The following is a 201,971-nucleotide window of genomic DNA, read 5'->3' as shown; positions in this document are numbered from 1 at the left end:
AGTGGCAACTGCCGCCGTTCCTAGTGGCAAACGGCGGGGTGAACTCCGGTTTCATGATCGCTCAGGTAACTGCGGCGGCCCTCGCCAGCGAGAACAAGGCACTGGCCCATCCGCACTCGGTGGACAGCCTGCCGACCTCCGCCAACCAGGAAGACCACGTCTCCATGGCCCCGGCCGCCGGCAAGCGCCTGTGGGAAATGGCCGAGAACACTCGCGGCATTCTCGCGGTGGAATGGCTGGCGGCAGTGCAGGGCCTGGACCTGCGCAACGGCCTGAAGACCTCGACCAAACTGGAAAAGGCCCGGGGCATTTTGCGTCGCGAAGTGCCGTTCTACGAGAAGGACCGCTTCTTTGCGCCGGACATCGATGCGGCGACTGAATTGCTGGCGTCGCGCACGCTGAATGATCTGGTGCCGGCGAACCTGCTGCCGAGTCTGTAAGTGCCTCATCGCCAACAGGCTGTCTTCCACACTGAGTGGAGGCCGGCCTGTTGGCGTTTCGATTTTTGCGTCGAATAAAAATAAATAAGGACGAAAAATGCAGCAGTCAGCAAAAGGTTTGAAACGCGGGCTCTCGGCCCGACACATTCGCTTCATGGCCCTGGGATCGGCAATCGGCACCGGACTGTTCTACGGTTCTGCCTCGGCCATCCAGATGGCCGGTCCTGCGGTTCTGCTCGCTTACCTCATCGGTGGCGCGGCGGTGTTCATGGTCATGCGCGCCCTGGGCGAGATGGCGGTGCACAACCCGGTTGCCGGTTCGTTCGGGCAGTACGCGAGCACCTATCTCGGCCCCATGGCGGGCTTCATTCTCGGTTGGACCTACGCGTTCGAAATGGTCATCGTCGGCATGGCCGATGTGACGGCGTTCGGCATCTACATGGGCTTCTGGTTTCCGGAAGTCTCGCGCTGGATCTGGGTGCTGGGCATCGTTTCGGTGGTCGGCGGGCTGAACCTGTGCAACGTCAAAGTCTTCGGTGAAATGGAGTTCTGGCTGTCGTTGCTCAAGGTCGCGGCCATCGTCGCAATGATCCTCGGCGGCTTCGGCATCATGCTGTTCGGCATCAGCACCGCCCCCGGGCAGGCCACCGATATCAGCAACCTGTGGACCCAGGGCGGCTTCATGCCCAACGGCGTGGGTGGTCTGATCGCCTCGTTTGCGGTGGTGATGTTTGCCTTCGGCGGCATCGAAATCATCGGCGTGACTGCCGGTGAAGCCAAGGACCCGCACCGCGTGCTGCCCAAGGCGATCAACGCCGTGCCGATGCGCATCCTACTGTTCTACGTGCTGACGATGCTGGTGTTGATGTCGATCTTCCCGTGGCAGCAGATCGGCAGCCAGGGCAGCCCGTTCGTGCAGATCTTCGACCACTTGGGCATCAGCTCGGCGGCCACCATTCTGAACATCGTGGTGATCTCGGCGGCGGTGTCCGCGATCAACAGCGATATCTTCGGTGCAGGCCGGATGATGTACGGCCTCGCCCAGCAAGGGCATGCACCGAAAGGCTTTGCGTGCCTGTCGCGCAATGGCGTGCCGTGGTTGACGGTGATCGTGATGAGCTGCGCGCTGCTGCTGGGCGTGTTGCTGAACTACCTGATCCCGGAAAACGTGTTCCTGCTGATCGCCTCCATCGCGACCTTCGCCACGGTGTGGGTCTGGCTGATGATTCTGTTCACCCAGGTGGCCATGCGTCGTTCCATGACGCCGGAGCAGGTGGCGCAACTGAAATTCCCGGTACCGTTCTGGCCGTACGCTCCGATGGCGGCGATTGCCTTCATGTTGTTCGTGTTCGGCGTGCTGGGTTACTTCCCGGACACCCAGGCGGCATTGATCGTCGGCGTGGTCTGGATCGGATTGCTGGTGGTGGCGTATCTGACGTGGGTCAAGCCGGCAGCCGGACAGGCTGCGCAGGTGACCGGCGATCAGCCGGTTTCTCAGTCCTGATCTGATCGAAGGGGCGTCCGGGATCTTCCGGCGTCCCTTTCATGCATCACTTCTTCGGTGATTTGCTGCCGTTGGGGATGTGCAGGTAAGACATCACGCTTTCAGTCAGCTCTGTCGCCAGCTTGACCGCTTCCTTGTTGCGCGCCATCACGCCCGCCACCAGTCCTTCGATCAACGCCAGCATGGCCACGTTGGAGCTGGTCAGCACCGGGTGATCGCAAGGTGCAAACAACACATGCTCGGCAATGCCGGTGAGCGGCGAGGCCGGTGAGTCGGTGATGGCCAGTACCGACGCGCCGCGTTCGTTGGCGAATCGGGCCAGTTGCAGGGTGTCGAGGGAGTAGCGCGGCAGGGAAATCGCCAGCAATACATCCTGATCGGTGATCGCGGCCAGTCGGTACGCAGCGTTTTCGTTGCCGCCCTCCATGCTGATGGCGGTGGCGTCGGCGCAGAACGGCATCAGGGTCGAGGCAGCGAGGCCGGCGAAATAGACGCTGTTGCCGAACCCGAGAATGTAGATCTTGCGCGCGGTGGTCAGCCGGGTGACGAACGCTTCGAAGGCTTCGGCATGGTTGTTGGTCGCCGCCGTGGCCAGATTGCTGCTGGCGCTTTCGATTTGCTCATGCAGGCCGAACGCTCCGCCCGGACGATGGGCCAGTTCATTGCGCAGCTTGTCGACCGGCGACACCATCTGCTGCAACGTCGCTACCAGTTCAGCCCTCATGCCCATGTAGCCACCGAGGTCCATCGCTTTCGCCAGTCGGTTGACGGCGGCCGGCGAGGTCGATGTTTCGTGGGCCATTTCCTCGATTGTCAGCGTCGCGGCTTTCAGCGGATGACGCAGGATGAAGTCAGCCACCTTGCGCAGCGACGGCGGCAGATCGGCAACGATTTCCGCCAGCTTGCGCATGACCGGTGCGGCGTAGACCGTGGTGTCTTTCGATGAGCTGGGCATATCCGGATCAACAGTTCCTGAAAGTGAGAGAAGGGCTGCGCCTGACAAGGTTGGCTGGAGTGTATCCGAAGCCAACCGTTGCAGGGCAACGCCGCGCGCGGGGGCTTACTTCAGGCTCCCGGCGAGGAACTGCTGCAGGCGTTCGGACTGTGGATTGACCAGCACTTCACGTGGATCTCCGCGCTCCTCGACCCGCCCTTTGTGCAGGAACACCAGTTGGTTGGACACCTCGCGGGCGAAGCCCATTTCGTGGGTCACGACCACCATGGTGCGACCTTCCTGGGCGAGGTCCTGCATGACCTTGAGCACTTCGCCCACCAGCTCGGGATCGAGCGCAGAAGTCGGCTCGTCGAACAACATCACTTCCGGTTCCATGGCCAGTGCCCGGGCAATCGCCACCCGCTGCTGTTCGCCACCCGACATGTGGGCGGGCCAGGCATCCTTGCGATGCGCCACGCCGACTTTGTTCAGATAGTGCTCGGCCTTTTCCCGGGCCTCTTGCTTGCCCACGCCCAGCACATGCACCGGGGCTTCCATGACGTTTTCCAGGGCGCTCATGTGCGACCACAGGTTGAAGTGTTGAAACACCATCGACAGCCGTGACCGCATGCGTTGCAACTGCCGGGGCTCGGCAGCCTTGAGCCCGCCCAGTTTGTTGGCCACCAGTTTCAGCGGTTCGCCATTGAGCACGATGTTGCCGGCGTTGGGTTGCTCCAGCAGGTTGATGCAACGCAGGAAGGTGCTTTTGCCCGACCCGCTGGAGCCGATGATGCTGATCACATCGCCGGCCTGGGCCTGCAGGGACACGCCCTTGAGCACCTGGTGGGCGCCGTAGCTTTTGTGCAGGTCCTGAATTTCAAGTTTGTACATGATTTGAACTCTCTGGCATCAGTCGCTGAGCAAGCGGCCCTGGCGAATAGGGGTGAAACCGGCGACCTTGGCCAGCCACAGACCGGGCTGGGCAAAGCGCAGGCGTTCGCGGGCATAGAGCACGCCTTCGGTGCAGGCGCGGACGATGCTGTGGCGGTCGTTGAGCGGGTCATGGACTTCGAACAGCAGATCGCCGACCTTGACCCGCGCGCCCAGCGGTTGCAGGAAACTGACCACGCCCGGATGCGGCGCACAGGCGTACTGCGCGCCGGCGAACGGCATCGCTTCGCAACGGCTCGACGGCGCTGGCGGCCATTCACCGCTGATCAATCCCTGCTCGGCCAGATAGCCGAGAATCGCCTGTGCACTGTGGGTGCATTGTTCGCGTTCGGTGTCGGCCATGCCGCGCAATTCGATGGTGGTGGCCGCGCACGCCAGCGGAATACTGGCTTCCGGGAACAGCTCGGTCAGACGCAGCCACGGCACCGCGCAAGCTTCGTCGAAGGCGCTGCCGCCGGCATCTTCGGCCAGCAACGTGACCTCGGCACCCAGGCGTGCTGCCAGTGAATGCAGGCGCCCCCAGTGTTGCGGCATGGTGTAGAGCAGCATCACCGACTCGAAATCGCAGTGCAGATCGAGCACCACATCGGCGTCGCAGGCATGTTGCAGCAACAGGCGACGCAGGCCATCGAGTTCCGAGGTCGGTGGCGGCATGTCGGCGAGGGTGTCGATCAAGGCGCGGCGGATCAGCGCGACGTTGGCGTCGGCGTCATCGCCCAAACGGCCTTTGAGCAACGGTGCCACGGCTTCGGCCAGCTCCGGGAAGTCGCGATTGAAGTTCTTGCCGCTGGCGAACTCGAAGCGACCTTGATGGGTGGCCTGGAACATCTGGGCGATGCCGATCGGGTTGGCCATCGGCACCAGTTCGATCACGCCGTTCAGGCGACCCTGCGCTTCCAGCTCCAACAGGCGGCGCTTGAGCTCTACGGCCACGCGCATGCCCGGCAGCTCGTCGGCATGCAGGGACGCCTGGATGTACGCCTTGCGAGAGCCGGCGCCAAACCGGAACACCGACAGTGTCCGTTCGGTGCCCGAAGCACTCCACGGCAACAGGTATTGAATCTTTTCCATGTCAGCTCCTTAGTGCTTGCGCGGTGCCAGGTAGGCCAGCCAGCGGCGTTCGGCCAGCTTGAACAGGCGTACCAGAATGAAAGTCAGGGCGAGGTAGACGAGGCCGGCGGTGATGAAGGCTTCGAACGGCATATAGAACCGCGAGCTCACCGTGCGCGCCGCGCCGGTGATATCCACCAGCGTGACGATGGAGGCCAGGCTGGTGGTTTGCAGCATCATCAACACTTCGTTGCTGTACTGCGGCAGTGCCCGGCGCAAGGCCGAGGGCAGCAGGATGCGGCGGTACAGGGTCAGGCGGGACATGCCCATCGCCCGGGCGGCTTCGATTTCGCCGTGGGAGGTGGACTTCAGACTGCCCGCCAGCAACTCCGCGCTGTAGGCACTGGTATTGATGGCGAACGCCAGGCAGGCACAGAACGTGGCGCTGGAGAGGTAAGGCCAGAGCATGCTTTGGCGTACCGATTCGAACTGCGCCAGGCCGTAATAGATCAGGAACAGTTGCACCAGCATCGGCGTGCCGCGAATCACGTAGGTGTAGAGCCACGCCGGGAAGCTGAGCAACGGCGAGCGCGACACCCGCATCAGCGCCAGCGGAACCGCCAGGACCAGCCCCAGGCTCAGGGAAATCAGTAGGACCTTGAGGGTCAACAAGGCGCCGTCGAGATACAGCGGCAGGTTTTCCCAGATCAGGTTGTAGTCGAGAATCATCGGCAGGTTCTCCTCACAACTCGGCGGCTTTGATGCCGACCGAATAGTGTTTTTCCAGAGCGCGCAGCACCAGCAGTGACAGGCTGGTGAGCATCAGGTACAGCGCCGCCACCGCGATGAAAAAAGTGAACGGCTCGTGGGTCGCGTCGGCGGCGTTCTTGGCCTTGAACATCATGTCCTGCAGGCCGATGACCGAAATCAGCGCGGTGGATTTGGTCAGCACCAGCCAATTGTTGGTGAACCCCGGGATGGCGAAACGGATCATCTGCGGCACCAGAATCCGCCAGAACACTTGCGTGCCGCGCATGCCGTAGGCCGCGCCGGCCTCTGCCTGACCTTTGGGGATGGCCATGAACGCGCCGCGAAAGGTTTCCGAGAGATAGGCGCCAAAAATGAAGCCCATGGTGCAGACGCCGGCGATGAACGGGTTGATGTCGATGTAGCGGGTGTAGCCGCACGCCAGGGCGATGCGGTTCACCAGATCCTGGCCGCCATAGAAAATCAGCAGGATCAGCACCAGATCGGGAATGCCGCGAATCAGGGTGGTATAGCCTTCCCCGAGCATGGCCAGCCATTTCAGCGGCGACAGGCGAAACGCCGCGCCGATCAGGCCCAGGGCAATGGCCAGGGACATGGAGGTCAGGGCCAGGTTGATGGTCAGCCAGGCACCATCGAGAATGCTCGATCCGTAGCCGTGGAGCATGATGAAGTTCCTCAAGCGTGCGCCCGAAGGCGCGCAAGACATAGCCGAAGGGCGCCCGCAGCGGGCCGGCGCCGGGCGGAGGCGACGGTTATTCGCCGTAGATATCGAACGCGAAATACTTGCCCATCACTTGCTGGTATTTGCCGTTGGCGCGGATGGCGTCGATGGCCGCGTTCAGGCGCGCTGCGTTGGCGGTGTCACCCTTGCGTAGCGCGATCCCGGCGCCGCGACCGAAGTATTTCGGGTCGTTGATGTCCGGCCCGGTCAGGGCGAAACCTTGTCCGGCGGGTGTCTTGATGAAGCTTTCATCGGTGTTGACAATGTCGGCGAGGGTGGCGTCCAGGCGACCCGAGGCGAGGTCGAGGAAGGCTTCGTTCTGCGAGCCGTAACGCACCACGACGACCCCGGCCTTTTCCAGTTGCTCGGTGGCAAACCGGTCATAGGTCGAAGAGCGTTGTACGCCGAGTTTCTTGCCCTTGAGGTCTACCAGCGGGTCGTTGATCACGCTGCCGGCCTTCATCGCGAACTTGCCCGGCGTGTGGTAGTACTTTTTGCTGAAGTCGACCGACTTCATCCGGTCTTCGGTGATCGACATCGACGACAGCACGGCGTCGATCTTGCGCACCTTGAGCGACGGAATCATGCCGTCGAACTCCTGAATCACCCACTCGCACTTGACCTTCATCTCTTCGCACAAGGCGTTGCCGATGTCGTAGTCGAAGCCGCTGACAGTGCCTTCCGGCGTTTTGTAGGAAAAGGGAGGGTAGGCGGCTTCGATACCGATACGCAGGCTGTCCTCATCGGCATGGGCCATGAAGCTGAATGCGCACAGCGCCAGAGCACCTAGAAGTTCTGTCTTGTTCATTTTGTCGACTCCTGGGAGGGCGTTAGGGAAACAGGTGCCCGCCATCCAAGTGGCGCGCTGGATCGTTCCTGTGATCGGCGAGGCTATAAATGACACGAAATAAATCATTCATCAAGATAACTGAAAATAAAAATATCAATTCTGGATCAGCGGTCGTTCGCCTCGCCCGTTGAGGATCGGGTACTGCCTATAATGCGAGGCGGTTTTTCATCCACTTCGGGGACACCATGGATCGCTTCCAGGAAATGCAGGTCTTCGCGGCCGTTGCTCAGGAACAGGGCTTTTCCGCTGCCGCGCGGCGCTTGGGTCTGTCGGCGGCCAGCGTCACCCGGGCGGTGGCGGCGCTGGAGCAGCGGATCGGTACGCAATTGCTGATTCGTACCACCCGCAGCGTGCATCTGAGCGAGGCGGGTCAGCGTTACCTGGAAGACTGTCGGAGGATTCTTGCCGAGGTGCAGGAAGCGGAAGACTCCGCCGCCGGCAGCCACACCCAGCCCCGTGGGCAATTGACGGTGACGGCACCAGTGTTGTTCGGCGAGCTGTTTGTCACACCGGTGATGGCGGGTTATCTGACGCAATACCCGGACGTTTCCATCAACGCCTTGCTGCTGGATCGCGTGGTGAGCATGGTCGAGGAAGGCGTGGATGTGGCGATCCGCATCGGTGAGTTGCCGGACAGCAACCAGCATGCGATCCGGGTCGGGGAGGTGCGCCGGGTGATCTGCGGTTCGCCGGGGTATTTTGCCGTTCACGGTCGACCGACCCATCCACAGGCACTGGCCGGCGCGCCCGTGGTGGCGACCTCGTCCATCGGTCAACTGCGCAACTGGCCGTTTCTGGAGGGCGGTGAGCCCTTGGTCGTCCGCCCCGAGCCGCGACTGGTGGTCACCGGCAATCAGGCAGCAATCACTGCCGCTTGTCTGGGGCTCGGGTTGACCCGGGTGCTGTCTTATCAGGTCGCGAGCAAGATCGCCTCGGGTGAGCTGGAAATCGTCCTCGCCGAGTACGAGTTGCCGCCATTGCCGATTCACGTGGTGTATCAGGGCGGGCGCAAGGCGCCGACCCGGGTGCGCAGTTTTGTCGACTACGCCGTGAACGCCTTGCGCGAACATCCGGCCCTGAAAAACGCGGCGTTATTTCACCCAGAGAAATAATGGATTGCGTTTGCTGGTGATTCTGTTGTTTTCGCGATAGGCGGAAGATGGCTGCCACGGTTGTCGCCCATTTCGGGCGACGCAAACGTCCAGCGGAGTCGACCATGCAAGCGATCAAACTCTACAACTTCCCGCGTTCCGGCCATGCCCACCGGGTCGAGCTGATGCTGTCCCTGTTGCAACTGCCGACCGAACTGATCTTCGTCGACCTGGCCAAGGGCGAGCACAAACAACCTGATTACCTGGCGATCAACAGCTTCGGGCAAGTGCCGGCCATTGATGACAACGGCGTGGTGCTGGCCGATTCCAACGCGATTCTGGTGTATCTGGCGCAGAAGTACGGCAACGGTCGCTGGCTGCCGAGCGACCCGGTCGGTGCAGCACGCGTCCAGCGCTGGTTGTCTGCAGCTGCCGGCCCGATTGCCTTTGGTCCGGCGGCAGCGCGGCTGGTCACGGTGTTCGGGGCAAAACTCAATGCCGATGAAGCGATCACCCGTGCGCACAACCTGCTGAAGGTGATGGATCTGGAACTGGGCAAGACTCCGTTCCTGGTCGGCAGCGAGCCGACCATCGCCGACGTTTCGGCCTACAGCTACATCGCCCATGCGCCGGAAGGCAATGTGTCGCTGGACGACTACGCCAATGTGCGCGCCTGGCTGGGGCGGATCGAAGCATTGCCAGGTTTCGTCGCGATGCCACGCACCGTTGCCGGTCTGCAAGCCACGGCTTGAGGTTCATCGTCCAGACTACGCCGCTGGCGTGGGGGAGAGGTCGTCATGGAGCGTTCACCCTGGCACGCCGGCGAGCGGCAGCTGCAAGCGCAGGTCGGTGTTGCCGAGCGCATGGAGGAATTCGGCCGCAAGGTGATTCGCACCTGGATGCCGGATCAGCATCGTCAGTTCTATCAGCAATTGCCCTTCATGCTGTTCGGCGCGGTGGATGCCGATGGGCGCCCGTGGGCCAGCGTGCTGGAGGGCGAGCCGGGTTTCGCGCACTCTCCCGAGCCGACGCAATTGCACTTCGACAGCCTGCCCGCCGCCGATGACCCCGCGCAGTTGCAGGACGGCGCAGCGATCGGTTTGCTCGGTATCGAGTTGCACACCCGTCGGCGCAACCGCCTCAATGGCCACATCGGCAATCTTGGCGCGAGCGGTTTCGATTTGACGGTCGATCAATCCTTCGGCAATTGCCCGCAGTACATCCAGTTGCGCCAGTTCCAGCGGGTGCCGCTGACGGATCCGCAGACCCGGCGCGCCGAACATTTCGATGGGCTCGATGACGCAGCGGTCGCGCTGATCGAAACGGCCGACACCTTCTTCGTCGCCAGTTATGTCGATGTCGGCGGCGAGCGTTCGGTGGATGTTTCCCACCGTGGCGGACAGGTCGGTTTCGTGCGGGTGGAAAGCAATCGCCTGACCATCCCGGACTTTGCCGGCAACCTGCATTTCAACACCCTCGGCAACCTGTTGCTCAATCCCCGGGCCGGCTTGCTGTTCATCGACTTTTCCACAGGCGATGTGCTGCAGCTCAGCGGCCGCACCGAGGTCATTCTTGAAGGGCCGCAGATCGCAGCCTTCCAGGGCGCCGAGCGGTTGTGGACGTTCGAGGTGGAAAAAGCGGTGCGGCGTCCGGGGGCATTGGCCCTGCGTTGGCGCTTCGACGGCATGTCGCCAACCAGTCTGCTGACCGGCACCTGGGCCCAGGCCGATGCGCGTTTGCAGGCCCAGGCTCTGGGTGATAGCTGGCGGCCGTTGCGGGTGGCGCGGATTGAAGCGCAGAGCCGGCACATCCGTTCGTTCTACCTCGAACCGGTGGACGGTGCCGGTTTGCCGGTGTTTCAGGCCGGGCAGCATCTGCCGCTGCGTTTCACCCTTGATGGCGAAGTGTTTATTCGCACTTACAGTCTGTCGGGGGCGCCGTCGGACGACTTCTTCCGGATCAGCGTGAAGCGTGAAGGGCGGGTATCGACCCACCTGCACGATCAGGTGCGTGTCGGCGATGTGCTGGAGGCGCGTTCGCCCCAAGGGCATTTCACCGTGGCGCCGCTGGAGCGTCGGCCCTTGGTCCTGCTCGCGGCCGGGGTCGGGATCACGCCGTTGCTGTCGATGCTGCGGGAGGTGGTGTATCAGGGCTTGCGCACCCGGCGGATTCGTCCGACCTGGCTGATCCAGAGTTCCCGCAGCCTTGCCGACCAACCGTTTCGCGCGGAGCTGGACCGTTTGCAGGAGGACGCCGGCGAGGCGGTGCGGGTATTGCGCTTGCTCAGTCAGCCGGAGCCAGACCTGGTGGAAGGCGAGGATTACGACCTGCACGGGCGCATCGATGGCGCCTTGTTAAGGAACCTTATCGACGAATTTGATCAGATCGACTTTGTACTCTGCGGCCCCGGCGGTTTTACCCAGGGCCTCTACGACAGCCTGCGTGAACTGGACGTGCGCGACGACCAGATCCACGCCGAAACCTTCGGCCCCTCGACCCTCCGGCGCCAGGCCGATCCGGACGCCATCGTGATCGAGCAATTGCCGGCCGCCACTACTTCGGTGCCGGTGGTCTTCGAGCGTTCGGCCAAGGAAGCGCGGTGGCAGCCCGAGGGCGGCAGTCTGCTGGAGCTGGCTGAGCGCCGTGGTTTGCGCCCGGAGTTCAGCTGTCGCGGAGGTTCATGCGGCACCTGCAAGACGCGGTTGATCAGCGGCGCGGTGAATTATCCACAGCCCCCGGCCGAAGTGCCGGAGGAAGGACAAGTGCTGATCTGCTGTGCGGTGCCGGCGCAAAGTAGCCAGCCGCTGGTGCTGGATCTGTAGAGGATCAGGCGTAGGACAGCGCCTTTTCCTCCAGCAGTTCGTGATACAGCTCGGTCCACTTGCGGCCCATTTCCTCGGCTGTGAATAACTGCCGGTAACGGGCTTCAGCCTTGACGCCCATCTCGGCGGCGCGGGTCGGGTTCTCCCACAGGGTGCGCATTGCTTCGCGAAACGCCTGTGGATGACTTGGCGGCACCACCAGTCCGGTTTCGTTGTGGATATTGATGTAGCTGGTGCCGGTGCCGATCTCGCTGGAGATCATCGGCTTGCCGTACATCGCACCTTCCAGCAGCGAAATGCCGAACGCTTCCGAACGCAGGTGCGACGGGAAGACGATGGCGTAGCTCAGTTGCAGCAGGGCGACCTTGTCTTCATCGCTCACCCGTCCGAGGAAATGGATGTTGCGCAGACCCAGCGCCGCTGCCTGGGCATGCAGTTCCTGCTCCAGCGGGCCGGCACCGACGATCACCACCGGATAGTCCACGTCTTTCAGGGCATCGAGCAGGATGTGCAGGCCCTTGTAGTAGCGCATGACGCCGACGAACAGGAAAAACTTATCCCCGAGCTGCTGGCGCCAGCGGTTCATGCGCTCGACGTCGGGCTGTGGATAACCGGCCTTGTTCAAGCCGTAGGGGATGACACGAGTCTTGTCCTGAAACTGCTGCAACACATCGCTGGTGTGCAGGTAGTTCGGCGAGGCCGCGACAATTCGGTCGGCGCTGGCGAGGAAACGGTTCATCAGTGGGCGATAGAGCTTGAGCAGGTTCTTCTGGCGAATGATGTCCGAGTGGTAGGTCACCACACTCGGTTTGTTCATGCCGCTGGCGAAATGCACCAGGTCCATGAACGGCCACGGGAAGTGGTAGTTGATCACGTCGGCTTCGGCCGCCAGTTCGCGAAACTGTTTGAACACGCTCCAGGAAAACCCGGTGGAGGCGAACTGGATGTCGAGCCTGGCGCGATGCACTTCGTGTTGGCCCAGTTGCAGCACCGCAGGCTCGGGATTGGCGCTGAGGGTCAGCACCTGGCCTTCGATGCCGTGCTGGGTGCCGCTTTCGCAGAGCTGGAAGATCACTTGCTCGATGCCACCGACCGAGTCAGGCAGGTACGTCTTGAAAAAATGAAGAACTCGCATTCAACCTCCCAAAGCCTGGCGGTAGGCGCCGGCCGTGGCCTGCGCGCAACGCTTCCAGGAAAAAAGCCGTGCCTGCTGCAATCCGGCTTCCCGGCATGCCTGCCAATGCGCTTGATCGTCGATCAGGCGGCTCAGCACATCTCGCAGGCCGTCTGCATCGTCGGCTTCAATATAGTTGCCGGCGGGCCCCGCGACTTCCGGCATGGCCGAAGAACGGGTGAGCACCACTGGCGTGCCACTGGCCATCGCTTCCAGCACCGGCAGGCCAAAACCTTCGTATAACGAAGGAAAAACCAGCGCCCGGGCACCGGCCAGCAATTGCGCGACTTGCTCATCCGGCAAGTAGCCAAGCAGGCACACATGACCGCTGGCCAGGGCCTGACGCAATTCGTCACTGAACTGCTCACGCTGCCAGCCGGCCATGCCGACGATCAACAGCGGGAAGCGCTGGCGCACGGCTTCGGGCAATAAAGCGTGGGCGCGCAGGGCCAGGCTCAGGTTCTTGCGCGGCTCCAGCGTGCCGACGCACAGGAAATATTCCCGTGCCTCCACGGCGTGGGTCTTGAGCACCGCGTCGATGGCTTGCGGCTCGCGCGGATGAAAGCGCTCGGCGACACCCAGAGGCGCCACCACGAAACGCTCGGCGGGCAGGCCGAAATAGCGTTGTGCTTCGTCAGCGATGGCTTGCGAGTCGGTCAGAATCACCCGCGCCTGCTGGATGCCGTCGGCCAGCCGACGCTCGATTTCCCTGAGCCGCGCCTGCGGCTGGGTGTCCGGGAAATGCAGGTGCGTCAGGTCGTGCAGGGTGATCACGGTCGGGCCGTCGAAGGCCAGCGGCCACAGGCTCGGTTCGTGGTACAGGTCGATGTCGGGCGTGCGGCCCTGATCGAAGCGTTTCTGCTCCAGCCAGCGGCGGGCCTGATAGGCACCGGGGATCTTGCGTAGCATCGGAGTCAGGCGCGAGTAACCGGGCATCGCCGCTTCCGGCAGCTGTGAACTCCAGCCCCAGCCGTGGAACAGCGCAACGTCGATATCGGTTTGCGCATGCAAGGCGTTCACCAGTTCGGCGACGTAGTGGCCGATCCCGGTGCGCGGTGCCTGGAGAATCCGCGCGTTAAGGGCTATGCGCATGGGACCTCGCTTGCGCCGCAGGCGCTTGCAGCACGTGGCGTGCGGTGCGTTCGGCCAGTTGCTGACTGGCTTCGCGCCAGCCGATCCATTGCCAGTCGGCCACATTGCGGGCAGCGGGGAATTGGCCGCTGCGCTCGAAGGCCGTGACCAGCTCGGCGAGCTGTTGCGGATCCTGCAAATCAAAATAGGCCATGAACTCGCCACCGATCTCGCGGAACACTGCGATATCGCTGCCCATCGCCGGCAACCCGCGCTGCATGGCTTCCACCAACGGCAGGCCGAAGCCTTCGACGAACGACGGGAACACCAATGCGCTGGAATAGGCATACGCGTGTTCCAGGCTGGTGTCGCTCAGGTCGTTGAACATGAACAGGCGCTGGTTCAGTTCGGCATGGTTGCGCACCCGGGCGAGCAGGGCGTCGCACTTCCAGCCGATGTGTCCGGCGATGCACAGGCGTGCGTTCGAACCGGCCGCCCAGGCGCGTTCGAAGGCATCCAGCAAGTAGTCGTGGTTCTTGCGTGGCTCGATGGTGCTGACCATCAGGAACACCGGCTCCGGTGTGGCGAACAGGCGTTCCAGGCGCGGCTCGACAGCGGCCTCGACGCTCTGCAGATCGAGTTCGGACCCGAGGTGGAAGTAGTCAAACCAGCGTTTCTCGACCTGTGCCGAATCGAGGCGGCGCTGCACTTCCTCGCGAACCTGATCGCGCACCGTGGCGGAAATCGCCAGATAGCCGTCGGCAGTGCGGGTGATCCAGTCGAACCATTCACTGAAAACCTGCACCAGCCGCGTGTCGTAAAACTGCGGGTGGGTCAGGGGAATCAGGTCGTAGATCACTGCGACGATGCCTACGCCTTCGCGTTTGAGCCGTTCGGCATGCAGGAAAAAATCCGAGTGCCAGGACGAATCCAGCAGCACCAGTTGATCGCCCGGCCGATGTTGCAAAGGCTCGCAGCGCTGGGGCAACTGATAGCGGTTGACCTGCTCGACCAGCCGCAGCGGGATGCCGAACAGGCCGAACGACGTCAGGCGATAGGTGACATATAGCGCGCGTCGCGTCAGCTTGCTCCGGCACTGGCTGTCGAGCCGCTGATGCAGTTGCCAGAAGCGATGGGCCAGTCGCTCCAGGCGCTCGCCAAACGTGACGACGGCATTGAGCAGCGGCGAATCCAGTGGTGCCAGACGCTTCACGCGATACAGCCTGCCCTTGAGCAGGATCACTGGTACGCACTCGACCCCTTGAGCACTTGGCGGCAATTGCTTGATGACGTTGCGCACCACTCGTTGAATCCCCGAATTGATTTTCGGGTGCCGGAACACGTGGGTGCATTCGACCAGCAACCGGGTCATGGCGTGCGCTCTGTCAGAGCAGCACCGGCATCGCAGGTTATCGAGGCCTTGGCGTTGAGCCACGAGCCGCCGACAAAATCCTCCTGCCGGCCGTTGATCACATGAAACACCAAGCCATAGTCGCGCCACTCGAAGTTTCGATCCAGATGGGAGTCCAGGCGCGAAAGGCTCAGCGATACCGAGTAGTTGCCCTTGCCCAGTCCCATCACAAAGGCAAAGCGATAGGTGAAGCGTTCTCCGGCGTGCAGATCCGTCAGCGCCTTGTCGAGGCGATGGGTATTGATGCCATACATCATCATGCCCAGGCGATCCTTGATCAGGAAGCCGAGCACCAGTCGTTCAATGTCGCTGCGTACTTCGACCTGCACTTCCAGCACCACCGGCTGACCGACCTCGACAGCATCGATGGAACGTTCCTGTTCATCCAGCAGGCGCACCCCGAGAATGACGGCTTCACCGGTGCCGGACACGGTCCGCACTTCGCCGCCGGTGAGTTTTTCCTGACGCACGACCTGGCCTTCGCGTTCGGCCATCACGGCGTTGTAATAATCGAGTACCACTTCTGGCCTGTCGTACATGGCCATGTGGCCGTCCTTGAGCAGGATGGCCGAGTCGCAGATCGACTGGATCGCAAAGCGGTCGTGGGACACGATCAGTAATGTGGTGCCCGCCTTGCGGAAGCTGCGAATGCGGTCGAAGCTCTTGTGCTGGAAGTAGGAGTCACCCACCGACAGGGCTTCGTCGACGATCAGGATATCCGGTCGCCGGGCGGTGGCGACGCTGAAGGCCAGGCGCATCTGCATGCCGCTGGAGTAGGTGCGGACGGGATGGTCGATGGCCTCGCCGATTTCTGCGAAATGTTCGATGTCGGGCATCAACGCTTCGATTTCGTCGACCTGCATGCCCAGCAGTTGCCCGGCCATGATCGCGTTCTGGCGACCGGTAAAATCCGGGTGAAACCCCATGCCCAACTCCAGCAATGCGGCGACGCGACCTTCAGTCTCGATCTTGCCGCAGGTGGGTTGGGTGGTGCCGGTGATCATCTTCAGCAACGTGCTTTTACCCGCACCGTTGGCGCCGACGATGCCCACCGCCTCACCGGGGGCGATCTCGAAAGCGACATCCTGCAGCACCCAATGCGAGTGGTGGCGCTGGGGGGAAAACGGGATCAGCCATTCCGCCAGGCGACTCCAGCGAGTCGGATATTGTTTATAGGCCTTGCCCAGGCCGGTCACGCGAATATGCCCCATCAGAGTTCATCCACCATTTCACCGACACGCCTGCGAAAAAGGCGCAGGCCGATCAGGCACATCACCAGAGCGGCAATGAACGCCGGCAGCAGGGAGCTCCAGACGGGCCACTGCCCATACAGGAACAGGTTCTGATAGCTGCCGATCAGATTGGTCAACGGGTTGAGTTGCAGCAGGCGCTGAACCCACTCCGGGAGGATGCTCATCGGGTACACGATCGGCGTCAGCCAGAACCAGAACTGCAGACAGATGGCGAAGAGCTGGCCGACATCGCGAAAGAACACGTTCAATACGCCGAGGACCATGCCCAGCCCTGCGCAGAACATCATCTGCAGCGCAATCAGAGGGATCAGCGCCAGCAGTGCCATGCCCGGCCAGCGCCCGGTGATCAGCAGAAACCCGAGGAACAGGCCGATGATGATGGCAAAGTTGATCGCCGCGTTGCAGAGCACAATCACCGGCAGGCAGATTCTGGGGAAGCTGATTTTCTTCAGCAGGTTGGCGTTGTCCAGAAACATGTTCTGGCTGCGCAGGGTGATTTCGGAAAACAGTCCCCATGCCAGCAGACCGGCGCAGAGGTAAATGCTGTAGGCCATGCTGTCATCCACGCCCGGCAGGCGAGCGCGCATGATGTGGGAAAAGATCACGGTGTAAACGATGATCATCGACAGCGGATTGAACACTGGCCACAGAGCGCCGAGCAGCGAGTTGCGGTAGCGCGATTGAAACTCTCGCTGCACGCTGCCGAGAATGAAACCCCGGTAGTCATGCAGCGAGCGGTACAGGGAAAGCAGCATTCACACCGTCCTGCCGTATTGGTCTTCGAAGCGGACGATGTCGTCCTCTCCCAGGTATTCGCCACTTTGCACTTCGATGATCACCAGATCGATCACGCCGGGGTTTTCCAGACGATGCTTGTGGCCGGCGGCGATGAACGTCGATTCGTTCTTGGCCACCAGGGTCGTGCCGCTGCCGTTGTTGGTGACCTTGGCCATGCCTTCGACCACCACCCAGTGTTCGTTGCGGTGATGGTGCATCTGCAAGGACAGCTTGCCGCCGGGCTTGACCACGATGCGTTTGATCTTGAAGCGCGGGCCTTCCTCGAGCACGGTGTAGGTGCCCCACGGACGGCTGACTGTGCGATGCAGGCGATAGGCTTCGTGGGACTTGTCCTTGAGCTGCTTGGCCACCCGCCGTACATCCTGCGCACGGTCGGCGTGGGCCACGAGCACGGCGTCGGCGGTATCGATGACGATCAGGTCTTCCACACCCACGGCGGCCACCAGCCGGCCTTCGCTCTGGACGAAGTTGTTGCGGCTGTCGATGAAGATTGCCTCACCGCTGGCGCGGTTATTGTCAGCATCCGCAGGCACCAGCGCCGCTACCGCGCCCCATGAACCGATGTCGCTCCAATCGAAACCGGCGGGCACGACCACGACCTTTTCCGAGTGCTCCATCAGCGCATAGTCGATGGAAATGTCGGTGATCTCGGCGAACAACTGTGGCGACAGCTCCTGTTGCAGGTAACCAATGGTTTCCAGCGGTTCGCTGGCGGCCATGCAGGCGCGGGTTTGTTCAAGCAGCTCGGGGGCGTGCAACTCCAGCTCGGCGATCAGGGTCGCGGTGGTGAAGCAGAACATCCCCGAATTCCACAGGAAGTTGCCGCTTTCCAGGTAGTGAGTGGCGGTTTGCAGGTCGGGTTTTTCCACGAAGCGCTGCACCTTGGCCGCGCCTCGGGCATCCAGCGGTGCGCCGGTCTCGATGTAGCCGAAGCCGGTTTCCGGGGCGGTCGGCACTACACCGAAGGTCACCAGATAACCGTCCTTCGCCAGGTTGACCGCGTGTTCGACCGCGCTCTTGAGCGCGTCTTCGTTGACAATCAAATGGTCGGCGGGCATCACCACCATGATCGCCGCATCACCGTGCAAGGCTTGCAGCGACAGCGCTGCCGCCGCGATGGCCGGGGCCGTGTTGCGCCCGGTGGGCTCGAGCAGGAAGTGCCCACGATGGCGTGAAAGACGCGCGGCCTGATAGTGATCCTTGCTCTGGAAGTAGTACTCGCGGTTGGTCACCGTGACGATGTCGCCCCAGCCGTCCAGCAGTGCGGCGGCGCGCCGATAAGTCTTGCCCAGCAGCGACTGGCCGTCGGGCAGGGTCATGAAAGGCTTCGGATGACCCTCGCGGGACACCGGCCACAAACGGGTGCCGGCACCGCCGGACAGAATCACGGGGATCAGCATGGCCTACTCCTTGGCGACGCGCTTCATGTCCGCATCCATCATCATGCGGATCAGGGTGTCCAGGTCGGTCTTCGGTTTCCAGCCGAGCACACGCTGGGCCTTGGCCGGGTTGCCGAGCAGCACTTCGACTTCGGCCGGGCGGAAGAATGCCGGGTCGATCTTCACGTAGTCGCGGTAGTTGAGACCCACGTGATCGAAGGCGATGCGGCACATTTCGCGCACAGTGGTGGTGACACCGGTGGCGACCACGAAATCGTCAGGCTTGTCCTGCTGCAACATCAGCCACATGGCCTCGACGTAATCGCCGGCAAAGCCCCAGTCGCGCTTGGCGTCGATGTTGCCCAGGGCCAGCTCCTGCTGTTTGCCCTGTTTGATGCGGGCCGCCGCATCGGTGACCTTGCGGGTCACGAATTCGATGCCGCGCAGTGGCGATTCATGGTTGAACAGAATGCCGCTGCTGGCGTGCAGGTTGAAACTTTCGCGGTAGTTGACGGTGATCCAGTGGCCATAGAGTTTGGCCACGCCGTAAGGGCTGCGCGGGTAGAACGGGGTGTTCTCGTCCTGTTGCTCGGCCTGGATCAGGCCGAACATTTCACTGGTCGATGCCTGATAGAAGCGCGTGTGCGGGCTGAACTGGCGGATGGCTTCGAGCAGGTGAGTCACGCCCAGGCCATCGACGATGCCGGTGGTCACCGGTTGATCCCAGGACGCGGCGACGAAGCTTTGTGCGGCGAGGTTATACACCTCGTCCGGCGCCGACTTGATGACCGCGCGCTGCACCGAGCAGGCATCGGCCATGTCGCCGTCCAGGTACACGATGTCGCCTTCAACGCCCATTTCCCGCAGGCGCCAGCGCGAGTCGCTGCTGCGTCGCGCCACCAGGCCGTGAACCTTGTAGCCCTTGTCGAGCAACAGTCTGGCCAGATAGGCGCCATCCTGACCGGTGATCCCTGTGATCAATGCACTTTTTGTCATTCTTGTCGTACTCGCTTCTCCCAGTCGGACAGGATCGCCCGCAGGGATTGTTGTGTAGTGATTTGCGGCGTCCATCCTGTGGTCCGGGCGAGCCGTTGATGGCTGCCGCAGACGCGACGCTGATCCGCGCGGCGCATGCGTGCGGGATCCTGAACCAGTTGCAGCTCGACCTCGACCAGGTCGCCCATCTGCTCGATGAGGCTGCGAATGCTTTGCTCATGGCCTGAGCAAATGTTGTAGACCTGTCCCGGCGTACCTTTTTCCAGCAGCGCGAAATAGGCCGAAACCACGTCATCGACGTCGAGGAAGTCCCGGGTGACATCAATGTCGCCGACTTCCAGCTGCGGCGCTTGCAGCCCTTGCTTGATGCGGTTGATCTGCCGTGCGGCGCTGGCGATCACGAAGCTGTCTTTCTGCCCCGTACCGATGTGGTTGAACGGGCGCGCCACCAGCACCGGCCAGCCTTCACTCAGACCCCATTGCAGGCTGAGGTATTCGGCGGACAGTTTGCTCACGGCGTAGGGGTTGCGCGGGCAGGGCGGTTGTTGTTCGGTGATTGGTAGTGCGGACTCTTCGACTTGACCGTACACATCGCCGGAGCTGACGTACAGGAACGGGCCCTTGAAACCTCTGGCCTTGAGTGCCTGCAACAGATTCAGGGTGCCGAGCAGGTTGATGTCGAAGGTGCGGGCCGGATCGCGGAACGCTTCGGGCACGAAGGTCTGACCGGCCAGGTGAATCACGGCGTCAGGCAATTGCGGCCAGAGGTCGATGAGGCTTTGCGGGTCCGTCAGGTCGAAGGGCGAAGCGGCAGGCAGCAGTTCCCATGCCGAGTCATTGCGCCCCAAACGCGACTGGATATGTTGTCCCACGAATCCACTGAGACCCGTGATGAACAGACTTCTTTTCAAACAGCGACCCCTTGGTCTTTAACTCTCACCTTTTCCCACAGGCTTGGAAGGGGAATGTCTGTCAGACCGTGTGTAAGTTCCGGTCGGAAGACGGGTGAAGTCGTTGTTGTATTTGTTTGGCTGCCAATCTGTGCCAATTGCGCAGCAATTTCAACCGACCAAACCGTGACCGGTCAGTTCTCGTCAGCGTAGCCCGGTTTTTCTCGCCGGGCGGTTCACGAATCCTGAACGGATGTGTTTAGAATGCCCCTCGTCGTGGTTTGCCGAGCGTCGCCAGAGTGGTTGCGCAGCACGGTGAAACTGACCACAAAAACAAGAACGACGACGTGCTTCGGGACACAGGACGATTGTCGGCCATGCCGACCCGATCCGATGCCAGGCCGTCATAGCGTGAGGCTGCCGGGATGGCGGTCGCACCGTGGGATGCCATGAATTTCATTCTCTACTCGGACGTCAACGACCGCTCCATCAGCCAGAGTCTCGGGCGTCCCGAATACAGCTATTACTTCGTGCTCAAGGCTTATCGCCCGGTGCTCGAAAGCCTCGGGCGGGTGCATGTAGTGTCCACTCGCGCCGAGGTCGATCCACTGTATCGACAACTGCTCGCCTCCGGTGAAAGCAGTGTGTTCCTGTCCTTCACCCCGCCGCAAAATACCCCGACCGATCTCGAGTGCCCGACGATCTGCGTGATTGCCTGGGAGTTCGACTCCATCCCCGATGAGTCGTGGGACGGCGACCAACGTCAGGACTGGACGCAGATGCTTGCTCGACAGGGACGGGTCATTACGCTGTCGAGCCACACTGCCCGGGCGATCCGCCGGGCCATGGGCGAAGATTTTCCGGTGCTGGTATTGCCGACGCCGCTATGGGAAAACTTCGCGGCCATTCGTGAGCAGCATGTCAGCGCGCCGATCAATCCCGGAACGACCCTGGCGATCAAGGGCTGCATTTTCGATAGCCGCACGCTGGGACTGTCCGCCGATGACCTGCTGCCCAAACCACTGACCGCCGAGCAACTGGCCGAAATCGAGGCGCGACGTCCACCACCCTTGACCTTCAAGCGCCGCCTGGTGATTGCCCGTCATTATCTGCGCCTGTGGGTGTTGAACCCGAGCGATCAACCCGAGCCCATGGCCCGCGTGAAGTACCTGCACCACGGCTACTGGGAAGGCTTTCGCGATCTGTTCTCGGACAAGGCCCATGCCTGGCTCGAACGACGCCTGCCGAACATTGCCGGCCCCCACGAAGTGGCGGTGGACGAGCCGCCGCCACTGGACCTGCCGGAGACCTCGGGGGTGGTCGAAACCACCGTCGATGGCGTGATTTACGTCACCGTGTTCAACCCCAAGGATGGCCGCAAGAACTGGCATCACTTGATCACCGCGTTCTGCTGGGCCTTTCGCGAAACGTCTGACGCAACGCTGGTGCTGAAGATCACCCAGAACGATCTGGCGTCCTACTACAGCGAACTGATGACCTTGCTGGCGCAACTGACGCCGTTCGCCTGCCGGGTGCTGGTGATGCATGGCTATCTGGACGATCCGCAATATGCGCGGCTCTACCAGGCCGCCAGTTATTACGTCAACGCGTCACGCTGCGAAGGGCTGTGCCTGCCGCTGATGGAGTTCATGTCCAGCGGCAAACCGGTGATCGCTCCGGATCACACGGCGATGGAGGACTACATCGACGGCTCGGTGGCCTTCGTCGTCCAGTCCAGCGAAGAGCTGACGATCTGGCCCCAGGACACCCGCATCATCTACCGCACCCTGCGTCACCGGCCGGACTGGGGCTCGCTCAAGAGTGCTTACGAGAACAGTTACCGGATGGCCAAGGCACAGCCGCAGGACTATCGCCGAATGTCGGTCGCCGCTGTCGAGCGCATGCACGACTACTGCGCTTTCGCCCCGGTGCAGCAGCGCCTGGCGGATTTCTTCGGCCTGGTGCCAGCGGCTGCCGATGACGCCCCCGTGACGGACAACGCCCCATGCTGATCATCATTCATTCGGAAACCAACCAGCACACCATTGCGCAGAACCTCGGCCGTTCCGAGTACAGCTATTACTTCGTGCTCAAGGAATACCGCCCTGTGCTCGAGCGTCTCGGGCGGGTGGTGGAAGTGACGGACCCGGCCCGTGAAGTCGACGCGCTGTACCTGGAATGTCTGGCCCGAGGCGAGCCGTGCGTATTCCTGTCGTTCTCGCCGCCCCATCGCACGCCGATTCATCTGGTCTGTCCGACATTGCCGGTATTCGCCTGGGAATTCAGCACCATCCCCAACGAGCCTTTCGACGGCGAGCCACGCAATGACTGGCGCACGGTGTTGCGCGCTTGCGGCGCGGCAATCACTCACTCCAGCTACACGGTCAACGCGGTGCGCGAGGCCATGGACGCCGACTACCCGATTGTCGCGGTGCCGGCGCCGGTGTGGGACCGCTTTGCCGCCCGGGGTGCCCAGCTGCAAGGCCAGCCCTCGACGGGGCCGGTGCGCCTGAAGATCAAAGGGCTGGTGGCCGACAGTCGCCAGCTCGACCTCGACGCCTTCGGTCCGAAGCATCTGCGCCGTGGCAAGGGCATCGACTTCGAGGCGCCGGTTCGCGAGCAGGAGTTGTTGCTGGACGGCGTGGTGTACACCTCGGTGTTCAACCCTGGCGACGGGCGCAAGAACTGGGAAGACATGCTCAGTGCATTCTGCGTGACGTTCCGTGAGGTCGAAGACGCTACGCTGGTGTTCAAACTCACCCACCACGATGCCGAAGAAGCCCTCAGCGACATCCTTCACCATCTGTACAAAAACCAGTCCTACCGCTGCCGCATCGTGCTGATTTACGGCTACCTCGCGGACGCGGACTACGAGCGCCTGGTGCAGGCCACCCGTTATGTGGTGAACACGTCCTACGGCGAAGGCCAGTGCCTGCCGCTGATGGAGTTCATGTCTTGCGGCAAACCAGCGGTGGCGCCACGCACCACAGCGATGATCGATTACCTGAGCGAAGACAATGCCTTTCTGGTCGAGTCCACCGATGAACTCACCGCGTGGCCTCACGATCCGCGCAAGGCGTTCCGCACGCTTCGCTACATGACCAACTGGGCGTCGGTCTGCGTCGCCTATCGCAACAGTTACGAGGTGGCGAAACACCAGCCACAGCGTTACGCGCAGATGTCGGCTCAAGCCGTCCTGAGCCTGCAAGGGTTTTGCAGCCAGGCTGTGGCCGAGCAGCGCTTGCAGGACTTTCTGGCACAACTGTTCGAACATCGTGCAATGACAGCCGTTGAGATCTCCGGCTCATGATCCGCGTGCTGACTCGAAGCTTGCGACCTCGTCAGGTGATCTTCGCCCGTCAACCGCTGCAAACCCTTTCGCCCACCGCCGACCCTTTTTCTGGAGCCAACCCATGCTGAGACTTTTGAAGAAACTCACGGCATCGACGCCTGCACAGCCTGCCGTGCCGGTGGTCGAGGACGTCGACACGTTCCAGCTCGGCTTGCGCGATGCCATGCTCAGCGGCTGGTTCAACCATGACACCGGCGAGCTGTACACAGGCTTCCCGGTGGGGCCCGAGGACACACTGGTCGACGTCGGTTGCGGTGACGGCGGCAACATGCAGTTCTGCGGGATGCGCGGCGCGCGGATCATCGTCGCCGACATCGACGCGGCGAAGATCGAAGCCGCTCGTCAGCGGCTCAGCGAAACCTCGGCGCGCAGCGTCGAATACCACGTCACCGACGGCAATCCGCTGCCGATCGCCGATGGCACCGCGACCCGTGTGGTGTCTACCGAGGTGCTTGAGCATGTCGATAATCCGGCACAGTTTCTCGCCGAACTGGTGCGGATTGGCCAGCCGGGCGCCCTGTATCTGCTGAGTGTCCCGCACCCCAGTTCCGAAGATGTGCAAAAAGGCATCGCAATACCGGAGTACTTCGAAAAGCCCAACCACATTCGCATCATCAGCGAAGAGCAGTTCAAGGCCATGGTCAGCGAGGCGGGCCTGGAGATCGTCAGCCACAGCCAGTACGGTTTCTACCGGTCACTGTGGATGCTGCTGTTCTGGGAAGCCAACGTGGATCTGGGGAGTCCCGATCATCCGTTGCTCAATCAATGGACCAAGACCTGGGAGGCCGTGCTCAACTCGCCACGTGGCACGCAGATCAAGCACGCGCTGGACAGCGTCATGGCGAAAAGTCAGGTCATCATCGCCCGTAAACCGTAGCGCGTTTTTTCCGGGAGCGGCCGCGCTCCCGTCGGTTTTGTGTAACCTTGCAGCCTTGTGTTGCCAGGGATTTGCACGTCATGCGGTTTTTTTTCGGGCTGTCAGCATTGCTTGTTGCAGCCCAGTTGCTGTCTGCCTGCGAGCGTCAGGAAGCAGCACCTCTCGATCAACAACTCTACGTCTGGCAACGCCAGTGGACGCCGGGCCATGAGGCGGCGCTCAAGGGCAGCCGCGCGGATTTCTCGACCTTGCGGGTACTGGCGTTGCAGGCTTTCCCGCAGGCAGGCTGGAGCCGTGTGCGGATCAAGCCGCCGTTGCTGAAGAGCGATGGCCGGCCGCTGATCGCGGTGATTCGCCTCGATGGTCAGCTTAAAGCGCTGGACCAGGAGCAGGTTACGGCGCAGATCCTTCAGGTGATCGATGACTGGCAAACCCGGGGACTCACGCTGGTCGGGGTCGAGATCGACCACGATGCCGGCAATGCGCGGCTGCCGGCGTACGCTGACTTCCTGACTCATCTGCGTACGGCTTTGCCGTCATCACTTCCCTTGAGCATCACTGCGCTGCCGGCATGGCTCGACAGCCCGCAACTGCCGGCGTTGCTGGCGACGGTCGACAGCAGCGTGCTGCAGGTACATGCGGTCAGCGATCCGCGACGCGGTCTGTTCGACCCTGAGCAGGCGCGCAACTGGGCGAAGCGCTGGGCGCGGGTCAGCGATAAACCGTTCTATCTGGCCCTGCCTGCCTACGGTGTGGCGCTATTGCCGGACAGTGATGGCGCGCCAGTGGTGGAAAGCGAGGTGACGCTGGAGCGAAGCGGGGAGCGCCGTGAATTGCTGGCCGATCCACAGCAACTGAGCCGACTTGCCAAAGAACTGCGTGAGGATAGACCGGCGCACCTGGCCGGGCTGATCTGGTTCCGCCTGCCGCTGACCAATGACCGCCGTGCCTGGAGCCTGACCACATTGGGTGCAGTGGCCAGAGGCGATGCGCTGTACAGCAAACTCGACGTGAGCTTCAAGGCGCAGGACGGCCTCTACGACATCTCGCTCGGCAACGCCGGCAACCTTGATAGCCCCTGGCCTGCGCGTTTGCGGGTAAAAGCCAGTCGCTGCGAAGGCGCCGATGCGCTGGCCGGTTATTCGTTGCAACAGTCAGCGGATCTGCTTACCTTCACCCGCTTGCGCGACGGCCGATTGCCGGCGGGCGGGCAGCGTGCGATCGGTTGGGCACGTTGCGCAAATATTGATCAAGGAGGTTCGCATGTTGACCCGTAACTGGCCCCGTCACCTGCTTTGCCTGAGCCTCAGCCTGCCGCTGGGATCGGCGCTGGCCTGCGGCCCGGATTTCCCGATGCGTCTGCTCGACGATCGCGGGCAATCGCTGGCGGAACTGCCGGAGGGCAATTTCAGGTTCGAGATCAGTCGCCTCGGCAAAGCCATTCCCGGGCTGAAGAACGTCACGGCGGTCACCTACAACCCGGACGACGTCTATGGCGAACCGAAGGAGCCCGCTGAACTGCGCGAGAAGGCCGAGCAGCTGGGCCTGAGCGTGGAGCAGCAGGCGCTGGTCAAACAACTGCGCAGCCTCACCAATGCGCGTCAGGTCGAGGAGCAGGGCGCGAGCCTGCCGGCGGAGCTGCGTCTGTATGTGGCGGGCGCCGTGGCGTTCGGCGCTGGCGATCATCAACTGGCCGTCGAATATTTCCGTCAGTTGCTGGCGCTGCCGGCCGATCAACGTGCGTTGCGCAGTACCTGGGCCGCTTATTCGCTGGGACGGGCGTTCTTCGCCATGAGCAGCGAAGCGGGTGATGCGCTCGAGGCGTTGGAAAACGCCATCGAAGCCTTCCGCCAGACGCGGCAACTGAGCATCGACGGTTTCAGCGATCCGCTGGAGCTTGGCGTGGCCAGCCTCGGCGAAGAAGCACGAGCGCTGCGCACGGCGGGCAGTTGGGACAAAGCCATCGAACTCTACGCCACGCAAAACCTGCATGGCTCGAACGTCGGCTACACCTCGTTGAAGTTGTTGATGAACGATCTGGCCGAAGAACCCGAGGATCGACTGGAAAAGTTGCTGCGTGGCAAAGCCGTACAGCAATTGGTCACCGCATCGCTGATCAGCCGGATCGGCTGGTCGTTCGGCGATGAGCCGCCGAACGAGAAAAAACTGATCAAGGCCCTGCAAGAGAGCACCCGCGGCAGCCTCGATAATGCGGATCGTCTGGCGGCCATGAATTATCAACAGGGCGATTACGCCAGCGCCAAGGCGTTCCTCGAACACGCCGGCGACAGCGGCCTGGCGTGGTGGCTGCGGGCGAAACTGGCGGTGCGCGATGGCGATAAAAACGCCGCTGCAGCGGCTTATGCCAAAGCCGCGCAAGCCTTCCCGCAGGACGAGTCCTGGGGCGAACGGCGTACCGCCGACTGGAATCTTGAATCCCTTCAGCCTAAATGTCGGGTCGAAGGTGAAAGCGCGATTCTGGCGCTGCAACGTGGCGAGTATCTGCAGGCGTTCGATCAGTTGTATCGCAGCCAGAGCATTTACTGGTTCGACGCTGCGACCGTGGCCGAGCGGGTCCTGACACTTGATGAGCTCAAGCAGTATGTCGATGCCAAGGTCCCGGCGCCGCCCGCGCTGAGCCAGAAGGATCGCGACAATTACGTGCCGCTGCCGGTGGCCGCGAGCCTGCGCAATCTGCTGGGGCGACGCTTGTTGCGTGAGGGTCACTACGAAGAGGCGGTCGGTTATTTCGACAACCCCGATCTGCAGCACAAGGCCCGGCTCTACGGCCAGCAACGGATGAAAGCCGATTCGGCGTGGTGGCCGACCAAGCGCGCCAGTGCGCTGTTCAATGCCGCATGGACGGCCCGCGAGTGGGGCATGGACATCCTGGGCTACGAAATGGCCCCGGATTACGCGACCTTTGGCGGCAACTACAGCCTGGAAACCACTGAGCTGAAAGTCGGGCCGTTGGTGAGCGAAGCCGAAGTGCAACGGCAGAAGGACAGTGAAGCGCAGCCGGATGAGCGCTATCACTACCGCTTTGTCGCCACGGCGCTGGCCAGTCGTGCGGCGGATAACCTGCCGCATACCAGCCAGGCGTTCGCCGCCGTGCTGTGTTCGGCCGCCGGCTGGAACAGCAGCCTGGAAGAGCAGAGCGCGTTGTACAAGCGCTATGTCGATGAAGGGCCTTACGTTCCATGGGCTGTGGACTTTGGCCACCAGTGCCCATATCCGGACTTCGAAAACGCCGACAAGCGCTATGTCACCCAAGTGACCGATTCGGTGCGTTCGACACTGCGGCCCTACAAGTGGCCGGTGATCGGTGTGATTGTCGCGTTCACGGCCGTTGCGTTGTTGCTGATCAGCCGCCGCCAGCGCAAGGCCCGCAAAGCCTAAGCCTGCTGCACGAACGTCAGGCGCACGGCAAAGCCGATCAACAGGCTGCCGAACAACCACTGCTGCACCCGTTGGGCCGTCGGGCTGTGTTTCAGCCAGAGGCCCAACGCCGTGCCGAGCAAGGCATAGGCGCTGTCGAACAGCAGTCCTGCGGCCACCAGCATCGCGCCGAGCGCCGCAAACTGCGTCAGCACCGGTGCACCATCCGCCACGATGAACTGCGGCAGAAGCACCGAGCAGAACAGCAAGGCTTTCGGGTTGAGCAGGTTGGTCAGCAGGCCACGGCGAATCGCTGCGCGCCACTGCCCCTGGCTGTCCGTTACGGTGCCGGCGTTCAGATCGGGCAGCAGCGTAGTACGCAGGCATTGAATGCCGATCCACAGCAAGTATGCCGCCCCGGCCATGCGCACCGCATCGAACGTCCATGGTGCAGCCTTGAACAGCGCCGCCAGCCCCAACGCCGCGAGTGCTACATGACAACCTCGGGCAACCGCCAGCCCCACCGCCGTGGCCAGCGCTGCACCGCGACCCTGGCGGGCGCCGGTCTGCAACAGCAGGATCATGTCCGGGCCGGGCAGCAGATAGACCACTGCCAAAGCCAGGAAAAACAGCCAGAGACTCGCCATGTCGCACCCCTTTCGTTGTCGATTCGGTGCAACCAGTCTATGACCGAGGGGCAGGGCAGGTGCTTGCGTAGTTCGCTTCTATAACCGCATGGATTGGCATAACCTGCTTTCTTTTTGCGCTTACACCATCAGGATCTGCCAACCATGAAACTGGACGCCTTCGATCGCAAGATTCTCGCCGCGCTGCAACGGGACGGGCGCCTGAGCAACGTGCAACTGGCGGACGAAATCGGTTTGTCCGCGTCGCCGTGCCTGCGCAGGGTGCGGATGCTGGAGGAGGCCGGGGTGATTCGCGGTTATCAGGCGAACCTGGATCGCGATGAAGTAGGGCTGGGGCTGACGGTGTTCGTCGGGGTCAAGGTCGAGCGCCACAACGATGAACAGGCCGAGGCGTTTCATCGGGCGGTGACGGCATTGCCGGAGGTGATCTCGGCGTTTCTGGTGTCCGGGGAGTCGGACTTTCTGCTGCAAGTGGTGGTGCCGGATCTGCGCGCCTACGACCGTTTTTTAACCGGTTGTCTGCTGAAACTGCCGGGGGTGAGCGACATTCGCAGCAACTTTGCGATTCACACGGTGAAGACCCCGGGAGCGCTGCCCCTGGGGCATTTGCCGTCCTGATACTTCCCGCGTTGCGCGGGAAGTATCCGCGAAGTGCTTACATCTGCGTCGCCATGCCCTCGACATTCATGGCCGCCTGACGCAGCGCCTCGGAGCGGGTCGGGTGAGGGTGGCAGGTCAGGGCAATGTCTTCGGCCGACGCGCTGAATTCCATGGCCACGCAATACTCGCCGATCATTTCACTGACGCTCGGGCCGACCAGGTGCACGCCGAGAACTTCGTCGGTGTGCGCGTCGGCGATGACTTTGGCAAAGCCTTCGGTTTCGTGATTGATCTTCGCCCGGCTGTTGGCAGTGAACGGGAACTTGCCGACCTTGTACGCCCGGCCTTCGGACTTGAGCTGCTCTTCGGTCTTGCCGACGCTGGCCAGTTCCGGTCGGGTGTAGATCACGTTCGGAATCAGGTCGTAGTTGACCTCGCCCGCCTTGCCGACGATTTGCTCGATGCAGGCCATGGCTTCGTCTTCGGCCTTGTGCGCCAGCATCGGTCCGGACGTGACATCGCCGATCACCCAGACGCCCGGGGCTTCGGTGCGATGGTGTTTGTTGGCGAGCAAGCCGCGCTTGTCGGTGCTGAGGCCGACGTTTTCCAGCCCCAGGCCTTGGGTGTAGGGGCGACGACCGATGGCGACCAGCACGTAATCGGCTTCAAGCAGTTCGGCGGTGCCGCCGGCTGCCGGTTCGATGCTCAGTTGTACGCCGCTGGCCGAGGACGTGGCGCTGGTGACTTTCGAACTCAGTTTGAAGCTGATGCCCTGTTTGCTCAGCGAGCGCTGCAGGGTCTTGCCGGCTTCGCCGTCCACGCCCGGGCAGATGCGGTCGAGGTATTCCACCACCGTCACCTGCGCGCCGAGCCGGCGCCAGACCGAGCCGAGTTCGAGGCCGATCACGCCGGCACCGATCACCACCAGATGCTTGGGCACTTCGCTCAGGGACAGCGCGCCGGTGGAGTCGAGAATGCGCTGGTTGTCGATCGCCACGCCGGGCAGGGGAGTGGGCTCGGAACCGGTGGCGATGATGATGTCGGTGGCGCTCAGTTCGATCCGGCTGCCCTGATCGCCGGTCACGCTGACTTTTCCGGGGCCGTCGATGTGGCCCCAGCCCTTGATCCAGTCAACCTTGTTCTTGCGGAACAGGAACTCGATGCCTTTGGTCAGGCCGGCGACGCTTTCGTCTTTCTGCTTCATCATCTGCGCGAGGTTGAGCGTCGGTTTGACCTCGATGCCGAGGTTGGCGAATTCCGCGCCCATCGCCGCGTCGTACAGTTCGGACGCGTGCAACAACGCCTTGGACGGCATGCAACCGACGTTGAGGCAGGTGCCGCCCAGCGTGGCGCGGCCTTCCACGCAAGCGGCCTTGAGGCCCAACTGGCCGGCGCGGATCGCTGCGTTATAACCGCCGGGCCCACCGCCCAGAATCACTACGTCATAGTTGCTCATGCGCTTACTCCTGGCTGAAGAATGCGGATCGCTAAAAATTACGTGCGTAATATGTGCGTTTCCGGACATTTCGGTCAAGGCTTCAGGAACGCGACAGGTTGAGCGACTTTGAATGGCGCAAATGAGTACAAATATTTCACTGCTTTCGTTATATCGTAACGAGTTAAGCAGTGAGCCAAGGGTTTTGGGGGGTTATGCAAGTCGATCTGGACGTTGATGGCACGCAAGTGACCGGTTTGCCGCGCTTTCAGCAGGCGGCGGCCCAGGGTCGCCGATTGCGCCGGTTGGCCATCGGACTCGGCGGGTTGGCCGTGGCCGGAGTGGTGCTGGCGTTTTTTGTTGGCCTGTTCGCCTCGCAATCGTTGTGGCCGGCGCTGTTGGTCAATCTGAGTGCGGCGTTGCTGGTGCTGGTCGCCGGGTTGCAATCGGCGTGGTGGGTGACCGATTGGCGAGCGCGGGTGATCAACCCGGTGGTGCCGGTTACCGTCGAGGAAGAAACGCCCGGGCCGGACGGCTGGTACGAGCGACTGCTGGATCGACTGAGCCGCCGCAGCCTGCATGTACTGGGGCAGATCGGTGCAGCGACATTATGGCTGGGCGGTCTGGCGCTGTTGGCGTTACTCGGCATCGAGCAGGTGTGGAATCTCACACTGCAACCGACAGCCGTGGGTTTGTCCGCTTCCGTCAGCGCTGCGATTGCACTGCTGCTGGCTTTCGGTCTGCTGGTGCTGGAGCGGCAACTGGCTCAGGAAAACCCGGCGCAATGGCCTGAGGCCGGTGTGCTGGCGCAGTTGAGTCGCGTGACGATCATCAGCCTGGTGCTGGGCGCATTGTGCTTGTTGTTCGCCAGCGAGAGTTCGGTCTGGCCTGTGCGACTGGCGGTGCTGATCGGCATCCTGCCGGGGCTGGTCGCGGCGGAGTTGCTGCTGCGTGCAGTGCTGTCATTGTTCAGTCCACGTCGCGAACAGCTCGAACCGGTGCTGCTGGCCCGCAGTTTCGTCGCCGATCTGCTGCGTTGGCCACCACAACCGCTGCTCGCGTTGCAGCACGAATTGCACAACCGCTTCGGTATCGACCTGCGGCAGATCTGGGCTTTCAGCTACATGCGCCGCGCGTTCCTGCCGGTGTTGGTGCTGGTGGCGGCAGTCGGCTGGTTGCTCACCGGCATTCATGAAATCCCACTGCAAAGCCGTGGCATCTACGAGCGCTTCGGCAAGCCTGTGCAGGTGTTCGGCCCCGGTTTGCATGCCGGCCTGCCATGGCCATTGGGCCGGGTGTTGAGCGTGGAGAACGGCGTAGTACACGAACTGGCGACCAGCGTCGGCGAAAACCCGGCGCCGGTTCAGCCGGATCCTGCTGAAGGTCCGGCCCCGATCACCGCCAATCGCTTGTGGGATGCCAGCCACGTCAATGACAAATCCCAGGTCATCGCCAGCAGCCGTGGCGAGCAACAGAGCTTCCAGATCGTCAACATGGACGTGCGTTTCGTCTATCGCATCGGCCTCAGCGATCAGGCGGCATTGGCTGCGACTTACAACAGCGCGGATGTGCCGACGCTGATCCGCAGCACTGCGAGCCGGATTCTTGTCCACGATTTTGCATCGCGCACCCTCGACGGTTTGCTGGGGCAGGACAGGGTAGGGCTGGCTGACGAGATCGGCCGCGCCGTGCAAAGCGATCTGCAGAAACTCGACAGCGGTGTAGAGATTCTCGCCACTGTGGTCGAGGCGATTCATCCACCCGCCGGTGCCGCCAATGCTTATCACAGCGTGCAAGCGGCGCAGATCGGTGCTCAGGCGTTGATCTCTCGCGAGCGTGGGGCGGCGGCCGAAGCGAGCAATCAGGCGCAGTTGCAGGCCAGCCTCGCGCGCGATCAGGCCAGTGCCAATGCCCACGAAACCAGCTCGACCGCCCGCGCGGCGGATCTGAAATTCAGCGCCGAGCAAAAAGCCTACGCCAGCGCCGGCCAGGCCTTTGTGCTGGAGCAATACCTCAGCCAGCTCAGTCAGGGACTGGGCAAAGCCAAACTGTTGGTGCTCGACCATCGTCTGGGCGGCAGCAACAACGCGCCGACCATTGACCTGCGTACGTTCACGCTGCCGGCTGACCCGTCGCCGGCGCGCACCACCGCTCAACCAGGAGCCACCCATTGAGCCAGTCGCATACTCACGATCACCATGACCACAGCGGTCATGACCATGCTCATGGCGGCCACCACCATCACGGGCATCACCACCATCATCACGGCGCGCCGGAAGAGGCGGGGCCTTTCCCGTGGCGACGCATGGGCTGGGCGGTGTTGCTGGTGGCGTTTGCCATCGCAGCGGCCAGTCTGGTGCAGGTGCGTTCCGGTGAAGCCACGGTCATCACCCGCTTCGGCAATCCGTCCCGGGTGTTGCTGGATCCGGGTCTGAGCTGGCGCTGGCCGGCGCCGTTCGAAGCGGCGATCCCGGTGGATCTGCGCCTGCGCACCACCTCGAGCGGTTTGCAGGACGTCGGCACCCGCGATGGCTTGCGCATCATCGTGCAAGCGTATGTCGCGTGGCAGGTGCAGGGTGATGCGGACAACGTCGAGCGTTTCATGCGTGCGGTGCAGAACCAGCCGGACGAAGCAGCGCGGCAGATTCGTACCTTCGTCGGCTCGGCACTGGAGACCACCGCCAGCAGTTTCGATCTGGCCAATCTGGTGAACACCGATGCCAGTCAGGTGCACATCGCCGATTTCGAAGCGCAGTTGCGTCAGCAGATCGATCAGCAATTGCTCGCCACTTACGGCGTGCGCGTGGTGCAAGTGGGCATCGAGCGATTGACCTTGCCGTCGGTGACGCTCACCGCAACGGTTGACCGGATGCGCGCAGAGCGTGAAACCATCGCCACCGAACGCACGGCAATCGGCAAGCGCGAAGCGGCGCAAATTCGTTCTGGCGCCGAGCGTGATGCGCGAATTGTGCAGGCTGACGCGACGGTGAAAGCGGCTGAAATCGAAGCGCAATCGCGAGTCGAAGCCGCGCAGATTTATGGCCGCGCTTATGCCGGATCGCCACAGCTGTATAACCTGCTGCGCTCACTGGACACCCTCGGCACCATCGTCACTCCGGACACCAAATTGATCCTGCGCACCGACGCCGCGCCGTTCCGTGTGCTGGTGGATGGCCCGCCGACTATGGACAGCAAGACCGGAACGCAGCCATGAGTGAAGTTCCACGTGGAACAAACTCGTTGAACAGTCCGTGGATTCAGGCGGGACGTCTGGCATTTTTTGCCCTGTACGCGGTGACGGTGCTGGCGGCGTTGGCCTGGGCGTTTTCCAATGTGCGGCAGATCGATCCGCAGAATCGCGCAGTGGTCATGCATTTCGGCGCACTGGATCGCATCCAGAATGCCGGGTTGTTATTGGCCTGGCCGCAGCCGTTCGAACAGATTGTTTTGCTGCCGGCAGCGGATCGGGTCATTGAACGTCGAGTGGAAAACCTGCTGCGCAGTCCCGCTGCAATACAGGCAGATCGCGTCGCGACATTCGCCACGCCGATAAGTGATGCATTGGCCGGCTCCGGCTATTTGCTCACCGGTGATGCCGGTGTGGTGCAGCTGGATGTGCGGGTGTTTTACAAGGTCACCGATCCCTATGACTTCGTACTGCAAGGCGATCATGTGCTGCCGGCACTGGATCGACTGGTGACCCGCAGCGCGGTGGCCCTGACCGCGGCGCGAGATCTGGACACCATTCTGGTGGCGCGCCCGGAACTGATCGGCGCAGATAATAAAGCTGCCGAACGACGTGAACGGCTGCGTGGTGATCTGGTGCAAGGCATCAATCGTCGCTTGGCTGAATTGAAGGCCAGCGGGCAGGGCATCGGTATCGAGGTTGCGCGGGTCGATGTGCAATCAAGTCTGCCCGAGCCTGCGGTCGGTGCATTCAATGCCGTGCTGACGGCCAGTCAACAGGCTGACAAGGCCGTGGCCAATGCCCGCACCGACGCTGAAAAAATCACCCAGACCGCCAACGAATTGGCCGACCGTACGTTGCAGGTGGCCCACGCCCAGGCCGGTGAGCGTCTGGCGAAAGCCTCCGCGGATACCGCCACTGTTCTGAGTCTGGCTCAGGCCCGACAGCAGGGCACCGACCCGCAAATGCTGCTACGCCTGTACCGCGAACGGATACCGAAAATTCTCGGCCAGGCCGGTTCGGTCACCACGGTCGATCCGAAAGACGATTCCCGCCTGATCATTCAGGGAGCCAGTAAATGACTGCCACTACCGCTGCACCGAGCCTGTTGTCCTCGGCCGAGCAACGCCGCGCTGCACGTCAGTTGACCCTGGCGATGCTCGCCCTCGGCCTGCTCGGGCTCGGGTTGATCTGGCGCTGGTTGATGCCGGAACAAACCGGCGTCAGTCAGTTGCTGCTCGGTTTTGCTTCCTTATTGGTCGCGGTGCCGGTGATGCGTTCGGCGTGGTTCAGCTTGCGTTATCCGAGCCTGCACGGCATCACCGACCAGTTGATCGCACTGGCGATGCTTGGCGCCTGGGCGACTGGCGATCTGCTGACCGCCGCGCTGTTGCCGATCATCATGATCTTCGGCCATGTGCTGGAGGAGCGCAGCGTGATCGGCTCGCAGGAAGCGATTCACGCGCTGGGCCAGCTCACTCGCAGCCATGCGCGAAAAATCCAGGCGGACGGCACAGTCATCGAAGTCGATAACGGCACGCTCAAGGCCGGCGACACCGTAGAAGTCCGGGCCGGCGATCGGGTGCCGGCGGACGGTCTAGTGTTGTCCGGCCAGGCCAGCCTCGATACGGCGTCGATCACCGGTGAGTCGGTGCCGGTGGAAGCGGGTGTCGGAATGACCGTGTTCGGCGGGGCGATCAACCTCGATGGCCTGCTGCGCATTGAAGTGACCCGCACCGGCGATGAATCGACCCTGGGCAAGGTCATCGCCCTGATGCAGAACGCCGAGCGCTCCAAGCCGCCGATCACCCGGCTGCTGGAACGTTATGCCGGCAGCTACATGGTGCTGGTGTTGCTGCTCGCGGCGGTAACCTGGTTTGTGACCAACGATGCACAGGCAATGTTGGCGGTGCTGGTTGCAGCCTGTCCTTGTGCGCTGGTGTTGTCGGCACCGGCCACGGCGATTGCCGGTGTGGCGGTCGCGGCGCGGCACGGGATTTTGATCCGCAGTTCGGCGTTCCTCGAAGAACTGGCCGACCTTACTTCGCTGGTGGTCGACAAGACCGGGACCCTGACTTACGGCACATTGCGTTTGCAGTCGATCAACAGCGCGCAGGCGGATCACGATTCGGTGATGGCACTGGCCGCCAGTCTTGGTGCTGCCAGCAGTCACCCGGTCAGTCGTGCACTGGCCGGACTGGTCCACGCGGATAACGTGCTGATGCTGACCGACATTCACGAACGCCAAGGTCTGGGCGTGGTCGCCAGAACCGAGCAGGGCGAAGCAGCGCTGGGTCGTCCGGAGCTGTTTGCGCAGTTGGGCATCCCGACCACATCGATTCCCGAGCACGACGGCCCGATTGCCGGCCTGGCGTTGAACGGTGAATTCCTCGCCTGGCTGTTGCTGGCCGACAGCGTCAAACCGGAAGCGAAATTCGCCTTGAGCGAACTGCGCGAGTTGGGCCTCGGTCGGCAACTGCTGTTGACCGGCGACCGTCAGAGTGTGGCGCAGACTCTGGCCCGTGATGTCGGCCTGCATGAAGTCGAAGCCCAGGCGTTGCCTGAAGACAAACTCAATCGCGTGTTGAAGGAAATCGACAACGGTTTCCGGCCGATGGTGGTCGGCGACGGCATCAATGATTCGCTGGCACTCAAGGCCGGTGTGGTGGGTGTTGCGATGGGTGCGGGCGGTGCGGACATTGCGCTGGCGTCCGCCGACATCGTGCTGATCGGCAGCGATCTGCGACGGCTCGGCACCTGTGTGCGTCTGAGTCGCCAATGCCGACGCACGCTCCAGGTAAACGTGATCATCGGTCTGGGCTGGACGCTGGCCATCGTGGTGTTCGCCGCATTTGGCTGGCTGGGCGCGGCCGGGGCGATGATCGCTGCGCTCCTGCACAACCTGAGCACTTTACTGGTGCTGGGCAATGCCGGCCGCTTGTTGCGATTCCAGGAGCCGTTGCTGAAGCTGAACGAGCAGAACTGATCATTTTTCGAACTGTGCGCCGGTCTTGAAGTCTTCTGAGAAGGCGCACTGAAGCATGGAGATCGGTGCCATTACGGCCGTTTTGGCTGATAGGTGGCGACTATCGAATCGATAGCCTGCTAATTTTCAAGGATGGTCTACCCTCAGATCAGACGTCTGAAACCAGGGGGATATTCCATGCTCGCGCAACTTCCACCGGCCTTACAGAATCTGCAGCTTCCGCTTCGCCTGCGACTCTGGGACGGCCATGAATTCAATCTGGGCCCGACGCCCAGCGTCACCATCGTGGTCAAGGACCCGTTGATGGTGTCCCAGTTGACCCATCCAAGTCTCGACGCGCTGGGGGCGGCGTTCGTCGAGGGCAAACTCGAACTCGAGGGCTCGATCAGCGAGGTCATCCGGGTTTGCGACGAATTGAGCACGGCGCTGCTCGATGAAGATGAAGACAGTCAGCCGGTGCGAACCGTGCACGACAAGGAAACCGACGCCAAAGCCATTTCCTACCACTACGACCTGTCCAACGCTTTCTACCAGCTCTGGCTGGACAGTGACATGGCGTATTCCTGCGCCTATTTCGAAACCGGCAGCGAAACCCTGGAGCAGGCCCAGCAGGCCAAGTTCCGGCACCTGTGTCGCAAGCTGCGTTTGCAACCGGGCGATTACCTGCTGGACGTCGGCTGCGGCTGGGGCGGTCTGGCGCGTTACGCCGCCCGTGAGTTCGGTGCCAAGGTGTTCGGTATCACCCTGAGCAAGGAACAACTGGCGCTGGCCCGTGAGCGGGTCAAGGCTGAAGGCCTGGAAGACCAGGTCGAACTGCAACTGCTCGACTACCGTGATTTGCCGCAGGACGGTCGGTTCGACAAAGTGGTGAGCGTCGGCATGTTCGAGCACGTGGGCCACGCCAATCTGGCCGAGTACTGCAAGACCCTGTTCGGCGCGGTGAAAGAGGGCGGTCTGGTGATGAACCACGGCATCACCGCCAAGCACACCGATGGCCGTCCGGTGGGACGCGGTGCCGGCGACTTCATCGAAAAATACGTGTTCCCCAACGGCGAGCTGCCGCACCTGGCGATGATTTCGGCCGAGATCAGCGAGGCCGGTCTGGAGATCGTCGATGTCGAGAGCCTGCGTCTGCACTATGCGCGCACCCTGGACCACTGGAGCGAACGACTGGAAGACAACCTCGAAGCCGCCGGCAAACTGGTGCCGGATCAGGCCCTGCGTATCTGGCGTCTGTACCTGGCCGGTTGCGCCTACGCGTTTGCCCGGGGCTGGATCAATCTGCACCAGATCCTCGCGGTGAAGGCCCACGCCGATGGCAGCCATGAACTGCCGTGGACCCGCGATGACATCTACAACCCTTGAGCTAGAGAATCGGTGAAATCAGCCGGGCGATCCGCATGCCGAGTTGTTGCAGGCGGTGGATCTCCCGGCCTTCTTCCTTGGCAATTTCGTAGGCCTGGGCGAAGTCGTCGTTGAGCATCTGTTCCACATGGCCGGCAAATTCGCTGTCGACTGTCAGCAACATCACCTCGAAATTCAGCCGGAACGAACGGTTGTCCAGATTGGCGCTGCCGATGGCGCTGATTTCGCTGTCGACCAACACCACTTTCTGATGCAGGAAACCCGGTTCGTAGCGGAACACCCGCACCCCGGCGCGCACCGCTTCGAACGCGTAAAGGCTCGACGCGGCGTAAACGATGCGGTGATCGGGACGGGAGGGCAGCAGCAACCGCACATCGACACCTCGCAGAACGGCGAGGCGCAAAGCCGCGAAAACGGCTTCGTCAGGAATGAAGTAGGGGCTGGTAATCCATACGCGTTCGGTGGCGGCATGGATGGCTTCGACGAAGAATAGCGAGCAGGTTTCGTAGGCATCCGCCGGACCGCTGGCCAGCAGTTGGCAGAGCACGCCGTCTTCCGGGTAAACCTCCGGCAGGATCAGCGGAGGCAGCGTACGGGCAGCCCAGAACCAGTCTTCGGCAAATGACTCCTGCATGCAGGCGACCACTGGCCCGCGTACCTGTACGTGGGTGTCACGCCATGGCGCAAGAGGTGGTTTTTCGCCCATGTATTCGTCGCCGACGTTGTGCCCGCCAACAAAGCCGATCAACCCGTCGACCACGACGATCTTGCGGTGATTGCGGAAATTCACCTGGAAGCGATTGAGCCAGCCGCTGCGGGTGGCGAACGCCTTGACCTCAACACCGCCGTCACGCAATTCCTGCACGTAGCTGTGGGGCAGGGCGTGGCTGCCGATGCGGTCGTACAGCAGATGTATCGCGACACCTTCGGCGGCTTTCTTCAGCAGCAGTTCGCGCAGGCGTTGGCCGAGGCGATCGTCGTGAATGATGAAAAACTGGATCAGCACGGCTTCCCGTGCCTGGTCGATTGCGTGGAAAATCGCTTCGAAGGTGGCGGTGCCGTTGATCAGCAATCGCACTTCATTGTTGGCCAGGCACGGCATGCGTCCCAGCTTCGGCATCGCCCGCAATGAGTCGTAGGCGTTCGAGGCACGAGCGGTCAGGGCTTCCTCTACCCAGGGCCGCCAGTTCAGTTCGGAAACGGCCTGGCGCATCTGTTCATTGGCCTGACGTCGGGCCTTGATGTAACCGTCGAAGGTGCTGCGACCGAACACCAGATAGGGGATGAGGGTGAGATAGGGAATGAAGATCAGCGACAGCGCCCAGGCGATCGCGCCTTGCGCCGTGCGGACGGTCAGCACCGCATGGATGGCGGCAATGGTGCCCAGGCTATGTATCAGCGCGATCAGATAACCGAAGATGTGCGGTCCAAAATAATCCATGGGGCAACCTTGCTCCTGAAGATTCAATGCTTAACAGACCATGTTCCTCTGCGGTTGTCGCTATTTTCTTTTTAGCCATGAAAGCAGGCCATGAACCGAAACAAGCGGCCGACGTCTAACGGCCATTACTGATCAGGAGTTTTTCAATGAACGTTCGTCTGCTGGGTTTGGCGCTGGGTCTGGGGTTGGCCTTGCCGTTGGTGGCTCAGGCACAAATGCTGCAGCCGGGGTTGTGGGAAATGACGTCGAGCAACGTGAAGGTCGATGATCAGGCCATGGACGTGCAATCGATCCTCGGCCAGATTCAGGGCCAGATCACCCCGCAACAAAGGGCAGAGCTGGAGAAGCAGGGGATCAACATTGGCGGCAAGGGCATTCGTGCCTGCCTGACACCGCAGCAAGTGGCGACCAACGATATTCCGCTGGCGGACCCTCAGTCGGGCTGCAAACAGCAGATCACCGAGCGCAACGGCAACCAATGGAAATTCCGTTTCAGTTGCCCGCGAGCCTCGGGCACCGGTGTGGCGACGTTCGTCAGCGATCGTGAGTTCACCACCATCGCCAACGGCACGTTCAATGCCATCGGGATCAACCAGAAGGGCAGTCTGGAAACCCGCGCCGTGTGGTTGGGCCAGGACTGCGGCACCGTCAAACCAAGAGCCTGAATATCGAACCGCCCCCACAATATTGTGGGGGCGGTTTTTTCTAGCGCATGAATCGCAACGGCAATCCCTGACACCCGTCATGCAGGCGGTTGTCGTGCCACGCAACCTGTCCCGACACCAGCGTCGTACTCACCCGATGGCGAAAGCTGCGACGGGCAAACGGCGTCCATCCGCACTGCGACAGGATCGGTTGTCTTGATACCGCGACACCCTCGGGCTCTGGTTGAATCAATATCAGATCCGCCCAATAACCTTCCCTCAAATAACCGCGATCCGGAATGGCAAACAGGTCTGCCACCCGGTGGCTGGTCTTCGCCACCAGCGTGGTGATCGGCAGCACGCCATCCGCTACCAGTTCCAACAACGCCGGCAACGCATGTTGCACCAGTGGCAGGCCGGACGGTGCGTGCGCATACGACAGCTGTTTCTCCGCCCAGGTATGCGGAGCGTGGTCGCTGCCGATTAGATCCAGTCGATTGCTCAACAAGGCCAGACGCAGGGCATCGCGATCAGCCTGGCTTTTGATCGCCGGGTTGCATTTGATCTGGTTGCCGAAGTCCGGGTAGTCGCGATCATCGAACAGCAGATGATGCAGGCAAACCTCCGCCGTGATGCGTTTGTGCGCCAGAGGTTTATCCTCGAACAGCTCCAGCTCCCGGGCGGTGGTCAGGTGCAGCACGTGCAGGCGAGTGCCATGGCGTTTGGCGAGCTCCACCGCCAGCGAAGAGGAGCGATAACAGGCGTCGGCATTGCGGATCAGTGCATGGGCATCGGGCGGAAGATGTTCGCCGAACTGCTCGCGCAACCTGGCGGCGTTGGCCTCGATGCTCGGTGTGTGTTCGCAATGGGCCAGCAGGATCGTCGGTACCTCGGCGAACAATCGCTCCAGCGTCCGGGGATCATCGACCAACATATTGCCGGTCGACGCGCCCATGAACACTTTGACCCCGGCCACTTCACTGGGATTGAGCGCCGCGACGGTGTCCAGGTTGTCGTGACTGACGCCGAAGTGAAAGCCGTAGTTGGCCACCGAGTTGATCGCCGCTCGACGCTTTTTGTCGGCCAGCGCTTCGAGGGTTAGGGTGGCCGGGTTGGTGTTGGGCATGTCCATGAAACTGGTGATGCCACCGGCCACGGCTGCGCGGGATTCGGTGTAGATGCTGCCTTTGGTTGGCGAGCCCGGCTCACGGAAATGTACCTGGTCGTCGATCATTCCCGGCAACAGCCATTGGCCGTTGGCGTCGATTTCCAGTGTGGCGTTTTCTCCGAAGATGCTGCGGCCGATCTTGACGATGCGACCGTGGCTGACCAGCAGATCGGCGTAGAACTCATGCCCGTCATCAACCAGGCGCGCATTGCGAATCAGCACACTGTTCATGGTTCAGAACTCGTTCTGCAGGGCTTTGTAGCCGCGCACCAGATCGACGTTGGTGCGCGCCACGTCTTCGGAAAACTCCGAAGCGCTGACGCTCACCGGCGGGAATTGCGAAAGGTCGGTGTTCGGGCCGATGCGGGTGGTGGAGGGCACGTAGAACGCATCCGGCAGATCCCGGCCGTCGACCACCGAGTTGTGCCGCACCACGCAACCGTTGCCGACCGCGCAGTTGAACAGCACGCTGTTGAAGCCGATGAACACCCGGTCGCCGACCTTGCATGGCCCATGCACGATCGAGCGGTGGGCGATGGAGCTGAACTCACCGATGGTCACCGCCGCACCGGATTTGGAGTGAATCACCACGCCATCCTGAATGTTCGAATTGGCGCCAATGGTGATCGGCTCCATCTCGCCCGAGGCGTCCACTTCATCGGCGCGAATGACCGCATAGGGGCCGACGAACACGTTTTCGCCGATCACCACTTTGCCGCAGATGATCGAGGTTTTGTCGACGTAGGCAGACTCGGCAATTTGCGGCAGATCGCCGGAAGGATTTTTGCGGATCATGGTTGGCTCAGGGCGTCGTAAAGGGTGTTGAGGTTGTATTCGAACAGGCCGGTGAACGTGCTGGCCGGACCCGAAGCAGCGAGGGCGTCGGAGTACAGCGTGCCGCCAATGTGCGCGCCGCTTTCGTCGGCGATCTGTTTGAGCAGGCGTGCGTCCTTGATGTTTTCCATGAACACCGCTTTGACCTTGGCCTGACGGATCTGGGTGATCAGTGCAGCAACTTCAGCGGCGGAAGGTTCGCGCTCGGTGGACAGACCTTGCGGTGCCATGAAGTCGATTCCGTAGGCTTGGCCGAGATAACCGAAGGCATCGTGGCTGGTGACGATCTTGCGATTGCCCGGTGGCAGGGAACCGAGCTTGGCCTTGGCTTCAGCGAGGAGGGCGTAGATCTGTTTCAGGTAGGCCTTGCTGTTGCGTTCGTAGTCGGCTTTGTTCGCCGGGTCGGCGGCGATCAGAGCCTTGGTGATGTTGGCGACATACAACTCGGTGTTGGCCAGGTTGTGCCAGGCGTGAGGGTCGGGAACGGTCTCGCCGTCTTCATCCAGAGAGCGGGGGATCACGCCGTGGCTGGCGCTGATGACGGTGGCTTTGGTATCGGTGCTGTTCACCAGGCGGTCCAGCCAGGGTTCAAAACCCAGCCCGTTTTTGACGATCAGTTTTGCTTTCAGAAGTGCCTTGGCATCGTCCGGCGTTGGTTCGTAGGTGTGGGCATCGGCGTCCGGGCCGACCATGTTGGTGATCTGGATATGCTCGCCGCCGACCTGATGCGCCATGTCGGCAAGGATGCTGAAACTGGTGACCACCGGCAGTTTCTCCGCCGCCGACAATGACATCGACAGCATCAGGCTGAACAACACAAGTAGAGCGCGCATCGGGAAACACCTCATTGGGATGTGAGCAAGGGCGGGCGGCGCAGCAGGCCATGAACCGGCCCGAGCACGACGGACAACAGGTAACCGATGCCTGCGACCAGCACGATGGCCGGGCCGCTGGGCAGCGAGTAATAGAACGACAGCAACAGACCGAGCCACACCGACAGGCAACCGATCACGGCGGCGATGGCGATCAGGACCGGCAGGCGCCGGCTCCAGAATCGAGAAGCGGCAGCGGGCAACATCATCAGACCGACCACCATCAGCGCGCCGATGGCCTGGAATCCGATCACCAGATTCAGCACCACCAGCGTCAGGAACACGCCGTGGGCGATCGGGCCGAGTCGGCTGACGGTGCGCAGGAAGAGTGGATCGAGGGTATCGAGCAGGAGCGGGCGGTAGATCAGTGCCATGGCCATCAGGCTTAGCAGCGACACGCCCAACATTCCGTTGAGGGTCGGTCCGTCGACTGCCAGTGCCGAACCGAACAGCAAGTGCAACAGGTCGAGACGTTTGCCGGCGATACCCAGAATCAACACACCACTGGCCAGAGAGATCGGGTAGATCGCGGCGAGGCTGGCGTCCTCGCGCAGGCCGGTTCGGCGGGTGATCCACGCCGCGAGTCCGGCCATGCTCAGGCCGGCGCCGAGGCCGCCGAGGGTCAGTGCCGGAAGACTCAGGCCGGCAAACCAGAAGCCGAGTGCCGCTCCGGGGAGGATGCCGTGGGCGACGGCGTCGCCGATCAGGCTCATACGGCGCAGGATCAGGAATACACCCAACGGCGCAGTGCTGCACGCCAGTAGCAAACCGCCGAGCAGTGCCCGACGCATGAACACGAACTCCAGGAACGGTTGCCAGAAATGCGCAGCGCTGAGCATCAAGCCACCTGCACGGTTGGTGATTGCTGGATCAGTTCGTCACTGGGGCCGAACACGCAGCCGCTGTTTTTGATCAGCAGCGTTTGTGGAATGTGTTGGCGGACGGCGGCGAGGTCGTGGCAAATCATCACCAGCGTCCGTCCTTGCGCATGCCAGGTGTGCAGGTGTTGCCAGAGCAATGCCTGGCCCAATTCATCGAGGGCGGCATGGGGTTCGTCGAGCAGCAGCAAGGGCGTGTCGGCCAGACTCAATCGAGCGAGCAGGGCGCGTTGCAGTTCACCGCCGGAGAGGGCCATCAATGGGCGCTGTTCCAGTCCGCTCAAGTGCCAGTCCTCAAGCGCCTGAGTCAGCCGTTGTGTGCGCAGTTGGGTTGATAGTCGGCGCCCCCAGAATCCGGCGGCTACCAGTTCCTGAAGGCTGATCGGGAATTGGCGGTCCAGGTGCTGTTGCTGGGGAAGGAATGACAAACCGCTTTGGCGCGGAACACCCAATGCGACGGTGCCGGCCAAAGGCCTCTGTAGTCCGGCGATGACTTTGAGCAGGCTGCTTTTACCGCTGCCGTTCACGCCGATGATGGCGGTCAGGCTACCGCGTTCCAGTTGAAGACTCAGCGGTGGCGTGAGCGGCTGGCCGGGAGCGCCCCAGCTCAAAGACTGCAGGCGGATCATGCGGTCTCCCGTCGCCAGTGACTTTCAGCGACTGCATCGTGGGCGTGGAGGCTTTCGGCATGGATCACCCGGAGGTGGAACTCGCGGATGCCAGGTGAACGACGCAGCGCCAAGTTCAAGCGCCGAGCGGCGTCTTCGCAGAACATCAGGTTCTGGCCATTGGCGAGGGCGAAGGCTTGTTCGTCCGCGCGTTTCACGGCGGTTTGTACGGCGGTGCCGAGGGCCGCTTCTGCGTCATTGATGGTCGAGGTCAGCGGTAAACCATCGACGAATTCATCCAGGTGCAGATGCAGTTGTGCAGTGCTTCGCTGGCTGTGGGGCGTTGCGACGATCCCTTGAGTCGAGCCCAGCCAGGCCAGAACCTCGGCATGTTGCAACGGCTTGTTGGCGAAATCGTCGACGAATTGCTGCTGGATCAATTGCCTCGCCAGCGCGGCTGAGCACGGGCAAGTCGAGGAATAGGCCACCTCGATTTTGAGTTCCACGTGGAACACTGTGTTTTTCAGAGTGGCTGCAATGGTCACCGGGTAGGTTTTCCATCCTGCCAATGGGCTGACCAATGCGGGTCTTCTGAGCAGCAAATCGGTATGGATATTCAGATAGGCCGAGTTAGCCAGGCCTTCGTGGCTGTCGAGAAAACGCTGCAAAACCTTCTGCAAAAGTGCGGGAGTGAGGTTTCGCTGTTCGAGCATTTCCAGCGCAAGGTACAACCGTGACATATGAATCCCACGGGCTTCGCCGTCATCCAGGCTGACGCCCGCATCGGCTTTTGCTGCCAGGCGTTGGCCCTCGATAAAAACAGGTAGAGCGATACCACGCATTCCCACCCAATCAAGCGGCAAGGCTTGGCGGGCGGCTTGCGCGGCGATATCCGGCAGCGTCAGCGCATTCATGTTCAGTACCATCGTGTTGATTGAATTAGATGTTACATTATAACAATTCAAATCACGATGCCTTTTTCATGAACGGGCTTTCATATGCACAGACGCCATTTGCTTAACCTGATGTTGGCCAGCGCCGCCCTGGCTTTTCCATTCAGTGTCAGCGCCACACAAATCCGCAATGCACGCCTCTGGCGGTCGGATGACAAGCTTCGGCTGGTCTTCGATTTGAGCGGGCCGGTGAGCTACAAGACGTTCACGTTGAGTGCGCCGGATCGTCTGATTATTGATCTGAGCGGCGCCAGCTTGAGTGGCGATTTCAGTCAGTTGGCGCTCAGCGAAACGGTTATTCGCAGCATCCGCTCCGGGCATTTTGGGAAGGGCGATACCCGAATCGTCCTCGATTTGAATCGCCCGGTTCAGCTCAATACCTTCCTGTTGGCGCCTCAGGATGGACAAGGACATCGCCTGGTTCTGGATCTCTTGAGCGATTCAAAAGTGGCAACGCCAAGCGTTCCACGTGAAACACCGGGGAAAACCAATCATCCAAAACGAGACATTATTGTCGTGGTTGACCCTGGTCATGGCGGCAAAGATCCGGGCGCAGTGGGTGCAAAAGGCGAGCGAGAAAAGGATGTCGTGCTCTCGATTTCACAGTTGCTTGCGCGTCGTTTGAAGCGGGAAAAGGGCTTCGACGTGAAGCTTGTGCGCAACGATGATTTCTTCGTGCCGCTTCGCAAGCGGGTCGATATTGCTCGCCAGCACAAGGCCGACATGTTCATTTCGGTACACGCAGATGCTGCGCCGCGTCTGACTGCTTCGGGCGCTTCGGTGTACTGTCTGTCTGAAGGTGGCGCGACGTCGGCCACTGCACGCTTCATGGCGCAGCGGGAAAACGGTGCGGATCTGCTCGGTGCAACCAGCTTGCTGAATCTGAAGGACAAGGACCCGATGCTTGCCGGGGTGATCCTCGATATGTCGATGAACGCCACCATCGCCGCCAGTTTGCAGCTGGGCAGCACGGTCCTGGGAAGTCTGGCGGGCATCACCACGTTGCATCAAAAGCGTGTGGAACAAGCAGGATTTGCGGTGCTGAAGTCACCCGATGTGCCGTCGATTCTGGTGGAAACCGGGTTCATTTCCAACGCGCGGGACAGTCAGCGATTGGTCACTGCACGCCATCAGCAGGCGGTTGCTGACGGATTGTTTGAAGGATTGCAGCGCTATTTCCAGAGAAATCCACCGGCTGACAGCTACATCGCCTGGCAGCAGGGGCAGCAACAAGCGCGTGTCTAGCAGCCCGTGAGTCGGCTGCAAGTGAACTTCCCGGTGCTTCCGCCGGAGCTGGAGAAGCGGTTGATCGTCGTCCAGCCCACCCGGCGGTTGTAACCGACCCAGGCCTCGCCGTCGGAGGCGATTCCCGTGAAGAACGTCAGCTGTCCGTAAATGCTGTTGGTTTGCGCCCAATAACGTTGGCCGACCTTCTCGAAACCCCGCAGATAAATCGTTTTACCGGCAGTGTTGACGCTGTAGGCGTTGCCATTGGCATCGACACACGCCAGCAGGTTAGCGCTGCGCGTGCAGTTGGCGAGCCCCGGCACTTGTGCCCATGCATCGAAGGTCAGCAAGGCGAGACCAAAGAATGAGCATTTCAGCGCAGTTTTCATGAGGTCACTCGACGGTGAAGTGTTTCCAGCTTCCAGCCCTTTGTCATTTCCGGCAAGAAGAAAGTGGATCTTTAATATTGTTATACTATAACATAAATTCGATCGGGCTTTCCGTGGCTCCTGTTTTCAAGCGTCTGCTTCTCTGACTGTCTCGTAGAAGCACAAGAACGCCTGCCGCCGAGAGCGTTTCTTGCGTTTAGCTACCGTTTGATGAGGTTTACCCCATGTCTTCCCCGCTTCCCGTGACCGTTTTATCCGGCTTTCTCGGCGCCGGAAAAAGTACACTTTTGAATTACGTACTACGTAACAGAGACGATTTGCGTGTGGCGGTGATCGTCAATGATATGAGCGAAATCAATATTGATGGCAGCGAAGTCCAGCGTGATGTCGACCTAAACCGCGCAGAAGAAAAACTCGTGGAAATGAGCAACGGCTGTATCTGCTGTACGTTACGCGAAGACCTTCTGGAAGAAGTCGCCAAACTGGCCCGGGAAGGCCGATTCGATTATCTGCTCATCGAATCCCCCGGGATTTCCGAGCCACTGCCGATTGCCGAGACCTTCACCTTCTGCGACGAGCACGGCCAAAGCCTCGCCGACATCGCTCGCCTCGACACCATGGTCACTGTAGTCGACGGCCTGAATTTCCTGCCTGATTTCCAGGCTGCCGAAAGCCTGGCCTCCCGTGGCGAAATCCTCGGTGAAGAAGATGAGCGCTCGATCACCGATCTGTTGATCGAACAGATCGAGTTCGCCGACGTTCTGTTGATCAGCAAGATCGATCTGATCAGCAGCAGCGAGCGGGAAGAGCTGATGGCGATCCTCAAGCGGCTGAACGCTAACGCCGAGATCATCCCGATGGTGATGGGCGTAGTGCCGCTGGAGAAGATCCTCAACACCCACCGCTTCGACTTCGACAGGGCTGCAACGGCCCCGGGCTGGCTTCAGGAGTTGCGTGGCGAACATGTGCCGGAAACCGAGGAATACGGCATCGCGTCCACGGCTTACCGCGCGCGCCGACCGTTTCACCCTCAGCGCTTTTTCGACTTCATTGACCGACCTTGGCTGAACGGCAAGCTGCTGCGCTCCAAAGGTTTCTTCTGGCTCGCGAGCAAACCCACAGATGCCGGTAGCTGGTCCCAGGCGGGCGGTTTGATGCGCCATGGTTTCGCTGGGCGCTGGTGGCGTTTTGTGCCGAAAAATCAGTGGCCACAGGATCAGGAAAGCACCGCCGCAATCATGGAAAACTGGACCGCGAGCGTAGGAGACTGTCGCCAGGAGCTGGTGTTTATCGGCCAGAACATCGATTTCGCACAGCTCAAGTCAGCCCTCGACGACTGTCTGCTCACCGATGCCGAGATGGCGCTTGGTGTCGAAGGCTGGCGATTGCTGGCCGATCCGTTCGGCCCCTGGCATGACGAGGCCGCGTGATGCTTGCCCTCAAACCGCTGCAAAACGTGACGCGTCTTCAAGTCCTCGGCCCGACCCCGCAAGCGCTGGCGAGTATTCTGGAGGATGAAATCAACCTTGCTGTCTGGCAGCGGCAGCTCCCGTTGCATATCGCCGATTTTGCGAAGTTGTTGGTGTCACTCAACGAGCCTTATGCCGAAGCGCTGAGCCTCGAATTGCACGACGAAGACGCAGAACCAGACCTGACGGGACTGGCCAGCGGATTCCGTGACCTGGAAGGCTACGAAGGTTTTATCGCCGACCTGAAATGGCTGGTCAGCGCCTTCGCCTGCCTGCTAGGCGCGCGACGGATTGGCTTGCGTTTGCGGGTGCTGGACAAGGCGATGTGTCCGCGTTTTCACGTCGATCATGTGCCCGTACGACTGATCACCACTTACGCCGGCATTGGCAGCGAGTGGTTGAAGGAAGGAGAAATGGATCGTCGGCAACTCGGGAAACCACTGGCCGAGCCGCAGGAAAAATCGCGGATTCAGCAACTGGTCAGCGGTGAAGTGGCGCTGCTCAAAGGAGAGAAGTGGCACGGCAACGAAGGTTTCGGGCTGATCCATCGCTCTCCACAACCGGCGCCGGGCGAACGGCGTCTGATGCTGACCCTGGACTGGCTCGGCTGACGCCTCAAGGCTTGAGCCAGTTGCCCTGGCTCTGGCTCTCGCAGTACGGCTTCAAATAGGCCGCATCGGTGGCCACGCCGTAATAGTGGATATCCTGGCGATAAGGCATATTGGCGACTTGCGCGTTGCTGCACACGCCAAACGCTCCGGCAGGGCACTGATCGACGTACTGCACGTCGACTTTTTGCCCTGCCAGCGTGGGCTGGCAGAAGCCGTCATTGAACAGTTTCTCCGGGATGTTGCGGTTCTGCTGGCAGACCTTCACGTCGAGGCGTTCTGCCTGGCTGTGCACCACACAAGCCTGGGCCAGCGCTTCGCCCGACACCAGCGCCAACAGCAACGACCATCCCATCCACCGCATTCCCGACCTCCAGAAAACCTTGATCATGTTGCAGAACATTCCTACCCACGTCATCGCAGGCCCATTGGGTGCCGGCAAGACCAGCCTGATCCGCCAGCTCATGGCGCAGCGACCGGCCGGTGAGCGCTGGGCAGTGCTGATCAACGAATTCGGCCAGATCGGCCTCGACGCTGCACTGTTGACCCGGAACGCCGATGGTATCGCACTGGGCGAAGTGGCCGGGGGCTGTTTGTGTTGCGTGAACGGTGCGCCATTTCAGATCGGGTTGGGACGTTTATTGCGCAAGGCCCGGCCGGATCGCCTGTTCATCGAGCCTTCCGGACTGGGGCATCCGGCGCAGTTACTGCAACAACTGAGCGAAGCACCATGGCAGGGTGTTCTCGCGGTTCAACCCTGCGTGCTGGTGCTGGACGCCCAGGCACTGTCGGCGGGCAAGACACTACCGCCGGCTCAACGGGAGGCGCTCCCGAATGCCGGTTTGCTCGTATTGAACAAGGCGGAAAACCTCGATGAATCCCGGCGAGAGCAAATTGCCCGCCAGTTGCCGTCCGCTAGGCTGATCTGGACGCAACAGGCATCGTTGCCCCTGAGCGAATTGCCGGGTGTGGCGACACAAGCACAGGCGGGTGTGGATAAGTTGATCGTGCCCAAAGGGCTGGCGCAGATGCCGGCCATCTGGAGCGATCCGGCTTCGCCGATTTGCCTGAGTCAGGCGCAGGAGGGCGGCTGGAGCATCGGCTGGCGCTGGCACCCAAGCCAGACGTTTGACGTGACTCGCATGACTCAGTGGCTGGAATCTCTGAACTGGCGCCGGGCAAAGCTGGTTATCCACAGCCAGGCTGGCTGGGAATCAGCCAATGCCCTGGATAACGCCAAACTGGACTGGCAACCCAGCGAATGGCGCAAGGATTCGCGGATCGAGCTGATTTTCGACCAGCCGCAGGCGATCGATGAGTTGCAGGCAGGATTGGCCGGTTGTCGGATTCAAGCGACCTGACTCAAGGCTTCCACTTGGTGTGTTCCTGGCGCCACTGGCTTAGTTCGATGACCTGAGCGCTCGGCTTGGCCACTTCCACTACCGGCGGGGTATCGTCGAACGGTGCCGGGTAGGGCGCCAGTTCAATCTGCGCGCTGTGGGGGCCAAACTGGGTGATGGTGCCGTTGTGGCGGGTTTCGCCGGTCACGGTGAATTCGAAGTTGTAGACCCGGGCCAGACGCCGACGGCCGCTGGCATCCTTGATGAGGCCGATCTTCTTCAACGCCACGTTACCGTCGAGCAGTTCGACGCCGACATTCACGCAATGCTGCTTGACCCGTTCCAGCGCCCGCTCGCGCAGGCCATGGTTGTGCCACAGCCACGCGCCGGCAACGGCGAACAGCATCAGCACGAAAATGTTTTCCAGGGTCAGCATCAACAAGAAACTCCAAAAGTTGGCATCAGCTTAACTGCGTCGCCGGTCTGTCGTACAGACTGTGTTTCGTCGCATACTGCGCGGCTTGAATTTCAATCGTTTTACGGAAAAACCCGAATGAAACGTACGCCTCATCTGCTCGCCATCCAGTCCCATGTGGTGTTCGGCCACGCCGGCAACAGCGCTGCGGTTTTTCCGATGCAGCGGGTCGGGGTCAACGTCTGGCCGCTCAACACCGTGCAGTTCTCCAACCACACACAGTACGGCCAATGGGCCGGAGAAGTGCTGGCGCCGCAACGGATCCCGGAACTGGTCGAAGGCATCGCCGCCATCGGTGAGTTGGGCAATTGCGACGCGGTGCTGTCCGGCTATCTCGGCAGTGCGGCCCAGGGCCGGGCGATTCTCAGTGGCATCGAGCGGATCAAGGCGGTCAATCCGAAAGCCCTGTACCTGTGCGATCCGGTGATGGGCCATCCGGAGAAGGGTTGCAGCGTGCCGGCCGAAGTCAGCGACTTCCTGCTCGACGAAGCGGCGGCGGTGGCGGACTTCATGTGCCCGAACCAGCTGGAGCTGGACAGCTTCTCCGGGCGCAAGCCGCAGTCGTTGTTCGATTGCCTGGCGATGGCTCGGGCGCTGCTGGCACGTGGGCCGAAAGCCGTGTTGGTCAAGCATCTGGATTACCCGGGGAAACCGGCGGATGGCTTCGAGATGCTGCTGGTGACTGCCGAAGGCAGTTGGCATCTGCGGCGTCCGTTGCTGGCGTTTCCGCGTCAGCCGGTCGGTGTAGGCGACCTGACGTCCGGCCTGTTCCTGGCGCGGGTGCTGCTCGGCGACAGTCTGGTGGCGGCGTTTGAATTCACCGCAGCGGCAGTGCATGAGGTGCTGCTGGAAACCCAGGCCTGTGCCAGTTACGAGCTGCAACTGGTGCGGGCGCAGGACCGGATTGCCCATCCGCGGGTGAAGTTCGAGGCCACGCCGATCAGCCTCTGATACGCGTCGGTTTCAATCACGAGCAGGCTCGCTCACAGAGAAAACATCAACTGTGGGAGCGAGCCTGCTCGCGATAGCGGTCGTCAGATCGCTACAAATCTCAGGCGTCGCCCTTGATTTCCTGATAGCGCTTTTCCAGCTCCTGGCGAATCTGTCGGCGCTGCTGGGCCTGCATGTAGCGGCGTTTGTCTTCGCTGTTCTGCGGTTGCAGCGGCGGTACGGCGGCCGGTTTACGCTGATCGTCCACCGCGACCATGGTGAAGAAGCAGCTGTTGGTGTGGCGCACCGAGCGCTCGCGGATGTTCTCGGTCACCACTTTGATGCCGACTTCCATCGAGGTGTTGCCGGTGTAGTTGACCGACGCCAGGAAGGTCACCAGTTCGCCGACATGGATCGGCTCGCGGAAAATCACCTGATCCACCGACAGCGTCACCACGTAGCGGCCGGCGTAGCGGCTCGCGCAGGCGTAGGCCACTTCGTCAAGGTATTTGAGCAGGGTGCCGCCGTGGACATTGCCAGAGAAGTTGGCCATGTCGGGGGTCATCAGTACCGTCATCGACAGCTGGGCGTTTCCGGGTTCCATAACGTTCTCACGGGTCAAGGCAGGGTTGCTGGAAGAAGCACCTCTGCGGGTGCCTGGTCGCTTTTCAAAACCACCGTTATCGGGACGCCGGGCAACTGGCCGCCGTCACGCCCTGATCGATCTGTTTCCATATATTGCACCGCCTTTCAGCCGGAAGTCGCGGTGTTACCCTGCAAAAGCCCACCCCAAGGGCGATTCCTACACCTAAAGCGGATTTTTACTCAGCTCGCCCAGACGTTTTCAGACGCCTGCCGCGAGCATCGTCATTCAAGGAGCCCACGCCATGCATGCCATCAGCTTTATTCAGGATCTGGCAGTGATCATGTTGGTCGCAGGTGTGGTGACCGTGCTGTTCCACCGTTTCAAGCAGCCAGTGGTGCTCGGCTATATCGTCGCCGGTTTCATCATCGGCCCGCACACCCCGCCGTTCGGCCTGATCCACGATGAAGAAACCATCAAGACCCTCGCCGAGCTGGGGGTGATTTTCCTGATGTTCTGCCTGGGCCTGGAGTTCAGCCTGCGCAAGCTGTTCAAGGTGGGTGCAACGGCGTTTATCGCGGCGTTCCTGGAAATCATCCTGATGATCTGGATCGGCTACGAAATCGGCCGCTGGTTCGACTGGAACACCATGGATTCGCTGTTCCTCGGCGCGATCCTGGCGATTTCCTCGACCACCATCATTGTCAAGGCGCTCAACGATCTGAAGATGAAGAACGAGCGCTTCGCCCAGTTGATCTTCGGCGTATTGATCGTCGAGGACATTCTCGGCATCGGTATCATTGCGCTGCTTTCAAGCATCGCCGTCAGCGGCACGGTCAGTTCCGGCGAGGTGTTTTCCACGGTCGGCAAGCTGTCGCTGTTCATGATCGTCGCGCTGGTCATCGGCATTCTGCTGGTACCGCGATTGCTGGCCTATGTGGCGAAGTTCGAAAGCAACGAGATGCTGCTGATCACCGTGCTCGGGCTGTGCTTCGGCTTCTGCCTGCTGGTGGTCAAGCTTGAGTACAGCATGGTGCTCGGCGCCTTCCTGATCGGCGCGATCATGGCCGAGTCGCGGCAATTGCTGAAGATCGAGCGCCTGATCGAGCCGGTTCGCGACCTGTTCAGTGCGATCTTCTTCGTTGCCATCGGCCTGATGCTCGATCCGATGATCCTTCTGCAATACGCGTGGCCGATTGCGGTGATCACCGTCGCCGTGGTGCTGGGCAAGATGTTGTCCTGCGGCCTCGGTGCCTTTATCGCCGGCAATGACGGACGCACCTCACTGCGGGTCGGGATGGGTCTTTCGCAGATTGGCGAGTTCTCCTTCATCATCGCCGCGCTGGGCATGACGCTGCAGGTGACCAGTAACTTCCTCTATCCGGTGGCCGTGGCGGTCTCGGTCATCACCACGCTACTGACTCCTTACCTGATCCGCGCGGCAGATCCGCTGTCGATCAAGCTGTCGGCTGCCATGCCACAGCGTCTCGGGCGGGTGTTCGGGATGTATGGCGAATGGCTGCGCAGCATTCAGCCGCAGGGCGAGGGCGCGATGCTGGCGTCGATGATCCGGCGGATTCTGCTGCAGGTCGGGGTCAATCTGGCGCTGGTGATTGCGATCTTCTTTGCCGGCGCTTTCTTTGCCGGGCGTCTCTCGACCTGGCTGCAGGACTGGATCAGCGATCCGAGCTGGCAGAAGGCGTTGATCTGGGGTGGGGCGTTGCTGTTGTCGCTGCCGTTCCTGATTGCGGCCTATCGCAAGCTCAAGGCGCTGTCGATGCTGCTGGCGGAGATGGGCGTGAAGCCGGAGATGGCGGGGCGTCACACACAGCGAGTGCGCCGGGTGATCGCCGAAGTGATCCCGATCCTCTCGCTGCTGGTGATTTTCCTGCTGCTGGCAGCCTTGTCGGCCAGTATTCTGCCGACCAACAAGTTGCTGGTGCTGGTCGCCGTGGTCGCGGCCGCCGTGGCGGCGCTGCTCTGGCGCTGGTTCATCCGGGTGCACACGCGGATGCAGGTGGCCCTGCTGGAAACCCTCGACAATCACAAGGAATCGTCGGGGCTTTGACCCGGCGGGGCGTCTGGCGGATCAGCTTTCCAGCCAGACGTCCCGTGCCCAGTGCCAGACCGACTCCCAGGACTCCTCGGTGATCAACTCTTCTTCGCCGGACCACAGAACCACGGTGCCGTCTTCTTCGACGCAGTAGTAGTTGTCGCCGTCCTGGCAGATCGGGATCAGGTCGCGCGGCACGCCGGCGTCCCAGGCATTGGCGGCTACATCCGGCAGGTAGGTGTGGGACTGCGGGTCGGTGACGGTCACCGGCTCCAGGCTGCCGTAAACCACGTCGCTGACGGTCAGCAGAAATTCTTTGAAGACGAACGGGATGTTGATGAAGAGTTCTTCTTCGACTTCCACCAACTGGTCTTCGTCGGGCAACTCCAGGGGAACCGGCACGGGTTCGTTGGCTTCGCGCAGTTGTTCGATGATTTCTTCCACGTCCGGGATCCTCTTGCTTGAATGGCGCGGTTTATATGGGCCGGTTTATACAGTAGCTCGCTATAGATGCAACCGCGAAATAGAAAACCCCGGCCGAGGCCGGGGTTTTTATTGCAGCGGGTAAAACGTCGGAGGTGATCAGCCGTTCTGGCGGATACCGGCGACCAGCCAAGGCTGGTTGTCGCCCTGTGGACGTTCCATGTTCCAGCTTTCGCTGAACACTTCGCCCTGCTGGTCGAAACGCGAGGTCTTCGACACACCGTTGAAGGTCAGGGTGGCGATGGTCTTGTCCGCACGGTCATCCACGCCGTCCAGTTGTACCTGGAGGTTTTCGATGAAGGTGGACTGGAACGCATCGCCCAGTTCCGCGCGCTCGCGCTTTAGGAACTCGAACATTTGCGGGGTCACGAACTCCGCGATCTTGTCCATTTCGTTGGCGTCCCAGTGCTGCTGCAGCGCCTGGAAGTGGCTGCGGGCGGCTTCGAGGAAGCGCTGTTCGTTGAACCAGGCCGGTGCATTGATCACCGGACGGGCGGCAACCGGAGCGGCCGAACCACCGAAGATCGAACCCATGGCGGCAGGCTTCTGCTCGAACACTTCACGCTGCATCGGCGCGCCGGCCGGCGCGAACTGCTCCTGCTGCTTGCGGCGACGAGCGGCGATGAATCGGAAGATCACGAACGCGATCACGGCCATGATCAGGATGTCGAAGATCTGCATGCCCTGGAAGCCGCCACCCATGAGCATGGACGCCAGCAGGCCGCCGGCAGCGATGCCGGCCAGAGGGCCGAGCCATTTCGAAGCGCCGCCAGCCTTGGCAGCAGCGCCCGCGGCACCGGCAGCACCGGCGGTCGCAGCCGCGCCGCCCATGCCTGGGGAAGAAGGAGCCATCTGGCTGGTCTGGTGCGTCGGCGCAGCGCCGGCGCTTTTGCCACCACCAAAGCGCTTGGCGTTGGCGTCGAGGCTCATCGTCAGGCCGATGCACAACGCCATGGCGATGCTAAGAAAACGTTTCATAAAGGGAATTCCCGTTTGTGGAGACACGCGCGCCATGTTGCACAGCTGAAGTGTCACTGGCTAGCGAGAGAGTGTTTCGGGCTTTTGCCTGACAGGTTACGTTCAGCTCGGTCGAGGCAATAAGGCTATGTACTTTTGTCTGTAGGAAAAGGAGGTAGGTTCAGTGGGAAATGGATCAGCGTCGAAACGCCAACATCACCACGCCCGCGGTGATCAGACCGATGCCGCCCCACTGGCGCAGGTCAAGTTTCTCGCCCAGCAGAATCACGCCGAGCACCGCCACCAGCACCACGCTGAGCTTGTCCACCGGAGCGACCAGCGAGGCCGGCCCGACTTTCAGAGCGCGGAAGTAGCACAGCCACGAAGCTCCGGTACCCAGGCCCGACAACAGCAGGAACAGATAGCTTTTGGCAGAGATCGATCCCAGGGACTGATATTGGCCCGTGGCGTACAAAATCAAGGCCAGACTGATGAGTACCACGATGGTGCGCAACAAAGTGGCGAAGTCGGAGTTGACGTTTTCGATGCCGACCTTGGCGAAGATTGCCGTCAATGCGGCGAAGGTGGCCGAGAGCAGGGCCCAGAATGTCCAGGAGGAAAAGAAGCCAGAGCCCATGGATGTTGTCCTGTCGGTAAGGGTTGCATGAATCCATGTGGGAGCGAGCCTGCTCGCGATGGCTGCACCGTGGTTTATCAGATAAACGCGGCGTTCCAATTCGCGAGCAGGCTCGCTCCCACAGAACAGCAGAGCCGGCGTTTAGATGGCTTCCAGCTTCGCGTAACCCAGCATCAGCCACTTGCTGCCTTCGCTGAAGTTCACCTGCACCCGTGCCTGAGCCCCGGCGCCCTCGAAGTTGAGGATCACGCCGTCGCCAAAGATCGAGTGCCGCACAGCCTGGCCGAGACTCAGGCCGGTATCCGGGATCTCGCTGCCGCTGAACAGGTTGCTGCCGCTCATCGACTGGTTGCCGCCGAACGGTCGGCTGACGCTGTTCGACAGCCGCACTTCCTGAATCAGGCCTTTCGGCACTTCCCGTACGAATCGCGACACCTTGTTGTAGGTTTCGCTGCCGTACAGGCGTCGGGTTTCAGCGTAGGTCATCACCAGGTTCTGCATGGCCCGGGTGATGCCGACGTAAGCCAGACGACGCTCTTCTTCAAGACGCCCCGGTTCTTCCAGGCTCATCTTGTGCGGGAACAAGCCTTCTTCCATACCTACCAGGAACACGTAAGGGAATTCCAGGCCCTTGGCGCTGTGCAGAGTCATCAGCTGAATGCTGTCTTCGTGCTCGTCGGCCTGAGTGTCGCCGGCCTCCAGCGACGCGTGGCCGAGGAACGCCGCCAGCGGCGTCAGGTCTTCGTCTTCTTCGGTGTTCTCGAAGTTGCGCGCGGCGCTGACCAGTTCCTCAAGGTTTTCCACCCGGGCCTGGCCTTTCTCGCCTTTTTCCGCTTCGTGGTAGGCGATCAGGCCGGATTGCTCGATGACGGTCTGGGTCATCAGGTGCAACGGCATTTCGGCACACTTGGCGGCGAGGTTCTCGATCAGCTCGATGAATGCACCGAGGGCGCCGGCCGCACGACCGGTCAGGCCCTTGTTGGCCACCAGCTGGCGCATGGCTTCCCACATCGACACATCGCTGTGGCGCGCATGTTCACGGATGGCTTCGACGGTCTTCTCGCCGATGCCGCGAGCCGGGACGTTGATGACCCGTTCCAGCGCCGCATCGTTGCCGCGACCTTCCAGCAAACGCAGGTAGGCCATGGCGTTCTTGATTTCCGCGCGCTCGAAGAAGCGCTGGCCGCCATAGATGCGGTACGGAATGCGCTCGCGCAGCAAGGCTTCTTCCAGAACGCGGGATTGGGCGTTGGAGCGGTAGAGAATCGCGATATCGCTGCGAGCCAGGCCGGTTTTCAGCGCACTTTCGATGGTTTCGACAACGTAGCGTGCTTCATCGTGTTCGTTGAACGCGGCGTACAGGTTGATCGCTTCGCCGTCGCCACCGTCGGTCCACAGCTCCTTGCCCAGACGCCCGGTGTTGTTGGCGATCAGTGCGTTGGCCGCTTTCAGGATGCCGGCGGTGGAGCGGTAGTTCTGCTCCAGACGGATGGTCTCGGAATCCGGGAAGTCGGAAGAGTACTGATGAATGTTCTCGATTTTCGCGCCGCGCCAGCCGTAGATCGACTGGTCGTCGTCGCCGACCACCATCAGGCTGTCGCCACCCTTGCCCAGCAGACGCAACCAGGCGTATTGCACGGCGTTGGTGTCCTGGAACTCGTCCACCAGTATGTGGCGGAAACGCTTCTGGTAGTGGGCCAGCAGGCCCGGATGGTCGCGCCACAGATCGAGGGCACGCAGCAGCAGTTCGGAGAAGTCGATGACGCCGGCGCGCTGGCAGGCAGCCTCGTAGGCCTCATAGATGCCGCGCATGGTGGCCAGGTACAGATCGCCGCTGGCCTGAATGTGCTGCGGACGCAGACCTTCGTCTTTCTGCCCGTTGATGAACCATTGGGCCTGACGGGCCGGCCAGCGCTGTTCGTCCAGCCCCAGCTCGCGGATCACCCGTTTGACCAGACGCTGCTGGTCATCGCTGTCGAGGATCTGGAAGGTCTGGCTCAAGCCTGCTTCCTGCCAGTGCGCCCGCAACAGACGGTGCGCCAAGCCGTGGAAGGTGCCAACCCACATGCCGGCCGGGTTGATCCCCAGCAATTGCTCGATGCGGTGACGCATCTCGGCAGCGGCCTTGTTGGTGAAGGTCACCGACAGGATCGAGTGGGGCGAGGCGTTTTCGACCTGGATCAACCAGGCGATACGGTGCACCAGCACTCGGGTCTTGCCTGAGCCGGCACCGGCCAGGACCAATTGACGACCAACGGGAGCCGCTACGGCCTGGCGTTGGGCATCGTTGAGGGAGTTCAGCAGAAGGGAGAGATCATCGCGCATCGGGGCATTCTAGGGTGCGCCGCAGGCCCGGGCAAACCGAGCTTTGCATTAGCCGATGAAAGTGCTGCCGATGACGACCGGTCGGTCACCGGCTACAGGCGTTGGCCCGCCTGGCGTCGGGGCTTTTGCGGGTGACGGGAGGTCGAAAAGTTTCGGCGAAATTATGATCTGGAGCAGTTTGGCAAGTGGTTGGGCTTGTGTATGCTCCGTCCACGTTTCCGGGCGCATGCTCACACTTATAAGAACAAGAACGTTGCCTATGACCCTCAGCTTCGACCTGTCGGGCCCCTCTGTGGAACCCCGGGTGATCCGCAAGCATTACGCCACCCAGATGGCGGTCGAGCGCACGCGCCTTCTATATCAGGGTTCGCTGTTGCCCACCCTGTTCATGTTGATCAATGGTCTGGTCTGCGCCGGTTTGCTCTGGAGTCCGCAGCGTTATTTTGTGGTCAGCGTCTGGCTGGTGTGGCTGCTGTCGCTGGTGGCGTTGCGGGTGATTCAGGTTGCAGCGTTCGATTCGGCGATCCCCGACCGCCAGGCCCAGCCGATCTGGGGCCGGATGTTCCTGCTCGGTTCGACCATGACCGGCCTGACCCTGGCTGGCGCCGGCATCGCCCTGGTCCCGGCCGACAATTTCATGCAACAAGCCTGGGTGTTCGGCCTGATCGGCGCCGCAACTCTGTCGGCCAGCGTGGCCTACGCCGTGAGTATTCCGGCCTTTCTTTCCTTTACCTTGCCATGCCTGCTGCCGGCCATCGGCTATCTGTTCTGGGGTGGTGACGAGCTGGCGCGGGGCTGGGGGTGGCTCGGACTGATTCTGCTCGGTTCCCTGAGCGTGGTGGCGTGGCAGGTCAACCGGCTGATCGACCGTGGTTTGCTGCGGCGCTTCCAGAACCAGCACTTGATCGAACACTTGCAACAAGCCCAATCTCGCAGCGAACTGCTCAACCAGGCGTTGGCGAAGGAAATCGAACAGCGCCGCTGTGCCGAAGCGAAGTTACGCGAAGCCCAGGTCGAACTGGAGGACCGGGTGGCCCAGCGCAGTCGCGAACTGGACGCCGCCAACCAGGCCCTGAGCAAAAGCGAAGCGCGCCTGGCCCTGGCGTTGAAGGCCAGTGAACTGGGGCTATGGGACTGGAACCTGCAGACCGACGAAGTTCACCACACGCAGATTCAGGAACTGTTCGGCCTTGATCCGGAATACGTCACCGGGTTACTGAGGCATCTGCGGCCCCGGCTGCACCCGGAAGATGTCCCACCGCTTAAACGGGCGTTGATCGAGCATCTGAAGGGGCGCACCGAGGATTATCAAATCGAGTACCGCGTGCGCCATGGCGACGGTCACTGGGTCTGGATCGAGGACCGTGGTCGTGCGGTGGAACGCGATGACAGCGGGCGGGTGATCCGCATGGTCGGCACCCGGCGCGACATCAGTGTCAGCAAAAGCCTGGAGGCCCAGCAGCAACTGGCGGCCACGGTGTTCGAGGCCGCCAGCGAAGGCATCGTGATCCTCGACCCGAATTATTCGCTGATCGCCATCAACCAGGCCTTCAGCCGGGTTACCGGTTACGACATCGACGACATGCTCGGGCGCAATGTCGTCGAATTGCCGTGCAGCCGTGACGCCCGGCGGCATTACGTCGCCATCCGCCACGCGCTGGAGCAGCACGGCAGCTGGCAGGGCGAACTGGTGGAGACCCGCAAGAACGGCGAGCTCTATCCACAGTGGCTGCAATTGAATGCGGTACGCGACAGTCGGGGAAATGTCAGTCATATCGTCGGCTTCTTCGCTGATCTGTCGGCAAGACGCGAATCCGAAGAGCGTATGCGTTATTTGACGCACTACGACGAACTTACCGGTCTGGCCAACCGTTCGTTGTTCCGCGAACGTCTGCACGAAGCGCATCAGCGTGTACGGCAGGGCGGGCGGCGGAGTCTGGCGCTGCTGCACATCAATCTGGATCGCTTCAAGTTGCTCAATGACAGCCTCGGCCACGAGATCGCGGATCAGTTGCTGCAAAAGATGTCGCGGCGTCTGGTCAGTGCCTTGCCGGAAGCCGACACCATTGCCCGGTTGTCCGGCGACGAATTCGCGGTGCTGTTCGATGCCTACGGCAACCTGTCGAGTCTGGCGCGGGTTGCCACGCGGCTGTCGGCCAAGCTGCGCCTGCCGCTGACGGTGGAAGGGCATGAGCTGGTGGTCAGCGCCTCGATGGGCATCAGCATGTTGCCGGACAACGCCCGGGAGGTTGCCGCGCTGGTCAGTCAGTCGAACATGGCGATGCAGCATGCCAAACACCTGGGCGGCAACAACTTCCAGTTCTACACCGACAGCCTGCAGGCCAGCACGCTGGAGCGTCTGCAGCTGGAAAACCAGCTGCGCAAAGCCATCGAGGACAAGCAGCTCAACGTCTTCTATCAACCGAAGCTGTGCCTGGCGACCGGTCGTCTCAACGCCGCCGAAGCGCTGGTGCGCTGGGATCATCCGACCATGGGCCGGGTGCCGCCGGGGGACTTCATCGGTCTGGCAGAGGAGACGGGACTGATCGGGCCGATCGGCGAATTCGTCCTGCGTCAGGCCTGTTGGCAGGCCTGCGAATGGCAGCGGCAGGGGCTGGAACCGATCCGGGTTTCAGTGAACCTGTCGGTGCATCAGTTGCGTCAGGGCAAACTGGTCAGTCTGGTGCGCCAGGTGCTGGAGGAAACCGGGCTGGCGCCGCACTACCTCGAACTGGAACTGACCGAAAGCCAGTTGCTCGACAGCGTCGAACACATCATCGCCACTTTCCAGCAACTGCGGGACTTGGGCGTGAAACTGGCGATCGACGATTTCGGCACCGGTTATTCGTCGCTGAGCTATCTGAAGCGGATTCCGGTGGATTACGTGAAGATCGATCAGGCGTTCATTCGCGGGTTGGGGGAGGGCAGCGAAGATGCGGCGATCACCCGGGCGATCATTGCGATGGCTCATGGATTGTCGCTGAAAGTAGTGGCGGAAGGCGTCGAGCGGCCGGAGCAGCTTGAGTTCCTGAAGGCCGAGGGTTGCGACGAAGTGCAGGGGTATCTGATCAGCCGCCCGGTGGAGGCGGCCGGTCTGGCTGGCTTGTTGGGCCGGCAGGAAAATCCCCGGTAAAGGGCTACATGCAGTGCATGTCGCCTGATCCGGGGCGATCCAGTTACGCATTGAGCAGGCAAAAAGCCGATTCATGTAGTATAACTACAAGCTTGCTACATCCTTGGCATCTGGCCAAAGCACATCTTTCCATAACAAGAGTCCAGCCCCTTGAATCTGCTGCAACACATCGCCCAGTCACGTCACCTGTTACGCAAGTCGGAGCTCAAGGTCGCCGACCACGTGCTGCTTGACCCTGCGGCAGTGATGCACAGTTCCATGGCCGACCTGGCGCACAGCGTCGGCATCAGCGAGCCGACCATTGTGCGCTTCTGCCGTGCCATCGGCTGTTCCGGTTTTCAGGATCTGAAACTCAAGCTCGCGCAGAGCCTCGCGGCCGGCGCCAGTTTCGGTCAGTTCGCGATCCATGAAGACGACTCGGTCGCCGACTACAGCCTGAAGATTTTCGACACCACGTTGCACACGCTGATGGAGGTTCGCGAGAAACTCGATCCGCTGGAGCTGCAGCGTGCGGTGACGTTGATGTCCCAGGCCCAGCGCGTCGAGTTCTACGGTTTTGGTGCGTCGGGCGCGGTGGCGGCGGATGCGCAGCACAAGTTCTTCCGTCTGCTGCTGACGGCGGCAGCCTATTCCGACCCGCACATGCAGGCGATGTCGGCGGTGACGCTGAAGCCGACCGACGTGGCGATCTGCATTTCCCAGTCCGGTCGCTCCAAGGACCTGCTGATCACCGCCAACCTCGTTCGCGAAAGCGGTGCGTCGCTGATCACCTTGTGCCCGAGCCAGACGCCTTTGGCCGAGCTGTCGACCGTCAACCTGGCGATCGACGTGCACGAAGACACCGAAATCTACACGCCGCTGACCTCGCGCATCGCCCACCTGGTGGTGATCGACGTGCTGGCCATGGGCGTGGCCATGGCGCGCGGGCCGAGCCTGGTCAACCACCTCAAGAGCGTCAAGCGCAGCCTGCGCAGCTTGCGGCTGTCTCCAAAATCGGTGAAAGCGCTGGATGACTGAGTAGTCATGGGGTGAAGGCAATCTTCATCTGCCTGTAACCCCGGCGAAGCCAAACCGTCATCCCTCGCGCCTATCGTGAAACTCCCGTAATCGCCTTGGGAGACTCGAAATGGCTCAGCCTTACGAAGAACGCAACAGCGCCGCGAAAACCCGTCGTCAGCAGGAAGACCAGCGCCGCATGGAATTCCGCCGCGCCATCGAAGATCGCTTCGAACTTCGTCAGCTTCAGACCGAAATCAGCGATTTTCCCGAGGACATCGAACTCAACTACTGGCAGGCAGCTCCCGCAGCTTCCCGTCGAAGCGCTCAACCAGCGCGCTGATCTGCACCCGTTCGCTGCGGATAAACGCAAGGAAAGCGTGCGCCACCGGTGACAGGCGTTTGGCCTTGGCTTGCACCAGGCACCAGCTGCGAAACAGCGGCAACTCTTCGACCGGCAGCTCCACCAGGCCGCCGGTCGCCAGCTCCAGGTTCAGGGCGTGTCGCGTCAACAGTGCCACGCCCAGACCCGCCAAAACGCACTCTCGCTGAGCTTCAGCCGACGCCACTTCCTGAGTCTGGGTGAAGTGCACGCGCTTCTCTTTGAAATACTCTTCACAGGCCAGTCGCGTTCCCGAGCCGGGCTCGCGAATCAGCAGGGTGTAAGGCTCAAGGTCCTGCAGACGCAGCGGTCCCATGTGAGCCAGCGGATGGTCCGGTCGGGCGGTTGCCACGATCGGGTTGTTGAGGAAGGGGAGGAACTCCAGGCCCATGTCTTGCGGCACCATCGACATGATCACCAGGTCGTCGCGGTTGTCGGAAAGGCGGCGAATCACCTGGCCGCGGTTGACTACCGTCAATTGCAGGTTCACCTCCGGATGCTGGCGCTTGAAGGCTGCAAACAAGTGCGGCACGAAGTATTTGGCGCTGGATTCCACCGCCAGTTTCAACTGGCCCTGTAGCGAGCCCTGCATGTCCGACAGCTGCATGTCGAGGTTTTCCAGACGGCCAAAGATGTCGCGGCTGGCGCGCTGGAGTGCTTCGGCGGCCTCGGTCATGTAGAGTTTTTTGCCGACGTAATCGAACAGCGGCTGCCCGATCAGCTCTTCAAGCTGACGAATCTGTAGGCTGACGGCCGGTTGCGTGAGAGACATTTCCTCGGCTGCGCGGCTGTAGGAACGTAAATCACACACTTCGTTGAAGATCTGCAATTGACGCAATGTCATACGCATCAAGGACTTACGCATTTTCTACCGACTCTGGCCGCTGGCTGGTGTAATGACTATAAGTCTTTACTTATGCCTGACCCAATTTTTATTCATTTTTGTTAATCCCTTGTGAGCGCTAGTGTGAAGCCGCGACCAGATTGAAACATTTGGTCACGCGTCGACCTGGGTCTAGCAGGTCGTGGGTACCACCGGCTCAAGGGAACCTCCAAGTGATAACAAAGATCCTGATCGCCAACCGTGGTGAGATTGCCGTACGAATCGTGCGTGCCTGCGCCGAGATGGGCATTCGCTCGGTTGCGATTTTTTCCGACGCCGACCGCCATGCCTTGCATGTGAAGCGTGCGGACGAGGCCCACAGCATTGGTGCCGAGCCGCTGGCCGGTTACCTCAACCCGCGCAAGCTGGTGAACCTGGCGGTGGAAACCGGTTGCGATGCACTGCACCCCGGCTACGGTTTCCTTTCGGAAAACGCCGAACTGGCAGAGATCTGCGCCGAACGCGGGATCAAATTCATCGGTCCGTCGGCGGAAGTCATCCGCCGCATGGGCGACAAGACCGAGGCGCGCCGCAGCATGATCAAGGCCGGTGTGCCGGTCACGCCGGGCACCGAAGGCAACGTCTCGGGTATTGAAGAAGCGTTGAGCGAGGGTGACCGCATCGGTTACCCGGTGATGCTCAAGGCCACCTCCGGTGGTGGCGGTCGCGGTATCCGTCGCTGCAACAGCCGCGAAGAACTCGAACAGAATTTCCCTCGGGTCATTTCCGAAGCCACCAAGGCTTTCGGTTCGGCGGAAGTGTTCCTGGAAAAATGCATCGTCAATCCGAAGCACATCGAAGCGCAGATCCTCGGCGACAGCTTCGGCAATGTGGTGCACTTGTTCGAGCGTGACTGCTCGATCCAGCGCCGCAACCAGAAGCTGATCGAAATCGCCCCGAGCCCGCAGCTGACCCCGGAGCAGCGCGCCTACATCGGCGACCTGTCGGTGCGCGCGGCCAAGGCCGTGGGTTACGAGAATGCCGGCACCGTGGAGTTCCTGCTCGCCGAGGGCGAGGTGTACTTCATGGAGATGAACACCCGGGTGCAGGTGGAACACACCATCACCGAAGAAATCACCGGGATCGACATCGTCCGCGAACAAATCCGCATCGCCTCCGGCCTGCCGTTGTCGGTGAAGCAGGAAGACATCCAGCATCGCGGTTTTGCCCTGCAGTTCCGGATCAATGCCGAAGACCCGAAAAACAACTTCCTGCCGAGCTTCGGCAAGATCACCCGTTACTACGCCCCCGGCGGCCCGGGCGTACGGACCGACACGGCGATCTACACCGGCTACACCATTCCGCCGTTCTACGACTCGATGTGCCTGAAGCTGGTGGTCTGGGCGCTGACCTGGGAAGAGGCGATGGACCGTGGTCTGCGCGCCCTCGACGACATGCGTCTGCAAGGTGTGAAGACCACCGCCGCGTATTACCAGGAAATCCTGCGCAACCCGGAATTCCGTAGCGGCCAGTTCAATACCAGCTTCGTTGAAAGCCACCCTGAACTGACCAACTACTCGATCAAGCGCAAACCCGAAGAGCTGGCCCTGGCCATCGCCGCCGCCATTGCCGCCCACGCAGGCCTGTGAGGAATAGAACAATGACTAAAAAGATTTTCGTAACCGACACCATCCTGCGCGACGCCCACCAATCGCTGCTCGCCACCCGCATGCGCACCGAAGACATGCTGCCGATCTGCGACAAACTGGACAAGGTCGGCTACTGGTCGCTGGAAGTCTGGGGCGGCGCGACGTTCGACGCCTGCGTACGCTTCCTGAAAGAAGACCCGTGGGAGCGCCTGCGCCAACTGCGCGCTGCGCTGCCCAACACTCGTCTGCAAATGCTCCTGCGCGGGCAGAACCTGCTGGGCTACCGCCATTACAGCGATGACGTGGTCAAGGCGTTCGTCGCCAAGGCAGCGGTCAACGGCATCGACGTGTTCCGCATCTTTGACGCGATGAACGACGTACGTAACCTGCGCGTGGCCATCGAAGCGGTGAAAGCTGCCGGCAAGCACGCTCAGGGCACCATCGCCTACACCACCAGCCCGGTGCACACCATTGACGCGTTCGTGGCCCAGGCCAAACAAATGGAAGCCATGGGTTGCGACTCGGTGGCGATAAAGGACATGGCCGGCCTGCTGACTCCGTACGCTACCGGTGAGCTGGTCAAGGCCCTCAAGGCCGAGCAATCGCTGCCGGTGTTCATCCACTCCCACGACACCGCCGGTCTGGCCGCGATGTGCCAGTTGAAGGCCATCGAAAACGGTGCCGACCACATCGACACCGCCATCTCCAGCTTCGCCTGGGGCACCAGCCACCCGGGCACCGAGTCGATGGTCGCCGCCCTCAAAGGCAGCGAGTTCGACACCGGTCTGAACCTGGAGCTGTTACAGGAAATCGGTCTGTACTTCTACGCCGTGCGCAAGAAGTACCACCAGTTCGAAAGCGAATTCACCGCTGTCGACACCCGAGTTCAAGTGAACCAGGTACCGGGCGGGATGATTTCCAACCTGGCCAACCAGTTGAAAGAGCAGGGCGCGCTCAACCGCATGAATGAAGTGCTGGCGGAGATCCCTCGCGTACGTGAAGACCTCGGCTTCCCGCCGCTGGTGACTCCGACTTCGCAGATCGTCGGCACCCAGGCGTTCTTCAACGTGCTGGCCGGTGAGCGTTACAAGACCATCACCAACGAGGTGAAACTCTACCTGCAAGGCGGCTACGGCAAGGCGCCGGGCACCGTGAACGAGAAGCTGCGTCGCCAGGCCATCGGTAGCGAAGAAGTCATCGATGTCCGCCCGGCAGACCTGCTCAAGCCGGAAATGACCAAGCTGCGTGCCGAGATCGGCGCTTTGGCCAAGTCCGAAGAAGACGTGCTGACCTTCGCCATGTTCCCGGACATCGGTCGCAAGTTCCTCGAAGAGCGTGCTGCCGGCACCCTCACCCCGGAAGTGCTGCTGCCGATTCCGGAAGCGGGCAAGGTGGCTTCGGCCGGCGGCGAAGGCGTACCGACCGAGTTCGTCATCGACGTCCACGGCGAAACCTACCGCGTGGATATCACCGGTGTCGGCGTCAAGGCGGAAGGCAAGCGCCACTTCTACCTGTCCATCGACGGCATGCCGGAAGAAGTGGTGTTCGAGCCACTTAACGAATTCGTCGGCGGCGGCAGTAGCAAGCGCAAGCAGGCTTCGGCACCGGGCCATGTCAGCACCACCATGCCGGGCAACATCGTCGATGTGCTGGTCAAGGAGGGCGACACCGTCAAGGCCGGCCAGGCTGTGCTGATCACCGAAGCGATGAAGATGGAAACCGAAGTCCAGGCCGCGATTGCCGGCAAGGTTACCGCCATCCACGTTGCCAAGGGCGACCGGGTGAACCCGGGCGAAATCCTGATCGAGATCGAAGGCTGAGATAACGGCCTCGATACAACGCTTTAAACCTCGGGGGGGCATGTGCTCCCCTTTTTTTTGCTCGCAGTTTTCAGTTGAACGCCGCCCCGCAGGAGCGGCGTTCAGGGCATCAGAACGCCATTTGCCACTGGCCCGATACGCCGTGGTGGCGGCTGTCGGTGCCGATCTCACCGGTCAGGCCGAGACCCAATACATGGTTGCTCGATATCGCCAGATCCAGCCCGGTGTCGAGCTTCAAGCTGTTGCGATCCAGGTTCGCCCCGTAGACCGTGTAGTCACGACCGCCGCTGACCAGGCGCTGACGGGTGTCAGTCTGGGTGTCACCGTAAACGTGTTTCCAGCTGGCACTCAGTCGCGGCGTAAGACGCATGCCATTATCCAGGGTACTGACTTTCGCCAGGCGCAGACCGAAGGTGCTATTCATGTTGCCTTGGGATTGGTCTTGAACCTTGAGTGCTGCCGTCCCCCCTTTTTCGGTATAGGCATCGCGCTGGTAGCGCTCATAGCCAAGACTGGCGAAGGGTTCGAATCTGACATTTTCCCGGCCAAGGTTGTACCCCGATTCGGCAAAAACCTGCTGGGTGTTGGCGTTGTAGTTGCCCTCGAGACGATTGCTGAACCGATTGAACGCAACGTCACGTTTTGTTTTGCCATCGTGGTTGTTCCAGCTAGCGCCGAGCTTGAGTGACAGCGGCCCGTTCTGACGCAAGGCGTAAGCACCCAGATGCCAGCTGTCGAGTGTGCCGTCCAGCTCACGACTGTCAATTCGAGTGTTGGAGGTGCCGCTCATCAAACCCAGGCTCCATTGTTCGTCGACGCGCCAGTCGGCGCCCAGCAACAGCCCTTTAGTGGAGTGCCGCGTGGGTTCCACATCGCTATCCAGTTTGCCGCCATGGCCGAGAGCCTGCAGCCAGACCCGGCCGCTGTCGGCGCTTCCGGCGGCATTGCGTGGCGAGTTTGTGCGGTTGTCGCGAATACCATCGAGTTGATGCATGGCCGACAGCAGGCTGGCGCTGACGGGCGAGACGCTGTTCAGTGTTGCGCCGGCCAGATTGGCATTGCCGCCACCGGCCAACTGCTCGATCGCGTTAGTTGCATCGGACTTGCTGCTGCCAAGCAGCGCATTGACCGCGCTGTTGGTAGAGATTGCTTTCGGCGTATCCACACTTTTAGCCAGTGCTTGCCCGTTGGCAGAGGCCGCGAGATGCTCGATCGGCACGTCATTGCGGCTATAGGTCAAACCGACCTTGGTGTCGTGATAGGACAGGGTAGGCGTCATGAAAGCCAGGTTATTGTTGACCTGCGAGAACACGCCCTTGACACTCCCGGCGTTCAATATTTCGTATTCGGATGTTTGTGCATAGTCACCGGGAAGGCCAGAAACATTCAGCGTCGCGTTATTCAGGCTGGCCGTGCCTTTTACCAGAATGGGTGAGGCGCCCTTGTCGGCGGAGACAACAAACTGGACGGCTGCGTCCGGTGATAACTCCAGGTTCCCTCGTACGACGGGCGACTTGCCTGCCATCGCAAGCAACGTACCGTCTACATACAAGTTCCCCACATCGCCTTTACCGCCATATACCGCACCTTGATGGACATAGGCGTCTTCCTTGATCGAACCGTTGTTCAACAAAGAAGCGCCAGGCTTGACCTCGGCACTGCCATTGAAGTCATGGCTGAGCCTCCAGTTGCCTCGGGCGATACGTACCCCTTCGAAGTTGCGTGTTTCCCCTATTTCGCCGCCATTGACGGCGTTCAGCAACAGGGCGTTTTTCCCTTCACCACCGTCCAGAAGACCATCCCAGCGGGCGCCGTTGTTCATCACGACCAGATCATCAGCCTCGCCCATTTGCAGGGAAATACCACCGACGTTTTCAAGTGCCGTTGAAAACAGGGTGTGTTGGGTTGTCCAGTCATTCTTGAAGCTGTCGAACGGGTTCTCGTCAGCTTCAGCGATTGTCGTCTCCTGTATGGGCGTTTCAGGAAATTCGAGGGCTTCATAGAAGGCATCGTCGAATTCGACTCTGGAAATATCCGAGGTTGATGCGGGGATCACTGGTGCCATGCCCTCACTGGATGAAGGCGATGGCCGGGGTGTCAGTTCAAGATGGCCGATAGGTTCGATGTCGGCAAAAAGCGCTCTATCGAGCGGCTCGGTTTTGTCGGTGTTCTTTTTCGCTTTTCTGGTTTTTACCTCTGGGTCGAGCGTGGCGGCCGAAGGCTCGGCCAGCGTTGATTCCGAGCAACCAATCGCCAGCGCGACGGCCAGCACAAGTTGTTGGAGATTGAATTTGTGTTGTAAGGACATCCGGTTCGACCTCTTTTGACAGGAGGTCGAACTCTATGATTGAGGCTATTGGGGGCGATGCCAGCTGCTTCCTGTCGAAGTGTGGGGAGCGTCGGTTTATTGCGTGGAAAATTTCCACGGATGGGGAACCCATCAGTCTTTCTCTGTTGCTGCGGCGCCTTTTCCCACAATTTTAAAGGAAGTTTCAGCTGCTCAGCCTTCAAAAGCTCATCTGCCACTGCCCGATCAGCCCGTGATTGCGACTGTTGTTGCCGATCTCGCCGCTGTATCCCACCCCCAGCGTATGCCGCGCCGAAACACCCAGATCCAGCCCGGCTTCCAGGACGAGACTGTCACGATCCAGCGAGCTGCCATCGACACTGAACGCTGTACCGCCGACGACGAATGCCTGACGGGTCGAGCTGCTGACATCGCCATACGTGTGTTTCCACCCTGCCGCTACGCGCGGGGTCAGGCTCATGCCGTTTTCCAGCGCGTTCAGGTGCGCCAGGCGCAGACCGACGGTGCTGCTGAAGTTGTCCTGGGTCTGGCTGTCGACCTGCAACGCCGCCGCGCCGCCCTTTTCCTGATAGCGGTCGCGGTGATAACGCTGGTAGCCGAGGCTGGCGTAAGGTTCGGCGCTGAGGCGGCCGCTGCCCATGGCGTAGCCGAGTTCGGCGAAGGCCTGCTGGCTGTTGGCGTCGTAATCGCCTTTGGGCCGATCGCTGAAACCGTTGAACGCGACCGTGCGTTTGCTCTCGCCTTGATGACCGCTGTAAGCCGCGCCCAGGCGCAGGGCGATCGGGCCGTTCTGGTGTTGGGCGTAGACCCCGGCATGCCAGCTCTCGACATTGCCATCGACGCCGGTGGCGTCCAGATCGGTCTTCGAATAACCGCCAAGCACACCCAGTCGCCATTGTGGATTCAGCGCCCAATCGGCACCGAGCACGCTGCCCTTGGTGCGCTGTTCCAGACTGCTGTTGCCGTGTTCGCCATCGAGCTTGCCGTAGCCGCCGATGGCTTGCAGCCAGAGTCGTCCGCGAGCGTTCGGGTCATTCAGGTTTCGCGCTTCGGACGGTACGCCGTTGGCGGCGAGGATCGGTGTGTCACGCTGATCGAGGCCGACCATCAAACCCGGGCTGCCGCCCATCTGCTGCATCGCCGAGAGCATGCTGCTACTCACCTGGCTGCTTGCGCCGAGGGTGGCTCTGGTCAGGTTGGCGTTGCTGGCGCCGGCCAGTTGTTCGATGGCCGCGCCCGCGCTGGATTGAGTGGTGTTGAGCAGGGCGTTGTACAGCGCGTTGTTCTTGCCCATCGAGGCCAGGCTGTTGGCGGCGTTGCTGCCGTTGCCGGTGGCTGCGTATTCATTGAACGCCACGTCATTGCGGGTGTAGGTCAGGTCGACCTGAGTCGGCGTGTAAGCGAGTGTCGGGGTGAGAAAGGCGTAGTCGCTGGTGACTGTGCCGAACGTGCCGTTGATCCGCGTAGCCTGCAACACCGTGTATTGGCTCTGCCACGGATACGTGCCGCTGCCGGGATTGACCGCCAGCGTTGCGCCATTGAGGTTGGCCGTGCCGCCGACCTGCAGGGGAGCGCTGCTGCCATCGGCGTTGACGCCGTAGGCGAGGGTGGATGCGCTGCCCATGTTCAAGTCGTGCACGATGGTTGCTGTGCCGAGTCGGGTGTCAGTGCGCAATGTGCCATTCACGTTGAGGTTGCCCACTGAACCACCGCCGGCATACACGCCGCCGGCATCGACGGTCAGGTTGCCGGCGATACCGCCCTGGTTGATCAGAGTCGCGCCGTTGCGCACGGCACCGCCGTCGCTGAAATCGCCGCTGCCGGTCAGGGTCCAGGCGCCTTGCCTGACTTCCAGCCATTCGAAATTGCGGCTGGCACCAAAGCTGCCGCCCGCCGCATCGTCCATCACCACGCGGTCATAACCAGTGCCGCCATCGACCACGCCGATAAACCGGCTGCCGCTGCGCAGGGTCAGGCTGTCGTTGCCGCCGCCCAGATCCAGCGCCAGCCCGTTGCTGCCGCTGATGGTGCCGCCGTTGATCACGTTGTCGGCGAACTCGCCGACGAACTTCACGCCAAAACCGTCGAGCCCTTGAATGGTGCCGTAGTTCTCCAGTGTGGTGGCCGCCAGCCCCGAACCGCCGCTGCCGTCGTCCACCAGAATCGCGCTGTTGGCGCCGCTGATCAGCGCGCCTTTGGCGTTGAGGATGTAACCGCCGCCCAGGGCGATGCCTTCACTGCCGTTGGCGAAACCGCCCTTGTCCACGCCGCCCGCGCCGACGCCCTGAATGGTGCCGTAGTTTTCGATGTGGGCGATCTTGTCGATGTCCACGCCGTCACCGTCGCCGTTGGGCTGCAACCCGGAATACGCGCCGGTGATGGTGCCGTGATTGATCACCGTGCCGTCGCCGTCCGAGCCGAAACCGGAACCGTTGCGCCCGGCGATCTGCCCGTAGTTGACCAGCGTCGCGCCGAGGTCGGTGGTGATGCCGTGGCGTCCGCCGGAAATCACGCCGTAGTTGGTCACGCTGACGCCGGTCGCGGTGTCGATATCGATGCCGTCGAACTTCTCGTCGGCATTGTGCGAATCACCGGTGGAGATCTCGCCGTAGTTGCTGATGGTCGCGTTGGCGCCGGTTTTCATGCCGTCGCTGGCGTCGCCGCGAATCAGTCCGCCCGCGCGGTTGATGATGGTGGTTTTGACCCCGTCGCTGCGCAACGCATCCAGATCCAGCCCTTGGCCGGTGGTCGAGCGAATGGTGCCGCTGTTGTCGATCAACAGGCTGCCGCTGACGAAGTTGCTGTCGATGCGAATCGCGTCGTTGGAACCGAGAATCTGCCCGCCGCTGCGGTTGTAGATCGCGTAACTGCGTGCCTGGGTCAGATCGCCGCTGCTGTCGATGGCCCGGCCGCCGGTGGAGATGATCTTGCCGGCGTTGTCGATAATCACGCCGGCACCGCTGGTGCTGTCCTTCAGGCTCACAGCCTTGCCGCTGTTGTTGATGCTGCCCGGCGCCGAAATCGTCAGGGTGTCGCTGCCGCCCAATGTCTGCGACGCGGTGGTGGTGGTGTCGATCACGACATTTTTGCCGTGGGCGGCACTGGTGGCGATCAACAGGGCGGTGGCGAGCGACAGGCGCTGAGGCGGGAGCGGCATGGGGAGAACGTCCTTTTAGTTATAAGTGGGGGCGTTCTGTATAGCGGAGGGTTTTTACAGAATGATGTCCGTGATGAACCCGGCTACATCTGCATTGTTTTGCATCCATCTCGAAGTTTTGTTGCCATATCTGCACTTTATTGCAGATAAAGGATCATCTTGATCTTCTGAAATGCACTATATTGCACTTATGATTCACTAAATGATCGCAGAGATGCATTTAATTGCAGGTGAGAGCCGCATGCACAACCTGACATTGCAGATATTCGACTCCGGCAAATGGCACGACGCGATGGTGTTGAGTTTCGACGCGCCCGAGAAAGGCTTCGATAGCCGTTGCAGCTTTGGCTACGAGTCGGCGTACCTGGTCGAAAACATTGAGTCCATTGGCTCTCCATTTTCCAAAGCCGTGAGTGCGTTGTATCCCATGGATTGGGAAGGCCGGCGATCCATTACGCCTGCATTCGTGCACGACATTGCACCGGCAGGTGCCGCCAGGAGGTTTCTCCTCGCACGTATGGGGCAAGACAAACCAGCAGACATGAGTGCCGATCTTTATCTGCTCGGTCGCTGCACTCCGGCTCCGATCGGCAACATGCGGATAAAGGAATCAGCCGAGGCTGTCGACGAGCGCAAACCCATCGGGTTTCAACGCCAGGATGTCGTCAGCCGTGACCACCGGTTTCTTGAATATGCCTATGAAATGGGGGCTGCGATCGGTGGTGCGACCGGGGCCGGAGGTGAAGCTCCCAAGATTCTTCTGGCGGAGGATCGTGCCGGACTTCTGTATCCCGATGCTGTGCTTGACGATGAAAACGTCCGTCAGCACTGGTTTGTGAAATTTGCCCGGAATAAAGGCAGTCAAACCGATCAAGACATTCTGCGCAGCGAATTCCACTACTACCAGGCGCTTCAGACCCTTGGTATCGAAACCGTCGCAGCAGAAGGTCTGGCGTTGGAGGAAGCTAACAAGCCCAGCTTGTGGATGCAGCGGTTTGATCGCCAGGTGACTGGCCGTGGCGTAGAGCGTTTTGCCGTGGAGTCGATCTATTCGCTGGCCGAGGTGACGACGCCAGGGAGCGCTATGAATCATATGGATGTCATTCGCATGCTTACCAGGCTTTGGCGCGAAGCGGGGCAGGCGGACGAGATTCCGGCACTTGTCGCAGACTATGTGCGTCGGGACCTGATCAACAAGATTCTTGGCAACTCGGATAACCACGGTCGCAACACTGCAATCATTCGCGATATGGACTCGTATCGTCTGGCCCCCATTTATGACCTGGCCCCCATGGTCATGGATGACGAAGGGGTAACTCGCACGACCAAATGGCCAAAAGAGCTGGAGAGGGCGGGTGATGTCGATTGGCGGGGTGTTTGCCGTGCATTGGCGGATATTTCCGATCCGGATGACCCGTTGGCAGCGATGTCCGATGCACCGGAATCATTCGAGCGCTTGCGTGAAGATGCGCAATGCCTGGCCGAGTTGCCGGACATATTGAGCGCGGGTGGTTTGCCTGAGCGGACAATGAATCATCCGGGCGTCCACCTGAAAAACCTGGAGCAACGTTTGAAAGAGTGGGATTTGAAATGAGCATGACCGTTGCCGAGCGCACAGTGCTCATTGAAAGCATTCAAGAAGCACTGGCTCAAGGAACAGTGGAAATTGGTGAAGCCGTTCGCCGTTTGCGCGTGGAGGTAACCGGGTTGCATCAGACCCAGTTTGCGAAGATGTGCAGGATTTCGGTACGTACGCTGGTGCACATCGAACACGGCGAGGGCAATCAGACGCTTAAATCGCTGAACGCCGTGTTTCGCCCGTTCGGGCTGAAGATGGGTGTGGTGCGGGTTCGACGCGATAACAGCTGAACCCGCAACATACTTGATTTCGGTTGAGCGTTAAGCGCGGCACTCAACCAGCCCTTTCACCTGCCCCTCGGCCGTCTGATTTTCATCGCTCAACCAGCGCTCGAACCCGGCCGCAATCGCCGGCCATTCCGAGTCCAGGATCGAGTACCACGCGGTATCGCGGTTCTGGCCCTTGACCACCATGTGTTGGCGGAACACGCCTTCGAAGCTGAAGCCCAGACGTTCGGCCGCGTATTTGGAGCGGGCGTTGCCGTTGTTGCATTTCCATTCCAGACGACGGTAGCCGAGGGCGAAGGACTCCTTGGCCAGCAGGTAGACCGCTTCGGTGCTTTTCGGCGAGCGCTGCATCGGCGCGCCGAAGGTGACGTGGCCGATTTCGATGCGGCCCTGGGTCGGGACGATCGACATCAGGCTGAGGATGCCTTGCACCTGGCCGCTGGCGCGGTCGATGACGCTGAAGAAATACGGATCGCTGTGGGCGGCGTGGTTGTTCAGCCAGTCATTGAAGGTGCTGCGCTCGGGAAACGGGCCGTAGGGCAAGTAATCCCAGAGTTTCGGGTCGGCGCCTGGGCCTTGCAGAGCGTTGAACAGATCGTCGCCATGGCGCGCCGGGTCGAGTTTTTCCAGACGGATGAAGCGGCCTTCGATCAGGGTGGTGGAGGGCGGCGATACGCCTTTCCAGTCGGCGAGGGAAATCGTCATGCACGTGGCTCCTTAAATGGCTTTGCGAAACTGGATGAAACCCGGACGCTCGGCGATGCGCTCGTAGAGCTGGATCGCGGTGGCGTTGGTTTCGTGGGTCAGCCAGTGCACCTTGCAGCAACCGTCGGCCTTGGCGGTGGCGTAGACGTGTTCGATCAGCAGGCGACCGACGCCGGTGCCACGGGTTTGCGGCTCCACCAGCAGGTCTTGCAGGTAGCAGGAGTTCTCGATGCTCCAGTTCGAACGATGGTAGATGAAGTGCACCATGCCCACCGCTTTGCCGTCGGCCCAGGCGAGGGCGGCGTGGGTCGGTTCGTTCGGGTCGAGAAAGCGCTGCCAGGTGCTTTGGCTGACGGCGTCTGGCAATTCGGTGTTGTAGAAACGCAGGTAGGCCTGCCACAGCGGCAGCCAGGCCGCGTGATCGGCGGCGCTGACCGGACGGATGTCGATCTGACTCATGGTGATTTCCTTAACGCATCAAGTGAGCGAGGGTTTGATCGTTGATGTCGGGGCTGGCGGCCAGGCCTTCGCGCACGCCGGCGATATCTTCGGCGCTGCGGTTCTGGCTGAGCTTGCGTTTGCCCTCCAGGCGGTCGATCGGAATGGCGAATCCGACGATGGCCTTGAGCATGCCGTCGATGTAGTCGGCCGGAGCATCGTCGACCGACCAGGGCTGGGCGCGGCCCGCTTCATGGCGATCGGTAAGGGTGCTGACGATGTCCAGCAGCCGACCGCCATCGCTGAAGGTTTCGGCGTGACCGTAGGCGTGCACGGCGACGTAGTTCCAGGTCGGCACGACTTTGCCGTGCTCGGCCTTGCTCGGGTAAAAGCCCGGGCTGACGTAGGCGTCGGGCCCCGGGAAAATCAGCATGGCCTCGGCGCCGTCACGCAGGTCCTTCCATTGTGGGTTGGCCTTGGCCAGATGCCCGTAGAGCGTGCCGTTCGGACCCTGTTCGCGATGCAGCAGCACCGGCACGTGGCTGGCCTGCAAGCCCTGTTCACTGTGAGTCACCAGAATGGCGAGGCGGGTGGCGAGAATCAGTTCGTGCAGTTGGGACAGGTCGTCGATGGCAAAGGCGCGTGGCGTGTACATGGAGAGATTTTCCTTGGCGAATGCCTGCATCCTAGGCAGGCTATTGGTCTGTTGTAAGAGCCATTGATGACCAATTTCATAGGTCCATTGCCATGCCCGATTCGACCACGCTGTCGCTGCCGTTCAACCCTGCCGGTATCGAACTCGATCGCCGCAAAGGCCTGAGCCGCCAGCTCTATCAGGCCTTGCGCCTGCGGGTGCTCGACGGGCGCCTGGCCAGCGGCACGCGGCTGCCGGCCAGCCGAGATCTGGCGGCAGCGCTGGCGATCTCCCGCAACAGCGTGGTGCGCGCCTACGATCAGCTGTATGCCGAAGGTTTCATCGAGGGGCGAGTCGGGGACGGGACTTATGTGGCGCAATTGCCACAATCGTCGGCGTCTGCGAAAAAACTATCCACAAAAGTATCCACAGGCTTTTCAACAGGCTTACCCACAGCCTTATCCACAAAATCAGCCGATTCTACTGTGGATTTATCCAGCAAAGTTATCCACAGCGGTGCGATGCAGCGGCTTGAACAGAACCATTTACCGACGCCGCCAAGTGGTCCGCCACGGGCATTCAGGGTGGGGGTTCCGGCGTTCGACCTGTTCCCGTTCGACGTCTGGGCCAAGCTGAATGCGGCGTTCTGGCGCAAACCCGACTTGCAGCAACTGTGTTACGGCGACCCGGCGGGCGATGCGCGCCTGCGTGGTCTGATCGCCGCTTATTTGCGCAGTTCGCGCGGCATGCAGTGCTCGGCTGAGCAAATTGTGATCACCAGCGGCGCGCAACAGGGAATCAGTCTTTGTGCACAGTTGCTGGTGGAGCCTGGCGCCGGGGTAGGCATCGAGAATCCCGGCTACCGCGCAGCGGGTCATGCGTTCGCGCTGGCCGGTGGTCGATTGCATGGCATAGCAGTGGACGAAGAGGGCATCGATTGCGCAGCGCTGGCCGCCGCCGAAGATTGTCGGGTGGCTTATGTCACGCCGTCTCATCAGTACCCGACCGGGGTGGTGATGAGCCTGGCCCGGCGCCTGGAACTGCTGGCGTGGGCTGAGCGTAGCGGGGGGTGGATCGTCGAGGACGACTACGACGGCGAGTATCGCTATACCGGCGCGCCGCTGGCTCCGTTGGCTGCGCTCGACCGACAGGGCCGTGTGCTATACGTCGGCACCTTCGGCAAAGTCGCATTCCCGGCGCTGCGACTGGGGTATCTGGTGCTCCCGCCGGGACTGGTGGAAGCTTTTGCGCAACGACGCGCGGTGGATGTGCGGCATTCCGAAGTGAGCACTCAGGCGGTGATGGCCGAGTTCATGGCGGCCGGGCACTTCCAGCGGCACATCCGGCGGATGCGCCGGGCAGCCTTGAGCCGGCGTAATGCCCTTATCAACGGTTGGCCCCAGGGTTTGGCGGGCGTCGGTGAACTGCCGGCCGTGTCCGCCGGACTGCATCTGACGGTGGCGGTCGACAGCGTGGCTCGCGAACAACAATTGATCGAGCAAGCGGCGAGCGTGGAGGTGGAAGTCCACGGCTTGAGCAAGTACTGGCTGCGGGACTCGACGACGCCGATGGATCAGCGCGCCGGCCTGGTGCTGGGATTTGCCGCAGTACCGGAGCCGGCGATCGAGTCGGCTCTGGCCCGCTTGCGTCAGGTCTGGCGCGGTTAGTCGCGACAGGTCACAGTCCGTCGCGACCTGTGGGCATCAGCTGAAGAACATCGACGAAGCCAGCGCGTGACTGATCTCGCTGCGATAAATCGCGATCAGTTCCTGACTTGCACTGTCACGCTCGATGGCGCCTCCCAATCGTCTTTGCGCAACGGTCTTCAAATGCGCGGCGGTGAACGATCCGACGGGATCCGCCGTACTGGTGTAGTGAAAATGGGCGTACCAAAGTACCTCGCGGGTTCTGTGATCGAGCACCTCGTACTCGTCCAGATAGTCTTTTCCGGGCCCTTTGAGTCGACGCCGGGTGGTGACCTTGGCGATGTCCACTTCGCCCTCGCTTTTGAGCCACTCCACCCGTGCGGCCGTGGGAGGTTGTTCCTTGATCATCCGGATGCGGGTATTGCGGCCTGTCTCGTGAAGCGTGCTGACTGCGCTCTCGAGAGCATTGCGCAGGGTGACGGCTGCGTCGTTTCGCTCCTCGGTGCGGTTGCTGGCGAGCAGCGACTGATCGATGTGTTTGATGACTTCCCGCAAGCGTGCGGCATGCTGCTGGTAGAGGTCCTGAATCTCGGCAGGAATTCTGGGTGCGCGTCTGATCTGAGCCTGTATGCGTCGGTCGAATTCCGCAAGCCCGTCGAGTAACGCCTGGCCGCTGGTGAGACTGTCCGCCAGTCTGGGTGCGGGTCTTTGCGGTACGGGGCGAGGCGTGACTCTGCGCAGCCACACCCCAGGCGTTTTTTCATGAAAAGTGGCAATGATCTTGCCGGTCAGGGGGGCCTTGACGTCTACCAGCCCCGTGTCCCGGCCGTCGGCGCCCTTGCGTGGCTCACCGACCAGCGTGCCTTTGAAGCGGGTCTTGATGATCTTCTTCGTGGGCGTCGTTGCGGGCCGGGATGGGCCGGGTGTCGGCTCGACGAGACGCCGCTCCTGCAGAAGGCGGGTGAGATGGTTCAGCGTGTCCTGCCCGAATTCGGCAACCCGGGTGCGTACATGTTCCATGCGATCGGCAATGACATGTTCGGGATACTCGGCGACCAGATCGATAAAGCGCTGGTCGATGGCGGAAAACTGTTGTGACAGCGTATCCATGGCCTCGATCCGTTCTCCGAGGTTGAGCAGGCTTTCATCGCCGCCAAGATCCAGAGCGCTGCGAATGTTGAGGCTGGCGTCGTTGATCAGACGATCGAGTGCCATCTGTGCGTCCAGGCTCGGGGCGGGCTCTTCTTTCAGGCACAGGTGTTCCGCCAGGGTGATCTGCAACAGTTTGAGATCACTGAGTGTGAAGGGCGGCAGTTTGGTCTTGTAGACACGCGTGACCTCACAGGCTTCCTTGCCCAGCAGGCTGAGCTCCTGGAAGCGCGAGTGGGTGAGCTCGATCTTTTCGATCATGCCCTGAGTCATGTCGGTCATGCGGGTAAAGGATGCAGAGCGCTCAGGGCCACGCACGGGCTGCTCTTCGTCCAGCAGTGTCAGCGTGGTGCGCAAGCCATCGCGAAAGTCCACGGAGTGCTCGTTAAGCCAGGACTGCATCAAAAACAGTTGCAGCGACAGGCGTTCCACCATGGCGGAACGGTAGTTCGGAACGGGTTCCAGCGCATTCAGGGCCTTGAGATCCTGGGTGTGGGCGGCGTATGCCCTGATCTGGGTATCCAGGGTGTCGAGAAAGTGCCGGCGTGCAGCCGCAGCCGTCTGCGGTGTGGCCCCAAGCATGGCCTTGCGTACGTTGATCAATTCTTGCTGTTTGTCTTCCAGGGTGGCTTCGAAGGCGGTCAACGCGATTTTTTTCTTGTTCAGCCGCTGCTTGTTCTCCTGCTGCATTTTTTTCCGGCGGCTACCCAGGCCACCTCCCCGCAGACGCAATCGCAGGTCGATGAACCACTGACCCTTTGCGTCATGGGTCAGCAGCGGACCCGTACGAGTGACCTGCTGGCGCGAGTCGATGATCTGCATCAGGTCATCGTCGTTGATGGACACCTCGAACCAGCGCTCGCCCACGGGTGCGTACCATTTCGCTGCGTGGCTGTAGAGGTGTTGGTGCGGCCCCGCGCTCGCGGGCCCGACGAGTGACGCCGGCTTCTCGACCTTCAGTGTGTCGAGGAGCATGCCGAGTGACGGCTTTGACCGGCTCAGGGCACCCACGGTGACCAGTGACGTTTCATGTGTGGATGGAAAATCCGCTCCGCCAATGTCCGCAAGGCGTGTGATCTCGGGCTTGAGCGACACGGGCTTCTTCTCTGGAGCGATGACTGTTCGATGCTGTGCCTGTCGGTTGGACGCCGCCCGATGGGCGAGGATCATCCCCAGCGTGAGCAACACATCGGTCAGGGCCGACCACTCGATGGAGCCCGGTGTTTCGTTTTGCGTTTCGATCAGGGCTTGCAGGTCATCCAGGATCTGCCAGATCCACGCGGCAGTGCCCATGCTGCGACCCAGGAAGGGCAAGGCTGCGTTGAACAACATCCAGCCACCGCGCTTGAGCGTTGCCCAGCGTGCTTCGGCGTTGGAAACGGACTGACGGTCGGCCTGGGTGATCATGGCCTGAGCATTGGCATTGAACAGCGCCATCGCTAAATCCACTTCGATGGCATTGTCGTGTGCCAGTGAGACCGGCCCGGTCATGTCCAGCGCGACAGTCGGATCGACCAGCAATTGCGGGAGCGTCCATACCGACATCAGCGTGCCGGGAAACACGTACTGGGAATAATTGAAGCGCACGTCGTCAGGCAACCAGGCCAGTACCGATTGCCGGAGTGAACGGGAGTGCTGGATCGCATAAAGCAAATTGGTCTGGCCCGGATACTGGATCAGCGGCGGGTCGAGCAAAGGTCGATAGAGCAGGCACGGACCCTTGTCGGCCTCCTCGGGGCCAATGATGAACATGTTGGCCACGGTGTCGGTGCTGCTGTTGGTGCGATGGGCCTGGAATGCCAGCGGGCGGACCACGATCCTTTGACCATTCACCAGCCGGTCACCGGGGGCCGTGGCGAGGGCTGCGACGACATAGCGATAACCTTGCTCATCCAGGCCTCTCTCTTCACGGATCTTGCATTGCAGCGCCAGCAACGCCAGCTCGATCTGCAACTGATCGGTGTACAGCTTGCGCAGGGCAGGTGCCTCGACCGGGTCTTCGATCAGCCGACGCTTGAGCATGGCGGGGTAGACATTGCCGATGTCCACCGTGGTCACCAGGGTCTCGAGATACGACGGGGTCATCCAGCCTGGAAGGGGTGAACCGTCCCCATGACGAACGGTTTTGATGCCCATCGGTAAACCGGCCAGGTTCTGCAGCGCCAGTTCGATGAGCGTCAGCGTCAGGGTTTCTGTCTGTCCCGGCACGACGAACGTACCCCACACGACCAGGCTGGTGATGGTGATCTCGATGTTCTCGACCCGGATGTCGAGTGTCGTCGGATGATCCTTGCGAATCTGCGCAGTCAACTGCTCCACGGTGTAGGCGTGGAGCGTGGGAATCTCGCGTTGAAAGGATTTCCCGTGAGTGCGGTTTTGCAGGATTGCCAGATCCAGCAGGTGCCGGCTGAAACAGGTCTGGTCGGCCGTGGAGGCGCTGTCCAGCCAGTGTGGCAGCAGCGGCCGCAGCTGTTCGAAATCAGACGCTGCCCGCACGTTCGCTGCCAGGCTCTCGCCGATGGGAAGGGCTGACGTATCGGTTGCCTGCTGTGACATTCCGAATGAACCGATGACATCCGCATCCAGCGCCAGCAACGTGCAGGCCTGCTGATCGAAGAAGTTGCCTTCGGGTTCGAACAGTCGCCATTTCAGGTGACCTGTGCGAGTCGCCCGGGCCAGCAGGTCTGCCAGCGCCTCACCGAGTTCATCGAAAGAATCGAAATCGCGAAATCCCCGAGTGATGGAGTGAGTGGTGATGATTGTGCGCCGGCCCGAAGTGCCCGCCAGTACCGCAATCGGCAGCACATTCAGGTGCCTGTCTCCAATGCTGTGTTCACGGTCGACATCGATCAGGAACGCTTGTGTCTTGAAAGGGTCGTTGTGCAGCCGCTGTCGCTTGTCGGGAAACTGGTACACGGTTCTGGCCATCGCCAGTCGATCGGCGTCCCATCCTTGTGAATCGACGATGTTCCACTGCTCCCGCAAGGCATCCGACAGCTGATACCAGCGTGGCTCATCCGCTCGGGTGGCGGTGTTCCAGTAGGCGAGTTGCTGCTCCTGGTACGCCACGAACAGGAGCGTTGCGAGTTCGTTGACCAGACGACCCACTGCTTCGATCTTTACCGGCAGATGAATGACCGGTCCGCCCCCCGGTTGTCGCGTCAGAAAGTGTTCGCCATCAAGCCAGGTCACCGTAGTGCCATGGACACCCAGGCGTACCAGGACGTCAGTCAGTGATTCGAACTGTTCAGGTCCGGCGACGACGCGATCCTCTTCGATGCTCCAGGATGGTGTCACGACGATTGCCAGTTGCGGGTCGATGTCGAGGTTCGGGTACAGAGCCTTCAGCGCCGGGCGCAAGGCATTCGATGCTGCGTCCCTGAGTGACGGTCCGGACAGCAGCCGGGTTTGCAGATCGACGATGTCGGGGCGGGGAGTTTCAGGCATGTCCGTGTCCTTGTTTGTCGGTAGCGGCGCTCTCCTGCAACGCCGGGATCGGGACACGTTAAAGGCTTGCCGGCGAGAGGGTGCGGTAAATGGATACCGCAAGAAAAAGACCCGCGAAGGCGGGTCTTTTTCGGTGGCTGGCTTCAGGTGCCGGACTTGATCTTGGTCCACGCCCGGGTCCGTGCTCGCTCCGCATCGCGCGGCAGCGGTTGCAGGGTGTACAGCGTATTCATCGCCGCATCGGTCGGGTATAGATTCGGGTTATTGCGAATCGCCGGATCGACCTGCGCGGTGGCGTCCTTGTTCGGGTTCGGGTAACCGACAAAGTCGCTGACCGGCGCGATCACCTGCGGTTGCAGCAGGTAGTTGATGAAGGTGTAGGCGTCCTGCGGGTTCTTCGCGCCTTTCGGGATGGCGAGCATGTCGAACCAGATCGGCGCACCTTCCTTCGGCAGGCGCATGTCGACCACCACACCGTTCTTCGCCTCTTTGGCGCGATTGGCGGCTTGCGAGAAGCTGCCCGAATAACCGACCGCGACGCAGATGTCACCGTTGGCGATATCGGCCATGTATTTGGACGAATGGAAGTAGGTCACGTACGGACGAATCTTCATCAGCAAGGCTTCGGCCTTGGCGTAATCCGCCGGGTTCTTGCTGTTGGGGTCGAGACCCAGGTGTTGCAGGGCCAGCGGCAGGATCTCCGACGGCGAGTCGAGCAGGGCGACGCCGCACTGCTTGAGCTTGCTGATGTTCTCTTCCTTGAAGATCAGGTCCCAACTGTCCACCGGTGCGTTGTCACCCAATGCCGCCTTGACCTTGGCCGGATTGAAGCCGATCAGGATGGTGCCGTACATGTACGGCACGGCGAATTTGTTGCCCGGGTCGTTGGCCTCGATCAGCTTCATCAGTTTCGGATCGAGATGGTTCCAGTTCGGCAACTGACTGCGATCCAGTGGCTGGAACACCCCGGCCTCGATCTGCTTGGCCAGGAACACGTTGGACGGCACCACCACGTCGTAGCCGGAATTGCCGGTCAGCAGCTTGGCTTCCAGCGCTTCGTTGGTGTCGAAGATGTCGTAGACCAGTTTGGTCTGGCTGTTCTGTGCTTTGAAATCTTCCAGTGCCTTGGGGGGGATGTAGTCGAACCAGTTGTAGACGCGCAGGGTGCGTTCTTCGGCGTGCGCGGCGCCACTCAGCAGTGCTGCACAGAGCGCGGGGGCGATGAAATGCTTGAGACTTTTCATGACTCGAAACCTTCCAGCACATTCACCGCGTTGATGCCGATTTCCTCCACCGCGTAACCACCTTCCATGACGAACAGGGTCGGCTTGCCGAGGGCTGCAATACGCTTGCCCATGGCCAGGTAGTCCGGGCTGTCGAGCTTGAACTGCGAGATCGGGTCGTCCTTGAAGGTGTCGACGCCCAGCGACACGACGATGATGTCGGCGCCGTAGTTTTCGATCTCCGCGCAGGCCTGATCCAGCGCCGCGCTCCAGACATCCCAACCGGAACCGGCCGGCAGCGGATAGTTGAAGTTGAAGCCTTCACCGGCGCCTTCGCCGCGTTCATCTTCGTAGCCGAGGAAGAACGGGAATTCCGCTTCCGGGTGGCCGTGGATCGAGGTGAACAGCACATCGCTGCGCTCGTAGAAAATCGATTGGGTGCCGTTGCCGTGGTGATAGTCGACATCGAGGATCGCGACCTTCTTGTGGCCCTGATCGAGGAACGCTTGCGCTGCGATGGCGGCGTTGTTGAGGTAGCAGTAGCCGCCCATCAAATCGCCGGCAGCGTGGTGTCCCGGCGGACGGCACAGGGCGAAGGCCCCACGGGCGCCGCGCTGGATTTCCGCTTGGGCGGTCAACGCCACTTGCGCTGCGCTGTACGCCGCTTGCCAGGTACCGGCGGTGATCGGTGCGCCGCCGTCGAAGCTGTAATAGCCGAGCTGGCCATGCAGGCTGGTGGGTTTGACCTGACGCAGGGTGCGCGCGGGCCAGGTGTAAGGCAGCAAATCGCCGTCTGTGTTGAATTCGGTCCAGCGCGCCCAGGCGCCTTTGAAGAAGTCGAGGTAATCGCGGCTGTGGATGCGCTCGATGGGCCCGAGGCCGAAATCCTTCGGCGCCTCGACCGGGCCGAGGTTTTGATTTTTTACCCGTTGCAGCACGTGGTCGGCGCGGGACGGCATCTCGAAGCAAGGCTTGAGCTGACCGTCGATCAATTCGCAGCGGCCATGGTGCAGGTGGTGATCGTCAGAGTAGATCGTCAGCATTTGTTGTTCTCCGCAGGGGCTGATTCGGTTGACCCCAGTGTTGCGGCGTGGGGCGAATCGGAGAACGGCCAGAGAGGCCAAAAGGGGATCGATGTGGCCAAAAATACTGACCTGATATCGCCCCTCGACGGTTTAACCGTGTGGGCGGAACTGGCTCGGCGCCACACCGCTCCAGCGCACGAAGGCATGGCGGAAGCTCGCGGTCTCGCTGAATCCAAGGGTTTCGGCGATGCGATAGATAGGCAGTTGATCTTCGCAAAGCATCTGCTTGGCCCGCTCGAAGCGCAGCTCGTCGAGCAGTTCCTGATAGCTGCAACCCATGTCCTTCAGATGCCGACGCAAGGTGCGTGGCGAGCAGTTCATCTGTTGCGCCAGACCTTCCAGCCCCGGCGCGGCATTGAGTTGCGCAGTGAGCAACTGACGGATGCGCCCCAGCCACGCCTGGCGGCCGGTGAACTCAGTGTTCTGCTTGCGGCAGCGCTCGGCCATGGCCTGGTGGGTGATGATGTCGGCCAGCGGTAGCGGTTGATCGAGCCAGCACCGGTCGAAGGCGAAGGCGTTGTCCTTGGCGCCGAAGTGCAGGGGCGCCTTGAAGTGTTCGGCGTAGCTGTCGCGATAGTCCGGCGCGGCGTGTTCGAAGCGGGCGGCCAGCAATGGCAGCGGATGACCGAGCAGGTCGTCGCAGATGACTTTCAGCGACACCAGACAGAATTCTGCGTTGAACACTGCCATCGACGGACTCTCGCGGTAATCGGCGGCAACGAACCAGACACGCTCGCCGTCGTCTTCCAGGCTCAGTTCGAAAAGTGTTCCCAGCAGCGCCGGATAACGGATCGCCAGGCGCAAAGCGTCACCGAAGGTGGCACAGGTCAGCAGCGCGTAACCGAGGATGCCGTAGCAGGAAACATGCATGCGCCGGCCCAGTTCCAGGCCGATGTCATGCTTGAGCGCGACCGCGTTGGCGCAGACCTGCATCTCCTGATTGGTGGTGATGCGGGTATCGGCCCGGCTCAGATCCGCCGCGCTGATGCCGCTGCCGGCCAGCAGTGCTTCGCTGGACAGATCTTCGGACTTGAACGTGTTGAGGATCAGCGAGACCGCATTGAGCGTGGTGAGGTGGGAGTGGAGCATAGGATCTTCCAGCCTTGAGGTGCTGGAAACGGCAGCAAGTTGCATGCCGGGCCGTGGGAGCAGAGCAGCTCCCACGGCCGGTTGCTATCAGCTGAGCTCGCCGCACAGGTCGAGTTCGACCAGACGCCGTACTTCAGCCGCCTCAAGGCCTGCCCCCAGCAAAGCGTTCAACTTGCCGAACGCCGCCTCACGGGTCATGCCGCCACCGGACAACACGCCGACGCCACGCAAGCGGCTGCCCGCTTCGTAGATATCCAGTTCCACACCGCCTTCATGGCACTGCGTAACCGCAACCACCACCACGCCCTTATCCCGCGCCCGGCCGAGGCTGGCGAGGAACTCCGGGTTGTCGCTCGGCCCGGTACCGCTGCCGTAGCACTCCAGCACCAGACCCTGAATGCCGCTGTCGAGCAGGCCGTCGATGATCTCGGCGCCGATGCCCGGGAACAGCGGCAACACGGCAACTTTGGCCAGTTGCTTGGGTTGGTTGTAGTTCAGCGCTGCCGGCAGGGACGTGGCTTTCACACCGCCGCCCTGACGCTCCAGGCGCTTGAACGGGTGACGTCCGAAGCTGCGCACTTTCGCGCAGCGGGTCGGAGCGAGCAGCTCGCCGTGGAAGTACAGATGCACACCCGGTGCCAGGCCGTGGCCGAGGGCAACCAGCGCGCCGCTGAGGTTTTCCCAGGCGTCGCTGTCGGTGACACCGGCCGGCAGCATCGAGCCGGTGAAGCACACACGGGCATGCAGGCCGAGCAACTGGAAGCTCATGGCGGCGGCGCTGTAGGCCAGGGTGTCGGTGCCGTGGAGGATCAGCACGCTGTCGCAGCCTTGCACATCGACGGCGTCGACAACGGCTTCGCGCAGTTGCTGCCAGTAGGCCGGGGTCATGTTGGCGCTGTCGATCAGCGGCGACATCTCGCGAAAGCGCCACTGCGGTACGACCAGTTCAGGCTGGCTGTGCAGGTAGTCGCGCATCCGCGCTTCGAAACCGGAGGCCGGGGCCAGACCGTTGGCGCTGGCCTGCATGCCGATGGTGCCGCCGGTGTACAGCACCATGACGTGCTGGGCGGTAGGGTAAGTCGAGGAATTCATGGGGAGTTCTCCTGAACGAAGACAGCAGGCGGTCGAGCATGACGCTGACCGCCGCTTGTGTCACGCCGGGCGCAAGACCTGCGCCCGGTTTTTTCCCGATCAGCGTTGCGCTGCTGGGATGCCTTGCGCCTGAGCGTCAGCCTTGGCAGCCGCCGACGGGCTGGTTGGCCAGGCTTTCAGGTCAAGGTCCAGATCGGCGAACTTGCTGGAGTCGAACACGGGCTGGTCGACGCCGGCGCGGCGCTGTTCGTCGTAGTCGCGCATCACACGCATGCCGACCTTGAACAGCAGGGCGAGGGCCACCAGGTTGACGAAGGCCAGGCAGGTCATGGTGATGTCGGCGAAGGCGAACACGGTCGACAGGTCCTGCATCGAACCCCAGACCACCAGCGCCAGCACCAGACCGCGGAACGTCATCAGCGCAACACGGTTGCGGGTGAGGAACTGCAGGCTGTTCTCGCCCAGGTAGTAGTTGTAGAGGATGCAAGTGAAGACGAACAGCGACAGCGCGACGCTGACGAACATGCGGCCCCAGTCACCGACCACGGCGGCCAGCGAGTTCTGGGTCAGGACGATGCCGTCACCTTCGAAGCCTGGGGTGTAGAAGCCCGACAGCAGGATCAGCAACGCGGTGCAGGTGCAGATCACGAAGGTGTCGAGGAACACGCTGAACGCCTGGACCACGCCCTGAGCGCCAGGGTGCTTCACGGCCGCCACGGCGGCGACGTTCGGCGCACTGCCCAGACCCGCTTCGTTGGCGAACACGCCACGCTTCACGCCCATGACGATGGCGCTGCCGAGCAGGCCACCGAAGGCCGGGTCGAGGCCGAAGGCGCTCTTGAAGATGGTGACCAGCATGGCCGGTACGTGTTCGATCTGGGTGCCGATCACGTACAGGGTCACGGCGATATAGGCCAGGGTCTTGACCGGAACCAGCAGGTCGGACACCGAGGCGATGCGCTTGATGCCGCCGATGAAGGTGATGGCCAGCAGCACAGCCAGGACGATACCGGTGTGTTGCGGGTCAAAGGCAAAGGCGTTCTGCAGCGAGTGGGTCACGGTGTAGGACTGCAGGCCGATGAAGGCGAAGCCGTAGGTGACCAGCAGCAGGATCGAGAACACCACCGCCATGCCCTTGAGCTTCAGGCCGTGCTGGATGTAGTAGGCCGGACCACCACGGTACAGACCATCACCATCGGCACGTTTGTAGACCTGGGCCAAAGTACATTCGAAGAAGCTGCTGGACATGCCGACCAGAGCGGTCACCCACATCCAGAACACCGCACCCGGACCACCCAGGGTCACGGCGATGCCGACACCGGCGATGTTGCCTGCACCGACGCGGCCGGCGAGGCTGAGCATCAGGGCCTGGAACGAGCTGAGTTGACCGGCGCTGCCTTTGAGGCTGTCGCGGAACACCGCGAACATGTGGAAGAAGTGGCGCAATTGAACGAAACGCGAGCGAATCGTGAAGTAGCTACCGAGCCCGACAATGAGCACGATCAGTACTTTCCCTGAGAGGAAGTCGTTGATGACTTCGAGCATGGATTTTTCCTCGCTGTTTATTGTGTAAGCAAATGCTGGATGGTCGGAAACATCGCGTTACACCGGTGCGCGCGCGGCACAACGGGCGAGGCGAGGGTTTCGTCCCGGATCCATATCGCGGGTTTGTTATTAGTTCGGGTTTCGCATGGGTTATGGCCTCGTTACCGACGACCGCTCACGCGAAGAGGGGCGGCACTATACCGATCAGTGCGGCGCCCGTCTGCACGGTTGTGGTGCAAGCGACGAAACGAAGCTTTGAAACACCCGACGTTACCGGCGTCGGGGCTTTTGCGGGATGACTCCCACAGAAGACGATTGTCCTTTCAAATAGTTAAAAAAAAGGGCTTGGGGAATGATCCCCAAGCCCTCAAAAGGTGAGAGGTGTCTAGTCCCTCGACCTGGTGAGCGGTGCTACAAATAACGCGTCGGATCAGGCCTTCAGAGGCACCAGACGCGGAGCAATCATGTTTTCCGGGCGCAGGATGTCGGCGAGCATGGCGTCGTCGAGCAGACCTTCTTCGCGCACCAGTTCCAGCACGCCGCGGCCGCTTTCAAGCGCGATACGGGCGATGCGGGTGGCGTTTTTGTAGCCGATGTACGGGTTCAGTGCGGTGACCAGACCGATCGAGTGTTCGACCAGTTCGCGGCAGCGCGCTTCGTTGGCGGTGATGCCGACGATGCAGTGCTCGCGCAGCATGTCCATGGCGCGTTGCAGCAGACGGATCGAGTCGAGGATCTTGAAGGCGATCAGCGGCTCCATCACGTTCAGTTGCAGTTGGCCGCCTTCGGCCGCCATGGTCAGCGCCAGATCGTTACCGATGACCTGGAATGCAACCTGGTTCACGGCTTCCGGGATTACCGGGTTGACCTTGCCTGGCATGATCGAGCTGCCTGGCTGACGCGCCGGCAGGTTGATTTCGTTGATGCCGGTGCGTGGGCCGCTGGACAGCAGGCGCAGGTCGTTGCAGATCTTCGACAGCTTGACCGCGGTGCGCTTGAGCATGCCGGAGAACAGCACGAAGGCGCCCATGTCGGAGGTGGCTTCGATCAGGTCGGCGGCTGGAACCAGTGGTTGGCCACTGATCAGGGCCAGACGCTGTACGGCCAGGGCCTGATAGCGCGGGTCGGCGTTGATGCCGGTACCGATCGCGGTGCCGCCCAGGTTCACTTCGGTCAGCACTTCCGGGGCCAGCGTCTTCAGACGGGCCAGGTCTTCGCCCATGGTGGTGGCGAATGCGCGGAACTCTTGACCCAGGGTCATCGGTACGGCGTCTTGCAGCTGGGTACGACCCATCTTCAGGACGTGGTTGAATTCTTCACCCTTGGCCGCGAACGCCTGAATCAGGCTGTCGAGGCTGGCCAGCAGCGCGTCGTGACCCAGCAGCAGACCCAGGCGGATCGCGGTCGGGTAGGCGTCGTTGGTCGACTGCGCCATGTTCACGTCGTCATTCGGGTGCAGGTACTGGTACTCGCCTTTCTGGTGACCCATCGCTTCCAGCGCGATGTTGGCGATCACTTCGTTGGCGTTCATGTTGGTGGAGGTACCGGCGCCACCTTGAATCATGTCGACCACGAATTCTTCGTGGAAATCACCGCGGATCAGACGTGCACAGGCTTCGCTGATGGCAGCGTGCTTGGCTTCGCTCAGGTGGCCCAGCTCACGGTTGGCGTCAGCGGCGGCCTGTTTGACCATCGCCAGACCGACAACCAGCTTCGGGTAGTGCGAAATCGGAACGCCCGAGAGGCGGAAGTTGTTCACCGCTCGCAGGGTCTGGATGCCGTAATACGCTTGAGCAGGGACTTCCAGGGAGCCAAGCAGGTCGTTTTCTGTGCGGAATGATGCAGCGGAGGACATGATAGAAATCATCTCGATATGGACCCGGTCTGTGCCGGAACGCTGCGAATGCTAGGCTTGTGGGAATTTTAGGGCCAATGCTGTTAAACACTGCCCTATGCACATTCGGCATAATGCCCGTGTGACGCCGCGTGCGCGGCAGACGTGTGACCTGTTTTGGTGCGTGTCCGGGAGGACGTGATGAATCTGGAAAGCAAATGGCTCGAGGACTTCAGTGCCCTGGCCGCCACCCGCAGCTTCTCGCAGGCAGCCGAACGGCGCTTCGTGACCCAGCCGGCCTTCAGTCGGCGGATCCGCAGCCTGGAAGCGGCGCTGGGCCTGACGTTGGTCAACCGCTCGCGTACGCCGGTAGAGCTGACGGCAGCGGGGCAACTGTTTCTGGTGACCGCGCGCACCGTGGTCGAACAGCTCGGTGAAGTGCTGCGCCACCTGCATCACCTGGAAGGCGGGCAGGGTGAAGTGATCCAGGTGGCTGCGGCGCACTCGCTGGCGCTGGGGTTCTTCCCGCGCTGGATTGCGCAACTGCGCAACGAAGGCCTGAACATCGCCACGCGGCTGGTGGCGACCAACGTCGGCGACGCGGTGCACGCGCTGCGTGAAGGTGGCTGCGATCTGATGCTGGCGTTCTACGACCCGGACGCAGCGATGCAGATGGACCCTGAAATTTTCCCGTCGCTGCACCTGGGCCAGACCGAAATGCTCCCTGTGTGCGCGGCGGACGCCAACGGCAAACCGCTGTTCGATCTGGAAGGCGAGGCCAGCGTGCCGCTGCTGGCCTACAGCGCCGGGGCGTTTCTCGGCCGTTCGGTGAACGGCTTGCTGCGCCAGCGACAGCTGCGCTTCACCACGATTTATGAAACCGCCATGGCCGACAGCCTTAAAAGCATGGCCCTCGAAGGCTTGGGCATCGCCTGGGTTCCGCAGCTAAGCGTGCGTGCCGAACTGGCCCGTGGCGAACTGGTGGTCTGCGGCGGCCCGCAATGGCATGTGCCGCTGGAGATTCGCCTGTACCGTTGCGCGCTGGTGCGCAAGGCCAACGTGCGGTTGTTGTGGCGCAAGCTGGAAGGCGGTGCGGCGAGCAGTAATACCTGAATCAAAGAAGCGGAGGCACAAGTTGTTTTGCGCCTCCGCCTGGGGCTTGTAATGTCTAAAGGACGATCAGAAGTACCACGGATGTAAATCAGTCCCAGTCATCATCATAATCGGGACGTGGCGTACTTTTTCTGATGATTGGCGCGTTCAGATAGTTACGAATGTTCTCTCGGTTTTTATCGCTGAAACGGTTGGCGTTGCCACGTAATGGTGAGGATTCAGCACTCATGATCGTTTCGCTCCACCAACCGTTGTACAGAATCTCGCTGTCTTCATGGGTGGCACCGAACATGTGGCCTGCTTCGTGGGTTGGGGTCATGTCACTTGTTATTGAAGCGATACCCGCATAGCCCTTGGATTGGGCAACGCCCAATACGCTGCGGTTTATATCATTGCGGGTCAGCAATAAATATTTGTTGAATCGGGTATGCGAGTCGTTCAGGAGAAGGGGGCCAAAATGTTTTTTTAATTTCTCTCTCCAGGCGTCCAGAGAAACAGCAGCGGAGATGTTCTTATAATCAAGATCACTCAAGGACTGTGCTTCTGACGGACTGAACATATTAATTGATATCTTGCGGCCGGAGAGGTTCTGGATTTCCTCGGCGAACCAGGAGAAATGAGTGCTGTACAAGTCGTATCTGCCGTAACTCGATAAGTCCTCATGGATGAAGACATTTAGTGTTAAAGGCTGTTTGGTCATGTTCAAATCCTTTTGGCGATTTCAATTGAACTGGTGATTTTGGGCAGGCGTGCTGGTTCCAGCGATTCTGCCATTGCTGTTTTCAGAAGTTCTTTAAATACAGATTTATTGCTGTGAAGTATCAGTGTTTTGTTCTTTGTTATTTGATTGTTCTGTATTTTTAAATGTGTAGTTGGCTGTATATCATTTAATTTTTATTGTGGCTCTAATGGAAATTTTGAATTTTATTACGTGGCGTCATACGGGAGTTTAAGTGCGCGATCCATTCAATCTGTCGACCCTGCTTTACGCATGAAAAATCGAAGCAGTATTCTTGAACCGAGAGTCAGCAAAATGTGTGGTTGCGGACAGGTGACAGATGGTCGCCACGGGGGCTGTTTATTGCTTTCTTTGCGGTATACTGCGCGGCCTTCGGCCGGTTCGTCCGGCCATTTTTCCTACAACAAGCCACGCAATCTGCGTGGCTTGTTGTTTTTGACGCGCCTGCGGGCGCCCAGAGAGAAGAGGCGCGACGATGAGTGCACTGGTTGGCGTGATCATGGGCTCCAAGTCCGATTGGTCCACCCTTAGCCACACCGCCGATATGCTGGAAAAGCTCGGCATCCCGTACGAGGTCAAGGTGGTGTCTGCCCACCGCACCCCGGATCTGCTGTTCCAGTACGCTGAAGAGGCCGAAGGCCGCGGCATCGAGGTGATCATCGCCGGTGCCGGTGGCGCGGCCCACCTGCCAGGCATGTGTGCGGCCAAGACCCACCTGCCGGTGCTGGGCGTTCCGGTGCAGTCGGCCATGCTTTCGGGCGTCGATTCGCTGCTGTCGATCGTGCAGATGCCGGCCGGCATTCCGGTTGCCACCCTGGCCATCGGCAAGGCCGGTGCGATCAACGCCGCGCTGCTGTCGGCGAGCATCCTGGGCGCCAAGCATCCACAATTCCACGCGGTACTGAAGACCTTCCGTGCCGAGCAGACGGACAGCGTCCTGGACAATCCAGACCCACGTATTGCCTGAGGTTGTTGAGATGAAGATCGGTGTAATCGGTGGCGGCCAGTTGGGTCGCATGTTGGCTCTGGCGGGCACCCCGCTGGGCATGAACTTCGCTTTCCTCGACCCTGCGCCGGATGCTTGCGCCGCCGCGTTGGGCGAACACCTGCGGGCCGATTACGGCGATCAGGATCATCTGCGTCAGCTGGCCGATGAAGTCGATCTGGTGACGTTCGAGTTCGAAAGCGTCCCGGCTGAAACCGTGGCCTTCCTTTCGCAGTTCGTGCCGGTCTACCCGAGCGCCGAAGCCCTGCGTATCGCCCGCGACCGCTGGTTCGAGAAAAGCATGTTCAAGGACCTGGGGATTCCGACCCCGGCGTTCGCCGACATTCAGTCGCAAGCCGATCTGGACGCCGCTGTCGCTTCGATCGGCCTGCCGGCCGTGCTGAAGACCCGTACCCTGGGTTACGACGGCAAGGGCCAGAAAGTCCTGCGCAAGCCGGAAGACGTTGTCGATACCTTCACTGAACTCGGCAGCGTGCCTTGCCTGCTGGAAGGCTTCGTGCCGTTCACCGGCGAAGTGTCGCTGATCGCCGTGCGTGCCCGCGATGGCGAGACGAAGTTCTATCCACTGGTGCACAACACCCACGACGGCGGCATTCTCAAGCTGTCGGTCGCCAGTTCCGGTCACCCGCTGCAGGCCCTGGCTGAAGACTACTCCAGCCGCGTCCTCAAGCAGCTGGACTATGTCGGCGTGATGGCGTTCGAGTTCTTTGAAGTCGACGGTGGCCTCAAGGCCAACGAAATCGCCCCGCGTGTGCACAACTCCGGGCACTGGACCACCGAAGGCGCCGAGTGCAGCCAGTTCGAAAACCACCTGCGGGCCGTTGCCGGTCTGCCGCTGGGTTCGACGGCCAAGGTCGGCGAGAGCGCGATGCTCAACTTCATCGGCGTCGTGCCTCCGGTCGAGAAGGTCATCGCCATCGACGATTGCCATCTGCATCACTACGGCAAGGCCTTCAAGGCCGGGCGCAAGGTCGGTCACGCCAACCTGCGTTGCAAGGACAAGGCGACCCTCGAACAGCAAATCCTCAAGGTCGAGGCGCTGATCGCCGAATAACGAGAGTTTCATCTGGCAGCGGCGGAACCATTAGGGGCCGCCGTTCTCTGATGGCAGGATGCCAAAGTCTGACTAGGCTTTCGCATATCGACCAATTCAGAGGGAAATGCCATGGGAATTATCGGAACCATCTTTATCGGCCTGATCGTCGGCCTGCTGGCACGGTTCCTCAAGCCGGGCGACGACAGCATGGGCTGGATCATGACCATCCTGCTGGGTATCGGCGGTTCGCTGGCAGCCACCTACGGCGGCCAGGCTCTGGGCATTTATCACGCGGGCCAGGGCGCCGGCTTCTTCGGTGCGCTGGTGGGCGCGATCGTCCTGCTGGTGATCTACGGCCTGATCAAAAAGAACTGATCCAAAGCGATAAAGCCCTCTCTGCCAAACCGGTGGAGAGGGCTAGAATGCTCGGCGATTTACTGTTTCCTTTTTCCTACGAGCATCTTCATGCGCCGTCTTCTGTTGACTCTCCTTTTGCTGGGCAGCGGTCTGGCCCACGCCGGCGAACTGCCGGAAACCGACTGGCTGGAACTGATGCCCAAGTCGGATCAGAAAGCCCTCGAGGCCATGCCTGAAATCGACCACAACTCTCCGGAAGCCACCGGCACCTTCACCCAGAAAGGCGGGATGAAGCAGGCCAAGGGTTTGCCGGCGGTGATGTATTCGACCAAGACCGTGGCGTCGATGAACGACAAACACATCCGCATCGGTGGTTATCCGGTGCCGCTGGAGTCGGACGCCAAGGGCCGCAGCACGCTGTTTTTCCTCGTGCCGTACCCGGGCGCCTGCATCCACGTGCCGCCACCGCCACCGAATCAACTGGTGCTGGTGCGCTACCCCAAGGGTTTGAAGCTGGACGACATCTACACGCCGCTTTGGGTGACCGGCACGCTGAAGATCGAAAAGGTCAGCAATGACCTGGCCGATGCGGCCTATGCGTTGGAAGCGGACAAGGTGCGGGTGGTGCAGGAAAAGGATCTGTAATCCCGAGCAGCAAAAAAAATCGCAGCCCAAGGGCTGCGATTTTGTTTTCAGAGCGGCTTGCCGCCGACGCTGACGCCCATGGTGTGGCTGGCATCCGGCGCGAGGGTCACGATGTCATCCATCACATTCGCCGTTTCGATGCACAACATCCGCTGCCAGCCGTCGTTGTCCATGTCGCTGAACGCGGCGGCGCGGTCGATCCACGGGTTCCAGATCACTGCCGTGCGTGAGCCAGTCGCGGTCAGCACAATGCGCCGCTCCCAGGCCGGATCGACGATGCTCAGTTGCGGCGGAGCGTCGAGGTAGATGCGGTCGGTTTCCCCGGCAAAACGCAGGTCGCCTTGCTGGGTGTGCGTCTTCCAGTCATCCAGGGTCTCGATGTAGTTCAGGCCGTCCACGCCTTCGACGCGTACGTTGCGCACATCGCTGACGGCGAAATAGCTGTGCAGCGCCTGGCTGATGCTGACGGTGTCGGTGCCACGGTTGTGGCTGGTCAGGCTGATGTGCAGCTGATCGTCGAGGCGCAGGGTCAGGGTCAGGTCGACCTGATGCGGCCAGCCCGCAAAGCCGCCTTCAGGGTAGGGCAGGGTGAATTCCACCTTCAGGCTTTCGCCCTCGGTTTCGATACCACCCAGCTCCCAGTCCATCGCCCGGACAAACCCGTGAGCGGCCGCCGGCTCTTCGCTGACGCGCATGGCCTGCACGCTCTGCGGGTTGCGGGCGAAGACGCCAAACCACGGCCAGCACACCGGCACGCCGGCGCGGATGCTCTTGCCGGTCTTGAACACGGCCTTGTCGTTCAGCCAGATCAGCGGCGGCTGGCCATCCACCTGATAACTGAGGATGTGCGCGCCTTGCTGGGCCACCAGCACTTCGGCCTGACCGTGGCGGATGCGCCAGCAGTTCAGTTCATCCAGTTTCACGGCTTCAACGTTGGGCGTGTTCATGGGACAACTCTCGAATCAGCAACTTGGGACGACTATCGACCTTGAAACGGCCGCGAGGTTTAACGTGCGCGCGGCGGAACCGAACGGGTGCGACCGCTGCCATCGATAGCCACGAACACGAACACCGCCTCGGTCACTTTACGCCACTCGCTGGACAGCGGGTCGTCGCTCCACACCTCGACCATCATCTGGATCGAGCTGCGGCCGATTTCCAGGGTCTGGGTATAAAAGGACAATTGCGCGCCGACAGCTACCGGTACCAGGAACGCCATGCGGTCAATGGCAACGGTCGCGACACGACCACCGGCGACGCGGCTGGCCATTGCGGTGCCGGCCAGGTCCATCTGCGCCACCAGCCAGCCGCCGAAAATATCGCCGAAGCCGTTGGTTTCGCGGGGAAGCGCGGTGATTTGCAGGGCCAGGTCGCCTTGCGGGATCGGATCTTCTTGTTCGAGCTCTATCATGCCGGGGGTGCCTCTGACCCGTGACTCTTCGTTGGGTATTGCTGGTGGTAGCCGTCTTCAGGAAAAACGATTCAGCACCGAACATACTACGTTCGTCACGTTTTCCATAAGGCAACTAAAGGGGAAACTCTGCGAAACCGACTGGTTCAACGCGATAAGGCGGCCAGCAACGTTTTCGCACAGCAACCCCTTACAAGCCGGAGCAGGATTGCGAGTATATCGGTCGGTAGACTCCGCGACGACCATCGGGTTCTCATTTCGACCGTCAAATACGCGCCTCTATGTGCTTTTTCGAACAATTTGCTATGGTGCCGAACCTGCCCGAGCCACAGCCAGCGTTGTTGTGGCGGCAGATCCGACTATAAGAGAAGACCTTGCCATGACCACAGCGCCCTCGAGCATCGCGCAGCCAGACCAACCCGCACGACCCTTGACCCGCAATGACTACAAGACTCTGTCGCTATCGGCCCTGGGCGGTGCGCTGGAGTTCTACGATTTCATCATTTTCGTGTTCTTTGCCACCGTGGTCGGCAAATTGTTCTTCCCCGCCGACATACCCGAGTGGCTGCGCCTGATGCAGACTTTCGGCATTTTCGCCGCCGGTTACCTTGCGCGACCGCTGGGCGGGATCGTGATGGCGCACTTCGGCGACCTGCTGGGGCGCAAGAAGATGTTCACCCTGAGCATCTTCATGATGGCCGTGCCGACCCTGATCATGGGCCTGCTGCCGACCTACGCACAGATCGGCATGTGGGCGCCGATCCTGCTGTTGTTGATGCGCGTGATTCAGGGCGCGGCGATTGGCGGTGAGGTACCGGGGGCGTGGGTCTTCGTTTCCGAACACGTGCCCGGAAAGCATGTCGGCTATGCCTGCGGTACCCTGACCAGCGGCCTGACCGCCGGCATCCTGCTGGGTTCGCTGGTCGCCACCGCGATCAACAGCATTTATACACCGGTGGAAGTTTCGGATTACGCCTGGCGGATTCCATTCCTGCTCGGCGGCGTGTTCGGCCTGTTCTCGGTCTACCTGCGCCGCTGGCTGCACGAAACCCCGGTGTTCGCTGAACTGCAACAGCGCAAGGCCCTGGCCGAAGAAGTGCCGCTGCGCGCGGTGCTGCGTGACCATCGCGGGGCCATTGCAGTCTCGATGCTGCTGACCTGGTTGCTCTCCGCCGGCATCGTCGTGGTGATCCTGATGACCCCGACCGTGCTGCAGACGGTCTATCACTTCTCGCCGACGATGGCGCTGCAATCCAACAGCCTGGCCATCGTCTTCCTGAGCCTGGGCTGCATCATTTCTGGCGCACTGGCGGATCGCTTCGGTGCGGGCCGCGTGTTCGTGTTCGGCTGCCTGGGCTTGCTGGCCAGTTCCTGGACCTTCTATCACAGCCTCGCCGATCACCCGGACTGGCTGTTCCCGCTGTATGCGCTGACCGGTTTCCTGGTCGGTACCATCGGCGCGGTGCCGTACGTGATGGTCAAGGCATTCCCGCCGGTGGTGCGCTTCAGCGGTCTGTCCTTCTCTTATAACGTCGCCTACGCGATCTTCGGCGGTCTGACCCCGATGGTGGTCAGCCTGCTGCTGAAAGAAAGTGCGATGGGGCCGGCCTATTACGTGGCGGTGCTGTGCGGGATGGGGATCCTGGTCGGCGCCTGGCTGTGGAGCAAGGGCCGGTAATTCATCCCACATGTCCGGTTACAACTGAAAGGCCAGCCTTCCGACAGGGGATGCTGGCCTTTCATCCAATTGTCATATTTCAGCCATAGAGTGTTCACACGGCCTGCTGATACTTGGCCCCGACTTAACACCCCCTATCTGCTAGGAGTAAGGCATGAAACTGAAGCGTTTGATGGCGGCAATGACTTTTGTCGCTGCTGGCGTTGCGACCGCCAACGCGTTCGCCGCTGTTGACCCGTCGATCCCGAGCTACACCAAGACCACTGGTGTGTCGGGCAACCTGTCCAGCGTCGGCTCCGATACCCTGGCCAACCTCATGACCTTGTGGGCCGAGAACTACAAAAAAGAATACCCGAACGTAAACATCCAGATTCAGGCCGCTGGCTCCGCCACCGCGCCACCTGCGCTGACCGAAGGCACCTCCAACCTGGGCCCGATGAGCCGCAAGATGAAGGACACCGAACTGGCGGCCTTCGAACAGAAATACGGCTACAAGCCAACCGCTATCCCGGTTGCCGTGGACGCCCTGGCTGTCTTCGTACACAAGGACAACCCGATCCAGCACCTGACCATGGAACAGGTTGACGCGATCTTCTCGTCCACCCGTCTGTGCGGCGCCAAAGCCGAAGTCAAAACCTGGGGCGACCTGGGCGTGACCGGCGACCTGGCCAACAAGCCGGTTCAACTGTTCGGCCGTAACTCGGTATCCGGCACCTACGGCTACTTCAAGGAAGAAGCCCTGTGCAAAGGCGACTACAAGCCTAACGTCAACGAACAACCAGGCTCGGCTTCGGTCGTGCAGTCGATCAGCTCCTCGCTGAACGGCATCGGTTACTCGGGCATCGGCTACAAGACCGCCAGCGTGAAAACCGTTGCTCTGTCGAAGAAAGGCAGCACCGAGTTCATCGAAGACAGCGAAGAAAACGCCCTGAACGGCAAGTACCCACTGTCCCGCTTCCTGTACGTTTACGTGAACAAGGCCCCGAACAAGCCTCTGGCCCCGCTGGAAGCCGAGTTCGTGAAACTGGTTCTGTCGAAACAGGGCCAGGAAGTGGTAGTGAAAGACGGCTACATCCCACTGCCGGCCAAGGTTGCTGCAAAAGCACTGGCTGACCTGGGTCTGCAGGAAGGCGGCGCTGAAGTCGCAAAAAAGTAACAAACTGAGTCAGGGGTGAACCCCGCCTGACTCCCGTGTGGGGCCCGGCCCGCAAGCGGCCCGGCCCCCACACTCCCCGAATTCTTTTATCCACTGCCAGTGCCCTGCTGGCGGCGGATTTGGTGCGTCACTGCATTGTCATCTTTCTGTCATACAGGATCGCTAGGGTGTGCGCATGAATGATCTGGCCAATTCCAAAATGACTACGAACCCTCCCAAGCGCATTGATTTCAATACGCCTGAGTTGCAACGCAAGCGCCGCATTCGCGCGCTCAAGGATCGCTTCACCCGCTGGTACGTCCTCGTCGGCGGTCTGGCGGTGCTGGCAGCCATCACCCTGATCTTCTTCTTCCTCGCCTACGTCGTCGCGCCCCTGTTCAAGGGTGCCGAACTGACCGCGAAAGACGCCATCACCCCGGCCTGGATGCAAGACGCCGGCAAGCCACTGATGATTTCGCTCGAAGAGCAGAATCAGGTGGCCATGCGCGTTTCCGACAAGGGCCAGGCGCTGTTCTTCGATATCGACAGTGGCGCTGAATTGAAGCGCGTCGATCTGCCGTTGCCGGCAGGCGCCAGTGTGACCTCCATCGGCGAAGACCAGCCGGGCCATCCGTTGGTGGCCGTGGGCCTGTCCAACGGTCAGGCGCTGGTGTTCCGTCACACCTATAAAGTCAGCTACCCGGAAGGCAAGAAAACCATCACCCCGGCGATCGAGTTCCCGTACGGCGAGGCGCCGATTGCGCTGAACGAGAGCGGCGGTGCGCTGGAGCACGTCAGCCTCAACGCCACCGACTCGACCCTGATGCTGGTCGGCTCCACCGGTTCGCAACTCAACGTGCTGTCGCTGACCAGCGAAGAAAACATGATGACCGGCGAAGTCACCAACGAGCAGAAGCGTATCGATCTGCCGCAGATGACCGAGCCTGTGAAAAACATCTTCGTCGACCCGCGCCAGCAATGGCTGTACGTGGTCAACGGACGTGCTCAGGCCGACGTATTCAGCCTGCGCGACAAGAGCCTCAACGGTCGCTACAAGCTGCTGGAAAACGCTGACGCGCAAGTCACTGCCGCCACTCAACTGGTCGGCGGTATCTCGCTGATCGTCGGTGACTCCACCGGTGGCCTGGCCCAGTGGTTCATGGCCCGCGACACCGATGGCGAGCTGCGTCTGAAGCAGATCCGCACCTTCCAGATGGGCAAGACGCCGATCGTTGAAATCACCGCCGAAGAGCGCCGCAAAGGCTTCGTTGCCCTGGATGCTTCCGGCAAGCTCGGCGTGTTCCACAGCACCGCGCACCGCACCTTGCTGGTCGATCAGGTGGTTGAAGGCCAGGGCCTGTTCGGTCTGTCGCCACGGGCCAACCGTGTGATCGTCGAAGCCGGCGGCAAGCTGCAACCGCTGCTGCTCGACAACCCGCACCCGGAAGTGTCGTGGAGCGCGCTGTGGAGCAAGGTCTGGTACGAGAACTACGACGAGCCTAAATACGTCTGGCAATCGACTGCGGCCAACACCGATTTCGAACCGAAACTGAGCCTGTCGCCACTGACCTTCGGCACCCTGAAAGCTGCGTTCTACGCGATGCTGCTGGCGGCGCCACTGGCGGTTGCCGCGGCGATCTACACCGCGTACTTCATGGCCCCGGGCATGCGCCGCAAGGTCAAACCGGTGATCGAACTGATGGAAGCGATGCCGACGGTGATCCTCGGCTTCTTCGCCGGCCTGTTCCTCGCACCGTATGTGGAAGGGCATCTGCCGGGCATCTTCAGCCTGCTGATGCTGCTGCCGATCGGCATCCTGGTGGCCGGTTTCACCTTCAGCCGCCTGCCTGAATCGATCCGCCTGAAAGTCCCGGACGGCTGGGAAAGTGCGCTGCTGATCCCGGTGATCCTGTTCGTGGGCTGGCTGTCGCTGTACATGAGCCCGTTCATGGAGAACTGGTTCTTCGGCGGTGACATGCGCATGTGGATTTCTCACGACCTGGGCATCACCTACGACCAGCGCAACGCACTGGTGGTCGGTCTGGCCATGGGCTTCGCGGTGATCCCGAACATCTACTCGATCGCCGAAGACGCCGTGTTTAGCGTGCCGCGCGGCCTGACCCTGGGCTCCCTGGCCCTCGGTGCCACGCCGTGGCAGACCATGACTCGCGTAGTGATCCTGACCGCCAGCCCGGGCATCTTCTCGGCCCTGATGATCGGCATGGGCCGTGCAGTCGGCGAGACCATGATCGTGCTGATGGCCACCGGCAACACCCCGGTCATGGAAATGAACCTGTTCGAAGGCCTGCGCACCCTGGCGGCCAACGTCGCGGTGGAAATGCCGGAGTCGGAAGTCGGCGGCAGCCACTACCGCGTGCTGTTCCTCTCGGCGCTGGTGCTGCTGTTGTTCACCTTCGTCATGAACACCCTCGCGGAACTGATTCGTCAGCGTCTGCGCAAGAAATACTCGTCGCTTTAAGAAAGGTAGAAGTCTGTGAAACAGAACTCCCTGAATGGATGGTTCAAGAGCGGCGCCCCGGGCGTCTGGATCAGCGGTGGCGCGGTGTCCATCGCGGTCATCATGACCATTGGCCTGCTGGCGGTGATTGCCGTGCGCGGTCTGGGTCACTTCTGGCCGGCGGACCTGATCCACGCCAGCTACAACGTCCCGGGCCAGGGCAATCACCTGGTCATCGGCGAAGTGGTGCAGAAGGAAGAAGTGCCCCGCGCACGCCTGAAGAGCGCCGGCTTGCCGGTGCCTGACCAGGGCCCGGAATTCATGACCCGCGAGCTGATCAAGGTCGGCAACCGCGACCTGAACGGCAACGACTTCACCTGGATCGTCGGCGAGTGGCTGACCGACCAGAAGAACCCGCCGGAGCTGATGGCGCTGGAGCGTCGTGAGTGGGGCAACTTCTACGGCTACCTGGTCAACGTCAAACAGGACGGCAAGGTGATCGCCGAAGGCGAAGCCGCCTGGCCTGAGCTGCAAGCGCGGATCAACCGTGTGAACGGCCTCGCCGCGCAGCTCAAAACCCTGGAAAAAACCGACATCGGCGCGATCAACGCCGGCCTCGAGCGCATCCGTCTGCACGGTCGCAAACTGGAGCTGGAAGGCAAGCTCGACGCCACTGCGCAAGCGGACATGGACGCCGAACGTGCCGAGCTGAACGCCCGCTATCAGGACGTCGAAGCCCGTCTGGCCGATCTGCACGCGCAGTTCAACCGCGATGCCCTGACCGCTCGCGATGCCAACGGCAAGGAAATCGAAATCGGCCTGGGCAAAGTGGTTCACGCTTACCAGCCGAATGCCATGGGTACCTTCACCAAGGTCGGCTTCTACTTCAGCAAGGTCTGGGAGTTCCTGTCCGACGACCCGCGTGAAGCGAACACTGAAGGCGGGATTTTCCCGGCGATCTTCGGCACCGTGATGATGACCCTGATCATGGCGATGATCGTGACCCCGTTCGGCGTGCTGGCGGCGGTGTACCTGCGTGAATACGCCAAGCAGAACACCCTGACCCGGGTGATCCGGATCGCGGTGAACAACCTGGCGGGTGTTCCGGCCATTGTTTACGGCGTGTTCGGTCTGGGCTTCTTCGTTTACGTGCTGGGTGGCTCGCTCGACCGTCTGTTCTTCCCGGAAGCGTTGCCGGCACCGACCTTCGGTACGCCGGGCCTGCTCTGGGCTTCGTTGACCCTGGCGCTGCTGGCGGTGCCGGTGGTGATCGTGGCCACCGAAGAAGGTCTGGCGCGTATCCCGCGCACCGTGCGTGAAGGCTCGCTGGCCCTCGGTGCGACCAAGGCTGAAACCCTGTGGAAGATCGTTCTGCCGATGGCCAGCCCGGCGATGATGACCGGCATGATCCTCGCCGTGGCCCGTGCCGCCGGTGAAGTGGCGCCGCTGATGCTGGTGGGTGTGGTGAAACTGGCGCCGTCGCTGCCGGTGGATGGCAACTACCCGTACCTGCACCTGGACCAGAAGATCATGCACCTGGGCTTCCACATCTACGACGTCGGCTTCCAGAGCCCGAACGTTGAAGCCGCACGACCGCTGGTGTACGCCACCGCGTTGCTGCTGGTGCTGGTGATTGCCGTGCTCAACCTGTCGGCAGTGTGGATTCGTAACCACCTGCGCGAGAAGTACAAGGCGCTGGACAGCTGATCGCCGTCACAAGAATTGAAGGGCTGCCGGCCTGATTCCCGGCAGCCAACCGAACCGAATTTGTTAGCACAGGGGATCTCCCATGCAGCACGAAACACATACCCACGGCATCAACATGTCTGCCCTGGGCCGCGACAAGCAGAGCCTGAACCTCGAACAGGAAACCGTTGCCATCGAAGTGCCGGGCCTGAGCCTGTTCTACGGCGAGAAACAAGCGCTGTACGACGTCAGCATGAACATTCCGAAACAGCGCGTGACCGCCTTCATCGGCCCGTCCGGCTGCGGCAAGTCCACGCTGCTGCGTACCTTCAACCGCATGAACGACCTGGTCGACGGCTGCCGCGTCGAAGGCGCGATCAACCTGTACGGCAACAACATCTACCGCAAGGGCGAAGATGTGGCCGAGCTGCGTCGGCGGGTCGGCATGGTGTTCCAGAAGCCTAACCCGTTCCCGAAGACCATCTACGAGAACGTGGTCTACGGCCTGCGCATCCAGGGCATCAACAAGAAGCGCATCCTCGACGAAGCCGTCGAGTGGGCACTGAAAGGCGCGGCCCTGTGGGACGAAGTGAAAGACCGTCTGCATGACTCGGCACTCGGCCTGTCCGGCGGTCAGCAACAGCGTCTGGTGATCGCCCGTACCATCGCCGTGGAACCGGAAGTGCTGCTGCTCGACGAACCGTGCTCGGCCCTCGACCCGATCTCGACCCTGAAAGTCGAAGAGCTCATCTACGAGCTCAAGTCCAAGTTCACCATCGTCATCGTGACCCACAACATGCAGCAGGCGGCGCGGGTGTCCGACTACACGGCGTTCATGTACATGGGCAAACTGGTGGAATTCGGCGACACCGATACCCTGTTCACCAATCCGGCCAAGAAGCAGACCGAAGACTACATTACCGGTCGTTACGGCTAGCAGACGCTGGTTGTCGCTCACTGAATTGACGCTCGCACCTTACCGGACGCTCCAAGGACGCCAACATGATTAGTAAAGAAGGCCTTACCCATCACATTTCCGCGCAGTTCAACGCCGAACTGGAAGAAGTGCGCAGCCACCTGCTGGCCATGGGCGGGCTGGTCGAGAAGCAGGTCAACGACGCGGTCACCGCGCTGATCGAGGCCGACTCGGGCCTGGCCCAGCAAGTGCGCGAGATCGACGACCAGATCAACCAGATGGAACGCAATATCGACGAAGAATGCCTGCGCATTCTGGCCCGTCGTCAGCCGGCGGCGTCCGACCTGCGTCTGATCATCAGCATCTCCAAGTCGGTGATCGACCTGGAGCGCATCGGCGACGAAGCGACCAAGATCGCCCGTCGTGCAATTCAGCTGTGCGAGGAAGGTGAAGCGCCGCGCGGTTATGTCGAGGTTCGCCACATCGGCGACCAGGTGCGCAACATGGTCCGCGATGCGCTGGACGCGTTTGCCCGCTTCGATGCCGATCTGGCGCTGTCGGTGGCGCAGTACGACAAGATCATCGACCGTGAATACAAGACCGCCCTGCGCGAGCTGGCGACCTACATGATGGAAGATCCGCGCTCTATCTCGCGGGTCTTGAGCATCATCTGGGTGCTGCGTTCGCTGGAGCGGATCGGCGACCACGCACGCAACATCTCGGAGCTGGTGATCTACCTGGTGCGCGGCACCGACGTGCGTCACATGGGCCTCAAGCGCATGAAGGAAGAAGTTGAAGGGACAAGCGGCGAAACCGCTAATGTTCCGGGCAATGCTGACGATAAGTAAGATTGCCTGAGAAAAGCGCCCGGCCCTTTGGCCGGGCGTTTTTGTTTCTGCTTTTCAGAAGGCAGAAGCGAATTAAAAAGCAGCACCCGCGAACGAAAAGTCCCGGCGTGACTGAAGAGTTTTGGCAATGTGCCATCAGCCAGCGTTATGCTTGCCGGGATTTTAATAGGGGTGTTGGATGAGCAAGATCAGTGTGTTGGTCGTGGACGATGCATCGTTCATTCGTGACCTGGTGAAAAAGTGCCTGCGTAATTACTTCCCGGGGATCCGCACCGAGGACGCCGTCAACGGTAAAAAAGCCCAGGCCATGCTGGCCAAGGAGGCTTTCGACCTGGTGCTGTGCGACTGGGAAATGCCGGAAATGTCCGGTCTCGAACTGCTGACCTGGTGCCGTGAGCAGGACAACCTCAAGACCATGCCGTTCATCATGGTCACCAGCCGTGGCGACAAGGAAAACGTGGTGCAGGCGATTCAGGCTGGCGTTTCCGGTTACGTCAGCAAGCCGTTCACCAACGAGCAGTTGCTGACCAAGGTCAAGCAGGCCCTGAACAAGATCGGCAAGCTCGATGCCCTGATGAACAGCGCCCCGACCAAGATGAACTCGGCATTCGGCAACGACTCCCTGAGCGCACTGACCGGCGGCAAGGCTGCCGTGGTTGGTGCCGCACCGACTGCTGCGGCTGTGAATCCGTTTGCCAAGCCTGCCGCTGCCGCCCCGGCACCTGCCGCCGCGCCACAGCGTGGCCTGCTCAACAGCCCGCCCGTGAAAGCCCCGGCAGCCTCTGCTGCTCCGGCCAGCGGCCGTGGCCAGGGCCAGTTGCGTCTGCCTAGCGGCACCCAGCAATGCGTGATCAAGGCCCTGAGCATCAAGGAAGCGCTGCTGGTGGTGAAGCGCACCGACACGTTGCCGCAGATCCTCGACAGCGCCGTGCTCGATCTGGAGCAGGGCGACAACGCCGAAATCGCCCGCCTCAACGGCTACCTGCACGCTGTCGTCGCCCACGAGCCGAAACCCGACAGCGACTGGCTGCAACTGACCTTCCGCTTCGTCGACCAGGACGCGCAGAAGCTCGACTACATCTCCCGCCTGATCGCCCGCGGCACGGCGCAGAAGCACTTCGTTCCGGGCGCGTAAGCGTCGCGGGCAAAAGAAGACCGCCGCCTGACACAGGCTGCGGTCTTTTTTCATGCTGTGCCAAATTTGAAACATCTGTCTACTAGCCTGGTCTGCTTCAGCTGCTAGGCTCATTCCCAGGCCTTACTCGACAGAACTTTTGCCCATGCCCCTGCGCCTGCTGTTTTTCTGTGGTCTGTTCATGGCCTCCACCTCGACTGTGGCCATGACGATCTACAAATCTACCGATGCCAACGGAGTGGTTTCGTACAGCGACCGTCCGAGCAAAGGCTCCCAGGTGTTCGTGTTTCAGGACCGGATGGTCGAGCGCCTCGAGCGTCAGGTCTATCTCGACATCAAGAAGCAGAAGGGCACCGACGTGGTGTTCGTGCGCAACGACCTGTATGCACCGGTGGAGGTCGCACTGGCGTTCACCGGGATGAGCAATGTGCGTGGTGCACCGACGGAAACGATCCGCCGGGTGCTGCCGGCGCGCAGCAACACGCGGCTGGCGCTACTGACGGCGGTGTCCGGTGGCAAACCGCTGGTGTACACGCCGCAGTTCCAGTACTCCCTCGGCGACCCCGCTGGCGCCGCTCAGAGCTATCGCTATCCGTTTCCCTGGCGTGGGGGCCCCTTCCGTCTGAGTCAGGGCGCCAACGGCGACTACAGCCACTACGGGCCGAAGAACAAGTACGCGATGGACATCGCCATGCCGGTCGGTACACCGATCATCGCGGCGCGGGCCGGGGTGGTGGTGAAGATCGAGAACTCGCAGAACGGGCGCGGCACCGATCCTTCCGGCAATTTCGTGCGGGTGCTGCACGACGACGGCACGATGGGCGTGTATCTGCACCTCAAGCAAGGGTCGGTGAGTGTGCGGGAAGGGCAGCGAGTGGCGGTGGGCAGTCCGCTGGCGCTGTCCGGCAACACCGGCAACAGCAGCGGCCCGCACCTGCACTTCGTGGTGCAGCGCAATACCGGAGGGGGGCTGGTGTCGATTCCGTATCAGTTCAACCAGCCGCTGGGGGCGTTGCCCAACTTTGCGTTGGGCAAACGGTAATCCCCGTCAGTCGAGCATCAGCACCTTGGCCAGAATGATCTTCGGGCCTTTCATCTTCTTGATGATGATCCGCAGCCCTTCGACTTCCAGCACTTCTTCCTCTTCCGGCACCCGTTTTAGGGTTTCGTAGATCAGCCCGGCGAGGGTTTCGGCTTCGATGTGATCCAGGTCGATACCCAGCAGACGCTCGACCTTGAACAGCGGCGTATCGCCCCGCACCAGCAGCTTGCCCGGCTGGTAGGCGAGGATGCCGCGCTCGGCCTTGCGGTGTTCGTCCTGGATGTCGCCGACCAGCACTTCCAGCACGTCTTCCATGGTCAGGTAGCCGATGATGTTGCCGTCGGCCTCTTCGACCACGGCGAAGTGCGAGCCGCCCTTGCGGAACTGCTCAAGCAACTGCGACAGCGGCATGTGCCGCGACACGCGCTCCAGCGGGCGGGTCAGTTCGGCAAGGTTGAACGACTCGGGAATGTGGTCCAGCGCCGCCAGTTCCAGCAGCAGGTCCTTGATGTGCAGCAGGCCGACGAACTCCTTGCGCTCGCTGTCGTACACCGGATAGCGGCTGAACTTGTGGCGACGGAACATCGCCAGGATTTCTTTCAGCGGGGCGTTGAACTCGAGGGTGATCAGGTCTTCCCGGGAGTTGGCCCAGTCGACCACTTCCAGTTCGCCCATTTCCACCGCCGAGGCCAGCACGCGCATGCCCTGGTCGCTCGGGTCCTGGCCACGGCTGGAGTGCAGGATCAGTTTCAGTTCTTCACGGCTGTAATGGTGCTCGTGATGCGGGCCGGGTTCACCCTGGCCAGCAATGCGCAGGATGGTGTTGGCGCTGGCGTTGAGCAGGTAGATCGCCGGGTACATGGCCCAGTAGAACAGGTACAGCGGCACCGCCGTCCACAGCGACAGCAGCTCGGGTTTGCGGATCGCCCAGGACTTGGGTGCCAGCTCGCCGACCACGATGTGCAGGTAGGAAATGATGAAGAACGCGGTGAAGAACGAGATGCCTTTGACCACTTCCGCCGACTGCACGCCGACCGCGCTCAGCAGCGGCTCGAGAATGTGCGCGAACGCCGGCTCGCCGACCCAGCCCAGACCGAGGGAGGCGAGGGTGATACCGAGCTGGCACGCCGAGAGGTACGCATCGAGCTGACTGTGTACGGTGCGCAGGATGTGCCCGCGCCAGCCGTGTTGTTCAGCGATGGCTTCGACCCGGGTCGAGCGCAGTTTGACCATGGCGAATTCCGCCGCAACGAAGAAGCCGTTGAGCAGAACCAGGATCAGAGCAAAAAGAATCATGCCGAAATCGGCGAATATTGTTGCGAGGGACAAGCCAGGGGAAGGGTCCATGATGGAGTTTTGCGGGTTCCGTGTGATTCGTAAGAGAGAAGAAATCGCGCCTGAAAGGCAGGCGCAAGTCAGCCAATGTAGCGGCTGACCTGGCGATTGCCTAGTCCGGCATTACTCAGCGGCGCTGATGAGCCGTGCCTGGGCGACCTGCGCCGGGGCGAAATGGCAGGTGAACGTGCTGCCGTGGCCGGGCACGCTGCTGATCTCCATCCGCGCGCGATGGCGCAGCAACACGTGTTTGACGATGGCCAGGCCCAGGCCCGTGCCGCCGGTGTTGGAGTTGCGGCTGGAGTCGACACGGTAGAAGCGCTCGGTCAGGCGCGGCAGGTGTTTGCTGTCGATGCCGATCCCGGAATCCTGCACGCTCAGGTGCGCGCCCTGATCGTCGCCCCACCAGCGGATGCGGATATTGCCTTCGGCCGGGGTGTATTTGACGGCGTTGAACACCAGGTTGGAAAACGCGCTGCGCAGTTCCGCCTCGCTGCCCTTGAGCAGGATGCTGGCGTCGGCTTCCAGGCTGATTTTCTGATTCTTCGACCCCGACAGTTGCTGTGCATCGCTCTTGATCGACTGCAACAGGGTATCGATGTGCACCGGCTGGTTGTCAGACGGGTAATCGGTGGCTTCCAGTTTGGCCAGCAGCAGCAAGTCGTTGAGCAGGGTCTGCATGCGTCCGCCCTGTTGCTGCATCTGCTGCAGGGCACGGCTCCAGCGCGGGTTCACTTCTTCGACGTTGTCGAGCAGGGTTTCCAGGTAGCCGCAGATCACCGTCAGCGGGGTGCGCAGCTCATGGGAGACGTTGGCGATGAAGTCCTTGCGCATCTGTTCCAGCTGATGGATGCGCGTGACGTCGCGCACCAGCATCAAGTGTTCGTTGTTGCCGTAGCGCGTGAGGTACATCTGGATGCGCACGCGGTCGTTGGTCGGTGAAGGGATTTCCAGCGGCTCGGCGTAGTTTTCCTGCTCGAAGTATTCCTTGAAGCGCGGATGGCGGACCAGGTTGGTCACGGGTTGGCCGCTGTCTTGTGGGGTCTTGAGGCCGAGCAGGGTTTCGGCGGCGCGGTTCCACCATTCCAGGTTGCCGTCGCTGTCGAGCATGATCACCGCGTCTTTAAGCGCGGCGGTGGACTCCTGAACGCGGTCGATCACCGCTTGCAGGCGTCCGCGTACCCGCTGGTCGCGGCGTTGCAGGTGGTAGATGCTGTCGAACACCTCACCCCACAGACCGTAGCCGTCGGGCGGTGCTTCATCGGGTTGGTGCAGGCGCAGCCATTCGTGCAGGCGCAGCAGTTGCTTGAGCGTCCAGGCCAGGTACAGGCCCAGTCCCGCCGCGAGGCTCCAGCCGTAGTAGCCGGTGATCAGGCCGATCACCAGGCAGCCGGTGACCAGCAACAGCATGTGGCGAATCAGGGTGCCATGCCAGTTTTGATTCACGGGAAATACGGTCCTTGTCTGCGAGTCTGGCGGTCGGCTCAGGCCTTGGTGGAGAACCGATAGCCGGTGCCGCGAACGGTTTGTACCAGATTTTCGTAGGCGTCGCCGAGGGCCTTGCGCAGGCGTCGGATGTGCACGTCGACCGTGCGCTCTTCAACATAGACGTTGCCGCCCCAGACCTGATCCAGCAACTGGCCACGGGTGTAGGCGCGTTCCTGGTGGGTCATGAAGAATTGCAGCAGGCGGTACTCGGTCGGGCCCATCTCGGCCGGACGGCCATCGATGGTCACGCGGTGGCTGATCGGGTCGAGCAGCAGGCCACCGACTTCGATCGGCGCTTCGCCATCGGTCGGGCCGGCGCGCCGCAGCACGGCCTTGAGGCGTGCCACCAGTTCGCGTGGGGAAAACGGTTTGGTGATGTAGTCGTCGGCGCCGACTTCCAGACCCTGGATCTTGTTGTCTTCTTCGCCCTTGGCGGTGAGCATGATGATCGGGATGTCCCCGGTCAGCTCGTCACGCTTGAGGCGGCGGGCCAGCTCGATGCCGGAGGTGCCGGGCAGCATCCAGTCGAGCAGGATCAGGTCCGGCTTGCGGTCGACGATAATGGCGTGAGCCTGCTGCGAGTTCTCTGCCTCGAGGCAGTCATAGCCGGCCATTTCCAACGCAACGGCGATCATTTCGCGAATGGGCGCTTCGTCGTCGACGATCAGAATGCTCCTGCCAACCATGCCTTAATCCTCTTGTCATTTAACTGTCTTGCGCCGCATTAGATAACGGAATTATTGCAGTCGTGTGACAGTATTTTAGTCCAGCGGCGATTGTGCAAATCCTGAACTAAGCTCTAAGTCCGAATCCTGACAACCACAAAAGAAGGTTTCCATGACTCAAATGACTGCTTCCTTTAAAGCTCTGCTGATGGCTGCTGCCGTGACGCTGCCCGGCCTTGCGATGGCCGCTGAACCGGCAATGATGAAAGACGGCATGATGGTCGATCACAAAGGCATGACCGTTTATACGTTCGACAAGGACGCTGGCGGCAAGTCGATGTGCAATGACAAGTGCGCCGACAACTGGCCTCCGATGATGGCGCCGGCCGGTGCGAAGGCGGAAGGCAAGTGGACGGTGATCAAGCGCGACGACGGCAAGATGCAGTACGCCTACGACGGCAAGCCGCTGTATACCTTCAAGATGGACGCCAAGCCGGGTGACATGATGGGCGACGGCAAGATGGACGCATGGCACGTGGTTCACGAGCACAAGTAAGCCATCGGCAGTGAAACAGCATCGCGGCCCGCAGGCATTGCCTCGGGCCGCGATGCGTTGAGGTCAGCGCAACGCGTAATCCAGGACAATCCCGACGAAGATCGCCAGACCGGCCCAATGGTTGTGCAGGAACGCCTTGAAGCAGCGCATCCGGTCGCGATCGCGGGTGTACCAGAACTCCCACGCATAGCACCCGGCAGCCACCAGCAGGCCGAGGTGGAACCACATCCCCAGTTCGAACTTCGACCCGGCCAGCAACAGGCAGCCCAGTGACAGCGCCTGCAAGGTCAGGATGATCACCCGGTCCGCCTCGCCGAACAGGATCGCCGTGGATTTCACGCCGATCTTCAAGTCGTCGTCACGGTCGGTCATCGCGTAATAGGTGTCGTAACCCACGGTCCACAGCAGGTTGGCGATCCACAGCAGCCAGGCCGTCGCCGGCAGCTCACCGGTCTCGGCGGTGAACGCCATCGGCATGCCCCAGGAAAACGCCGCCCCCAGCACTACTTGCGGGTAATAGGTGTAGCGCTTCATGAACGGATAGGTGAACGCCAGCGCCAGGCCGCCCAGCGACAGCCAGATCGTCGCGGCGTTGGTGCACAGCACCAGCAGGAAACTTACGCCCATCAGCAAGGCGAAGAACACCAGCGCCTCTTTCGAGCTGATCCGCCCGGCGGCCAACGGGCGTTCGGCGGTGCGCTTCACATGGCCGTCGACCTTGCGGTCGGCCCAGTCGTTGATCACGCAGCCGCCGGCACGGGTCAGCACCACGCCGAGGACGAAAATCACGATGTTGGCCAGCGAAGGCGAACCTTTGCCGGCAATCCACAGCGCCCAGAGCGTCGGCCACAGCAGCAGATAGATGCCGATCGGCTTGTCCATGCGGGTCAACTGGATGAAGTCCCAGGCGCGCGGGTTCAGGCGATTCAGGGATTTGAGCAGGCTTTGATACATCAGCAGTTCTCCGGACGGGTGCGGACGGCTTCCCACAGCGTAGGCAGGAAAATCTCCGCCACCAGTACGCTCAAGGCACCACGGTCGAAACGCGAACGACGACCCCACAGACCGATGGCCCGGGAATCCTCGGGCAGCCAGTGTTCCGGGTAATGGCAGACTTCTATGGCGCGGCGCTGAAACGCGTGATCGCAGAACAACAGTTCGCCCAGTGAGCGGCTGCCCAACTCATCCATATGCAGTCCGTCGCCCTGCAAGGCGCTGCGCGAGGCCACGCTGCGGGCGAACACCCAGGCCTCACCATGACCGCGCAGATACACCTCGCGTACCCAGCCTTCGCTGCCTTCGGCCAGGTCCAGCGCCGCGCATTCGTCGTCGCGCAGGGTCTGCCAGCCTTCGAACAGCGGCGTGACGCTGAAACCATCATCGGACAGGCGGGTCAGGCGGCGGGTCAGGGAGCCTTCGTCGAACAGCCAGTCGAGCGTGGACGTGTCGGGGAGGGGTGTCAGGTGGCTTTGCGGGCGCCACAGCGGGGCGTTTTTGAGTTGCACAATGAGTCATTATTGGCAGCAAATGAGGCGGCGAGCTTACCATGGCGCACCGCGAATTTGATTGATCCGGGCCGCCATTGCGCCGAACAGGCTTGCATCTGGCCGGTACCATCAGTACAAAACGCCCTGAGCCGGATGGCAGTGCTGCACCATCGACCGTCCGCGCCGGCTAAAGCCTGAATCCTGAGGAAGTACCTGAATGAAAAAGTGGCAATGTGTGGTCTGCGGCCTGATCTATAACGAAGCCGACGGCTGGCCGGATGACGGCATTGCGCCGGGCACCCTGTGGCAGGACGTGCCTGAAGACTGGCTGTGCCCGGACTGCGGCGTCGGCAAGATGGACTTCGAAATGATCGAAATCAACTGAGAAAATACTGAGGAGTAGGGCATGAGCGCACCTGTCGTAATCGTTGGCACCGGGCTTGCGGGTTACAACCTGGCCCGCGAGTTTCGCAAACTCGATGGCGAAACCCCGCTGCTGCTGATTACCGCCGATGACGGTCGTTCCTACTCCAAGCCGATGCTCTCCACCGGCTTCGGCAAGAACAAGGACGCCGACGGCCTGAGCATGGCCGAACCGGGCGCCATGGCCGAGCAGTTGAAAGCCGAGATCCGCACCCACACCCGTATCAGCGGCATCGACCCGGGCCACAAGCGGCTGTGGATCGGCGAGGAAGCGGTGAGTTATCGCGACCTTATCCTTGCCTGGGGCGCGGAAACCGTGCGTGTGCCGATTGAAGGCGATGCCGGGGATCTGGTGTTCCCGATCAACGATCTCGAGGACTACGCACGTTTTCGCGCGGCGGCGGCGGGCAAGCGTCGGGTGTTGCTGCTTGGTGCCGGCCTGATCGGCTGCGAGTTCGCCAACGACCTGATCCTCGGCGGCTACGAAGTGCAACTGGTTGCGCCGTGCGAGCAGGTGATGCCGACCCTGTTGCATCCGTCCGCTGCCGCAGCGGTGCAGTCCGGGCTGGAAAGCCTTGGCGCGCGCTTCCACCTCGGCCCGGTACTGACCCGTTTGCAGAAAGTCGCGGATGGACTCGAAGCCCACCTGTCCGACGGTCAGGTCATCCCGTGCGATGTAGTGGTGTCAGCCATTGGCCTGCGCCCGCGAATCGATCTGGCGGCGGCTGCCGGCATCCAGACCAACCGCGGTGTGGTGGTCGACCGCCATCTGCAAACCTCTCACGCCAATATTTACGCTCTGGGCGACTGCGCCGAGGTCGACGGGCTGAATCTTCTGTACGTCATGCCCCTCATGAGTTGTGCGCGAGCGCTGGCACAGACCCTGGCCGGCAACCCGACCGTGGTGAACTACGGACCGATGCCGATCACCGTGAAAACCCCGGTCTGCCCGTTGGTGGTTTCGCCGCCGCCACGGGGCCGCGAAGGCGTCTGGACCGTCGAAGGGCAGGGCGCCGACGTCAAGGCGCTGTGTCACGACGCGCAAGGGCAATTGCTCGGTTACGCCCTGACTGGCGCGGCGGTGATGGAAAAACTCGCGCTGAACAAACAGCTTCCGGCCTTGCTGGCGTAAATACCGGTCGTTCTGTCGGAATCACCCCGCTTTTGCCCCCACAAAGGTCGCGGGGAGACTGGCGCCGCCCTTATCCGCGTGCCATTCTCACTCCCGTCTGCCGCAGAGTAGAGCCTGCGGCGCCTTGGGCGCTGTTCCAACGAGAGCAGCACGGACATAACAACAAAAAACCGACTCAAAGGGGCTTCACTAATGCGTAAACCAGAACTCGCCGCTGCAATCGCTGAAAAAGCGGATCTGACCAAAGAGCAGGCCAACCGCGTTCTCAATGCTGTCCTCGAAGAAATCACCGGCGCCCTGCACCGCAAGGACAGCGTCACGCTCGTCGGCTTCGGCACCTTCCTGCAACGCCATCGCGGTGCCCGCACCGGTAAAAACCCGCAAACCGGTGAACCCGTCAAAATCAAGGCCAGCAACACTGTTGCGTTCAAGCCGGGCAAGTCGTTGAAAGACAGCGTCAATCCATAATTGCGGCGCATCCCTGAATAGCGGGGAGAACCGTAATAAAAAATGGGCACACCGATTGCGGTCGGGTGCCCATTTTTTGTGTCTGGAGAGTCCCGAGGCCGCAGGTTCTCTTCTGGCCTTCATTCATGAATCGCTTTGTCTTGATATGCATACTTTATCGGCCACTATCTTTGCTATTGTCTAATTATCTAGGCAGTGTTGATATTGCACATGTTGTAGATATTGCTGAAACCCAATGCCTTTGAATTGAGGCATAAGGTTCGTTTCATCAGTTAGCGACCAGATTTACGTACGCAGGGTTGATGTTGGCTTTCGTGCAGGTCGATCCTTCAGCAATGTCTAGTATTGAATACACACACTTCGTGATTTGCACATTCGCTCCAGGAATTCAGACACTATGCGCCTCCAAGCCATGACCGACGATGCGATTGCCAGTGCCATTGGTGCCCGGCTCCAGGAATTGCGCCTGAAGAAAAATCTCAGCCAGGAGCATGTCGCCAGGGAGGCCGGCATCAGCCGCCAGACACTGATCAATCTTCTCCATGGCAAAGGCACCCTGGTGAATCTGCTGGCCGTGCTGCGTGTCATCGGCGAGCTGGAAAGAGCAGCCTCGCTCGTGGAGCCCGTTCGACCGAGCCCGTTGCAGGTGATCAAGATGGCCGGAACCCGGCGTATGCGGGCAACCGGCACGCGGGCGGTGGGCAAGGCCTCGGCGGGGAGTGCAGGCGAGCCAGTGCCCGGCAGCGAAGTCAAAAAGGAGGTTGATTGGTGATTACGGCAAAGGTCTATCTCTTCGAGCGGTTTGTCGGGGGGCTGCTCTGGGATGAAGGAACCCAGCTGGGTTTGTTCGAATACGATCCTGAATTCGTCAAGACCGGTATCGAAATCTCGCCCATCCATATGCCATTGGCCGCCAATCAGACATATGCCTTCCCCGGCCTGAACCGGGAAACCTACAAAGGCCTTCCGGCCATCCTGGCGGACTCTCTGCCGGATGATTTCGGTAACGCACTGATCGACGCCTGGCTCGCTAAGGAGGGCCGTGACAAAGCGACGTTCACCCCGGTTGAAAGGATCCTGTATCAGGGCTCGCGCGGAATGGGCGGGCTCGAATACCGGCCCGCTCTCAGCGGTTCTGTAAATGCCAGCGAACGGATCCAGATTGATGCGCTGGTAGAGCTCGCCAGCGAAGTGCTCTCGCAACGGGAAAGTCTGGCCGATCGCCTCGCCCATCACGACACCGAGGTCGATGACGAGGCACTGAAGCGTTTGATCCAGGTCGGTACCAGCGCTGGCGGTGCCCGGGCCAAAGCGGTTATCGCGATGAATGCGGCTGGCGAGATCCGTTCGGGGCAAGTCAGGGCGCCAAAAGGTTTTTCCTACTGGCTGCTGAAGTTCGACGTTGCCAAGAACACCGACGTCCTGGCCGACTCGCAAGGCTTCGGCCGCGTGGAGTTCGCCTATTCGCTCATGGCCAAGGCTGCCGGCATTACCATGAGCCCGTGTGAATTGCTGGAAGAGGGTGGCCGCGCGCACTTTCTGACCAAACGCTTTGATCGTACCGATGGCGGAGAGAAGATCCACATGGCCACTCTGTGTGCCATGGATCATGCCGACTACAAACAGCCGGGCGGCTACTCCTACGAGGAGGCGTTCGGGGTCATGCGGGTTCTTGGTTTGCCGCGCCGTGACGCCGTAGAGTATTTCCGCCGCATGGTTTTCAACGTGGTGGGCCGCAATCAGGATGACCACACCAAGAACACCAGCTTCCTGATGGATCGGGCAGGCACCTGGTCTCTTTCCCCGGCCTATGACGTTTCCTGGTCGTACCAGCCGGGCAGCTTTTGGGTGGCTAGCCACCAGATGACGATCAACGGCAAGCGCGACAACTTCGAACTCGCGGACCTCGAGGCGGTAGCCAGACAGATCCGGGGCATCGACGCGCTGGCGATCATCAAGGAGGTTTGCGCTGCTGTTAAGCGCTGGCGCGAAATAGCCGGGTCCGTTGGCGTTGCGCCGCGATTGATCGATGAGATCGAGAAGACGCATCGTCTCTATCTCGGTGAAACACTCGCCTGATTAGGCAGAAACGAAGTACCAATCTTTAATCTGGTCATCGGATTTACCAAGAGCCATATGGAATCCCGAACATTTCGATATAGGCTTTGGACTCCGGTGAAAGAGGTAGCGCGTAGCGTCCTCCATTTTTCCCTTGATACGGCCCCTGCTTGACGATGCTCCCTTCAACCCGAGCAATCTCGACAGGCTTGAGACAAGGCCCACGCTGCCAAACCTTGGCAATGCCGCCGGGCGCCAATCCAATAGTTACGCGATCGCGGTAATCCGTGATCCATTTGCCATCCAGTCTGCAGTACGCCTTTTCCGGTTTATGCATGATTTCCCGCGCAGATTCGGGAATCACAATGTAGGCCTCATAGGTTTGAGGCTCAGCCAGTGATTGCCATCGCACATAGATCAAGCGGGGAAGATCGGCACCAGTGACGTCACGTCCGCCGCCACTACCGGGGCTGTCAGGCCAGCCTGCGGGCTTGCCCTTGTTGTCGGCGGGTGTGTTCACCGAGGCAATCCCGGCTCCGGCGCGTTTGAACACACGTTCACGGATATCCACCACGTCGGCCGTTTCAATCCAGACCTCCATGTAGGCAGGTGCTCCGAAGCCGAGGTACCAGGGCCGTTTGGTGATCGGTTGTGCATGACTTTGAGTGCAAAGCACCAACAGCAATCCGAAGACGAACCCCGTGTGTATTTTGACGGGCCGAGTGAATTTATTCATGGGGGTGCACCACTCGTTGTTTGTTCTTTGTTGGGCGGTTGATAAAAACAACGCTCCAGTCGCTGTTGTTGAAATCTTTGGCTGCGTTCCAGTGCGCGGATAGGTGGATATAGCGACTGCGTAACGACAATGAACGGTCGCACCATTGACTGAAGGGGATGTGATGCCTTACCAGCTCCCGAAGGGGATGCCGTATTTTTCGATGTAGGTTTTGGACGCGTCTTTGAGAGGTCGATGTTGACCTCCGGATTTACCGTCATAGGGGCCTTTGGGATTGATAGTTCCTTCGACTCGGGTAATTTCTACTGGCTTCAAGCACGGCCCCCTCAGCCACACCTTGGCAATTCCCCCGGGCGCCAAGCCAATAGTTACGCGGTCGCGGTAATCCGTGATCCATTTACCATCCAGTCTGCAGTACGCCTTTTCCGGTTTGTGCATGATTTCCCGCGCAGATTCGGGAATCACAATGTAGGCCTCATAGGTTTGAGGCTCTGCCAAGGATTGCCAACGCACATAGATCAAACGGGGGAGATCGGCTCCGGTGACGTGACGCCCCGAGCCGCTACCGGGGTTTTCTGGCCAGCCCGCAGGCTTGCCCTTGTTGTCGGCTGGGGTGTTTACCGAGACAATCCCGGCGCCGGCGCGTTTGAACACACGTTCACGTATATCCACCACGTCTGCCGTTTCAATCCAGACCTCCATGTAGGCAGGTGCTCCGAAGCCGAGGTACCAGGGCCGTTTGGTGATTGGTTGTGCGTGGCTTTGACTGCAAAGTACCAACAGCAATCCGAAGACGAATCCCGTGTTTTTTTTGATGGATCGAGTGAATTTATTCATGGGGGTGTATCACTCGTTGTTTGTCTTTTGTCGGTCGGTTTATGAAAACAATGCTTATGTCGCTGTTGTTGAAATCTTTGGCTGCGTTCCAGTGCGCAGAAAGATGGATATAGCGACTGCGTAACAAAGCCCGTTCTTTGATGGTCAGTCCCTCAACGGATGAATTTCCAAGCGCATAAGCCTCAAGCTTGGTGTGGATCGGGATCAGTTCCTCAGGCAGCGAAAGTTTTGAATCGTTTTTGTCAATCGCTTCAAATGGCACACCATGTCTGACCCCCAGCTCACGCATGATGCGTAAATACACCAGCGACAACTCACCGTGTACCGGGCGTTCAATCATGGCCGCAGCATAAATCCGCTTCTGGGGATCCGGTGTGGATCTGCCCCTTTCCAATCGTTGAATTACAGGGGTCTCCCAGAGTGCAACCCGCAGTTGATTGCCTGGAGCGTCATCTTCGATGACGCCTTTCGTATACCAGGCAAACGCCTCCTTTTCGGCAGCGACATAAGCTGCGCTACGGGTCGCTTCGTGGCTTCGGCTGATGGTGCTGGTGACCGGACTGCTCAACAGAAGTTTCTCCCTGGCTCTGGGCAGATAACCACCTCCCAGATCCGAGTGGGCGCCGGGTAATACCAGATCAATCTCACCCAGGCTGTTAAGGGCAAAGTTCTCGCGATATTCATCACGAGCCACCAGGTGCACCACTTTGCTGGCGCAACCTTCCGGCAGCTTCAAGTCCAGCCCGGGATTTCTGCTGTTAGCGCCTGTGAAGTCGAGCAACCATGGATTGGTGATTGCCGCGACGGTATCAAACAGACCAATGAAATTGATGCCGATACAGGATTGTGGATCCCAGTCAAAGCTACTTGCTAAAGACGGAGAGCCCGCTGGCAGCGCCTTTGCAAGAATGCTGCGCTTGCCTTTGAGCACTTCGTTTGCGAAGTGCCGTGCAGCGGCGGCGCCTCGACTGAAGCCGAAAATATCGAACTCGATTTTTTCTATTAGCGCGTTGGGGTTGCTATCAATCAGTGATCGAATTTGCTCCATTATTTTTTCCGGGCTCTGCTCCACACGAGCCAGGACACCCGTTTCGCCTCGGCCGGTTGCCTGGGTGTAAAGTGAATCGCCTCCATCAGCTGTCGTACCAATGCCTTCGATGTATACGCGCAAGAAAGCCTGTTTCGTTTTCTCCGGCAGTACCTCGAACGCATGGTCCGTATACAGCTCATGCAACCGCACGATATTGCTCACATCATTGCCATAACTGTTATCCGGCGAGTTGCCATTCCCGTCGTACCCATGGGCGGCGCAGTGCTTCTGGATCTCTTCGGCAGCCTCCGCCAGATTGGCATCTGGCGCATAGCAAGCCGCGACCGTTTCGCTGTTGGCCTTGTTGTTCCCCGTTCCATCGAAAAACACGCCAATCCTCAACGTAATTCCGGCGGCCGCTTCATCCTCCAGCTCGACTTCTTCTTCCTCTTCTTCGAGCTCGCTTTCCTCTGGGGAGGGTTGCGAGGCGTTCGTCTGTCCCGCTGCCGGATTGCCTGTGGCCTGCGACACAAAACGCTTGGCAGATTCATCCCTGGATACCTCGCCACCCATCACAATCTCGGTACTGCTGAAGATCCCGCCCTCGTCGATCACGATGTGATGACCGCCCGCTTTCAGCGTGATGCTGGCGCCCGCATCCAGCACCACATTGGCACCGGCCTTGATCTGCACGTGCTGTCCTGCCTCGACGGCAATGACCTTGCCGACAGATGTCTGGCTGCTGCCCTGGATGCTTTCCCGTCGATCGCGTCCGACCTCCAGTCGACTGTCATGGAGGATCTGCCGCTCCATGTCGCGTTGGGCGCGCAGGTAAATCAGTTCCTGGCCGGCGCGGTCTTCTAGCGTCAATTCGTTGTAGCCGCCGGTGTCGGGTGAGCTGCGACTGCGCAGCACGGTGCGGGTTTTGTGCTCGGGCAATATGTAAGGCGCGGGTGTGAGTTTGTTGATCACGCAACCGGTAATCAGTGGTTGATCGGGGTCGCCCTCCAGAAAGGTCACCACGACTTCCATTCCGATGCGGGGAAGGGTCATTGCGCCAAAACCGTTTCCGGCCCAGTTCGACGACACTCGTACCCAACAACTGCTGCGCTCGCTGTTCAGCTCGGCCCGGTCCCAGTGGAATTCGATCTTCACGCGACCGAACTCATCGCAGTAGATCTCTTCACCTTTTGGCCCGGTTACCCGAGCCGTCTGGCTCACCAACGGTGGCCGGCGCGCAGGCAGTGGAGGGCGGAAAACCACTTCGGCAGGTATGGCGCGGAAGCTGTTGCGGTATCCCTGGGTAAAACCGTCTGCAGTAGTGGATTCGTTTGTAGCGTGCTCCTCCAGAACTTGAGGTTGTCGCCCGGTGTGCGTGACTTCGAGTAATTGCCACAGCCCGTTGCATTGCTTGCGGGGATGTTCGGTCAATTCGAACAGGTGGCCACAGCGCAGGGTTGGCTGGTTGCTCTGACCCTCGGCCGTTTCATAATCGGCGCGATGGCGTTCCAGGGCCTGACGGGCAAGTTGTTTGCCGCGTTTTTCGTTCTCCATCGCCAGCGGGTAGCGATAGTCCTCAAGTCCGGGTGTGAAATCGGCGACAAATCGGCTTTCAAGCAACAGGTGCGGGCGCTTCAGGTCGTAGTCCCGACGGGTGACGCGGCTGGTACGTGTTCGGGCGTGCCAGGAAAACCGGTGGACCACCGGGTGCTCCGCCACCATCGCGCTGTCGTGCCGGTAGGTTGTTGCGTGTAATGTCGGCAGGAACACCGTGTCATCGGTGAACACCAGCAAGTGCCTCTCCACCGAGTGCTGGTGATGCCATGTGATGCCGTCTTCGGCGCACAGGCGCTGGATGAACTCGAAATCGCTTTCACCGTACTGGGTGCAGTACGCGCGTGGTGGCAAGGTCTGGACATGGAACCTGAAAGCATCGGCAAGGATGCCGTGACGTTTGAGCAATTGGGTGATGATTTGCGGGACAGTCTGGTTCTGGAAAATCTGTTGATCGTGACTGAACTGCAAATAGTGGAGGACTGGAACCAGTGTCAGGCCATAGTGCGACAGGCGCTTTCCCGACTCGCCGGCCTGTACATCCTCGATGTACCCGTGAATACCCTCGCCATCCAGTCCGAAGCGCAGGAACGCCGGCTGACCAAGCAAACCTTCCACGTCGAAATCATGAACCTCGCAGACGAGTCCTACCTTAATGGCATAAAGCGTGCTGACGGCCTCGGAACCCTCGAAAGCCAACACCTTGAAGTCGTTGCGAACGGCGGGAATCTGCAGCGTAAAGCACGCAGAACTGACAGCTCCAGACATACGCTTGTCCTTAAGCAGAGAGGGAAATTTGGCGTGATGTCGAAACCCTCCCTGGTCAGCGCACGCGAGCATTGCCCGGCACGCTAACAAGGCGTGAAACAAATTTATGTAAGAAGAGTCCCTGGTTTAAGTCGGAACATTCCGCGTTGTAAAACAGCGCCAGGGTTGTGGGAAATGCCTGTGGGAAAGTGATTCAAGGCGATAAGGAAACCCTGCGATAGTCCTGTCTGTGTAGGTATTCCAACAATATTCAACATATGAATTGCCATCAATTTGATGGCACTTTTATTGTTTGCAGTTGTCGCCAGTCATTTGTTAATAGATGAGCGTGTATTTTCGGAAGCGTCCTACTTCAAATTTTTTCCGTTTTTGTCATGCTTTCATCCGTATTTATGGAACGGGCGTGCCACCACTGTTGCTGGCTTTCACTGGGCGCTCTAGATCAATGCTTACGGGGAAGCAGGCCGAAAATGTGAAATATAAACCGATATCAGGGAAACCCCTGCGACATATAGGGCGATCTCCTACACACCCCAATGAACAGTTCGTCTTGTTGTTTAATCGGATGCTTGCTAGTGGCCATCATTGTGATTACGATGCGCGCACTTGAAAGAGCACACACTCAATTGGATGAGTTTCCCCAATGCTCTTCGATACTGTCCCCGCGCCGCTGCAACTCCAATAGGCGTACGACCGTAATCCAAATAAAGGCCATGGATGTCCTACTCAAGCAAACTTTCCGCCCATTACCTCGAACTCGCTAAAGTCTCTGTTTCCAAAGAGAATTTTGCGGGCGAAGACGTTCGTTTCTCGAGCGAATTCGAGGCGCTGGAAAGCGAGCTGGCCAAAGCTTCGTCGATGCACGAAAGCGGGCAGGTCGACTGGCTGAAAATCCGCGAAAACAGCGAAAACCTGCTGCGCACCCAATCCAAGGATCTACGTGTCGGCGCCTGGCTGACCTGGTCGCTGTACCAGCGTGAATCCTTCCCCGGGCTGCTCGCCGGCCTCGGTTTGCTGCACCACTTGTCGGAAAATAACTGGGCCGACGTTCACCCGCTCAAGCCCCGTACCCGGGCCGCTGCCATTGGCTGGCTGGTGCCGCGTCTGGAACAGGTGATCACCGAGAACATCGCGATCAAGGAACAGCTGCCGATGTTCAGGCAGTTGTCCGAGCACCTGTCCGGTCTCGACGCCGCCTGCACCGAGCATCTGGGCGATGATGCGCCGCTGTTGCTGCCGCTCTCCCGCCGCCTGAAAACCATGATCCAGCGCGCCGCCGACAACCAGCCGGCCCCCGGCGTCGTGGGTGCGGCGGTGGCACAGGTCAAACAGGCCGCCAGCCAGTTGCTGGCGCCGGGCGCGCCGATCGACAACGAGAAAGAAGCCCACAAGGCCCTGCGCGCCCAGCAGGAAAGCGCCCGCCCGCTGTGCGCCTGGTGGCTCAAGCAGAAGGCCACCGACCTGCGCGCCCTGCGCCTCAACCGCACCTTGCTGTGGATGACGATCGATGCGGTGCCCGAGCGCAACGCCGAGCAGATCACCGTGCTGCGCGGGCTTCCGGTGGACAAGCTCAAGCAGTATCAGGACCGTTTTGACCAAGGCAAGTACGCCGACCTGCTGGTGGAACTGGAGGCGAGCCTGGCGAAGGCGCCGTTCTGGTTCGATGGCCAGAGGATGGTCTGGGAATGCCTCCAGAACCTCAACGCCGAGCTGGCCATGCGCGAAGTGGAAATCCACTTCGCGCTTTTGATTCAGCGCCTGCCCGGCATCATCGAGCTGCGTTTCCATGACGGCGCGCCGTTCGCCGATCCGTCCACCCGGGCGTGGATCGCCGGCAACGTCATGCCGCACCTGCAAAGCGCCAGCGCGCCGCGCAAGGCCGAAACCGAGAACGTCGAAACCCAGCCGGCCTGGGAAAAGGCCCTGGAAGAAGTCCAGCCGATCCTGCGCAAGGAAGGCCTCAAGCCGGCGGTGCAGATCCTCAAGCAAGGATTGCAGTCCGCCCATGGCGGCCGCGAACGCTTCTTCTGGCAGTTCGCCCTCGCGCGGCTGTGCTTCCTGGCCAAGAAATACGAACTCGCCAAGAACCAGCTCGAAACCCTCGATCAGACATTACAGGACTCAGGCCTGCACGCCTGGGAGCCCGATCTTGCATTGGAAGTGCTGCACCTGCTGCACAGTTGCTGCGAGTTGCTGCCGCAGAACCATGCCGTACGTGAACGCAAGGAAGAGATTTATCGCAGGCTGTGCCACCTCGACCTCGAAGTGGTACTCGAATAGGCCCCAGGGCCACAACCGCAAGGAGAAAAGCCATGGCCAAAGAAGGCTCGGTAGCCCCCAAGGAACGCATCAACGTCACCTTCAAACCCGCCACCGGCGGTGCTCAGGAAGAGATTGAACTGCCGCTGAAGCTGCTGGCAATCGGTGACTACACCCACCGCAAGGACGATCGCAAGATCGAGGATCGCAAGCCGATCAGCATCGACAAGATGACCTTCGACGAAGTGCTGGCCAAGCAAGAGCTGGGTCTGACGCTGAGCGTGCCGAACCGTCTGCAGGAAGATGGCGAGGCCGACGAGCTGGCCGTGCAACTGCGCGTCAACTCCATGAAGGACTTCAACCCGGCCAGCCTGGTCGAGCAAGTGCCTGAGCTGAAAAAACTGATGGAACTGCGCGATGCGCTGGTGGCCCTCAAAGGCCCGCTGGGTAACGCACCTGCGTTCCGTAAAGCCATCGAAGGCGTGCTCGCCGACGACGAATCCCGCGGTCGCGTACTCGGTGAGCTGGGCCTGAACGCCGCAGCCCCGGACGCCTGAGCCCACAGCAGCCAAGGAAGCCAACACAATGAGCACTAGCGCAGCACAACAGAACGCCGCCGAAAACGGCGAATACAGCATTCTCGACAGCATCATCGCCGAAACCCGCCTGACGCCGGACGACGAAGCCTACGACATCGCCAAGCGCGGTGTGTCGGCGTTCATCGAAGAGCTGCTCAAGCCGCAGAACAACGGTGAGCCGGTCAAGAAAGCCATGGTTGACCGCATGATCGCCGAGATCGATGCCAAGCTCAGCCGTCAGATGGACGAAATCCTGCACCACCCGGACTTCCAGGCGCTGGAATCGTCGTGGCGTGGCCTGCAACTGCTGGTCGACCGCACCAACTTCCGCGAAAACATCAAGATCGAAATCCTCAACGTCTCCAAGGACGACCTGCTGGACGACTTCGAAGACTCGCCGGAAGTAATGCAATCGGGCCTGTACAAGCACATCTACACCGCTGAATACGGCCAGTTCGGTGGTCAGCCGGTTGGCGCGATCATCGCCAACTACTACCTGTCCCCAAGCTCGCCGGACGTGAAACTGATGCAGTACGTGGCCAGCGTATCCTGCATGTCCCACGCGCCGTTCATCGCTGCTGCCGGCCCGAAATTCTTCGGTCTGGAAAGCTTCACCGGCCTGCCGGACCTGAAGGATCTGAAAGATCACTTCGAAGGCCCGCAATTCACCAAATGGCAGAGCTTCCGTACCTCGGAAGACTCCCGCTACGTTGGCCTGACCGTTCCGCGTTTCCTGCTGCGTAACCCGTACGATCCGGAAGAGAACCCGGTCAAATCGTTCGTATACAAGGAAAACGTTGCCAACAGCCACGAGCACTACCTGTGGGGCAACACCGCTTACGCGTTCGGCACCAAGCTGACCGACAGCTTCGCCAAATTCCGCTGGTGCCCGAACATCATCGGCCCACAGAGCGGCGGCGCCGTTGAAGACCTGCCTCTGCACCACTTCGAAAGCATGGGCGAAATCGAAACCAAGATTCCTACCGAGGTTCTGGTTTCCGACCGTCGTGAATACGAACTGGCCGAGGAAGGCTTCATCTCCCTGACCATGCGTAAAGGCTCCGACAACGCGGCGTTCTTCTCCGCAAGCTCCGTGCAGAAGCCGAAGTTCTTCGGCATCAGCGCAGAAGGCAAGGCTGCAGAGCTGAACTACAAGCTCGGCACCCAACTGCCGTACATGATGATCGTCAACCGCCTGGCTCACTACCTGAAAGTGCTGCAGCGCGAGCAACTCGGTTCGTGGAAAGAGCGTACCGACCTCGAGCTGGAACTGAACAAGTGGATCCGCCAGTACGTGGCCGACCAGGAAAACCCGAGCGCCGAAGTACGTGGCCGTCGTCCGCTGCGCGCTGCGCAAGTGATCGTCAGCGACGTTGAAGGCGAGCCGGGCTGGTACCGCGTCAGCCTGAACGTGCGTCCGCACTTCAAGTACATGGGTGCCGATTTCACCCTGTCGCTGGTTGGCAAGCTGGACAAAGAGTAAGAGCGACTCATGGACGGATACGGCAGCCTTTTCGAACGCCTCAACGGCGACGCGGAACTACGCAAGGGCAAGAGCCTCGAGGCTTCTGCCATGGCGTCGGTGGCTGCCCATCTGGCCAAAATGCTCAGCACCCGGGCCGGCAGCGTGCAAACGCTGTCCGACTACGGGTTGCCCGATCTCAATGACATGCGCCTGAGCCTGCACGACTCCCTGAGTCAGGCCCGCCTGGCCATCGAAAGCTTCATCGAAGCCTACGAACCGCGCCTGAGCAACGTGCGTGTCATTTCCCTGCCGCGAGACCACGACCAGCTCCGCCTGGCCTTCAGCATCGAAGGCCTGCTGGAAGTCGAGGGCTTCAAGCGTCAGGTCAGTTTCGCCGCGCGCCTGGATGGCAGCGGTCAAGTGAAGGTCACCTAAGGAGAACCCCGATGTCTGGCAAACCTGCAGCACGCGTATCCGACCCCACCGCTTGCCCGCTCCCCGGCCACGGCACCAACCCGATTGCCGCCGGCTCCGGCGACGTGTTCTTCGACGGCCTCGCGGCCGCCCGCGAAGGCGATGCCTCCGCGTGTGGTGGTGCGTTGGTCGGCGATCTGGCGACCACGGTTCTGATCAATGGCAAGCCGGCCGCCACCGTTGGTTCGGTTGGTTCTCACGGCAATAAAGTCACCGCTGGATCAGGGACGGTGATTATCGGCAATTCGCATTCGCCGGCGCCGTTTGTGCCGCCGTTGCCGGTGGAGATTCAGTGGCCGTTCAACGAGCACTTCGTAATCAATTGTCAGGACAGCGGGAAACCATTGGCCGGCGTTGCATACACGCTGAAAACCGCTTCAGGAAAAATCATCGATGGCGTTACCGGTGCCGATGGAAAGACCCAGAAAATTTCTTCGGATCAAGCTGAAGCCCTGGAGTTGGTGATTGAGCAGCAAACAGAAGTAATGATCGCCTGAACGCCAGGCTGGTTTCTGGAAATGAACTTTTGATTCTGGTGTGAGTTGAGGATTCTGAAATGGCAGACACAGTAGTGGCATCTAGTTTGACTCCGGCGAGCAATAAAACTGGAAAGTCTACCGTTGTGCGTCTTTTCAAAGTGAGCGATATCCCAGCTGCAATGGATAAGATGAAGTGGCCCGTGGCTGCAGCATTGATGCGTCATTGGTTTAAAGGTGAACCCTGGAAAAATGCCAGTGGCGGAATGGAGAAAGAGGAGAAAGAACACACCCGGCCAATGCCTGAGCAATATATCGAGGAAGATATAGTCAAGATGGACTGGGTGCTTAAGTTCAAGAAGCCCAGTGATACTCGACAAGTGTTGAAAGGGGCGTGGAATAACGACAAAGCCATGCCTGAAATCAAGACAAATATCTTGCGGGCGTTTGGCAAGTCCGGGCCTGGTTGTTATCCAGTAAAGTTCAATGGCAAGGGGCGTGCAGCCGAGAAGTTTGGCTACTTCAACTCACGCGCCGTTAAGTTCAGTCAGATGGGTGGCGGTGAGCTGGACGAGCTGCGTGGGGCATTGGCAAATTTCAACATGCGTGTTATCGCCGAAGGCGTTGTAAACGTCTTTGACAAAAAAATCGTGTTTGTTGCAGACCGCTTGGGTTATTACGTCGAAGACAACTATGACTTTAATGACGGTGACGACTTCATCAGTCAGCCGCTCGGGTTCTGGAATTTCGATGGAGTCGCCGGAGTCATCGAGGCCAACGCGCAGAATATGGCCATTGATCAAGAAACCTCAGGGATTGTGCAGTCTTCCCTCTTTGGAATGAGTGACGCGTCAGAGAAGCGGTTTGTGGAATTGGCAAACAAGCGATTTTTCTTCATTCAAAACAAACATTTTGTGGAATACAGAAAGCTTCATGCCAAAGGTGGGGACTTCAAACTTTTTTCCGATATTTTTTACGAAAGTATCGCTCCTGTTTCCATTGAGCTGGTGAAGAGTTGATGAAAGTCAGAAGAGGTGCATGGGTACTCTTTTTCCTGATTGTTGCGATCAGTGTTTTTGTTATTTCCTTGAAAAGTGTACTTGAGCGCGGAGCCAGTAGTTCTGTACTTAGTGAGTCAGGGAATTATCTTATTGAAAATGTTTCCGCCAGAGGTCCTCTCGTACCTTTTGATGACCTGGCTTACTTGAGAGTTACCGACAAAAGAGATTCGAATACGGTATTTCGTTCTCCTTTGTATGACCGTAGCTCTGTGGATATGCGCTCTCACGAAGACGCCGGGGTTGTGGGAATTGTCTGGATTGATTTCTACAAACGTGATCAGCACTTCGGCATTCGCATGCCGGAATGGAAAACACATTGGCTCAATCGTTTTATCAGCAATACCCCTTATGAAGTCATTGGGAATGATTGAACTCAGCGTTCGATATAAAGCACTGTTTTTTTCATGAGTTCCACTACCAGGCAGGTAACCCGTGTCCTTTAACCACTACTACCAAAGCGAACTCACCGCACTGCGTCAACTGGGCCGCCGTTTCGCCGAGCGTAGTCCGGCGCTGGCGCCGTTCCTGGGGCAGGCCGGGCGGGATCCGGATGTGGAGCGGTTGCTGGAAGGCTTTGCGTTTCTGACCGGGCGGCTGCGCCAGAAGCTCGATGACGAGTTGCCGGAGCTCAGCCATTCCCTGATGCAGTTGCTGTGGCCGAACTACATGCGGCCGCTGCCGGCGTTCAGCATTCTGCAGTTCGATCCGCTCAAGCGTTCGGGGCCGGCGCTGAAGGTCGAGCGGGATACGCCGATTGAAAGCGTGCCGATCGAAGACGTGCGCTGCCGCTTCCGCACCTGCTACCCGACCGAAGTCATGGCGCTGGATCTGGCCGCGCTGAACTACTCGGTGAAGGGCGACGGCTCGCTGCTCAGCCTGCGCCTGGAGATGAGTGCCGACGGCCACCTCGGCGAGCTGGAACTGAGCAAGCTGCGCCTGCACTTTGCCGGCGAGCGTTACATCAGCCAGATGCTCTACCTGAGCCTGCTGCGTAACCTCGACGGTATCGAACTGATCCCCCTCGACGGCGCCGGCAAGCCGATTGATGGCGTGAGCGGCAAGCCGATGGCGTTCAAGATTCCGGGTGACCGGGTCAAACCGGTGGGCTTTGCCGAAGAAGAAGCGTTGATCCCATATCCGCTGAACACCTTCCGGGGCTATCGCTATCTGCAGGAGTACTTCGCCTTCCAGGACAAGTTCCTGTTCGTCGATGTCCACGGTCTGGACATTCTCAAGGCGCTGCCGGAAGACACCCTCAAGCAGATGCGCGGCCTGGAATTGCGCTTCGACATCCGCAAGAGCGGCATCATGCGCATGCGTCCGACGACGGATAACGTGAAGCTGTTCTGCACGCCGATCGTCAACCTGTTCAAGCACGACGCACTGCCGATCCGCCTCGACGGCAAGCAGGACGAGTACCTGCTGCTGCCGGCGGAATTCGATCTGGAAAACTGCGGCGTGTTCTCGGTGGAAACCGTAACCGGCTGGAAACCCGGCGGCCTCGGTTATCAGGAATACGTGCCGTTCGAATCCTTCGAGCACGACCCGAGTTTCGACGTGCCCAACAGCCGTCCGCATTACAGCATCCGCCAGCGTTCGTCGCTGTTGCACGACGGCCTCGACACCTACCTGAGCTTCGGCATTCGCCACACCGAAGCCCACGAAACCCTGTCGATCGAGCTGGTCTGCACCAACCAGAACCTGCCGCGCAAGCTCAAGCTCGGGCAGATCTGCATGGCCTGCGAAGAGACCCCGGAGTTCCTGAGTTTCCGCAACATCACCCCGGCCACTTCGAGTTTCGCGCCACCGCTGAACCGTGACTTCCTGTGGAAGCTGATCAGCAACATGTCGCTCAACTATCTGTCGCTGGCCGACGTCAATGCGTTGAAGGTGATTCTCGAAACCTACGACCTGCCGCGCTACTACGACCAGCACGCGGAGAAGGTCAGCAAGCGCCTGCTCGGCGGTCTGAAACTGATCAAGCATCACCACGTCGACCGGCTGCACCGTGGCTTGCCGGTGCGCGGTCTGCGCACCGAACTGACCATCGACCCGGAAGGGTATATCGGTGAGGGCGACCTGTTCGTCTTCGCCTCGGTTCTCAACGAGTTTTTCGCGCTTTACGCCAGTCTCAATTCATTCCACGAGCTGCGGGTAAAAAGCACACAGGGAGAGGTGTACCAATGGACACCACGTATGGGCCTGCAGCCCCTGCTTTAAGCGGGCTGGCGAAGGTAATACGCGAGTACTCGCTGTTTCAGGCCGTGCTGCTGGTGATCGACCGGCTGCGCGAGGCGCACCCGTACCTGAGCGAAGAGGATCTGTACGACCAGGTGGAATTTCAGGCCAACCCGAGCCTTGGATTTCCGCGCAGCGATGTCGATCGCGTGGAGTTTTTCGAAGAGCACGGGCAGATGCGCGCGCGCCTGCGCTTCAATCTGATCGGCCTGGTCGGTTCCGGTTCGCCGCTGCCGGCGTTCTACGGCGAACAAGCCCTGGGCGACAGCGAAGACGGCAACCCGACGCGCAATTTCCTCGATCTGTTCCACCATCGCCTGCAACGGCTGATGCTGCCGATCTGGCGCAAATACCGCTATCGCGCGAGCTTTCAGAGCGGCGCGGTCGACCCGTTTTCGTCGCAGCTGTTTGCGCTGATCGGCCTCGGTGGCGACGAGATCCGCCGGGCCAAGGAGCTGAACTGGAAACGCCTGCTGCCGTACCTCGGCCTGCTCAGCTTGCGGGCCCACTCGGCGGCGCTGATCGAAGCGGTGCTGCGTTACTACTTCAAGCACGAAGACCTGGTCATCGAGCAGTGCATCGAGCGCCGCGTGGAAATCCTCGAAGAACAGCGCAACCGCCTCGGCTTCGCCAACAGCGTGCTGGGTGAAGACCTGGTGCTGGGCGAACACGTGCGCGACCGCAGCGGCAAGTTCCGCATTCACATCACCGAACTCGACTGGGAACGCTTCCACGAATTCCTGCCCATCGGTTTCGGTTACCAGCCGCTCTGCGCGCTGGTGCGGTTCACCTTGCGTGACCCGCTCGATTACGACATTCGCCTGGTGCTGCGCCCGGAAGAAATCCGCGAACTGCGCATTGGCGAGAAGAACGACTGTCGCCTGGGTTGGACCAGTTGGCTGGGCTGCGAGAAAGCAGACGGCGTGGTGACCCTGGGCAGCAAAATTCATTAAGGACGTGAGCCATGATCAACGTAGACCTGCAACAACTCATCCAGGCGCTGGACGCCGAAACCCGTCGCGATCTGGAGCGTTCCGCCGAGCGCTGCGTCGCCCGTGGCGGCAGCAAGATTCTGGTCGAAGACCTGATGCTGGGCCTGCTGGAACGCCCGAACGGTCTGCTCTCCCGTGCGCTGCAGGATGCCGACGTTGATGCCGGCGAACTGAGCGCCGCGCTGCAATCGCGGGTCGAGCACAGCGCTTCGCGCAACCCGGTGTTCGCTCCTGAGCTGGTGCAGTGGCTGCAAGACGCTCTGCTGGTGGCCAACCTTGAACTGGGCCAGACCTCGGTCGAAGACGCGGCGCTGATCCTCGCGCTGCTGCGCAACCCGATGCGCTACGCCGGCAGCCGCTACCAGCCGTTGCTCGCCAAACTGAACATTGATCGCCTGAAGGAATTTGCCCTGTCGCAACAGCCTCAAGCGGCAGCCAACGGCAAACCGGCCGCCCAGGGCGAATCGCTGCTGGAGCGCTTCACCCACAACCTGACCCAACAGGCCCGCGACGGCAAACTCGACCCGGTGCTGTGCCGCGATGGCGCGATCCGCCAGATGGTCGACATCCTCGCCCGTCGCCGCAAGAACAACCCGATCGTGGTCGGTGAGGCCGGCGTCGGTAAAACCGCCATCGTCGAAGGCCTGGCCTCGCGCATCGCCGCCGGTGAAGTGCCGCAGGTCTTGAAAGGCGTTGAACTGTTGTCGCTGGACATGGGCCTGTTGCAGGCCGGCGCCAGCGTCAAAGGTGAATTCGAGCGTCGTCTGAAAGGCGTGATCGACGAGGTCAAAGCCTCGCCGAAACCGATCATCCTGTTCATCGACGAAGCCCATACCCTGATCGGCGCGGGCGGCAATGCCGGCGGTTCCGACGCGGCCAACCTGCTGAAGCCGGCGCTGGCCCGTGGCGAACTGCGCACCATCGCCGCCACCACCTGGGCCGAGTACAAGAAATACTTCGAGAAAGACCCGGCGCTGGCCCGTCGTTTCCAGCCGGTTCAGTTGCACGAACCGACCGTGAACGAGGCGGTGACCATCCTGCGCGGCCTGGCTCAGGTCTACGAGAAGAGCCACGGCATCTACCTGCGCGATGACGCGGTGGTCTCGGCAGCCGAGCTGTCCGCCCGTTACCTGGCCGGTCGCCAACTGCCGGACAAGGCCGTCGATGTGCTCGACACCGCCTGCGCCCGCGTGCGCATCAGCCTCGCCGCCGCCCCGGAAAGCCTGGAGCGCCTGCGTGGTGAACTGGCTGAAGGTGGCCGTCAGCGTCAGGCCCTGCGCCGCGATGCCGAAGCCGGTCTGCTGATCGACCACGAAGCGCTGGAGGCACTGGAAGCGCGTCTGGACGAAGCCGAAACAGAGATGGTCGCACTGGAAACCCTGTGGACCGAGCAGAAACAACTGGCCGAGCGCCTGCTGGAGCTGCGTCAGCAACTGGCCAAAGCCCGTGAAGCGGCGGCAGTCGAGCCGGTGGTCACCGTTGAGGAAGACGCCGAAGGCACGGTGATCGAAACCGTTGCCGCTGAGATTGAAGAAGGCCAAAGCGTCGAAGCACTGGAAGCGCAACTCAACGAAACCCACAGCGCCCTGACCGCCGCTCAGGTCAAGGAGCGTCTGGTCAGCTTCGAAGTCTGCCCGCGTCTGGTGGCCGAAGTGATCAGCGCCTGGACCGGCGTGCCGTTGGCGCAACTGGCCCGCGAGCACAACGCCAAAGTCGCAAGCTTCGCCACCGACCTGCGCACCCGCATCCGTGGCCAGGAACAAGCCGTGCACGCGCTGGATCGCTCGATGCGCGCCACCGCTGCCGGCCTGAACAAGCCTGACGCACCGGTCGGCGTGTTCCTGTTGGTGGGCCCGAGCGGCGTTGGCAAGACCGAAACCGCATTGGCGCTCGCCGACCTGCTGTACGGCGGCGACCGCTTCATCACCACCATCAACATGTCCGAGTTCCAGGAGAAGCACACTGTTTCCCGCCTGATCGGTGCACCGCCAGGCTACGTCGGTTACGGCGAGGGCGGCATGCTCACCGAAGCGGTGCGGCAGAAGCCGTACTCGGTGGTGCTGCTCGATGAAGTCGAGAAGGCTGATCCGGACGTGCTCAACCTGTTCTACCAAATCTTCGACAAGGGCGTGGCCAACGACGGCGAAGGTCGCGAGATCGACTTCCGCAACACGTTGATCCTGATGACCTCGAACCTGGGCAGCGACAAGATCAGCGACCTCTGCGAAGACGGCGCGCGCCCGACCGCCGAAGTACTGGAAGAAACCATTCGCCCGGTGCTCAGCAAACACTTCAAACCGGCGCTGCTGGCGCGGATGAAAGTGGTGCCGTACTACCCGGTGGGCGGCCCAGTGCTGCGCGAGCTGATCGAGATCAAGCTCGGTCGTCTGGGCGAGCGCCTGAACCGTCGTCAGCTGGATTTCAGCTGGTGCCAGAACCTCGTCGATCACCTGTCCGAGCGCTGCACCCAGAGCGAAAGCGGTGCGCGTCTGATCGACCACTTGCTCGACCAGCACGTGCTGCCGCTGGTGGCCGACCGCTTGCTCGACGCCATGGCCACCGGTGAAAGCCTCAAGCGTGTGCATGCGACGCTCGATGGTGAAGCCAGCGTGACCTGCGAGTTCGCCTGAGGTGAGTGTGATGTTCACTCAAGTGCCGCAGCCACTGCTCTATGCCGAAGCGTTGCTGGCGCAGTTCGCCAGCCTGTCGCGTTCGGCGGACGGTGCTGCGCTGCTGGGTGACTTCGTGCGCGGTGTGGCCGGGTTGAGTGGCTGCGAACTGGCGCAATTGTATCTGCTCGATGCCACCCACACGTGCCTGGGGATGAACGCCGAGTGCCTCGACGGTTTGTTGCAACCGCGTGGTGCGGCGAGCCTGCCGGCGGACTACAACGGCGAGCAGTTGCTGCAGTTCGCCCTGTGCCAGAACCGCGTGGTGTGCCTCGACGACCTGGGCGGCAGCCTGCACGAAACCAGTTTCCTGCCGGCGTCGGCCACGCCGTGGCAGTCGCTGTTGTGCGTGCCGCTGGTCAATCAGCAGAAGGCCGTCGAGGGTCTGTTGCTGTGCGCCAGCCGTCGTCATACCGATCTGGAAGGCTTCGCCGATTCCCTCGGTCAACTCGGCTCGTTCGTGCTCGGCCAGTTGCATCTGCTGCAACGCCTGCGCCAACCGGTGGACACCGTTGCACCGGCGGTTCGCAGCGTGCCGAGCATCAGCGGCTACGGCCTGATCGGCAAAAGCGCGGCCATGCGCCAGACCTATTCGCTGATCAGCAAGGTCTTGCACAGCCCGTACACCGTACTGTTGCGTGGCGAAACCGGCACCGGCAAGGAAGTGGTAGCCCGCGCGATTCACGATTGCGGGCCGCGCCGGTCCCAGGCGTTCATCGTGCAGAACTGCGCGGCGTTCCCGGAAAACCTGCTGGAAAGCGAGCTGTTCGGCTACCGCAAAGGTGCGTTCACCGGCGCCGACCGCGACCGCGCCGGGCTGTTCGACGCGGCCAACGGCGGCACGCTGTTGCTCGATGAAATCGGCGACATGCCGCTGTCGCTGCAATCGAAATTGCTGCGCGTGTTGCAGGAAGGCGAGATCCGCCCGCTGGGTTCCAACGACACCCACAAGATTGACGTGCGCATCATCGCCGCGACGCACCGCGATCTGTCGGTACTGGTCAGCGAAGGCAAATTCCGCGAGGACCTGTATTACCGCCTCGCGCAATTCCCGATTGTCCTGCCGGCCTTGCGTCAACGCGAAGGCGACATCCTCGATCTGGCGAAGCATTTCGCCGAGAAGGCCTGTGCCTATTTGCAGCGGGACCCGGTGCGCTGGTCCGATTCGGCGCTCGAGCACCTGTCCGGTTACACCTTTCCCGGCAACGTCCGTGAACTCAAGGCGCTGGTCGAGCGCGCCGTGTTGCTGTGCGAAGGCGGCGAGCTGCTGGCCGAGCATTTTGCCCTGCGCATGGAACCGATGCTCGAGGACGACAGCAGCCTGAACCTGCGCGAACGCCTGGAGAAAGTCGAGCGCACGTTGCTGCTCGATTGCCTGCGCAAGAACGACGGCAACCAGACCCTCGCGGCCCGCGAACTGGGCCTGCCCCGGCGCACGCTGCTGTATCGGCTCGGCCGTTTGAACATCAATCTGGGTGACTTCGATGGGTAGGCAAAAGTCCGTCGGTTTCACCTCGTCCGCTTCTATCAGCGCCGCCCGAAAGGGTCGGCGCTTTGTGCTTTGTCTACACCTGGAGACCCTCTGATGTCTGTTCGTCACTGGCACGCTGTCCTGCTGACCCTCGTCGTTCTATGCGGCCTCGGCGGCTGTAGCGGCAATTACAAATTCAACGATAACGATTACCGCCCACTGGGTGATCCGCAGGCGGTCAATCGCGGCAAGTGACCGCAAGGAGCATCAAACATGGAATTGGTTTTCGAAATGCTGAACACCAAGCAGTTCGTGCCCACCGAGCTGTGCCAGCGGACCTTCAAACAGGCCGGCGGCGTGATCGGGCGGGGCGAGGACTGCGACTGGATCATCCCTGACCGCAAGCGTCACTTGTCCAACCACCACGCGATCGTGAGTTATCGCGAGGGCACGTTCTTCCTGACCGACACCAGCAGCAACGGTGTTCAGGACGGCGACAGCGGCGCACGTCTGCACAAGGGCGAACCGGTGCGCATCGAGCACGGCAGCACCTACGTGCTGGGCGACTTCGAGATCCGTGCGCGACTGGTGCGCGACCCGGCGACGTTCGACGGTGAAGCGGGCCTGCCTCGGGCCGCCGGCACCATCATTCCGGACGATGCGTTCCTCGACCTCGACCCGCTGAAATCGCTGGAGCAGCAAGAGCGCGTGTACTCGGAATTCGAGGAAATGCTCGCGCCGACCACCGACCCGGAAGATTCCCGTCAGCGTGCCGACTACGCGCGCATCGACATGGAAAGCCTGATGGTGCCGGAGCTGATCGTCGAGCCCAAGCCAGAACCTGCGCCGGCTCCGAAAGAAGTCGAGCGTCAGCCACAGGGTTTCTGGGATCACTTCGGTGCGGCACTGGGTGTCGATCTGAAAGGCCTGAGCCATGACGAGCGCGAGGCGCTTGCGGTCAACGCTGCACGCCTGCTGCGTCAGAGCATCGGCGGTCTGCAACAGAGCCTGCGCACCCGTTCGGAGCTTAAGAACGAACTGCGTCTGGCCCAGACCACCGTGCAAGGCACCAACAAGAATCCGCTGAAATTCGCCGTCGATCCGAGCGAAGCGCTGGACATCCTGTTGCAGCCGCACAAGCCGGGTCACTTGCCGGCCGAACAGGCGATCTCCCGAGCATTCCGCGACTTGCAGGCGCATCAGGTGGCGCTGCTGACCGCCAGCCGTGCGGCGGTGCGCGGCACCCTGGAACACTTCTCGCCGGAACAGTTGACCCTGCGTTTCGAGCGCGATAACAAGCCGTTGCTCGCGACTTCCGGTGGCCGCTGGAGAGCGTTCAACCGCTACCACCACGCGCTGCGTCAGGACGATGACTGGAGCGAGCGCCTGCTGGCCCGCGATTTCGCCCAGGCCTACGAAGAACAGATCCGCCTGATCTCCACCCTCCACACCGACCACCAAGGATGATGCGCATGTCTCGCCGCTCGACCGCTTTTTTCAAGACACTGACCGCGCTCACCCTGTTGGTGCTGCTCGCTGGTTGCTCGTCGCTGTCGCCGTATTCGAAAGTGACCAAGATCAACCTGAAACTGACCGGCAGCGATCAGTTGAACCCGGACCTCAACGGTCGTCCGTCGCCGATCGTGGTGCGCCTGTTCGAACTCAAGCACCCGGTGACCTTCGAGAACGCCGATTTCTTCAGCCTCTACGAGCGCGCCAAGGAATCCCTCAACCCGGATCTGGTGGCCAGCGAAGAACTCGAACTGCGCCCGGGTGAAACCGTGGAACTGAAACTCAGCGTGGAGGAGGGCAGCCGCTACATCGGCATCCTCGCCGCGTACCGTGACCTGCCGGAAACCAAATGGCGCCACACGTTCCCGATCACGCCGCTGGAAGTCACCGAAGCCGATCTGACCCTGGATCAGGCCGGTATCCGCAAGACCAACGAAGTGCTCGCCAAGGCGGATGACTGATCATGAATACCCATAAAGTCATCTGGCAGGAAGGCATGCTGCTGCGTCCGCAGCACTTCCAGCACAACGACCGCTACTACGATCACCAGATGAAGACCCGCACCCAGTTGCTGGGCGGCTACACCTGGGGTTTCCTGAATCTCGAGATCGACTTGCAGTTCCTCAACATGGGCAAACTGGTAATCAGTGAAGCCTCGGGGATCCTGCCGGACGGCAGCCTGTTCGAACTCGGCGGCAACACCGAACCGCTGGCCCTGGACATTCCGCCGAACACCGGCAATACGCCGATTTACCTGGCGCTGCCGCTGGTCACCGGCAACCACATCGAGGCCCGCCGTCCGGAGCAGTCCGACGTGCTGGCGCGCTACACCGCCTATGAAACCGAAGTGGCCGACTCCAACGCCGGCGACGATTCGGCGAGCCAGGTCAAATGCGGTCGCCCGGACTTCAAGCTGTTGCTCGGCGAGCAGCAGAGCGACCAGGCCTACGTGAAGCTGAAAATCTGCGACGTGCTCGACACCACGCCGGACGGCGTGATCAGCCTCGACCCGGACTTCGTGCCGACCTACATTCAGGCCCACGCCTCCAGCTACCTGCTGTCGTGCCTGAAAGAAGTGATCAGCATGCTCGGTCACCGGGGCGACACCATTGCCGAGCGGATTCGTTCGAACGGCAAGGTCGGCGGCGCGGAAATCGGCGACTTTATGATGCTGCAACTGATCAACCGCACCGAACTGCTGCTGCGCCACTACCTGGGCCTGGAGCAGGTTCACCCGGAAGAGTTGTACCGCACGCTGCTGACCATGCTCGGCGATCTGGCGACCTTCTCCAGCGACAGCAAACGCCCACGCCTGGACAGCCGTTACTCCCACGCCGACCAGGGTGCGAGCTTCCGCAAACTGATGGAGTCAATCCGTCAGGTGCTGTCGATGGTGCTGGAACAGCACGCCATCGAACTGATCCTGCAGGCGCGTCAGTACGGGATCATCGTGTCGCCGCTGCACGACCACAAACTGCTGGGCTCGGCGTCGTTCGTGCTGGCAGCCAGTGCCAACTGCGACTCCGAAGAACTGCGCAACCGCTTGCCTGCGCACCTCAAGGTCGGCCCGGTGGAGCGCATCCGCCAACTGGTCAACCTGCACCTGCCGGGGATCAAGGTCAAACCGTTGCCGGTGGCCCCGCGGCAGATCGCGTTCCACTCCAACAAAACCTATTTCATCCTCGAACTCAGTTCCGAAGACCTGGCGCAACTCGAGCGCTCCGGCGGCTTCGCGTTCCACGTGTCCGGCGAATTCGCCGAGCTTGAACTGAAATTCTGGGCCATCAGGAACTGACCGACATGATCAAGGACATGGAACACAACCAGGACGACAAAACCGTCCTGCTCGACCGTCAGGGCCATGGCCCGGCGGCGAGTCCGCTGACCGACTTCGCTGCGCCGCCGCGCTTCGAACAACTGGAAGAACGGATGATCTACGCCGCGCGCCTGCGCCCGGCGGAAGCCTTCAACATCAGTCTCAATTCGCTGGTGGCGGCGTCGTCCGAACTGCTGTCGGAAGTGGTGCGCCTCAAGCACAGCGAAACCCGCGAAGACCTCTACGCGCTCAACGAGCGCCTGACCGCCGGGCTCAAGCTGTTCGAAGTGCGCGCCCTGCACAACGGCGCCGAAAGCAGCCAGGTGATGGCCGCCCGCTACGTGCTCTGCACCGTGGTCGACGAAGCCGTCGTGACCACGCCGTGGGGCAACGAAAGCGAGTGGTCGCAGATGAGCCTGCTCAGCAGCTTCCACAACGAAACCTTCGGCGGCGAGAAGTTCTTCCAGCTGCTCGATCGGCTGTCGAAAAACCCGGTCAAGCACCTGCCGATGCTGGAACTGATGTACTTGTGCCTGTCCCTCGGTTTCGAGGGCAAGTACCGCGTGCAGGCCCGCGGCATGCTGGAACTCGAAGGCATCCGCGACGCCCTGTACCGGCAGATCCGTCAGTTGCGTGGCGACGTGCCGCGTGAATTGTCGCCGCAGTGGGAAGGCCTCAACGATCAGCGTCGTAATCTGGTGCGCATCGTGCCGGCGTGGATGGTGGTGCTGTTCACCTTCGTCTGTCTGGTGATGATGTATTCGGGCTTCGCCTGGGTCTTGGGCGAGCAGCGCGACACCGTGCTGCAACCTTATCAGCCGCTTGATCCGGCCGCGGTCCAGCCGCAGTCGCAGCCGTAAACAGGGACGTGTGATGAAAAAGTTTTTCAAGAAAGTCGGCGCCTTCCTGCGCCAGACCTGGGTCTGGACCTTGCTGCTGGTGCTGTTCGTGGCGCTGCTGGTGTGGTTCGTCGGCCCGCTGTTGGCGGTGGATGACTACAAGTTCTGGGAGAGTTCCACCTCCCGGTTGCTGACCATCGCCGTGCTGTTCCTGATCTGGGGCCTGACCATGGTCTTCGTCAGCTGGCGCGCCGGTATCCGCAAGAAAGCCGTCGAAGAAACCGAAGACGGCCAGGACCGTATCCGTCGCGACGACTTGATCGAAGAAGAGCAGAAAGAGTTGAAGGAGCGTTTCAAGGACGCCCTGAAAACCCTCAAGACTTCGAGCCTGTATCGCGGCCGCAGCGAGCGCTGGCGCAGTGACCTGCCGTGGTACTTGCTGATCGGCCCGCAGGCTAGCGGCAAGACCAGCCTGCTGGACTTCTCCGGGCTGGAATTCCCGATCAACAAGATCGACCGCAAGCTGACCCGCGACACTCACGGCACCCGTCACTGCGACTGGTACTTCGCCGACCACGGTGTACTGATCGACACCGCCGGCCGCTACCTGACCCAGCCGGATTCGGAAGTCGACGGCAGCGCCTGGACCACCCTGCTGGAACTGCTGCGCAAGCGTCGTCGCGGTCGTCCGCTGAACGGCGTGCTGGTGACCATTCCGGTAGAAACCCTGACCGGTGGCAGCGAGCAGGACATCGACACCCTGGCCCGCCAGGTGCGTGCGCGTCTGCAAGACGTCTATCAGAAACTGCACGTCGACGTGCCGGTGTATCTGGTGCTGAGCAAGGCTGACAAGCTGCTGGGCTTCGACGAGTTCTTCGATCAACTGACCCGCGAAGAAAGCGATCAGGTGCTGGGTACCAGTTTCCGCAAGGATCAGGTCGGCACCGACGTGGCTGTGCTGCGCGGCGAGTTCGAAGAGCTGCTGCGTCGCCTCAACAGCCAGGTGATCATGCGCATGCACTCCGAGCGCGACACCCAGCGCCGTGGCCGCATCCTCGACTTCCCGCACCAGATGGGCCAGATCGGCGAGCGTCTGTGCCTGTTCGTCGACATGGCGTTCACCGGCAACCGCTACCAGCGTGCGACACAACTGCGTGGTTTCTACCTGACCAGCGCACCGCACCTGACCCACGAAATGGACTCGACCACCGCCGGCATCGGCGCCAGCCTGGGCATGAGCGCCGGCGTGCTGCCGACCCTGCGCAGCGGTCGTTCGCGTTTCATCCACCACTTGCTCAGCCGGGTGATTTTCCCCGAGGCCGATCTGGCCGGGCTGGACAAGCGCGAGCGCAGCCGCATCCATTGGGGCCAGCGTGCGTTGTACGTCGGTGCACTGGGCGCGCTGGTGCTGTTCGGCATGCTCTGGGCCGGTGGTTTCTCGGCCAACTGGGAGCGACTGGAAAACCTGCGCAACCTGGCGCAGAACTGGACGCAGCAACGCACGGCACTGTCGCCGCGCGATGACGCCATGGGCACGCTGAAAACCCTCGACACCAGCTACGCCGCGACCCAGGTGTTCCCGAAGAAGGGCGACGCCGCGTACCACGAGCGCGTCGGTCTGTATCAGGGCCAGGACGTCAATCCGGTGGTCAAGGAGGCGTATGAGCGCGAGCTTGAAAAGCAACTGCTGCCGCGCGTTGCCACCATGCTCGAAGGCCAGATCCGCGCCAACATGAAGGACCGCGAGAAGCTGATCAACAGCCTGCGCGCGTACCTGATGCTGAACATGAAGGACCGTCGCGACGCGGCATGGCTCAAGGATTGGGTCGCCACTGACTGGTCCCAGCGCTACACCGGCAACACTGCGGTGCAGAACGGTTTGAATGCGCACCTTGAGCGTCTGCTGAAGCTGCCGTTTATCTACCCGCTCAACGAGCAGCTGGTGACTCAGGCCCGTCAGGTTCTGCGCAGTGAGTCCCTGGCGGCTGTGGTTTACCGCATGCTCCGCGAGCAGGCGCGTAACCTGCCGGACTATCGCTTCAGCCAACACCTCGGCCCGCAAGGTTCGTTGTTCATCGGCACCGAATATGTGATCCCGGGCTTCTACACCCAGACTGGTTATCAGCAGTATTTCTCGGTACAGGGTTCGGCGCTGGTCACTGACATCCTGCGTGACAACTGGGTACTGGGCGAAGGTGCGGGCATCAGCGACATGGATCTGCGTCGCCTGATGGTCGAGCTGGAGCAGCTGTACTTCCGCGACTACGCCAACTACTGGAGCGAGGCCGTTGGCCAGGTGGCGCTGCCGCCGATCAGCGATGCCGGTGAAGGCGCCGAGCAACTGGCGGGCCTGACCTCGGCCAACTCGCCGGTGCTGGCGCTGCTGACTGAAGTGCGCGAAAACACCCGCTTCCCGGCGGCCCCTGAGCCGGTGGATGAAGCCGGTGACGCCGCCGATGCACTGGCAGGGCAGAAGGGCAAACTGGGCAAGGTCGGCAAACTCGCTTCGGCGTTGACGGACAAGGCTGCGGCCATGAACGTGGCGAAGAACCTGCCGGACACCGCCAAGAAGTCGCTGCAACGTCGCTTCGAGCCGCTGCATAAACTGCTCGACGACAACAACGGCCCGGCCGCTGACCTGACCCCGGCCTTCACCGCGCTCAACGACCTGCAACTGCAACTGGCGGGCCTCGCCCGTTCCAGCACGCCGGAGCAGGCCGCGTTCGAACTGGCCAAGACCCGCATGAGCGGCCAGCGTGATGCGCTGACCAACCTGCGCAATGCGTCGGGTCGTCTGCCGCGTCCGCTGAGCGTGTGGTTCAACGTGCTGGCCGAAGACTCGTGGCGTCTGGTGCTCAACGATGCCTACCAATACCTGAACGGCCGTTATCAGAGCGAGCTGTACAGCGTGTATGGCAAGACCATCAACCAGCGTTACCCGTTCAGCGCATCGAGCACCAGCGACGTGGCGATCAGCGACTTCCGCGAGTTCTTCCGGGCTCAAGGCACCCTCGACCGCTTCTTCGACAGCTACATGCGTCCGTTCGTCAGCGGTGATCCGGGCAACTACCGGATGCGCAGCATCGACGGTCGCAGCCTGCCGGTGTCCAAGGTCTTCCTTGATCAGATGGCGGCGGCACTGAACATTCGCCAGAGCTTCTTCTCGATCAACCCGGCCGAGCCGACCGTGCAGTTCAAACTGGAGCCGTACACCCTCGATCCGGCGGTCAGCCGTTCCGAGTTCAAGTTCGGCGACAAGACCATGGAATACCGCCACGGTCCGATCCTGCCGATGAACTTCAAGTGGCCGACCGATGCTGAAGACGGTCGCACCAGCCTGGTCATGGACAAGATGGCCGGGCGCCCGATCGGCATCGAGAAGAACTCCGGCCCATGGTCGCTGTTCCGTCTGTTCGACCTGATGCAGACCGAGTACCTGACCGGTCGCGATGTGCTGGTGCTGAAAGCCGACGTGGGTGGCCTGCGCGCCAACTACCTGCTGACCAGCCAGCGCACGCCGAACCCGTTCGACATGGGCGTGATGCGCACCTTCCGTATGCCGGTGCAGCTCTGATGCTGGTGGCCAGTCCCTGGCGCAGCGCGGCGCGAACCGACCCGGGCAAGGTGCGGTCGCGCAACGAAGATGCCTTCCTCGACACCCCGCAGCATGGGCTGTGGGTGGTCGCGGACGGCATGGGCGGTCATCAGGGGGGCGACATCGCCAGCCAGTTGATCGTCGCCAGCCTGGCTGAACTGCCACAGCACGAAGACTTCGACGAACGCCTCAAAGCCATCCGCCAGTGCCTGCACTGGCTGAACCGGCGCCTGGGGCAGGAGTTGACCGTCACTGCCGGACGTCACGACAGCATCATGGGCAGTACCGTCGTGGCGCTGCTGGTGGAAGGCAATCGTGCGGCCTGCATCTGGGCCGGCGACAGCCGTTGCTACATGTGGCGCGGGCAGCGGTTGTATCAGCTGTCGAAGGACCATTCGCTGCAGCAGCAACTGATCGACGAGCAACAGATGAGCGTCGAGCAGGCTGCGGCGCACCCGGCCGCCCAGGCGTTGACCCGGGCGGTGGGTGCGGCGGAGCAACTGACCCTGGATGTGCTGGAACTTGAGGTCTATCCGGGCGATGTGTTCCTGCTGTGCAGCGATGGTTTGTATCAAGGCCTGAGCAGCGATGCCCTCGGCAACGCCCTCAGCCTGGCGGCGCCACACGTGGCGCTGGAACGTCTGTTCGACGGCGCCCTGCGTGGCGCTGCCCGGGACAATCTGACTGCCGTGGTGATCCGCCAATGACTGAACTCGAATCCTCAGTCGACGACTTGCTGATGAGCGAAGAGCAGGCCAACAACCTGACCTACTTCGCCTTCGCCAGGGAAAACAAGGCAGAGCCTTTGCTGGCGCCAACCAAGGCCAGCATCGGTGCACTGCCGGACGTACTCGCCGGCCGCTATCACCTCGAGCGTCTGCTCGGGGCCGGCGGCATGGGTGCGGTTTACCGGGCCCGGGATCTGCTGCACGAACAGTTCGGCGATCCCGATCCTTACATTGCGCTGAAAATCCTCAGCGAAGAATTTGCCGAGTCGCCGGACGCCAGTGCATTGCTCTACAGCGAGTTCGCCCTGACCCGACGCCTGCGTCACGACAACGTGCTGCGACCGCACACGTTCGAAGTGGACACCGATTGCCAGCGGGCCTTTATCACCATGGAACTCATGCGTGGCCTGACCCTGGACAAACTGCTCTGCGAGCGGCCGCTGGGCCTGCCGTGGAAAGAACTGCGCGACATCGCGCTGCCGCTGCTCGACGCGCTGGCCTACGCCCACCGTCGCGGCGTGCTGCACGGTGACATGAAACCGAGCAACGTCATGCTCTGCGAAGACGGCGTGCGCCTGTTCGACTTCGGTCTCGGGCAAGCCGAGGAGGGCATCCTGCCCGGCCTGCCGCACCTGAGCCGCGAGCGCTTCAACGCCTGGACCCCGGGCTACGCCGCCCCCGAACTGCTCGAGGGCCAACCGCTGTCGGCCAGCGCGGACGTGTACGGCGTGGCCTGCGTGATCTATGAACTGGCGGGCGGCAAACACCCGTTCCGCCGCTTGCCCTCGACCCAGGCCCGTGACGAACACCTGGATCGCGAACTGCAAGCCCCGGCAAATCTGCCGACACACTGTTGGCCAGCGCTGCGCACCGCGCTGGCCTTTGACGCAGCAGAGCGCAACATCACTGCTGAACAATTGCGTGACGCCTTGGGCGCCACTTCGTCCTGGTTGCAGCGTTTGCGGCTGAGGGCGTAACGGATGACATTCGAACAGGGAGCACTTTATGTTCAACCCAGCTAACGAAACGCACTTCAGCCTGACGGTCGAAGACTACGTAGGCGACCTGCAAGTCCTGTCGTTCACCGGCACCGAAGGCATCAGCCAGCCGTTCCGTTTCGACCTGGAACTGGTCAGCGAAAACCCGGATCTGGACCTGGAAAAACTCCTGCACAAACAGGCGTTCCTCGCCCTCGATCCACAAGGCTCGGGCATTCACGGTCAGATCTACCGTGTCGCCCAGGGCGATGCCGGCAAGCGCCTGACCCGCTACAAGGTCTCGCTGGTGCCGCAGCTGCAATACCTGCATCACCGCACCAACCAGCGCATTTACCAGCAGATGTCGGCGCCGAAAATCATCGCGCTGATCCTCGACGAGCACGGCATCAAGGGCAACGCCTACAGCTTCCAGCTGAGCCAGCCGTGCCCGGATCGCGACTACTGCGTGCAGTACGACGAAACCGACCTGCACTTCGTCCAGCGCCTGTGTGAAGAAGAAGGCATTCACTACCACTTCCAGCACAGCCAGAAAGGCCATCTGCTGGTGTTCGGCGATGACCAGACTGTGTTCCCGAATCTCGGCCAACCGACCGCGTACGTACAGGGCAGCGGCATGGTCGCCGAAGAGCCGGTGATCAAAGGCTTCCGGCTGCGTCTGGAAACCCGTACCAGCCGCACCACCCGCCGCGACTACGACTTCGAAAAACCGCGCCTGCAAATGGAAGCAGCGTACAAACCGGATGGCGAAAGCACTGAACCGGATCTCGAAGACTATGACTACCCCGGCCGTTTCATCGACCGCGCGCGCGGCAAGTTCCTCAGCCAGCGCGCCCTCGAACGCCATCGCGCCGATTACCGTCAGGCCGAAGGTCGCGGCGACCAGACCAGACTCGTCAGCGGCCACTTCATGGAAATGTCCGACCACCCGCGCAGCGAGTGGAACGACCTGTGGCTGCTCACTGAAATCTTCCACGAAGGCAAACAGCCGCAAGTCCTCGAAGAATCGGTAACCAGCGACACCACCGACAACAAGGACGACTTCCACCAGGGCTACCGCAACCGCTTCCTCGCCACCCCGTGGGACGTGTTCTACCGCCCGGCCCTCGAACACCCGAAACCCCGCGTGCTCGGCAGCCAGACCGCCATGGTCACCGGCCCCAAAGGCGAAGAAATCCACTGCGACCAGTACGGCCGCATCAAGGTGCAATTCCACTGGGACCGCGAAGGCCAGGCCGACGACAAAACCAGCTGCTGGCTGCGCGTCTCCAGCTCCTGGGCCGGCGACCGCTACGGTGCCATTTCCATCCCGCGCATCGGCATGGAAGTCCTCGTCACCTTCCTCGAAGGCGACCCCGACCAACCACTGGTCACCGGCTGCCTGTACCACAAGGAAAACCCGGTGCCCTACGCCCTGCCGGCGAACAAAACCCGCACTGTCTTCAAAACCCTCAGCTCCCCGGGCGGCGGTGGCTACAACGAACTGCGCATCGAAGACAAAAAAGGCGCCGAACAAATCTTCATCCACGCCCAGCGTGACTGGGATGAAAACGTCGAGCACGACCAGAAAATCCGCGTCGGCAACGAACGCCACGACACCGTGGTGAAAAACACCTACACCGAGCTGAAGGCCGAAGAACACCGCACCACGATTTCCGACCGCAAGATCGAAGCGCGGATGGACGACCACCTGACCATTGGTGAGAACCAGCATGTGAAGCTCGGGACGGCGCAACTGACCAGTGCCGGGAAAGAGATACACATCAAGGCGGGGGACAAAATTGTCATTGAGGCGGGAACTGAGCTGACGATTCTCGGCGGCGGCAGTTTCATCAAGCTCGATGGCGGTGGTGTGACGGTGGTTGGGCCGGTGGTGAAGATTAATGCTGGCGGGTCGGCGGGGAGTGGCACCGGGATTGGGATTAAGCCTCCGGTACTGCCGGGGGCGGCGGATAAGGATAAGGCGGGGAGTTTGATGGATCAGGCGTTGGGGAATGCGGTGCCTCAGAAAGCTGACCCTCGACCAATGCGAATGATCAGGTTCTCTGGTTGACCGCCAACGGATCAAAAAGGATTAGGTAAAAGTACAAATGACAGAGCCAGTGAAAGTTAAAAAGTGGTCTTACCCGATAAAGATTGGTGGTGCGGGTGGCACAGATCCACAGCGGTATTACGCTGCCTTGGCGAAGGCGCAGGATGGTTATTACCCACTTGGCGGCAATGGCTTGTGGCATGGCGGCGTGCATTTTGATGAGGCTTCCGGATTAGTCTCTGCACAGAGCGAGGTACGCTGTATCGCTGATGGGCAAGTAGTTGCCTATCGTATTGATGACACCTATCCAGCCACGGTATATACGGATCGCACCGCTTTTGCTTCGACAGGCTTCGTGCTGGTGAAGCATCTCCTGGAGATGCCCGCTCCCCCTACACCTTCTGCCAACTCGGGCGCCGCTCAGGCTGCGGGCCCGATATTGACGTTTTATAGTCTCTATATGCACCTGCTGGACATGGAAGGCTACAGGACGAAAACACCCATGTTGGAACGGCCTTCGTACTGGGCTAATGGTGGCTATCAGGTAAAAGCGGGTGTGAGTGATCCCGTCGAGGGTTTGAACGTACGCGCTGACCTCCCTGGGACAGCGGGCTACACCAATATTCTGACTACGTTGCCACGTGGCACCACTGTTACAACGGGAGTCGCGAGTACAGATGGAAAATGGCTAAAAGTTGTCAGTGTGGTGCCGGAAGCTGACCAATCCGCAGCTATAGGCGGGTGGGTATTCAAAGCCCAAATGAACAGTAAAGGCGAAAATCAGTACCTGATTGGCGAGCTAGCGAAAAATATCCCTGCTAATCAAGCCAAGGGTTTGAGAGTGCGTAGGACCGGCTCGACTACCGGTGAGGTTATGTCGATACTGCCTGCTGGCACTCAAGTTGAGATTAGCCAAGAGGGAGCGGTTGGAAATTATCGGAAACTCGTAAAGGTCGTTAGTGGAGCACCGATCCCCGCACTTGCCACTGATGAGAACGGAAATGTTGGCGGTTATGTATGGTTTCCTTCACTTGAGACCAAGACCGAACCCAAGGATCTGGGGAAGGTTGTTCTGCTCGATAATCCGGTAGCTATCAAGGCTGGAGCGTTGGTGGGTTTTCCCGGTCATTATCAGGAGCACGATGAGGGAATAGCTCGTAATTTGGTCCATGTAGAGGTTTTTACATGCGAAGATATCGAGAAGTTTGTTTCTCTTAGTCGAGAAAAAGCCGCTGCCTTGCCTGCGGCTCAAAAAAACCTGATGAAGGTTCACAAGGATACAAAACTTATCACCCATCGCTCGGATATCAGTGCTACAAATCCACCTCAGGCTAATGATAGTGGTGTGGTGAATAAGTTTGATCTGATTATTCCAACTAGCGTTTTAGAGAGTCTGCCAGATTCAAAAAAAATCAAACAAACTATCACTACACCAGGCGTAGGTACCGGTCCAGCAGCTACCAGCACGACTCGATGGTGGCTTCTTGAAGGACTGCTGGGGGATGCACAAGGTAATCCGATTAGCGGATGGTTGGGCGACAAGGACTTGATAACTACTCGCCATAATCCATGGGATTGGGTTGGGTTTAAATTCATTGAAGAAACGGGGAGCAATGCCGATCACCTTTCTTCGTATCTTCATGATCGCGATCTGCTTACCGAAGAGGAAAAAGCTACTTTTGTTCCTATGGCAAGTACGTCAATTAAAGGGCCGGTAAAGGAAGGGTTGTACGACATAATTGATACTGACAAAAACGGTAAACTGACAACCACAGAAATTCAGGCGGCACTTGCAAAGCCTTGGTTTGCACAATCCATATCTCAGCTTGTCACTAAGTGTGAAAGTGAGTGGTACTACGACGCGAACAAGTGGGACGCGCTGGATGGATTGATGGGGCATACGGTAGATGTGCCTAATTTAAACTGGGTAGCGCAAAAAAAACGAATCAAGGAAATGTCGTGGTGGAAAGATGTAGCTATAAAGGAAGCGCTAAATTCAGATGGCAAGGTTTGGCATATTCACTCCATAGGACTTATAGGGAATTTTGAAAAGAAGAAACAATGCTCCTGTAATCCAGTTGTGAAAGTTACTCGATATCATGGTCGTTATGGTCCGGCAGCGTGGGGTGAAGGAAAATTGGGTGATGCCCCCCAGTGGGGTGCTGTAACTGCAGCTAAAAATGTTACCGCTTTTGAGAAAAAAGTTATTTCTGTTATGTGTGAAAACGAGGGGAAGGTGAATACCGTCCAGGCATATGACAGTGAAATAATATCTGCGGGCGCAATGCAAAAAACAGTTAATACTGATGGCGAGGGCGAACTGCCGATTCAAGTTAAAAATTTCAAGATGCTTTATCCTGATGAGTATGTCGAACTGTTTGAAAATCAAGGATGGTACTTGGATCTTAGTGCTGCTGAACCTAGGATGTATTACCAAGATCCAGAATACTCAAGTGGTGAAAAACTTGAAAAGGGGCCTTTGAAGAGTAAGTTGCGGCAGGGTTGCGGGGAGCATAACTTTCTGCAAGTTATTCAATGTAAGCCTGTTTCCGTGTTGTCTTGTGCAGTGGGTTCGCCTGAATACGTGGAGCTTCAAATATCAGAGTTTGTGGATCGATTGAGAGATGTTCGTATTAAAACAATAAGTACCTATAGTTTTACTGTTGGACAGCTATTTTTGTCAACGCTTGGGCTAGCTACGGTTTTGGATGAACATGTCAATCGGCCGAATAACGTAGGTGCAAACCTAAAAAGAGCGTTAAACAAATTCTTTTTGGAAAATCCTACAGTTAGCAAAGATATAACAACATGGGGTAGTAATCACGCAGCTTATGAACGAAAAATTACTGATATTTATGGGCCTAATCGGATTGGTATGACGGAGCCGTTGGATAGATACACTAATTTAAAGGCGGCAGCAAATGATTAAAAAATATTCATTAGCATTTTTTATTGTCATGTTGGGTGTTGGTGCTGTTTGTGCTGATAGTTCGACGCTGGAAGTTGTTGGCGCAAAAGAGAATGTGGTCAGATTTGTAGACTATAAAGAAAAATATGGAGGGTGGCATGACATTAAATTCAGAAGCGCCACGGAAGAATTCAAGATTTACTCGCTTCCAGCAAGAGCTGATTCGGCAGAAGATGGGGTTGTGGCCAGCTCTGATATAAGCATGATGTCTCCCCAGAAAAAATATTTAATGGTTCAACGAACAGATGCTGGGGAAGTTGTAGATGAGAACGGTAAGGAAAAAATTTCCTCTCAAGCGTACTGCGATGTAATTTCAATGGAAACAGGCTGTGTTAAGAATATTGGGTCGGTGCAGCAGTGTGATGGAGCATGGCATGGTGAAGTGTGGAAGATGGCGACAGGAAAGATTTTTGACACTTCTACTGGTGGCGTCTCACCGAGTGGTTTGATTGCTAATGTGGCTGGGGTTACTGAAAGTGAATCTCGAGCCAGTTTATTGAGAGATTATATCTTTATGGGGGTTCCTTCTTATATGGCATGCTATCCTCCTGAGAAAAGTATTTCGTCATATAATGATCTTGCATTCTACTTGGCACAGGGGGGGGAGCACCAGTTGGCAATGCAAATTTATAACGAATTACTACCTCTTGCTCCTGACAGAATACCGTTGAAACTTAACGTTGCAGATTCACTTTGGGCGCTTGGAAGAAATAATGAAGCAAAGGTTTTGTATGTTGACTATCGTGCGGCTATGTTAAAGCGTGGCATGTTGGAAAAAGTTCCAGTGCGAGTTGGAGAGCGCTTGGGTCAATAGTCGACTGTGCCTGTATGAGTGTTGTTCTTATTTAAAGGGGGCGTTAATTTTAGTGGCTATTGGAAAAATTTATTTTTGCTCGGTGGTTTAGTGAAGGTGCGAAAGGAGATTGGTTTTAATTAATTGGCTAGACGTTGTTAACGTCTGGCGATAGTCTTAAATAAAACTGTCCACTAGTGGATCACAACATTGCATTGGCTGCTTGAAGAGTCGTCCGTGGTTAACGAGTTCTGATAAGTATGAAAAATTCATGTTTTGATTTTTTGGCGTTATCTCCTTTCGCCGCCGAGAGCTCCTGACTCAAGGAACGCAGATCGTCTCGATGACGTACACGAAGAAGTCCAACGGCAAGGTTTACTACTTTGGAAATAACACCAGCTCGACTCCTCTTTGGAGTCCGGATGTGAGTGGGAGTAAGGCGAACACATGAGATCAAAAACTCTAGCAGCATCATTGCTCGGCCTGCTGTGGTCGATGCCGGTGCTGGCCGAAACCACTACCTTCAGCCCAACCAAAGGCATCGAGGCGACGCTGGTTCTCGAAGGTTCCAAGCTGAGTGTCGCGGTTAAAGGCGAAATGCATAACGAGTCGCGAACTATCGATTTTGAAGCCGTAAACGAACTCCATGTGCAGATCGATGATTACAATTTCGACGGTGCCAAGGATTTCGCGATCTGGCAGCTTGATGACGGAATGGGCACTTACGACTACTACCGGGTGTTCATTTACCAAGTCAAAACCGGCACGTTCGAAGAATTGCAGCCGGACTGTGGCGATGGTTTCGTTAATTTGGGCGTCGACAAAAAGCGTAAAGCGTTGCTCAGCACCTATTGGGAAATGAACATACCCAAACAATGCGTCACCCGGTTCGCCAAACGCAAAGCTTGAATGACTCAAGGAAGAACACAGTGAAACGTTTTGTTTTTACCCTGCTGGCCATGCTGCTGCCTGTTACAGCGGTGTACGCGCAGGATGACTGCAGCCATGTCACCTCGAGCCTGGAAATGGTGCCGTGCTCGGAGGCGGCGAAGAAGGCTGCCGATACGCAGCTGAACGTCAGCTATAAGCAATTGATGGTGCGGCTTGAGTCTGATTATCGAGCGGATCCGGCATTGGGCGCGGAGTACGCGGCGAAGGTTAAAGAGTCGCAACGTGCGTGGCTGAAATTGCGCGATGCGAACTGTCCGTTGGAGGCATTCGAGATCGAGACGGGGATGCCGGCGCATGTGTTTGCGGTCAACTCGTGCATCGCCAGAATGAGTCGCGAGCGCTCGGCGTATCTGGACAAGATCGTCCCTGCTCTTGCATCCGATAAGAGCACTTCGACAGCGCCGGCCAACGGCGCTTGTCCTTCGGAGGAATTCCCTGCTTTCCTGACAGCGTTTTCCGCCAGCAGTGAATCGCAGCATCGTCTCACTGCGATGACGGTCAAGTCGCTTGTGTTGAAGCCGGTTGCAGGCAAGGACCGTAGTACCTTTGAGCCTTCGACCTCGGGCGTCAGCGGAGCTTCTTTCACCTATCCGCTGATGGCCGCCATCACACCCGGCAAGACACCTGGAGTCGAGATTGAAGAGGTCGATGACAGTCACGTCAACGTGGTCGATAAGCGGGCGGGCAACAGCAATGTGAAAATCTTCAATTTCTCGCGGCAGGCATGTTGGGTGCTGGAGGGGATTGAGGATTGGTCGGTCAGCGAACAGTATCTGGTGGCGACAAATAACCCAGGAATGAGCCGTGCCGAGCAATTCTGTTATCAACGTGCTGAAGCGTTAGGTGGGTTAGGGTTTCTTGAGCAGTACCGACTGACGGTGGAGTTGATCGAAGCGTCCTTGGAAAATTACTTGTGTGCCGCAGAGTCGGGGGATGCACAGGCGAGCCTGTCGGCGGCAAGCCTTAGCCTTTCGCAAATGGCGTCTCAGTTGGAAACCCCGAGGGTTGAAGCGCTGTTCAAAGCGGCTTCGAAAATACCGAGTGGCGCGTTGGCCTATGCCACGTTTTTTTGCTTAGGAAATTCCACAGACTATGGCGGCCCTTGCCTTCATCCCGCGCAAGCGGAAGAGCAGATCATTCGGGCGGTAAAGATGGATTCGACCGAAGCGATGAATTATCTGGCTTCTACATTCGAGGGTGGAAGACTGGGCACAAAAGATATGTCCCGCGCATTGGCTTGCTACCAAATGGCTGCTGACAAAGGTGACCCTCGGGCGAAGGAGCACTTGAAGCTTTTGAGCTCGCAAGGCACACAGCCGATCAAAGCCAGTCACTGCATTTGAAGTTCGTGGGGCATGTTTGGTGCGCTTTCGCACGCGCTGATCTTGAACCAGTTGCACTAAAACGCTTAACGCTTGTGCATCTGACACCCCCCATTTTCCTTTAAACTCCGCGCCCTCAAGGAACGCGCTCAGGACACGGAATGCCAGCCCCCTCTTTCTCTCTTCGCCCCGCGATGGTGCTTTGGCTGTATGCCGCGGCGATCGTGCATGTGCTCGCCGGTCTAACGCTGACCTGGGCCGGTCATTCCGGATTACTCGACGGCTATCTTCACACCCTCGAACTCGCGTTCTGGGGCGCCGATCCGGTTCCTGCTGCCGGCCACGAGCAGCAAGTGTGGTGGCTCGCGCTGTTCGGCGCGACGTTGCAAAGTTATTCGCTGTACATGCTCGCGTTGGTGCACCTTGGCAACCGTCTTAGAGCTCCTGCAATTTGGGGCTGGTTGATGGCGGGCGTGCTGTTATGGGCGCCGCAGGACATGTGGCTTTCAGCGCAAAAACAGGTCTGGTCGCATCTGTGGCTCGACGGTTTTGCGCTGCTGGTGCTGTTGCCGCCGCTGATCTGGTTGCTGCGCCATGATCGTCGGACATCCCCACCAGAAAGAACCGTGAGCAAGTCCAACCCCTTTGCCGGCGGCGCCTACAAGCGTGTGCTGATCACCGGGGGCACCGGGTTTATCGGTGAAGCCGTAGTCAATCAATTACTCGACGGTGGTCACACGGTCAGCGTGTTGGCGCGGGATCCGTTGAAAGCGGCGAACCTGTTCGATGGTCGTGTTCGCTGTGTGCGGTCGTTGAGCGAATTCGGCCGCGACGAACCCTTCGACGTGGTGATCAACCTCGCCGGCGCACCGGTCGCTGGCCCGCGCTGGAGTCCCGGGCGTCAGGCGCAATTGCTCGCCAGTCGGGTCGATACCACCGAAGCCTTGATGACCTGGCTGAAGCACACAAGCCACAAACCGGCGCTGTGGATTCAGGCCTCGGCCATCGGTTTTTACGGTGTGCGTGATGCCGGCGAAAACCTCGATGAACAGGCTAGCAAGGGCGACGGTTTCATGGCCGAGCTCTGCGCGCGTTGGGAGGCTTCGGCGCAACCCGCCACGCAGTTTGGCGTGCGTCAGGTGGTGCTGCGCCTTGGCGTGGTGTTCGGGCCGGGCGGTGCGTTGTTGCCATTGCTGATTCCGTTCCGCCTGGGCTTCGGCGGGCGCATGGGCGACGGTCAGCAGATCATGAGCTGGGTGCATCGCGACGATGTGATTCAGGTGATCGCTCGATCCTTCCACGATGAAAATTTGCGCGGCACCTACAACATGGTCGCGCCTGAAACGGTCAGTCAGGCAGCGTTCGCCGAGAACGTTGGCAAGGTCCTCAAGCGCCCGGTGTGGTTCCACATTCCAGCAGCGCCAGTGCGTGCGTTGGCCGGGGAAATGGCTCAGTTGTTCTTCGACGGTCAGCGTGTGGTGCCGCAGCGTTTGAGCGAGGCGGGCTACACGTTCCGCTATCCGACCCTCGACGCCGCGCTGCGCGATCTGGCCTGAGGATCGCCCATGAGCAAGCCCTTGATGTACCTGCTGGCCGGCAACGGCAGCGCCGCCGATTGGTGGGATGACGCGCTGCCGCACTTTCAGCGTTACGAGGTGGTGCCGCTGGAGCTGCCGGGCTTCGGCGCCAACCCGCAGCCGCCCTGCGAGGATCTGGCGGCTTATGCGCAGACCTTGCTGGCGATGACGCAAAAGGGCAGCGCGATCATGGCCGTCGGGGTCAACGCGTTGCTGGTGCTGCATGCGCTGCAACGTCGGCCCGGGCACTTTTCTCGCAGTGTTTTGCTGGCGCCGGTGGGCGCCTTTTTGTGGCAGCGTCGATTGCCGGCGCTGATGTCACCGCTGCCAATCCGAAAGAGCATTCATTGGCTGCTGTCGAACAAACCCACGCTGTTTGCGCGCAAGTTCTCCAACCAGACCTGGACGCCCGCGCAGTACCAGCGCATGGGCGCCGGTTATGCGCGCTGCCGTGCGTTTGTGCCGCACTGGGATCTGATCCGTGCCGACACCGCACTGCCATTGCTGGAATGGATCACCGAGCCGGTCGAGCTGGTCTGGGGCGATCAGGACAAGGTGCTCGGCATCGAACAAGCGGCGGCATGGTCGGCGATTCTTGCGCGCGCAGACCTGACCATCAGCCTCAAACCCGGTTGGGGTCATTACCCGTGGATCGACGCGCCCGTGCAGTTTGCGCAGTGGCTGGAGTCGGGCGAGCGCGGCTTCGTCGCGCACACCAAGGGCGGGCGTTTGCGTCTGGCGGAACTGGCCCGACAACCGGTGCCGGCGGCGCTGACCCTCAACGATTGCAACGATCCGCGACTACCGGCCTTTCTCGCCAGCCAACCGCAGGCGACCTGGGCGGTGCGTTCCTCCAGTTATGGCGAAGATCAGGCCGACTCGGCGAATGCCGGTTTGAGCACGACCTATCTGCGCGAGCCGGCCGCCAACGTGCCGGCGCGCATCGCCGAGCTGACTGCCGAAGGTGTCGAGGAAGTGGTGGTGCAGCGCTTCATCACGCCGCAGGTGTCGGGCATCGCATTTGTGCGTCATCTGTCGGTGGAACTCGAATGGGTTGAAGGTCATCTTGAGTCCCTCGCTGACGGCCAGATCAGCCCGGAACGAGCGACGCTTTCGCGGCTCGGCGATGCCTGGCGCAGCGGCACGTTCACGGCCACCCATGGGTTGGCCGAAGACGTGCTGTGGCGCTTTCTCCAGGATGTCTTGCGGGTGTTTCACTATGTGCCGGGCGATGTCGAATGGGCCTGGGACGGTACGCAACTGTGGCTGCTGCAATACCGGCCGATCAGCGACTACGGCTGGCGTCGGCACCTGACGGCCGCCAACATCGCCGAGATCCTGCCGCCGCAACCCAGCGTGCTGGTGGAGTACGCCCAGCGCCGGGCCGCCGCGAGCATTCCGGCGATCATGGCCCGTTGGGATGCGCGGGTGTTGCAGGACAACGAACCGTTCACGGCTGTATTTGGCGGCGCGTCCTACATCAACAACGACCTGTTTCTCGCGCGGTTGGCCGACTGGGGCATCAGCGCCAGCAACTATGCCGGCGAAGTCGGCGGCGCGACTCCGCATCTGCCGTGGCGACCGCTGCGGATGTTGCGTTCGCTGCCGTTGTTTCTGCGCATGCAACGTATCGCTCGCGGACATTTGCTGAGCCTTGAACACGGCTTGCAGCGCTTCGACCGGGAGCTGACCGACCTCGTCGCCCAGGGGGCTGACGGTCAGCAATTGGCCGACTGGTTCACCCGGTTTTATGTGTTCGTGGTGCAGGGCAATCTGTGCATCGCCACGGCGCTGGCCAGCAGCGGCGGGGACTGGCTGGGCCGACCGCCCACCGCTTACGACAACCTGGAAAACAGCCCCCATCGACTGCCGTGGGAGACCGATCCGGCCACGCCTCGACCCGCGTCGAGCGCGTTGCCACTACAGGCCTTCCCGCAATGGTCAGGGCTGATTCGCCTCGCTCATTCGACCGGCCTGCCGGGCCTGCGGGGTTACTACCTGCAAGTGCGCGAGTGGTATCGCGACAACCTGATGCGCATCTTCTTCCGCCTGCATCACGCCATGCCCCTGACGGATCGCGAACACTGGTTTGCGCCGCACCCGGACATCCGCACGCGCGACGGCAGCTTCTGGCAGGACGGCCGCGAAGGTGCCGAACAGGCCACCGGATTCATGATTTACCCGGGGCAGGTGCGGGGCATTCTTGGCGAAGACATCCTGCTGGAAGACACCCTCGATCCCGGGCGTCACGAGCACTATCAGGCAGCGCGGGCGGTGATTGCGCGGATGGGGGGACGGTTGTCGCATGGTTCGACGTTGTTGCGGGAATTGCGTAAGCCCTCGGCGGTGATGCCGCAGGTGGATCCGGCCTGGGTGGGGTGTGAGGTGTTGTACCTCGATGGTGAGCTAGAGCTGATCAATCCTGCGAACAAAGGATGAGCCGACTGCGGTCAAGAAGTGGTCGATAACGTTATGCACAGGGATATGGATTGATGGGTTTAATCAAGCCTTCATGGCTGCTGGGTTCGCTACTCGGCTGTATTGCTCTGGTACAGACGGCCGTGGCCGCCGATGCCATTGTGGTTGGTGATAAGTCGGGCCAGTCAGCTGTTGCGCACGGTCCTGTCCAGGCAGCTGTCGAGCTGGGCTCATGCCGGTTCTCCATGCCGCTGTTACAGGATCAATGGCTGACGTTCGAAAGCTTTTATCTGGTGTTCGTCGCGGACAAACAACTGCCCACTCGGGCCAACGCACCTGGCATGTGGCAGGCGGAAACGTCGAGTGGCTATGACTGGCATTTCGAGAAGTCCGGTAACTTGAGCCAGCCATGGTTTGGTGCGGTGTGTGAAAGCGCTGATAGCTTCTCCTTGCTCACCGCCCGGAAGCCTCCGGAAAATGACTCCATTGCTCTACAACTCCTGCGTGATGACAACGACCGTAGATGCCCGGCGACCCTGACCGATCATGGTTGGGAGCCTACGTCGCTGGCAGGGCCCAAGAACAGATACACCTTCGAGGCATTGGGTGGAGAGAAGTCTTCGGGGTTCATCTTCGGCTTCCACGACAAGTCACGACGGCACATCACCCGCGTCGCGTTCTGCCTGCTGCGCGGCGAAAGTGTGTTGATCGGCTCGGCGGCATCAGGCTCGGCCACCCCGTTGGCGATCAGCGCCGAAGGATTTGAACAAATCAAAACAGCGGTGCGCAGCATGGCTTTTGAGTAAGCCTGCGAAGACCGAACGGAGTTACAGCGTGAAAGTTTGCTTGCGGGCAGCTTCAGATCCGCGCTACGGCGAGTGCAGCCCTTTGCTGCGAATGGAAAAACACTCCCGCTGAATTGAGACGGGTTAGTTCAAAGGAAATGAAGTGAAAAGACTGCTGTTGTTATGTATGAGCTGGTTGCCGATGGCAGGGATGGCGTCGGATTTCTGCAACGAGGAAAGCGATACCAAGACTTTTCTTACGCAATGGAAAGACAGTGGGGAAAGTGTCGAAGACATACATTCTGGCTTCTACGATGGCGAATTTTCTCTAGAGCGTGGCAAGGTGGTGTACCAAGGTGATCTCAATGGCGATGGCCGAGACGATTTCATCTTCCTCTCCTATTCAAGTCACGGCTCGGCCGGCGACATGACGTACGCCTTCCTGATCCAATGCCGTGGTTACTTGAAGCATACCGGCGGTGATTACTTTGCCGGGATCAAGGTACTGGACGGTCCGCCCAAGAACGGCGGCGACTTCAAAGACATCGAGATCTATTCCTACATCAGGGATAAACGCGGGCAGATTCGCTACAAAAACAACGTAGCCATGACCCGACCACATCTATGGCAATTCAACCCCCAGACACAGCGTTATGAAGGTCAGTCCGAATAGATTTCAGTTACGGAGTTACAGCGTGAAAGGATGTTCAGTTCTACTTGGCAGTCTCTTGGTCATTGCCACGTCCGTGGCTTGCGCCGCCAACCCGGCCTTCAAGGATTACACTGTCACCCCAGTGTTCGCCGGCACTAATCATGAACCGGTGCCGCAAGAACACAGCAACCCGAGGATGGATAAGGATCGTGCACAGGCACTCAAGCGCAAGGTCAACTTTGCCGGCCACTACATCCTGTACCAATTTGCTTGTGGCGGCAGCACCATTTGCGGCGAAGTGCTGGATGCGCGCACGGGGGAGGTTGTCGGCGGACTGCCGAATGCATACGACGGCAATGCGTTAAGCCTGTCGAATCGGCCTGATAGCCGTCTGCTCATTGTTTCCGGCATTGCGGCCGATACCGAAGAGGACGCGCAGGGTAATGAGCTGGAAAGCCGCTACAGGACCCGCTACTTCGAGTTTGTGAACAACGAGTTCCGGCTGCTGACGTTCAAGGATTTGTGATCGCCGTTGTTTGATTAAGGATGATTGGATGAACCGCTTTTCCATTCGGCCCATGCTGAGTGCACTTCTACTGTTGCCCCTCACCTACGCCATTCCGGCAACTGCCGAAGCCGGGAGTTGCTACGGCTATCTCACCGAAATGGTCAGGAGCAGTAACTTCCCGTTTCGCTATGTCGGCAAGGACAAGGTCAATCTGCTGATTGATGAAGACGACGGTGAAATGGTGCGAGCCCAGTTGCTCTTTGATACGGACGGCACCGGCACCATCGGCTGGATCAAATACACCCCGGCCACTCGGGTGTTGCTCAACACCTCGGCTGAACTGGAAGAGCCGGTGGAACTGTCATTCGATGCCAAATTCGCCGATGGCTACGCAAAGTGCCTGGCTGGACAACAGGCCGGTTAACGGCAAAAGGGAATTTTCCATGAATCAGTATCTTCTCGCGGGCAGCCTTTCGCTGTTGCTCTCGCTTCCAGCTTTCGCCGCTCCCAAGGACGCCTACACCCAGCGCGATGTCATGCAATGTGGCGGTGTTGAAGTGGTGATGGTGTCGTCCTGCCGATCCGTGACGGTGGATGACGCGGAAACCCACCTCATCCCGGTCTGCTCCGATCAGACGATCAACATCGGCGGCAAAGTGTTGCGCCGCAACATCGACAAGGTTTCACAGCTTACGTCGGACGGTAAGAAGACGCAGATGCTGAGTAACGTTGTTGTGGCGATGGATTGCGTGAAAGGAACCAAGGGCAGTCTTGTTTCGATAGGTGGCTACGGCGGTTGCGGTGCCTGTCCTGAATGGCGTGGGTATTACTCGACGGCGGGGCGATTGGAGCAATACAGCTTCGATAATACCCAGCGCTCATTTGGTTCGAAGGGTTCCTGGGAAGAACTGATCAAGGCTTATGGCGTGACGAAGAGGCAGCTGCAGTCGGAAAGTCCGTCAGTGAAAAGGATCGACTATGGGCAGCCTTAAGTGGGTATTGATGATCGGCAGTCTGTGCAGCGCTATGAGCGCCTTTGCCGAGGACCCGCCGATAGTAGGTGTCAACGGGAACACGGTTTCGTTTCGGACTACAGAATGGACGATGCCCAGTGTGGATTCGGCGACTGCGTGGTTCACCGCCAAAGGGAAAACCTTTCCGCTCTTTGGCGCCGATATTGGCGCCGATGGGCACTCCAATATGCTCAGTCCTGACAAGAAAACCTTGCTGCTCGACCCCGTGATCTTCGGCATGTTGTCGGACGAAAACGGTGAAGAGAAGCTAGTGTCGCAACAGCATTGCACGGTTATTTCTATGGAGACCGGTTGCGTGCTGGCTGATCGTTCGGCCACTTTTTGTGTCGGCCAGTGGAAGGGCAATCAATGGGTTACCGGCGACGGCGATGTGCTCACTCCCGCCCTGGAGACGAGGTCTCCAAAGGACTTGCTGAAACATGTCTCAAGTAACGAACTGGCGCAGTCCCGCGCAGAGTTCATCGAATGGGGTCTGGTCTTTTTAAGTCCAGAGTCTTACATGGCGTGTCATCCCCCGGCGCAAAATGTTCAGGCCTATAACGACCTTGGCTTTTACTTGGCCGAGGGCGGCAAAGATGAGCTTGCACTGAAGTTCTATCGCGGAGTTGAGGCCGTCGGTAAACGCACAGTGCTGATGTTGAACATCGCCGATTCTCTCTGGCGCCTTGATCGCAAAGACGAAGCGCAGCGCTATTACAGCCAGTACCGTGACGCGATGAGCGCCGACGGCAAGGCGCAGAAAATACCTCAACGTGCAGTTGAGCGATCCGTCATTCAGGGAATGAAAAATTGAACATGTTTGTGCGCTTTATCGCGTTGAGTATCGGTTTGTCCGTGGGCAATGCTGGCGGCTGGAAGAAGTGATGGATTACTCGCTTTGAAACAGGTGGCAAGTTGAAAAGATTAGGCTTGATCGCGTTATTGCTGTGTTCTTTCTCTGCGGTGGCGGGGCCGATGTTCCCGTCTCTCACGTCGTGCAGGGACGTTGGCAGCGACTGTGCGCTGGCGCTGAGAGACGATTTCCTGGTGGATGCTAAGTCCGGGCAGCGTCTCTCCGAAAGGCCGGTATCGGCCGGAGCGGGGAGTATTTTCTGGCTGTATAGAGATAGCGAGCGCTACATCCTGGAGGAAGAAAACTCCTCACAATCGAAGACGCGGCGCTGGCTGGTTTTCACTTACGACAGCGGCAAAGTGGTGCTCGACGGCGCTTATGTTTTCTCGATAGACATTGATATGAACACTGGCCCCTACTGGCATGGCTACGACTGCCGAGGTAATGCCAAGCCGTTCGCCGTGCCCACGAAAGATTCGTTCAATGACGTCGCTTTGGAGGCGTTGTGCGGGGAGGCTGAAGGCTGGGTTGTCTCGCGTGGGGATGCCAAGGTGCCGGTGTCGGCCAAGGGGCTGGCCGTCAGTGTCCCCGTTTATTACGCCCGCAGCCGTGAGGGTTCAGCGACGTACCTGTTCACTGAAAGCGATGTTCCGGATCTTTCGAAGCTGGTTTGCCTGTCCAACTGTGCTGATATCGCGAAAGCGCCGGAGCGCGTTTCGCAGGAGACGGCGCCGTTGAAGGGCGGGCAGGATGGAACGTTGTGCTCGGATGACGAAGACATTTACTTCAGCTGCCCACTGGAGGGCGGCAAGACGGTTTCTGTTTGTGCGCGGGGAAACAGCAAGCCCACGGCCGGTTCTGTTCAGTATCGCTATGGTGTGCCGGGGAATATCGAGATGGTCTACCCGAAGAATGCTACGCCACCCAAGGGCAAATTCTTTGTTGTAGATGCGTCGGAAGGCAGCGTGAACCTGAACATCATCAAGTTCAAAAGCGGTGCGTATACCTACCTCGTTAACCAGGCCTTCGTGAGTTATCTGAAGGTGCTCAAGGGGGATAGAGTTGTATTCCGACAGTCTTGTAATGCCGGTGGTCATGCTTACGTACATCGGTTGGCGGATTTCGGGTTGGAGACGCGACCCAAAAGCGCAGAGGACTTTCGCTAGTCGCTGCTGCCGAAGATCAGGAAAGGGGACTCAACGTCCCCTTTTTTCAGCCCGCGATTCAGCTACGGCTTGGCCTGATACTCCCGAAACTCAATGTGATCGAGCGTGCCTTCCACCATCAAGCGCACGCCGTCCGCCATTCTGCTCAGGCCCAGCGCCATCGAGCGGCGGGGGCCGTCGAGGTCGTCGGCCAGGTTGGCGGCGATGGCGCTGATGGACAGGAGGTCTTCGGAGGCGTTGGCCATGAGGGCTTCGGCGTCGGCGTTGGGGCAGAGGGCGAACAGGCCACCCAGGCGCTTGGGGCGTGAGGCTCTGGGTTTGAAGTGGTGGTCGAGGGCGCGTTCGGCGGCTTCGTGGAGTTTCTTTGAATCGAGGGATTCGTAGGGGGAGGTTTCCGGGTTTTCTGGAATTTCGGGGGGATTCGGTGTTGGTTTGATCATTGCGCAGCTTCCTGGAGTTGTGAGGCCGACACCCATTCGCTTTGCACTTCGAAATAGGTGGCAGCTGTGCGTTGGTGTGCAAGACCGGTCCAGGTGCCCGGCAGACCCGAAGGTCTCCGACGCACAGCCGCCATAACGATCCGCGAGCATAGGAAAAGGCTCGGCGAAATGCCATTGCGATTGTGCACCTGAACCGGACTTGCACGTCCGAGTCACCGATTTTGCGGTGACACACAGAGGCTATCGACGATGGTCCAGCCTGCCTAGTTCATGGACAGCACCGCAGTTTGAAGGACATTTCCCAAGGATTTGCGGGGTAGAGGAACAAGAAACCACAGCTATCGGCAGCTCCTACAGGAATGTGTTTCTTCAGGTGTAGGACGGGGGGAGGGTGTGACGCGGAGCGTCACGGGAGGCATTCCTACGCAGAGCGTGGGAACGATCAAGTCCTGAGAGCGAAGTCGTGACTTGGCAGTCATCTTTCAGGAAAAGCCATGCATCGTCTTCTATCAATCCAAGATAGTGGCGAATCCGTCCGAATCCCTTACACTCCCCCAGCCGTTCATTTTCCTTTTGAGGCTGTGCGCATGAAATTTCGTTTTCTTCTGTGGATGCTGGGTCTGTTGATGGGTAAGGCCAGTCGGACAAATCCTGCGTTCCAGCAGCAGTTGGGTGACAAGGATCTGGTGTTTCAGCTGCAGACTCTGGACGGGAAAGTGGCGCGGCATTTCGTGGTGAAGGACCAGCGCATTACCAGCAAGTCCGGGGTGGTGGCGGAGCCGGCGTTTGCGATTGCGTTCAAGGATGCGGCGTTCGGGTTTGCCACGATGCAGGCGAAGAACAAGCAGCTGGCATTCATGCAGGGGATTCAGGACAAGTCGATCCAGCTCAAGGGCAACCCGGCGCTGGTGATGTGGTTTCAGGGGTTGATGAAGTATTTGAAGCCGAGGAAGGCCAAGCCGAAGGCTTGAGTCCGGTGTGAACGATCAACAAAAAAGGCCCCACACTCGTGTGAGTGTGGGGCCTTTTTTATGGGCGCAAATCAGGCCTGGCTGAATTGCGAAGCCAGTTCACGCAACAACACTTCCGCCTCAAGCACTTTACTGACAACGTCATTGGCCTTGTCACGAGTCAAACCAACACGCTCCAGCAACGCATCCGGAATGTCTTCATCCGGGCCGGAGCCGATGCCGCGACTGCGCAGCAGGCGCACGGCCAGGCAGACGAGGTTCGGGTATTCGGCGTAGGCGCCGTCGTAGTTCGGGTCGTGCTGGAAGCGCAGGGCGGTGGCCAGTTCGTCGGGCATGTCCCAGTAGCGCATCAGCCAGGAGCCGATCTGTTCGCGGCTGATGCCCAGCAGGTGTTGCTCGACATAGCTGTGGCACAGGTGCGGGTTGACCTCCAGGTGACGGCAGATCAGCGAGAAGTGCGGCGGGAACACGTGGGCCAGCAGCAGGTAGCCGAAGTTGTGCAGCAGGCCGGCGAGGTAGGTCAGGCCGGCTTCCGGGCGCTGGGCGCGCGGCATGGCGCGGGTCAGGCCTTCGATGACGGCGGCGGTGTAGATCGACTGCTGCCAGTACGGCGTGGTGTGTTGCGGATGGTCCTTGGGCAGGCTCAGGGTCTTGCCGAGGGCCAGGCCCAGCGCCAGGTTGATCACCAGATCGAAGCCCAGTACGCGGACGATCGCGTCTTCCACCGAACGGATCTTGCCCGGCGACGCGTAGTACGGCGACGCCGCCCAGCTCACCACTTGCGCGGCCAGCGCCGGGTCGGTTTCGACCACGCCGGTGATGTCGTCGATGGTGGCGTTCGGGTCGACGCGCAACTTGATGATTTTTTGTGCGGTTTCGGCCAGCGGCGGAATCTCGATGGTCGCTTCCAGACGCTGCTGGATGCGCCGCGCGGTGAACGCCTGCACGGCCTGGGTGATTTCCTCGCGGTCATCGTCCGGGCGGTCGAGGTTCGGGCGGATGCTGCTCAGGGCTTCGCCGAAGTTAGCGGCGCTGGCCTTGGTCAGCATGGTCTTGAAGTCTTCGCTGGCGATTTCCAGCAGCAGGCCCGGCTCGCCGGAGTTGATCAGCAACTTCGGCTCGCGCAGCAGGCTTTCTTCGTAGAGGCACGGCGAGCTGGTCAGCGCCGGCAGGCCCGGCAGCAGGCTCAGGCTGTGTTTGCCGAGCATCTTTTCCAGGCGCTCGGTGGACACGGCGGTCAGGCGACGGCCCGTCAGCTCGGCGAGGCGGTTGAGATCCAGCAACTGGCTCTGTGGAAACAGCACCATCAGCGCACCGACCGCGTCGTCCAGCAACACGGCCTGCACTTTGCGCGAGGCGTTGAGGCCGTGGTGGTCGAGCACTTCTTCGTAGGCGACGCCCAGCTTGTTGAGCAGCAGCCGAATAACAGACGGAGCGTGCGGGGATTCGGGGGCGAGAGCAGCTTCGGTCATGGTCTGTATCCGTTTTTGAAACAATTGCTGGAGTATAACCAGCTTGGTTGGAACGAGCTTTGAGAAACTGCGACGGTGCTCACACTTGGCCGTATTGCTGCCCGTGTCGCAGCCAGCGGTCGAGCAACGGGCTGACGTGGGTGGGCCAGCGTTCGAGCAAAGCCTGGGCGGCATCGCGTACGGCGGGCAGCAGATCGGCGTCGCGCATCAGGTCGGCGACCTTGAATTGCAGCAGGCCGGTCTGGCGGGTGCCGAGCATTTCGCCGGGGCCGCGCAGTTCGAGGTCTTTTTCGGCGATGACGAAACCGTCGTTGGTCTCGCGCATGATGCCCAGACGCTGGCGGCCGATCTGTGACAGCGGCGGATGGTAGAGCAGCACGCAATGGCTGACCGCGCTGCCCCGGCCGACACGGCCGCGCAACTGGTGCAGTTGCGCGAGGCCCAGGCGCTCGGGGTTTTCGATGATCATCAGGCTGGCGTTGGGTACGTCCACACCGACTTCGATCACGGTGGTGGCGACCAGCAGTTGCAGGTTGCCGGCCTTGAATTCGGCCATGACGGCGGCTTTCTCGGCGGGTTTCATGCGGCCGTGGATCAGCCCGACCTTCAGCTCGCCGAGGGCGGAGGTCAGGTCTTCAAAAGTGGTTTCGGCGGCCTGGCAGGTCAGCTCTTCGGACTCTTCGATCAGCGTGCACACCCAATAGGCCTGACGGCCCTCGGCGCAGGCGCTGCGCACCCGTTCGATGACTTCGACGCGGCGGGTATCCGTGACCAGTACGGTGTTGACCGGGGTTCGACCGGGTGGCAGTTCGTCGAGGATCGAGGTGTCGAGGTCGGCGTAGGCGCTCATCGCCAGCGTCCGTGGAATCGGCGTGGCGGTCATGATCAATTGATGCGGGCACATGCGCCCGCCGACGCCTTTCTGCCGCAGCGCCAGACGTTGCTGTACGCCGAAGCGGTGCTGTTCGTCGATGATCACCAGCGCGAGGTTCTTGAACTGCACTTCGTCCTGGAACAGCGCGTGGGTGCCGACCACCATCGGCGTGCCGCTGGCGATCTGTTCCAGCGCGGCCACGCGGTTCTTGCCCTTGAGCTTGCCGGCCAGCCACGCCACGTCGATGCCCAGCGGTTCGAGCCAGCGTTTGAAGGTGATGAAATGCTGCTCGGCGAGGATCTCGGTCGGCGCCATCAGTGCGACCTGATAACCCGCCTCCAGCGCTTGCAGGGCGGCGAGGGCGGCGACCACGGTTTTGCCCGCGCCGACGTCGCCCTGAATCAGCCGCAGCATCGGTTCGTGCTGACTGAGGTCGTAGGCGATTTCGTTGCCGACCCGCTGTTGCGCACCGGTCGGGTTGAAGCCGAGGTTGGCCAGGTATTTCGCCGGCAGCTTGGTGGCTTTCGGCATCGCCGGCGCACGCAGGGAACGCATGCTTTCGCGCAGGCGCTGCTGCGATAGCTGGTGAGTCAGCAGTTCTTCGAAGGCCAGACGATGCTGGGCCCAGTGATGACCGAGGGCGAGTTCGTCGATGTCGGCATCGGCGGGCGGGTTGTGCAGGTAGCGGATCGCGTCGGCCAGCGGCGCCAGTTGATAGTCGCGGGCCAGTTCGGTCGGCAGCCAGTCGGGCAGGGTGGCCGGTTTCAGCAGGGTCAGGGTCTGCATGCACAACTGGCGCAGGCGGGCCTGGGTCAGGCCTTCGGTCAGTGGGTAGACCGGGGTCAGGGTTTCATCCACCGGCGGCGGTTCGTCGCCGTTGATGGCGCGGTATTCCGGGTGGTAGATCTCTAGCCCCGAGGCGCCGGGCCGGGCTTCGCCGTAGCAGCGAATCCGCGTGCCACGCTTGAGGCCTTCTTTCTGCGCGTTGCTGAAGTGGTAGAAGCGCAGGCTCAAGCCGCCGGTGCCGTCCTGCAAACGTACGACGAGGCTGCGGCGTCGGCCCATGACCACGTCGGCACCGCTGACGGTGCCTTCGACCACGGCGTCCTGCCCCGGCCGCAACGCGCCGATCGGCACCACGCGGGTGCGATCCTGATAACGCAGCGGCAGGTGGAACAGCACGTCCTGGAGATTCTCCAGGCCGACCTTGGCCAGTTTCTCGGCCATGGCTTCACCGACACCCTTTAGTGCGGTGACCGAGACCTGCGACAGCTCCGTCATGACGCTGACTTAACCGGCCGTGACCGGCGCGGCGGGTTTGGCGACCGAGCACAGGCGAATGGAGTCGGCGAGGATCTCGATGGCTTTCGGCCGTGGGAAGCTGGCGCGCCAAGCGATGGCCACTGTGCGGAACGGCACCGGTGCCGACAGCGGGCGCACTTCGATCACGCCCGGGGCGTAGTGATGGCTATCCACCGCCGACAGCGGCAGGATCGAGATGCCCAGGCCGGACGCGACCATGTGGCGAATGGTTTCCAGCGAGCTGGATTCGACCGTGGTGTGCTTGGCGCCGTCGTTGCCCTTGGTCAGGGTCGGGCAGGCTTCCAGCACCTGATCGCGGAAGCAGTGGCCTTCGCCGAGCAGCAGCAGGCTCTTGTCGTTGAGCAGCGCGGCGTCGATGGATTCTTTCTGGGTCCACGGGTGCTGGGCCGGCATCAGGACGTAGAACGGCTCGTCGTAGAGTGGCAGGGTCAGCACGTCGGCTTCGTTGAACGGCAGGGCGATGATGATCGCGTCCAGCTCGCCGTTGCGCAGTTTGTCGCGCAGCACGTGGGTGAAGTTTTCTTCGATGTACAACGGCATCTGCGGGGCGACCCGGTGCAGTTGCGGAATCAGGTGCGGGAACAGGTACGGGCCGACGGTGTAGATTGCGCCGACTTTCAGCGGGGCGGTCAGCTGGTTCTTGCCGGCCTGGGCCAGTTCGCGGATGCCCTGGGCCTGCTCCAGCACTTTCTGCGCCTGGGCGACGATGCCTTCGCCGACCGGGGTCAGGCGCACGGCGCTTTTGCTGCGCTCGAAAATCAGCACACCGAGTTCGTCTTCAAGCTTTTTCACGCCCACCGACAGGGTCGGCTGGCTGACGTGGCAACGCTCGGCCGCGTGGCCGAAATGCTGCTCTTGGGCGAGGGTAACGATGTAGCGTAATTCTGTGAGAGTCATAGCAAGCGTCCATGAAGATGCGGGCCAAGCATACCGGCTGCAATCGATAGACGCACGTTATCAGACTGAGTGATGAATGCGACACCGGGCAATGCCGGTTTGCCGTTGGCAGATATGAGAAAGGCACCTTTCGGTGCCTTTCTGGCGGGATCGAGCCGTGTTCTGCCGGTGCAGATCAGCGGCGGCGTTCCAGCGAGTAAACAAACGGCGCAACAATTTCGATCGAGCCATTGGTCAACATGTCGGCCGGTGGCTTGGGCAGCGGTTGGGCGCGGCGGATCATGTCCAGGGTGGCCCGGTCCAGATCGGCGTTGCCGGAGCGGCCCACCAGTTCGAACGACAATACGTTGCCTTCGCCATCGACCACGAAACGCAACCGGTTCAAGCCTTCCTTGCCCCGTGCCTGTGCGCTTGCCGGGTACTTCTTGTACTTCTGCAAATGCGCGAGCAGGGTGCCTTGCCAGCTGGCCTTGGCCGCCAGTTGTGCTGGCGACGGGCCCGGTGCCGGCTGGGCGGATTTCTCCGTCGGCGCCTGGGTCTGCTGAGGCTCAGCCGGTTTTTCCTCGGAAGGTTTTTCCTTCACAGGCTCCGGTTTCTTCTCAACCGGTTTTGGCGGTTGCGGCTTTGGCTTGGGTTTTGGCTTCGGCTTGGGTACGGCAATCTCTGCCTTGGGGGCTTCGGCCAGTTTCGGGATCGGCAGTTCTTCGACCGGAGCCGGTGGCTGCGGTGGCGTGACGACTTTCGGCGGTGCAGGCGGTGGCGGGGCCGGAACCGGTGCCAGCTCGACCATCATTGCCTGCGGCGGCAGTTCGATGGGCGGGCGGGCGGTCCAGTTCAGCGCCAGCGCGATGGCCAGCGCATGAACACCCAGCACCACGGCCAGGCTACCGCTGTAACGCGTCAGCTTATGGCGCGTCGTGATCATTTCTTGACTGCGCTCTCGAGGCCGACCAGACCAACCTTCAGGTAACCGGCGCTGCGCAGCTTGTCCATCACGCTCATCAGGTCGCCGTAATCCACGCCTTTGTCGGCCTGGAAGAAGATGGTGGTGTCTTTCTTGCCATGGGTCCTGGCATCGAGCACGGCGCCTAGGGTTTCGGCTTTGACTTCGTCGTCACCGATGTACAGGCGCTGGTCAGCCTTGACGCTGAGGAACACCGGTTTCTCTGGCCGCGGTGCCGGTTTGGCGGTCGAGGCAGGCAGGTCAACCTTGATGTCCACGGTGGCCAGCGGAGCGGCAACCATGAAGATGATCAACAGCACCAGCATCACGTCGATGAACGGCGTGACGTTGATTTCGTGGTTCTCGGCCAGATCGTCGTCTGCGCCTTCTTTCAAATGCAGGCCCATGGCCGATTACCCCACTTTGACCATGTGCGGCTGCGAGCTGCTGCGCTCAGGCTGGTGGTCGAGGTCGCGGCTGACCAGCAGCAGGACTTCTGCCGACGCATCGGACACCTGAGCCTTGTAACCGGCGATGGAGCGGGCGAACACGTTGTAGATGACCACGGCAGGAATCGCAGCGACCAGACCCAGTGCGGTGGCCAGCAGCGCTTCAGCGATGCCCGGGGCCACGACGGCGAGGTTGGTGGTCTGGGTTTTGGCGATGCCGATGAAGCTGTTCATGATGCCCCACACGGTGCCGAACAGGCCGACGAACGGTGCGGTGGAACCGATGGTGGCGAGCACGCCGGTGCCGCTACTCATGTTGCGGCCGCAGGCGGCTACCAGACGCTCGAGGCGGAAGCTGACGCGTTCCTTGATGCCTTCTTTCTCGCGGGAGTTGACCGACAGGCGCATCTCTTCGAGGGCGTCGTGCACCAGCAGGTTGGCGAGGGTGCCTTCCTTCGCCGCGGTGGCGCTGGCTTCTTTAAGGGTGGCGGCTTTTTTCAGGGCAGCGATTTCGCCACGCAGACGACGCTTGGCGCCCATCAGCTCGAAGCCTTTGGCAATCCAGATGGTCCAGGTGATGATCGAAGCGATGGCCAGGCCGATCATCACCATCTTCACGATGATGTCGGCATTCTGGTACATGCCCCATGGCGACAGGTCGTGGGCCATGCCCAGGGTGTTGTCGGCTTCGAGGACTTCAGGTGCGTCTTCGGCGCTGGCGTCCACGGCCTGAACCGGGTCGGTCGCGGCCGGCGCGGCGGCAGGGGCAGCCGGTGCAGTCTGCTCGTGGGCGGCTGGGGTGGCCGGCGCCTGAGCGTCAGCAAAAGCGGCGGTTGGCGCCAGCATCAGGCTGAGGAGCAGGGCAGCCACCGCGCTCCAGGCGCGAGGTCGGTTGGTTGGCGAAGCGGGGGTTTGAATGCGTGTCATGCTGGCCGGACCTGAGGTAGAAAAACGGTAATGCTCTTCCAGGCCTCGTGAGGCCGAGAACAAAAGTGAGGTGCATTATTGCAAGTAATTCTTGTTAACAGAAGTAATAGAGTTGCTTTTTTTCCTTCATTGCTAGCCGCTCGTCCCCTGCCAGGGCTAGTCTGTCGCTTTCCGATGGGAGATTTTTGATGTCCGCGCCCTCTGTTTTGATCGCCGGTTGCGGTGATGTCGGCAGCCGTCTGGCCACGCAATTGCTGGCTGCCGGCTTTCAGGTGTATGGCCTGCGCCGCAATGTTTCACGTTTGCCGGAAGGCGTTATCGGTGTGGCCGGTGACTTGTTCAATGAAGACTGCCCCGAGACCTGGCCGGTCGGTGCCGTGGATTACCTGGTGTATTGCGCCGCCGCGACCGAGCACGATGAAGCCGGTTATCGCGCGGCTTATGTGCAGGGTTTGCAACATGTGCTGGGGTGGCTGGACGATTACGGGCAATTGCCGGATCGGCTGCTGTTCGTTTCCAGCAGCAGTGTCTACGGGCAGCAGGACGGGGAATGGGTGGATGAAACCTCCGAAACCGTGGCTGCGGGTTATTCCGGTCGGTTGATGCTGGAGGCCGAGCAAATTGCGCTGAACAGCGGCATCCCGGCGAGCATCGTGCGCCTGACCGGCATCTACGGCCCGGGTCGTGAATGGCTGCTGACCCAGGTGCGTCGTGGCTATCGCGTGGCGGTCGATCCGCCGCTGTATGGCAATCGCATCCATGCCGATGACGCGGCGGGCCTGATGGCGTTTCTGCTGGAGGCGGATCGCAAGGGTGTGGCGCTGGATGACGTCTACATTGGCGTGGACGATGCGCCGGCGCCGCTGGCCGAAGTGGTGGCGTGGTTGCGCGAGTATCTGGGTGTCACCGAGTGGTCGGAAGACGAGAGCGTCCGTCGAACCGGCAGCAAGCGTTGCAGCAATGCCCGGGCGAAGACGTTGGGCTGGGTGCCGAAGTATCCGAGTTATCGCGAGGGGTATGCCGCGATTCTTGAAGGTCGCTGCTGACTTGCGGACGTAAAAAAGGCGGGAGCAATGGCTTGCTTCCGCCTTTTTTGTTTCACGCGCAGATTACTGCTTCTCGAGCAACCACTTGCGTTCGCCCGGGCTGAACTGCGGTTGTTCATCCGCCAGTGCCGTGTTCACGGCCTGCAAAATCTCAAGCTCCTTGCCCTTGCGAACGAAGATCCAGTTGTTGCCCTGGCCGTTCTGTTGCAGCCACATACTGTCGTTGCCGCTGCTCATCGATGCGCAGTCGCCCGCCAGGCACAAGGCATAGCGGTCGGCCCCCGGCAGGCCGGAGACTTGTCCGTCAGCCTGGAATTGCACGGTGGCACCTTCGCCCTGGCCGCTGGCGATGGTCCAGTTGCCGCCCAGGTAGGCCGAATACAGCGCACGTTCGAAGCTGGCGCCGATCGGTGCGCCTTCCGGCACCGGAATCTGCGCGCGATCGAAGAGCTGCTGCGGTTCGTTTTCGCTGGCAGCCTGATGCAACTGGCCGCCGTCGCGTTTCAGCTCGCTGCCGGAGCTGCCATAGAAGTCGACTTTCCAGGCGCCGGACTGTTCGCCCTGCAGCCGTCCTTCGACGTTCTCGAAACCGTTGGTGAAGCGGGCCTGGCCGGCCTTGGTGTTGATGTCCCATTCCAGGTTCGGGCCATAGGCCTGAAGCGCTTCACGCAGGGGGCCGCCCTTGGCGGCGGCATCGATGGCGACCTGATTGATCCAGGTGCCGCTGATGTCACGGTCGGCAGGGTTGCTGGCGCAACCGCCGAGGAAAATGGCGAGCAGCGAGAGAGCAAGCGCTTTGCGCATGGTGGAATCCTTTCAAAACCTTTTCTTTACCGCAGAGCAGTCGGCGCGACCTTGAGGGCCGCGCCGTACGCATTACTCGATGACCAGAATGGCATCCATCTCAACCTGCGAACCCTTTGGCAGGGCAGCAACGCCGATGGCGGCGCGGGCCGGGTATGGCTGGTCGAAGTACTTGCCCATGATCTCGTTGACCTTGGCGAAGTGGCTCAGGTCGGTGAGGAAGATGTTCAGCTTGACGATGTCCTTGAACGAACCGCCGGCGGCTTCGGCTACGGCTTTCAGGTTCTCGAAGACCTGGACGGTCTGGGCTTCGAAGCCTTCGACCAGTTCCATGGTTTTCGGGTCCAGCGGGATCTGGCCCGACATGTAGACAGTGTTGCCAGCCTTGATCGCCTGGGAGTAAGTGCCGATGGCGGCCGGGGCCTTGTCGCTGGTGATAACGGTCTTGGTCATGTATGACTCCTTGTAATGGTGGGCTCAGGCACGCATGCGGGTGATGCGGATCACCCCGGTCAGTGCGCGCAGTTTCTTGATCACGCGGGCCAGGTGCACACGGTCGTGGACGCTGACCACCAACTGGACGACGCTGATGCGGCCATCGCGCTCGTCCATGCTGATTTTCTCGATATTGCCGTCGGCCGCGTTGACGCTGCTGGCCAGCAGGGCGATCAGGCCGCGCTGGTGTTCCAGCTCGACGCGCAGTTCGACGTTGAATTCGCCAGTGACATCCTTGGCCCACGAGAGCTGGATGCATTTTTCCGGGTTGTGGCGGATTTCGCTGATGTTGCGGCAGTTGTCCAGGTGCACGACCATGCCTTTGCCCGCCGACAGGTGCCCGACAATCGGGTCGCCCGGGATCGGCGTGCAGCACTTGGCGTAGCTGAGCACGAGACCTTCGGTGCCGCGAATCGCCAGCGGCCCTTCCGGGCTTGGCAATTGTTCGCCTTCGCCGAGCAGGCGGCGCGCCACGACGTAGGCCATGCGGTTGCCCAGGCCGATGTCTTCGAGCAGGTCTTCGATCAGTTCGAGACGGTACTCGGTGAGCATCGCCTTCACGCGTTCGGCCGGAATCTGTTCCAGTGCACTGTCGAAACCGTTGAGCACTTTGTTCAGCAGGCGTTCGCCGAGGCTGATGGATTCGGAGCGGCGTTGCAGTTTCAGCGCATGGCGGATGTGGGTCCGCGCCTTGCCGGTGACCACGAAGTTGAGCCACGCCGGGTTCGGCCGCGCGCCGGGAGCGCTGACGATCTCGACCGTGGAGCCGCTTTGCAGCGGTTCGGACAGCGGCGCGAGACGACGGTTGATCCGGCAGGCGATGCAACTGTTGCCGACGTCGGTGTGCACCGCGTAGGCAAAGTCGACCGCCGTGGAGCCTTTGGGCAGCTCCATGATCCGGCCTTTGGGGGTGAACACGTAGACCTCGTCCGGAAACAGGTCGATCTTCACGCTCTCGATGAATTCCAGCGAGTTGCCGGCACGTTGCTGCATTTCCAGCACGCCCTTGACCCACTGACGGGCCCGGGCATGGGTGCCTTTCGGCTGCTCGTCACCGCTGGATTTGTACAGCCAGTGGGCGGCAATGCCGTTGTTGGCCATCTCTTCCATTTCGCGGGTGCGGATCTGGATCTCGATCGGTACACCGTGCATGCCGAACAGCGTGGTGTGCAGCGACTGATAGCCGTTGGCCTTGGGGATCGCGATGTAATCCTTGAAGCGGCCCGGCAACGGTTTGTACAAATTATGTACAGCACCCAGCACGCGGTAGCAGGTATCGACCTTGTCGACGATGATCCGGAACGCGTAGACGTCCATGATCTCGTTGAAGGCCCGACGCTTGCCGCGCATTTTCTTGTAGATGCCGTAGAGGTGTTTCTGGCGACCGCTGACTTCGCCCTGGATGCCGTCGATGGCGAGGCAATGGCCAAGGGATTCTTCGATCTTGTTGACGATTTCCTTGCGGTTGCCCCGGGCGCGTTTGACCGCCTGGTAGATCCGCGCGGAACGCATCGGGTGCATGGCCTTGAAGCCGAGGTCTTCGAACTCGATGCGGATCGCGTGCATGCCCAGGCGGTTGGCGATGGGAGCGTAGATCTCGAGGGTTTCCTTGGCGATGCGCCGGCGTTTTTCGCCGGACAGCACTTCCAGCGTGCGCATGTTGTGCAGGCGGTCGGCGAGTTTGACCAGGATCACGCGAATGTCGCGTGCCATGGCCATGGCCATTTTCTGGAAGTTTTCAGCCTGGGCTTCGGCCTTGGTCTCGAAGTTCATCTGGGTCAGTTTGCTGACCCCGTCGACCAGTTCGGCCACGGTTTCACCGAACTGCGCTTGCAGCGCTTCCTTGGCGATACCGGTGTCTTCGATCACGTCATGCAGCATCGCGGCCATCAGGCTCTGATGGTCCATGTGCATGTCGGCAAGAATGTTTGCCACGGCAAGAGGATGCGTGACATACGCCTCGCCGCTGCGGCGGCGTTGGCCGTCGTGGGCTTGTTCGGCGTAGAAATACGCTCGGCGGACCAGGTTGACCTGGTCATTGCCGAGGTAGGTCGATAAGCGATCGGCGAGGGCGTCTATGCTCGGCATGATAACTCCTGCCGTAGGCTGTGATCCCGCGCCGTGCTACGTCGACCAGGCATAGGCTTAGACGGCCTCGTTGGACTCGTCCTCGAACGCAGCGAAGACCGGGTCTTCGTGGACGATTTCCTGCTCGGCGATGAACTCGTAGCTCATCAGGCCTTCAGCGATTTCACGCAGCGCAACTACGGTCGGTTTGTCGTTTTCCCACTGTACCAGGGGCTCTTTGCCGCCGGTGGCCAGTTGACGGGCACGCTTGGTAGAGAGCATGACCAGCTCAAAGCGGTTTTCCACGTGTTCTAGGCAGTCTTCAACGGTTACGCGGGCCATGGTATTCCTCGGAGCGAATGCAATATGCGCGCTGCCCGGTTGGGCGAGCGGACTCAACAGTTTAAAAAATCACCAGCGATTAGGGAAGCGCTGATTTTTTGACCAGACTCTTCAACGCGCTGCAAGCACCAATGTAAAGCCCTTGCAGCGGTTTTGGGAAGTGCTGTTTCAGCCCAGCAATTCGGCCAGCAATTTGCCGAAACGCACTTGCTGGCGTTTCTGTTGCAGCTGATTGGCGCGGAAAATCGCTTTCAGATCGTCCAGCGCGTGGGCGAAATCGTCGTTGATGATCAGGTAGTCGTACTCGACGTAGTGGCTCATCTCGCTGACCGCTTCGCGCATCCGGCCGGCGATGATTTCGTCGCTGTCCTGGCCACGATTGGTCAGGCGCTGGTGCAGGGCCTGCAGCGATGGCGGCAGGATGAAGATCGAACGGGCCTGGGGCATCAGCTTGCGAACCTGCTCGGCGCCTTGCCAGTCGATCTCCAGAATCAGGTCGTGACCTTCGTCCAGGGTCTGCTGCAGGCGGCTTTGCGAGGTGCCGTAGAAGTTGCCGAAGACTTCGGCGCGTTCGAGGAAGTCGCCGTGCTCGCCCATCTTCACGAACTCTTCGCGGCTCACGAAGTGATAGTTCACGCCGTCCACTTCGCCCGGGCGCATGGCGCGGGTGGTGTGGGAAATCGAGACGCGGATTTCCGGGTTGGCGTCGGTCAGGGCCTTGACCAGACTGCTCTTGCCCGCGCCCGAAGGGGCGGAAATGATGTACAGGGTGCCGGTGCTGTGGGTCATGTCTGTTGCCTTACTCAATATTCTGCACTTGTTCGCGCATCTGCTCGATCAACACCTTGAGGTTGACCGCCGCCTGGGTGCTGCGCGGGTCGAAGGCCTTGGAGCCCAGTGTGTTGGCTTCGCGGTTGAGCTCCTGCATCAGGAAGTCCAGGCGCCGGCCGGCGGCACCGCCGGATTTCAGCACCCGGCGAACTTCGATGATGTGAGTGCTCAGGCGATCCAGTTCTTCGGCCACGTCGCTCTTTTGCGCGAGCATGACCATTTCCTGTTCCAGGCGCTGCGGGTCCATCTCGGCCTTCATGTCGGCGAAGCGGTCGAGGACTTTCTGGCGCTGGGTGGCGAGCATCTGCGGAACCAGTTCGCGCAGGGTCACCACGTCTTCCTCGATGGAGGTCAGGCGATCGTTGATCAGGCGTGCCAGCTCCGCGCCTTCGCGCTCGCGGCCAGCCTTGAGGTCTTTCAGGCCTTGATTGAACAGGGCCAGCGCCTCGGCATTCAAGGCCTGCGGGTCGGTGGCGTCGGCGACCAGCACGCCCGGCCAGGCCAGTACTTCCAGCGGGTTCAGAGCGGCGGGGTTCTTGATCAGGCCGGCGACGGTTTCGGCAGCGGCGACCAGTTGTGCAGCGCGCTCGCGGTCCACTTGAAGTGGCTTGCCGGTGCTTTCCTCGGTGAAGCGCAGGGTGCATTCCAGTTTGCCGCGCGACAGGCCCTGGCGCAGGGCTTCGCGGACGGCGCCTTCGAGGTCGCGAAACGATTCCGGCAGGCGCAGGTGGGGTTCCAGGTAGCGGCTGTTGACCGAGCGCAGCTCCCAGCTCAGGGTGCCCTGAACGCCGGCTTTCTCGACGCGGGCGAAGGCGGTCATGCTGTGCACCATGGGGTGACCTCGCGATACAGATCGGCGCGAATTGAAGCTTCGCAGCTCGATATCAATGAATTTAAGCCGACTGGCAGCAAAGGCGCAGGATTGTAGCGCAGTGCGGCAGATGCGCCCAAACACACGGTGTGACAAAGGGCTGCAGGCCGTCGGCGAAGCGCGTTTCAGGGCTTTGGATCGACGGCCGGAATTTTTAGACAGTGCCCAGGCACGGTGCGCAGCTCTATAATGCTCCGCAGTTTTCCGTCCCCAGTACAGGTATCTCCTATGAAACGTCCAAGTGGTCGCGCTGCCGATCAGCTCCGCTCGATCCGCATTACCCGCAACTACACCAAGCACGCCGAGGGATCGGTACTGGTCGAATTCGGCGATACCAAAGTCATCTGCACCGTCAGCGTCGAAAACGGCGTGCCGCGTTTTCTGAAAGGTCAGGGCCAGGGCTGGCTGACCGCCGAGTACGGCATGCTGCCGCGCGCCACCGGCGAGCGTAATCAGCGTGAAGCGAGCCGTGGCAAGCAGGGCGGCCGCACCCTGGAAATCCAGCGCCTGATCGGCCGTTCCCTGCGCGCCGCGCTGGACATGTCCAAGCTGGGCGACGTCACCCTGTACGTCGACTGCGACGTGATCCAGGCCGACGGCGGCACCCGCACCGCGTCGATCACCGGCGCCATGGTTGCGCTGGTCGATGCCCTGAAAGTCATCAAGAAGCGCGGCGGCCTGAAAGGCGGCGACCCGCTCAAGCAAATGATCGGTGCCGTTTCCGTGGGCATGTACCAGGGCGAGCCGGTGCTGGATCTGGACTATCTTGAAGACTCCGCTGCCGAGACTGACCTGAACGTGGTGATGACCAGCACCGGCGGTTTCATCGAAGTGCAGGGCACCGCCGAAGGCGCGCCGTTCCAGCCTGAAGAGCTGACCGCGATGCTGGAGCTGGCCAAGAAAGGCATGAACGAGATCTTCGAACTGCAAACGGCTGCACTGGCCGACTGAGCAGGTTCGTAACCCGCAAGGAGGACGCGATGAGTGATGAGCAAGAGTTGCTGCCCAAGCCGAGCCACGAGGTTCGTCAGTGGGCAATGTTTTGTCACTTGTCCGCCTTGCTGGGGATCTGGGTTCCGTTCGGCACGCTGATCGGGCCATTGATCCTGTGGCAGATGAAGCGCGAGACGGATCCGTTTATCGATGCCCAAGGCAAAGAAGCGCTGAATTTTCAGATCACCGTGGCGATTGCTTCGATGATCTGCTTCCTGCTGATGGTGCTGATCATCGGATTCGTGTTGTTCGGCCTGCTTGCCATTGGCGCACTGGTGTTGACGATCATCGGTGGCGTAAAGGCCAATGAAGGTTTTCCGTACCGTTATCCGTTTACCTGGCGCTTGATCAAGTAGCATTTAGCCGAAATGTATATGTTGGAATAATTAATTCTGCATATTTAAAAGCCCTGACTTGTCAGGGTTTTTTTTCAACTAAATAAACCTTCATTGCTCGTAGGAATAGTCTGCATGCGATGAGTGGCAGAGCAGGTTTTATATATTCACCGGCCTTACATTTTTAGTCACAACTGTAATGCCTTGATACGGCCAAAGGTCATTGGCAGCATGACTTTGCGCTTGTTAAGGTTGTCGCACGTCATATTCCTTCAGAAATATTTCGATATATTCAAGCCATCGAAGGCTCTTGAATTTCAGTGTTTCCAGTGTTGAAACAGTCAGCCGATTCGTGAGGCGTATCCAGGGAAAAGTTCACCTCCGACTATATAGCCAAGAATAATCCAGATGATTCAGCTCGATTTTTACGGCACGCTCGTGGCCGCTTCCCTTGTGCTTCTGCTGGGGCGTGGTCTTGTTACCCGTGTTGGTGTACTGCGCAATTTCAATATTCCCGAACCTGTCGCGGGTGGCCTGTTGGTTGCTCTGGTGCTGTTGGTATTGCGGGCGCTCGACATAGAAGTCCGGTTCGATACCTCGTTGCAGGCGCCGCTGATGCTGGCGTTTTTTGCCACTATCGGTCTGAGTGCAGACTTTGCCAGCCTCAAGAAGGGCGGTCGCGTAGTAGGGATATTTCTATTGGCGGTCACCGGCCTCCTGATCCTGCAGAACGCCATGGGTATCGGACTCGCCACAATACTGGGGCTCGACCCGCTGATGGGACTGTTGACGGGCTCCATCACGCTGGCCGGTGGTCACGGAACCGGCGCCGCGTGGGGAACGGTGTTCAGCGAGAAATACGGTCTGGCTTCAGCCTCCGAGCTGGCAATCGCCTCGGCGACATTCGGTCTGGTGCTGGGTGGGCTGATCGGTGGGCCGGTTGCCCGTCTGCTGATCAAGCGTGTCGAGGTGCCGGGGTGCCACGCACAGGAGGCGCCGCGTCTGCCGAAGGGTTTTGAGCAACCGAACAAGGAGCGCTCGATCACACCATTCTCGTTCATCGAAACCCTGGCACTGATCGCGGTCAGTCTGCTGGTTGGCACTCTGCTGAACGGGTTGTTGCATGGCACGGCGTTCGAGTTGCCGACATTCGTTTGTGTCTTGTTCGTGGGTGTCGTGCTGCGCAACGGCCTCTCGGCGTTTGGTCTGTATCAGGTATTCGAGCGTGAAGTCTCGGTGCTGGGCAACGTCAGCCTGTCGCTGTTTCTGGCGATTGCGCTGATGTCTCTCAAACTGTGGGATCTGGCAGCGCTGGCGTTGCCGATTTTCATCATTCTGGCGGTACAGACACTGGTCATGGCGCTGTTCGCGGTGTTCGTGACGTTCAGGGTGATGGGGCGCAACTACGATGCGGCGGTGTTGGCGGCCGGCCATTGCGGTTTCGGCCTCGGTGCGACGCCGACCGCCATTGCGAACATGCAAGCGGTGACGCAGCGTTACGGGCCTTCGCAGATCGCGTTTCTGGTCGTGCCGATGGTGGGCGCATTCTTCATCGATATCATCAATATCATCGTGATCAAGCTGTACCTGGCGCTGCCATTCTTCACTGCTGTCTAAGGCACATTCCAGCCTGGGACAGACGCATAAAAAATGCCCGTATCCTGCGATACGGGCATTTTTTCTACTGCGAAACGACGCTTAGATGGTCAGCGTCCAGTCGTAGTCGACGATCAGTGGCGCGTGTTGCGAGAACCGAGGCTGACGCGGCAGGCGTGCGCTGCGTACGAAACGCCGCAGGCCCGGGGTCAGGATCTGGTAGTCGAAGCGCCAGCCCAGATTCAGCATCTCGGCCTGTTCGTTGTCCGGCCACCAGCTGTACTGGTCGCCTTCGCGGCTGACTTCGCGCAGGGCGTCGACATAGCCCATGTTGCCGACAATCTCGTCCATCCAGGCACGTTCCGGTGCCAGGAAGCCCGGGGATTGCTGGCTGTCGCGCCAGTTCTTGATGTCGAGCTTCTGCTGCGCGACGTACAGCGAGCCACAATAAATGTACTCGCGACGTTTGCGCCGCTGTTTGTCCAGGTACTTGCCGAAGTCGTCCATGAGCTTGAACTTCTGGTTCAAGTCCTCATCGCCGTTCATCCCCGAAGGAAGCAGCAAGGTGGCAATACTGACTTTGTCGAAATCTGCTTGCAGGTAGCGCCCGTAGCGGTCGGCCGTCTCGAAACCGAGACCGCTGATGACAGCCTTCGGTTGCAACCGCGAATACAAAGCCACGCCGCCTTGGGCAGGGACTTCAGCATCGCAGGCATAAAGGAAGTAGCCGTCCAGTTGGAAGGCTGGGTCATCCAGTTCAAAGGCGGAGGCACGGGTGTCCTGCAGGCAGATGACGTCGGCATTCTGTGCCTGCAGCCAACTGAGCAAACCGCGCTCGACTGCAGCCTGAATACCATTGACGTTCACACTGATGATCCGCATAAATGGCCCCAAAAATCGCGTGCGTGTATGATACACGGCGTCAAGCTAATTAGCTAAATCCGTGGTATTTGGGGTTTTTTTCATGCAAGCGTATCAGCGCGATTTCATTCGTTTTGCCATCGATCGCGGCGTTTTGCGCTTCGGTGAGTTCACCCTGAAGTCCGGACGCACCAGTCCTTACTTCTTCAACGCCGGCCTGTTCAACTCGGGTTCGGCCCTGGCGCAGCTCGGTCGTTTCTACGCCGCAGCCATCGCCGAGAGCGGTATCCCGTTCGACGTGCTGTTCGGCCCGGCCTACAAAGGCATTCCGTTGGCGGCAACCACCGCCGTGGCGCTGGCCGAGCACCACAACCGTGATTTGCCATGGTGCTTCAACCGCAAGGAAGCCAAGGCCCACGGCGAAGGCGGCAGTCTGGTTGGCGCACCGCTGACCGGTGAAGTGCTGATCATCGACGACGTGATCACCGCTGGCACCGCTATCCGTGAAGTGATGCAGATCATCGCTTCCCAGGACGGCGCCAAGGCCGCTGGCGTGCTGATCGCCCTGAACCGTCAGGAGCGCGGCAACGGCGAGCTGTCGGCCATCCAGGAAGTCGAGCGTGATTTCGGCATTCCGGTCATCAGCATCGTGTCGCTGAACCAGGTGCTGGAATTCCTGGCTGACGATCCGCAGCTCAAGCAGCACCTGCCAGCCGTTGAAGCCTATCGCGCCCAGTTCGGCGTCTGATCGCTTCTTCAGGCAAAGAAAGACCCCGTTCAGTCAGGCTGAGCGGGGTCTTTTTATTTGTGCGATCGTTTACGGACGCTTGCGATTGCTGATCAGCGTGCCCACACCGGTGTCGGTGAAGATTTCCAGCAGGATCGCGTTCGGTACACGACCGTCGATGATCAGCGAGCTGCCCACGCCGCCCTGAACCGCTTCCAGTGCGCAGCGGATCTTCGGCAGCATGCCGCCGTAGATGGTGCCGTCGGCGATCAGGTCGTCGACCTGTTGGGTGCTCAGGCCGGTCAGGACCTTGCCCGACTTGTCCATCAGGCCGGCGATGTTGGTCAGCAGCATCAGCTTCTCGGCTTTCAGCGCTTCGGCAACCTTGCCGGCCACCAGGTCGGCGTTGATGTTGTACGACTCGCCGTTTTCACCTACACCGATCGGCGCGATCACCGGGATGAAGTTGCCTTTGACCAGCAGGTTCAGCAGTTCGGTGTTGATCCCGACCACTTCGCCTACCTGGCCGATGTCGATGATTTCCGGCTGGGTCATCTCCGGGGTCTGGCGGGTGACGGTGAGTTTTTTCGCACGAATCAGCCCGGCGTCTTTGCCGGTCAGGCCGATGGCGCTGCCGCCGTGACGGTTGATCAGGTTGACGATGCTTTTGTTGACCTGGCCGCCGAGGACCATTTCCACCACGTCCATGGTCGCCGCGTCGGTGACGCGCATGCCGTCGACGAAGTGGCTTTCGATCGACAGGCGCTTGAGCAGATCACCGATCTGCGGGCCGCCGCCATGAACCACGACCGGGTTGATGCCGACGGCTTTCATCAAGACGATGTCGCGGGCGAAGCCGGTTTTCAGCTCCTCGCTTTCCATCGCGTTGCCGCCGTATTTGATCACCAGGGTCTTGCCGACATAACGTCGGATGTAAGGCAACGCTTCGGACAGGACCTTGGCGGTTTGGGCGGCGGCTTCGCGTTCGAGGGTCATTCAGGGCTCCGGGTGAATCAGAACGGTAGTTGGAGATCAGGTGCAACGCGTTTCAACTGGGCATGGAACACAGCCTTGATGCGCTGCAATTCAGCCTCGTCATCGGCCTCGAAGCGCAGCACCAGCACCGGTGTGGTGTTGGAGGCGCGCACCAGGCCCCAGCCTTTGGCGTAATCGACCCGCACGCCGTCAATGGTGGTCAGGTCGGCGCCTGGACCCCACTGCGCATCGTGCAGTGCATCAATGATGCTGAATTTGCTCTCTTCGGTCACATAGATATTGATTTCCGGCGTGGAAATATCGTTCGGGAAGGTCGCGAACAGCGTTTCCGCGTCGGATTTTTCCTTGCTGAGGATTTCCAGCAGCCGTGCGGCGCTGTAAATGCCGTCGTCGAAACCGAACCAGCGTTCCTTGAAGAAGATGTGTCCGCTCATTTCTCCGGCGAGCAAGGCGCCGGACTGCTTCATTTTCTTTTTGATCAACGAGTGACCGGTCTTCCACATTAGCGATTGGCCGCCGTATTCCTTGATCAGCGGAATCAGGCGACGGGTGCATTTGACGTCGAAGATGATTTCCGCGCCCGGATTGCGCGCCAGCACGTCGCGGGCGAACAGCATCAGCAGGCGATCCGGGAACACGATGGTGCCGGTGTTGGTCACCACGCCGACGCGGTCGCCGTCGCCGTCGAAGGCCAGGCCGATGTCAGCCTTGGTTTCCTTGACCTTGGCGATCAGGTCGACGAGGTTTTCAGGCTTGCCCGGATCCGGGTGGTGGTTCGGGAAGTTGCCGTCGACTTCGCAGAACAGCGGGATGACTTCGCAGTTCAGCGCTTCGATCAGTTGCGGGGCGATCACGCCGGCCGCGCCGTTGCCGCAGTCGACCACGACTTTCAGGCGCCGGGCCAGTTTGATGTCCTGAACGATTTCGGTGGTGTAGCGGTCGAGGATCTCGACCTGGGTCACGCTGCCCTTGCCGCTGCTCAGGTTGCCGGTCTTGAGGCGCTCGTGCAGGGCCTGGATCTGTTCGTTGGCGAGGGTGTCGCCGGCGATCACAATCTTGAAGCCGTTGTAGTTCGACGGGTTGTGGCTGCCGGTGAGCATCACGCCGGATTTGCCGGCCAGCACGTTGGCGGCGTAGTACAGCGCCGGGGTCGGCACCAGGCCGACGTCGCTGACATGGCAGCCGCTTTCGGCGATGCCGCGGATCAGCTCGGCAACCAGTTCCGGGCCGGACAGGCGGCCGTCACGGCCGACGGACACGTTCGGTTCACCCTGGGCCAGGCTCTGGGAGCCGATGGAGCGGCCGATCCAGTAGGCGGTTTCGGCATTGAGAAATTCCGGCACGGTGCCGCGAATGTCATAGGCGCGGAAGATGCTGTCGGGAAGCTTCGGGGCGACTTGGGCGGGGGTGCTCATCTGCGGAAATGCTCCATCTCGAAAGTGGCGGGACACACCGACGAATCATCTCGGCGGCAGGCTCAAACTGAAGGGTATGACGGCGGTTTTCACAGAGAGTTCGTGGTGTGAAAGGGCCATGACGCCTTGTCCGGCGTGGCTTTGGCCTGCCAATGCCTTGATTTTCGGCGCTAAACCTTGCAGATGACATTTTGAATTTCGTGGCAAGCAACGCGCACTTGCCACGACAGATTTTCAGCCGATTACTTGGTGCCGGAGTGGCCGAAACCGCCAGCGCCGCGCTCGGTTTCGACGAACTCTTCAACCATTTCGAAGTGCGCCTGCACCACCGGCACCAGCACCAGTTGAGCCAGACGTTCGCCGACCGGCATGGTGAATTCGGTCTGGCCACGGTTCCAGCAGGACACCATCAGCGGGCCTTGGTAGTCGGAGTCGATCAGGCCGACCAGATTGCCCAGCACAATGCCGTGCTTATGGCCCATGCCCGAGCGCGGCAGGATCAGCGCGGCGAGGTTCGGGTCACCGATGTACACCGACAGCCCGGTAGGGATCAGCACGGTTTCACCCGGTTTGATCACGATGTCCTCTTGCAGCATGGCGCGCAGGTCGAGGCCGGCGGAGCCCGGTGTGGCGTATTGCGGCAGCGGGAATTCGGTACCGATGCGTGGGTCGAGGATCTTGGCTTGCAAAGCGTGCATGTAAATTAAACCTGGTTCAGACGTTCGGCGATAAAAGTGACGAGCTGGCGAGCGATCTTGCTCTTGCTGGTCTGGGCGAAAACCGTGGCGTGCAGCCCACGGTCGATGACGCTGCAGGCGTTTTCTTCGCTGTTGAAACCGATGCTCGGGTTGGCGACGTCGTTGGCGACGATCAGATCGAGATTCTTGTCCTTCAGCTTGCGTGCAGCGTAGTCGAGCAGGTGTTCGGTCTCGGCGGCGAAGCCGACACTGAACGGACGGTCGGGACGGGTCGCGATGGTGGCCAGGATGTCCGGGTTGCGCACCATTTGCAGGACGAAACCGTCGCCGCTCGTAGGGTCTTTCTTCAATTTTTGCGGGGCGACGACTTCCGGACGGTAGTCCGCGACCGCCGCCGAGGCGATGAAGATGTCGCAAGGGATCGCGGCTTCGCACGCGGCGAGCATGTCGCGGGCGCTGACCACGTCGATACGCGTGACGCGATCCGGCGTCGGCAAATGCACCGGGCCGCTGATCAGCGTGACGCGGGCGCCGGCTTCCACCGCCGCTTCCGCCAGGGCGAAGCCCATTTTGCCGGAGCTGTGGTTGGTGATGTAGCGCACCGGGTCGATGTTTTCCTGGGTCGGGCCGGCGGTGATCACCACGTGCTTGCCGGTCAGCGCCTGACGCTGGAAGCAGTCCGCTGCGAGCTGGGCCAGGTCGGTGGCTTCCATCATGCGGCCCATGCCGACGTCGCCGCAGGCCTGGCTGCCGGAGGCCGGGCCGAAGGTCTTCAGGCCACGGCTTTCAAGGAGTTGCAGGTTGGCCTGGGTCGCCGGATCGCGCCACATGGCCTGGTTCATGGCCGGGGCGACAGCGACGATGGCGTCGGTGGCCAGCACCAGGGTGGTCAGCAGGTCGTTGGCAATGCCTTGGGCCAGACGGGCCAGCAGGTCGGCGGTGGCCGGGGCGATCAGCACCAGGTCGGCCCATTTGGCCAGTTCGATGTGGCCCATCGCCGCTTCGGCGGCCGGGTCGAGCAGATCCAGGTGAACCGGGTGGCCGGACAGGGCCTGCATGGTCAGCGGGGTGATGAATTCGCTGCCGCCACGGGTCATGACCACGCGCACTTCGGCGCCCTGATCGATCAGGCGGCGCACAAGGTCGGCGCTCTTGTAGGCAGCGATACCGCCGCCGACGCCCAGAACGATGCGTTTCCGATACAGCCGCTGCATAGGTCTGCCTTTCATTTCGTTGGTGACATGCGTGGCGAAACCCCCTCCCCAGGGTGAATTCGCCCGCAAAAAAGATGGGCTACGATATCACAGCGACCGCTACGGAACAGCGGCGCCCACAGACAAGGAATGTGTATGAGTATTCGCGATTGGCCGGCGGCGGAAAGGCCGCGGGAGAAGCTTTTGGAACAAGGATCGGGAAGTCTTTCCGATGCCGAATTGCTGGCGATTTTTCTACGCACCGGCGTATCCGGTAAAAGCGCGGTGGATCTGGCGCGACACTTGTTGAGTCAGTTCGGCAGCCTGCGGGCGTTGCTGGAGGCAGATCTCGGCGCGTTCAGCGAGCAATTGGGCCTGGGGCCGGCGAAGTTTGCCCAACTGCAGGCTGTGCTGGAGATGGGGCGGCGACATTTGGCCGAGCGTATGCGGCAGAAAACGGCGCTGGAGAATCCACAGGTGGTCCGTGATTACCTCAAGGCCATGCTGCGCCACGAGCCGCACGAGGTGTTCGGCTGCCTGTTTCTGGACTCCAAACATCAGGTGCTGACCTTTGAAACGCTGTTTCGCGGCTCCATCGACAACACGGCGGTGCATCCCCGGGAAGTCGTGAAACGTTCTCTGGCCAACAACGCGGCGGCCGTGATCCTCTGCCATAACCATCCGTCGGGTAACACCGATCCCAGTCAGGCTGATCGATTATTGACCAAGCGCTTGCAGAAGGCTTTGGAGCTGATCGACGTTCGGGTGCTCGATCACTTCGTCGTTGGCGATGGGGAACCGTTGTCGATGGCGGAGTGCGGTTGGATGTAGACAAGCAGCTGCAAGTTTCAAGTGGCGAGCCACAAGCTAAAGCAGACTGCGAATGGCTCTAGCTTGTGGCTTGCAGCTTATGGCTTGAGGCTGACCCTGGAGTAATCCTGCCGCCCGAACGGGCTCACCGAATAACCCTGCACGTCTTTGCGCGTCAGGGCGTAGGCCGTCGGATGCGCCAGCGGCAACCACAGCGCCTGTTGCTGGATCTGCGCCTGCGCCTGTTCGTAGAGCTTGGTGCGCACACCTTGTTCGCTGGTGGTCTTGCCGGCGCTGATCAGTTTGTCCAGATCGGCATTGCAGTAGCGGGCGAAGTTGGTGCCGGACTTCACCGCCGCGCAGGAAAACTGCGGGGTGAGGAAGTTGTCCGGGTCGCCGTTGTCGCCGGCCCAGCCCATGAACAGCAGGTCATGCTCGCCAGCCTTGGCGCGACGGATCAGCTCGCCCCATTCGATCACGCGGATTTCTGCCTGAATGCCGATTTCGGCCAGATCCGACTGCAGCAGTTGTGCGCCGAGGCTCGGGTTCGGGTTGAGCAGGCTGCCGGACGGACGCGTCCAGATGGTGGTCTGGAAACCATCCTTCAGGCCGGCCTTGGCCAGCAAAGCCTTGGCTTTTGCCACGTCGTGCGGGTAACCCGGCAGATTCTTCGCGTAGCTCCAGGTGTTCGGCGGGTACGGGCCGTTGGCGGGTTCTGCGGTGTCTTCGAACACAGCTTTCAGGTAGTTGGCCTTGTCGAAGGCGAGGTTGATCGCCTGACGCACTTCCGGCTTGTCCAATGGTGGATGCTGGCTGTTGATCCCTACGAATGCGGTCATGAACGCGTCAGTCTTTTCGACTTTCAGCGTCGGCTCTTCCTTCGCTGCCTGTACGTCCAATGGTTTTGGCGACAGGGCAATCTGGCACTCGTTACGCCGCAGCTTTTGCAGGCGCACGTTGGCGTCCGGGGTGATGGCGAAGATCAGCGGGTCAACTGCAGGCTTGCCGCCGAAGTAGTCCGGGTTGGCCTTGTAGCGGATCGACGCGTCTTTCTGGAAGCGGGTGAACACGAACGGGCCGGTGCCGATCGGCTGGCTGTTGAGCTTGTCGGTCGCGTTGGCCTTCAGCAGCTTGTCGGCGTATTCGGCGGAGTAGATCGAGGCGAAACCCATGCTCAGGGTCGCCAGGAACGTCGAGTCCGGGTGGTCGAGGGTGAAGCGCACGGTCAGCGGGTCCAGGGCGTCGATCTTCTTGATCAGGCTCGGCAACTGCATCGACTGGGCGTGCGGAAAGCCGCTCTGGGCAACCTTGTGCCACGGGTTGGCCGGGTCGAGCATGCGGTCGAAGCTGAACTTGACGTCTTCGGCGGTCAGCTCACGGGTCGGCTTGAAGTAGTCGGTGGTGTGGAACTTCACCTGCGGATGCAGTTTGAATATATAAGTCAGGCCGTCGGTGCTGACTTCCCAGCTGTCGGCCAGGCTCGGGACCACTTTGCCGGTCGCCGTATCGAAGTCCACCAGGCGATTCATCAGCACATCGGCCGAGGCGTTGGTGGTGGTCAGCGAGTTGTACTGCACCACGTCGAACCCTTCAGGGCTGGCCTCGGTGCACACGCTCAGGGCGGCGGCATGGGCCAGGGGGCTCAGCAATAACGGGGCGAGCAGCAGGGGGAGGGCAGCGAGGCGCATGGTCGGCTTCCTTTACAGATCGAAGGCCCATCTGCAAGTGCAGTCTGGAAAAGGCCTACCCTAGTGGTCGCGATTGCAAATGACTATCCCCTTTTTGCATTTTCGGGGCTGTGCGGCTGAGGATTTGTCGGAAGTGGCGGCAGGAAAAGTCCCGAATGCGGGTATGATCGTTTTTCTTCGACGAATGGTAAAAATTGCCGCCAGCCTTTGCCCAAGCCGCTTGCGGGCGGAAAAAGCGGCTTTTTAGCCATTCATTGCACACGGAAAGTTGTTGCTCCGTGGTCTTTCTGGTATAAAGCAGCGCTCTTTTCTAGGGGCCCGGTTCCTTCGCTTGTAGGTGTAGCCGGTAAGACCTCTAAAGAATCGCGGCGCCTGGCGCCACAATGACTAGAGATTAAGCGGCCAACCCATGCCGGGTTGGGCATGTGGTTTTAGAGGGCTGAGGCATGTCTAGAGTATGTCAAGTTACCGGTAAGGGTCCGGTAACCGGGAATAACATTTCCCACGCAAACAACAAAACCCGTCGTCGTTTCCTGCCGAACCTGCAGCATCACCGCTTCTGGGTTGAAGAAGAGAAACGTTTCGTACGCCTGCGCGTTTCCGCCAAAGGCATGCGTATCATCGACAAGCGTGGCATCAGCGTTGTGCTGGCCGAGCTGCGTCGCGACGGCAAGATTTAAGGGAGCTAATCATGCGTGAATTGATTCGTTTGATTTCGAGCGCCGGTACTGGTCACTTCTACACTACCGACAAGAACAAGCGTACTACCCCGGACAAAATCGAGATCAAGAAATATGATCCGGTTGTTCGCAAGCACGTGATCTACAAGGAAGGCAAAATCAAGTAATTGATTTTTCCCGACTTACGAAAAAGGCCCGTATCTCACGATACGGGCCTTTTTTGTTGTCTGGCGAAAGGCCTCAGGCCTTCTGTTCGAAGATCACATAGACCTTGCGGCACGCTTCCAGCACTTCCCAGGTGCCACGAAAGCCGGCCGGAATCACGAAGCGGTCACCGACTCGCAGGGTCTTGGCATTGCCTTCGCTGTCACGCAGCACCGAAACCCCTTGCAGGATTTCGCAGTATTCGTGCTCGGTGTAATTCACCGTCCACTGACCCACCGCACCTTCCCACACGCCGACGCCCATTTGCCCGCAAGGGCTGTCGTATTGATTGAACACCGCCTGCTCGGGATCGCCCTTGAGTACTTTGGCCGGATCCGGGCGATAGCGCTCGGCCTGGTCCATGGTCAGGCTGATGTCGACGACGTTCTGGATGTTCATTGTTGTTTTCTCCTGTAATGACGGCGCGATGGCTTGAAAGGGCCAAAGTCTATGTTGATTAAATTGAACGCCGCAAGGCGATATAGAAGCCTTATGTCAAATATATTGAAACAACCCCGGCCGCTGGTTTAGGGTGGCGGGTGCCTTGGGCCGAAAACAGGCTGGCCGGGCAGAATTCCTGAGGACGCCGGCGAAGATCGCGCGGCGCTCGTATTCAACAAGAGGAGGACACTCGAATGACCACCCTGACTCGTGCCGACTGGGAACAACGCGCCCGCGACCTGAAGATCGAAGGCCGCGCCTACCTCAATGGCGAGTACACCGATGCCGTCTCCGGCGAGACCTTCGAGTGCATCAGCCCGGTCGATGGCCGTCTGCTGGGCAAGATTGCCAGCTGTGACGCCGCCGATGCCCAGCGCGCCGTGGAAAACGCCCGCGCCACGTTCAATTCCGGTGTCTGGTCGCGCCTGGCGCCGACCAAACGCAAAGCCACCATGATCCGTTTCGCCGGTCTGCTCAAGCAGCACGCCGAAGAGCTGGCCCTGCTCGAAACCCTCGACATGGGCAAGCCGATCAGCGATTCGCTATACATCGACGTGCCGGGTGCCGCGCAAGCCCTGAGCTGGAGCGGTGAAGCGATCGACAAGATCTACGACGAAGTAGCCGCCACCCCGCACGACCAACTGGGTCTGGTAACCCGCGAGCCAGTGGGCGTGGTCGGTGCCATCGTGCCGTGGAACTTCCCGCTGATGATGGCCTGCTGGAAGCTCGGCCCGGCGCTGTCGACCGGTAACTCGGTGATCCTCAAGCCGTCGGAAAAATCCCCGCTGACCGCCATCCGCATCGCCGAACTGGCCGTTGAAGCCGGCATCCCGAAAGGCGTGCTGAACGTGCTGCCGGGCTACGGTCACACCGTCGGCAAGGCGCTCGCTCTGCACAATGACGTCGACACCCTGGTGTTCACCGGTTCGACCAAGATCGCCAAGCAACTGATGATCTACTCCGGCGAATCGAACATGAAACGCGTCTGGCTGGAAGCCGGCGGCAAGAGCCCGAACATCGTGTTTGCCGATGCGCCGGACCTGCAAGCCGCCGCCGAATCCGCCGCCAGCGCCATCGCCTTCAACCAAGGCGAAGTCTGCACCGCCGGCTCCCGTCTGCTGGTCGAGCGTTCGATCAAGGACAAATTCCTGCCGATGGTGATCGAGGCGCTGAAAGCCTGGAAACCGGGCAATCCGCTGGACCCGGCCACCAACGTGGGCGCGCTGGTCGACACCCAACAAATGAACACTGTGCTGTCCTACATCGAGTCGGGCCACACCGACGGCGCCAAACTGGTGGCCGGCGGCAAGCGCATCCTTCAGGAAACCGGTGGCACTTACGTCGAGCCGACGATTTTCGACGGCGTGAGCAACGCGATGAAGATCGCTCAGGAAGAGATCTTCGGCCCGGTGCTGTCGGTCATTGCATTCGATACCGCCGAGGAAGCGATCAACATCGCTAACGACACGCCTTACGGCCTGGCGGCAGCGGTCTGGACACAGGACATTTCCAAGGCGCACCTCACCGCCAAGGCATTGCGTGCCGGCAGCGTGTGGGTCAATCAGTACGATGGCGGCGACATGACCGCCCCGTTCGGCGGCTTCAAGCAGTCGGGCAATGGCCGTGACAAGTCGCTGCACGCGTTCGACAAATACACCGAGCTGAAGGCGACCTGGATCAAGCTGTAAACCGTTGAGGGGGCCTGCTCAGGCGGGCTCCCGAACGATACAAAGATCCCTGTGGGAGCGAGCTTGCTCGCGAAAGCGGTGTATCCGTCAGCACATCTGCTGAATGTGAAACCGTTATCGCGAGCAAGCTCGCTCCCACAGTGTTTTGTGGTGCCTATAAAAATTATCCACAGGAGCGTGGACCATGCGTTGGGCGACGTATTTCGCCGTGTTGGCGTCTGTCTTGAGTGTTGGCCTGGCCCTTGGCGTCAGCATGCCGCTGGTGTCGTTGCGTCTGGAGGGTTGGGGTTATGGTTCTTTCGCCATTGGTGTGATGGCGGCGATGCCGGCGATTGGCGTGCTACTGGGGGCGAAGGTTTCGAGTCATCTGGCGGCGCGTTTCGGCACGGCGAACCTGATGCGCCTGTGTCTGTGGGGCGGGGCATTGTCCATCGGCCTGCTGGCGCTATTGCCGAGTTATCCGATCTGGCTGGTGCTGCGGTTGATGATCGGGGTGATCCTGACCATCGTGTTCATCCTCGGCGAAAGCTGGATCAATCAACTGGTGGTCGAGCAGTGGCGTGGTCGATTGGTGGCACTGTATGGCAGCAGTTATGCGCTCAGCCAACTGTCGGGCCCGTTGCTGCTGGGTGCGCTCGGCACCGAGCATGATTACGGCTTCTGGGTGGGTGTCGGCCTTTTGATCGCTGCGCCACTTCTGTTGCTGGGGCGCAGCGGGGCGCCGAGCAGCGAGGCCAGCAGCGTGACCTTCGGCGACTTGTGGGGCTTCAGTCGCGAATTGCCGGCGATTGCCTGGGCGGTGTCGTTGTTCGCCGCGTTTGAGGCGATGATCCTGACCCTGTTGCCGGTGTACTGCCTGCAACAGGGCTTCACGGCGGAAATCGCCCTGGCGATGGTCAGCACCGTGGTGGTGGGCGACGCGCTGCTGCAATTGCCCATCGGTGCGCTGGCCGACTACCTGTCGCGGCGGACCTTGTTCGCCGGTTGCGCCGTGGTGCTGATGCTGTCGAGTCTGGCGATCCCGATGCTGATCGACACTCTGCTGATCTGGCCGCTGTGGGTGCTGTTCGGCGCCAGTGCGGGTGGCTTGTTCACCCTGTCGCTGATCCTGATCGGCGAGCGCTACCGCGATGACGCGCTGGTGCGCGCCAATGCGCATATCGCGCAACTGTGGGGCGTTGGTTGTCTGATCGGGCCGTTGGCGGCGGGGGCGGGCAGTCAATGGATCAGCGGGCACGCGTTGCCTTGGTTCATGGCGGCCGGGGCGTTCGGGCTGGTGATTCTGCTGTCGCGGCAAGGGGCGTTCGGCAAGGTGCCGGAACCCGCTTGATAAGCCGCCCAGGGCGGATTGCTACAGCATTCGCTCTAGGCCCACCGTGGTGCTGAACCACGCATTGAAGCGCCGCCACCAGCTGCCAGGCTCCTTGGTCAGCGTGTGCATCTGGCCGTTGTCCTCGGTGACCCAGACGACTTTCCCGCCCTGAAGTTTTGCCTCGTAACTGAGCGCCGGCGCCATGCCTTGCAAGGCCAGTTCCCGTACGTGGGCAGCCAGCTCGGGGCTGTCCACCAGCACGCCAACTTCGGTGTTCCACAGCACCGAGCGCGGGTCGAAATTGAACGAGCCGATGAACGCTTTTTTCCCGTCGAAGATCATCGCCTTGCTGTGCAGGCTGGAATCCGAGCCACGAAACGATTTGCTGTAAAACAGGTGCGGGCCGCTGCCGAAGTTATCCCCAGGCTGGCGTCGCAGTTCATACAACTTCACGCCATGTTCCAGCAATGCCTTGCGATAGGGCGCGTAACCGCCGTGCACCGCCGGCACGTCGGTGGCTTCCAGTGAGTTGGTCAGCAGGCTCACCGATACGCCCGCATCGGCACGGCCAGTCAGGTAAACCAGCCCCGGCTGACCCGGCACGAAGTAGGCGGAAATCATCATCAGTTCCTTGTTGACGCCTCGCAGCTCCGGTGCCAGTTGTGTGGTCAGCAGCAGTTGCGGATCCGGCTCGCCGTCCGCCAGCACTTTGCTCGGCGCGTCCCACAGCGCCTGGTTCCACGCCCAGATCAGCTCCCGGCGCCAGATGTCCATGCGTGGGTGGGTGGTGAAGGTCATCAACTGTTGATACAGCGCGTGATTCTGCTTGCGGGTTTCCTCGAGGGATTCTTCCAGGCGTGTGCGGGTGTTCTGCAGGTCTTTGGCCGAGGGTTTGCTGGAGAGAAATTCCTCGATCGGTTTGCTCAGGGCGCTGTTCCAGTACTGATCGAAGCCGTGCCCGAGCTGTTCGGCGACCGGCCCGACGCTGAGCATGTCGATGTCGGTGAAATTCAGGTTGGGCTCGGCATCGAAGTACTCGTCGCCCAGGTTGCGTCCGCCGACAATGGCGGCGCTGTTGTCCGCCAGCCACAGTTTGTTGTGCATCCGCCGGTGTTGCTGCGACAGGTTGAACAGCCGGCCGGCGGCACGGGTCACGCCGGTGCTTCGGCCCAGATGCAGTGGATTGAACAGACGGATCTGGATATTCGGATGCGCCGCCAATGTGGCGATGATCAGGTCGAGGCCGTCGCTGGTGGTGTCGTCCAGCAGGATGCGCACCCGCACGCCACGGTCGGCGGCCTTGAGCACTTCTTCCACCAGCATCCGCGTACTGATGCCGTCGTGGACGATGTAGTACTGCAGGTCGAGGCTGCTCTGGGCGTTGCGGATCAGCTCGGCGCGGGCGGTGAAGGCTTCGGTGCTGTTGGACAGCAGGCGAAAGCCGGACTGGCCCTTGTACGGCGCGGCCTGGGCCTGGATCGAGCGGCCGAAACTCGATGCAGAGGCCGGCAATGCCTGGCTTGGTTCGCGCGGCACGTCGAGGGTCGCGCAACCGCCCAGGAACGAGGCGAGTAACAGCAGAGCGAGTAGGGGCTGTCTGAAGCTCACGTAGGATCGTTCCGATTGGCGGCAAGGGGCGGCATATGGACGCGGGTCTCTGGAAAAAGGTCAGTCGGCTTCAGCGAGCAGCTTGATCGCCGCCGCACCGACTTTGCGCACGGCTTCTTCGATGAGCGGTGTCGGCTTCGCAGCGTAGTTCATGCGTAGGCAATTGCGGTACTTGCCCGAAGCGGAAAAGATGCTGCCGACGGCAATCTGTACGCCTTGATCGTGCAGTGCACGATTCAGTTTCAGGGTATCGAAACCTTCCGGCAGTTCGACCCAGAGCATGAAGCTGCCTTGCGGGCGGCTGGCGCGAGTGCCGGCCGGAAAGTATCGCGTCACCCAATCGATCATCACGTCACGGTTGCGCTGATATTGCGTACGCATCCGCCGCAAATGTGGTTCGAAGTGCCCGGCCTTGAGAAATTCGGCAATCGCGATCTGTGGCTGGGGCGCGGTGGAGCCGGTGCTGATGTATTTCATGTGCAGCACCCGCTCGAGGTATCGACCCGGCGCGACCCAGCCGATGCGCAATCCCGGCGCGAGAGTCTTGGAGAACGAGCTGCACAGCAACACGCGGCCATCCTCGTCGAAGGATTTGATCGTACGTGGGCGCGGATAGGTGTAGGCCAGTTCGCCATACACGTCGTCCTCGATGATCGCCACGTCGAAGCGCTGGGCCAGCGTCAACAACGCGCGTTTGCGCGACTCCGGCATGATGTAGCCGAGGGGGTTGTTGCAGTTGGGCGTGAGCTGGATGACCTTGATCGGCCACTGCTCCAGCGCCAGTTCCAGGGCTTCGAGGCTGATGCCGGTGAGCGGGTCGGTGGGGATTTCCAGGGCTTTCATGCCCAGCCCTTTGAGGGTCTGCATGGCGCCGTGAAAGCTTGGCGAGTCCACCGCGACGATATCGCCGGGCTCGCAGATCGCGTGGATGCTGGTGGACAGCGCTTCGTGGCAACCGGTGGTGACGACGAGGTCACTGGCGCTCAACTGGCAGCCCGAATCGAGCATCAGCCGGGCGATCTGTTCGCGCAGTTCGAGGGTGCCGTGAATGTTGTCGTAATACAGACCGGGCATGTCCTGGCGGCGGCTGATACGGGCCAGTCCGCGCAGCAGCGGTTTCATCGTCGGTGACGAGATGTCCGGCATGCCGCGACCGAGCTGCACCACGTCCTTGCGCGGCACGGCGCGAATCAGCTCCAGCACCTGATCCCACTGGGAAATTTCCACCGGACGCTGGGCCGGACGCCCGATGGCCGGCAGTTCCGGCAACTCGCGGCCGACCGGCACGAAGTAGCCTGATTTTGGCTTTGGCGTGGCCAGGCCGCTGTCTTCCAGCATTCGATAGGCCTGCTGCACCGTGCTCAGGCTGACCCCATGTTCTACGCTCAAGGCGCGCACCGACGGCAGGCGATCACCAGGACGGTAGAAGCCTTGTTCGATGCGGGTGCCGAGCAACTCGGCGAGATTCACATACAGGGTCATGGCACTGCCTCGATGCAGGTGATTCGAAAAACCAGTACAGATGCGGCGTAAATCGACAATTCAGTCCCGGAGACAGCAAATCTGTATGGAAATAATACAGATGTGTTGAATCTGTAATGCTTTTGTCGGCCCGCGCATCATGGAATCTCTGGCTACCCAAGTAAACAGGAGCGACAAAAATGAACGGCTTGAGCGATGTGCGGCTGACGTTACACAGTCAGGAACTGGAGGCAGGGCAACAGGACAGGGCGCGCAACGAGATGCTGCGCAACGCCCCGTCCGGCCTGAGTCGCTGGGGTCTGTTCTGGCATCGTCTGCACACGCGCAAGGCGCTGCTGGGGCTGACGCCGGAGCAGCTCAAGGATGTCGGGCTGACCCGGGAACAGGCGCTGGAGGAGGGGTTGAAGCCGTTCTGGCGGATCTAGAAGGATCGTTCCCACGCTCTGCGTGGGAACGATCTCAGACCAGTTCTTTGAGCCGATGCCACAACATCCCCAACGCCAGCAACGGCGAGCGTAGATGCTTGCCGCCGGGGAAGGTGATGTGTGGCACTTTGGCGAACAGATCAAAGTCACCGCTGTGCTGGCCGCTGATTGCCTCGGCCAGCAACTTGCCCGCCAGGTGCGTGGCATTCACGCCGTGGCCGGAATAGGCCTGAGCGTAATACACGTTCGGCTGATCGCTTAGCCGGCCAATCTGCGGCAGGCGGTTGGCGCCGATACCGATCATCCCGCCCCACTGATAGTCGATCTTCGCTGACGCGAGCTGCGGGAACACTTCCAGCATCTTCGGCCGCATGTACGCGCCGATGTCCTTTGGATCACGCCCCGAATAATGGCAGGCGCCGCCGAACAGCAGACGACGGTCTGCCGAGAGCCGGTAGTAATCCAGCGCCACCCGCTGGTCGCAGACCGCCATGTTCTGCGGCAGCAGGGCGTGGGCCTGTTCTTCGCTCAAGGGTTCGGTGGCGATGATGTAGCTGCCGGCCGGCAGCACCTTGCCGCTGAGTTGCGGATTCAGATTGTTGAGATAGGCATTGCAGCCCAGCACCAGGGTCTTCGCCCGCACCGAACCTTGCGCCGTATGGACCCGGACTTCGGCGCCGTAGTCGATGCGGGTGACTGCCGATTGCTCGAACAGCTTCACCCCGAGTTGCTGCGCTGCAGCAGCTTCCCCGAGTGCCAGATTCAGCGGATGCAGATGGCCGGAACCCATGTCGATCAAACCACCGACGTAGCGTTTGGAGCCGACCACGGTGTGCATCTCGTTGGCCTGCAACAGTCGGGTTTCGTAGCGGTAACCGAGGCCGCGCAATTCTTCAGCGTCTTCGGCAAAGCCTTCCAGGTCGGAAGGTTTGTTGGCGAGGTCGCAGTAACCCCAGGTCAGGTCGCAGGGGATCTGAAATTTCTCGACGCGCTGTCGGACGATTTCCACGGCTTCCAAGCCCATGAGCTTCATCTGACGCACGCCGTCGGCGCCGATCACGTTGGCGAACTGGTCGAGGCCATGACCGACCCCGCGAATCAACTGCCCGCCGTTGCGGCCGCTGGCTCCCCAGCCGATCCGGTGCGCCTCCAGCAGCACCACGCTCAAGCCGCGCTCGGCCAGTTCCAGTGCGGTGTTAAGCCCGGAGAAACCACCGCCGACCACGCACACGTCCGCGATCAGCTCACCTTGCAGCACCGGATGGTCGGGCTGCGGCAGGCTGCTGGCGGCGTAGTAAGAGGCAACGTGGGGTTGGCTCGCGAAGGCTTGGGCGCGGGCATTCATGGGCGTCATCCTGAGCGGGTGTCGAGAAAATTTGACGGAGCATAAGCCGCAGGCCCGAGGCCGGGCAACATTGGTCGGCCTGTGGTGTCTGGATCACGGCTTTTGCGGCACAATTGCCGCCTATTCCGCTCCGGTTACCGCTGCAATGAGCTGCAACAGTCAGAAAATCCGCACCCTGCGTCAGCAGATTCCCACGTTCGAGTGCGTGCCGGGCTGTCACGACTGCTGCGGGCCGGTGACCACCTCGCCCGAAGAAATGGCCCGTCTGCCGCGCAAGACCCGCGCCGAGCAGGATGCGGCCATGGAAGAACTCAACTGCGTACACCTGGGGCCGAACGGCTGCACGGTGTATGACGAGCGGCCGCTGATCTGCCGGTTGTTCGGCACCACCCGGACCTTGCCGTGCCCCAACGGCCGGCGGCCAGTGGAGCTGATTCATCCACGGGTCGAGAAGCAGGTGTTCGAGTACATGGCCGAAAACCGGCAGGTGCTGGTCTGAGCGATCAGTCCGGAATCGGCAGGCTGAGGCTCTCTTTCACTTCTTCCATGACGATGTAGCTCTTGGATTCGCGCACGTGCGGAAGCTTGAGCAGGATGTCGCCCAGCAGCTTGCGGTACGAGGCCATCTCGGAAATCCGCGCCTTCACCAGATAGTCGAAGTCCCCTGACACCAGGTGGCACTCCAGCACGTGGGGCAGTTTCAGCACGGCGCGTCGGAACTCTTCGAATGTGTCGCCGGATTTGTAGTCGAGGCTGATCTCGACGAACACCAGCAGGCTGCCTTTCAAGTGCTGCGGATTCAGGCGGGCGTTGTAGCCCATGATGATCCCCTCGCGCTCCAGGCGCCGCACCCGCTCTGTACACGGCGTGGTGGAGAGCCCGACCTTCTCGCCCAGTTCAGTGAATGAAATCCGCCCGTCCGCCTGCAGGATCCGCAAGATGTTGCGGTCGATCTTGTCCAGCTCACGTTTGGTCTGAGTGTTGGTACGCATAGGGGATGCGCCTCCGTGAAAAGGGTTTTTGCCGAGAATTGTCGCCAAATATAGGCGCTTATACAGTGAAAAGCACTGGCGAATCTTTTTTACACTGCGCGCATCATTGCTCTAACAACAGACGTACGCGGCACGCCGCGAGAGGGATACAAAAATGCGCGTTATGGTCTTGGGTAGCGGCGTCATCGGTACCGCCAGTGCTTACTATCTGGCCCGTGCCGGGTTTGAAGTGGTGGTGGTCGACCGGCAGCCAGCCGCGGCCATGGAGACCAGTTTCGCCAACGCCGGCCAGGTCTCGCCGGGCTATGCCTCGCCGTGGGCCGCGCCGGGCGTGCCGCTCAAGGCCATCAAGTGGCTGCTGCAACGCCACGCGCCGCTGGCGATCAAGGCCACCGCCGATATCGACCAATACTTGTGGATGGCGCAGATGCTGCGCAACTGCACCGCCAACCGTTACGCGGTAAACAAGGAGCGCATGGTGCGTCTGTCCGAGTACAGCCGCGACTGCCTCGACGAATTGCGCGCCGAAACCGGCATTGCCTACGAAGGCCGCAGCCTGGGTACCACCCAGCTGTTCCGCACTCAGGCGCAGCTTGATGGCGCCGCCAAGGACATCGCCGTCCTGAAAGAGTCCGGCGTACCGTTCGAAGTCCTCGACCGCGCCGGCATTGCCCGCGTCGAGCCGGCCCTGGCCAGCGTCACCGACATCCTCGCCGGTGCCCTGCGCCTGCCGAACGACCAGACCGGCGACTGCCAGATCTTCACCACCCGCCTCGCCGAAATGGCGGTGAACCTGGGTGTGGAATTCCGCTTCGGCCAGGACATCCAGCGCCTCGACTTCGCCGGTGACCGCATCAACGGCGTGTGGATCGACGGCAAGCTGGAAACCGCCGACCGCTACGTGCTGGCCCTCGGCAGCTACTCGCCGCAACTGCTCAAGCCGCTGGGCATCAAGGCCCCGGTTTATCCGTTGAAGGGTTACTCGCTGACCGTGCCGATCACCAACCCGGCCATGGCCCCGACTTCGACCATTCTCGACGAGACCTACAAGGTCGCGATCACCCGTTTCGACAACCGCATCCGCGTCGGCGGCATGGCGGAGATCGCCGGTTTTGACCTGTCGCTGAACCCGCGTCGGCGCGAAACTCTGGAGATGATCGTCAACGACCTTTATCCTCAGGGCGGCAATCTGGCCGAAGCCAGTTTCTGGACCGGCCTGCGTCCAACCACACCGGACGGCACCCCGATCGTCGGCGCCACCCCGTTCAAGAACCTGTTCCTGAACACCGGTCACGGCACCCTTGGCTGGACCATGGCGTGCGGCTCCGGTCGTTTGCTGGCTGACCTGATGGCGAAGAAAAAGCCGCAGATCAGCGCCGAAGGCCTCGATATTTCCCGTTATGGCAACAAGACCCAGGAGTCCGCAAAGCATGGCAATCCAGCGCCAGCTCACCAATGAGCGCATGAGTCAGATCGTCAGCCACAACGGCATCGTGTATCTGGCCGGGCAGGTCGGTGACGACTTCAACGCCGGGGTCGAACAGCAGACCCGCGACGTGCTCGCCAATATCGAGCGTCTGCTGGATCTGGCCGGGACTGACAAGCAGCATCTGCTGTCGGCGACGATCTATCTGAACGACATCGAGGCGCACTTTGCCGGAATGAATTCGGTGTGGGACCAGTGGCTGCCCAAAGGCGCCGCCCCGGCCCGTGCCACGGTCGAAGCGAAGATGGCCAAGCCGAGCATTCTGGTCGAGATCTCCATCGTCGCCGCGCTGCCGTAAACCGTTGTAAAGATCCCTCTCCCGGTGCTGTTGGCGGTTCACGTCGTCAGTCAGCGCCGGTTTTTATTCCCATGACCGCCAAGAAGTCTGCTGCCATGCGTCCTGCCCGTGCCCTGATCGATCTAGAAGTCCTGCGTCACAACTACCGTATCGCCCGTGAAATCACCGGTGCCAAGGCACTGGCAGTGATCAAGGCCGATGCCTACGGCCATGGCGCGGTACGTTGCGCCCAGGCGCTGGAGGCTGAAGCGGACGGCTTCGCGGTGGCGTGTATCGAAGAGGCCCTGGAGCTGCGTGCCGCCGGGATTCGTGCGCCGGTGCTGTTGCTCGAAGGCTTTTTCGAGGCCGATGAGCTGGCGCTGATCGTCGAGCATGATTTCTGGTGCGTGGTGCATTCGCTGTGGCAGCTAGAAGCCATCGAGCAGGCGGCGTTGAGCAAACCGATCACCGTGTGGCTGAAGCTCGATTCGGGCATGCACCGCGTCGGTCTGCACCCGAAGGATTACCCGGCGGCTTACCAGCGTCTGCTGGCCAGCGGCAAAGTGGCGAAAGTCGTGCTGATGAGCCACTTCGCCCGGGCCGATGAACTGCATGAGCAGAGCAGCGCGGATCAGGTCGCCGTGTTCGAGGCTGCGCGTCAGGGCCTGGCCGCCGAAGTCAGCCTGCGCAACTCGCCGGCGGTGCTCGGTTGGCCACAGATTCACAGCGACTGGGTACGCCCGGGCATCATGCTCTACGGCGCCACCCCGTTCGAAGAAGCCAACGCCGTGGCCGAGCGCCTGCAACCGGTGATGACTCTTGAATCGAAAGTCATCAGCGTGCGCGAACTGCCGGCCGGCGAACCGGTGGGTTACGGCGCAAAATTCATCACCGACAAACCGATGCGCATCGGCGTGGTCGCCATGGGGTACGCCGACGGTTATCCGCGCCAGGCGCCGACCGGCACCCCGGTGCTGGTGGCGGGCAAGCGCAGTCGCATATTGGGCCGGGTTTCGATGGACATGCTCTGCATCGACCTGACCGACGTGCCGGAAGCCGGCCTGGGTTCGACCGTCGAGCTGTGGGGCAAGAACATCCTCGCCAGCGACGTGGCGAAGTGGGCGGACACCATTCCGTACCAGATTTTCTGCAACCTGCGTCGGGTGCCAAGGCTCTATTCCGAGGGTTGACGCC

General features: G+C 60.7%; 177 protein-coding genes and 1 pseudogene. 99 read left to right on the top strand and 79 right to left on the bottom strand.

All coding sequences use genetic code 11. The annotated features are described in order from the left end of the window. Together M5B98_RS08750 and M5B98_RS08745 are read left to right on the top strand one after the other, a co-directional pair. A partial coding sequence (locus tag M5B98_RS08750; protein ID WP_248742477.1) for an aromatic amino acid lyase occupies nucleotides 1-440 on the top strand: 440 nt, incomplete at its 5' end. Nucleotides 441-537: 97 nt separating this feature from the next. Further along, on the top strand, nucleotides 538-1,944 hold the full coding sequence (locus M5B98_RS08745; RefSeq protein WP_248742476.1) for an amino acid permease: 1,407 nt from the start codon (nucleotides 538-540) through the stop codon (nucleotides 1,942-1,944). A gap of 46 nt (nucleotides 1,945-1,990) precedes the next feature. Here M5B98_RS08745 and M5B98_RS08740 read toward each other — a convergent pair whose 3' ends face one another. The 6 genes from M5B98_RS08740 to M5B98_RS08715 form a co-directional block, all read right to left on the bottom strand. After that, the gene (locus tag M5B98_RS08740; protein ID WP_119426903.1) at nucleotides 1,991-2,899 is read right to left on the bottom strand and encodes a MurR/RpiR family transcriptional regulator; all 909 of its coding nucleotides are present in this window, start codon (nucleotides 2,897-2,899) and stop codon (nucleotides 1,991-1,993) included. A gap of 105 nt (nucleotides 2,900-3,004) precedes the next feature. Continuing rightward, nucleotides 3,005-3,769 (bottom strand): ABC transporter ATP-binding protein, encoded by a 765-nt coding sequence (locus M5B98_RS08735; RefSeq protein ID WP_248742475.1) that lies wholly within the window; start codon nucleotides 3,767-3,769, stop codon nucleotides 3,005-3,007. Nucleotides 3,770-3,787: 18 nt separating this feature from the next. Beyond that, complete coding sequence (locus M5B98_RS08730) at nucleotides 3,788-4,900, bottom strand: succinylglutamate desuccinylase/aspartoacylase family protein (protein ID WP_248742474.1); 1,113 nt, start codon at nucleotides 4,898-4,900, stop codon at nucleotides 3,788-3,790. Nucleotides 4,901-4,909: 9 nt separating this feature from the next. Next, the gene (locus M5B98_RS08725) at nucleotides 4,910-5,608 is read right to left on the bottom strand and encodes an ABC transporter permease (RefSeq protein ID WP_248742473.1); all 699 of its coding nucleotides are present in this window, start codon (nucleotides 5,606-5,608) and stop codon (nucleotides 4,910-4,912) included. A gap of 13 nt (nucleotides 5,609-5,621) precedes the next feature. Further along, a complete protein-coding gene (locus M5B98_RS08720; RefSeq protein ID WP_102359135.1) occupies nucleotides 5,622-6,311 on the bottom strand; it encodes an ABC transporter permease in 690 nt (229 codons plus the stop codon). A gap of 88 nt (nucleotides 6,312-6,399) precedes the next feature. Further along, entirely contained in the window at nucleotides 6,400-7,176 is a 777-nt protein-coding gene (locus tag M5B98_RS08715) for an ABC transporter substrate-binding protein (RefSeq protein ID WP_248742472.1), read from the bottom strand. Nucleotides 7,177-7,403: 227 nt separating this feature from the next. Between M5B98_RS08715 and M5B98_RS08710 the strand changes: the two genes are divergently transcribed. The 3 genes from M5B98_RS08710 (at nucleotide 7,404) to M5B98_RS08700 (ending at nucleotide 11,131) form a co-directional block, all read left to right on the top strand. Then, on the top strand, nucleotides 7,404-8,330 hold the full coding sequence (locus M5B98_RS08710) for a LysR family transcriptional regulator (RefSeq protein WP_248742471.1): 927 nt from the start codon (nucleotides 7,404-7,406) through the stop codon (nucleotides 8,328-8,330). Between the two features lie 104 nt (nucleotides 8,331-8,434). Next, nucleotides 8,435-9,061 carry a glutathione S-transferase family protein gene (locus M5B98_RS08705; RefSeq protein WP_248742470.1) on the top strand — a complete coding sequence of 209 codons (627 nt, stop codon included), beginning with the start codon at nucleotides 8,435-8,437 and terminating at the stop codon, nucleotides 9,059-9,061. Between the two features lie 45 nt (nucleotides 9,062-9,106). Then, nucleotides 9,107-11,131, top strand: a complete 2,025-nt coding sequence (locus tag M5B98_RS08700; protein WP_248742469.1) for a pyridoxamine 5'-phosphate oxidase family protein — start codon at nucleotides 9,107-9,109, stop codon at nucleotides 11,129-11,131. A gap of 4 nt (nucleotides 11,132-11,135) precedes the next feature. Here M5B98_RS08700 and M5B98_RS08695 read toward each other — a convergent pair whose 3' ends face one another. Genes M5B98_RS08695 through M5B98_RS08660 form a run of 8 tightly spaced genes read right to left on the bottom strand, consistent with a single transcriptional unit; the run spans nucleotide 11,136 to nucleotide 20,124 of the window. Next, on the bottom strand, nucleotides 11,136-12,266 hold the full coding sequence (locus M5B98_RS08695) for a glycosyltransferase family 4 protein (RefSeq protein WP_248742468.1): 1,131 nt from the start codon (nucleotides 12,264-12,266) through the stop codon (nucleotides 11,136-11,138). Next, nucleotides 12,267-13,397, bottom strand: a complete 1,131-nt coding sequence (locus tag M5B98_RS08690; RefSeq protein ID WP_248742467.1) for a glycosyltransferase family 4 protein — start codon at nucleotides 13,395-13,397, stop codon at nucleotides 12,267-12,269. Beyond that, entirely contained in the window at nucleotides 13,381-14,748 is a 1,368-nt protein-coding gene (locus M5B98_RS08685) for a glycosyltransferase family 4 protein (RefSeq protein WP_248742466.1), read from the bottom strand. The genes M5B98_RS08690 and M5B98_RS08685 overlap by 17 nt, the downstream gene beginning before the upstream one ends. Then, nucleotides 14,745-15,998, bottom strand: a complete 1,254-nt coding sequence (locus tag M5B98_RS08680; RefSeq protein ID WP_248742465.1) for an ABC transporter ATP-binding protein — start codon at nucleotides 15,996-15,998, stop codon at nucleotides 14,745-14,747. Before M5B98_RS08680 ends, M5B98_RS08685 begins: the two co-directional genes overlap by 4 nt. Further along, on the bottom strand, nucleotides 15,998-16,795 hold the full coding sequence (locus M5B98_RS08675) for an ABC transporter permease (RefSeq protein WP_248742464.1): 798 nt from the start codon (nucleotides 16,793-16,795) through the stop codon (nucleotides 15,998-16,000). Before M5B98_RS08675 ends, M5B98_RS08680 begins: the two co-directional genes overlap by 1 nt. Continuing rightward, complete coding sequence (locus tag M5B98_RS08670; protein ID WP_248742463.1) at nucleotides 16,796-18,238, bottom strand: mannose-1-phosphate guanylyltransferase/mannose-6-phosphate isomerase; 1,443 nt, start codon at nucleotides 18,236-18,238, stop codon at nucleotides 16,796-16,798. 3 nt (nucleotides 18,239-18,241) lie between these two features. Next, nucleotides 18,242-19,213, bottom strand: coding sequence for a GDP-mannose 4,6-dehydratase (gmd, locus tag M5B98_RS08665; RefSeq protein WP_085708757.1), 972 nt, complete (start codon nucleotides 19,211-19,213; stop codon nucleotides 18,242-18,244). Beyond that, nucleotides 19,210-20,124 (bottom strand): GDP-mannose 4,6-dehydratase, encoded by a 915-nt coding sequence (locus tag M5B98_RS08660; protein ID WP_248742462.1) that lies wholly within the window; start codon nucleotides 20,122-20,124, stop codon nucleotides 19,210-19,212. Before M5B98_RS08660 ends, gmd begins: the two co-directional genes overlap by 4 nt. Nucleotides 20,125-20,552: 428 nt before the next feature. Here M5B98_RS08660 and M5B98_RS08655 point away from each other — a divergent pair, with 428 nt between their 5' ends. From M5B98_RS08655 to M5B98_RS08635, 5 genes are all read left to right on the top strand, one after another. After that, nucleotides 20,553-22,115, top strand: a complete 1,563-nt coding sequence (locus M5B98_RS08655; protein ID WP_248742461.1) for a glycosyltransferase — start codon at nucleotides 20,553-20,555, stop codon at nucleotides 22,113-22,115. After that, nucleotides 22,109-23,413 (top strand): glycosyltransferase, encoded by a 1,305-nt coding sequence (locus tag M5B98_RS08650; RefSeq protein ID WP_248742460.1) that lies wholly within the window; start codon nucleotides 22,109-22,111, stop codon nucleotides 23,411-23,413. Before M5B98_RS08655 ends, M5B98_RS08650 begins: the two co-directional genes overlap by 7 nt. A 103-nt stretch (nucleotides 23,414-23,516) precedes the next feature. Then, on the top strand, nucleotides 23,517-24,332 hold the full coding sequence (locus tag M5B98_RS08645) for a class I SAM-dependent methyltransferase (protein WP_248742459.1): 816 nt from the start codon (nucleotides 23,517-23,519) through the stop codon (nucleotides 24,330-24,332). 80 nt (nucleotides 24,333-24,412) lie between these two features. Next, complete coding sequence (locus tag M5B98_RS08640) at nucleotides 24,413-25,609, top strand: DUF3142 domain-containing protein (RefSeq protein ID WP_248742458.1); 1,197 nt, start codon at nucleotides 24,413-24,415, stop codon at nucleotides 25,607-25,609. Then, nucleotides 25,596-27,731, top strand: coding sequence for a hypothetical protein (locus tag M5B98_RS08635; protein ID WP_248742457.1), 2,136 nt, complete (start codon nucleotides 25,596-25,598; stop codon nucleotides 27,729-27,731). Before M5B98_RS08640 ends, M5B98_RS08635 begins: the two co-directional genes overlap by 14 nt. On the opposite strand, the gene M5B98_RS08630 is transcribed toward M5B98_RS08635, so the two are convergent. Next, a complete protein-coding gene (locus M5B98_RS08630) occupies nucleotides 27,728-28,357 on the bottom strand; it encodes a LysE family translocator (RefSeq protein WP_248742456.1) in 630 nt (209 codons plus the stop codon). The genes M5B98_RS08635 and M5B98_RS08630 overlap by 4 nt on opposite strands. 144 nt (nucleotides 28,358-28,501) lie before the next feature. Here M5B98_RS08630 and M5B98_RS08625 point away from each other — a divergent pair, with 144 nt between their 5' ends. After that, complete coding sequence (locus M5B98_RS08625) at nucleotides 28,502-28,975, top strand: Lrp/AsnC family transcriptional regulator (protein WP_007954205.1); 474 nt, start codon at nucleotides 28,502-28,504, stop codon at nucleotides 28,973-28,975. A gap of 37 nt (nucleotides 28,976-29,012) precedes the next feature. On the opposite strand, the gene lpdA is transcribed toward M5B98_RS08625, so the two are convergent. After that, a complete protein-coding gene (gene lpdA, locus M5B98_RS08620; RefSeq protein WP_248742455.1) occupies nucleotides 29,013-30,413 on the bottom strand; it encodes a dihydrolipoyl dehydrogenase in 1,401 nt (466 codons plus the stop codon). Between the two features lie 194 nt (nucleotides 30,414-30,607). Here lpdA and hflK (M5B98_RS08615) point away from each other — a divergent pair, with 194 nt between their 5' ends. The 5 genes from hflK (M5B98_RS08615) (at nucleotide 30,608) to cfaB (ending at nucleotide 37,930) form a co-directional block, all read left to right on the top strand. Beyond that, nucleotides 30,608-32,566 carry a protease modulator HflK gene (gene hflK / locus M5B98_RS08615; RefSeq protein ID WP_248742454.1) on the top strand — a complete coding sequence of 653 codons (1,959 nt, stop codon included), beginning with the start codon at nucleotides 30,608-30,610 and terminating at the stop codon, nucleotides 32,564-32,566. After that, on the top strand, nucleotides 32,563-33,606 hold the full coding sequence (hflC, locus tag M5B98_RS08610) for a protease modulator HflC (RefSeq protein WP_248742453.1): 1,044 nt from the start codon (nucleotides 32,563-32,565) through the stop codon (nucleotides 33,604-33,606). Before hflK (M5B98_RS08615) ends, hflC begins: the two co-directional genes overlap by 4 nt. Then, complete coding sequence (gene hflK / locus M5B98_RS08605; RefSeq protein ID WP_248742452.1) at nucleotides 33,603-34,661, top strand: protease modulator HflK; 1,059 nt, start codon at nucleotides 33,603-33,605, stop codon at nucleotides 34,659-34,661. The genes hflC and hflK (M5B98_RS08605) overlap by 4 nt, the downstream gene beginning before the upstream one ends. After that, complete coding sequence (locus M5B98_RS08600; RefSeq protein ID WP_248742451.1) at nucleotides 34,658-36,565, top strand: heavy metal translocating P-type ATPase; 1,908 nt, start codon at nucleotides 34,658-34,660, stop codon at nucleotides 36,563-36,565. Before hflK (M5B98_RS08605) ends, M5B98_RS08600 begins: the two co-directional genes overlap by 4 nt. Before the next feature lie 177 nt (nucleotides 36,566-36,742). Further along, nucleotides 36,743-37,930, top strand: a complete 1,188-nt coding sequence (gene cfaB / locus M5B98_RS08595; RefSeq protein WP_085708771.1) for a C17 cyclopropane fatty acid synthase CfaB — start codon at nucleotides 36,743-36,745, stop codon at nucleotides 37,928-37,930. A 1-nt stretch (nucleotide 37,931) separates the two neighbouring features. Here cfaB and cls read toward each other — a convergent pair whose 3' ends face one another. Then, complete coding sequence (gene cls / locus M5B98_RS08590; RefSeq protein ID WP_248742450.1) at nucleotides 37,932-39,371, bottom strand: cardiolipin synthase; 1,440 nt, start codon at nucleotides 39,369-39,371, stop codon at nucleotides 37,932-37,934. 146 nt (nucleotides 39,372-39,517) lie between these two features. Between cls and M5B98_RS08585 the strand changes: the two genes are divergently transcribed. Further along, on the top strand, nucleotides 39,518-40,036 hold the full coding sequence (locus tag M5B98_RS08585; RefSeq protein ID WP_085708773.1) for a DUF3617 domain-containing protein: 519 nt from the start codon (nucleotides 39,518-39,520) through the stop codon (nucleotides 40,034-40,036). A 40-nt stretch (nucleotides 40,037-40,076) separates the two neighbouring features. Here the strand turns inward: M5B98_RS08585 and M5B98_RS08580 are convergent, their stop codons facing one another. The 6 genes from M5B98_RS08580 to folE2 are packed head-to-tail and all read right to left on the bottom strand — an operon-like array spanning nucleotide 40,077 to nucleotide 45,289. Beyond that, a complete protein-coding gene (locus M5B98_RS08580) occupies nucleotides 40,077-41,414 on the bottom strand; it encodes a dihydroorotase (protein WP_248742449.1) in 1,338 nt (445 codons plus the stop codon). Between the two features lie 3 nt (nucleotides 41,415-41,417). Continuing rightward, nucleotides 41,418-41,978, bottom strand: coding sequence for a DapH/DapD/GlmU-related protein (locus tag M5B98_RS08575; RefSeq protein WP_248742448.1), 561 nt, complete (start codon nucleotides 41,976-41,978; stop codon nucleotides 41,418-41,420). After that, nucleotides 41,975-42,850, bottom strand: a complete 876-nt coding sequence (locus tag M5B98_RS08570) for a metal ABC transporter substrate-binding protein (RefSeq protein WP_248742447.1) — start codon at nucleotides 42,848-42,850, stop codon at nucleotides 41,975-41,977. Before M5B98_RS08570 ends, M5B98_RS08575 begins: the two co-directional genes overlap by 4 nt. An 11-nt stretch (nucleotides 42,851-42,861) precedes the next feature. Next, complete coding sequence (locus M5B98_RS08565) at nucleotides 42,862-43,728, bottom strand: metal ABC transporter permease (RefSeq protein WP_248742446.1); 867 nt, start codon at nucleotides 43,726-43,728, stop codon at nucleotides 42,862-42,864. Further along, nucleotides 43,728-44,396, bottom strand: a complete 669-nt coding sequence (locus M5B98_RS08560; protein WP_248742445.1) for a metal ABC transporter ATP-binding protein — start codon at nucleotides 44,394-44,396, stop codon at nucleotides 43,728-43,730. Before M5B98_RS08560 ends, M5B98_RS08565 begins: the two co-directional genes overlap by 1 nt. Further along, nucleotides 44,393-45,289, bottom strand: coding sequence for a GTP cyclohydrolase FolE2 (gene folE2 / locus M5B98_RS08555; protein ID WP_248742444.1), 897 nt, complete (start codon nucleotides 45,287-45,289; stop codon nucleotides 44,393-44,395). Before folE2 ends, M5B98_RS08560 begins: the two co-directional genes overlap by 4 nt. A gap of 84 nt (nucleotides 45,290-45,373) precedes the next feature. Between folE2 and M5B98_RS08550 the strand changes: the two genes are divergently transcribed. Then, nucleotides 45,374-46,573 (top strand): N-acetylmuramoyl-L-alanine amidase, encoded by a 1,200-nt coding sequence (locus tag M5B98_RS08550; RefSeq protein ID WP_248742443.1) that lies wholly within the window; start codon nucleotides 45,374-45,376, stop codon nucleotides 46,571-46,573. Here M5B98_RS08550 and M5B98_RS08545 read toward each other — a convergent pair. Continuing rightward, the gene (locus M5B98_RS08545; RefSeq protein ID WP_248742442.1) at nucleotides 46,570-46,944 is read right to left on the bottom strand and encodes a glutamine synthetase; all 375 of its coding nucleotides are present in this window, start codon (nucleotides 46,942-46,944) and stop codon (nucleotides 46,570-46,572) included. The genes M5B98_RS08550 and M5B98_RS08545 overlap by 4 nt on opposite strands. 224 nt (nucleotides 46,945-47,168) lie before the next feature. Here M5B98_RS08545 and zigA point away from each other — a divergent pair, with 224 nt between their 5' ends. Next, complete coding sequence (gene zigA / locus M5B98_RS08540; protein ID WP_248742441.1) at nucleotides 47,169-48,374, top strand: zinc metallochaperone GTPase ZigA; 1,206 nt, start codon at nucleotides 47,169-47,171, stop codon at nucleotides 48,372-48,374. Further along, the gene (locus M5B98_RS08535; RefSeq protein WP_248742440.1) at nucleotides 48,374-49,024 is read left to right on the top strand and encodes a DUF1826 domain-containing protein; all 651 of its coding nucleotides are present in this window, start codon (nucleotides 48,374-48,376) and stop codon (nucleotides 49,022-49,024) included. Before zigA ends, M5B98_RS08535 begins: the two co-directional genes overlap by 1 nt. Nucleotides 49,025-49,028: 4 nt before the next feature. Here M5B98_RS08535 and M5B98_RS08530 read toward each other — a convergent pair whose 3' ends face one another. Then, nucleotides 49,029-49,385, bottom strand: coding sequence for an NADH:ubiquinone oxidoreductase (locus tag M5B98_RS08530; RefSeq protein WP_085708784.1), 357 nt, complete (start codon nucleotides 49,383-49,385; stop codon nucleotides 49,029-49,031). Between the two features lie 25 nt (nucleotides 49,386-49,410). On the opposite strand from M5B98_RS08530, the gene M5B98_RS08525 reads away from it, so the two are divergent. Then, on the top strand, nucleotides 49,411-50,382 hold the full coding sequence (locus M5B98_RS08525; protein WP_248742439.1) for a CobW family GTP-binding protein: 972 nt from the start codon (nucleotides 49,411-49,413) through the stop codon (nucleotides 50,380-50,382). 1 nt (nucleotide 50,383) lies between these two features. Here M5B98_RS08525 and M5B98_RS08520 read toward each other — a convergent pair whose 3' ends face one another. Further along, nucleotides 50,384-50,797 (bottom strand): DUF3301 domain-containing protein, encoded by a 414-nt coding sequence (locus M5B98_RS08520; RefSeq protein WP_119426866.1) that lies wholly within the window; start codon nucleotides 50,795-50,797, stop codon nucleotides 50,384-50,386. 117 nt (nucleotides 50,798-50,914) lie between these two features. Between M5B98_RS08520 and pdxY the strand changes: the two genes are divergently transcribed. Continuing rightward, nucleotides 50,915-51,787, top strand: coding sequence for a pyridoxal kinase PdxY (pdxY, locus tag M5B98_RS08515; RefSeq protein ID WP_114886444.1), 873 nt, complete (start codon nucleotides 50,915-50,917; stop codon nucleotides 51,785-51,787). A gap of 100 nt (nucleotides 51,788-51,887) precedes the next feature. Here the strand turns inward: pdxY and M5B98_RS08510 are convergent, their stop codons facing one another. Then, nucleotides 51,888-52,370, bottom strand: a complete 483-nt coding sequence (locus tag M5B98_RS08510) for an acyl-CoA thioesterase (protein WP_003229693.1) — start codon at nucleotides 52,368-52,370, stop codon at nucleotides 51,888-51,890. A gap of 283 nt (nucleotides 52,371-52,653) precedes the next feature. Here M5B98_RS08510 and M5B98_RS08505 point away from each other — a divergent pair, with 283 nt between their 5' ends. Continuing rightward, nucleotides 52,654-54,417, top strand: a complete 1,764-nt coding sequence (locus M5B98_RS08505) for a cation:proton antiporter (protein ID WP_248742438.1) — start codon at nucleotides 52,654-52,656, stop codon at nucleotides 54,415-54,417. 21 nt (nucleotides 54,418-54,438) lie between these two features. On the opposite strand, the gene M5B98_RS08500 is transcribed toward M5B98_RS08505, so the two are convergent. The 4 genes from M5B98_RS08500 to uvrD all read right to left on the bottom strand — a co-directional run bounded on the left by M5B98_RS08500 (nucleotide 54,439) and on the right by uvrD (nucleotide 58,804). After that, on the bottom strand, nucleotides 54,439-54,846 hold the full coding sequence (locus tag M5B98_RS08500; protein ID WP_007995855.1) for an SMI1/KNR4 family protein: 408 nt from the start codon (nucleotides 54,844-54,846) through the stop codon (nucleotides 54,439-54,441). A gap of 138 nt (nucleotides 54,847-54,984) precedes the next feature. Then, on the bottom strand, nucleotides 54,985-55,863 hold the full coding sequence (locus tag M5B98_RS08495; RefSeq protein ID WP_248742437.1) for a Tim44 domain-containing protein: 879 nt from the start codon (nucleotides 55,861-55,863) through the stop codon (nucleotides 54,985-54,987). 175 nt (nucleotides 55,864-56,038) lie between these two features. Further along, nucleotides 56,039-56,479: an EamA family transporter gene (locus M5B98_RS08490; RefSeq protein WP_248742436.1), complete on the bottom strand. Its 441-nt coding sequence runs from the start codon at nucleotides 56,477-56,479 to the stop codon at nucleotides 56,039-56,041. A gap of 141 nt (nucleotides 56,480-56,620) precedes the next feature. After that, nucleotides 56,621-58,804 carry a DNA helicase II gene (uvrD, locus tag M5B98_RS08485; protein ID WP_114886442.1) on the bottom strand — a complete coding sequence of 728 codons (2,184 nt, stop codon included), beginning with the start codon at nucleotides 58,802-58,804 and terminating at the stop codon, nucleotides 56,621-56,623. Between the two features lie 259 nt (nucleotides 58,805-59,063). On the opposite strand from uvrD, the gene M5B98_RS08480 reads away from it, so the two are divergent. The 3 genes from M5B98_RS08480 to M5B98_RS08470 all read left to right on the top strand — a co-directional run bounded on the left by M5B98_RS08480 (nucleotide 59,064) and on the right by M5B98_RS08470 (nucleotide 63,276). Beyond that, entirely contained in the window at nucleotides 59,064-61,937 is a 2,874-nt protein-coding gene (locus M5B98_RS08480; RefSeq protein WP_192552605.1) for a GGDEF domain-containing phosphodiesterase, read from the top strand. A 150-nt stretch (nucleotides 61,938-62,087) separates the two neighbouring features. Next, a complete protein-coding gene (gene hexR / locus M5B98_RS08475; protein ID WP_007954250.1) occupies nucleotides 62,088-62,954 on the top strand; it encodes a transcriptional regulator HexR in 867 nt (288 codons plus the stop codon). 109 nt (nucleotides 62,955-63,063) lie between these two features. Further along, nucleotides 63,064-63,276 (top strand): PA3496 family putative envelope integrity protein, encoded by a 213-nt coding sequence (locus M5B98_RS08470; protein ID WP_085708792.1) that lies wholly within the window; start codon nucleotides 63,064-63,066, stop codon nucleotides 63,274-63,276. Here M5B98_RS08470 and M5B98_RS08465 read toward each other — a convergent pair. Next, nucleotides 63,218-64,180, bottom strand: a complete 963-nt coding sequence (locus M5B98_RS08465; RefSeq protein WP_085708793.1) for a LysR family transcriptional regulator — start codon at nucleotides 64,178-64,180, stop codon at nucleotides 63,218-63,220. The genes M5B98_RS08470 and M5B98_RS08465 overlap by 59 nt on opposite strands. Before the next feature lie 191 nt (nucleotides 64,181-64,371). Here M5B98_RS08465 and M5B98_RS08460 point away from each other — a divergent pair, with 191 nt between their 5' ends. Both M5B98_RS08460 and oadA read left to right on the top strand, forming a co-directional pair. After that, nucleotides 64,372-65,787, top strand: a complete 1,416-nt coding sequence (locus M5B98_RS08460; RefSeq protein ID WP_085708794.1) for an acetyl-CoA carboxylase biotin carboxylase subunit — start codon at nucleotides 64,372-64,374, stop codon at nucleotides 65,785-65,787. Between the two features lie 11 nt (nucleotides 65,788-65,798). Further along, nucleotides 65,799-67,607, top strand: coding sequence for a sodium-extruding oxaloacetate decarboxylase subunit alpha (gene oadA / locus M5B98_RS08455; protein ID WP_248742435.1), 1,809 nt, complete (start codon nucleotides 65,799-65,801; stop codon nucleotides 67,605-67,607). Between the two features lie 109 nt (nucleotides 67,608-67,716). Here the strand turns inward: oadA and M5B98_RS08450 are convergent, their stop codons facing one another. After that, nucleotides 67,717-69,915 (bottom strand): autotransporter domain-containing protein, encoded by a 2,199-nt coding sequence (locus M5B98_RS08450; protein ID WP_248742434.1) that lies wholly within the window; start codon nucleotides 69,913-69,915, stop codon nucleotides 67,717-67,719. Nucleotides 69,916-70,114: 199 nt separating this feature from the next. After that, nucleotides 70,115-73,072, bottom strand: coding sequence for an autotransporter domain-containing protein (locus M5B98_RS08445; protein WP_248742433.1), 2,958 nt, complete (start codon nucleotides 73,070-73,072; stop codon nucleotides 70,115-70,117). A 241-nt stretch (nucleotides 73,073-73,313) separates the two neighbouring features. Here M5B98_RS08445 and M5B98_RS08440 point away from each other — a divergent pair, with 241 nt between their 5' ends. Together M5B98_RS08440 and M5B98_RS08435 are read left to right on the top strand one after the other, a co-directional pair. After that, nucleotides 73,314-74,666: a HipA domain-containing protein gene (locus M5B98_RS08440; RefSeq protein WP_248742432.1), complete on the top strand. Its 1,353-nt coding sequence runs from the start codon at nucleotides 73,314-73,316 to the stop codon at nucleotides 74,664-74,666. Next, nucleotides 74,663-74,941, top strand: coding sequence for a helix-turn-helix domain-containing protein (locus M5B98_RS08435; RefSeq protein WP_248742431.1), 279 nt, complete (start codon nucleotides 74,663-74,665; stop codon nucleotides 74,939-74,941). Before M5B98_RS08440 ends, M5B98_RS08435 begins: the two co-directional genes overlap by 4 nt. 30 nt (nucleotides 74,942-74,971) lie before the next feature. Here M5B98_RS08435 and M5B98_RS08430 read toward each other — a convergent pair whose 3' ends face one another. Genes M5B98_RS08430 through M5B98_RS08420 form a run of 3 tightly spaced genes read right to left on the bottom strand, consistent with a single transcriptional unit; the run spans nucleotide 74,972 to nucleotide 76,736 of the window. After that, on the bottom strand, nucleotides 74,972-75,643 hold the full coding sequence (locus M5B98_RS08430) for a GNAT family N-acetyltransferase (RefSeq protein ID WP_248742430.1): 672 nt from the start codon (nucleotides 75,641-75,643) through the stop codon (nucleotides 74,972-74,974). Between the two features lie 12 nt (nucleotides 75,644-75,655). After that, complete coding sequence (locus M5B98_RS08425; RefSeq protein WP_011336633.1) at nucleotides 75,656-76,102, bottom strand: GNAT family N-acetyltransferase; 447 nt, start codon at nucleotides 76,100-76,102, stop codon at nucleotides 75,656-75,658. Between the two features lie 10 nt (nucleotides 76,103-76,112). After that, nucleotides 76,113-76,736: an FMN-binding negative transcriptional regulator gene (locus M5B98_RS08420; protein ID WP_248742429.1), complete on the bottom strand. Its 624-nt coding sequence runs from the start codon at nucleotides 76,734-76,736 to the stop codon at nucleotides 76,113-76,115. Between the two features lie 92 nt (nucleotides 76,737-76,828). Between M5B98_RS08420 and M5B98_RS08415 the strand changes: the two genes are divergently transcribed. Then, on the top strand, nucleotides 76,829-78,382 hold the full coding sequence (locus M5B98_RS08415) for a PLP-dependent aminotransferase family protein (protein ID WP_248742428.1): 1,554 nt from the start codon (nucleotides 76,829-76,831) through the stop codon (nucleotides 78,380-78,382). A gap of 36 nt (nucleotides 78,383-78,418) precedes the next feature. Here M5B98_RS08415 and M5B98_RS08410 read toward each other — a convergent pair whose 3' ends face one another. The 7 genes from M5B98_RS08410 to aspA all read right to left on the bottom strand — a co-directional run bounded on the left by M5B98_RS08410 (nucleotide 78,419) and on the right by aspA (nucleotide 90,846). Further along, a complete protein-coding gene (locus M5B98_RS08410; RefSeq protein ID WP_248742427.1) occupies nucleotides 78,419-82,957 on the bottom strand; it encodes a dermonecrotic toxin domain-containing protein in 4,539 nt (1,512 codons plus the stop codon). Between the two features lie 143 nt (nucleotides 82,958-83,100). Next, nucleotides 83,101-84,201, bottom strand: a complete 1,101-nt coding sequence (locus M5B98_RS08405; protein ID WP_248742426.1) for a polyamine ABC transporter substrate-binding protein — start codon at nucleotides 84,199-84,201, stop codon at nucleotides 83,101-83,103. Beyond that, the gene (locus M5B98_RS08400) at nucleotides 84,198-85,223 is read right to left on the bottom strand and encodes a histone deacetylase family protein (RefSeq protein WP_115079742.1); all 1,026 of its coding nucleotides are present in this window, start codon (nucleotides 85,221-85,223) and stop codon (nucleotides 84,198-84,200) included. Before M5B98_RS08400 ends, M5B98_RS08405 begins: the two co-directional genes overlap by 4 nt. 132 nt (nucleotides 85,224-85,355) lie before the next feature. Then, nucleotides 85,356-86,354 (bottom strand): AraC family transcriptional regulator, encoded by a 999-nt coding sequence (locus tag M5B98_RS08395; protein ID WP_248742425.1) that lies wholly within the window; start codon nucleotides 86,352-86,354, stop codon nucleotides 85,356-85,358. Between the two features lie 87 nt (nucleotides 86,355-86,441). Beyond that, nucleotides 86,442-87,446: an asparaginase gene (locus M5B98_RS08390; RefSeq protein ID WP_248742424.1), complete on the bottom strand. Its 1,005-nt coding sequence runs from the start codon at nucleotides 87,444-87,446 to the stop codon at nucleotides 86,442-86,444. A 99-nt stretch (nucleotides 87,447-87,545) separates the two neighbouring features. Then, complete coding sequence (locus M5B98_RS08385) at nucleotides 87,546-88,991, bottom strand: alanine/glycine:cation symporter family protein (RefSeq protein WP_085708807.1); 1,446 nt, start codon at nucleotides 88,989-88,991, stop codon at nucleotides 87,546-87,548. 430 nt (nucleotides 88,992-89,421) lie between these two features. Next, entirely contained in the window at nucleotides 89,422-90,846 is a 1,425-nt protein-coding gene (gene aspA / locus M5B98_RS08380) for an aspartate ammonia-lyase (RefSeq protein WP_085708808.1), read from the bottom strand. A 180-nt stretch (nucleotides 90,847-91,026) separates the two neighbouring features. Between aspA and M5B98_RS08375 the strand changes: the two genes are divergently transcribed. Then, complete coding sequence (locus tag M5B98_RS08375; RefSeq protein WP_248742423.1) at nucleotides 91,027-91,938, top strand: LysR substrate-binding domain-containing protein; 912 nt, start codon at nucleotides 91,027-91,029, stop codon at nucleotides 91,936-91,938. Nucleotides 91,939-92,026: 88 nt separating this feature from the next. On the opposite strand, the gene M5B98_RS08370 is transcribed toward M5B98_RS08375, so the two are convergent. Continuing rightward, entirely contained in the window at nucleotides 92,027-92,638 is a 612-nt protein-coding gene (locus tag M5B98_RS08370; protein WP_248742422.1) for a hypothetical protein, read from the bottom strand. 514 nt (nucleotides 92,639-93,152) lie between these two features. Between M5B98_RS08370 and purE the strand changes: the two genes are divergently transcribed. From purE to M5B98_RS08350, 4 genes are all read left to right on the top strand, one after another. After that, nucleotides 93,153-93,644, top strand: coding sequence for a 5-(carboxyamino)imidazole ribonucleotide mutase (purE, locus tag M5B98_RS08365; protein ID WP_007954291.1), 492 nt, complete (start codon nucleotides 93,153-93,155; stop codon nucleotides 93,642-93,644). Nucleotides 93,645-93,654: 10 nt separating this feature from the next. Next, nucleotides 93,655-94,737, top strand: coding sequence for a 5-(carboxyamino)imidazole ribonucleotide synthase (locus M5B98_RS08360; RefSeq protein ID WP_248742421.1), 1,083 nt, complete (start codon nucleotides 93,655-93,657; stop codon nucleotides 94,735-94,737). A 111-nt stretch (nucleotides 94,738-94,848) separates the two neighbouring features. After that, nucleotides 94,849-95,094, top strand: coding sequence for a GlsB/YeaQ/YmgE family stress response membrane protein (locus M5B98_RS08355; RefSeq protein ID WP_248742420.1), 246 nt, complete (start codon nucleotides 94,849-94,851; stop codon nucleotides 95,092-95,094). Nucleotides 95,095-95,184: 90 nt separating this feature from the next. Then, nucleotides 95,185-95,721, top strand: a complete 537-nt coding sequence (locus tag M5B98_RS08350) for a DUF3299 domain-containing protein (RefSeq protein ID WP_085708811.1) — start codon at nucleotides 95,185-95,187, stop codon at nucleotides 95,719-95,721. Between the two features lie 47 nt (nucleotides 95,722-95,768). On the opposite strand, the gene M5B98_RS08345 is transcribed toward M5B98_RS08350, so the two are convergent. Together M5B98_RS08345 and M5B98_RS08340 are read right to left on the bottom strand one after the other, a co-directional pair. Further along, a complete protein-coding gene (locus tag M5B98_RS08345) occupies nucleotides 95,769-96,668 on the bottom strand; it encodes a D-hexose-6-phosphate mutarotase (RefSeq protein ID WP_248742419.1) in 900 nt (299 codons plus the stop codon). Nucleotides 96,669-96,727: 59 nt separating this feature from the next. After that, a complete protein-coding gene (locus tag M5B98_RS08340; RefSeq protein WP_003229628.1) occupies nucleotides 96,728-97,132 on the bottom strand; it encodes an acyl-CoA thioesterase in 405 nt (134 codons plus the stop codon). 379 nt (nucleotides 97,133-97,511) lie between these two features. Between M5B98_RS08340 and M5B98_RS08335 the strand changes: the two genes are divergently transcribed. The 8 genes from M5B98_RS08335 to M5B98_RS08300 all read left to right on the top strand — a co-directional run bounded on the left by M5B98_RS08335 (nucleotide 97,512) and on the right by M5B98_RS08300 (nucleotide 108,030). After that, the gene (locus M5B98_RS08335; protein WP_248742418.1) at nucleotides 97,512-98,810 is read left to right on the top strand and encodes an MFS transporter; all 1,299 of its coding nucleotides are present in this window, start codon (nucleotides 97,512-97,514) and stop codon (nucleotides 98,808-98,810) included. Nucleotides 98,811-98,964: 154 nt separating this feature from the next. Further along, the gene (locus M5B98_RS08330) at nucleotides 98,965-99,966 is read left to right on the top strand and encodes a phosphate ABC transporter substrate-binding protein PstS (RefSeq protein WP_248742417.1); all 1,002 of its coding nucleotides are present in this window, start codon (nucleotides 98,965-98,967) and stop codon (nucleotides 99,964-99,966) included. A 424-nt stretch (nucleotides 99,967-100,390) separates the two neighbouring features. Further along, a complete protein-coding gene (locus M5B98_RS08325; protein WP_170931577.1) occupies nucleotides 100,391-102,424 on the top strand; it encodes an ABC transporter permease subunit in 2,034 nt (677 codons plus the stop codon). A 15-nt stretch (nucleotides 102,425-102,439) separates the two neighbouring features. After that, nucleotides 102,440-104,110 carry a phosphate ABC transporter permease PstA gene (gene pstA / locus M5B98_RS08320; RefSeq protein WP_114886409.1) on the top strand — a complete coding sequence of 557 codons (1,671 nt, stop codon included), beginning with the start codon at nucleotides 102,440-102,442 and terminating at the stop codon, nucleotides 104,108-104,110. Nucleotides 104,111-104,192: 82 nt separating this feature from the next. Further along, nucleotides 104,193-105,026 (top strand): phosphate ABC transporter ATP-binding protein PstB, encoded by an 834-nt coding sequence (pstB, locus tag M5B98_RS08315; RefSeq protein WP_065258233.1) that lies wholly within the window; start codon nucleotides 104,193-104,195, stop codon nucleotides 105,024-105,026. Nucleotides 105,027-105,091: 65 nt separating this feature from the next. Beyond that, nucleotides 105,092-105,853, top strand: a complete 762-nt coding sequence (phoU, locus tag M5B98_RS08310; RefSeq protein WP_016985766.1) for a phosphate signaling complex protein PhoU — start codon at nucleotides 105,092-105,094, stop codon at nucleotides 105,851-105,853. Nucleotides 105,854-106,031: 178 nt separating this feature from the next. After that, entirely contained in the window at nucleotides 106,032-106,988 is a 957-nt protein-coding gene (locus tag M5B98_RS08305) for a response regulator (protein ID WP_248742416.1), read from the top strand. A 145-nt stretch (nucleotides 106,989-107,133) separates the two neighbouring features. Next, a complete protein-coding gene (locus tag M5B98_RS08300) occupies nucleotides 107,134-108,030 on the top strand; it encodes a peptidoglycan DD-metalloendopeptidase family protein (protein ID WP_085708818.1) in 897 nt (298 codons plus the stop codon). 6 nt (nucleotides 108,031-108,036) lie between these two features. Here the strand turns inward: M5B98_RS08300 and M5B98_RS08295 are convergent, their stop codons facing one another. The 3 genes from M5B98_RS08295 to phoB all read right to left on the bottom strand — a co-directional run bounded on the left by M5B98_RS08295 (nucleotide 108,037) and on the right by phoB (nucleotide 111,539). Further along, on the bottom strand, nucleotides 108,037-109,377 hold the full coding sequence (locus M5B98_RS08295) for a hemolysin family protein (protein ID WP_007954342.1): 1,341 nt from the start codon (nucleotides 109,375-109,377) through the stop codon (nucleotides 108,037-108,039). A gap of 111 nt (nucleotides 109,378-109,488) precedes the next feature. Continuing rightward, nucleotides 109,489-110,775 (bottom strand): phosphate regulon sensor histidine kinase PhoR, encoded by a 1,287-nt coding sequence (gene phoR / locus M5B98_RS08290; RefSeq protein WP_248742482.1) that lies wholly within the window; start codon nucleotides 110,773-110,775, stop codon nucleotides 109,489-109,491. A 74-nt stretch (nucleotides 110,776-110,849) separates the two neighbouring features. Further along, nucleotides 110,850-111,539, bottom strand: a complete 690-nt coding sequence (gene phoB / locus M5B98_RS08285) for a phosphate regulon transcriptional regulator PhoB (protein WP_003229608.1) — start codon at nucleotides 111,537-111,539, stop codon at nucleotides 110,850-110,852. A gap of 151 nt (nucleotides 111,540-111,690) precedes the next feature. On the opposite strand from phoB, the gene M5B98_RS08280 reads away from it, so the two are divergent. Further along, a complete protein-coding gene (locus M5B98_RS08280) occupies nucleotides 111,691-112,074 on the top strand; it encodes a hypothetical protein (RefSeq protein WP_085708820.1) in 384 nt (127 codons plus the stop codon). Between the two features lie 63 nt (nucleotides 112,075-112,137). On the opposite strand, the gene ubiA is transcribed toward M5B98_RS08280, so the two are convergent. Both ubiA and M5B98_RS08270 read right to left on the bottom strand, forming a co-directional pair. Next, nucleotides 112,138-113,028: a 4-hydroxybenzoate octaprenyltransferase gene (ubiA, locus tag M5B98_RS08275; RefSeq protein ID WP_096817178.1), complete on the bottom strand. Its 891-nt coding sequence runs from the start codon at nucleotides 113,026-113,028 to the stop codon at nucleotides 112,138-112,140. Beyond that, complete coding sequence (locus tag M5B98_RS08270) at nucleotides 113,028-113,579, bottom strand: chorismate--pyruvate lyase family protein (RefSeq protein ID WP_248742415.1); 552 nt, start codon at nucleotides 113,577-113,579, stop codon at nucleotides 113,028-113,030. Before M5B98_RS08270 ends, ubiA begins: the two co-directional genes overlap by 1 nt. Before the next feature lie 199 nt (nucleotides 113,580-113,778). Here M5B98_RS08270 and M5B98_RS08265 point away from each other — a divergent pair, with 199 nt between their 5' ends. From M5B98_RS08265 to M5B98_RS08245, 5 genes are all read left to right on the top strand, one after another. After that, complete coding sequence (locus M5B98_RS08265; protein ID WP_007954349.1) at nucleotides 113,779-113,946, top strand: rubredoxin; 168 nt, start codon at nucleotides 113,779-113,781, stop codon at nucleotides 113,944-113,946. Nucleotides 113,947-113,967: 21 nt separating this feature from the next. After that, complete coding sequence (locus tag M5B98_RS08260; RefSeq protein ID WP_248742414.1) at nucleotides 113,968-115,116, top strand: NAD(P)/FAD-dependent oxidoreductase; 1,149 nt, start codon at nucleotides 113,968-113,970, stop codon at nucleotides 115,114-115,116. A gap of 192 nt (nucleotides 115,117-115,308) precedes the next feature. Continuing rightward, entirely contained in the window at nucleotides 115,309-115,584 is a 276-nt protein-coding gene (locus M5B98_RS08255) for an HU family DNA-binding protein (protein ID WP_003213368.1), read from the top strand. Nucleotides 115,585-115,981: 397 nt separating this feature from the next. Beyond that, on the top strand, nucleotides 115,982-116,356 hold the full coding sequence (locus M5B98_RS08250) for a helix-turn-helix transcriptional regulator (RefSeq protein WP_248742413.1): 375 nt from the start codon (nucleotides 115,982-115,984) through the stop codon (nucleotides 116,354-116,356). Next, a complete protein-coding gene (locus M5B98_RS08245; protein ID WP_263859868.1) occupies nucleotides 116,350-117,663 on the top strand; it encodes a type II toxin-antitoxin system HipA family toxin in 1,314 nt (437 codons plus the stop codon). The genes M5B98_RS08250 and M5B98_RS08245 overlap by 7 nt, the downstream gene beginning before the upstream one ends. Before the next feature lie 43 nt (nucleotides 117,664-117,706). On the opposite strand, the gene M5B98_RS08240 is transcribed toward M5B98_RS08245, so the two are convergent. From M5B98_RS08240 to tssI, 3 genes are all read right to left on the bottom strand, one after another. Further along, on the bottom strand, nucleotides 117,707-118,378 hold the full coding sequence (locus M5B98_RS08240; protein WP_248742411.1) for a DUF2931 family protein: 672 nt from the start codon (nucleotides 118,376-118,378) through the stop codon (nucleotides 117,707-117,709). A 168-nt stretch (nucleotides 118,379-118,546) separates the two neighbouring features. Then, entirely contained in the window at nucleotides 118,547-119,215 is a 669-nt protein-coding gene (locus M5B98_RS08235; RefSeq protein WP_248742410.1) for a DUF2931 family protein, read from the bottom strand. Continuing rightward, nucleotides 119,208-122,567, bottom strand: a complete 3,360-nt coding sequence (gene tssI / locus M5B98_RS08230) for a type VI secretion system tip protein TssI/VgrG (RefSeq protein ID WP_248742409.1) — start codon at nucleotides 122,565-122,567, stop codon at nucleotides 119,208-119,210. The genes M5B98_RS08235 and tssI overlap by 8 nt, the downstream gene beginning before the upstream one ends. Nucleotides 122,568-123,284: 717 nt before the next feature. Between tssI and tssA the strand changes: the two genes are divergently transcribed. From tssA to M5B98_RS08065, 33 genes are all read left to right on the top strand, one after another. Then, entirely contained in the window at nucleotides 123,285-124,847 is a 1,563-nt protein-coding gene (gene tssA, locus M5B98_RS08225) for a type VI secretion system protein TssA (protein ID WP_114886386.1), read from the top strand. 32 nt (nucleotides 124,848-124,879) lie between these two features. Next, nucleotides 124,880-125,383 carry a type VI secretion system contractile sheath small subunit gene (gene tssB, locus M5B98_RS08220; protein ID WP_003229587.1) on the top strand — a complete coding sequence of 168 codons (504 nt, stop codon included), beginning with the start codon at nucleotides 124,880-124,882 and terminating at the stop codon, nucleotides 125,381-125,383. A 28-nt stretch (nucleotides 125,384-125,411) separates the two neighbouring features. Continuing rightward, a complete protein-coding gene (gene tssC / locus M5B98_RS08215) occupies nucleotides 125,412-126,887 on the top strand; it encodes a type VI secretion system contractile sheath large subunit (RefSeq protein ID WP_085708829.1) in 1,476 nt (491 codons plus the stop codon). Nucleotides 126,888-126,896: 9 nt separating this feature from the next. After that, the gene (tssE, locus tag M5B98_RS08210; protein ID WP_102688426.1) at nucleotides 126,897-127,304 is read left to right on the top strand and encodes a type VI secretion system baseplate subunit TssE; all 408 of its coding nucleotides are present in this window, start codon (nucleotides 126,897-126,899) and stop codon (nucleotides 127,302-127,304) included. Nucleotides 127,305-127,315: 11 nt separating this feature from the next. Then, complete coding sequence (locus M5B98_RS08205; RefSeq protein ID WP_248742408.1) at nucleotides 127,316-127,840, top strand: PAAR domain-containing protein; 525 nt, start codon at nucleotides 127,316-127,318, stop codon at nucleotides 127,838-127,840. A gap of 59 nt (nucleotides 127,841-127,899) precedes the next feature. Next, nucleotides 127,900-128,838 carry a DUF6402 family protein gene (locus M5B98_RS08200; protein WP_248742407.1) on the top strand — a complete coding sequence of 313 codons (939 nt, stop codon included), beginning with the start codon at nucleotides 127,900-127,902 and terminating at the stop codon, nucleotides 128,836-128,838. Further along, on the top strand, nucleotides 128,838-129,251 hold the full coding sequence (locus tag M5B98_RS08195; protein ID WP_248742406.1) for a hypothetical protein: 414 nt from the start codon (nucleotides 128,838-128,840) through the stop codon (nucleotides 129,249-129,251). The genes M5B98_RS08200 and M5B98_RS08195 overlap by 1 nt, the downstream gene beginning before the upstream one ends. A 61-nt stretch (nucleotides 129,252-129,312) precedes the next feature. Further along, the gene (gene tssF / locus M5B98_RS08190; RefSeq protein WP_007954380.1) at nucleotides 129,313-131,100 is read left to right on the top strand and encodes a type VI secretion system baseplate subunit TssF; all 1,788 of its coding nucleotides are present in this window, start codon (nucleotides 129,313-129,315) and stop codon (nucleotides 131,098-131,100) included. Continuing rightward, entirely contained in the window at nucleotides 131,064-132,071 is a 1,008-nt protein-coding gene (gene tssG, locus M5B98_RS08185; protein ID WP_248742405.1) for a type VI secretion system baseplate subunit TssG, read from the top strand. The genes tssF and tssG overlap by 37 nt, the downstream gene beginning before the upstream one ends. Nucleotides 132,072-132,082: 11 nt before the next feature. Beyond that, nucleotides 132,083-134,740 (top strand): type VI secretion system ATPase TssH, encoded by a 2,658-nt coding sequence (tssH, locus tag M5B98_RS08180; protein ID WP_248742404.1) that lies wholly within the window; start codon nucleotides 132,083-132,085, stop codon nucleotides 134,738-134,740. A 10-nt stretch (nucleotides 134,741-134,750) separates the two neighbouring features. Next, on the top strand, nucleotides 134,751-136,271 hold the full coding sequence (locus tag M5B98_RS08175) for a sigma-54 interaction domain-containing protein (RefSeq protein WP_248742403.1): 1,521 nt from the start codon (nucleotides 134,751-134,753) through the stop codon (nucleotides 136,269-136,271). Between the two features lie 93 nt (nucleotides 136,272-136,364). Continuing rightward, complete coding sequence (locus M5B98_RS08170; RefSeq protein ID WP_003229566.1) at nucleotides 136,365-136,505, top strand: hypothetical protein; 141 nt, start codon at nucleotides 136,365-136,367, stop codon at nucleotides 136,503-136,505. Between the two features lie 18 nt (nucleotides 136,506-136,523). Continuing rightward, nucleotides 136,524-137,717: a type VI secretion system-associated FHA domain protein TagH gene (gene tagH, locus M5B98_RS08165; RefSeq protein ID WP_085708836.1), complete on the top strand. Its 1,194-nt coding sequence runs from the start codon at nucleotides 136,524-136,526 to the stop codon at nucleotides 137,715-137,717. Nucleotides 137,718-137,722: 5 nt separating this feature from the next. Continuing rightward, nucleotides 137,723-138,223, top strand: coding sequence for a type VI secretion system lipoprotein TssJ (gene tssJ, locus M5B98_RS08160; protein WP_085731356.1), 501 nt, complete (start codon nucleotides 137,723-137,725; stop codon nucleotides 138,221-138,223). A gap of 2 nt (nucleotides 138,224-138,225) precedes the next feature. Continuing rightward, complete coding sequence (gene tssK, locus M5B98_RS08155; protein WP_085708838.1) at nucleotides 138,226-139,557, top strand: type VI secretion system baseplate subunit TssK; 1,332 nt, start codon at nucleotides 138,226-138,228, stop codon at nucleotides 139,555-139,557. Nucleotides 139,558-139,562: 5 nt separating this feature from the next. Next, a complete protein-coding gene (icmH, locus tag M5B98_RS08150) occupies nucleotides 139,563-140,438 on the top strand; it encodes a type IVB secretion system protein IcmH/DotU (RefSeq protein WP_007954389.1) in 876 nt (291 codons plus the stop codon). A 13-nt stretch (nucleotides 140,439-140,451) separates the two neighbouring features. Beyond that, the gene (gene tssM, locus M5B98_RS08145) at nucleotides 140,452-143,991 is read left to right on the top strand and encodes a type VI secretion system membrane subunit TssM (RefSeq protein ID WP_248742402.1); all 3,540 of its coding nucleotides are present in this window, start codon (nucleotides 140,452-140,454) and stop codon (nucleotides 143,989-143,991) included. Then, entirely contained in the window at nucleotides 143,991-144,719 is a 729-nt protein-coding gene (locus tag M5B98_RS08140; RefSeq protein WP_039765158.1) for a PP2C family protein-serine/threonine phosphatase, read from the top strand. The genes tssM and M5B98_RS08140 overlap by 1 nt, the downstream gene beginning before the upstream one ends. Further along, nucleotides 144,716-145,717, top strand: a complete 1,002-nt coding sequence (locus M5B98_RS08135) for a serine/threonine-protein kinase (RefSeq protein ID WP_248742401.1) — start codon at nucleotides 144,716-144,718, stop codon at nucleotides 145,715-145,717. The genes M5B98_RS08140 and M5B98_RS08135 overlap by 4 nt, the downstream gene beginning before the upstream one ends. Nucleotides 145,718-145,745: 28 nt before the next feature. Next, entirely contained in the window at nucleotides 145,746-147,788 is a 2,043-nt protein-coding gene (locus M5B98_RS08130; protein WP_248742400.1) for a type VI secretion system tip protein VgrG, read from the top strand. 37 nt (nucleotides 147,789-147,825) lie between these two features. Next, nucleotides 147,826-150,696, top strand: coding sequence for a hypothetical protein (locus tag M5B98_RS08125; RefSeq protein WP_248742399.1), 2,871 nt, complete (start codon nucleotides 147,826-147,828; stop codon nucleotides 150,694-150,696). Next, nucleotides 150,689-151,549: a tetratricopeptide repeat protein gene (locus tag M5B98_RS08120; RefSeq protein WP_248742398.1), complete on the top strand. Its 861-nt coding sequence runs from the start codon at nucleotides 150,689-150,691 to the stop codon at nucleotides 151,547-151,549. The genes M5B98_RS08125 and M5B98_RS08120 overlap by 8 nt, the downstream gene beginning before the upstream one ends. Nucleotides 151,550-151,975: 426 nt before the next feature. After that, a complete protein-coding gene (locus M5B98_RS08115; protein ID WP_248742397.1) occupies nucleotides 151,976-152,437 on the top strand; it encodes an XAC2610-related protein in 462 nt (153 codons plus the stop codon). 20 nt (nucleotides 152,438-152,457) lie between these two features. Further along, nucleotides 152,458-153,822 carry a lysozyme inhibitor LprI family protein gene (locus M5B98_RS08110; RefSeq protein ID WP_248742396.1) on the top strand — a complete coding sequence of 455 codons (1,365 nt, stop codon included), beginning with the start codon at nucleotides 152,458-152,460 and terminating at the stop codon, nucleotides 153,820-153,822. Between the two features lie 140 nt (nucleotides 153,823-153,962). Then, the gene (locus tag M5B98_RS08105; RefSeq protein ID WP_248742395.1) at nucleotides 153,963-155,357 is read left to right on the top strand and encodes a TIGR01777 family oxidoreductase; all 1,395 of its coding nucleotides are present in this window, start codon (nucleotides 153,963-153,965) and stop codon (nucleotides 155,355-155,357) included. A 9-nt stretch (nucleotides 155,358-155,366) separates the two neighbouring features. Beyond that, nucleotides 155,367-157,817, top strand: coding sequence for an alpha/beta fold hydrolase (locus tag M5B98_RS08100; protein WP_248742394.1), 2,451 nt, complete (start codon nucleotides 155,367-155,369; stop codon nucleotides 157,815-157,817). Nucleotides 157,818-157,870: 53 nt separating this feature from the next. Continuing rightward, entirely contained in the window at nucleotides 157,871-158,602 is a 732-nt protein-coding gene (locus tag M5B98_RS08095; RefSeq protein ID WP_248742393.1) for a hypothetical protein, read from the top strand. Between the two features lie 142 nt (nucleotides 158,603-158,744). Next, nucleotides 158,745-159,254, top strand: coding sequence for a hypothetical protein (locus M5B98_RS08090; protein ID WP_248742392.1), 510 nt, complete (start codon nucleotides 158,745-158,747; stop codon nucleotides 159,252-159,254). Between the two features lie 22 nt (nucleotides 159,255-159,276). Further along, on the top strand, nucleotides 159,277-159,759 hold the full coding sequence (locus M5B98_RS08085) for a hypothetical protein (protein WP_248742391.1): 483 nt from the start codon (nucleotides 159,277-159,279) through the stop codon (nucleotides 159,757-159,759). 28 nt (nucleotides 159,760-159,787) lie between these two features. Further along, entirely contained in the window at nucleotides 159,788-160,165 is a 378-nt protein-coding gene (locus tag M5B98_RS08080) for a hypothetical protein (protein ID WP_248740400.1), read from the top strand. 19 nt (nucleotides 160,166-160,184) lie between these two features. After that, nucleotides 160,185-160,733, top strand: a complete 549-nt coding sequence (locus tag M5B98_RS08075; protein ID WP_248742390.1) for a hypothetical protein — start codon at nucleotides 160,185-160,187, stop codon at nucleotides 160,731-160,733. After that, nucleotides 160,720-161,568, top strand: coding sequence for a tetratricopeptide repeat protein (locus M5B98_RS08070; RefSeq protein WP_248742389.1), 849 nt, complete (start codon nucleotides 160,720-160,722; stop codon nucleotides 161,566-161,568). The genes M5B98_RS08075 and M5B98_RS08070 overlap by 14 nt, the downstream gene beginning before the upstream one ends. A 116-nt stretch (nucleotides 161,569-161,684) precedes the next feature. Then, a complete protein-coding gene (locus M5B98_RS08065; RefSeq protein WP_248742388.1) occupies nucleotides 161,685-162,773 on the top strand; it encodes a hypothetical protein in 1,089 nt (362 codons plus the stop codon). A 62-nt stretch (nucleotides 162,774-162,835) separates the two neighbouring features. On the opposite strand, the gene M5B98_RS08060 is transcribed toward M5B98_RS08065, so the two are convergent. Further along, a complete protein-coding gene (locus M5B98_RS08060) occupies nucleotides 162,836-163,213 on the bottom strand; it encodes a DUF6124 family protein (protein WP_085708860.1) in 378 nt (125 codons plus the stop codon). 587 nt (nucleotides 163,214-163,800) lie between these two features. On the opposite strand from M5B98_RS08060, the gene M5B98_RS08055 reads away from it, so the two are divergent. After that, nucleotides 163,801-164,184: an SCP2 sterol-binding domain-containing protein gene (locus M5B98_RS08055; RefSeq protein WP_096817262.1), complete on the top strand. Its 384-nt coding sequence runs from the start codon at nucleotides 163,801-163,803 to the stop codon at nucleotides 164,182-164,184. Nucleotides 164,185-164,255: 71 nt separating this feature from the next. Here M5B98_RS08055 and M5B98_RS08050 read toward each other — a convergent pair whose 3' ends face one another. The 6 genes from M5B98_RS08050 to exbB all read right to left on the bottom strand — a co-directional run bounded on the left by M5B98_RS08050 (nucleotide 164,256) and on the right by exbB (nucleotide 171,069). Then, nucleotides 164,256-165,656, bottom strand: coding sequence for an aminoacyl-tRNA deacylase and HDOD domain-containing protein (locus M5B98_RS08050; RefSeq protein ID WP_114886341.1), 1,401 nt, complete (start codon nucleotides 165,654-165,656; stop codon nucleotides 164,256-164,258). 79 nt (nucleotides 165,657-165,735) lie between these two features. Beyond that, nucleotides 165,736-167,811 carry an ATP-dependent DNA helicase RecG gene (gene recG / locus M5B98_RS08045; RefSeq protein ID WP_248742387.1) on the bottom strand — a complete coding sequence of 692 codons (2,076 nt, stop codon included), beginning with the start codon at nucleotides 167,809-167,811 and terminating at the stop codon, nucleotides 165,736-165,738. A gap of 9 nt (nucleotides 167,812-167,820) precedes the next feature. Then, nucleotides 167,821-168,750, bottom strand: a complete 930-nt coding sequence (locus tag M5B98_RS08040) for a hydrogen peroxide-inducible genes activator (RefSeq protein ID WP_064379831.1) — start codon at nucleotides 168,748-168,750, stop codon at nucleotides 167,821-167,823. A gap of 175 nt (nucleotides 168,751-168,925) precedes the next feature. Continuing rightward, nucleotides 168,926-169,675: an energy transducer TonB gene (locus tag M5B98_RS08035; RefSeq protein ID WP_085708862.1), complete on the bottom strand. Its 750-nt coding sequence runs from the start codon at nucleotides 169,673-169,675 to the stop codon at nucleotides 168,926-168,928. Continuing rightward, nucleotides 169,672-170,100 carry a TonB system transport protein ExbD gene (gene exbD, locus M5B98_RS08030; protein ID WP_085708863.1) on the bottom strand — a complete coding sequence of 143 codons (429 nt, stop codon included), beginning with the start codon at nucleotides 170,098-170,100 and terminating at the stop codon, nucleotides 169,672-169,674. The genes M5B98_RS08035 and exbD overlap by 4 nt, the downstream gene beginning before the upstream one ends. Nucleotides 170,101-170,106: 6 nt before the next feature. Continuing rightward, nucleotides 170,107-171,069, bottom strand: a complete 963-nt coding sequence (gene exbB, locus M5B98_RS08025; RefSeq protein ID WP_248742386.1) for a tonB-system energizer ExbB — start codon at nucleotides 171,067-171,069, stop codon at nucleotides 170,107-170,109. A 188-nt stretch (nucleotides 171,070-171,257) separates the two neighbouring features. On the opposite strand from exbB, the gene M5B98_RS08020 reads away from it, so the two are divergent. Then, on the top strand, nucleotides 171,258-172,115 hold the full coding sequence (locus M5B98_RS08020; protein WP_248742385.1) for an SDR family oxidoreductase: 858 nt from the start codon (nucleotides 171,258-171,260) through the stop codon (nucleotides 172,113-172,115). Nucleotides 172,116-172,178: 63 nt separating this feature from the next. Here M5B98_RS08020 and M5B98_RS08015 read toward each other — a convergent pair whose 3' ends face one another. From M5B98_RS08015 to M5B98_RS07990, 6 genes are all read right to left on the bottom strand, one after another. Continuing rightward, nucleotides 172,179-172,919 carry a hypothetical protein gene (locus M5B98_RS08015; RefSeq protein ID WP_114886331.1) on the bottom strand — a complete coding sequence of 247 codons (741 nt, stop codon included), beginning with the start codon at nucleotides 172,917-172,919 and terminating at the stop codon, nucleotides 172,179-172,181. A 72-nt stretch (nucleotides 172,920-172,991) separates the two neighbouring features. Continuing rightward, nucleotides 172,992-173,372 carry a RidA family protein gene (locus M5B98_RS08010; RefSeq protein WP_003229509.1) on the bottom strand — a complete coding sequence of 127 codons (381 nt, stop codon included), beginning with the start codon at nucleotides 173,370-173,372 and terminating at the stop codon, nucleotides 172,992-172,994. Between the two features lie 24 nt (nucleotides 173,373-173,396). Continuing rightward, entirely contained in the window at nucleotides 173,397-175,502 is a 2,106-nt protein-coding gene (spoT, locus tag M5B98_RS08005) for a bifunctional GTP diphosphokinase/guanosine-3',5'-bis pyrophosphate 3'-pyrophosphohydrolase (protein WP_007954439.1), read from the bottom strand. A 57-nt stretch (nucleotides 175,503-175,559) separates the two neighbouring features. Continuing rightward, a complete protein-coding gene (gene rpoZ / locus M5B98_RS08000) occupies nucleotides 175,560-175,823 on the bottom strand; it encodes a DNA-directed RNA polymerase subunit omega (RefSeq protein ID WP_003229503.1) in 264 nt (87 codons plus the stop codon). Between the two features lie 168 nt (nucleotides 175,824-175,991). Beyond that, complete coding sequence (gene gmk, locus M5B98_RS07995) at nucleotides 175,992-176,612, bottom strand: guanylate kinase (RefSeq protein ID WP_085708867.1); 621 nt, start codon at nucleotides 176,610-176,612, stop codon at nucleotides 175,992-175,994. Between the two features lie 10 nt (nucleotides 176,613-176,622). Further along, nucleotides 176,623-177,486, bottom strand: a complete 864-nt coding sequence (locus tag M5B98_RS07990) for a YicC/YloC family endoribonuclease (protein ID WP_007954440.1) — start codon at nucleotides 177,484-177,486, stop codon at nucleotides 176,623-176,625. Between the two features lie 267 nt (nucleotides 177,487-177,753). Here M5B98_RS07990 and rph point away from each other — a divergent pair, with 267 nt between their 5' ends. From rph to gltS, 3 genes are all read left to right on the top strand, one after another. Next, entirely contained in the window at nucleotides 177,754-178,476 is a 723-nt protein-coding gene (gene rph / locus M5B98_RS07985) for a ribonuclease PH (RefSeq protein WP_085708868.1), read from the top strand. 29 nt (nucleotides 178,477-178,505) lie between these two features. After that, nucleotides 178,506-178,874 (top strand): DUF4870 domain-containing protein, encoded by a 369-nt coding sequence (locus tag M5B98_RS07980; RefSeq protein WP_085708869.1) that lies wholly within the window; start codon nucleotides 178,506-178,508, stop codon nucleotides 178,872-178,874. 387 nt (nucleotides 178,875-179,261) lie between these two features. Then, on the top strand, nucleotides 179,262-180,470 hold the full coding sequence (gene gltS, locus M5B98_RS07975) for a sodium/glutamate symporter (protein ID WP_248742384.1): 1,209 nt from the start codon (nucleotides 179,262-179,264) through the stop codon (nucleotides 180,468-180,470). A gap of 81 nt (nucleotides 180,471-180,551) precedes the next feature. Here the strand turns inward: gltS and M5B98_RS07970 are convergent, their stop codons facing one another. Further along, nucleotides 180,552-181,331 carry an exodeoxyribonuclease III gene (locus M5B98_RS07970; RefSeq protein ID WP_007920349.1) on the bottom strand — a complete coding sequence of 260 codons (780 nt, stop codon included), beginning with the start codon at nucleotides 181,329-181,331 and terminating at the stop codon, nucleotides 180,552-180,554. Between the two features lie 82 nt (nucleotides 181,332-181,413). Here M5B98_RS07970 and pyrE point away from each other — a divergent pair, with 82 nt between their 5' ends. Then, nucleotides 181,414-182,058, top strand: a complete 645-nt coding sequence (gene pyrE, locus M5B98_RS07965; RefSeq protein WP_007954442.1) for an orotate phosphoribosyltransferase — start codon at nucleotides 181,414-181,416, stop codon at nucleotides 182,056-182,058. Nucleotides 182,059-182,127: 69 nt separating this feature from the next. Here the strand turns inward: pyrE and argB are convergent, their stop codons facing one another. From argB to coaBC, 4 genes and pseudogenes are all read right to left on the bottom strand, one after another. Next, nucleotides 182,128-183,033, bottom strand: a complete 906-nt coding sequence (argB, locus tag M5B98_RS07960) for an acetylglutamate kinase (RefSeq protein WP_065258175.1) — start codon at nucleotides 183,031-183,033, stop codon at nucleotides 182,128-182,130. A gap of 17 nt (nucleotides 183,034-183,050) precedes the next feature. Next, a pseudogene (locus tag M5B98_RS07955) lies at nucleotides 183,051-184,454 on the bottom strand (phosphomannomutase/phosphoglucomutase); the annotation flags it as partial. A 236-nt stretch (nucleotides 184,455-184,690) separates the two neighbouring features. Further along, the gene (gene dut / locus M5B98_RS07950) at nucleotides 184,691-185,146 is read right to left on the bottom strand and encodes a dUTP diphosphatase (RefSeq protein ID WP_007954445.1); all 456 of its coding nucleotides are present in this window, start codon (nucleotides 185,144-185,146) and stop codon (nucleotides 184,691-184,693) included. 5 nt (nucleotides 185,147-185,151) lie between these two features. Further along, nucleotides 185,152-186,360 carry a bifunctional phosphopantothenoylcysteine decarboxylase/phosphopantothenate--cysteine ligase CoaBC gene (gene coaBC, locus M5B98_RS07945; protein ID WP_085708873.1) on the bottom strand — a complete coding sequence of 403 codons (1,209 nt, stop codon included), beginning with the start codon at nucleotides 186,358-186,360 and terminating at the stop codon, nucleotides 185,152-185,154. Nucleotides 186,361-186,495: 135 nt separating this feature from the next. Here coaBC and radC point away from each other — a divergent pair, with 135 nt between their 5' ends. After that, complete coding sequence (gene radC, locus M5B98_RS07940) at nucleotides 186,496-187,170, top strand: RadC family protein (RefSeq protein WP_248739840.1); 675 nt, start codon at nucleotides 186,496-186,498, stop codon at nucleotides 187,168-187,170. Nucleotides 187,171-187,247: 77 nt separating this feature from the next. Here the strand turns inward: radC and M5B98_RS07935 are convergent, their stop codons facing one another. Next, entirely contained in the window at nucleotides 187,248-188,837 is a 1,590-nt protein-coding gene (locus tag M5B98_RS07935) for an ABC transporter substrate-binding protein (protein ID WP_248742383.1), read from the bottom strand. A 446-nt stretch (nucleotides 188,838-189,283) separates the two neighbouring features. Here M5B98_RS07935 and rpmB point away from each other — a divergent pair, with 446 nt between their 5' ends. Together rpmB and rpmG are read left to right on the top strand one after the other, a co-directional pair. After that, entirely contained in the window at nucleotides 189,284-189,517 is a 234-nt protein-coding gene (gene rpmB, locus M5B98_RS07930; RefSeq protein ID WP_003229474.1) for a 50S ribosomal protein L28, read from the top strand. Nucleotides 189,518-189,528: 11 nt separating this feature from the next. Continuing rightward, complete coding sequence (gene rpmG, locus M5B98_RS07925; RefSeq protein WP_003177274.1) at nucleotides 189,529-189,684, top strand: 50S ribosomal protein L33; 156 nt, start codon at nucleotides 189,529-189,531, stop codon at nucleotides 189,682-189,684. 73 nt (nucleotides 189,685-189,757) lie between these two features. Here rpmG and M5B98_RS07920 read toward each other — a convergent pair whose 3' ends face one another. After that, nucleotides 189,758-190,120 carry a cupin domain-containing protein gene (locus M5B98_RS07920; protein ID WP_169432451.1) on the bottom strand — a complete coding sequence of 121 codons (363 nt, stop codon included), beginning with the start codon at nucleotides 190,118-190,120 and terminating at the stop codon, nucleotides 189,758-189,760. A 236-nt stretch (nucleotides 190,121-190,356) separates the two neighbouring features. Here M5B98_RS07920 and M5B98_RS07915 point away from each other — a divergent pair, with 236 nt between their 5' ends. Together M5B98_RS07915 and M5B98_RS07910 are read left to right on the top strand one after the other, a co-directional pair. Beyond that, a complete protein-coding gene (locus tag M5B98_RS07915) occupies nucleotides 190,357-191,850 on the top strand; it encodes an aldehyde dehydrogenase (protein ID WP_085708877.1) in 1,494 nt (497 codons plus the stop codon). Nucleotides 191,851-192,034: 184 nt separating this feature from the next. Continuing rightward, entirely contained in the window at nucleotides 192,035-193,180 is a 1,146-nt protein-coding gene (locus M5B98_RS07910; protein WP_248742382.1) for an MFS transporter, read from the top strand. Between the two features lie 21 nt (nucleotides 193,181-193,201). Here the strand turns inward: M5B98_RS07910 and M5B98_RS07905 are convergent, their stop codons facing one another. Further along, the gene (locus tag M5B98_RS07905) at nucleotides 193,202-194,770 is read right to left on the bottom strand and encodes a phospholipase D family protein (RefSeq protein WP_248742381.1); all 1,569 of its coding nucleotides are present in this window, start codon (nucleotides 194,768-194,770) and stop codon (nucleotides 193,202-193,204) included. Nucleotides 194,771-194,830: 60 nt separating this feature from the next. Continuing rightward, nucleotides 194,831-196,252, bottom strand: a complete 1,422-nt coding sequence (locus M5B98_RS07900) for a PLP-dependent aminotransferase family protein (RefSeq protein ID WP_114886319.1) — start codon at nucleotides 196,250-196,252, stop codon at nucleotides 194,831-194,833. A gap of 179 nt (nucleotides 196,253-196,431) precedes the next feature. Between M5B98_RS07900 and M5B98_RS07895 the strand changes: the two genes are divergently transcribed. Further along, nucleotides 196,432-196,677 (top strand): DUF1127 domain-containing protein, encoded by a 246-nt coding sequence (locus M5B98_RS07895; protein ID WP_119426800.1) that lies wholly within the window; start codon nucleotides 196,432-196,434, stop codon nucleotides 196,675-196,677. Between the two features lie 34 nt (nucleotides 196,678-196,711). Here M5B98_RS07895 and M5B98_RS07890 read toward each other — a convergent pair whose 3' ends face one another. Next, on the bottom strand, nucleotides 196,712-198,022 hold the full coding sequence (locus M5B98_RS07890) for an NAD(P)/FAD-dependent oxidoreductase (protein ID WP_248742380.1): 1,311 nt from the start codon (nucleotides 198,020-198,022) through the stop codon (nucleotides 196,712-196,714). A 145-nt stretch (nucleotides 198,023-198,167) separates the two neighbouring features. On the opposite strand from M5B98_RS07890, the gene M5B98_RS07885 reads away from it, so the two are divergent. Next, nucleotides 198,168-198,521, top strand: coding sequence for a YkgJ family cysteine cluster protein (locus M5B98_RS07885; protein ID WP_114886315.1), 354 nt, complete (start codon nucleotides 198,168-198,170; stop codon nucleotides 198,519-198,521). A gap of 4 nt (nucleotides 198,522-198,525) precedes the next feature. Here the strand turns inward: M5B98_RS07885 and M5B98_RS07880 are convergent, their stop codons facing one another. After that, entirely contained in the window at nucleotides 198,526-199,014 is a 489-nt protein-coding gene (locus tag M5B98_RS07880) for an Lrp/AsnC ligand binding domain-containing protein (protein WP_003177284.1), read from the bottom strand. A 154-nt stretch (nucleotides 199,015-199,168) separates the two neighbouring features. Here M5B98_RS07880 and dadA point away from each other — a divergent pair, with 154 nt between their 5' ends. From dadA to alr, 3 genes are all read left to right on the top strand, one after another. Then, nucleotides 199,169-200,473: a D-amino acid dehydrogenase gene (dadA, locus tag M5B98_RS07875; RefSeq protein ID WP_085731396.1), complete on the top strand. Its 1,305-nt coding sequence runs from the start codon at nucleotides 199,169-199,171 to the stop codon at nucleotides 200,471-200,473. Continuing rightward, the gene (locus M5B98_RS07870) at nucleotides 200,445-200,798 is read left to right on the top strand and encodes a RidA family protein (RefSeq protein ID WP_085708889.1); all 354 of its coding nucleotides are present in this window, start codon (nucleotides 200,445-200,447) and stop codon (nucleotides 200,796-200,798) included. Before dadA ends, M5B98_RS07870 begins: the two co-directional genes overlap by 29 nt. 95 nt (nucleotides 200,799-200,893) lie before the next feature. Then, entirely contained in the window at nucleotides 200,894-201,967 is a 1,074-nt protein-coding gene (gene alr / locus M5B98_RS07865) for an alanine racemase (protein WP_248742379.1), read from the top strand. The last annotated feature ends 4 nt before the right edge of the window (nucleotides 201,968-201,971 follow it).

The sequence above is a fragment of the Pseudomonas sp. MWU12-3088 genome (genome assembly GCF_023242405.1).
Taxonomy (GTDB): domain Bacteria; phylum Pseudomonadota; class Gammaproteobacteria; order Pseudomonadales; family Pseudomonadaceae; genus Aquipseudomonas; species Aquipseudomonas kribbensis.
This window is presented reverse-complemented; position numbering and strand designations above follow the sequence as displayed.

Excerpts from the sequence above, each read along its gene's own strand:
- zigA (WP_248742441.1), top strand. The coding sequence starts at position 47,169 with ATGTCTTCCCCGCTTCCCGTGACCGTTTTATCCGGCTTTCTCGGCGCC.
- M5B98_RS08425 (WP_011336633.1), bottom strand. The coding sequence starts at position 76,102 with ATGAGTCAGATCGACATCCGTCCGGTCAGCGCCGCCGATCACGCGGCC.
- M5B98_RS08505 (WP_248742438.1), top strand. The coding sequence starts at position 52,654 with ATGCATGCCATCAGCTTTATTCAGGATCTGGCAGTGATCATGTTGGTC.
- cfaB (WP_085708771.1), top strand. The coding sequence starts at position 36,743 with ATGCTCGCGCAACTTCCACCGGCCTTACAGAATCTGCAGCTTCCGCTT.
- exbD (WP_085708863.1), bottom strand. The coding sequence starts at position 170,100 with ATGGGCCTGCATTTGAAAGAAGGCGCAGACGACGATCTGGCCGAGAAC.
- M5B98_RS08325 (WP_170931577.1), top strand. The coding sequence starts at position 100,391 with ATGCAAGACGCCGGCAAGCCACTGATGATTTCGCTCGAAGAGCAGAAT.
- M5B98_RS08685 (WP_248742466.1), bottom strand. The coding sequence starts at position 14,748 with ATGACCCGGTTGCTGGTCGAATGCACCCACGTGTTCCGGCACCCGAAA.
- M5B98_RS08175 (WP_248742403.1), top strand. The coding sequence starts at position 134,751 with ATGTTCACTCAAGTGCCGCAGCCACTGCTCTATGCCGAAGCGTTGCTG.
- M5B98_RS08080 (WP_248740400.1), top strand. The coding sequence starts at position 159,788 with ATGAACCGCTTTTCCATTCGGCCCATGCTGAGTGCACTTCTACTGTTG.
- M5B98_RS08100 (WP_248742394.1), top strand. The coding sequence starts at position 155,367 with ATGAGCAAGCCCTTGATGTACCTGCTGGCCGGCAACGGCAGCGCCGCC.
- M5B98_RS08655 (WP_248742461.1), top strand. The coding sequence starts at position 20,553 with ATGAATTTCATTCTCTACTCGGACGTCAACGACCGCTCCATCAGCCAG.
- radC (WP_248739840.1), top strand. The coding sequence starts at position 186,496 with ATGAGTATTCGCGATTGGCCGGCGGCGGAAAGGCCGCGGGAGAAGCTT.
- M5B98_RS07895 (WP_119426800.1), top strand. The coding sequence starts at position 196,432 with ATGAACGGCTTGAGCGATGTGCGGCTGACGTTACACAGTCAGGAACTG.
- M5B98_RS08205 (WP_248742408.1), top strand. The coding sequence starts at position 127,316 with ATGTCTGGCAAACCTGCAGCACGCGTATCCGACCCCACCGCTTGCCCG.
- M5B98_RS08550 (WP_248742443.1), top strand. The coding sequence starts at position 45,374 with ATGCACAGACGCCATTTGCTTAACCTGATGTTGGCCAGCGCCGCCCTG.
- M5B98_RS08125 (WP_248742399.1), top strand. The coding sequence starts at position 147,826 with ATGACAGAGCCAGTGAAAGTTAAAAAGTGGTCTTACCCGATAAAGATT.
- lpdA (WP_248742455.1), bottom strand. The coding sequence starts at position 30,413 with ATGAGCAACTATGACGTAGTGATTCTGGGCGGTGGGCCCGGCGGTTAT.
- tssM (WP_248742402.1), top strand. The coding sequence starts at position 140,452 with ATGAAAAAGTTTTTCAAGAAAGTCGGCGCCTTCCTGCGCCAGACCTGG.
- M5B98_RS08260 (WP_248742414.1), top strand. The coding sequence starts at position 113,968 with ATGAGCGCACCTGTCGTAATCGTTGGCACCGGGCTTGCGGGTTACAAC.
- M5B98_RS07970 (WP_007920349.1), bottom strand. The coding sequence starts at position 181,331 with ATGCGGATCATCAGTGTGAACGTCAATGGTATTCAGGCTGCAGTCGAG.
- gmk (WP_085708867.1), bottom strand. The coding sequence starts at position 176,612 with ATGACCCACAGCACCGGCACCCTGTACATCATTTCCGCCCCTTCGGGC.
- M5B98_RS08095 (WP_248742393.1), top strand. The coding sequence starts at position 157,871 with ATGGGTTTAATCAAGCCTTCATGGCTGCTGGGTTCGCTACTCGGCTGT.
- M5B98_RS08630 (WP_248742456.1), bottom strand. The coding sequence starts at position 28,357 with ATGGCGAGTCTCTGGCTGTTTTTCCTGGCTTTGGCAGTGGTCTATCTG.
- M5B98_RS08650 (WP_248742460.1), top strand. The coding sequence starts at position 22,109 with ATGCTGATCATCATTCATTCGGAAACCAACCAGCACACCATTGCGCAG.
- phoB (WP_003229608.1), bottom strand. The coding sequence starts at position 111,539 with ATGGTTGGCAGGAGCATTCTGATCGTCGACGACGAAGCGCCCATTCGC.
- M5B98_RS08020 (WP_248742385.1), top strand. The coding sequence starts at position 171,258 with ATGTCCGCGCCCTCTGTTTTGATCGCCGGTTGCGGTGATGTCGGCAGC.
- M5B98_RS08305 (WP_248742416.1), top strand. The coding sequence starts at position 106,032 with ATGAGCAAGATCAGTGTGTTGGTCGTGGACGATGCATCGTTCATTCGT.
- M5B98_RS08040 (WP_064379831.1), bottom strand. The coding sequence starts at position 168,750 with ATGACTCTCACAGAATTACGCTACATCGTTACCCTCGCCCAAGAGCAG.
- M5B98_RS08055 (WP_096817262.1), top strand. The coding sequence starts at position 163,801 with ATGAAATTTCGTTTTCTTCTGTGGATGCTGGGTCTGTTGATGGGTAAG.
- folE2 (WP_248742444.1), bottom strand. The coding sequence starts at position 45,289 with ATGAATGCGCTGACGCTGCCGGATATCGCCGCGCAAGCCGCCCGCCAA.
- uvrD (WP_114886442.1), bottom strand. The coding sequence starts at position 58,804 with ATGCGCGATGATCTCTCCCTTCTGCTGAACTCCCTCAACGATGCCCAA.
- M5B98_RS08170 (WP_003229566.1), top strand. The coding sequence starts at position 136,365 with ATGTCTGTTCGTCACTGGCACGCTGTCCTGCTGACCCTCGTCGTTCTA.
- M5B98_RS08255 (WP_003213368.1), top strand. The coding sequence starts at position 115,309 with ATGCGTAAACCAGAACTCGCCGCTGCAATCGCTGAAAAAGCGGATCTG.
- pstB (WP_065258233.1), top strand. The coding sequence starts at position 104,193 with ATGCAGCACGAAACACATACCCACGGCATCAACATGTCTGCCCTGGGC.
- M5B98_RS08405 (WP_248742426.1), bottom strand. The coding sequence starts at position 84,201 with ATGAAAAGTCTCAAGCATTTCATCGCCCCCGCGCTCTGTGCAGCACTG.
- tssA (WP_114886386.1), top strand. The coding sequence starts at position 123,285 with ATGTCCTACTCAAGCAAACTTTCCGCCCATTACCTCGAACTCGCTAAA.
- M5B98_RS08235 (WP_248742410.1), bottom strand. The coding sequence starts at position 119,215 with ATGAATAAATTCACTCGATCCATCAAAAAAAACACGGGATTCGTCTTC.
- M5B98_RS08035 (WP_085708862.1), bottom strand. The coding sequence starts at position 169,675 with ATGATCACGACGCGCCATAAGCTGACGCGTTACAGCGGTAGCCTGGCC.
- M5B98_RS08350 (WP_085708811.1), top strand. The coding sequence starts at position 95,185 with ATGCGCCGTCTTCTGTTGACTCTCCTTTTGCTGGGCAGCGGTCTGGCC.
- phoU (WP_016985766.1), top strand. The coding sequence starts at position 105,092 with ATGATTAGTAAAGAAGGCCTTACCCATCACATTTCCGCGCAGTTCAAC.
- M5B98_RS08465 (WP_085708793.1), bottom strand. The coding sequence starts at position 64,180 with ATGCGTAAGTCCTTGATGCGTATGACATTGCGTCAATTGCAGATCTTC.
- M5B98_RS08105 (WP_248742395.1), top strand. The coding sequence starts at position 153,963 with ATGCCAGCCCCCTCTTTCTCTCTTCGCCCCGCGATGGTGCTTTGGCTG.
- M5B98_RS08070 (WP_248742389.1), top strand. The coding sequence starts at position 160,720 with ATGGGCAGCCTTAAGTGGGTATTGATGATCGGCAGTCTGTGCAGCGCT.
- M5B98_RS08480 (WP_192552605.1), top strand. The coding sequence starts at position 59,064 with ATGACCCTCAGCTTCGACCTGTCGGGCCCCTCTGTGGAACCCCGGGTG.
- M5B98_RS08330 (WP_248742417.1), top strand. The coding sequence starts at position 98,965 with ATGAAACTGAAGCGTTTGATGGCGGCAATGACTTTTGTCGCTGCTGGC.
- M5B98_RS08675 (WP_248742464.1), bottom strand. The coding sequence starts at position 16,795 with ATGCTGCTTTCCCTGTACCGCTCGCTGCATGACTACCGGGGTTTCATT.
- cls (WP_248742450.1), bottom strand. The coding sequence starts at position 39,371 with ATGGATTATTTTGGACCGCACATCTTCGGTTATCTGATCGCGCTGATA.
- M5B98_RS08430 (WP_248742430.1), bottom strand. The coding sequence starts at position 75,643 with ATGACGATTTCCCTCGCCGACTGGAAAGGCGTATCGCCGCCCTCCACC.
- recG (WP_248742387.1), bottom strand. The coding sequence starts at position 167,811 with ATGACGGAGCTGTCGCAGGTCTCGGTCACCGCACTAAAGGGTGTCGGT.
- M5B98_RS08355 (WP_248742420.1), top strand. The coding sequence starts at position 94,849 with ATGGGAATTATCGGAACCATCTTTATCGGCCTGATCGTCGGCCTGCTG.
- tssE (WP_102688426.1), top strand. The coding sequence starts at position 126,897 with ATGGACGGATACGGCAGCCTTTTCGAACGCCTCAACGGCGACGCGGAA.
- ubiA (WP_096817178.1), bottom strand. The coding sequence starts at position 113,028 with ATGTATCAAAGCCTGCTCAAATCCCTGAATCGCCTGAACCCGCGCGCC.
- icmH (WP_007954389.1), top strand. The coding sequence starts at position 139,563 with ATGATCAAGGACATGGAACACAACCAGGACGACAAAACCGTCCTGCTC.
- M5B98_RS08680 (WP_248742465.1), bottom strand. The coding sequence starts at position 15,998 with ATGGGGCATATTCGCGTGACCGGCCTGGGCAAGGCCTATAAACAATAT.
- M5B98_RS08725 (WP_248742473.1), bottom strand. The coding sequence starts at position 5,608 with ATGATTCTCGACTACAACCTGATCTGGGAAAACCTGCCGCTGTATCTC.
- M5B98_RS08545 (WP_248742442.1), bottom strand. The coding sequence starts at position 46,944 with ATGAAAACTGCGCTGAAATGCTCATTCTTTGGTCTCGCCTTGCTGACC.
- M5B98_RS08060 (WP_085708860.1), bottom strand. The coding sequence starts at position 163,213 with ATGATCAAACCAACACCGAATCCCCCCGAAATTCCAGAAAACCCGGAA.
- tssH (WP_248742404.1), top strand. The coding sequence starts at position 132,083 with ATGATCAACGTAGACCTGCAACAACTCATCCAGGCGCTGGACGCCGAA.
- M5B98_RS08495 (WP_248742437.1), bottom strand. The coding sequence starts at position 55,863 with ATGAAACGTTTTCTTAGCATCGCCATGGCGTTGTGCATCGGCCTGACG.
- M5B98_RS08240 (WP_248742411.1), bottom strand. The coding sequence starts at position 118,378 with ATGAATAAATTCACTCGGCCCGTCAAAATACACACGGGGTTCGTCTTC.
- M5B98_RS08575 (WP_248742448.1), bottom strand. The coding sequence starts at position 41,978 with ATGATCCGCAAAAATCCTTCCGGCGATCTGCCGCAAATTGCCGAGTCT.
- coaBC (WP_085708873.1), bottom strand. The coding sequence starts at position 186,360 with ATGCAGCGGCTGTATCGGAAACGCATCGTTCTGGGCGTCGGCGGCGGT.
- M5B98_RS08645 (WP_248742459.1), top strand. The coding sequence starts at position 23,517 with ATGCTGAGACTTTTGAAGAAACTCACGGCATCGACGCCTGCACAGCCT.
- rpmB (WP_003229474.1), top strand. The coding sequence starts at position 189,284 with ATGTCTAGAGTATGTCAAGTTACCGGTAAGGGTCCGGTAACCGGGAAT.
- hflK (WP_248742452.1), top strand. The coding sequence starts at position 33,603 with ATGAGTGAAGTTCCACGTGGAACAAACTCGTTGAACAGTCCGTGGATT.
- M5B98_RS08300 (WP_085708818.1), top strand. The coding sequence starts at position 107,134 with ATGCCCCTGCGCCTGCTGTTTTTCTGTGGTCTGTTCATGGCCTCCACC.
- M5B98_RS08695 (WP_248742468.1), bottom strand. The coding sequence starts at position 12,266 with ATGCGAGTTCTTCATTTTTTCAAGACGTACCTGCCTGACTCGGTCGGT.
- M5B98_RS07990 (WP_007954440.1), bottom strand. The coding sequence starts at position 177,486 with ATGGTGCACAGCATGACCGCCTTCGCCCGCGTCGAGAAAGCCGGCGTT.
- tssI (WP_248742409.1), bottom strand. The coding sequence starts at position 122,567 with ATGTCTGGAGCTGTCAGTTCTGCGTGCTTTACGCTGCAGATTCCCGCC.
- M5B98_RS08720 (WP_102359135.1), bottom strand. The coding sequence starts at position 6,311 with ATGCTCCACGGCTACGGATCGAGCATTCTCGATGGTGCCTGGCTGACC.
- M5B98_RS08115 (WP_248742397.1), top strand. The coding sequence starts at position 151,976 with ATGAGATCAAAAACTCTAGCAGCATCATTGCTCGGCCTGCTGTGGTCG.
- gmd (WP_085708757.1), bottom strand. The coding sequence starts at position 19,213 with ATGACAAAAAGTGCATTGATCACAGGGATCACCGGTCAGGATGGCGCC.
- M5B98_RS08705 (WP_248742470.1), top strand. The coding sequence starts at position 8,435 with ATGCAAGCGATCAAACTCTACAACTTCCCGCGTTCCGGCCATGCCCAC.
- M5B98_RS08345 (WP_248742419.1), bottom strand. The coding sequence starts at position 96,668 with ATGAACACGCCCAACGTTGAAGCCGTGAAACTGGATGAACTGAACTGC.
- tssK (WP_085708838.1), top strand. The coding sequence starts at position 138,226 with ATGAATACCCATAAAGTCATCTGGCAGGAAGGCATGCTGCTGCGTCCG.
- M5B98_RS08360 (WP_248742421.1), top strand. The coding sequence starts at position 93,655 with ATGAAGATCGGTGTAATCGGTGGCGGCCAGTTGGGTCGCATGTTGGCT.
- M5B98_RS08140 (WP_039765158.1), top strand. The coding sequence starts at position 143,991 with ATGCTGGTGGCCAGTCCCTGGCGCAGCGCGGCGCGAACCGACCCGGGC.
- M5B98_RS08520 (WP_119426866.1), bottom strand. The coding sequence starts at position 50,797 with ATGCTGACCCTGGAAAACATTTTCGTGCTGATGCTGTTCGCCGTTGCC.
- rph (WP_085708868.1), top strand. The coding sequence starts at position 177,754 with ATGAAACGTCCAAGTGGTCGCGCTGCCGATCAGCTCCGCTCGATCCGC.
- M5B98_RS07910 (WP_248742382.1), top strand. The coding sequence starts at position 192,035 with ATGCGTTGGGCGACGTATTTCGCCGTGTTGGCGTCTGTCTTGAGTGTT.
- M5B98_RS08390 (WP_248742424.1), bottom strand. The coding sequence starts at position 87,446 with ATGAATTCCTCGACTTACCCTACCGCCCAGCACGTCATGGTGCTGTAC.
- dadA (WP_085731396.1), top strand. The coding sequence starts at position 199,169 with ATGCGCGTTATGGTCTTGGGTAGCGGCGTCATCGGTACCGCCAGTGCT.
- M5B98_RS08635 (WP_248742457.1), top strand. The coding sequence starts at position 25,596 with ATGTTGACCCGTAACTGGCCCCGTCACCTGCTTTGCCTGAGCCTCAGC.
- tagH (WP_085708836.1), top strand. The coding sequence starts at position 136,524 with ATGGAATTGGTTTTCGAAATGCTGAACACCAAGCAGTTCGTGCCCACC.
- M5B98_RS08535 (WP_248742440.1), top strand. The coding sequence starts at position 48,374 with ATGCTTGCCCTCAAACCGCTGCAAAACGTGACGCGTCTTCAAGTCCTC.
- M5B98_RS08395 (WP_248742425.1), bottom strand. The coding sequence starts at position 86,354 with ATGCTCCACTCCCACCTCACCACGCTCAATGCGGTCTCGCTGATCCTC.
- pdxY (WP_114886444.1), top strand. The coding sequence starts at position 50,915 with ATGAAACGTACGCCTCATCTGCTCGCCATCCAGTCCCATGTGGTGTTC.
- M5B98_RS08335 (WP_248742418.1), top strand. The coding sequence starts at position 97,512 with ATGACCACAGCGCCCTCGAGCATCGCGCAGCCAGACCAACCCGCACGA.
- M5B98_RS08490 (WP_248742436.1), bottom strand. The coding sequence starts at position 56,479 with ATGGGCTCTGGCTTCTTTTCCTCCTGGACATTCTGGGCCCTGCTCTCG.
- M5B98_RS08710 (WP_248742471.1), top strand. The coding sequence starts at position 7,404 with ATGGATCGCTTCCAGGAAATGCAGGTCTTCGCGGCCGTTGCTCAGGAA.
- M5B98_RS08640 (WP_248742458.1), top strand. The coding sequence starts at position 24,413 with ATGCGGTTTTTTTTCGGGCTGTCAGCATTGCTTGTTGCAGCCCAGTTG.
- rpmG (WP_003177274.1), top strand. The coding sequence starts at position 189,529 with ATGCGTGAATTGATTCGTTTGATTTCGAGCGCCGGTACTGGTCACTTC.
- M5B98_RS08435 (WP_248742431.1), top strand. The coding sequence starts at position 74,663 with ATGAGCATGACCGTTGCCGAGCGCACAGTGCTCATTGAAAGCATTCAA.
- tssJ (WP_085731356.1), top strand. The coding sequence starts at position 137,723 with ATGTCTCGCCGCTCGACCGCTTTTTTCAAGACACTGACCGCGCTCACC.
- rpoZ (WP_003229503.1), bottom strand. The coding sequence starts at position 175,823 with ATGGCCCGCGTAACCGTTGAAGACTGCCTAGAACACGTGGAAAACCGC.
- M5B98_RS08730 (WP_248742474.1), bottom strand. The coding sequence starts at position 4,900 with ATGGAAAAGATTCAATACCTGTTGCCGTGGAGTGCTTCGGGCACCGAA.
- phoR (WP_248742482.1), bottom strand. The coding sequence starts at position 110,775 with ATGCTGTTGCTGGTCACCGGCTGCCTGGTGATCGGCCTGATCACCGGC.
- alr (WP_248742379.1), top strand. The coding sequence starts at position 200,894 with ATGCGTCCTGCCCGTGCCCTGATCGATCTAGAAGTCCTGCGTCACAAC.
- M5B98_RS07920 (WP_169432451.1), bottom strand. The coding sequence starts at position 190,120 with ATGAACATCCAGAACGTCGTCGACATCAGCCTGACCATGGACCAGGCC.
- dut (WP_007954445.1), bottom strand. The coding sequence starts at position 185,146 with ATGCACGCTTTGCAAGCCAAGATCCTCGACCCACGCATCGGTACCGAA.
- M5B98_RS08445 (WP_248742433.1), bottom strand. The coding sequence starts at position 73,072 with ATGCCGCTCCCGCCTCAGCGCCTGTCGCTCGCCACCGCCCTGTTGATC.
- M5B98_RS07870 (WP_085708889.1), top strand. The coding sequence starts at position 200,445 with ATGGCAATCCAGCGCCAGCTCACCAATGAGCGCATGAGTCAGATCGTC.
- M5B98_RS08600 (WP_248742451.1), top strand. The coding sequence starts at position 34,658 with ATGACTGCCACTACCGCTGCACCGAGCCTGTTGTCCTCGGCCGAGCAA.
- M5B98_RS08400 (WP_115079742.1), bottom strand. The coding sequence starts at position 85,223 with ATGCTGACGATCTACTCTGACGATCACCACCTGCACCATGGCCGCTGC.
- M5B98_RS08560 (WP_248742445.1), bottom strand. The coding sequence starts at position 44,396 with ATGATCCGCCTGCAGTCTTTGAGCTGGGGCGCTCCCGGCCAGCCGCTC.
- M5B98_RS08370 (WP_248742422.1), bottom strand. The coding sequence starts at position 92,638 with ATGACCAAACAGCCTTTAACACTAAATGTCTTCATCCATGAGGACTTA.
- M5B98_RS08015 (WP_114886331.1), bottom strand. The coding sequence starts at position 172,919 with ATGCGCAAAGCGCTTGCTCTCTCGCTGCTCGCCATTTTCCTCGGCGGT.
- M5B98_RS08740 (WP_119426903.1), bottom strand. The coding sequence starts at position 2,899 with ATGCCCAGCTCATCGAAAGACACCACGGTCTACGCCGCACCGGTCATG.
- tssB (WP_003229587.1), top strand. The coding sequence starts at position 124,880 with ATGGCCAAAGAAGGCTCGGTAGCCCCCAAGGAACGCATCAACGTCACC.
- argB (WP_065258175.1), bottom strand. The coding sequence starts at position 183,033 with ATGACCCTCGAACGCGAAGCCGCCGCCCAAACCGCCAAGGTCCTGTCC.
- aspA (WP_085708808.1), bottom strand. The coding sequence starts at position 90,846 with ATGTCCTCCGCTGCATCATTCCGCACAGAAAACGACCTGCTTGGCTCC.
- M5B98_RS08415 (WP_248742428.1), top strand. The coding sequence starts at position 76,829 with ATGCCCGATTCGACCACGCTGTCGCTGCCGTTCAACCCTGCCGGTATC.
- M5B98_RS08120 (WP_248742398.1), top strand. The coding sequence starts at position 150,689 with ATGATTAAAAAATATTCATTAGCATTTTTTATTGTCATGTTGGGTGTT.
- M5B98_RS08050 (WP_114886341.1), bottom strand. The coding sequence starts at position 165,656 with ATGACCGAAGCTGCTCTCGCCCCCGAATCCCCGCACGCTCCGTCTGTT.
- M5B98_RS08075 (WP_248742390.1), top strand. The coding sequence starts at position 160,185 with ATGAATCAGTATCTTCTCGCGGGCAGCCTTTCGCTGTTGCTCTCGCTT.
- M5B98_RS08745 (WP_248742476.1), top strand. The coding sequence starts at position 538 with ATGCAGCAGTCAGCAAAAGGTTTGAAACGCGGGCTCTCGGCCCGACAC.
- M5B98_RS08265 (WP_007954349.1), top strand. The coding sequence starts at position 113,779 with ATGAAAAAGTGGCAATGTGTGGTCTGCGGCCTGATCTATAACGAAGCC.
- M5B98_RS08690 (WP_248742467.1), bottom strand. The coding sequence starts at position 13,397 with ATGCGCATAGCCCTTAACGCGCGGATTCTCCAGGCACCGCGCACCGGG.
- M5B98_RS08715 (WP_248742472.1), bottom strand. The coding sequence starts at position 7,176 with ATGAACAAGACAGAACTTCTAGGTGCTCTGGCGCTGTGCGCATTCAGC.
- M5B98_RS08010 (WP_003229509.1), bottom strand. The coding sequence starts at position 173,372 with ATGACCAAGACCGTTATCACCAGCGACAAGGCCCCGGCCGCCATCGGC.
- M5B98_RS08585 (WP_085708773.1), top strand. The coding sequence starts at position 39,518 with ATGAACGTTCGTCTGCTGGGTTTGGCGCTGGGTCTGGGGTTGGCCTTG.
- M5B98_RS07880 (WP_003177284.1), bottom strand. The coding sequence starts at position 199,014 with ATGCGTACCAACACTCAGACCAAACGTGAGCTGGACAAGATCGACCGC.
- M5B98_RS08670 (WP_248742463.1), bottom strand. The coding sequence starts at position 18,238 with ATGCTGATCCCCGTGATTCTGTCCGGCGGTGCCGGCACCCGTTTGTGG.
- M5B98_RS08700 (WP_248742469.1), top strand. The coding sequence starts at position 9,107 with ATGGAGCGTTCACCCTGGCACGCCGGCGAGCGGCAGCTGCAAGCGCAG.
- M5B98_RS08250 (WP_248742413.1), top strand. The coding sequence starts at position 115,982 with ATGCGCCTCCAAGCCATGACCGACGATGCGATTGCCAGTGCCATTGGT.
- M5B98_RS08470 (WP_085708792.1), top strand. The coding sequence starts at position 63,064 with ATGGCTCAGCCTTACGAAGAACGCAACAGCGCCGCGAAAACCCGTCGT.
- M5B98_RS08580 (WP_248742449.1), bottom strand. The coding sequence starts at position 41,414 with ATGAACAGTGTGCTGATTCGCAATGCGCGCCTGGTTGATGACGGGCAT.
- M5B98_RS07885 (WP_114886315.1), top strand. The coding sequence starts at position 198,168 with ATGAGCTGCAACAGTCAGAAAATCCGCACCCTGCGTCAGCAGATTCCC.
- M5B98_RS08295 (WP_007954342.1), bottom strand. The coding sequence starts at position 109,377 with ATGGACCCTTCCCCTGGCTTGTCCCTCGCAACAATATTCGCCGATTTC.
- hflK (WP_248742454.1), top strand. The coding sequence starts at position 30,608 with ATGCAAGTCGATCTGGACGTTGATGGCACGCAAGTGACCGGTTTGCCG.
- M5B98_RS08570 (WP_248742447.1), bottom strand. The coding sequence starts at position 42,850 with ATGCGCGCTCTACTTGTGTTGTTCAGCCTGATGCTGTCGATGTCATTG.
- oadA (WP_248742435.1), top strand. The coding sequence starts at position 65,799 with ATGACTAAAAAGATTTTCGTAACCGACACCATCCTGCGCGACGCCCAC.
- purE (WP_007954291.1), top strand. The coding sequence starts at position 93,153 with ATGAGTGCACTGGTTGGCGTGATCATGGGCTCCAAGTCCGATTGGTCC.
- M5B98_RS08440 (WP_248742432.1), top strand. The coding sequence starts at position 73,314 with ATGCACAACCTGACATTGCAGATATTCGACTCCGGCAAATGGCACGAC.
- M5B98_RS08735 (WP_248742475.1), bottom strand. The coding sequence starts at position 3,769 with ATGTACAAACTTGAAATTCAGGACCTGCACAAAAGCTACGGCGCCCAC.
- pyrE (WP_007954442.1), top strand. The coding sequence starts at position 181,414 with ATGCAAGCGTATCAGCGCGATTTCATTCGTTTTGCCATCGATCGCGGC.
- tssG (WP_248742405.1), top strand. The coding sequence starts at position 131,064 with ATGGACACCACGTATGGGCCTGCAGCCCCTGCTTTAAGCGGGCTGGCG.
- M5B98_RS08135 (WP_248742401.1), top strand. The coding sequence starts at position 144,716 with ATGACTGAACTCGAATCCTCAGTCGACGACTTGCTGATGAGCGAAGAG.
- M5B98_RS08450 (WP_248742434.1), bottom strand. The coding sequence starts at position 69,915 with ATGTCCTTACAACACAAATTCAATCTCCAACAACTTGTGCTGGCCGTC.
- M5B98_RS08375 (WP_248742423.1), top strand. The coding sequence starts at position 91,027 with ATGAATCTGGAAAGCAAATGGCTCGAGGACTTCAGTGCCCTGGCCGCC.
- M5B98_RS08385 (WP_085708807.1), bottom strand. The coding sequence starts at position 88,991 with ATGCTCGAAGTCATCAACGACTTCCTCTCAGGGAAAGTACTGATCGTG.
- M5B98_RS08340 (WP_003229628.1), bottom strand. The coding sequence starts at position 97,132 with ATGATAGAGCTCGAACAAGAAGATCCGATCCCGCAAGGCGACCTGGCC.
- M5B98_RS08525 (WP_248742439.1), top strand. The coding sequence starts at position 49,411 with ATGTTGCAGAACATTCCTACCCACGTCATCGCAGGCCCATTGGGTGCC.
- M5B98_RS08410 (WP_248742427.1), bottom strand. The coding sequence starts at position 82,957 with ATGCCTGAAACTCCCCGCCCCGACATCGTCGATCTGCAAACCCGGCTG.
- spoT (WP_007954439.1), bottom strand. The coding sequence starts at position 175,502 with ATGCCGAGCATAGACGCCCTCGCCGATCGCTTATCGACCTACCTCGGC.
- M5B98_RS07935 (WP_248742383.1), bottom strand. The coding sequence starts at position 188,837 with ATGCGCCTCGCTGCCCTCCCCCTGCTGCTCGCCCCGTTATTGCTGAGC.
- M5B98_RS07890 (WP_248742380.1), bottom strand. The coding sequence starts at position 198,022 with ATGAATGCCCGCGCCCAAGCCTTCGCGAGCCAACCCCACGTTGCCTCT.
- M5B98_RS08420 (WP_248742429.1), bottom strand. The coding sequence starts at position 76,736 with ATGTACACGCCACGCGCCTTTGCCATCGACGACCTGTCCCAACTGCAC.
- gltS (WP_248742384.1), top strand. The coding sequence starts at position 179,262 with ATGATTCAGCTCGATTTTTACGGCACGCTCGTGGCCGCTTCCCTTGTG.
- M5B98_RS08195 (WP_248742406.1), top strand. The coding sequence starts at position 128,838 with ATGAAAGTCAGAAGAGGTGCATGGGTACTCTTTTTCCTGATTGTTGCG.
- M5B98_RS08280 (WP_085708820.1), top strand. The coding sequence starts at position 111,691 with ATGACTCAAATGACTGCTTCCTTTAAAGCTCTGCTGATGGCTGCTGCC.
- M5B98_RS08565 (WP_248742446.1), bottom strand. The coding sequence starts at position 43,728 with ATGCTCAGCGCTGCGCATTTCTGGCAACCGTTCCTGGAGTTCGTGTTC.
- M5B98_RS07900 (WP_114886319.1), bottom strand. The coding sequence starts at position 196,252 with ATGACCCTGTATGTGAATCTCGCCGAGTTGCTCGGCACCCGCATCGAA.
- M5B98_RS07915 (WP_085708877.1), top strand. The coding sequence starts at position 190,357 with ATGACCACCCTGACTCGTGCCGACTGGGAACAACGCGCCCGCGACCTG.
- M5B98_RS08200 (WP_248742407.1), top strand. The coding sequence starts at position 127,900 with ATGGCAGACACAGTAGTGGCATCTAGTTTGACTCCGGCGAGCAATAAA.
- M5B98_RS07980 (WP_085708869.1), top strand. The coding sequence starts at position 178,506 with ATGAGTGATGAGCAAGAGTTGCTGCCCAAGCCGAGCCACGAGGTTCGT.
- M5B98_RS08130 (WP_248742400.1), top strand. The coding sequence starts at position 145,746 with ATGTTCAACCCAGCTAACGAAACGCACTTCAGCCTGACGGTCGAAGAC.
- tssC (WP_085708829.1), top strand. The coding sequence starts at position 125,412 with ATGAGCACTAGCGCAGCACAACAGAACGCCGCCGAAAACGGCGAATAC.
- M5B98_RS08510 (WP_003229693.1), bottom strand. The coding sequence starts at position 52,370 with ATGGAACCCGGAAACGCCCAGCTGTCGATGACGGTACTGATGACCCCC.
- M5B98_RS08625 (WP_007954205.1), top strand. The coding sequence starts at position 28,502 with ATGAAACTGGACGCCTTCGATCGCAAGATTCTCGCCGCGCTGCAACGG.
- exbB (WP_248742386.1), bottom strand. The coding sequence starts at position 171,069 with ATGACACGCATTCAAACCCCCGCTTCGCCAACCAACCGACCTCGCGCC.
- M5B98_RS08530 (WP_085708784.1), bottom strand. The coding sequence starts at position 49,385 with ATGCGGTGGATGGGATGGTCGTTGCTGTTGGCGCTGGTGTCGGGCGAA.